At 65.6% G+C, this 222,976-nt stretch carries 211 protein-coding genes, 4 tRNA genes and 4 pseudogenes (1 of these 219 running past the window's edge); 94 read left to right on the top strand and 125 right to left on the bottom strand.

Annotated elements, in window-relative coordinates:
* Positions 1–1,111 precede the first annotated feature (1,111 nt).
* Positions 1,112–1,630, bottom strand: coding sequence for an N-acetyltransferase family protein (locus AC1DE3_RS10420; RefSeq protein WP_476852332.1), 519 nt, complete (start codon positions 1,628–1,630; stop codon positions 1,112–1,114).
* Between AC1DE3_RS10420 and AC1DE3_RS10415 the strand changes: the two genes are divergently transcribed.
* Positions 1,629–1,835: a hypothetical protein gene (locus tag AC1DE3_RS10415; RefSeq protein WP_476852331.1), complete on the top strand. Its 207-nt coding sequence runs from the start codon at positions 1,629–1,631 to the stop codon at positions 1,833–1,835. The genes AC1DE3_RS10420 and AC1DE3_RS10415 overlap by 2 nt on opposite strands.
* Before the next feature lie 85 nt (positions 1,836–1,920).
* Positions 1,921–2,175: pseudogene (locus AC1DE3_RS10410) on the top strand (phosphoketolase family protein); the annotation flags it as partial.
* A gap of 163 nt (positions 2,176–2,338) precedes the next feature.
* On the opposite strand, the gene AC1DE3_RS10405 reads toward AC1DE3_RS10410, so the two are convergent.
* Complete coding sequence (locus AC1DE3_RS10405) at positions 2,339–3,082, bottom strand: response regulator (protein ID WP_441511525.1); 744 nt, start codon at positions 3,080–3,082, stop codon at positions 2,339–2,341.
* Positions 3,083–3,220: 138 nt separating this feature from the next.
* On the opposite strand from AC1DE3_RS10405, the gene AC1DE3_RS10400 reads away from it, so the two are divergent.
* Both AC1DE3_RS10400 and AC1DE3_RS10395 read left to right on the top strand, forming a co-directional pair.
* On the top strand, positions 3,221–3,973 hold the full coding sequence (locus AC1DE3_RS10400; protein ID WP_476852330.1) for a Crp/Fnr family transcriptional regulator: 753 nt from the start codon (positions 3,221–3,223) through the stop codon (positions 3,971–3,973).
* 9 nt (positions 3,974–3,982) lie between these two features.
* Entirely contained in the window at positions 3,983–5,887 is a 1,905-nt protein-coding gene (locus AC1DE3_RS10395; RefSeq protein WP_476852354.1) for a hybrid sensor histidine kinase/response regulator, read from the top strand.
* Positions 5,888–5,933: 46 nt separating this feature from the next.
* Here the strand turns inward: AC1DE3_RS10395 and AC1DE3_RS10390 are convergent, their stop codons facing one another.
* Positions 5,934–7,499, bottom strand: coding sequence for a bifunctional aminoglycoside phosphotransferase/ATP-binding protein (locus tag AC1DE3_RS10390; RefSeq protein ID WP_476779710.1), 1,566 nt, complete (start codon positions 7,497–7,499; stop codon positions 5,934–5,936).
* A gap of 286 nt (positions 7,500–7,785) precedes the next feature.
* Positions 7,786–8,109, bottom strand: a pseudogene (locus AC1DE3_RS10385) (MBL fold metallo-hydrolase); the annotation flags it as partial.
* Positions 8,110–8,137: 28 nt separating this feature from the next.
* Between AC1DE3_RS10385 and AC1DE3_RS10380 the strand changes: the two are divergent.
* Together AC1DE3_RS10380 and AC1DE3_RS10375 are read left to right on the top strand one after the other, a co-directional pair.
* Positions 8,138–8,374 (top strand): ChaB family protein, encoded by a 237-nt coding sequence (locus AC1DE3_RS10380; RefSeq protein ID WP_441511521.1) that lies wholly within the window; start codon positions 8,138–8,140, stop codon positions 8,372–8,374.
* 536 nt (positions 8,375–8,910) lie between these two features.
* Positions 8,911–9,480, top strand: a complete 570-nt coding sequence (locus tag AC1DE3_RS10375) for a nitroreductase family protein (protein ID WP_441511520.1) — start codon at positions 8,911–8,913, stop codon at positions 9,478–9,480.
* 40 nt (positions 9,481–9,520) lie between these two features.
* Here the strand turns inward: AC1DE3_RS10375 and AC1DE3_RS10370 are convergent, their stop codons facing one another.
* The 5 genes from AC1DE3_RS10370 to AC1DE3_RS10350 form a co-directional block, all read right to left on the bottom strand.
* On the bottom strand, positions 9,521–9,919 hold the full coding sequence (locus tag AC1DE3_RS10370) for a c-type cytochrome (RefSeq protein WP_441511519.1): 399 nt from the start codon (positions 9,917–9,919) through the stop codon (positions 9,521–9,523).
* Between the two features lie 208 nt (positions 9,920–10,127).
* Positions 10,128–10,445 (bottom strand): helix-turn-helix domain-containing protein, encoded by a 318-nt coding sequence (locus AC1DE3_RS10365; protein WP_441511518.1) that lies wholly within the window; start codon positions 10,443–10,445, stop codon positions 10,128–10,130.
* 366 nt (positions 10,446–10,811) lie between these two features.
* Positions 10,812–11,546 (bottom strand): DUF1028 domain-containing protein, encoded by a 735-nt coding sequence (locus tag AC1DE3_RS10360; protein ID WP_441511517.1) that lies wholly within the window; start codon positions 11,544–11,546, stop codon positions 10,812–10,814.
* 23 nt (positions 11,547–11,569) lie between these two features.
* A complete protein-coding gene (locus AC1DE3_RS10355) occupies positions 11,570–12,268 on the bottom strand; it encodes a DUF1028 domain-containing protein (RefSeq protein ID WP_441511516.1) in 699 nt (232 codons plus the stop codon).
* Positions 12,265–12,738 (bottom strand): hypothetical protein, encoded by a 474-nt coding sequence (locus tag AC1DE3_RS10350; RefSeq protein WP_441511515.1) that lies wholly within the window; start codon positions 12,736–12,738, stop codon positions 12,265–12,267. The genes AC1DE3_RS10355 and AC1DE3_RS10350 overlap by 4 nt, the downstream gene beginning before the upstream one ends.
* 323 nt (positions 12,739–13,061) lie before the next feature.
* Here AC1DE3_RS10350 and AC1DE3_RS10345 point away from each other — a divergent pair, with 323 nt between their 5' ends.
* The 5 genes from AC1DE3_RS10345 to AC1DE3_RS10325 are packed head-to-tail and all read left to right on the top strand — an operon-like array spanning position 13,062 to position 21,671.
* Positions 13,062–14,192, top strand: coding sequence for an ABC transporter substrate-binding protein (locus AC1DE3_RS10345; protein WP_441511514.1), 1,131 nt, complete (start codon positions 13,062–13,064; stop codon positions 14,190–14,192).
* Positions 14,193–14,234: 42 nt separating this feature from the next.
* Positions 14,235–16,109, top strand: a complete 1,875-nt coding sequence (locus tag AC1DE3_RS10340) for an ABC transporter permease (protein ID WP_441511513.1) — start codon at positions 14,235–14,237, stop codon at positions 16,107–16,109.
* An 8-nt stretch (positions 16,110–16,117) separates the two neighbouring features.
* Positions 16,118–17,794, top strand: a complete 1,677-nt coding sequence (locus tag AC1DE3_RS10335; RefSeq protein WP_476852329.1) for an ATP-binding cassette domain-containing protein — start codon at positions 16,118–16,120, stop codon at positions 17,792–17,794.
* A gap of 41 nt (positions 17,795–17,835) precedes the next feature.
* The gene (locus tag AC1DE3_RS10330) at positions 17,836–19,917 is read left to right on the top strand and encodes a hydantoinase/oxoprolinase family protein (RefSeq protein ID WP_441511511.1); all 2,082 of its coding nucleotides are present in this window, start codon (positions 17,836–17,838) and stop codon (positions 19,915–19,917) included.
* 11 nt (positions 19,918–19,928) lie between these two features.
* Positions 19,929–21,671 (top strand): hydantoinase B/oxoprolinase family protein, encoded by a 1,743-nt coding sequence (locus AC1DE3_RS10325; RefSeq protein WP_441511510.1) that lies wholly within the window; start codon positions 19,929–19,931, stop codon positions 21,669–21,671.
* A gap of 187 nt (positions 21,672–21,858) precedes the next feature.
* Here AC1DE3_RS10325 and AC1DE3_RS10320 read toward each other — a convergent pair whose 3' ends face one another.
* Positions 21,859–23,367 carry a M81 family metallopeptidase gene (locus tag AC1DE3_RS10320; RefSeq protein ID WP_441511509.1) on the bottom strand — a complete coding sequence of 503 codons (1,509 nt, stop codon included), beginning with the start codon at positions 23,365–23,367 and terminating at the stop codon, positions 21,859–21,861.
* Positions 23,364–24,944: an ABC transporter substrate-binding protein gene (locus AC1DE3_RS10315; RefSeq protein WP_441511508.1), complete on the bottom strand. Its 1,581-nt coding sequence runs from the start codon at positions 24,942–24,944 to the stop codon at positions 23,364–23,366. Before AC1DE3_RS10315 ends, AC1DE3_RS10320 begins: the two co-directional genes overlap by 4 nt.
* Positions 24,945–25,197: 253 nt before the next feature.
* Here AC1DE3_RS10315 and AC1DE3_RS10310 point away from each other — a divergent pair, with 253 nt between their 5' ends.
* Positions 25,198–26,091, top strand: coding sequence for a DMT family transporter (locus tag AC1DE3_RS10310; RefSeq protein ID WP_441511507.1), 894 nt, complete (start codon positions 25,198–25,200; stop codon positions 26,089–26,091).
* A 91-nt stretch (positions 26,092–26,182) separates the two neighbouring features.
* Here AC1DE3_RS10310 and AC1DE3_RS10305 read toward each other — a convergent pair.
* Both AC1DE3_RS10305 and AC1DE3_RS10300 read right to left on the bottom strand, forming a co-directional pair.
* Positions 26,183–26,314 (bottom strand): annotated as a pseudogene (locus AC1DE3_RS10305) (IS3 family transposase); the annotation flags it as partial.
* 102 nt (positions 26,315–26,416) lie between these two features.
* Positions 26,417–27,322 (bottom strand): LysR substrate-binding domain-containing protein, encoded by a 906-nt coding sequence (locus AC1DE3_RS10300; RefSeq protein ID WP_476779707.1) that lies wholly within the window; start codon positions 27,320–27,322, stop codon positions 26,417–26,419.
* A gap of 94 nt (positions 27,323–27,416) precedes the next feature.
* Here AC1DE3_RS10300 and AC1DE3_RS10295 point away from each other — a divergent pair, with 94 nt between their 5' ends.
* Complete coding sequence (locus AC1DE3_RS10295) at positions 27,417–28,442, top strand: amino acid ABC transporter substrate-binding protein (RefSeq protein WP_441511506.1); 1,026 nt, start codon at positions 27,417–27,419, stop codon at positions 28,440–28,442.
* A 7-nt stretch (positions 28,443–28,449) separates the two neighbouring features.
* Complete coding sequence (locus tag AC1DE3_RS10290) at positions 28,450–29,754, top strand: threonine synthase (RefSeq protein WP_441511505.1); 1,305 nt, start codon at positions 28,450–28,452, stop codon at positions 29,752–29,754.
* Positions 29,755–29,799: 45 nt separating this feature from the next.
* On the opposite strand, the gene ssb is transcribed toward AC1DE3_RS10290, so the two are convergent.
* The 8 genes from ssb to AC1DE3_RS10250 all read right to left on the bottom strand — a co-directional run bounded on the left by ssb (position 29,800) and on the right by AC1DE3_RS10250 (position 43,419).
* Positions 29,800–30,345, bottom strand: coding sequence for a single-stranded DNA-binding protein (gene ssb / locus AC1DE3_RS10285; protein ID WP_441511504.1), 546 nt, complete (start codon positions 30,343–30,345; stop codon positions 29,800–29,802).
* 165 nt (positions 30,346–30,510) lie between these two features.
* Positions 30,511–31,776: a 3-phosphoshikimate 1-carboxyvinyltransferase gene (locus tag AC1DE3_RS10280; protein ID WP_441511503.1), complete on the bottom strand. Its 1,266-nt coding sequence runs from the start codon at positions 31,774–31,776 to the stop codon at positions 30,511–30,513.
* A 120-nt stretch (positions 31,777–31,896) separates the two neighbouring features.
* Positions 31,897–32,754, bottom strand: a complete 858-nt coding sequence (locus tag AC1DE3_RS10275) for an ABC transporter permease (protein WP_476779706.1) — start codon at positions 32,752–32,754, stop codon at positions 31,897–31,899.
* Positions 32,751–33,743: an ABC transporter substrate-binding protein gene (locus AC1DE3_RS10270; protein ID WP_441511501.1), complete on the bottom strand. Its 993-nt coding sequence runs from the start codon at positions 33,741–33,743 to the stop codon at positions 32,751–32,753. The genes AC1DE3_RS10275 and AC1DE3_RS10270 overlap by 4 nt, the downstream gene beginning before the upstream one ends.
* Before the next feature lie 444 nt (positions 33,744–34,187).
* Positions 34,188–35,645: an efflux transporter outer membrane subunit gene (locus AC1DE3_RS10265; RefSeq protein WP_476852328.1), complete on the bottom strand. Its 1,458-nt coding sequence runs from the start codon at positions 35,643–35,645 to the stop codon at positions 34,188–34,190.
* A 135-nt stretch (positions 35,646–35,780) separates the two neighbouring features.
* Positions 35,781–39,056 carry an efflux RND transporter permease subunit gene (locus tag AC1DE3_RS10260; protein WP_441511499.1) on the bottom strand — a complete coding sequence of 1,092 codons (3,276 nt, stop codon included), beginning with the start codon at positions 39,054–39,056 and terminating at the stop codon, positions 35,781–35,783.
* Entirely contained in the window at positions 39,053–42,166 is a 3,114-nt protein-coding gene (locus tag AC1DE3_RS10255; protein ID WP_441511498.1) for an MdtB/MuxB family multidrug efflux RND transporter permease subunit, read from the bottom strand. Before AC1DE3_RS10255 ends, AC1DE3_RS10260 begins: the two co-directional genes overlap by 4 nt.
* On the bottom strand, positions 42,163–43,419 hold the full coding sequence (locus AC1DE3_RS10250; RefSeq protein ID WP_441511497.1) for an MdtA/MuxA family multidrug efflux RND transporter periplasmic adaptor subunit: 1,257 nt from the start codon (positions 43,417–43,419) through the stop codon (positions 42,163–42,165). The genes AC1DE3_RS10255 and AC1DE3_RS10250 overlap by 4 nt, the downstream gene beginning before the upstream one ends.
* Positions 43,420–43,598: 179 nt before the next feature.
* On the opposite strand from AC1DE3_RS10250, the gene AC1DE3_RS10245 reads away from it, so the two are divergent.
* Positions 43,599–45,332, top strand: coding sequence for a SulP family inorganic anion transporter (locus AC1DE3_RS10245; RefSeq protein ID WP_441511496.1), 1,734 nt, complete (start codon positions 43,599–43,601; stop codon positions 45,330–45,332).
* Here AC1DE3_RS10245 and AC1DE3_RS10240 read toward each other — a convergent pair.
* The 14 genes from AC1DE3_RS10240 to AC1DE3_RS10175 all read right to left on the bottom strand — a co-directional run bounded on the left by AC1DE3_RS10240 (position 45,329) and on the right by AC1DE3_RS10175 (position 58,808).
* The gene (locus AC1DE3_RS10240; protein ID WP_441511495.1) at positions 45,329–46,270 is read right to left on the bottom strand and encodes a TIM barrel protein; all 942 of its coding nucleotides are present in this window, start codon (positions 46,268–46,270) and stop codon (positions 45,329–45,331) included. The genes AC1DE3_RS10245 and AC1DE3_RS10240 overlap by 4 nt on opposite strands.
* A 30-nt stretch (positions 46,271–46,300) precedes the next feature.
* Positions 46,301–47,044: a glycerophosphodiester phosphodiesterase family protein gene (locus AC1DE3_RS10235; protein WP_441511494.1), complete on the bottom strand. Its 744-nt coding sequence runs from the start codon at positions 47,042–47,044 to the stop codon at positions 46,301–46,303.
* 26 nt (positions 47,045–47,070) lie between these two features.
* On the bottom strand, positions 47,071–47,949 hold the full coding sequence (locus tag AC1DE3_RS10230; RefSeq protein WP_441511493.1) for an ABC transporter permease: 879 nt from the start codon (positions 47,947–47,949) through the stop codon (positions 47,071–47,073).
* Between the two features lie 11 nt (positions 47,950–47,960).
* Complete coding sequence (locus AC1DE3_RS10225; protein WP_441511492.1) at positions 47,961–48,890, bottom strand: ABC transporter permease; 930 nt, start codon at positions 48,888–48,890, stop codon at positions 47,961–47,963.
* A gap of 11 nt (positions 48,891–48,901) precedes the next feature.
* Positions 48,902–49,885: an ABC transporter ATP-binding protein gene (locus AC1DE3_RS10220; RefSeq protein ID WP_441511491.1), complete on the bottom strand. Its 984-nt coding sequence runs from the start codon at positions 49,883–49,885 to the stop codon at positions 48,902–48,904.
* The gene (locus tag AC1DE3_RS10215) at positions 49,882–50,892 is read right to left on the bottom strand and encodes an ABC transporter ATP-binding protein (protein WP_441511490.1); all 1,011 of its coding nucleotides are present in this window, start codon (positions 50,890–50,892) and stop codon (positions 49,882–49,884) included. Before AC1DE3_RS10215 ends, AC1DE3_RS10220 begins: the two co-directional genes overlap by 4 nt.
* Before the next feature lie 82 nt (positions 50,893–50,974).
* Entirely contained in the window at positions 50,975–52,609 is a 1,635-nt protein-coding gene (locus AC1DE3_RS10210; RefSeq protein ID WP_441511489.1) for an ABC transporter substrate-binding protein, read from the bottom strand.
* A 348-nt stretch (positions 52,610–52,957) separates the two neighbouring features.
* Entirely contained in the window at positions 52,958–53,725 is a 768-nt protein-coding gene (locus AC1DE3_RS10205) for an ABC transporter permease (RefSeq protein ID WP_441511488.1), read from the bottom strand.
* 56 nt (positions 53,726–53,781) lie between these two features.
* A complete protein-coding gene (locus AC1DE3_RS10200; RefSeq protein WP_441511487.1) occupies positions 53,782–54,735 on the bottom strand; it encodes an ABC transporter permease in 954 nt (317 codons plus the stop codon).
* Complete coding sequence (locus tag AC1DE3_RS10195) at positions 54,736–56,262, bottom strand: ABC transporter substrate-binding protein (RefSeq protein WP_441511486.1); 1,527 nt, start codon at positions 56,260–56,262, stop codon at positions 54,736–54,738.
* Between the two features lie 95 nt (positions 56,263–56,357).
* Complete coding sequence (nikR, locus tag AC1DE3_RS10190; RefSeq protein WP_441511485.1) at positions 56,358–56,795, bottom strand: nickel-responsive transcriptional regulator NikR; 438 nt, start codon at positions 56,793–56,795, stop codon at positions 56,358–56,360.
* Between the two features lie 102 nt (positions 56,796–56,897).
* On the bottom strand, positions 56,898–57,554 hold the full coding sequence (locus tag AC1DE3_RS10185; protein ID WP_441511484.1) for an urease accessory protein UreF: 657 nt from the start codon (positions 57,552–57,554) through the stop codon (positions 56,898–56,900).
* 42 nt (positions 57,555–57,596) lie between these two features.
* Positions 57,597–58,247 carry an urease accessory protein UreG gene (gene ureG, locus AC1DE3_RS10180; RefSeq protein ID WP_441511483.1) on the bottom strand — a complete coding sequence of 217 codons (651 nt, stop codon included), beginning with the start codon at positions 58,245–58,247 and terminating at the stop codon, positions 57,597–57,599.
* A 63-nt stretch (positions 58,248–58,310) separates the two neighbouring features.
* Complete coding sequence (locus AC1DE3_RS10175; RefSeq protein ID WP_441511482.1) at positions 58,311–58,808, bottom strand: urease accessory protein UreE; 498 nt, start codon at positions 58,806–58,808, stop codon at positions 58,311–58,313.
* Positions 58,809–59,134: 326 nt separating this feature from the next.
* Between AC1DE3_RS10175 and AC1DE3_RS10170 the strand changes: the two genes are divergently transcribed.
* The 7 genes from AC1DE3_RS10170 to AC1DE3_RS10140 all read left to right on the top strand — a co-directional run bounded on the left by AC1DE3_RS10170 (position 59,135) and on the right by AC1DE3_RS10140 (position 66,606).
* On the top strand, positions 59,135–60,040 hold the full coding sequence (locus AC1DE3_RS10170) for an urease accessory protein UreD (RefSeq protein ID WP_441511481.1): 906 nt from the start codon (positions 59,135–59,137) through the stop codon (positions 60,038–60,040).
* 62 nt (positions 60,041–60,102) lie between these two features.
* Positions 60,103–60,405, top strand: a complete 303-nt coding sequence (ureA, locus tag AC1DE3_RS10165; protein WP_441511480.1) for an urease subunit gamma — start codon at positions 60,103–60,105, stop codon at positions 60,403–60,405.
* Between the two features lie 9 nt (positions 60,406–60,414).
* The gene (locus AC1DE3_RS10160) at positions 60,415–60,726 is read left to right on the top strand and encodes an urease subunit beta (RefSeq protein WP_441511479.1); all 312 of its coding nucleotides are present in this window, start codon (positions 60,415–60,417) and stop codon (positions 60,724–60,726) included.
* A 1-nt stretch (position 60,727) separates the two neighbouring features.
* Positions 60,728–62,431 carry an urease subunit alpha gene (gene ureC, locus AC1DE3_RS10155; RefSeq protein ID WP_441511478.1) on the top strand — a complete coding sequence of 568 codons (1,704 nt, stop codon included), beginning with the start codon at positions 60,728–60,730 and terminating at the stop codon, positions 62,429–62,431.
* 336 nt (positions 62,432–62,767) lie between these two features.
* Positions 62,768–63,814: a low-specificity L-threonine aldolase gene (gene ltaE, locus AC1DE3_RS10150; protein WP_476852327.1), complete on the top strand. Its 1,047-nt coding sequence runs from the start codon at positions 62,768–62,770 to the stop codon at positions 63,812–63,814.
* Between the two features lie 175 nt (positions 63,815–63,989).
* Positions 63,990–65,429 carry an FAD-binding oxidoreductase gene (locus AC1DE3_RS10145; protein ID WP_441511476.1) on the top strand — a complete coding sequence of 480 codons (1,440 nt, stop codon included), beginning with the start codon at positions 63,990–63,992 and terminating at the stop codon, positions 65,427–65,429.
* A gap of 334 nt (positions 65,430–65,763) precedes the next feature.
* On the top strand, positions 65,764–66,606 hold the full coding sequence (locus AC1DE3_RS10140; protein WP_441511475.1) for an amino acid ABC transporter substrate-binding protein: 843 nt from the start codon (positions 65,764–65,766) through the stop codon (positions 66,604–66,606).
* 109 nt (positions 66,607–66,715) lie between these two features.
* Here the strand turns inward: AC1DE3_RS10140 and AC1DE3_RS10135 are convergent, their stop codons facing one another.
* The 4 genes from AC1DE3_RS10135 to AC1DE3_RS10120 form a co-directional block, all read right to left on the bottom strand.
* A complete protein-coding gene (locus AC1DE3_RS10135; RefSeq protein ID WP_441511474.1) occupies positions 66,716–67,465 on the bottom strand; it encodes an SDR family NAD(P)-dependent oxidoreductase in 750 nt (249 codons plus the stop codon).
* A gap of 306 nt (positions 67,466–67,771) precedes the next feature.
* Positions 67,772–68,002, bottom strand: a complete 231-nt coding sequence (locus tag AC1DE3_RS10130) for a tautomerase family protein (protein ID WP_441511473.1) — start codon at positions 68,000–68,002, stop codon at positions 67,772–67,774.
* 29 nt (positions 68,003–68,031) lie between these two features.
* The gene (locus tag AC1DE3_RS10125) at positions 68,032–68,742 is read right to left on the bottom strand and encodes an SDR family NAD(P)-dependent oxidoreductase (RefSeq protein ID WP_441511472.1); all 711 of its coding nucleotides are present in this window, start codon (positions 68,740–68,742) and stop codon (positions 68,032–68,034) included.
* 146 nt (positions 68,743–68,888) lie between these two features.
* Entirely contained in the window at positions 68,889–69,824 is a 936-nt protein-coding gene (locus AC1DE3_RS10120; RefSeq protein WP_441511471.1) for a LysR family transcriptional regulator, read from the bottom strand.
* Between the two features lie 336 nt (positions 69,825–70,160).
* Here AC1DE3_RS10120 and AC1DE3_RS10115 point away from each other — a divergent pair, with 336 nt between their 5' ends.
* The 9 genes from AC1DE3_RS10115 (at position 70,161) to AC1DE3_RS10075 (ending at position 77,779) form a co-directional block, all read left to right on the top strand.
* Entirely contained in the window at positions 70,161–71,216 is a 1,056-nt protein-coding gene (locus AC1DE3_RS10115; RefSeq protein WP_441511470.1) for an NAD(P)H-dependent flavin oxidoreductase, read from the top strand.
* Positions 71,217–71,345: 129 nt separating this feature from the next.
* On the top strand, positions 71,346–71,513 hold the full coding sequence (locus AC1DE3_RS10110; protein WP_441511469.1) for a hypothetical protein: 168 nt from the start codon (positions 71,346–71,348) through the stop codon (positions 71,511–71,513).
* Positions 71,514–71,620: 107 nt separating this feature from the next.
* Positions 71,621–72,277, top strand: coding sequence for a VOC family protein (locus tag AC1DE3_RS10105; protein ID WP_441511468.1), 657 nt, complete (start codon positions 71,621–71,623; stop codon positions 72,275–72,277).
* A gap of 81 nt (positions 72,278–72,358) precedes the next feature.
* A complete protein-coding gene (locus AC1DE3_RS10100) occupies positions 72,359–73,738 on the top strand; it encodes an FAD-containing oxidoreductase (RefSeq protein WP_441511467.1) in 1,380 nt (459 codons plus the stop codon).
* Between the two features lie 126 nt (positions 73,739–73,864).
* Complete coding sequence (locus AC1DE3_RS10095) at positions 73,865–74,530, top strand: DUF1684 domain-containing protein (RefSeq protein WP_441511466.1); 666 nt, start codon at positions 73,865–73,867, stop codon at positions 74,528–74,530.
* 119 nt (positions 74,531–74,649) lie between these two features.
* Entirely contained in the window at positions 74,650–75,525 is an 876-nt protein-coding gene (locus tag AC1DE3_RS10090; protein ID WP_441511465.1) for a glycine betaine ABC transporter substrate-binding protein, read from the top strand.
* 24 nt (positions 75,526–75,549) lie between these two features.
* On the top strand, positions 75,550–76,179 hold the full coding sequence (locus AC1DE3_RS10085) for an ABC transporter permease (RefSeq protein ID WP_441511464.1): 630 nt from the start codon (positions 75,550–75,552) through the stop codon (positions 76,177–76,179).
* Positions 76,179–76,814, top strand: coding sequence for an ABC transporter permease (locus AC1DE3_RS10080; RefSeq protein WP_476779701.1), 636 nt, complete (start codon positions 76,179–76,181; stop codon positions 76,812–76,814). Before AC1DE3_RS10085 ends, AC1DE3_RS10080 begins: the two co-directional genes overlap by 1 nt.
* On the top strand, positions 76,811–77,779 hold the full coding sequence (locus AC1DE3_RS10075) for an ABC transporter ATP-binding protein (RefSeq protein WP_441511462.1): 969 nt from the start codon (positions 76,811–76,813) through the stop codon (positions 77,777–77,779). The genes AC1DE3_RS10080 and AC1DE3_RS10075 overlap by 4 nt, the downstream gene beginning before the upstream one ends.
* Positions 77,780–77,855: 76 nt before the next feature.
* On the opposite strand, the gene AC1DE3_RS10070 is transcribed toward AC1DE3_RS10075, so the two are convergent.
* Positions 77,856–79,079, bottom strand: a complete 1,224-nt coding sequence (locus AC1DE3_RS10070; RefSeq protein WP_441511461.1) for an MFS transporter — start codon at positions 79,077–79,079, stop codon at positions 77,856–77,858.
* Between the two features lie 342 nt (positions 79,080–79,421).
* Between AC1DE3_RS10070 and AC1DE3_RS10065 the strand changes: the two genes are divergently transcribed.
* From AC1DE3_RS10065 to AC1DE3_RS10040, 6 genes are read left to right on the top strand one after another with little or no spacing between them, the layout of a single operon-like run.
* Positions 79,422–80,459, top strand: coding sequence for an ABC transporter ATP-binding protein (locus AC1DE3_RS10065; protein WP_441511460.1), 1,038 nt, complete (start codon positions 79,422–79,424; stop codon positions 80,457–80,459).
* Between the two features lie 54 nt (positions 80,460–80,513).
* Positions 80,514–81,821 carry an ABC transporter substrate-binding protein gene (locus AC1DE3_RS10060; RefSeq protein WP_441511459.1) on the top strand — a complete coding sequence of 436 codons (1,308 nt, stop codon included), beginning with the start codon at positions 80,514–80,516 and terminating at the stop codon, positions 81,819–81,821.
* 19 nt (positions 81,822–81,840) lie between these two features.
* Positions 81,841–82,719: a carbohydrate ABC transporter permease gene (locus tag AC1DE3_RS10055; RefSeq protein WP_441511458.1), complete on the top strand. Its 879-nt coding sequence runs from the start codon at positions 81,841–81,843 to the stop codon at positions 82,717–82,719.
* Positions 82,716–83,558: a carbohydrate ABC transporter permease gene (locus AC1DE3_RS10050; RefSeq protein ID WP_441511457.1), complete on the top strand. Its 843-nt coding sequence runs from the start codon at positions 82,716–82,718 to the stop codon at positions 83,556–83,558. Before AC1DE3_RS10055 ends, AC1DE3_RS10050 begins: the two co-directional genes overlap by 4 nt.
* Before the next feature lie 16 nt (positions 83,559–83,574).
* A complete protein-coding gene (locus AC1DE3_RS10045; RefSeq protein WP_441511456.1) occupies positions 83,575–84,417 on the top strand; it encodes an endonuclease/exonuclease/phosphatase family protein in 843 nt (280 codons plus the stop codon).
* Complete coding sequence (locus AC1DE3_RS10040; protein WP_441511455.1) at positions 84,414–85,238, top strand: inositol monophosphatase family protein; 825 nt, start codon at positions 84,414–84,416, stop codon at positions 85,236–85,238. The genes AC1DE3_RS10045 and AC1DE3_RS10040 overlap by 4 nt, the downstream gene beginning before the upstream one ends.
* Before the next feature lie 75 nt (positions 85,239–85,313).
* On the opposite strand, the gene AC1DE3_RS10035 is transcribed toward AC1DE3_RS10040, so the two are convergent.
* The 3 genes from AC1DE3_RS10035 to AC1DE3_RS10025 are packed head-to-tail and all read right to left on the bottom strand — an operon-like array spanning position 85,314 to position 88,809.
* Entirely contained in the window at positions 85,314–87,029 is a 1,716-nt protein-coding gene (locus tag AC1DE3_RS10035; RefSeq protein ID WP_441511454.1) for an SUMF1/EgtB/PvdO family nonheme iron enzyme, read from the bottom strand.
* Between the two features lie 47 nt (positions 87,030–87,076).
* Positions 87,077–87,532 carry a DUF4399 domain-containing protein gene (locus tag AC1DE3_RS10030; protein ID WP_441511453.1) on the bottom strand — a complete coding sequence of 152 codons (456 nt, stop codon included), beginning with the start codon at positions 87,530–87,532 and terminating at the stop codon, positions 87,077–87,079.
* Complete coding sequence (locus AC1DE3_RS10025) at positions 87,529–88,809, bottom strand: DUF4399 domain-containing protein (RefSeq protein WP_476852326.1); 1,281 nt, start codon at positions 88,807–88,809, stop codon at positions 87,529–87,531. The genes AC1DE3_RS10030 and AC1DE3_RS10025 overlap by 4 nt, the downstream gene beginning before the upstream one ends.
* A 149-nt stretch (positions 88,810–88,958) precedes the next feature.
* Between AC1DE3_RS10025 and AC1DE3_RS10020 the strand changes: the two genes are divergently transcribed.
* From AC1DE3_RS10020 to AC1DE3_RS09995, 6 genes are all read left to right on the top strand, one after another.
* Positions 88,959–90,413, top strand: a complete 1,455-nt coding sequence (locus tag AC1DE3_RS10020) for a caspase family protein (RefSeq protein WP_441511451.1) — start codon at positions 88,959–88,961, stop codon at positions 90,411–90,413.
* Between the two features lie 53 nt (positions 90,414–90,466).
* On the top strand, positions 90,467–91,642 hold the full coding sequence (locus AC1DE3_RS10015; RefSeq protein WP_441511450.1) for an OmpA family protein: 1,176 nt from the start codon (positions 90,467–90,469) through the stop codon (positions 91,640–91,642).
* A gap of 136 nt (positions 91,643–91,778) precedes the next feature.
* Positions 91,779–92,417 carry a lysophospholipid acyltransferase family protein gene (locus AC1DE3_RS10010; RefSeq protein ID WP_476779700.1) on the top strand — a complete coding sequence of 213 codons (639 nt, stop codon included), beginning with the start codon at positions 91,779–91,781 and terminating at the stop codon, positions 92,415–92,417.
* Complete coding sequence (locus AC1DE3_RS10005) at positions 92,414–93,364, top strand: phosphatidate cytidylyltransferase (protein ID WP_441511448.1); 951 nt, start codon at positions 92,414–92,416, stop codon at positions 93,362–93,364. The genes AC1DE3_RS10010 and AC1DE3_RS10005 overlap by 4 nt, the downstream gene beginning before the upstream one ends.
* Complete coding sequence (locus AC1DE3_RS10000) at positions 93,349–93,750, top strand: hypothetical protein (RefSeq protein ID WP_441511447.1); 402 nt, start codon at positions 93,349–93,351, stop codon at positions 93,748–93,750. The genes AC1DE3_RS10005 and AC1DE3_RS10000 overlap by 16 nt, the downstream gene beginning before the upstream one ends.
* 3 nt (positions 93,751–93,753) lie before the next feature.
* The gene (locus AC1DE3_RS09995; RefSeq protein ID WP_441511446.1) at positions 93,754–94,395 is read left to right on the top strand and encodes a CDP-alcohol phosphatidyltransferase family protein; all 642 of its coding nucleotides are present in this window, start codon (positions 93,754–93,756) and stop codon (positions 94,393–94,395) included.
* An 18-nt stretch (positions 94,396–94,413) separates the two neighbouring features.
* Here AC1DE3_RS09995 and AC1DE3_RS09990 read toward each other — a convergent pair.
* Positions 94,414–94,621 (bottom strand): annotated as a pseudogene (locus AC1DE3_RS09990) (ATP-binding cassette domain-containing protein); the annotation flags it as partial.
* Positions 94,622–94,707: 86 nt separating this feature from the next.
* Here AC1DE3_RS09990 and AC1DE3_RS09985 point away from each other — a divergent pair.
* Positions 94,708–95,088, top strand: coding sequence for a methylglyoxal synthase (locus tag AC1DE3_RS09985; RefSeq protein WP_441511445.1), 381 nt, complete (start codon positions 94,708–94,710; stop codon positions 95,086–95,088).
* Between the two features lie 98 nt (positions 95,089–95,186).
* Here the strand turns inward: AC1DE3_RS09985 and sorB are convergent, their stop codons facing one another.
* The 6 genes from sorB to AC1DE3_RS09955 all read right to left on the bottom strand — a co-directional run bounded on the left by sorB (position 95,187) and on the right by AC1DE3_RS09955 (position 100,381).
* On the bottom strand, positions 95,187–95,510 hold the full coding sequence (gene sorB / locus AC1DE3_RS09980) for a SorB family sulfite dehydrogenase c-type cytochrome subunit (RefSeq protein ID WP_441511444.1): 324 nt from the start codon (positions 95,508–95,510) through the stop codon (positions 95,187–95,189).
* A gap of 11 nt (positions 95,511–95,521) precedes the next feature.
* Positions 95,522–96,739 (bottom strand): SorA family sulfite dehydrogenase catalytic subunit, encoded by a 1,218-nt coding sequence (gene sorA, locus AC1DE3_RS09975; RefSeq protein WP_441511443.1) that lies wholly within the window; start codon positions 96,737–96,739, stop codon positions 95,522–95,524.
* A gap of 83 nt (positions 96,740–96,822) precedes the next feature.
* A complete protein-coding gene (locus AC1DE3_RS09970; RefSeq protein WP_441511442.1) occupies positions 96,823–97,620 on the bottom strand; it encodes an anti-sigma factor family protein in 798 nt (265 codons plus the stop codon).
* Entirely contained in the window at positions 97,610–98,131 is a 522-nt protein-coding gene (locus AC1DE3_RS09965; protein ID WP_441511441.1) for an RNA polymerase sigma factor, read from the bottom strand. Before AC1DE3_RS09965 ends, AC1DE3_RS09970 begins: the two co-directional genes overlap by 11 nt.
* Before the next feature lie 81 nt (positions 98,132–98,212).
* Positions 98,213–99,250 (bottom strand): YeiH family protein, encoded by a 1,038-nt coding sequence (locus AC1DE3_RS09960; RefSeq protein ID WP_441511536.1) that lies wholly within the window; start codon positions 99,248–99,250, stop codon positions 98,213–98,215.
* Between the two features lie 228 nt (positions 99,251–99,478).
* Positions 99,479–100,381, bottom strand: coding sequence for a GNAT family N-acetyltransferase (locus tag AC1DE3_RS09955; protein WP_441511440.1), 903 nt, complete (start codon positions 100,379–100,381; stop codon positions 99,479–99,481).
* A 495-nt stretch (positions 100,382–100,876) separates the two neighbouring features.
* Between AC1DE3_RS09955 and AC1DE3_RS09950 the strand changes: the two genes are divergently transcribed.
* The 3 genes from AC1DE3_RS09950 to AC1DE3_RS09940 are packed head-to-tail and all read left to right on the top strand — an operon-like array spanning position 100,877 to position 105,712.
* On the top strand, positions 100,877–102,826 hold the full coding sequence (locus AC1DE3_RS09950) for a PrkA family serine protein kinase (protein WP_441511439.1): 1,950 nt from the start codon (positions 100,877–100,879) through the stop codon (positions 102,824–102,826).
* 19 nt (positions 102,827–102,845) lie between these two features.
* A complete protein-coding gene (locus tag AC1DE3_RS09945; RefSeq protein WP_441511438.1) occupies positions 102,846–104,153 on the top strand; it encodes a YeaH/YhbH family protein in 1,308 nt (435 codons plus the stop codon).
* Positions 104,154–104,164: 11 nt separating this feature from the next.
* Positions 104,165–105,712, top strand: a complete 1,548-nt coding sequence (locus AC1DE3_RS09940) for a SpoVR family protein (RefSeq protein ID WP_476779712.1) — start codon at positions 104,165–104,167, stop codon at positions 105,710–105,712.
* 227 nt (positions 105,713–105,939) lie between these two features.
* Here the strand turns inward: AC1DE3_RS09940 and AC1DE3_RS09935 are convergent, their stop codons facing one another.
* The 11 genes from AC1DE3_RS09935 to AC1DE3_RS09885 all read right to left on the bottom strand — a co-directional run bounded on the left by AC1DE3_RS09935 (position 105,940) and on the right by AC1DE3_RS09885 (position 118,145).
* On the bottom strand, positions 105,940–106,245 hold the full coding sequence (locus tag AC1DE3_RS09935) for a hypothetical protein (protein WP_441511436.1): 306 nt from the start codon (positions 106,243–106,245) through the stop codon (positions 105,940–105,942).
* 292 nt (positions 106,246–106,537) lie between these two features.
* Positions 106,538–107,581: an ABC transporter ATP-binding protein gene (locus AC1DE3_RS09930; RefSeq protein ID WP_441511435.1), complete on the bottom strand. Its 1,044-nt coding sequence runs from the start codon at positions 107,579–107,581 to the stop codon at positions 106,538–106,540.
* Entirely contained in the window at positions 107,578–109,158 is a 1,581-nt protein-coding gene (locus AC1DE3_RS09925; RefSeq protein ID WP_441511434.1) for an ABC transporter permease, read from the bottom strand. The genes AC1DE3_RS09930 and AC1DE3_RS09925 overlap by 4 nt, the downstream gene beginning before the upstream one ends.
* A 55-nt stretch (positions 109,159–109,213) precedes the next feature.
* Complete coding sequence (locus AC1DE3_RS09920) at positions 109,214–110,221, bottom strand: iron ABC transporter substrate-binding protein (RefSeq protein ID WP_441511433.1); 1,008 nt, start codon at positions 110,219–110,221, stop codon at positions 109,214–109,216.
* 274 nt (positions 110,222–110,495) lie between these two features.
* Complete coding sequence (locus tag AC1DE3_RS09915) at positions 110,496–111,449, bottom strand: SIS domain-containing protein (RefSeq protein WP_476779697.1); 954 nt, start codon at positions 111,447–111,449, stop codon at positions 110,496–110,498.
* Positions 111,450–111,522: 73 nt separating this feature from the next.
* Positions 111,523–112,479: a carbohydrate kinase family protein gene (locus AC1DE3_RS09910; protein WP_441511431.1), complete on the bottom strand. Its 957-nt coding sequence runs from the start codon at positions 112,477–112,479 to the stop codon at positions 111,523–111,525.
* Complete coding sequence (locus tag AC1DE3_RS09905) at positions 112,479–113,546, bottom strand: ABC transporter ATP-binding protein (protein WP_441511430.1); 1,068 nt, start codon at positions 113,544–113,546, stop codon at positions 112,479–112,481. The genes AC1DE3_RS09910 and AC1DE3_RS09905 overlap by 1 nt, the downstream gene beginning before the upstream one ends.
* A complete protein-coding gene (gene argH, locus AC1DE3_RS09900) occupies positions 113,546–115,063 on the bottom strand; it encodes an argininosuccinate lyase (protein ID WP_441511429.1) in 1,518 nt (505 codons plus the stop codon). The genes AC1DE3_RS09905 and argH overlap by 1 nt, the downstream gene beginning before the upstream one ends.
* A 6-nt stretch (positions 115,064–115,069) precedes the next feature.
* Entirely contained in the window at positions 115,070–115,912 is an 843-nt protein-coding gene (locus AC1DE3_RS09895; RefSeq protein WP_441511428.1) for a carbohydrate ABC transporter permease, read from the bottom strand.
* On the bottom strand, positions 115,912–116,847 hold the full coding sequence (locus AC1DE3_RS09890) for a carbohydrate ABC transporter permease (RefSeq protein ID WP_441511427.1): 936 nt from the start codon (positions 116,845–116,847) through the stop codon (positions 115,912–115,914). Before AC1DE3_RS09890 ends, AC1DE3_RS09895 begins: the two co-directional genes overlap by 1 nt.
* A gap of 38 nt (positions 116,848–116,885) precedes the next feature.
* Complete coding sequence (locus tag AC1DE3_RS09885; protein WP_441511426.1) at positions 116,886–118,145, bottom strand: extracellular solute-binding protein; 1,260 nt, start codon at positions 118,143–118,145, stop codon at positions 116,886–116,888.
* A 163-nt stretch (positions 118,146–118,308) separates the two neighbouring features.
* On the opposite strand from AC1DE3_RS09885, the gene AC1DE3_RS09880 reads away from it, so the two are divergent.
* Positions 118,309–119,568, top strand: coding sequence for an ROK family transcriptional regulator (locus AC1DE3_RS09880; protein WP_441511425.1), 1,260 nt, complete (start codon positions 118,309–118,311; stop codon positions 119,566–119,568).
* A gap of 114 nt (positions 119,569–119,682) precedes the next feature.
* On the opposite strand, the gene hemN is transcribed toward AC1DE3_RS09880, so the two are convergent.
* Together hemN and AC1DE3_RS09870 are read right to left on the bottom strand one after the other, a co-directional pair.
* Positions 119,683–121,026: an oxygen-independent coproporphyrinogen III oxidase gene (hemN, locus tag AC1DE3_RS09875; RefSeq protein WP_476852325.1), complete on the bottom strand. Its 1,344-nt coding sequence runs from the start codon at positions 121,024–121,026 to the stop codon at positions 119,683–119,685.
* Between the two features lie 243 nt (positions 121,027–121,269).
* The gene (locus AC1DE3_RS09870; RefSeq protein WP_476852324.1) at positions 121,270–122,202 is read right to left on the bottom strand and encodes a LysR family transcriptional regulator ArgP; all 933 of its coding nucleotides are present in this window, start codon (positions 122,200–122,202) and stop codon (positions 121,270–121,272) included.
* Between AC1DE3_RS09870 and AC1DE3_RS09865 the strand changes: the two genes are divergently transcribed.
* The gene (locus tag AC1DE3_RS09865) at positions 122,201–122,374 is read left to right on the top strand and encodes a LysE family transporter (RefSeq protein WP_476852323.1); all 174 of its coding nucleotides are present in this window, start codon (positions 122,201–122,203) and stop codon (positions 122,372–122,374) included. The genes AC1DE3_RS09870 and AC1DE3_RS09865 overlap by 2 nt on opposite strands.
* A gap of 6 nt (positions 122,375–122,380) precedes the next feature.
* Here AC1DE3_RS09865 and AC1DE3_RS09860 read toward each other — a convergent pair whose 3' ends face one another.
* The 6 genes from AC1DE3_RS09860 to AC1DE3_RS09835 all read right to left on the bottom strand — a co-directional run bounded on the left by AC1DE3_RS09860 (position 122,381) and on the right by AC1DE3_RS09835 (position 129,759).
* Complete coding sequence (locus AC1DE3_RS09860) at positions 122,381–123,463, bottom strand: hypothetical protein (RefSeq protein ID WP_441511421.1); 1,083 nt, start codon at positions 123,461–123,463, stop codon at positions 122,381–122,383.
* A gap of 1 nt (position 123,464) precedes the next feature.
* On the bottom strand, positions 123,465–124,973 hold the full coding sequence (locus tag AC1DE3_RS09855) for a class I adenylate-forming enzyme family protein (RefSeq protein WP_441511420.1): 1,509 nt from the start codon (positions 124,971–124,973) through the stop codon (positions 123,465–123,467).
* 36 nt (positions 124,974–125,009) lie between these two features.
* Positions 125,010–126,773, bottom strand: coding sequence for an ABC transporter permease subunit (locus tag AC1DE3_RS09850; protein WP_441511419.1), 1,764 nt, complete (start codon positions 126,771–126,773; stop codon positions 125,010–125,012).
* Positions 126,770–127,828 (bottom strand): ABC transporter ATP-binding protein, encoded by a 1,059-nt coding sequence (locus AC1DE3_RS09845; RefSeq protein WP_441511418.1) that lies wholly within the window; start codon positions 127,826–127,828, stop codon positions 126,770–126,772. Before AC1DE3_RS09845 ends, AC1DE3_RS09850 begins: the two co-directional genes overlap by 4 nt.
* 23 nt (positions 127,829–127,851) lie before the next feature.
* Positions 127,852–128,916 (bottom strand): ABC transporter substrate-binding protein, encoded by a 1,065-nt coding sequence (locus AC1DE3_RS09840; protein ID WP_441511417.1) that lies wholly within the window; start codon positions 128,914–128,916, stop codon positions 127,852–127,854.
* Between the two features lie 69 nt (positions 128,917–128,985).
* Positions 128,986–129,759: an enoyl-CoA hydratase/isomerase family protein gene (locus AC1DE3_RS09835; RefSeq protein WP_441511416.1), complete on the bottom strand. Its 774-nt coding sequence runs from the start codon at positions 129,757–129,759 to the stop codon at positions 128,986–128,988.
* Between the two features lie 121 nt (positions 129,760–129,880).
* Between AC1DE3_RS09835 and AC1DE3_RS09830 the strand changes: the two genes are divergently transcribed.
* The 4 genes from AC1DE3_RS09830 to AC1DE3_RS09815 all read left to right on the top strand — a co-directional run bounded on the left by AC1DE3_RS09830 (position 129,881) and on the right by AC1DE3_RS09815 (position 133,618).
* Positions 129,881–130,705, top strand: a complete 825-nt coding sequence (locus AC1DE3_RS09830) for an IclR family transcriptional regulator (RefSeq protein WP_441511415.1) — start codon at positions 129,881–129,883, stop codon at positions 130,703–130,705.
* 90 nt (positions 130,706–130,795) lie between these two features.
* Positions 130,796–131,110, top strand: a complete 315-nt coding sequence (locus AC1DE3_RS09825) for a (2Fe-2S)-binding protein (RefSeq protein WP_441511414.1) — start codon at positions 130,796–130,798, stop codon at positions 131,108–131,110.
* Positions 131,103–132,467: an FAD/NAD(P)-dependent oxidoreductase gene (locus tag AC1DE3_RS09820; protein WP_441511413.1), complete on the top strand. Its 1,365-nt coding sequence runs from the start codon at positions 131,103–131,105 to the stop codon at positions 132,465–132,467. Before AC1DE3_RS09825 ends, AC1DE3_RS09820 begins: the two co-directional genes overlap by 8 nt.
* A complete protein-coding gene (locus tag AC1DE3_RS09815; protein WP_441511412.1) occupies positions 132,464–133,618 on the top strand; it encodes an NAD(P)/FAD-dependent oxidoreductase in 1,155 nt (384 codons plus the stop codon). The genes AC1DE3_RS09820 and AC1DE3_RS09815 overlap by 4 nt, the downstream gene beginning before the upstream one ends.
* A 35-nt stretch (positions 133,619–133,653) precedes the next feature.
* Here AC1DE3_RS09815 and AC1DE3_RS09810 read toward each other — a convergent pair whose 3' ends face one another.
* Positions 133,654–135,018: a sensor histidine kinase gene (locus tag AC1DE3_RS09810; protein WP_441511411.1), complete on the bottom strand. Its 1,365-nt coding sequence runs from the start codon at positions 135,016–135,018 to the stop codon at positions 133,654–133,656.
* Positions 135,005–135,670: a response regulator gene (locus tag AC1DE3_RS09805; RefSeq protein ID WP_441511410.1), complete on the bottom strand. Its 666-nt coding sequence runs from the start codon at positions 135,668–135,670 to the stop codon at positions 135,005–135,007. Before AC1DE3_RS09805 ends, AC1DE3_RS09810 begins: the two co-directional genes overlap by 14 nt.
* A gap of 128 nt (positions 135,671–135,798) precedes the next feature.
* On the opposite strand from AC1DE3_RS09805, the gene AC1DE3_RS09800 reads away from it, so the two are divergent.
* From AC1DE3_RS09800 to AC1DE3_RS09790, 3 genes are read left to right on the top strand one after another with little or no spacing between them, the layout of a single operon-like run.
* A complete protein-coding gene (locus tag AC1DE3_RS09800; protein WP_441511409.1) occupies positions 135,799–136,578 on the top strand; it encodes an ABC transporter ATP-binding protein in 780 nt (259 codons plus the stop codon).
* A gap of 16 nt (positions 136,579–136,594) precedes the next feature.
* Positions 136,595–137,461, top strand: a complete 867-nt coding sequence (locus AC1DE3_RS09795) for an ABC transporter permease (protein WP_441511408.1) — start codon at positions 136,595–136,597, stop codon at positions 137,459–137,461.
* Between the two features lie 49 nt (positions 137,462–137,510).
* Positions 137,511–138,527, top strand: a complete 1,017-nt coding sequence (locus tag AC1DE3_RS09790; RefSeq protein ID WP_441511407.1) for an ABC transporter substrate-binding protein — start codon at positions 137,511–137,513, stop codon at positions 138,525–138,527.
* An 89-nt stretch (positions 138,528–138,616) separates the two neighbouring features.
* On the opposite strand, the gene lhpI is transcribed toward AC1DE3_RS09790, so the two are convergent.
* Both lhpI and AC1DE3_RS09780 read right to left on the bottom strand, forming a co-directional pair.
* Positions 138,617–140,335, bottom strand: coding sequence for a cis-3-hydroxy-L-proline dehydratase (gene lhpI / locus AC1DE3_RS09785; protein WP_441511406.1), 1,719 nt, complete (start codon positions 140,333–140,335; stop codon positions 138,617–138,619).
* A gap of 450 nt (positions 140,336–140,785) precedes the next feature.
* Positions 140,786–141,067: a DUF1488 family protein gene (locus tag AC1DE3_RS09780; protein WP_441511405.1), complete on the bottom strand. Its 282-nt coding sequence runs from the start codon at positions 141,065–141,067 to the stop codon at positions 140,786–140,788.
* A 291-nt stretch (positions 141,068–141,358) separates the two neighbouring features.
* Here AC1DE3_RS09780 and AC1DE3_RS09775 point away from each other — a divergent pair, with 291 nt between their 5' ends.
* Positions 141,359–141,733: a hypothetical protein gene (locus AC1DE3_RS09775; RefSeq protein ID WP_441511404.1), complete on the top strand. Its 375-nt coding sequence runs from the start codon at positions 141,359–141,361 to the stop codon at positions 141,731–141,733.
* A 14-nt stretch (positions 141,734–141,747) separates the two neighbouring features.
* Here AC1DE3_RS09775 and AC1DE3_RS09770 read toward each other — a convergent pair.
* Together AC1DE3_RS09770 and AC1DE3_RS09765 are read right to left on the bottom strand one after the other, a co-directional pair.
* Positions 141,748–141,824 (bottom strand) — tRNA-Asp (locus tag AC1DE3_RS09770).
* A gap of 116 nt (positions 141,825–141,940) precedes the next feature.
* Positions 141,941–142,429 carry a hypothetical protein gene (locus tag AC1DE3_RS09765; protein ID WP_441511403.1) on the bottom strand — a complete coding sequence of 163 codons (489 nt, stop codon included), beginning with the start codon at positions 142,427–142,429 and terminating at the stop codon, positions 141,941–141,943.
* Positions 142,430–142,526: 97 nt separating this feature from the next.
* Here AC1DE3_RS09765 and AC1DE3_RS09760 point away from each other — a divergent pair.
* Positions 142,527–142,602 (top strand) — tRNA-Val (locus AC1DE3_RS09760).
* A 68-nt stretch (positions 142,603–142,670) separates the two neighbouring features.
* Positions 142,671–142,747, top strand: a tRNA-Asp gene (locus tag AC1DE3_RS09755).
* Positions 142,748–142,857: 110 nt separating this feature from the next.
* Here the strand turns inward: AC1DE3_RS09755 and lon are convergent.
* The 5 genes from lon to AC1DE3_RS09730 form a co-directional block, all read right to left on the bottom strand.
* A complete protein-coding gene (gene lon / locus AC1DE3_RS09750) occupies positions 142,858–145,284 on the bottom strand; it encodes an endopeptidase La (RefSeq protein ID WP_441511402.1) in 2,427 nt (808 codons plus the stop codon).
* A gap of 348 nt (positions 145,285–145,632) precedes the next feature.
* The gene (gene clpX / locus AC1DE3_RS09745) at positions 145,633–146,901 is read right to left on the bottom strand and encodes an ATP-dependent Clp protease ATP-binding subunit ClpX (protein ID WP_441511401.1); all 1,269 of its coding nucleotides are present in this window, start codon (positions 146,899–146,901) and stop codon (positions 145,633–145,635) included.
* A gap of 273 nt (positions 146,902–147,174) precedes the next feature.
* Positions 147,175–147,798, bottom strand: a complete 624-nt coding sequence (locus tag AC1DE3_RS09740) for an ATP-dependent Clp protease proteolytic subunit (RefSeq protein WP_441511400.1) — start codon at positions 147,796–147,798, stop codon at positions 147,175–147,177.
* Positions 147,799–147,959: 161 nt separating this feature from the next.
* The gene (gene tig, locus AC1DE3_RS09735) at positions 147,960–149,396 is read right to left on the bottom strand and encodes a trigger factor (RefSeq protein ID WP_441511399.1); all 1,437 of its coding nucleotides are present in this window, start codon (positions 149,394–149,396) and stop codon (positions 147,960–147,962) included.
* A 192-nt stretch (positions 149,397–149,588) separates the two neighbouring features.
* Positions 149,589–149,673: transfer RNA gene (locus AC1DE3_RS09730), tRNA-Leu, on the bottom strand.
* 189 nt (positions 149,674–149,862) lie between these two features.
* Here AC1DE3_RS09730 and AC1DE3_RS09725 point away from each other — a divergent pair.
* Positions 149,863–151,299 (top strand): multicopper oxidase family protein, encoded by a 1,437-nt coding sequence (locus AC1DE3_RS09725; RefSeq protein WP_441511398.1) that lies wholly within the window; start codon positions 149,863–149,865, stop codon positions 151,297–151,299.
* Between the two features lie 9 nt (positions 151,300–151,308).
* Here AC1DE3_RS09725 and AC1DE3_RS09720 read toward each other — a convergent pair whose 3' ends face one another.
* The 3 genes from AC1DE3_RS09720 to AC1DE3_RS09710 form a co-directional block, all read right to left on the bottom strand.
* Positions 151,309–151,929 carry a gluconokinase gene (locus tag AC1DE3_RS09720; RefSeq protein ID WP_441511397.1) on the bottom strand — a complete coding sequence of 207 codons (621 nt, stop codon included), beginning with the start codon at positions 151,927–151,929 and terminating at the stop codon, positions 151,309–151,311.
* A 31-nt stretch (positions 151,930–151,960) separates the two neighbouring features.
* The gene (gene gnd / locus AC1DE3_RS09715) at positions 151,961–152,947 is read right to left on the bottom strand and encodes a phosphogluconate dehydrogenase (NAD(+)-dependent, decarboxylating) (protein ID WP_441511396.1); all 987 of its coding nucleotides are present in this window, start codon (positions 152,945–152,947) and stop codon (positions 151,961–151,963) included.
* An 82-nt stretch (positions 152,948–153,029) separates the two neighbouring features.
* Positions 153,030–153,830: an AraC family transcriptional regulator gene (locus AC1DE3_RS09710; RefSeq protein WP_441511395.1), complete on the bottom strand. Its 801-nt coding sequence runs from the start codon at positions 153,828–153,830 to the stop codon at positions 153,030–153,032.
* Positions 153,831–153,900: 70 nt separating this feature from the next.
* On the opposite strand from AC1DE3_RS09710, the gene AC1DE3_RS09705 reads away from it, so the two are divergent.
* The 3 genes from AC1DE3_RS09705 to AC1DE3_RS09695 all read left to right on the top strand — a co-directional run bounded on the left by AC1DE3_RS09705 (position 153,901) and on the right by AC1DE3_RS09695 (position 155,212).
* The gene (locus AC1DE3_RS09705; RefSeq protein ID WP_441511394.1) at positions 153,901–154,311 is read left to right on the top strand and encodes a DUF2000 family protein; all 411 of its coding nucleotides are present in this window, start codon (positions 153,901–153,903) and stop codon (positions 154,309–154,311) included.
* 132 nt (positions 154,312–154,443) lie between these two features.
* Positions 154,444–154,872: a MerR family transcriptional regulator gene (locus AC1DE3_RS09700; protein ID WP_441511393.1), complete on the top strand. Its 429-nt coding sequence runs from the start codon at positions 154,444–154,446 to the stop codon at positions 154,870–154,872.
* On the top strand, positions 154,808–155,212 hold the full coding sequence (locus tag AC1DE3_RS09695; protein ID WP_441511392.1) for a carboxymuconolactone decarboxylase family protein: 405 nt from the start codon (positions 154,808–154,810) through the stop codon (positions 155,210–155,212). The genes AC1DE3_RS09700 and AC1DE3_RS09695 overlap by 65 nt, the downstream gene beginning before the upstream one ends.
* A 48-nt stretch (positions 155,213–155,260) precedes the next feature.
* Here the strand turns inward: AC1DE3_RS09695 and urtE are convergent, their stop codons facing one another.
* The 5 genes from urtE to urtA all read right to left on the bottom strand — a co-directional run bounded on the left by urtE (position 155,261) and on the right by urtA (position 160,980).
* Positions 155,261–155,956, bottom strand: a complete 696-nt coding sequence (gene urtE / locus AC1DE3_RS09690; protein WP_441511391.1) for an urea ABC transporter ATP-binding subunit UrtE — start codon at positions 155,954–155,956, stop codon at positions 155,261–155,263.
* A gap of 4 nt (positions 155,957–155,960) precedes the next feature.
* Positions 155,961–156,725, bottom strand: coding sequence for an urea ABC transporter ATP-binding protein UrtD (urtD, locus tag AC1DE3_RS09685; protein WP_441511390.1), 765 nt, complete (start codon positions 156,723–156,725; stop codon positions 155,961–155,963).
* 5 nt (positions 156,726–156,730) lie between these two features.
* A complete protein-coding gene (gene urtC / locus AC1DE3_RS09680) occupies positions 156,731–157,870 on the bottom strand; it encodes an urea ABC transporter permease subunit UrtC (RefSeq protein WP_441511389.1) in 1,140 nt (379 codons plus the stop codon).
* Complete coding sequence (gene urtB, locus AC1DE3_RS09675) at positions 157,867–159,468, bottom strand: urea ABC transporter permease subunit UrtB (RefSeq protein ID WP_441511388.1); 1,602 nt, start codon at positions 159,466–159,468, stop codon at positions 157,867–157,869. The genes urtC and urtB overlap by 4 nt, the downstream gene beginning before the upstream one ends.
* A 222-nt stretch (positions 159,469–159,690) precedes the next feature.
* Complete coding sequence (gene urtA, locus AC1DE3_RS09670; RefSeq protein WP_441511387.1) at positions 159,691–160,980, bottom strand: urea ABC transporter substrate-binding protein; 1,290 nt, start codon at positions 160,978–160,980, stop codon at positions 159,691–159,693.
* A gap of 632 nt (positions 160,981–161,612) precedes the next feature.
* On the opposite strand from urtA, the gene rnr reads away from it, so the two are divergent.
* From rnr to AC1DE3_RS09645, 5 genes are all read left to right on the top strand, one after another.
* Complete coding sequence (gene rnr / locus AC1DE3_RS09665; RefSeq protein WP_441511386.1) at positions 161,613–163,928, top strand: ribonuclease R; 2,316 nt, start codon at positions 161,613–161,615, stop codon at positions 163,926–163,928.
* Entirely contained in the window at positions 163,928–164,374 is a 447-nt protein-coding gene (locus tag AC1DE3_RS09660; protein WP_441511385.1) for a DUF983 domain-containing protein, read from the top strand. Before rnr ends, AC1DE3_RS09660 begins: the two co-directional genes overlap by 1 nt.
* Positions 164,371–165,105, top strand: a complete 735-nt coding sequence (locus AC1DE3_RS09655) for an NUDIX hydrolase (protein WP_476779693.1) — start codon at positions 164,371–164,373, stop codon at positions 165,103–165,105. The genes AC1DE3_RS09660 and AC1DE3_RS09655 overlap by 4 nt, the downstream gene beginning before the upstream one ends.
* A gap of 164 nt (positions 165,106–165,269) precedes the next feature.
* The gene (rpmG, locus tag AC1DE3_RS09650) at positions 165,270–165,437 is read left to right on the top strand and encodes a 50S ribosomal protein L33 (protein ID WP_038367996.1); all 168 of its coding nucleotides are present in this window, start codon (positions 165,270–165,272) and stop codon (positions 165,435–165,437) included.
* 796 nt (positions 165,438–166,233) lie between these two features.
* The gene (locus tag AC1DE3_RS09645) at positions 166,234–166,392 is read left to right on the top strand and encodes a hypothetical protein (RefSeq protein WP_441511383.1); all 159 of its coding nucleotides are present in this window, start codon (positions 166,234–166,236) and stop codon (positions 166,390–166,392) included.
* A gap of 446 nt (positions 166,393–166,838) precedes the next feature.
* Here AC1DE3_RS09645 and AC1DE3_RS09640 read toward each other — a convergent pair whose 3' ends face one another.
* Entirely contained in the window at positions 166,839–168,215 is a 1,377-nt protein-coding gene (locus AC1DE3_RS09640) for a PleD family two-component system response regulator (RefSeq protein WP_441511382.1), read from the bottom strand.
* Between the two features lie 9 nt (positions 168,216–168,224).
* Positions 168,225–168,596 carry a response regulator gene (locus tag AC1DE3_RS09635; protein ID WP_149133714.1) on the bottom strand — a complete coding sequence of 124 codons (372 nt, stop codon included), beginning with the start codon at positions 168,594–168,596 and terminating at the stop codon, positions 168,225–168,227.
* A 132-nt stretch (positions 168,597–168,728) separates the two neighbouring features.
* On the opposite strand from AC1DE3_RS09635, the gene AC1DE3_RS09630 reads away from it, so the two are divergent.
* The gene (locus AC1DE3_RS09630) at positions 168,729–169,019 is read left to right on the top strand and encodes a DUF3572 domain-containing protein (RefSeq protein ID WP_441511381.1); all 291 of its coding nucleotides are present in this window, start codon (positions 168,729–168,731) and stop codon (positions 169,017–169,019) included.
* Positions 169,016–170,365, top strand: coding sequence for a DNA polymerase IV (locus AC1DE3_RS09625; RefSeq protein WP_441511380.1), 1,350 nt, complete (start codon positions 169,016–169,018; stop codon positions 170,363–170,365). The genes AC1DE3_RS09630 and AC1DE3_RS09625 overlap by 4 nt, the downstream gene beginning before the upstream one ends.
* Here AC1DE3_RS09625 and AC1DE3_RS09620 read toward each other — a convergent pair.
* Entirely contained in the window at positions 170,322–171,182 is an 861-nt protein-coding gene (locus tag AC1DE3_RS09620) for a cell envelope integrity EipB family protein (RefSeq protein WP_441511379.1), read from the bottom strand. The two genes, AC1DE3_RS09625 and AC1DE3_RS09620, sit on opposite strands and share 44 nt — an antisense overlap.
* Positions 171,183–171,390: 208 nt before the next feature.
* Between AC1DE3_RS09620 and AC1DE3_RS09615 the strand changes: the two genes are divergently transcribed.
* The 8 genes from AC1DE3_RS09615 to AC1DE3_RS09580 all read left to right on the top strand — a co-directional run bounded on the left by AC1DE3_RS09615 (position 171,391) and on the right by AC1DE3_RS09580 (position 177,143).
* The gene (locus tag AC1DE3_RS09615; RefSeq protein ID WP_441511378.1) at positions 171,391–171,864 is read left to right on the top strand and encodes a RidA family protein; all 474 of its coding nucleotides are present in this window, start codon (positions 171,391–171,393) and stop codon (positions 171,862–171,864) included.
* On the top strand, positions 171,864–172,640 hold the full coding sequence (locus AC1DE3_RS09610; RefSeq protein WP_441511377.1) for a glycerophosphodiester phosphodiesterase family protein: 777 nt from the start codon (positions 171,864–171,866) through the stop codon (positions 172,638–172,640). Before AC1DE3_RS09615 ends, AC1DE3_RS09610 begins: the two co-directional genes overlap by 1 nt.
* Positions 172,637–173,875: a GNAT family N-acetyltransferase gene (locus AC1DE3_RS09605; protein WP_441511376.1), complete on the top strand. Its 1,239-nt coding sequence runs from the start codon at positions 172,637–172,639 to the stop codon at positions 173,873–173,875. Before AC1DE3_RS09610 ends, AC1DE3_RS09605 begins: the two co-directional genes overlap by 4 nt.
* Positions 173,868–174,644, top strand: coding sequence for a hypothetical protein (locus AC1DE3_RS09600; RefSeq protein WP_476779692.1), 777 nt, complete (start codon positions 173,868–173,870; stop codon positions 174,642–174,644). The genes AC1DE3_RS09605 and AC1DE3_RS09600 overlap by 8 nt, the downstream gene beginning before the upstream one ends.
* A gap of 87 nt (positions 174,645–174,731) precedes the next feature.
* Positions 174,732–175,160 carry an HIT family protein gene (locus tag AC1DE3_RS09595; RefSeq protein ID WP_441511374.1) on the top strand — a complete coding sequence of 143 codons (429 nt, stop codon included), beginning with the start codon at positions 174,732–174,734 and terminating at the stop codon, positions 175,158–175,160.
* Positions 175,161–175,222: 62 nt separating this feature from the next.
* Positions 175,223–175,693 carry a carboxymuconolactone decarboxylase family protein gene (locus AC1DE3_RS09590; RefSeq protein WP_441511373.1) on the top strand — a complete coding sequence of 157 codons (471 nt, stop codon included), beginning with the start codon at positions 175,223–175,225 and terminating at the stop codon, positions 175,691–175,693.
* A gap of 70 nt (positions 175,694–175,763) precedes the next feature.
* Positions 175,764–176,231 (top strand): carboxymuconolactone decarboxylase family protein, encoded by a 468-nt coding sequence (locus AC1DE3_RS09585; RefSeq protein WP_441511372.1) that lies wholly within the window; start codon positions 175,764–175,766, stop codon positions 176,229–176,231.
* Positions 176,232–176,252: 21 nt separating this feature from the next.
* Entirely contained in the window at positions 176,253–177,143 is an 891-nt protein-coding gene (locus AC1DE3_RS09580; RefSeq protein ID WP_441511371.1) for a sigma-70 family RNA polymerase sigma factor, read from the top strand.
* Here the strand turns inward: AC1DE3_RS09580 and AC1DE3_RS09575 are convergent.
* The 5 genes from AC1DE3_RS09575 to clpS all read right to left on the bottom strand — a co-directional run bounded on the left by AC1DE3_RS09575 (position 177,140) and on the right by clpS (position 181,632).
* On the bottom strand, positions 177,140–177,502 hold the full coding sequence (locus tag AC1DE3_RS09575) for an AzlD domain-containing protein (RefSeq protein WP_441511370.1): 363 nt from the start codon (positions 177,500–177,502) through the stop codon (positions 177,140–177,142). The two genes, AC1DE3_RS09580 and AC1DE3_RS09575, sit on opposite strands and share 4 nt — an antisense overlap.
* Positions 177,499–178,224: an AzlC family ABC transporter permease gene (locus AC1DE3_RS09570; protein WP_441511369.1), complete on the bottom strand. Its 726-nt coding sequence runs from the start codon at positions 178,222–178,224 to the stop codon at positions 177,499–177,501. Before AC1DE3_RS09570 ends, AC1DE3_RS09575 begins: the two co-directional genes overlap by 4 nt.
* Before the next feature lie 145 nt (positions 178,225–178,369).
* A complete protein-coding gene (locus AC1DE3_RS09565) occupies positions 178,370–178,657 on the bottom strand; it encodes a hypothetical protein (protein WP_441511368.1) in 288 nt (95 codons plus the stop codon).
* Between the two features lie 7 nt (positions 178,658–178,664).
* Positions 178,665–181,193 carry an ATP-dependent Clp protease ATP-binding subunit ClpA gene (gene clpA / locus AC1DE3_RS09560; protein ID WP_441511367.1) on the bottom strand — a complete coding sequence of 843 codons (2,529 nt, stop codon included), beginning with the start codon at positions 181,191–181,193 and terminating at the stop codon, positions 178,665–178,667.
* A 46-nt stretch (positions 181,194–181,239) separates the two neighbouring features.
* The gene (gene clpS / locus AC1DE3_RS09555; protein WP_441511366.1) at positions 181,240–181,632 is read right to left on the bottom strand and encodes an ATP-dependent Clp protease adapter ClpS; all 393 of its coding nucleotides are present in this window, start codon (positions 181,630–181,632) and stop codon (positions 181,240–181,242) included.
* Between the two features lie 253 nt (positions 181,633–181,885).
* On the opposite strand from clpS, the gene kdsA reads away from it, so the two are divergent.
* Entirely contained in the window at positions 181,886–182,755 is an 870-nt protein-coding gene (kdsA, locus tag AC1DE3_RS09550) for a 3-deoxy-8-phosphooctulonate synthase (protein ID WP_441511365.1), read from the top strand.
* The gene (locus AC1DE3_RS09545) at positions 182,748–183,944 is read left to right on the top strand and encodes an MFS transporter (protein ID WP_441511364.1); all 1,197 of its coding nucleotides are present in this window, start codon (positions 182,748–182,750) and stop codon (positions 183,942–183,944) included. The genes kdsA and AC1DE3_RS09545 overlap by 8 nt, the downstream gene beginning before the upstream one ends.
* A 45-nt stretch (positions 183,945–183,989) precedes the next feature.
* Here AC1DE3_RS09545 and queF read toward each other — a convergent pair whose 3' ends face one another.
* Complete coding sequence (gene queF / locus AC1DE3_RS09540) at positions 183,990–184,445, bottom strand: preQ(1) synthase (protein WP_441511363.1); 456 nt, start codon at positions 184,443–184,445, stop codon at positions 183,990–183,992.
* A gap of 318 nt (positions 184,446–184,763) precedes the next feature.
* Between queF and AC1DE3_RS09535 the strand changes: the two genes are divergently transcribed.
* Positions 184,764–184,907 carry a hypothetical protein gene (locus AC1DE3_RS09535; RefSeq protein WP_441511362.1) on the top strand — a complete coding sequence of 48 codons (144 nt, stop codon included), beginning with the start codon at positions 184,764–184,766 and terminating at the stop codon, positions 184,905–184,907.
* 14 nt (positions 184,908–184,921) lie between these two features.
* Here AC1DE3_RS09535 and AC1DE3_RS09530 read toward each other — a convergent pair whose 3' ends face one another.
* Positions 184,922–185,047 (bottom strand): hypothetical protein, encoded by a 126-nt coding sequence (locus AC1DE3_RS09530; protein WP_441511361.1) that lies wholly within the window; start codon positions 185,045–185,047, stop codon positions 184,922–184,924.
* A 202-nt stretch (positions 185,048–185,249) separates the two neighbouring features.
* On the opposite strand from AC1DE3_RS09530, the gene eno reads away from it, so the two are divergent.
* A complete protein-coding gene (gene eno, locus AC1DE3_RS09525) occupies positions 185,250–186,533 on the top strand; it encodes a phosphopyruvate hydratase (protein ID WP_441511360.1) in 1,284 nt (427 codons plus the stop codon).
* A 21-nt stretch (positions 186,534–186,554) separates the two neighbouring features.
* On the opposite strand, the gene AC1DE3_RS09520 is transcribed toward eno, so the two are convergent.
* Positions 186,555–187,175: a hypothetical protein gene (locus AC1DE3_RS09520; protein ID WP_441511359.1), complete on the bottom strand. Its 621-nt coding sequence runs from the start codon at positions 187,173–187,175 to the stop codon at positions 186,555–186,557.
* Positions 187,176–187,382: 207 nt separating this feature from the next.
* Between AC1DE3_RS09520 and AC1DE3_RS09515 the strand changes: the two genes are divergently transcribed.
* On the top strand, positions 187,383–188,342 hold the full coding sequence (locus AC1DE3_RS09515; protein WP_441511358.1) for a DMT family transporter: 960 nt from the start codon (positions 187,383–187,385) through the stop codon (positions 188,340–188,342).
* Here AC1DE3_RS09515 and AC1DE3_RS09510 read toward each other — a convergent pair.
* The 3 genes from AC1DE3_RS09510 to AC1DE3_RS09500 form a co-directional block, all read right to left on the bottom strand.
* Positions 188,286–189,071, bottom strand: coding sequence for a hypothetical protein (locus AC1DE3_RS09510; protein WP_441511357.1), 786 nt, complete (start codon positions 189,069–189,071; stop codon positions 188,286–188,288). The two genes, AC1DE3_RS09515 and AC1DE3_RS09510, sit on opposite strands and share 57 nt — an antisense overlap.
* Positions 189,068–190,237: a tRNA guanosine(34) transglycosylase Tgt gene (tgt, locus tag AC1DE3_RS09505; protein WP_441511356.1), complete on the bottom strand. Its 1,170-nt coding sequence runs from the start codon at positions 190,235–190,237 to the stop codon at positions 189,068–189,070. The genes AC1DE3_RS09510 and tgt overlap by 4 nt, the downstream gene beginning before the upstream one ends.
* 185 nt (positions 190,238–190,422) lie before the next feature.
* Positions 190,423–190,779: an ArsC family reductase gene (locus AC1DE3_RS09500; protein ID WP_441511355.1), complete on the bottom strand. Its 357-nt coding sequence runs from the start codon at positions 190,777–190,779 to the stop codon at positions 190,423–190,425.
* A gap of 125 nt (positions 190,780–190,904) precedes the next feature.
* Between AC1DE3_RS09500 and AC1DE3_RS09495 the strand changes: the two genes are divergently transcribed.
* Positions 190,905–191,495 carry a phosphoribosyltransferase family protein gene (locus AC1DE3_RS09495; RefSeq protein WP_441511354.1) on the top strand — a complete coding sequence of 197 codons (591 nt, stop codon included), beginning with the start codon at positions 190,905–190,907 and terminating at the stop codon, positions 191,493–191,495.
* Between the two features lie 14 nt (positions 191,496–191,509).
* Here AC1DE3_RS09495 and AC1DE3_RS09490 read toward each other — a convergent pair whose 3' ends face one another.
* Complete coding sequence (locus AC1DE3_RS09490) at positions 191,510–192,214, bottom strand: glutathione S-transferase N-terminal domain-containing protein (protein ID WP_441511353.1); 705 nt, start codon at positions 192,212–192,214, stop codon at positions 191,510–191,512.
* Positions 192,215–192,553: 339 nt separating this feature from the next.
* Between AC1DE3_RS09490 and AC1DE3_RS09485 the strand changes: the two genes are divergently transcribed.
* Both AC1DE3_RS09485 and AC1DE3_RS09480 read left to right on the top strand, forming a co-directional pair.
* A complete protein-coding gene (locus AC1DE3_RS09485; RefSeq protein ID WP_441511352.1) occupies positions 192,554–193,459 on the top strand; it encodes a LysR family transcriptional regulator in 906 nt (301 codons plus the stop codon).
* Between the two features lie 162 nt (positions 193,460–193,621).
* Positions 193,622–194,539, top strand: coding sequence for an alpha/beta fold hydrolase (locus AC1DE3_RS09480; protein WP_441511351.1), 918 nt, complete (start codon positions 193,622–193,624; stop codon positions 194,537–194,539).
* A gap of 79 nt (positions 194,540–194,618) precedes the next feature.
* On the opposite strand, the gene guaA is transcribed toward AC1DE3_RS09480, so the two are convergent.
* Positions 194,619–196,187 carry a glutamine-hydrolyzing GMP synthase gene (guaA, locus tag AC1DE3_RS09475; RefSeq protein WP_441511350.1) on the bottom strand — a complete coding sequence of 523 codons (1,569 nt, stop codon included), beginning with the start codon at positions 196,185–196,187 and terminating at the stop codon, positions 194,619–194,621.
* Positions 196,188–196,236: 49 nt separating this feature from the next.
* Positions 196,237–197,535 (bottom strand): RsmB/NOP family class I SAM-dependent RNA methyltransferase, encoded by a 1,299-nt coding sequence (locus AC1DE3_RS09470; RefSeq protein WP_441511349.1) that lies wholly within the window; start codon positions 197,533–197,535, stop codon positions 196,237–196,239.
* Between the two features lie 184 nt (positions 197,536–197,719).
* Between AC1DE3_RS09470 and AC1DE3_RS09465 the strand changes: the two genes are divergently transcribed.
* Together AC1DE3_RS09465 and AC1DE3_RS09460 are read left to right on the top strand one after the other, a co-directional pair.
* A complete protein-coding gene (locus AC1DE3_RS09465; RefSeq protein ID WP_441511348.1) occupies positions 197,720–197,860 on the top strand; it encodes a hypothetical protein in 141 nt (46 codons plus the stop codon).
* Between the two features lie 165 nt (positions 197,861–198,025).
* Positions 198,026–199,186: a glycerophosphodiester phosphodiesterase gene (locus tag AC1DE3_RS09460; protein ID WP_441511347.1), complete on the top strand. Its 1,161-nt coding sequence runs from the start codon at positions 198,026–198,028 to the stop codon at positions 199,184–199,186.
* A 108-nt stretch (positions 199,187–199,294) separates the two neighbouring features.
* On the opposite strand, the gene AC1DE3_RS09455 is transcribed toward AC1DE3_RS09460, so the two are convergent.
* From AC1DE3_RS09455 to AC1DE3_RS09435, 5 genes are all read right to left on the bottom strand, one after another.
* On the bottom strand, positions 199,295–199,573 hold the full coding sequence (locus tag AC1DE3_RS09455; protein WP_441511346.1) for a hypothetical protein: 279 nt from the start codon (positions 199,571–199,573) through the stop codon (positions 199,295–199,297).
* A gap of 165 nt (positions 199,574–199,738) precedes the next feature.
* Entirely contained in the window at positions 199,739–200,518 is a 780-nt protein-coding gene (locus AC1DE3_RS09450; protein WP_441511535.1) for an amino acid ABC transporter ATP-binding protein, read from the bottom strand.
* A gap of 35 nt (positions 200,519–200,553) precedes the next feature.
* Positions 200,554–201,933 (bottom strand): amino acid ABC transporter permease, encoded by a 1,380-nt coding sequence (locus AC1DE3_RS09445; RefSeq protein WP_441511345.1) that lies wholly within the window; start codon positions 201,931–201,933, stop codon positions 200,554–200,556.
* A gap of 10 nt (positions 201,934–201,943) precedes the next feature.
* Positions 201,944–203,140, bottom strand: coding sequence for an amino acid ABC transporter permease (locus AC1DE3_RS09440; protein WP_441511344.1), 1,197 nt, complete (start codon positions 203,138–203,140; stop codon positions 201,944–201,946).
* Between the two features lie 566 nt (positions 203,141–203,706).
* On the bottom strand, positions 203,707–204,729 hold the full coding sequence (locus AC1DE3_RS09435) for an amino acid ABC transporter substrate-binding protein (protein WP_441511343.1): 1,023 nt from the start codon (positions 204,727–204,729) through the stop codon (positions 203,707–203,709).
* Between the two features lie 262 nt (positions 204,730–204,991).
* Between AC1DE3_RS09435 and metC the strand changes: the two genes are divergently transcribed.
* Positions 204,992–206,182: a cystathionine beta-lyase gene (metC, locus tag AC1DE3_RS09430; RefSeq protein ID WP_441511342.1), complete on the top strand. Its 1,191-nt coding sequence runs from the start codon at positions 204,992–204,994 to the stop codon at positions 206,180–206,182.
* 168 nt (positions 206,183–206,350) lie between these two features.
* On the opposite strand, the gene ppx is transcribed toward metC, so the two are convergent.
* The 5 genes from ppx to AC1DE3_RS09405 all read right to left on the bottom strand — a co-directional run bounded on the left by ppx (position 206,351) and on the right by AC1DE3_RS09405 (position 212,622).
* Positions 206,351–207,925, bottom strand: a complete 1,575-nt coding sequence (ppx, locus tag AC1DE3_RS09425) for an exopolyphosphatase (protein WP_441511341.1) — start codon at positions 207,923–207,925, stop codon at positions 206,351–206,353.
* Positions 207,861–210,056, bottom strand: coding sequence for an RNA degradosome polyphosphate kinase (locus tag AC1DE3_RS09420; RefSeq protein WP_441511340.1), 2,196 nt, complete (start codon positions 210,054–210,056; stop codon positions 207,861–207,863). Before AC1DE3_RS09420 ends, ppx begins: the two co-directional genes overlap by 65 nt.
* 127 nt (positions 210,057–210,183) lie before the next feature.
* On the bottom strand, positions 210,184–210,882 hold the full coding sequence (locus AC1DE3_RS09415; protein WP_441511339.1) for a P-loop NTPase family protein: 699 nt from the start codon (positions 210,880–210,882) through the stop codon (positions 210,184–210,186).
* A gap of 7 nt (positions 210,883–210,889) precedes the next feature.
* The gene (locus tag AC1DE3_RS09410) at positions 210,890–211,999 is read right to left on the bottom strand and encodes an AI-2E family transporter (RefSeq protein WP_441511338.1); all 1,110 of its coding nucleotides are present in this window, start codon (positions 211,997–211,999) and stop codon (positions 210,890–210,892) included.
* Positions 212,000–212,091: 92 nt separating this feature from the next.
* Positions 212,092–212,622 (bottom strand): CDP-alcohol phosphatidyltransferase family protein, encoded by a 531-nt coding sequence (locus AC1DE3_RS09405; RefSeq protein WP_441511534.1) that lies wholly within the window; start codon positions 212,620–212,622, stop codon positions 212,092–212,094.
* Between the two features lie 207 nt (positions 212,623–212,829).
* On the opposite strand from AC1DE3_RS09405, the gene purM reads away from it, so the two are divergent.
* On the top strand, positions 212,830–213,903 hold the full coding sequence (gene purM / locus AC1DE3_RS09400; RefSeq protein ID WP_441511337.1) for a phosphoribosylformylglycinamidine cyclo-ligase: 1,074 nt from the start codon (positions 212,830–212,832) through the stop codon (positions 213,901–213,903).
* A gap of 56 nt (positions 213,904–213,959) precedes the next feature.
* Positions 213,960–214,523 (top strand): phosphoribosylglycinamide formyltransferase, encoded by a 564-nt coding sequence (gene purN, locus AC1DE3_RS09395; protein ID WP_441511533.1) that lies wholly within the window; start codon positions 213,960–213,962, stop codon positions 214,521–214,523.
* Here the strand turns inward: purN and AC1DE3_RS09390 are convergent.
* From AC1DE3_RS09390 to AC1DE3_RS09380, 3 genes are all read right to left on the bottom strand, one after another.
* Positions 214,451–215,248 carry a helix-turn-helix transcriptional regulator gene (locus tag AC1DE3_RS09390; RefSeq protein ID WP_441511336.1) on the bottom strand — a complete coding sequence of 266 codons (798 nt, stop codon included), beginning with the start codon at positions 215,246–215,248 and terminating at the stop codon, positions 214,451–214,453. The genes purN and AC1DE3_RS09390 overlap by 73 nt on opposite strands.
* Before the next feature lie 248 nt (positions 215,249–215,496).
* On the bottom strand, positions 215,497–215,859 hold the full coding sequence (locus AC1DE3_RS09385) for a hypothetical protein (RefSeq protein ID WP_441511335.1): 363 nt from the start codon (positions 215,857–215,859) through the stop codon (positions 215,497–215,499).
* 86 nt (positions 215,860–215,945) lie between these two features.
* Positions 215,946–216,146 carry a hypothetical protein gene (locus AC1DE3_RS09380; protein WP_441511334.1) on the bottom strand — a complete coding sequence of 67 codons (201 nt, stop codon included), beginning with the start codon at positions 216,144–216,146 and terminating at the stop codon, positions 215,946–215,948.
* A gap of 284 nt (positions 216,147–216,430) precedes the next feature.
* Between AC1DE3_RS09380 and AC1DE3_RS09375 the strand changes: the two genes are divergently transcribed.
* Positions 216,431–217,273, top strand: coding sequence for a MipA/OmpV family protein (locus AC1DE3_RS09375; protein WP_476852322.1), 843 nt, complete (start codon positions 216,431–216,433; stop codon positions 217,271–217,273).
* A gap of 112 nt (positions 217,274–217,385) precedes the next feature.
* Here AC1DE3_RS09375 and ndk read toward each other — a convergent pair whose 3' ends face one another.
* The 3 genes from ndk to AC1DE3_RS09360 all read right to left on the bottom strand — a co-directional run bounded on the left by ndk (position 217,386) and on the right by AC1DE3_RS09360 (position 218,477).
* Complete coding sequence (ndk, locus tag AC1DE3_RS09370; protein ID WP_441511332.1) at positions 217,386–217,808, bottom strand: nucleoside-diphosphate kinase; 423 nt, start codon at positions 217,806–217,808, stop codon at positions 217,386–217,388.
* 93 nt (positions 217,809–217,901) lie between these two features.
* Complete coding sequence (locus AC1DE3_RS09365; protein WP_441511331.1) at positions 217,902–218,171, bottom strand: sel1 repeat family protein; 270 nt, start codon at positions 218,169–218,171, stop codon at positions 217,902–217,904.
* A 150-nt stretch (positions 218,172–218,321) separates the two neighbouring features.
* A complete protein-coding gene (locus AC1DE3_RS09360; RefSeq protein WP_441511330.1) occupies positions 218,322–218,477 on the bottom strand; it encodes a hypothetical protein in 156 nt (51 codons plus the stop codon).
* Between the two features lie 44 nt (positions 218,478–218,521).
* Between AC1DE3_RS09360 and AC1DE3_RS09355 the strand changes: the two genes are divergently transcribed.
* On the top strand, positions 218,522–218,908 hold the full coding sequence (locus AC1DE3_RS09355; RefSeq protein ID WP_441511329.1) for a DUF2147 domain-containing protein: 387 nt from the start codon (positions 218,522–218,524) through the stop codon (positions 218,906–218,908).
* A gap of 131 nt (positions 218,909–219,039) precedes the next feature.
* On the opposite strand, the gene AC1DE3_RS09350 is transcribed toward AC1DE3_RS09355, so the two are convergent.
* From AC1DE3_RS09350 to AC1DE3_RS09340, 3 genes are all read right to left on the bottom strand, one after another.
* Positions 219,040–219,747: a glutathione S-transferase N-terminal domain-containing protein gene (locus tag AC1DE3_RS09350; RefSeq protein WP_441511328.1), complete on the bottom strand. Its 708-nt coding sequence runs from the start codon at positions 219,745–219,747 to the stop codon at positions 219,040–219,042.
* 122 nt (positions 219,748–219,869) lie between these two features.
* The gene (locus tag AC1DE3_RS09345; protein WP_441511327.1) at positions 219,870–220,364 is read right to left on the bottom strand and encodes a GNAT family N-acetyltransferase; all 495 of its coding nucleotides are present in this window, start codon (positions 220,362–220,364) and stop codon (positions 219,870–219,872) included.
* Positions 220,365–220,416: 52 nt separating this feature from the next.
* On the bottom strand, positions 220,417–220,923 hold the full coding sequence (locus AC1DE3_RS09340; protein ID WP_441511326.1) for a GNAT family N-acetyltransferase: 507 nt from the start codon (positions 220,921–220,923) through the stop codon (positions 220,417–220,419).
* 666 nt (positions 220,924–221,589) lie between these two features.
* On the opposite strand from AC1DE3_RS09340, the gene AC1DE3_RS09335 reads away from it, so the two are divergent.
* On the top strand, positions 221,590–222,900 hold the full coding sequence (locus AC1DE3_RS09335; RefSeq protein ID WP_441511325.1) for an amidohydrolase family protein: 1,311 nt from the start codon (positions 221,590–221,592) through the stop codon (positions 222,898–222,900).
* Between the two features lie 42 nt (positions 222,901–222,942).
* Here the strand turns inward: AC1DE3_RS09335 and gatB are convergent, their stop codons facing one another.
* A protein-coding gene (gene gatB, locus AC1DE3_RS09330; RefSeq protein WP_441511324.1) for an Asp-tRNA(Asn)/Glu-tRNA(Gln) amidotransferase subunit GatB crosses the window boundary here: on the bottom strand, positions 222,943–222,976 show its end. Its footprint extends 1,448 nt past the window's final position; only the last 34 of its 1,482 coding nucleotides appear in the window; its start codon lies off the right edge, out of view — the gene reads right to left on this strand; its stop codon occupies positions 222,943–222,945.

Below are 222,976 nucleotides of genomic sequence, written 5' to 3'. Positions count from 1 at the left end.
CGGTCCCTTTGAACAGTCTCCAAGGCTGATTGATGGCAAGGAGCGATCATGCCTGCGACCCGGCTGACGATAAGCGAAGTGCGAAGCGTTCGGCGAACGCACTCCGCTTCGATTCCGGCCTACCTGATGCGCGACGACGGGAGCGTTCTTCGGATTTGGCCCAGCGGAAAAATCGAGCGGATCGACACGCTGCGGGGCGGCCCTTTGCAGGAGAAGCGAGATAGGAGGCCAGGCCGCCACCCGAAACCGCCTGATTGCCGTCCGCGAACTTGGTGAGAGAGTTCCCTGCCAAGCAAGAGGGCCGTTCGGCCATGAGGGATCTCAAGAGATCCGGCTGAATTCGTGCCCTCGGCATTGCCCCGCTGCAATCCGCTTTGCTCGACATCAAAGGACAGTCACAGCCAAACACGTTGGGCAGCGTTCATCCGTCTCGGCTATAATGTTAACGTCATGCGACGCGTGAGGTCGATTATGAAAGGCAACCAGGATACAAAATCGGACTACGATCAATGCAACACACTTCTGTTGAGCGCGTATTTCTGTATCATGGGTCAATCCTCAATCGATAATCATCTTCGAAAATATATTGAAGACGCGCTGACGGAATTGCTTAAGACACAAAACCGAAAAGCACCGTCCAACATTATCCCATTTCAACGCAAGTATTGCAAAAGCAGATAGCAAGCCGCCCGATACCGGCGGCTCAAGCGACCTTGCCGGATAGCATCGTCTCGAGATGATTGAGCAGTGCGAATTGCGCTGCCAGGATCGCACCCGGTCGATCTCCGGAGATCGGTGGATTCGACCGCTGCCGCGCGGCATTCGCTCTCGACTTCGGTCCTGCAACGAAAGCGCTCCGTGTCCAGATCGCATTCGACGGCGAACGCTTCGACAACCTTCCCTCCCGTTGCCGAATTCGCCGGAGCGGAGCGAGGGGCTCCTCGGGGACGTCTCCTAGCCAACGAGCCCGGCGCGCACACCCTTCCGTTCCTCAACGACCTCCAATTGCTCACGCACCGTCAAAGGGATCCGGATGCTACCAAACGGACCCCATCAGGTCGGCGGGTTGCTGCCTAGAGCTGGGACTTTCGGCCACCGCCCCTGTCCAAGATTACTTGAATTTCTTTCTGAGCACGACAAGACGAACATCGTCGGGGCATTCATCAACCTCGAACCCCTGCTCGATCTCGATCTCGATTGCTTCGTGATTTTGTCGATCCTCGAGAGATTCGACGGCCTTCACGCCCTTATTTTCAGCGAACTTGCAAATGTGCCTTAGCAGCTCCCAGCCCACGCCTCTATGCTTATATTCGCGTCGGATCGAGATCGCGACCTCCCCTTTCTCCAAGTCGGCGTCGCAAGCGAGCATGCCGGCGGCGATGATCTTCTTCCCGTCATCGGTGAAGGCGATGAAGTTTTCGGTCTGCCTGTCCTCGAGCTTCGTCATGGCCGCCAAGCGATCATGTCCGACCTCCTTGACCGTGGTCAGAAAGCGAAAGCGCAGATCCTCGGGCGACACGTGCCGGAAGAATTCGGCCAGTCCCGCTTCGTCGTCGGGGCGGGCGGGCCTTACGAGAAACCGGAAACCCGCTCGCGTGTCGAGGTAGCGGCTCAAAACGTCGGTCATCATGAGATTTCCCTCCAATCGCTGGGCGATCGAGAATACGGAATTCGGCGGCTCGGCATTTCTGGCGGACCACGAACAGATCGACGCCACGATGATGGTCGATCATCCCTGCGCGGATCTGCCCTTTCGTACTCTCCGAGTGACGGATCCGCTTTGCTTAAAATCAAAGCGGATGGCGTTGGCGCGGTCGTATCGATTTCTCTTCTGAAGCCCCTTGATGGAGCACGGCAATGACCTTTGGGGACATCGATACCGTGACGCACTCGGCTCTGGGTTCCGGGGAGATCGCGTTGATGCAGGCGTGGTGGCGGGCCGCTAACTATCTCTCGGTCGCGCAAATTTACCTGTCGGATAACCCACTGCTGCGCGAGCCTCTGGAGATCGAGCACATCAAGCCACGGTTGCTCGGCCATTGGGGCACGACCCCCGGTCTGAACTTTATCTATTTGCACCTAAATCGCATCATAAGCGCCCGAAATCTCGACATCCTCTTCCTTGCCGGGCCGGGGCATGGCGCGCCGGGTGTGGTGGCGAGCACGCTGATCGAGCACGGGCGCTATATCCGCCAGCACGGTGTTGACATGCCGGAGGTGAGCGATTGGCAGTGGTCCCCGGCCCGGTGAAGGTTGCCGGGCGTCCGACCCGAGCTCGCATCCCCTTGACCAATCTAAAGTGGCTTTCGTGAACTTCGCTCCGCGCCAGCTTGATAATTTACGTCGCGTCGACCGAACGCTGCCCGGTGAAGACGTATCCCACTCCGCGAACGGATTTGATCAGGACCGTCGGATTTTTGCCCAGCTCGATCTTCCTGCGCAGGCGCGAGATCTGCGCGTCGATCGCCCGGTCGAAAGCTTCGTAATTTCGGCCTTTCGTCAAATTCATCAACGTATCGCGAGAGAAAACGCGGCCGGGATGCTTGGCCATCACGAGGAGAATATTGAATTCTCCCGTCGTCAGCGCAACATCCGACCCCTCCGGGGTGACAAGACGGCGCTCCTGAGGATCGAGAATCCATCCATTGAATCGAATGACTTCTGCGCCTTCACCATCGACCGCTTGCACCGGGAGCGGATGGTGTCGGCGCAATACCGTGCGCAACCTCGCCAAGACTTCTCGCAGGTGGAACGGCTTTGCAATGTAGTCATCCGCCCCCATTTCCAGCCCGACGATCCTGTCCACGACGTCATCCCGCCCTGTCAGCATGATGATGGGTACATCCGACTTGCCGCGGATCTCTCGGGCGAGCATCAGTCCGTCCTCTCCGTTGCCGAGGATCAGGTCCAGCAGGACGATGTCGATCGCGTTGCGCTGTAGCGCGTCTCTCATTCCGCGTCCGTCGGCCACCGCACTGACATGGTATCCTTCCTCCTCGAAGTAGCGGATCAGCATCTGGCGGATACGGGGATCGTCGTCCACGACCAGAACATGGGCGGCTCGGGTTGTCGGCTCGGCCATCGCGGGTTGCACCGATTGGACGACGGATCGGATGTTACAATCCGTAACAATTTTAGACGCACGCTAACACGCAGATCTTGGCGGCGCCATGCGTCGCCGCTTTCCTCCCGTCGCCAGATCGAAGCGGAGGATAGCGCTATGCTCATCGTGAATGCGGCGTCCAATTTTCCTTCCCCATTGCCCATCGTCACAAACAGCGAACCGAAACCCGGATTGTTAGGCCTCTTCAGCCAGCAGCCTCTCGAAACGTTCGGGCGTGGCCAGACCGTTTGCCGGGACGGCGATCCAGCGATGCACGTCTTCAAGATCGTGGCCGGGCTCGTCCGCGTTTCCAAGATTCTCAGCGATGGCAGTCGCGTCATCACGGGGTTCTTCTATCCCGGCGAAATCTTCGGCCTTTCTCCGGCCGAACACTTTCTCGGTGACGCCGAGGCCGTCGGAGAGGTGAAACTCCGGCGTTTGAATCGGAATCGCTTTCAGCAGGCGGTCGACAGCTCCGAACAATTGCGCCCCCAATTCATCAACTGGCTGTGCCAGGAGATGGCGAGTGCGCAGGCAAGACTGGTGCTGCTGGCACGCAAGAAGGCCGAAGAGCGCGTGTGCGATCTCCTGGTCATGCTCGCGAGACGTGCAGGCAACGACGACGACCCGGCCACCGAGATCGAAATCCCGATCAGCCGCGTCGACATGGCAGACTATCTCGGCCTCACGATCGAAACAGTATCGAGAACGATGACGAATCTGATCAAGCGGGGGGTCATTCAGTCCATCGCGCGCTATCGGTTTACGATTCGCAAGCCGGCACTCTTGAGGAGCCTTGCCGATGGCGGAGACGAACACGATGATCTGCACCGCAAACCTCCCCGCCAACAGACCACGCGAACGCATTGACGGGTGACCATGACGGTAGTGCGCGGGCCAAGGGCCATCAGTCAGCGGAGCCTGGATCAGGTTCTCGATGACGCCAATATCCTGGTCTATGAGTTCGACGGCACGATAATTCGTTGGAGCGGTGGCTGCGAGGATCTCTACGGTTGGACCAGCCGGGAGGCACTCGGTCGGAATGTCCGCCAGCTCCTCAGGACGGAATTTCCGCAGCCCCTCGATGAAATCCTCGCGGAATTGCGCCGGGACGGAACCTGGAAGGGAGAGCTGACCCAGCGCCACAGGGACGGACGCTCGATATCCGTGGTCAGCCGATGGGTGATCGTAACCGGGCAGTCCCCCGGCGACCTGATCGTCCTTGCAACCAATATCGACATCAGCGACCTGAAAAACGCGCAGACCGCCCTTGCCTCTCGCCAGTCGCACCTGCTCTCCATCCTCGAAACAGTGCCGGAAGCCATGGTGGTGATCGACGAAGCCGGTATCGTGATGTCCTTCAGCAAGGCCGCGGAGAGGCTGTTCGGCTACATGGCCGACGAAGTCTGCGGGCAGAACGTCAAGGTCCTCATGCCCGATCCCGATCGGAGGCGGCATGACGGATACATCAATCGCTACCTCACGACCGGCGAACGGCGAATCATCGGGTTTGGGCGCGTAGTCTCCGGCCAACGCAAGGACGGAACGACATTTCCAATGGAACTCGCAGTTGGGGAAGCCGAAGCTAGCGGCAAGCGCATTTTTACCGGCTTCGTCCGCGATCTGACCAGCCGACACCGGATGGAGGAGGAATTGCGCCAATCCCAGAAGATGGAGGCCATCGGTCAGCTCACCGGGGGGATCGCGCACGACTTCAACAACCTGCTGACGGTGATCAGCGGGAACCTGGAGATGATCGAACGACGTCTCGAAGACGGCCGATTGCGAGACCTGCTACGCGAGGCACAGGGAGCGGCCGATGATGGAGCCAAACTCACGGGCCAACTTCTCGCCTTCGGCCGGCGGCAAGCCCTCAATGCAAAACTCACGGATATAGAGCAGCTCGTGTCGACGTTCGCCGAGCTGCTGCGGAGAACTCTTGGCGAAACCATCGAATTGCAGACCGTCGCCACCGGCCATTCTCTGACGGCGCTCGTCGACACGACCCAGTTGCAGAATGCACTGCTGAACCTTGCTCTCAATGCCCGGGACGCGATGCCGCGCGGCGGACGCCTCAAGGTTGAGACCGCGCGAATTCACCTCGATCCCGACTATGTCCGGATGTACCCGCAGGTTCGGCTGGGCGACTACGTTCTTATCAGCGTCTCCGATACCGGAGTCGGGATGACGGAAGAGGTCAAGCAACGCGCATTCGACCCCTTCTTCACCACGAAAGGTGTGGGCGCCGGGACGGGGCTCGGACTCAGCATGGTCTACGGCTTCGCACGTCAATCCGGCGGCCACATCCAACTGTACAGCGAACTCAACGAGGGAACGACCGTCCGATTGTTTCTTCCCGCCGCCAATCCGGAACGCGTTGCCGATACGAGCAACATCGATCCGGTTCCTGCCGTTAAGCCGCGCGCGGACGAATGTATCCTCGTGGTCGAGGACGATGCCCGCGTACGAAAGGTCGTCATCGCGCGCCTCGAAGAGGAAGGATATCGCGTCATCCAGGCAGCCGACGGCAAGGAAGCGCTGTCGCTGATTGCCGAGCACCCAGAAATTCGACTACTTTTCACCGACATTATCATGCCCGGAGGCATGTTCGGCGATGAACTTGCCAGGGAAGCTCGCCTTCTTCGCCCGGGCCTGAAGGTCCTCTTCACATCCGGCTATGCCGAACCCAGCCTCGCCGGACGCGAGCTCGCGGAAGGAAGCTGGCTCAAGAAACCATATACTGCGCGGGAGCTGGCCACGCGCCTGCGCATGCTGCTCGACTGAAGTTCCACGCAAGCACGACGGCAAGCCTATGCCTACACCGCGCGTGTCACTGGTCGCGCATAGATTGGACTGGCCAAACCGCCGCGGCTCCAGTGTGTAACCCGATCGCTGCAAAAGCGGCCGTGGCGACGATGCCGATGTTCTCCTGTGCCGCGATTCTCGTCCATTCCGTCGCAGCCCCATGCCGGGAAATCTGATCGATTACGACGCTGGGCGTGGCATCGGATGGATCACCACGGCGCGCCGAGACGCGCTCCAAAAGCATCTCTCGCGATGCCTGGAGCCAAAGCCCGCAAAAAGGCACCCCGGCACGTCGAGCCACCTCCCCGATCCGCTCGCGATCGATCCGGTGGTCGAACACGGCGTCGGCGATGGCGGCATGACCCTGCATCAACGCCATATCCGCTGTCTGCATCATAGCCGAGTAGCTTCGAACGGAGACATCCGCACTATAGGCATCCGTCGGTAGTCGGGTCTCTACCGGAACGCCATACAGCTTTTTTCGAATGCGATCCGTCGCGGCTATGCGGGCGCCTGGAGGCGGCCCCAGCATTGGCGCGAGCCTCGCTGCAAGCGTTGACTTCCCCGAACCTGAATAGCCGCCCACGGCGGCCAGCAGAGGAGTTCCGGCTCGTAGCAGGCGGCGGCAAAGGTCGAGATAGCCTCTCGCCTCGCTCAACCGGTCGGACTCCGGTCTCCCACTGTTGACCGCAACGACATGAGCGCGGACCGCCGCTCTGACCGCCATGAAGAATGGCAGCAGTCGGATTCCAAGTTCGTCGTCAAAGGCGTCGAGATAGCGATTGAAAAGGACGTTCGCGAGCGCTTCAAGCTTGCGGTGCCAGAGGTCCATGAGAACGAACGCGAGATCATAGAGAACATCCACGGTCGCCAGGTCCTCATCGAACTCGAGGCAATCGAAGAGCAACGGTTTGCCCCCGGACAGACAGATGTTGCGCAGATGCAGGTCGCCATGCCCGCGCCGGACCTTTCCCTCGCGAGCCCTCTGGTCCAGCAAGCCCGCATGACGCGCGAGCGCTTCCCGACAGCCCGTCACGACGGGTTCGATTTGGCTGCGCGAGAGAATATCCGCATCGGCGAAAGCTCGCTCATTGACAGCAAGTACGCGCTCCATCCGCTTGGCCCCCTCGGCATCCGACGAGACGGGCGCTGCTCGATGGAATCGAGCGATCGCGCCCGCGAGCTCAGAGATGTCGGACGTGATCAAACGGTCCCGTTGCGCCATTCGATCGAAGAGGAAGGTGTCAATTAAGCGTTCCATTTCCAGAACGGCGTCGACCAGCTCTCCGAGGCCGTTCAACGCGAGCTCGCCGTTTCGTTCGCGCGTAATGCGATGGACCGCGCGATAGAGACCCGGAGCCGTCCGACGGTTCAGCATCAGTTCTTGCTCGCACATCGCCAACCGCCGTTCCGGCGTCGATAGATCCACGTAGGCGAGCTTGACCGCGCGTTTCAGCTTGAGGGCGCGGGATCCTATCAGCAAGACGACCGAAATGTGGGTGGAGATCAGTTCCATCCACTCCGCTCCACCGCCGAAAGTGTCGCATGAACCGAGGAAGCAGATCGTTTCATTCTGGCTGGTCATCTGCATGACGAGTCTCCGGACGAAGAACCACTATCGTGCCGCCCAGAGAAATCTCCTTGATACTCGTCAAGCAGGCCTCTTCGCATCTCCGAAACGTAGGCGGAACCAGCCCATCGCAATCGCGTCGCTTTAGGAACTGGGCTTCCTCCTTGACGATGATCAAGGACTGCCGACGGGCTGCGTCTGCGGACCTTCATCAGTCTCATTCGCGAAGTTATGTCCCGCTAAGACAATCCCGCCGATCGGCTGCCATAGAGCGGCCAAAGCTCACTCGGACATGAGAGCCTTCCGTACCGAGCGTCCCCTGCGCTTGGAAGCCGACGAACAGGATCGTCGCGGTACCGCGCCACAGCCATTCCTTCAAATGATGCCGTATGCGTCCCGCATCGCACATGCCGCTTGCTGCGATCACGATATGAAAGCCGCGGAAGCGGTCGATGGCCTTGCTTTGCTCGACGGATTCCGTGAACCGGACTTGGCGATCCTGCAAGGCCTCGAGCAAGGCGTCACCGTTGGCCATGTCGCCCGCGTGTTTCTCGAAGACCCCGCTCGCCTTGGTCGCAAGCGGTGAATCGACGAATATCGGCGCCGTCGGGATGCTGCCTGTCTTCATCAGCGCAGCGTCGCAGTCGGAGGACTTCTCCATGCCCTATGCCGCTAACATGGACCTGCCGCCAACGGTGCGCGGTCATCTGCCCGAGCATGCTCAGGATATCTACCGCGCAACCTTCAACCATGCCTTTGCTTCCCATGCTGCCGATGCCGAACGCGAGGAAATCGCCCACCGCATCGCCTGGGCCGCGGTCAAGCGCTCCTACGCGAAAGATGGCGATCATTGGGTTCTCCTCGGTGACCACGCCGTCTCGGCGAAACGACCATAGTCGACGGATTTCTTGGGAGATCGTTTCGGAAATTGCGGCGCTCTCGGGCGTGATATTCGATGAACGCGTGAGGTACTCGCCCGCATCGCCGCCGAAAATGTTCCCGGCGTGACAGCCATCAAGGGTCAGCTTGCCTGGATCTGGTTCCATAGAGCGCAATCACGATTCAGCCAGGCAGGGGCGCCATGAATCAACCGGCGAGGGCAAGCCGCGAACTCCATGTCCAGCGGGCCTTGCTCCCTGCCCGGCTCCCGAACGTCAGGTCTCATGTCCGGTTCGACGAGCCTGGAAGCATGCTCGTGCCGAGCAATGGCCAGCGCTCGCTTCGGCCCGGTCCTCGATGCGCTTAAGGTCGCGATATTGAAGCGACTGCCGATCGATCAGCACACGCCTCAGCTTGCCCGCGGCTGAATGCCCGAACTCGAAGATAAGGCGGTCCGGACTCGGCGCAACGAACTCAAGATCGATGGCTTATTGATCCGGATCAAGGTTAGCGCCCCAACTTGCTCAATTCTGGCGGCAGGGAGGAGAACGCCATGGAATTCTTCGAAGCCCTAAATGGTCGACGGGCGACCCGCGCATTTTCCCCCCAGCCGGTATCCAGGCCGGTCATCGAGCGCCAGATCGATGCGGCGATCCAAGCTCCAAGCGCGATCAATGAGCAGCCTTGTGATTTCGCGATCATCCAGGAGTACGAGCGACTGGACCGGATTGCAGGAGCAGCGAAGGAACTGATGAGCAACGTTGCTGAACGCGCTCCGCCACGATCAATTCACGCTCACATGCACGATCCCAATTTCAACATTCTCTATCACGCGCCGGCCTTGATCGTTGTCTCGGCGCGAACTGGAGAATGGGCGGTCGAAGATGGAACGCTTGCTGCGGAGAACCTCATGCTGGCCGCTCATGCATTCGGACTCGGCTCATGCTGGAGCGGTCTCGCGCAGCGCTGGCTTGAAACGGAAGATGGCAGGCGCGCCATCGAGCTCCCGGCTGGGTTCATGCCGATCGCTCCAATCATCATAGGCTACCCGTCGGAGAAAGCCGCAGCCGTTCCGAGAACACCCGCTCGCACTCGATGGATCGGAAGCAAGATTGAGATTTGAAATATCTCAATGGATTGAAACCAATCCACTCTCTATGGGCTCACTGTTGTATGCTTTTAAGATAATCGACGATTGATTTAATATTTGCGGATTCCGATGTTTCCGCATTACCATTGGACAAATCGCGTCCCCAAACCGGCATCTCATAATTGCCATGAGCGCGAAGCGACTTCCGACCATCTATAACGTTCACAAGAAAACGTTCAGGAAACACACCACCGTTATTCCGCGTTAGCCTCCGCAGGTCGGAAGGCTTGGTTCTCAGGGCGGGAGCGACCACGCCATCGCCGGCGCCGCCTCGCCCATGGCAGCTCGCGCATCTGCTGTCGTATTCTGCCTTCCCTGCTTCATCCGCGTCGGCTTGAAGAGGAAAATGAGCTCCCGATACGAACAGGACGAAGAACGCGAACCCCGCGAGTTTGATCGCTTTCTGTGCCATGACGCGGTCCCAACCTTGCCTTCGTGCCGGCTGACGAGGGACGGGCTATCTCCCGCAAGCCATGCGGACATGAGAAGCAATATGACGCACGGAAATGCCCGCTCGGCCTTGACGAAGGTCAAAAACCGCGAACTTTCGGAGGCAAGGAGCGTCGCCGGGCGTCACCGGCAAAGGCAAAAGTGTAGGCGCAATCAACGGATCGAAGGCATCATGGTTTGCCGGCTCCGGCATTCAGGACGCCGCAAGCTCCCCCCACCTCTGCGAAGCGAACTCCTTCGGCTTCCAACACCCCAAGAATGGCGTTACGAACGCGGACCTGCTGGCGCCGAACATCACCTTCCATCTCCGCAAGCGTCTGCCGACGGATGCCCGCCCTCCCGGCAAGCTCGGCCTGCTCCCAACCGAGGAGTCCGCGAGCTGCAATTACCAACCGGCCGGCAACCATATCGCGAGTTATAATCCGAACATTTTGTTCGAAATCGGCATGGAGTTCTTGCGGCCTCGAGGGCGCGTGATCATCCGGCATCACGCCCTCCTACGCCGCAACCATTTCAACCGTCCGCGATGGATTTCGCGGAATCGTGAAGCCGGCGCAGATGGGGTGGGCGGCCGCTGACATGCTGATCTCCCGCATCGAGGGCTCGCCGATCGATGCGACGATCAAGAATGTAGATTATGCTGTTATACAGAGAGGCAGCGCCTGAGCGAGCTGGGCTGCCGCAATTTAGCCGGCCCCGGCACTACGCCCGACGGCCGCTGGTATTTTGGCTGCCGCCGTCGTGTTTGTGGGCGCGAATTCTGCCTCTTCAACTGCGCGCGACGCACATCGCGTCCCGCACCGCGAAGGCCCGGTTTCGGACGAGGAGCTAGAGTCCGCCTCTGGCGCGTACCGCTATCGCCCCGTCGCCGACAGCCTTTCCCGCTCCGCTGAAGGCATGGCCAGATAAGCGCTGTAGGAGACCTCAGGATTGTCGAGCCAATGCTCGGCATAGTACGGCACCAATGGTTCATAGGCGTCGAAGACGCGCCTCAAGTCGCGGATCGCATCGCCGCCCTCCTCCGGAAGCGGATTGGCCATGTCGATGCGAAGATCGATCAGGGGCCTGTCCACGCCCGGTGCGCAAGCGATGATGCCGGATGATTTGTGACCGATCAGCTCGCCGCCCGCCGCCCCGCCTGCCTCGATCGCCGTCACGAGCCGCTCGAAGAATGGCATGCCGCCGCTCGCCACGAAGCAGTCGAAGATCGCATCGACAACCCTCGGCCCGACCAGCCCGTTACCCATGGCGACGAAGCCGTCGCCGACACGATGCCCGGTCCAGTCCGAACCCTTCGAGGGACTGTGCGCGGCAGCGCGACCCTCCGCAGTAACGATGCCGATCTGGCGGTAATCGTAGAAGCGATCCTTCTGGCGGATGGCGCTGAGGATGTCCTCGGGACTCCAGCCCCGGGCGGCAAGGTCGAGCCCCGTCAGCCCGTGGCGCCAGTCGGAGTGGCATTGGGAAGAGATCGCGGCCACGCCGCCGCGCACATGCGGGCAGCGCGAGGCGACGCCGAGCGGACTGGTGGCGAGACAAACACCGAGGTGCTCGGTCTCCGGACAACGGGCGACGATGGTGAAGGTCATGAAAGGACGTCCCGGGTTCGATGTCAGAAGGGTCGTGGCGCTACGGAACGCGCTGCATAGATGTCGACCAGCGGCAGATACTCTTCATAGAGCCGCCTGAGATCGGCGAGTCCGCTGCCGCCCTCGTCGATCGGGCGGCCGGGCAGGTCGGCCCGAAGATCGATTTGGCTTTCGGCGCCTGGCGAGCGCACCAGCAGCGAGGCTGAGTTGACAGGAAAGGCGTCGCCAAGGAGAGCCTTGGCCTCCTCCAGCGCGCAGAGCAGCCGGTTCGCCATCGGCGAACCGGCGCTTCCGGCATGTCCTGCCAAGGCCGCGTCGAACGCTGCCTCTCCGCGCGAAAGGCCGTTGCCCAATATGAGCAGGTCGCCGCCGATGCGATGGCCGGCCCAGTTCGTGGCCCGCGCGCCCGTATGGGCGCCGATCTGGCCATCGGCGGTGAGGATGCCGATCTGGCGGTAGTCGAGCCAGCGATCGTGTTGGCGCAGTGCTTCCAGCACCTCCGCCGCTGTAAGCCCGCAGCGCACGAGGTCGAGCGCGAGCGGGCCGACCTTGAGATTGGTGAACCCCTGGCTTGCCACGGCAGCGCGCCCCGTCTCGACATGCGGGCATCGCGCACCGATCGCGATCGAACTGGACGCCAACGCAATGCCGAGGGTGCCGTCCGCCGGATCCCGCGCGAGCACGCTCAGCATCGTGCCCTTGTGCGTGTGGTCGATATTCATGCCGCGCGGCCCGGCTGGCGCATGCGCGCCTCGTCGACGAAGCTCTCGATCGCACTCTCCGCGAGGCGGCGGATCAACGTCTCGAGCCGGGCTTGCGCTGCCGCATCGCCGAGATCGGGCAGCGCTATCGTCAAAGCGCGATGCGAGGCCGCGTAGATCTCCGTCGCCCGCTCGGGATGCGCCTCGACATAGGCCTCGAGGAAGATGCGCTCCTCTTCGGCGGTCAGCTCCGCGAGCTTGAGGATGGCATGAACCTGTCCCGCGGGGATGGCGAGGTCGTAGGCCGGGCTGGTGATCTGGGTGACGAAGCTGCGTGTGTGCCCGAGCGACTCGGCGATGGCCTGTCGCGCGCCCGAACCGCGGCGCTTCAGGAAGGTCTGCAGCAGCAGCTTATAGCGGCGCACCGGCATCAGCTCGTCGAACAGCTCGAACTCGCGGGCGGTGGAGCTGGCGATCTTCTTCGGCTTCATCATACTCCAACCAAACGCGATTCCGATGCGTCGGGCAAGTGAAATGTTTAGCAGATCGCCTGCTCAACCAAACGCCTCATAGACCAAAACACCGCATCGAGAACGAGCAATTATGCCCATTTCAGCGTCATTTTGATCGAAAGAATCCGTTTGCCGTACATTTGTACATTTCAATAAATGCCAGCAATTATAAATAGATAATTCCATCATTCTCGCCCTGGCGAGCGCCTGAGCAGGTTCTGTCGCATTTTTCCCCTTGCCGGCCGATAAGTTTAGTCAATAAACTTTTTGACGGTGATCACACCAACCCTGGGAGGGGTCATATGAAGGGAACAGCGTTTTTGATGGGCGCGGCTATTGCGGTCGCGTTCGGCAGTCAGGGGCTCGCTCCGGCGAAAGCCGCCGAGCCAATCGTCATTGGTTTGTTTGGCCCGATGTCGGGCGAGCGTTCCGCCCTCGGTACGCGTTTCAAGGAAGCAGCCTCGATGTTCGCCGACGAGGTGAATGCAACGGGCGGCATCGGCGGACGGCAGATCGAGATCCGCGTCGAGGATACGCGCGGCGCCCCGCGGGAAGCGGCGACCATCGCCCAGAAATTCGGGCAGGATCCTGCGGTGCTTGCAGTGGTCGGGGGGCAGACCTCAACGGAATCGATGGCGGCCGGGCCAATTCTCGCCGAGGCCAAGCTGGCTCAGGTGGCGCCCACCGCAAGCCACCCCGACTATGTCAAGATAAGCCCCTATCAGTTCCGCACCACGCCGACGCAAGCCTCCATGGTGCAGCCGCATGTGGACATGCTGATCAAGAAGCTCCGCATGAAGAAGATCGCGATCGTCTATTTCAAAGACGATTGGGGCATGGTCACCAACACGCTGGTTGCCAAACGCCTCAAAGAACTCGGCGCCGAGGCCGTGCTGTCCGAGGCGATGATCCCCGAGACGCGAGACTTCCGCCCGCTCATCACCAAGATCAAAGCTGCCGCGCCCGATGGAATCTTTCTCGTGAGCCACTATGCGGAATCGGCGTTGTTCATGCAGCAGCTGCGTCAGGCCGACCCGACCCTGAAGGTCGCCGGCACCGATACGCTGAACGACCCCAAATTCATCGAATTGGCCGGCGATGCGGCAGAAGGGGTCGTGATGCCGACGCAATTTCTCGCCGATGCTCCGGAGGCGATCAAATTCTCGAAAGCCTATGAGGCCAAGTTCGCCAAAGAACCGAATTACTACTCCGCCTTCACCTGGGACGCGATGTTGATCGTCACCAGCGCGATGAAGCAGCTCGTCGCCGACGGCAAGCCGCTGACCCGCCAGGCCATCCGGGACCAGATTGCCTCCTCGGCGCCGATCCAGGGCGTCAGCGGCAGCCTGAAATACGAAGGCTCCGGCGATCTCGGCGAGCGCGAGATTAACTACATCGTGGTCAAGGGCAAAGGTTACCGCCCCTACAACTGACCGCCCTCGAACGCTGCCGGCCTCAAAGGGGAGCCCGCAATCATGGTCGAATTCCTCAGCCAGATCCTGAACGGACTGGTAATAGGGAACGTCTACGCGCTCGTCGCCATCGGCTTCTCGCTGATCTTCGGCGTCACCAATCTGATCAACTTCGCCCAGGGCTCTCTTCTGATGCTCGGCGCGCTCTTCGCCTATACCGGCGTGCGGCTGGGTCTGCCGCTCCCGCTGGCGGCGCTCGCCTCGGTCGCGGTTACCACCGCGGTCGGTATGCTGATCGAGCGGGTCGCGCTGCGCCCGCTTGAGAACGCACCCTGGATCGCGCCGCTTTTGTCCACGCTCGCGATCACCTTCATACTGGATCAGGCGGCCGAGATCATCTGGACGCCGGAAGCGCATGCCTTCCCGAACCCGCTTTCCGGCTACAGCGTCACCATCGGTGCGGCCTATGTTACGGGCATGGACGCCGCCATCCTGGCGATCTCTCTCGCCTCCATGGCCTCGCTCTATTTCTTCCTGACGCGCAGCTGGGCAGGGCGCGCCTTGCGGGCGATGTCGCAGGACATGGACGCCGTCAGGCAGATGGGCGTGAACACCGACCGTCTGCGCCTGCTCGCCTTCGGCCTCGGCTCGGCGCTCGCCGCCATCGCCGGTGTCATGGTCGCGATGTACTACCAGACGGTCTATCCCCAGATGGGTGTGCCCTTCGGCCTCAAGGGCTTCACCGCCGCCCTGCTGGGCGGGCTGGCCAGCATTCCCGGCGCGGTCGCCGGCGGCCTGCTTCTCGGCGTACTCGAGGCGCTCGCTGTCGGCTATGTCGGCGAAGGCTTTCGCGACATGGTCGCCTTCGGCATCCTGCTGGTCATCCTCACCTTTAGGCCCCAGGGCCTGTTCGGCGACAAGCGTCTCGATGCGCTCGGCGGCTCGCGCGGCGCCTCAGGCGTCATGCCGTCGACGAGCATCCTCATCGGCCAGGGCGGCCAGCCGCTGCCACAGGTACGGCTGCTCGCACTGCCTTATCCGCTGCTGGCCGTGGCTGTGGCGGCCTGCGCCGCCCTGCCCTTATTGCCGGTCTCTCCCTACGTCATGCAGGTGGCGCTCCAGGTCGCGATCTTCGCCTTGCTCGCTGCGGGGCTGACGATGCTGTCGGGCGCCTCAGGGATCATGTTCCTTGGCTTCTCCGGCTTCTTCGGCGTCGGTGCCTATGTCGCCGCGCTGACAGCCAAGCAGGGCGCGCCGGCCGATCTCGCCTTGTTCGCGGCGGCGCTGCTCTGTGCCGCGCTGGCCGGGCTGATTGGTCTCCTCTGCTCCGGCTTGACGGGCCATGTCGTCGGCCTCGCGACGCTTGCCATCGGCGTGCTGATCTGGCTCGTCCTGCTGAACTGGACCGATGTCACCGGCGGACCGAACGGCGTGTTCGGCGTCCCGCGTCCTTCGCTGTCCTTCCTCAGGGACGTACCGATGACGTCGGTCTCGGCGCAGTATTGGCTGGCGCTGGCGCTGCTGGTCCTGGTCGTGCTCGGGGTCGGGCGGCTGCTTGCCTCTCCGGTCGGGTTGAGCTGGCGCGCCATCCGCGAGGACCGCGTCGCCGCCCATGCTGCCGGCCTTCCGGTGCGGCGCTATCTCGTCACCGCCTTCGTCCTCGCCGGTGTCTGCGCCGGTCTCGCAGGCGGACTCTTCGCCTTCCTGCAGCGCTTCATCAGCCCCGACAGCTTCCGCCTCGATACCTCCTTTCTGATGGTCGCGATCATCGTCCTCGGCGGCCTCGGAAACCTCACAGGCGCTCTGCTGGGCGCGATCGCCCTGATCGTGCTGCCCGAGGCGCTACGCGAGGCGGCGGAGTTCCGGATGATCCTGTTCGGTGCTGTCCTTTATCTCACGCTGCGGTTCCGGCCGCAGGGCATCGCAGGAGTCCGCTGATGCACGGCATGCGCAATCAGCCCATCGCCGGGGGTCTCGAGCTCACCGGCGTGGAAGTCGCCTTCGGCGGCCTCAAGGCGGTCCGCGGGGTCGATCTCAAGGTCGCACCCGGCGAATTCGTCGGCATCGTCGGTCCCAACGGCGCCGGCAAATCGACGCTGATCCAGACGATCACAGGCTTCGTGCAGCCTACCGCCGGCACCATCGCCTTTGCCCGCCATCGCCTGGACGGGCGCGCGCCGGAAGACATCGCCGCGCTCGGCGTGGCGCGCACCTTCCAGACCAGCCGCGTCTTTCCGGCACTCACGATCGCCGAGAGCGTTAGGATCGGCAGCCAACGCGCCTTGATCGGGGGCGGTCGTTCGCCTGCACGCTTCGGCCGCATCAAGGAGCCGCTCGGCGCGTTGTTCGGTTTGGGCGGCTATGGCGCGGCGGCGCGGGAGGCCGAGGCCAGGGTTGACGAGATTCTCAAGCTCTTCGGCGAGCGGCTCTGGCCGCGCCGCGATCAGCCAACCCACAGCCTCTCCTATGCCAATCGCCGCAGGCTCGATATTGCTCGCGCGCTCGCGACCTCACCGGATCTGCTGCTGCTCGACGAGCCGACGGCCGGAATGAACCCGACGGAGAGCCACGAACTCGCCGACCTCCTGCTAGACATGCGCCGGCGTTTCCCGGCGATGGCGATCGTCATGGTCGAGCACAAGCTCGACATCGTCCGCAAATTGACCCAGCGGACCGTCGTCATGGCGCAGGGCAAGGTCATCGTCGACGACGAGCCGGACCGCGCCTTCGCCGATCCCCAGGTCGCAGCCGCCTATCTTGGCCAGGGCGGCGGCGGCGCTCGCAGCCAAGTCGTCGTCAAAGGCCATCTCGACCACGGACCCGAGGTCCCGATGCCCGGCCCGGTGGAGAGTCCGGCGATCGAACTGAAGGACGTCGACATCTTCTACGGGCCGATCCAGGCGCTGTTCGGCGTCTCGCTGAAGGTCGGACGCGGCGAGGCGGTGGCGGTGCTCGGCGGCAACGCATCCGGCAAATCGACGACAATCAAGACCGTGTTGCGGCTCGTCACCCCGCGCAAGGGCCAGATCATGCTCTATGGCCGGCCTTTGCAGGTCAAGAGCACCGCCGAGGTGATCGCCCAAGGCATCGCCTCGATCCCCGAGGGCCGGCGCATGTTCGCCGAGCTGACCGTGCGCGACAACATCCTGATGGGCGCCTATGCCCGTAGAGCCGCCCCGCGGCGGGATATCGATCGGGACATCGAGGCCACGGTCGCCGAGTTCCCCTGGCTGTCCAGCCGACTTGACCAGCTCGCGGGCACCCTGTCCGGGGGCGAGCAGCAGATGGTCGCCATGGCGCGGGCCTGGTTGCGAAAGCCACTCGTGCTGTGCATCGACGAGCCATCAATGGGCCTGTCGCCGCTCATGGTCGACCGTGTCTACGAAATCCTCGCGCGCTGGAAATCGCAGGGGCTGACCATCCTCATGGTCGAGCAGAGCGCCAACAAGGCGCTGGAACTGGTCGACCGTGCCTATGTGCTGCGCAACGGCATCGTCTCGCTGGAAGGTCGCGCCGCAGAGCTGCGCGATAACCAAGCCGTGCGCGAGGCCTATCTCGGAGGAGACAACATCTCGCCCTCCGCCTCCGCTTCCTCGGGCCTCGCGCCCAGTTCCGTTCACTGATCCGGCTCTCGAAAAGCCGTTCCACCTGGGAGTACCTCACGATGGGCTTGCGCGTTGGCGTCGATATCGGCGGCACATTTACCGATTTTGCGGTGCTCGACCCCGAAACCGGTCATTTCGAAATCGGCAAGGTGCTGAGCACCCCGGCTGATCCGGCCGAGGCGGTCATCGAGGGGCTGAAGGCCCGCATGGCCCAGAGCGGCCGGCAGATGGGCGAAATCAGCGAAGTCGTGCACGCCACCACTATCGCGACTAACACCGTGATCCAGCGCAAGGGTCCGACGACCGCGCTGATCACCACCAAAGGCTTCCGCGACGTCATCCTGATCGGCCGCCAGAAGCGCTACGAGCTTTATGACAACATGGCCGGCCGGCCCCTGCCGCTGGTGCCGCGCGACTTCGTCTTCGAGATCGAGGAGCGCATGCTCTTCACCGGCGTGGTCCAGACGGCTCTCGACGAAGCCGGTGCCCGCCTCGTTGCACGGCAGCTCGTCGAGCGCGGCGTCGTCGCCGTCGCGATTTGCTTTCTGCATTCATACGCCAACCCAGCGCATGAGAGGCGCGTCGCCGAGATCCTGCGCGAGGAAGCGCCGGAGCTGATGGTCTCGGTCTCCAGCGAGGTCTCGCCGCTCTATCGCGAGTTCGAGCGCACCAGCACCACTGTGATGAACGCCTATGTCATGCCCGGCGTCGCCTCCTATGTGGAACGCCTCGACCGCCAGTTGCGGGCGCTCGGCGCACTGGTTCCCATGCTGATCATGCAGTCGAACGGCGGTGTCGCCACCGCCGATACCGTCAAGCGCTTCCCGATCCGCATCATCGAGAGCGGCCCGGCCGCAGGCGTGCTGACGGCCGCGCGGTTCGCGCCCGCCGCTGGCACCGACAACCTCATCTCCTTCGACATGGGCGGCACCACCGCCAAGCTCTGCCTCGTGGAGGGCGGCAAGCCGCTGCTGACCAGCCAGTTCGAGGTGGACATGACCCATCTCAAGAAGGGCAGCGGACTGCCGGTGAGTATCCCCGCCGTCGACCTGATCGAGATCGGCTCCGGCGGCGGCAGCATCGCCAAGGTCGAGCTCGGCGCCATCGCCGTCGGCCCGGAGAGCGCGGGTTCGGTGCCCGGCCCGACCTGCTATGGCCGTGGCGGCAACAGGCCGACCGTCACGGATGCCGACCTCGTCCTCGGCTATCTCAACCCCGACTATTTCCTCGGCGGCGAGATGAAGCTCGACGCCGAGGCCGCGCTGACCGCGATCGAGGCCGACGTCGCGGTGCCGCTCGGCATCGACGTGATGCAGGCGGCTTGGGGCATCCACGAGATCGTCACCGCACAGATGGCGCAGGCCGCGCGCGCCGTCACAATCAATTGCGGCAAGGATCCGCGCCTGTTCGCTCTGGTGCCTTTCGGGGGCGCGGGCCCGGTGCACGGCACCCGGCTCGCCCGCATGCTCGGCTGCCCGAAAGTGGTCTTCCCGCGCGCGGCCGGAGTCGAATCCGCCGTCGGCCTGTTGATGGCGGAGACCTCGCTCGATCTCGCCCGCACGCAGGTGATGAACCTGGACGACGACGCCCTCGCCGAGATCAACACGCTCTATGCCGACCTGGAAGTGCAAGCCCGCCGGCAGCTCGACGAGGCCGGAGTGCCGCGCGAGCGCCAGAGCTTCTCCGCCAGCTGCGATATGCGCTTCGCCGGCCAGGGCTTCGAGATCGCCGTGGACCTGCCGGCCTATCCCTATGCGCCCGGAGATCTGGAAACGCTGCGCGGGGCCTTCCATGCGGCCTACGCCAAATCTTACGGCGCCAGAACTTTCGATCCGGACTGGACCATAGTCGCGGTCCATTGGCGCCTGAGGGCCATCGCAGTCGGCAAGACTCTGACCATGGACGAGCTGCCGAAGCAGGCCGGCGGCGTCGAGCGTGCCCGCCGCAGCCAGCGCCAGGTCTGGTTTCCCGAAACCGACGGCTTCACGCTCTGCGACGTCTACGATCGCTATCGGCTCAGCGCAGGAGACGTCTTCGCCGGGCCGGCCATCGTCGAGGAACGCGAGTCCACCATCGTCCTGCCGCCGGGCTGCGAAACTACCGTCGACTCGCACGGCAATCTCATCACCACGCTCGCCTGAAGGTATCCACCATGAACACGATTGATCCCGTAACCTTCTCGGTGGTCTGGGGCGGCCTTCTCTCCGCCGCGGCCGAGATGGGCAGCACGCTGCTACGCACCGCCTATTCCATGACCGTCCGCGAGGGCTCCGACTTCTCGACCGGCGTCTTCGATGCCGAGGGCAACATGATCGCCCAGGGCGACTACAGCCCCGGCCATCTCGGCTCGATGGCGTTCACCGTCCGCCAAATGCTCGACTACTATCCCGAAGGCTCACTTGGCCCAGGCGATGCGGTGATCTGCAACGACCCGACGATCGGCTCCGGCCACCTGCCGGACATCTTCATGGTCACGCCCGTCTTCGATGACGAGGAATTGATCGGTTACGCGGTCAATATCGCGCACCATATCGATGTCGGCGGCAGCGCACCGGGCAGCGAGGAGGTCGTCGGCGTCAGCGAGACCTGCCAGGAGGGCATCAAGCTGATGCCCGTACTGCTCTACAAGGCCGGCGAACCGATCAAGGAAATCCTGCGCATCATCGAGGGCAATGTCCGCATCAAGGACGTGCTCGGCGATCTTCATGCGCAATACGCCGCCAACATGACCGGCGTCGCCCGCATGCAGGGGCTCGCCCGGCAATACGGGCCGGAGCAGCTCGCCGCTTGCATGCGCGAGATCGTGGCGCGCAGCCGCGACGCCATGGTCGAGGCGATCGCCGAACTCCCTTATGGCACCTACCGATTCGAGGACGTGCTCGACGATGTCGGCCCGGACACCGAGCCGGTGCCGTTCAAACTGGCGCTGACTGTCGAGCCAGGGCGCATCATCTGCGACTGGGAGGGCACCGGCCCACAGCGGCCGGCCGGCATCAACGCCTATATGCAGTACACCCGCTCCTACTGCATCGCCGCGATCAAGGGCGTGACGCTGCCGCGCTCGCCCCAGAACTTCGGCATCATCGACTGCATCGAGATCCGCGCCCCGAAGGGCTGTTACGTCAACCCGAACCCCGGTGCGGCGAGCGGCGCGCGCGCCGTAAACGCCAACCGCATCTACGAGGTGGTGATGGGCGCACTGGCGCAAATCGTGCCGGACCGCGTTATCGCCGCGAGCTCCGGTTTCTGCAATCCCAAGGTCAGCGGCACGCTAAGCCCGCATACCGGCAAGCCCTTCCTCGCCTGGATGACGGCGATCGGCGGCGTCGGCGCCCATCGCCATTGCGACGGGCAGGAAGCCACGACCTCGCCGACCAATGGCACCAACACGCCGATCGAAGTTCAGGAGATGAACGCGCCGGTCTTCGTCGAGCGCATGGAGCTGATCCCGGATACCGCCGGCGCCGGCCGTTTCCGCGGCGGCATGGCCGTGCGCAAGGATGTGCGCCTCCTGGCCGATGCCGGGCTCGTCACCAATCTCGGAGACCGCTATGTCAACGCCCCCTACGGTCTAGAGGGTGGGCTGCACGGCTCCAAGGCGGCGACGGTTCTCAACCCCGACACGCCTGCGGAGCAACGCCTGCACTCGAAGGGCACCTATCCGCTTCGGAAGGGCGACGTCCTCAGCATGCGCACGGCCGGCGCGGGAGGCTTCGGCGATCCTGCGACGCGCGATCCAGCTGCCGTGCTGCGCGATGTAAAGCAAGGTCTCGTCTCAGCGGAGGCTGCGCGACGAGTTTACAGAGTGGCGATCGCAAACGACGCTGACGACATCGATGCTGAGGCGACCGAAGCTATGCGTTCGCGGCACAACCTGATGGTCACCTCACACTAAAGGAACAAATGTCCAAACTCGGTAGGAGATTCACTGCTTCTCTCTGGAAAACCGAGGACCACAGCCAAGGAAACGCCGACGGCGAGCCCATCCTCGCCGTCGATTACGCTGCGACGCAAAATCTAACGCCTGCTGCTGGGTAGTAGCCAGATGTCGGCTAATGGCGCCCTCTCGACCACTTTACTCCTCAGCCTTCCGGTGAGAAGCTCGGGCTGCCATAGGGATAATAGTCCTTCAGCGTGAGATTCTCGTAGGACAGAGCATCGAGATGAACGGTGCCCATGAAGGGCTCGGGCGGCTCGACGAGGATGATGGTCGGTGTGAAGCCGCTATCGTCGAAGCCGCGGCGGAAATGGACGCGCGACTTGATCGCGATCACGTCGAAATCATCAGGCGCGAGGCCAAGCTGCCAGAGCTCCGAAGGCTCGATGATCTGGACGAGGTAGGGGCTGAGCACCAGCACGTTGCCCCGGCCGAATTCGACGCAGACCCAGTCCTTGCCAGTGCCGCGCGCGGTCGTCGCCGGCCCCACGGATCGCAGCCTGCCGGAAATGCGGATCGGCGCTCCCGCCGATTCATCGAAGAGGCCGCCGATTTCCGCGTCGAAGGCATCGCCGGGCTTCGCGCCGGACGCGATGATGGTGCGGATCGCCTCCGGCGAGGCAATCGTCGCGATCAGCGTGCGTTCGAGCTTCTGCGCCACGATCTCCTGGAGCAGCCAGGTCGCATAGCCCGAGCGGTCGCTGTAGTCGGCGAGAAGGACGGGCCCCTTGCCCTCGGCAACCGCCTCGCGGGCCAGCGCGACCGCCTCCTTCGTCTTGTAGATCCTGACGGTGTCCAGCAGCGCCTGACGACGGCGCCAGGTCCATTCCGCCATGTCGCGGATGACGCGCTCAGCGAGGTCGGGGTCGTCATTGGTCAATACCTGCAGCGACATGCCGGCATCGGGCACGTCCGACCAGGGAAAGCCGAAGAACACGTTGACGAAGACGTCGGGCTCGCGCGCCTCCCAGATCAGCGCGCGCTGGATGAGGTCGGACCAAGGCGAGGCGCCGGTCCACATCACCACGGTCGGGGCGATGATCGGGATGCGCAGAGTGCGATGCACCGGCTTGAAGCTGCCGCGGATCGCGCGGACCAGCATGCGCGCCGCGCGCTCGCCCTGCAGATGCATGTCGTAATGCGGGAAGTACTTCACGCAGAAGGCCATGTCGGCCTGCGCGAGGAAGGCGTCGTCCTCGTTGCCATGCGGATCGAAGGTTGCGGTGATGAAGGCCTTGTCGCCGACGACCTCGCGGACGCGCCTGGCGATATCTGCCTCCGGCCGTGGCACGCCTCGCACGGCGAGCGCGCCATGGAGCGCGAGATAGACGCCGTCGAACTGCGGCTGCGCCGTCAGCTCCGCGATCATGATGCTCATGAAATGCTCATAGGCATCCTCGGTAACCCAGCCCGAGCCGGTTCCGGTGCGTGGCCAAAGCGGCGAGGTGATGCCGATGAGCTCGACATCGGCGAACTCGCGGGCGACCTGCACGAAGCCGCCCATATAGCCCTTCGGATCGGTAGAAAGCAGGTCTTCGCCGGAGGCCGGGGAGCCGGGATAGATGAAATCCTCCCGCGTCGTGTCGTTGGGGAGGAATGTCACCGTCTCATGAGCGAACTGGAGAACGGCGATCCGGATCTTGGACTGTGTCACAGCGGCCTGACGTCGTAGAATTGAGCGAAACCGATGCGCATGCCGGTAATCCCGCGATAGGCGGTCTTCTCGTAATAGGCGCCGAGCGGGATATAGGGCACGTCGATGAAGAACTGCTTCTGGATCTCGGCGCAGATCGCCTTTTGCGTCGCGAGATCCTTGGCGGCGAACCAGTCGAGCCGGAGCTCTTCGAGGCGCGGAGATTTCGGCCAGCCGAACCAAGCCTGGTCGCCATTGCCGCGGATGCCGAGTTGGCTCGCCGGATCGAAATTATTGGTACCGTTCAGATAGGTGAAGAAGATGCTCCAGCCGCCCTTGTCGATCGGCTGGCGGCTCGCCCGGCGCTGCACGACCGTACCCCAGTCGGTCGAGACCAGCTCGACATTCACCCCGGATTTCTGCAGGGCATCGGCAGCTACCGCCGCGAGCGCATGGGTCGAGGGATAGTCGGTCGGGTCGAGCAGCACGACGCGCTCGCCCTTGTAGCCGGCATCGGCCAAAGCGCGCTTGACGGCGGCGAAATCGCGCTTGCCGACGAGGACCTCGGTCCCAGCCGTCGTCGCCATCGGCGTATCCGGGCTGAAGACGCCGACATGATCCTTCCAGAGCGAGCGCTCATCACCGGCGACCGCCGTCATGCACTCGCTCTGGTCGATGGCGCCGAGCAGCGCCCGCCGGATCGCCGGATTGTCGAAGGGCGGATGCAGCGCGTTGAAGCGCAGGCAGCCGATGCCGCCGGCCGGGTCGAGGCCCTCCAGCTTGAGGCCAGATCGACCGTTGAGAGTGCCTTGCAGGTCGGGCGTGGGGTTCTGCCACCAGTCGACCTCGCCATTGGCGAGCGCATTCGCCGCCGTCTGCGGATCGGGAATGATGCGCCACTCGATCCGGTCGAAATGAACGTGTTTCGGGCCCGCCGTGAAGGTGGCCGAGCCATCCGCGCGCGGAACATAGCCGTCGAAGCGCTCATAGACGGTCAGTGCGCCCGGGATGCGCTCATCGGCCTTGAAGCGGAACGGACCGCTGCCGATCATCTCAGTGACCTGCCTGTTCGGGTCGGTGACCGCAAAGCGCTCCGGCATGATGCAGGGCATGGAGGTGCCGGTCTTGCCGAGCGCGGCCGGCAGCAGCGGGAACGGGCGCTTCAGCCGGAACTTCACGACGCGATCGGATTCGACCGAGAGCTCGTCCGTCGCGTCCATCAGGGCGCGGCCGAAAGCGTCGCGGGCGGAGAAACGACGGATGCTGGGCACCACGTCCTGCGCCCGGACCGGCTCGCCATCATGGAAGCGCAGGCCTTCGCGCAGCGTCAGCCGCCAGGTCTTGCCGTCATCCTCGACCGTATGGCCGGCGAGCATCTGCGGTTCGAAACCGTAATTGGCGTTCTGGCCGTAGAGCGTGTCGAAGACCAGATAGCCGTGATTGCGCGTTACGGTCGCAGTCGTCCAGACCGGGTCGACGATCGCGACATCCGATTCCGGGATGAATTTCAGCACCTTTGCCCGCTGCGCAAGGGCCGGTTTGGCCACAGTGGAAACCGCGGCACCTGCAGCGACACCCAGAAACGTCCGACGCTTCATGCCGTGAACCCTCGCCCAAGGGGGTGGAAAAGCTGCGCAGGACGCGCCGCCGCAAATGCAGTCAGCCGATCCTAGGATGTGGGAATTGACCGACGCAAGCGGAGTAGCCCTTCTCCAAGCGCAGGAGCGCCCCTTCAACGACGCGAAGCCACCCACGCGAGAAGGTTGGCATGTTCCTGCCAACATCTCGCTATTCGCGGAATGATATTCCGCGACGGAGCCCGATATGCGAGCGGTGCTGCCCGATCCTGCCATGCGTGCGACTTTGACCAGCGAAACCTCTTCTTCGACCGCACATTCCCGTGGCGTCCTGCTCGTCTTCGCCGCGACCGTGGCCTGGAGCGCCAGCGGCATCTATGCGCGCCTGCTGACGACGGATGCCCTGACCGCCATCGCCTGGCGAGCTCTGTTTGCCGCCCTCTTCCTGATCGTCCCCATGGCCATGTTCGGCGGCGCCAGGACGCGCCGGGCCTGGAAAAAGGCGTTCGGGCCGACCGGGCTGGCCCTGATCGCGTTCCAGACGATCAGCCAGGCCGCCTTCATCGGCGCCTACTACATGACCAGCGTGGCGAATGTCGCAGTGATCTACGCGACTGCGCCCTTCATCGCCGCCGTGCTCGGCTGGCTGCTCCTGAAGGAGCGCATCGTCCTGCGGACGATGGCGGCAGGGCTCGCCTGCCTCATCGGCGTCGGAATCATCATCTCGGCTTCGCTGGGCGCGGGTCGCATCATCGGCGACCTGCTGGCCCTGCTGATGACGGTGACATTCGCCTTCGTCATTGTCATCCCGCGGCTGGACCCGGACCTTCCGGCGATGCCGCCGATCTTCATCAGCGCGGTGCTGACCTTCCTGCTCTTCGCGCCGTTCAGCTCCTGGAGCTCGCTCGATGCCCATAACCTCGTGGTGCTAGCGGCCTTCGGAGCGACCAATTTCTCGATCGCGCTGGTGCTCTTCATCATCGGCGCACGGCACCTGCCGCCGGCGGAATCGGCCTTGATCGGCACGACCGAAGTCGTCATGACGCCGGTCTGGGTCTGGCTCCTCTTCGCGGAGCCGCCGCCCTTCGCGACGATCGTTGGTGGAGCAGTGATCTTCGCGGCGGTCGTCTGGTACACTCTCTCCGAGCTCCGGCGCGGCAAAGCCTAGCGCGGCAATCTTGAGAGGGCTGCGGCGAAATTCGAGCCTGAGGAGAGCGGGATGTTCGTAGTGGCCTGCTGCCCGTTTCGTGGACAGGGCGTTAGGCTAACCCCACCTTCTGTTCGAACTCGACCGGGCTGATGTAGCCGATGGTCGAGTGCCTGCGAACGGCATTGTGGAACCGCTCAATGCAATCGAACACGTCGGCACGAGCATCGTCGCGTGTTCGGTAGGGCCCGCCGCGTGGGTCCGAGATGGGCCGTCATCTGACCGGCGAAACTGATCCTGAGCGTCCGCTTCGCGGCGATCGCCCAATGTCTGGAACTGGCCCTTGTCATGCGTTGTCGAGCTGAAGCGTAAAACGGTTCCTTACCTCGGCCAAAATCCCAAGGAAGTCGCGCACAAGCTGCGGCCGCGGGCGCCCCGGCGGGAAAACAAGATGCTTGCGGAAATGCAGCGCAGGCTCGAAGCGCAGCACCCTGACCCCCCAGCGATCCAGCCCGGCGATCGCCGCTGGGTTGACGAGGCCGATCCCCGCCCCCTCCGAGGCCAGCGCGCAGATCGTAGCTGAATACTCCGCGTCCACGACGACGCGCGGCTTCGCATGCACGGCGGCGAATGCGGCGTGGAGATCTCGTGACAGGCGTTCGTCGAAATCGAGCTGGAGGAAGGGTTGGTCATGCAGATCCTCCGGTCGGATCACGGCCCGGGACGCGAGAGGATGAGCGTGCGACAGCACAGCGACCATCCGGTAATCGGCAAAATGCTGATGCTCGACACCATTGAGATCGACCTCTTCCGAGCACAGCCCAAGGTCGAACTGCCCCGATTCTACGAGGTCCCTGACCTGGCTGGACGATTGCACCTGCAAGGTGACGTTGATCTTCGGGAACGCCCTTTGGAATAGGGCCAGCGCCTTGGGCACTAGCCGCCCTCCCAGCGAATGCAAGCTCGCGATCTTGAGCTCACCCGCTCCAAACTCCCGGATACGGGCGGCCGCCGCTTCCAGCTTCGCCATCGCCAGGAAGTGGCTGTCGACCTCGCGGAAGAACATCCGCCCCTCGAATGTTGGAACTATGCGGCTGCGAACCCGGTCGAACAGGGCAAAGCCGAGTTCGCGTTCCAGCTCGGCGATGCAGCGGCTGATCGCCGGCTGGGTGACACTGAGCAATTCGGCTGCACGCGACGCGCTGCCGCTGGTCATGACGGCGGCGAAGGCTTCGATCTGTCGATGCTGCATATCTATCAGCTTTCGTTATCAAGTCCGCGTCAGCTGATATTGGACGCATAGCCTTGCCCTGCCTAGTCTCAACCGACCAAGAATGGAGGGGCGAATGATCAGGGGTGTCATCAAGACCACGGCGCTTGCGGGAGGCCTGCTGCTCTCATCGCTTCCACCTGCTGCCGCAGGGCCGCACCTCGACGCGCTGAAGCAGCGTGGCGTTCTCAAATGCGGCACCTCCGAGGGCACGCCGGGCATCACCATGCCGGACCGCGAGGGTAAATGGACCGGGATCTATGCCGATCTCTGCCGCGCCGTAGCCGCAGCCGTCCTCGGTGACGCGACCAAGGTCGATTTCGTCCCGACGACCACCGTCACGCGCTTCACCGCCTTGCAGAGCGGCGAGATCGACGTGCTTTCGCGGACGGCGACCGCGACCTTGACTCGCGAGGCCCAGCTCGGCCTGCGCTTCGCGCCGATCTGGTTCTATGACGGACAGGCGATCATCGTCGCACGCAAGCTCGGCGTCACCAGCGCCAGGCAGCTCAGCGGCGCCACCATTTGCGTCCAGCAGGGCAGTACCTCAGAACTCAACCTCTCCGAATATTTCCGCACGAACGGTATGACCTTCTCGCCGGTGACGGTCGCCACGCTCGATGCGGTCGAGGATGCATTCTTTTCCGGCCGCTGCGATGCCTACAGCAACGACTCGACACCGCTGATCGGCATGCGGCTCAAGGCCGAACGGCCCGACGATTATGTCCTGCTGCCGGAACGCCTGTCGAAGGAACCGACAGCGCTCGCAATCCGAAAAGGCGACGAGCAATTCTACGACATCGTCCGCTGGGCGGTCTTCGCGCTGATGGAGGCCGAGGAGATGGGTGTGACCTCCGCCAATGCGGCAGAACTTGCCGCGAAAGGCCCGCCGGCCGTCAAGCGCCTGCTCGGCAGCGAGCCGGGCCTCGGCAAGGCGCTCGGTCTCGACGAGCGCTGGGTCGCCCGGATGATCGCCGCCGTCGGCAACTATGGCGAGATCTTCGAGCGCAATCTCGGCAAGGGCTCGCGCATAGGCCTCGAACGCGGCCAGAACGACCTCTGGACGCGCGGCGGCCAGATCTACGCCCTGCCGCTGCGCTGAGGCAAGAATGGACCGCTTCGCCGATCGTGGCCCGGAGGCGGCTGTGCCGTCCTGGGTCACCACATCGCCATCCCTGGCCGACGCCCTGATCTCGATGTCCGATGGCGTTCGGCGCCCGCTCTATCCGCAGGTTCCTCCGTTCGTCGCTCATATCGACGAGACCGGCGCCGAGCCGTTCCATTATCCCTACGAGGTCGGCTACGCCTACGAGCGACTTGCAGGCGACCTGTTTGCGCCACGCTTCGGCAGCGGCCTCGAACGCTGGGCGCCGCTCCTGCCGCCACTCCTGCCCGGCCTGTCCTGCGGCGAGGGCGCGACGCCGCTGGTTTCTGCGCCGCGGGCGGCCGCTTGGGCCTGCCTGCCCGAGCTCTTCGTCAAGGACGAGAGCGCCAATCCGAGCTGGAGTCACAAGGACCGCCTGAGCCTTTGCACCGTCAGCGCTGCTGCCGCCGCCGGCGCCCTTGGCACGGTCATCTCTTCATCCGGCAATCATGGCGCTTCGGCCGCGGCCTACTCGGCACGCGCCGGTCTGAAATGCATCGTGCTTTGCGACGACGCGGTTTCGCCGGCCCATGCACGACAGATGCGCGCCTATGGTGCCGCCGTGATCGCGATGCCACGCACGGCGCGGTGGCCGCTCCTCGATGTCCTGTCGCGCCAGCCGGGTTGGTATCTGATTGGCAACACGGCCCCGACCCATACCGGCCATCCATTCGGCCCAGAGGGCTACAAGACCATCGCATATGAACTCTTCCTCGAACTCGGACGAGTACCTGCCGCAGTGTCCGTACCGACGAGCTACGGCGAGCTGCTGTTCGGGATCGGCAAAGGCTTTTCCGAGCTCAAGGCACTGGGCCTGGCGACGGAAGAGCCTATCTTGATCGCCGCCGAGCCCGAGGGATCGGATGCCCTTGGCCGGTTCTGCGCCAGCGGCTCGTCCAGTACCCTCGAGCCGGTCGAAACCATTGCTCACGGTATTGGCTCCGCCCGCGGCGGCTTTCGTGGAATAGCCGCACTGCATCGGTCCAGGGGGCACGCTGTTGCGGTTCACGATCGGAGTATTGCGGATGCCCAGGCTGCCTTGGCGCTCGACGGTCTATGGAGCGAGCCGGCGTCGGCCGCGGGTCTGGCAGCCTTGCGCATCGCTGCCCAAAAGGCACTCTTGCCGCCCGGCCCCGTAGTTCACATCTCCACTTCAACAGGTCTGAAGGCGCCCTATCGTGGGGCTGTGGGGATTCCGCACCTCGCTCACGCCGATTGGGACGAACTGCGCGGGGTCCTGGCTGCTAGCTACAACGTGTCTCTCGACTGACCCAACCACGGCGTGCGGGAGGGCATCGCGCCTATGTACCGCACATCAGAACGGAATATCGTCGTCGAGATGGGTCGACGAGGAACGGCCACCGCCACCGCCGCCGGGCATGGCCGGCTGGCGCGAAGCTCCGCCACCGCCCATCGCGCCGGAGCGGCCGAAGGAGCCACCGCCGCCCGAGCGATCGTCGACGTAGCCGCCGCCACCGCCGCCCTCGCTGTACTCATCCGAGCCGCCCTGGCGGCTGTCGAGGATGGTGAGTTCGCCGCGGAAGCGCTGCAGCACGATCTCCGTGGTGTATTTCTCCACGCCGGACTGGTCCTGCCATTTCCGGGTCTGGAGCTGACCCTCGATGTAAATCTTCGAGCCCTTCTTGAGGTACTGCTCGGCCACTTTCGCCAGGTTCTCGTTGAAGATCACGACCGAGTGCCACTCGGTGCGCTCCTTGCGCTCGCCGCTCTGCTTGTCGCGCCAGGTCTCGGAGGTGGCGATACGCAGATTGACGACAGGCTCGCCGCTGCCGAGGCGGCGCACTTCGGGGTCGCGCCCGAGATTGCCGACCAGAATGACCTTGTTGACGCTACCAGCCATGACAGGCTCCACTTCCTGCGCACTTCACACAAACCGGCCGCTTGACCGGAGCCGAACCCTATCGGCCGATTAAGGCATTATCAATGATGTTCTCGTTTTGTTCAAGTGGTTTTCCCCTATCGAATCGCGGCGCCCGGCGGTCGCCGCAGACGAACCGTCGGAGGGCTATGGCAGGTCGCCCTCCAGCCTGACGCCGAGCGAAACCAGCGCCCGCCAATAGCCGGGATAGGTCTTGCCGACGCAGGCGGGGTCCAGGATGGTGATGCCGTTGAGCTTGAGACCCGCCAGTGCGAAGCTCATCGCGATGCGGTGATCGGCATGGCTGTCGATCCGCGCTGGAAGGGTCTGTCCGGTGAGGGCCGGATCGGACGCGACCAGAAGATCGTCGCCCTCCTCCACGCCGAGGCCCGGCCGGATGCGCGACAACCCCTGCGCCAAGGCCGACACCCGGTCGCATTCCTTGACACGCAGATTGGCGATCCCGACGAAGCGAACCGGCCGCCGGTTGAAGGCCGCGAGCACGGCGAGCGTGGGAACCGCATCCTGCATCTGCGAGCCGTCGATGACGTCCGGAAGGTTCGGAAAGCTGGCGATGACCTTGTGCGCGGCGGCATCGGGCTGGGTGAAGGCCGAGGGGGCGACGCCGAGATCGATAGCGCCGCCGGTCAGCACCTCGGCCGCCCAGAGATAGGTGGCGGCGGAGGCATCGGGTTCGACCAGGAAGTCGGCCGCCCTGTAGCCGGTGGGCTCCACCCGCCATGTCGCCGGATCCGGCTGTGAAACCTTCGCTCCGAAGGCCTTCATCACCGCCAGCGTCAGATCGATATAGCCGCGGGCGCCGATTTCCTTGCCCGTCAAGGCGATCTCGACAGGCCCACGCCCGCAGGCCGCCGCCATCAGCAGGGCGGACACATACTGGCTGGACAAGCCGCCATCGATCTCCACGCGTCCGGCGGGGAAGCTCCCCTGCCCCTGGACCTTAACCGGGGGGCAACCGCTCGGAGCCGTCACCGCGACATCCAATGTCCGCAGCGCCTCGACCAGCGGCGCGATCGGGCGTTTGCGCATGTGCTCGTCGCCGTCGACGATCACGGTGCCGTCGACCAGCGCGGCGGCTGCGGTCAGGAAGCGTGTCGCAGTACCGGCGTTGCCGAGGAAGAGCGGCTCGGCCGGCGGCTGCAGCCGGCCGGTTCCGGCGACGACAAAGGTGGTCGCATCAGGCTCCTCGACCGCGACGCCCATCGCGCGAACCGCCTGCGCCATGTAGCGGGTGTCGTCGCTCTTCAGGGCGCCGGTCAGCCGGCTCGTGCCTCCGGCCAGCGCCGCCACGAGCAAGGCACGGTTCGTGATGGATTTCGAGCCGGGCGGCACCACCCTGCCCCGCAGCGGCGCGTCCGGCGGAACGATCGTCAGTGCGGCCGTCGCATTCATCGTCCGTAGCCTTTGCGCGTTTCAAAGCCCGCGCCGAAACGGCGCGCGCAAGCTCATAGCGTGGCCGGCTCGGCTTGTCGCGGACGAAGCGCCGAGCGTTCCTCGCCCGGCTCCCGACAATCAGCCACCCTGCCGCCGCGACACGAGGACGGCCTGCGCCATCCGGTCCAGCAGCACGGCGAGCAGGACGATGGCGAGCCCGCCGACGAAGCCGAGGCCGGGATCGGCCCGCTGCAAGCCGAGCAGGACGATCTCGCCGAGCCCCTTGGCGCCGATCATCGAGGCGACGACGACCATGGCCAGCGCCATCATGATCGCCTGGTTCAGCCCTTGCAGGATCGTGGGCTGGGCAAGCGGCAGCTCGATCAGCCAGAAGCTCTGCCGGGGTCGCAGGCCGAGCGCCCGGGCGGCCTCGATGAAACCGGGGTCGACGCCGCGCAGGCCCAGTTCCGTCAGCCGCGCGAAGGGCGGCAGCGCATAGATCAACGTCGCGACCAGCGCCGGCGCGCGCCCGAGCCCGAGCACCATCGCCACCGGGATCAGATAGACGAAGCTCGGGATGGTCTGCATGAGGTCATAGAGCGGCGCGAGCGCGCGGCCCAGTCGCGGAAGCCGCGCCGCCGCAACGCCGAGCGGCAGCCCGAGCAGCACGACGAAGAGCACGGCGACGGTGACCAGAGCGAGCGACTGCATCGCCTCACCCCAGACGCCGAGACCGGCCAGCGCCACCGGCAGGGCCGCCATCGCCAGGGCGAAACCGATCCGTCGCGTCGCGAGCCAGGCGCCCGCCGCGACCGCGAGGACGAATGCCGGAACCGGGATGTGCTGGAGCGCCGTTTCGACCAGGCGGACCGGCGCGGTCAGCGTTGCGCCGAAACCATCGAGCTTGTCGCCATAGCCGGTGACGACGGCATCAACCGCGCGGTTGACGGCGCCCTGCAGCGCCTTGCCGAATTCCGGCACCGAAGCGGCCGTCACAGGCTCGATGCGACCTTCGTGGCGATATCGGCCGGCAGCCATTTGCGCCAGATATCGGGCTGCGTCTTGAGGAAGACCACGGCCTGCTGCTCAGGCGTGACCCCTTTCTCGCGCGCCTCGGCCAGCATCTTCGAGGTCATGTCGCTGGTCGTGCCGTAGCTCTTGAAGAAGCTCGCCAGCTGCGGCGCCTTCTTGGCGAGGTCGACATTGGCGCCGATGACCACCTTGCTCATCGGATAGGCTGTGGCGCGCTTGGGGTTGTCGCTCGCCTTGAGCTCTGCCCAAACAGCGGGGTCGAAGGGCGGCTCGTCGAGCTTGACGAGGTCATAGGCACCCAGCAGCCAGCTCGGCCCCCAATAGTAGAATACGACCGGGCGCTTGCGCTTGAGTGCGGCCTCGATCGCCGCGACCAGCGCCTCGCCCGAGCCGCCGCGCGTGTTGGTGAAGTCCCCGGCGAGCCCGTAGACGGCGAGTTTCTTGGTGTTGATGCCTTCGCAGACCCAGCCTGCGACGCAGTTGTAGAAGCGCCCCTTCCCCGGCTCTTCCGGATCAGCGAACAGAGCCTTGTAGCGCTTGAGATCTTCAGCGGTCTTCAAGTCCGGCGCCTTGGCGTCCGGCCCGGCGACCAGATAGCGCGGCACGAACCAGCCCTCGCTCGCATCCGGAAAGGTGGTACCCAGCGGCTCGACCTTGCCGGCCTCGGCCGCCTTCACCCAGGCTTCGACCGGGTTGGCCGTCCAGATTTCCATGACGATGTCGACATCGCCCCGCGCCACGCCGTTGACCAGAGGCGCGATGGCGCCGGGCACGCGCTCGACCTTGCAGCCGAAACCCCGCTCGGCGATCGCGCTGGCAACGGCGGTGTGGAAGGCGGCGGAATCATAGTCGAGCCCTGCCATCTTCAGCGGGCGGTCAAGCTCGCAAGCCATGGCCGAGGCGCCGAGACCGAGGCCGAAAGCAAGCGTGGCGGCTCCCAAAAAGGCTTTCATCGTCAATGCTCCCGCGCTGGCCATGACAGATGCCGCCGGGGCCGATCGCCCGGGCGGTTCGCGCAGTAACGCGGAACCGGGCGAATTGATCCGTCCTTCCGCCCTTCCCGCGTGGCAGCATCGCCCAAGTGAGGCCATAGAACCACACCCCACCCTGCCAGGGCCCGTCAGGACCATAGGCGTGACCTGGCAGGCGACGCGAGTGATACCTCATCGACCGAGCTTGCCGGCCATTGAGCGAGGTTCCTGATCGCCAGAGGTGGGTAAGAGAGGACAGAGATCGATGCTGCCAAAAGATTGCGTAGCGGAGAGAACGTCTGCTGCTGGAGGGGGACCGGTTTCGTGGACCCCGTCGAAGTCAAATCCGAAGTGCCGATGCAGGTCTTGAATCTGCAGATCCTGCGCGGGTTCAGGGCGATCGCCGCCCAGGCAGACGCCGCTCGATCAAAGAGGCGGATCGCGGGTCCATCCGCCGCCCAATGCCTGAAACAGGCTCGTCGCGGCAAGAAAGCGGCTTAGTCTGACCTGCGCCAGATTGTCCTCGGCGGTGAAAAGCGTTTGCTGGCTCTGCAATACGCTGATGAGATTCGCCGTGCCGCCGCGCAGCTGCGCTTCCGCCACTTCGAAGGCCCGGCGCGCGCTGCTGACGACCTCCGACTGCAGCCTTTCCTGCCGGGTCGTCTGGGTCAGCGCCACGAGTGCCTTCTCGACATCGGCGAAGGACGAGAGAACCGATTGACGGTAGGCCTGCAGGGCCTGCGACTGCGCGCCCCTCGCCTGGTCGAGCTGGCTCTGCAGCAGCCATCCGTCGAAGATCGGCTGCGTCAAGCCGGCAGCCAGCGTGTAGTACCAGGCGCCCGGCCCAAACAGCGAGGCGAGCGCCTTGCTCTGGAAGCCGGCATCGCCCGTCAGCTGGATCTGCGGAAAGAAGGCTGCCCGGGCCGACTCGACGCTGAAATTCGAGGCGGCGAGCTGTGACTCGGCCTGCAGCACATCCGGCCTGCGGCGCAACAGCTCCGATGGCAGCCCCGGCGTCACGCGCGGCACCGAGACTTTCGCCATGCCACCGCCGATCACTGTGAAATTCGCAGATGCCCGGGCGAGCAGGAGGGCCAGGGTCACGTTGCTCTGAGCCGCGGCAAGCTCGAGTGGCGGGACCGCCGCCTTCTGCGTCGCGACGAGCGTCTCCTGTTGGGAAAGATCCAGTTGCGACACCGTTCCGGCGTTGAACTGCTGCCGCACCAGAGTCAGGATCCGCTCGGCCGCGGCGACGTTGCCGCGGGCGATCCGCAAGCGGTCATTGGCCGTCAGAATCTGGAAGTAGGTATTGGCCACGCTGACGGTCGTGCTGAGGGTGACGACGTCGCGATTGTACCGGGCCGCGATGGCATCTTCCTGCGCGGCAAATAGGGTCGCGCGGTTCTTGCCCCAGAAGTCGATCATGTAGCTCGCCGTCAGCCCGACGTTGACCTGGGACCTCGTGCTGGACCCCGAGCTGCCGCTGGTCGTGGCCAGCCTTATCCGCTCCGTATTTCCAACTCCGGTCACCGTGGGGAGCAATGACGCGCCGGCGATGCCGGCCTGCGCATCCGCCTGGGCGATCTGCGCAACCGCGACCGCGATATCCAGGTTGGCGGATTGTGCGGCTTCGATCAGGCTCGTGAGCTCGGCGGAGCGGAAGCCGCGCCACCAGTCGAGGCCGGGCAGCGCGGCGTCCGGGCTTCGGTTTCCGCCCCGGTAGCTGGCAGGCACCTCCAGATCGACCGCCGGATTCTCGCTGCCGAGAATGCAACCCGACAGGCCAAGCGCAACGGCGATCGATGCGCCGATACCGCGCCAGCGGAACGACGGCTTGCGCCTTGCCAAGACGCAAACCGAAGCGGACGCGACGCCGTCACGCATGCATGAACTCCTTCGCCAATCCTTGGAGTTCATCCGATCGCACCGCGAAGCGATAGACTCGGCCAGGCAACAGCAAATGTTTTTGCATCATGAGACGTCGCCGCGCTCGCTCCGGCGCCTCGCCGTCTCGCCGCGTCATGCCGTGAGATCCGCGACCGGCTGAGGGGGACGCCTGCGCAGATTCCCGCACCAGGCGCGGAAGCGGTCAGCGTAGAGATAAACGACCGGCGTCGTGTAGAGCGTCAGAATCTGGCTCAGGACCAGACCGCCGACGATGGCGATGCCGAGCGGGCGCCGCAGTTCGCCGCCTTCGCCGAAGCCGATCGCGAGCGGCATCGCACCGAACATCGCTGCCATCGTCGTCATCATGATCGGCCGGAACCGCAGCAGGCAGGCCTCCTGAATGGCATCGAACGGAGACAGGCCGCGATGGCGCTGCGCGTCGAGCGCGAAGTCGATCATCATGATCGCATTCTTCTTAACGATGCCGATCAGAAGGATCACCCCGATCAGCGCCATGATGCTGAATTCGACTCCGAAGGCCATCAGGGCGAGCAATGCGCCGACCCCGGCGGAGGGCAGCGTCGATAGGATCGTCAGCGGGTGGACGAAGCTCTCATAGAGCACTCCCAGCACAAGGTAGATCGTCACCAATGCCGCCAATATGAGATAGGGCTGGCTGCCCAGGGAGGCCTGGAAGGCGCGGGCCGTCCCCTGATAGGTGCCGTGGATCGTGGCGGGGACGCCCAGCCGGTTCATGGCAGCCTCGATCGACTCAATTCCCGTGCTCAGCGACACGCCCGCCGGGAGGTTGAACGAGATGGTATTGGCGACAAGCAACCCCTGGTGGTTGACGGCCAGCGGCGTCGCGCCCTGTCCGAAATGTGCGATCGCCGAGAGCGGTATCATCGTCTCCTGCACCGTGCTGACCGCCGAACCCGTCGAAACCGCCCCCTTGCCGGTAGCGCCGATGGAGTTGGTCGCGAGATTGCGCGCCGCATCGGCCGCGACGCTGCTCGCCGTGGTCGATTTGCCCGCGGCCACGACCGTGCCGGCGACCGCATTGGTTGCCTGAGAGCCCCCGACCGACCCGCCGGCGGTACTGATGAAGACCTGCTTCAGCGTTTCCGGATTCTGCCAGAACCGCGGCGCCACCTCCATGATCACGTGGTATTGGTTGCGCGGGACATAGATGGTCGACACCTGCCGCTGGCCGAAGGCGTCGTAAAGGGTGTTGTTCACCTGCGCCATGGTGACGCCGAGGCGCGCGGCGGTGTCGCGATCGACGATGACATTGGATTCCAGCCCCTTGTTCTGCTGGTCGCTGTTGACGTCGGCGAGTGTCGGCAGCGCCTGCAGTGCGGCTGCGATCCGCGGCGTCCATTCCGCAAGATCCTCCAGGGTCGAGCCTTGCAGGGTGTATTGGTACTGGGCATTGCCGGCCCGGCCGCCGACCCGGATATCCTGAACCGCCTGCAGGAAGAGGCTCGCGCCGGGCACGACTGCCAGATTCCGCCGCAGGCGCGCGATCACCTGGTCGGCCGAGACGACGCGTTCGGCGAGCGGCTTCAGCGCGATGAAGACGCTGCCGGAATTGGTCTGCCCGCCGCCGGTGAACCCGACCACCGTGTCGACGGCCGGGTCGGCCTTGACGATCGAGACGAAGCGCGAAAGCTTCTGCTGCATCAATTGGAAGGAGATGCTCTGATCGGCCTGGATGGCACCGACGATGCGCCCCGTATCCTGCTGGGGAAAGAAGCCCTTCGGAATAGTGTCGTAGAGATAGAGGTTGAGGCCCAGCACAGCCGCCAAGACCAGCATGACCGCCCCGGGATGGCCAAGCGCGGCTGTCAGCGTTCGCCTGTATCCATCCAGCATCCAGGCGAAGACCCGCTCGCTGCCGCGATATAATCGGCCATGCCTGAGCTCGGCGTTTCTGCGCAGAAGCACGGCGCACATCATCGGCGTCGTCGTCAGCGAAATCAGCAGCGAGATCATGATCGCCAGCGAGGTTGTCATGGCGAATTCACGAAACAGCCGGCCGACGATCCCCCCCATCAGCAGGATCGGAATGAACACGGCGACGAGCGAGATGCTCATCGACAGGACCGTGAAGCCGACCTCCTGCGCGCCCTTGAGCGCGGCCGCGCGCGGCTCCATCCCGCTCTCCACATGGCGCGCGACGTTTTCGAGAACCACAATGCAGTCGTCGACCACGAAACCCGTCGCGACGGTCAAGGCCATCAGCGACAGGTTGTTGAGGCTGTAGCCGAGCAGGTACATCGCCGCGAAGGTCGCGATCAGCGATACGGAGACGGCCACGACCGGCACGAGCATCGACCGCCAGTCGCGCAGGAACGCGAACACCACGGCGATCACGAGCAGGATCGCGATCACCAGCGTGCGCTCGACGTCCTGGAGCGAAGCCCGGATCGTCGTGGACCGGTCGACCGCAGGCGCGAGATCGATGGCGGGGGAAATCGAGGCCCGCAGCGTCGGCAGGAGCGCCTTCACCCGGTCGACCACACCGATGATGTTCGCGTTGGGTTGCCGGAACAAGACGAGGAGAACGCCCGGCTTGCCGTCGACGAGCCCGGCATTGCGCAGATTCTCGACCGAATCCGTCACTTCCCCGATATCGGACAGCCGGATGGGGGCGCCGCCGCGATAGGCGATGGTTAGAGAGCGATACTGTGCCGCCTTTTCCGCCTGGTCGTTGGCGTAGATCTGGTAGCGTCGATCGCCGACATCGATCCCGCCCTTGGGGCTGTGGGCATTGGCGCTGGCTATGGCGGCACGGACATCCTCCAGGCCGATGCCGTATTTATAGACGGCCTGCGGATTCAACTCGACCCTGACGGCTGGCAGCGAGCCGCCGCCGACGAGGACCTCGCCGACACCCTCGACCTGAGACAGCTTTTGCGCGAGCACCGTGGTGGCCGCGTCGTAGAGTTCGCCCCGGGTCTTGGTATCCGAGGTCAGCGTCAGGATGAGCACGGGGGCGTCCGCCGGATTGACCTTTCGATAGGTCGGATTCGCACGGAGGCTTGCCGGCAGGTCGGCGCGAGCCGCATTGATCGCAGCCTGTACGTCGCGCGCAGCGCCGTCGATATCGCGGTTCAGGCCGAACTGGAGGGTGATCCGCGTTCCCCCGACCGTGCTTGACGAGGTCATCTCCGTCACATTGGCGATCTGGCCGAGATGGCGCTCCAGCGGGCTCGCGACGGTCGCCGCCACATCTTGCGGGCTGCCTCCCGGCAACGTGGCCTGGACCGAGATCGTCGGGAAATCGACTTCCGGGAGCGGCGAGACGGGGAGTTGGAAGAAGGCGACGGCACCCACCCCTGCCAGCCAGGCGGTCAGCAGCGTGGTCGCAACCGGGCGGCGGATGAAGGTCCGCGACGGGTTCATGGCCCAGGCACTTCGTGGGACGGCGGCAGGGCCAACCGGGCATCGGTGGCGCCGACGGCCAGCCGATCGAACCAGAGATAGATGACCGGCGTCGTGAACAGGGTCAGCAGCTGGCTGAGCAGCAGCCCGCCGACGATCGCGATACCGAGCGGATGCCGGAGTTCGGAGCCCGCGCCGGTTCCGAGCATCAGCGGCAGGGCCCCCAGCACGGCAGCCATCGTCGTCATCAAAATGGGCCGGAACCGCAGCAGACAGGCCTGACGGATCGCCTCGCGCGGTGTCCTCCCCTCGTTACGCTCGGCGTCCAGCGCAAAATCGATCATCATGATCGCGTTTTTCTTCACGATGCCAATCAGCAGGATGATGCCGATGATGGCGACGATGGTGAGTTGCTGGCCCGCCATCATCAGCGCCAACAATGCGCCGATGCCCGCCGACGGAAGCGTCGAGAGAATCGTGAGAGGGTGGATGAAGCTCTCATAGAGCACGCCCAGCACGATATAGACCGTCACGATCGCCGCGAGGATGAGCAGGATCTGGTTCGACAGCGACGACTGGAAGGCCTGCGCTGCGCCCAGGAAGCTGCTGGTCACGCTTTCCGGCAGGCCGATTTCGGCCTGGGCCTGCCTGATCGCAGTCACGGCTTCGCCGAGCGAGGTTCCGGGTGTCAGGTTGAAGGAGACCGTGGCCGAGGGAAACTGGCCGAGATGCGAGACCTGGAGCGGTGCGGTGCCCTCGCGGATCCTCGCGACGACCGCCAGCGGGACAGGTCCACCGCCCACCGCCGACGGCAAATAGATCGCCGAGAGCGAACGCAGGGAGGTCTGCAGCAGCGGATCGGCCTCCAGGATGACACGGTACTGGTTCGCATTGGTGAAGATCGTGGAGACGATGCGCTGACCGAAGGAATCATAGAGCGCGTTGTCGATCGTGGCCGGGGTGATGCCGAAGCGGGCCGCCTGGTCGCGGTCGATGTCGACGAAGACGGCGAGCCCTCGTGCGGAGATGTCGCTCGCGACCTCGGCGATCTGCGGCAGCGCCGCCAGCCGCTCGACCAGTTTCGGCGTCCATTCGGCGAGCTGAGCCGCATCGGCATCCTGCAGGACGAACTGGTACTGCATGCGGCTGACAATGCCCTCGACCGTGAGGTCCTGCACCGGCTGCATGTAGAGCGAGATGCCCGGCAGCGCGGCCGTGCGCTGTCGCAGGCGCTCCATCACCGCCGCGATGTTGGATCTGCGCTCCTCGTGAGGCTTCAGGTTGATCAGGATGCGCCCGCTGTTCAGCGTGCTGTTGGTGCCGTCGACCCCGATGAAGGAGGACAGGCTGGCGACATCGGGATCCTCCAGGATCGCGGCGGCGAGCGCCTGCTGCCGGCTGGCCATCGCGGCGTAGGAAACGGACTGCGGCGCCTCCGTGATGCCCTGGATGACCCCGGTGTCCTGCAGCGGGAAGAAGCCCTTGGGGATGACGGCGTAAAGGTACCCCGTCAGCCCGAAGGTCCCGAGCGCGATCAGCAGCACCAGCGTCTGCCGATCGAGCACCCAGTCCAGCATGCGGCCATAACCCGCAATGATGCTGTCGAAGGCTTCCCGGCTGACGCGCTGGAAGCGGTTCTCGCGCGCCTCGGCGGCCGGCTTCAGAAGCTTGGCGCAGGCCATCGGCACCAGCGTCAGGGAGACGACGGCCGAGATCAGGATCGTCACCGCCAGCGTCACCGCGAACTCGCGGAACAATCGGCCGACCACGTCGCCCATGAACAGCAGGGGGATCAGCACCGCGACCAGCGAGACCGTCAGCGAAATGATGGTGAAGCCGATCTGCTCCGAGCCGCGCAGGGCGGCCTCGAGCGGGGAATCCCCCTCCTCGATGTAGCGCGAGATGTTCTCGATCACGACGATCGCGTCGTCGACGACGAAGCCGGTCGAGATGGTCAGCGCCATCAGCGTCAGGTTGTTGAGGCTGAAGCCCATCAGATACATCGCGCCGAGCGTCCCTACGAGCGAGAGGGGAACGGACAGGCTCGGGATCAGCGTCGCGCGCGGGCTGCGCAGGAAGACGAAGATCACCAGCACGACGAGCATGACCGCCAGGGCGAGCTCGTATTCGACGTCGCGGACCGAGGCCCGGATGGTCACCGTGCGGTCGGTCAGAATCGTCATGTCGACGGCTTCCGGCAGCGACGCCTTGAGTTGCGGTAGCAGCGCCTTGATGCTGTCGACCACCGAGATGACATTGGCGCCCGGCTGACGCTGGATGTTCAGAATCACAGCCGGCGTCGCATTCATCCAGGCACCGAGCTTGTCGTTCTCGGCGCCGTCGACGACCTCTCCGACATCGCTCAGCCGAACCGGAGCGCCGTTCTTGTAGGCCACGATCAGGGAACGGTAGCCGTCGGCGGAGCGGATCTGGTCATTGGCATTGATCGTCGAGGCCCGCATCGGCCCGTCGAAACTGCCCTTGGGCGTGTTGATATTGGCATTGCCCAAGGTGGTGCGCAGGTCGTCGATGTTCAGGCCGTAGGCGGCGAGCTTGCGGATATCGGCGCGGATCCGCACGGCGGGGCGCTGGCCGCCGCTGATGGTAACGAGACCGACCCCGGGAAGCTGCGAAATCTTCTGCGCCAGCCGTGTATTGGCGAAGTCCTGCACCTGCGTCAGCGGAACGGTGGCGGAGGTCAGACCGAGCGTCAGGATCGGCGCGTCGGCAGGGTTGACCTTCGCGTAGATCGGAGGCGCCGGCAGGTCCGCCGGCAGAAGGTTGCCGGCGGCGTTGATAGCGGCCTGAACCTCCTGCTCCGCCACGTCCAGCGAGATGTTCAGGTCGAATTGCAGAGTGATGACCGAGGCGCCGCCCGAACTGACCGAACTCATCTGGTTCAGGTTCGGCATCTGGCCGAACTGCACCTCGAGCGGCGCCGTCACCGAGGAGGTCATCACATCGGGGCTGGCGCCCGGATAGAAGGTCTGCACCTGGATGGTGGGGTAGTCGACCTCGGGCAGAGCCGCCACAGGGAGAAACCGGAAGGCGAGGATGCCCGAGAGCATGATCGCCACCATCAGCAGCGTGGTGGCCACGGGCCGCAGAATGAAGGGCCGGGACGGGCTCACGGGCCTGGCCTCGCGCCCGTGCGGCGGCCGGAGCCCGCGGCCTGCGGCGGCGTTGCGTCGGGCGGCGCCCGCACGCTGATCCTGGCGCCTTCGCGCAGCTTGTCGGCGCCGTCGATGACGACCGCGTCGCCCGGCTTGAGGCCCGACAGGATCTCCACATGATCGCCATCGGTCACGCCGAGCTCGACCTTGCGAACCGAGACGGTGTCGTTGGGGTTGACGATATAGACGAAGGTGCCGGGCACGCCGCGCTGGACGCCCGCCGACGGGATTTGCGTCACGCCCCTGCGCGTGTCGAGCAACAGGCGGATATTGACGAACTGGTTGGGATAGAGCGATCGCTCCCCGTTCCCGAAGGTCGCGCGCAACTTGATCGTGCCCGTGGTGGGATCGATCTGGCTGTCGAAGGTCTTGAGGGACCCATCCGCGAGTTTCGTCGTGCCGCCGCGGTTGAAGGCCTGGACCGGCAATGTCGCGCCCGCCCGCAGGCGCGCGGCGATCGCCTGGAGATTGTCCTCCGGCAGGGTGAAGAGCACGCTGATCGGCTCGAGCTGCGTGATCACGACGATGCCGCTGGCGTCGCCGGCCGTGACGTAATTTCCCGCGTCGACCTGGCGTAGACCGGCGCGCCCGTCGATCGGCGAGACGATCCTGCAATATTGGAGATTGACCTCGGCGGCCGTGACCTGCGCGTGATCCGCCGCGACCGTGCCCTCATATTGGGCGACCAGCGCGACCTGCGTATCGAGAGTCTGATGCGGCACGGCGTTCTGGGCTGAAAGGCTCCTGTAGCGCTGCAGGTCGACCCGTGCCCCGCTGAGCAGCGCCTCATCGCGCGCCAATTGCCCCTTCGCCTGAGCCAGAGCGGCCTCATAGGGACGTGAATCGATCTCCGCGAGCAGATCGCCCTTCCGGAGATCCTGCCCCTCCTCGAAGTCCACCGCCAGGAGCTTTCCTGCGATCTGGGACCTGATCGTAACGGTCGCGAGAGCAGTCACGGTACCGAGAGCATCGAGGTTGATCGCGATATCGCCTTGCGTCGCTTGCGCGGACACGATCGACATCGCTGGAACGCTGCGATTGGACCCCGCTGGCTTCTCGCCGCCCGGTCGCACCCACCACCACAATCCGAGCCCTGCCGCGACCAGCGCGATCAGCACCAAACCAGGAAGGCCGGCCCGCGACTTCCGCGAGACCGCCGGCGAACGATCCGTGGCAGGAGCTAAGGCCGGGAACTCGGGCTTCTGGTTCATCGCTGCACCGATGCCGCATAGAACGCCCGCAGGATGCTATACGCATTTGCGCGGCGCCGCACATGAAACAGGCGTAATCCAGCGTTAATCTAGCCCGGAACGACGCGCTTCAGCCTGCATGAGGCGAACTGCTATGGTTGCTGCCGCATCAGCTTCGCATGCAACGACGGTGGCCGGTCATGCCAAGCAACGCAGCCCTCGCCGGATCGGAACAGCGCTCTTCCGGAGGCCCGTCGCATCCCAGGGATCTCGGGCGGAATGTGCTGGCGGGTTTGACGCTCGCGGCGATCACGATCCCGGAGCAGATGGCAACGGCGCGCCTCGGCGGCTTTCCAGTGCAGGCGGGGTTATTCGCCTTCGTCGCAGCGACGCTCGGTTTCCTGCTGCTGGGAGCCAGCCGTGTCCTCACCGTCGGCGCCGATTCGACGATCACCCCCATCTTTGCCGGCGCACTCGCCGCGCTTGCGGCGGGGGGCATCATCGCACCGACGGCTGCGCCGACCCTTGCCGTGCTGGTCGGCGTCCTCCTTCTGGGGGCCGGCTTCCTGCGCTTTGGCTGGATCGCGGATCTTCTCTCGACGCCGGTCGTGTCCGGCTTCCTGGCCGGCATCGCAGCCCATATCGTCGTGTCCCAGCTCCCGAGCCTGCTGGGGCTGAATGTGCAGGCGAGCAGTCTGCCTCCCCGGCTGGCGGAAATCTGGGCGGCGCGTGCAGGTAGCAATCCGTTCTCGGTCATGCTGGGTCTCGGCGTGCTGGCCGTCATCGTCGCCTGCGAAAAGCTCGCAGCCTGGCTGCCCGGCGCGCTGATCGCCTTCGCCTTGGCGACGGCGGCGGTCGCCGCTCTCGGTCTGGAGAGCCGCGGCGTCGCAGTGCTCGGCTCGTTGCCGACGGGGTTGCCGCCATGGCCCGGCTTCGATCTGTCCTGGGCCGATTTGCGGTCTCTCATTCCGCTGGCCCTGATCATCGCGCTCATCGTGATGATGCAGACGGCGACGGTCAGCCGATCCTTCCGCGATCCCGATGGGCGCGAGCCCGATGTCGGGCGTGATTATCTCGGACTGGCGGGTGCCAATCTGCTCGCCGGCCTGGCAGGCACCTTCCCGGTTAACGCCAGCCCGCCGCGGACGGCCATCGTCGTCGAGAGCAGGGGCCGGAATCCCGTCGCCGGTCTCGCCGCCGCGGCGCTGGTTCTGGGTCTCGCGCTCTTCGGCGGCGATGTTCTCGCCAATGTCCCGGAAGCGGCCTTTGCCGGCGTCCTCTTCTTCGTGGCCGGGCGGATTGTGAGGGTGGGACTGATCGCGCAGATCGCGCGCCAGAGCCCGCAGGAATTCGCCCTCGTCCTGCTGACCGCTTTTGCCGTTTCTCTGCTGCCGATCGAAAGCGGCGTGGCGATCGGCATCGGCCTGTCGCTGTTGCACGGCATCTGGATGACGACCCGCAGCCATCTGGTCGAGTTCGGTCGGATCGCGGGCACGACGATCTGGTGGCCACCGGGGTCGGGGCAGCCATTGACGACGCTGCCTGGCATCCTCGTCGCCGGCTTTCCGGCGCCGTTGCTCTTCGCGAATGCGTCAGGTTTCCAGCAGGAGCTGGTCGATCGGCTCGCAGCGCAAAAGCCGAGGCTGGTGGTCTTGGAGGCCAGCGGCATTGCCGCCATCGACTATACGGCGGCGCAGTCGCTGCTCGCCGTAGCCCGGGCCTGCGAAGCGCAGGGAGCGGCCTTCGCGATTGCGCGGGTGGAATCCGCACGGGCCCGCGAAGCGCTGGAGCGCTTCGGCATTATCCGCGCGATCGGAGAAGACCGGATTTTCCACAGCGTCGACGAAGCTGTTACCCGGCTTGGCGGTGTCCTTCCTAAATCTTGGGACCTCGCCACCCCCGCCGATCCGGCGCGTAGTGAGCGGCAACCCTAGACGGTGGCGTAAGGCGCTGGCGCGTTGGTCGACCTCGACGCGTCGTTGACCGCGTTCAGAGCCATCAAATGCTTGGCGCGCTCGAGGCAGGCCGGCTGCTCGCTGCGATAGCGCCGGCCGATCTCCATCATCAGGACGGTGCCGGGCAGGAACGTCAGCTCGGAGAAGATTTCGTCCCAGTCGATATCGCCCCAGCCAAGCGGCATGTGCAGGTCGCCGATGCCGAGCGCCGTGTATTCCTGCAGATGATAGCCCTTGTAGAACGCGGTTGGCCGCCCGAATGAATCATGGACGTGCAGATGGCCCGCGACGGGCGCCATGGCGCGAAGCTGCTCGCGGAAGTCGAGCCCCTTATAGGTCGCCTCGATATAGGCGTGGCTGAAGTCGATCAGGGCGACCAGATTGGGATGGTCGACGGCCCTCACCGTCTCCGCGATCCCAGCCGGTGTCTGACGGTATTGGCCAGCCTCCGTTGTGAAGATGTTCTCCAGCGCGATGCGCACGCCGTAGGATTTCGCGAATTCGGCAAGTTCGTGCAGAGCCTCGCGTTCCCGCCGGTCGGCATCAGCCCTTTCGAAGAGCTGCTCAGCGCGCAGAAAGCCGCCGTGATGGACGAGGATCCGCGAGCCGACCCGATCGCAGAGCTGGACCAGCGCTTTCGCCGCCTCGAGCTGATAGCGCAGCGTGTCCGGGTCCATGAAGTTGGACGAGACCAAGCCATGCATCGAGTAATTGAACGGGAACTGGGCTGTCAGCCTTGCGAGCCTGTCGGCGCGCTCCTCGATGATGCGCCCGCCCGCAATGAGATCGATGCTGGTCGGTGTCAGCTCGACCGTCTCCACGCCGAGATCTGCGAGACGCTTGAGATCGCTTTCCAGGCTGTCGAGTTCGCCGTCCGTCGAGGCGGCGACAAAGCCGGTCGAGATGATGTGATTCATGGAGGTCTCCAGTCGAAGCAAACTCAAGGATCAGGCCGTGATCGTCTCGCGCAGCGCGAGCGCCAAATCGGGGCTGTCCGAAGTCATGCGGCCGATATTGCGCCCGAGCCAATGGCGGATTCCAGCTTCGTCGTTGACCGTCCACACGCAGAGGCGGTCGAGTGCGAGCCTGCTTCGGATCAGCTCCCACTCGGCGTCCAGCAGCTCATGATGAACAGCCACGATCTCGGCCAGATCCTCGACGCGGTCGAGGAAGGCGGGGAGCCCACCCTGTCGCGCGGCCCAGGCAGCATTGACCGAGACGAGGCGAGCGACCTGCGGGGCATGGCGTCGGCATTCCTCCAGCACGGAGGTGTCGAAGGACGTCAGATACGACCGCTCCTCGATGCCGAAACGGGCCAGCTCGGCGGCCACGCGCGGGGCGATGCCGGGATAGGGAGTTCCGGTCTCGTCAATCTTGATCTCGACATGCAGCTCGATGGCCTTTGCGGGCGCCAGGATTTCGAGCACTTCCGCCAAGGTCGGGATGGTCTCGTCGGTGTCCTTAAGCTTCATGGCCTTGCGCGCTTCGGCCGATAACTCGCGCACCGGCCCCGCCCCCTCAGCGGTGCGGTCCAGCGTCGCGTCGTGGATGACGACGAGTTCGCCGGCCTTCGTCAGATGCACGTCGAACTCGATGCCGTCGACGCCGAGCATCAGCGCGTTTCGGAAACCGGTGAGCGAATTCTCCGGCCAGAGATTGCGGGCGCCACGATGGCCTTTGATCAGGGTCATGCCAATTCCCTCGGAAAGCGGCGTCTCTAGCGGATGGTCGGGTCGAGCTTGTCGCGCAGCCAGTCGCCGACCAGCGAGATGGAGAGCGTCGTCAGCATGATGACGATGGCGGGGGCGAGCATGATCCAGGGCGCGCGCGTGAGATATTCCCGCCCGAAGCCGACCATGTTGCCAAGGCTCGTTTCGGGTGGCTGCACGCCGAGCCCCAGAAACGAGAGGCCGGATTCCATCAGGATGATCTCGGGGAAAGTCAGCGTCATCGACACGATCAGCGTCGAGGCGACATTGGGCAGGATATGGCGCAGATAGACCCGCGTCGGCGTAGCTCCGAGCTGGACAACAGCCGCAGCATAGCCCTGCGCGCCGGCGGAGATCGCAAGGCCGCGCGCGATGCGCGCATAGCGCTCCCAGCCATAGAAGCCCATCAGGCAGACCAGGAGCACCATCGACGAACCGAAGAAGGCGAGCACCGCCAGCGACATGATGAGGAATGGCAACGCCGCCTGGAAATCGGCCAGAGCCAGCACGACATGCTCGACCGTTCCGCGAAACTGCGCCGCCAGGAAGCCGAGCAGCGTGCCGAAAAACGCCGAGAGCAATGTCGCTCCAAACGCGATCACCAGCGAAATGCGGATGGACTGGATGAGCCGCGAGAGCACATCGCGGCCGAGTTCATCGGTGCCGAGCAGATGCCTGAGACCGCCCGGCGCCGCGAGTCGGCTGGCCAGGTCCATGGAGGTGATGTTGTAGGGGCGAATCTGATCAGCGAAGGCGGCAACGATGATCATCGCCAGCAGCCAGATCACGCCAAGGCCGACTGTCAGGGGAAGCTTCAGCCGCAGAAGCGCGACAAAACCACCCCTCGGTTCAGAGGATGGTGCTTCGTGGAGATCGATGGCAGCCATGGGGTTTTTCCTCAATGACCGGAGGCCTGCGCGCGCAAGCGCGGGTCGAGCCAGCCATAGAGCAGGTCGACGACGAGGTTGGAGACGACCATGGCCGCGGCGACGATCAGCAGGATGCACTGCACCACGGCGAGATCGCGGTTCCCGACCGAGACGACCAAGAGCCGCCCGATCCCCGGCCAGGAGAAGATCGACTCCACCACCACGGCACCGGCGATCAGCGAGCCGACCATGAAGCCGACGATGGTGACGATCGGCACCGCCGCGTTCGGCAATGCGTGCCCCAGGACCACCTCGCGCCATTTCAGCCCCTTTGCGGAAGCCGTGCGAATATAGGGCTGGCCCATCACCTCGATCATCGCGCTGCGCGAGAAGCGGGCGAGGATGCCGATGCCGCCGATGCTCATTGTCAGGGTCGGCAATATGCCGTGCACCCAGGTGTCCTGTCCGCCGGAGGGCAGCCAGCGCAATGTGATCGAAAAGATCAGCACCAGCACCAGGCCCATCACGAAGGACGGGATGGTGAAGCCGAATACGGCGGCGAGCATGACGCCGCGATCGGTGAAGCTCTGGCGGTGCAGCGCGGCATAGACGCCCGCAGGGATGCCGATGATCAGCTTCAGGATCAGCGCCGGCAGGGTCAGCTGCAGGGTCGCCGGCACGCGCTCCAGCACCAGATTCAGGGCGGAGGCCTTGTCGCGCATCGACATGCCGAAATCGCCCGAGAAGATCGCTTTCAGATAGGCGACGTATTGCACCCAGAGCGGCTGATCGAGGCCCCAGGCCTTGCGGAAGGCGGCGAGGGATTCCAGCGGCACGTCGGGGCCGAGCATAACCTGCGCCGGATCGCCCGACATACGCAGCACGACGAAAGCGAACGTCACCACCGCCAAGATAGTGACAAAGGCGCGGAACAGGCGGACGAGAGCGAAGCGGAACATGGCGCCCTACCCTATGCGGCTGCAAGTGCGGGTTCGCCCGTCAGGACGTGGCAGGCTGCTGTCCGCCCCTCGCCGATCCGGCGCAACTCCGGCACTTCCGCCCGGCAGACGTCGCGCGCCAGCGGGCACCGTGGATGGAAGGCACAGCCGGAGGGCCTGTTGGCCGGGTTCGGCGGCTCCCCCTGCAGAATGACGCGCCCCTGCAGCTGCTTGCCAGGCTCCGGCACACTGGAAACGAGCGCTCTTGTGTAAGGGTGCTGCGGCGACCGGAAAAGCACATCGGAGGAGGCCCCCTCGACGATGCGGCCCAGATACATCACGGCGACCCGGTCGGCGATGTTGCGCACCACCTTCAGGTCATGGCTGATGAAGACCATGGCGATGCGGGTCTGATCCTGCAGGTCGCGCAGCATGTTGACGACCTGCGCCTGGATCGAGACGTCCAGCGCCGAGACCGGCTCGTCGCAAACCAGGAGCCTGGGTTTTGAGGCGAGCGCGCGGGCGATGACGGCACGCTGCCGCTGGCCGCCGGAGAGCTCGTGCGGATAGCGCCCGGCCTGATCCGGCCTCAGGCCCACAGCGGCCATCAGCTCCGCCACTCGGGCCCCGCGTTGTTCTCTCGGCAGCAGATCGTGGATCTCCAGCGGTTCGCCGATCTGCGCGGCGATCGTCAGGCGACGGTCGAGCGCCGCGAGCGGGTCTTGATAGACGAACTGCATACTGGCTCTGAGCGCCCGCCATGCGCCCGTATGGAGCGCCGGCATCGGCTGCCCGTCGTAGAGCACCCTTCCCTCCTGCGCGTCATCGATACCAAGCAGCATGCGGCCGAGGGTGGACTTGCCGGAGCCGGATTCTCCGACGATGCCCAGCGTTTCGCCGGGCATAACGGTGAGCGAGACGCCGTCCACCGCGCGCACCGGCACCGAGCGACCAAAGAGGCCGCGTCGGATCTGATAAACGCGCACAAGCCCGCGCGCTTCGACGAGCGGCGTCATGCCGGCACCCCCTCGGCAATTCGGGCCGGAACCGGCGCGGCGGGGGGAACCGGGCGGATGCAGGCGAGCTTGCGCCCATTGTCGAGAGCCAGCAGCGGCGGGCGCGCCTCGTGGCAGGCGTCCGCGACGCGCGGGCAGCGCGGCGAGAACGAGCAACCCTTCGGCAGATGCTGCGGATGGGGCACCGTGCCCGGGATAGGGCGCAGCCGCTCGCGCCCGCCATCGAGGCGCGGGATCGCGTCGAACAGACCACGTGTGTAGGGATGGCGCGGCTCCGCGAAGAGACCGGCGACGCGCCCCTCCTCGACGATGCGCCCGGCATACATGACGCAGACGCGCTCGCAGACCTGGCTGACGGCGCCGAGATCATGGCTGATGAAGACTGTCGCCATGCCCGTCTCGCGTCTCAGCCGGGCCAGCAGATCGAGAATCTGGGCCTGGATCGTGGCGTCCAGCGCCGTTGTGGGTTCGTCGGCCACGAGGACGTCCGGCTCCCCGGCCAGCGCCATCGCGATCATCAGGCGCTGGCACTGGCCGCCCGAAAACTCATGTGGGTAGAGGTCGAAGCGGCGGCGGGCGTCGGGGATGCCGACCATCTCCATCAGCCGCAGCGCCTCGGCGCGGGCCGCCTCGCCGCGAAGACCGCGATGGACGGCAAGCGCCTCGACGATCTGCCGGCCGATGCGCAGCACCGGGTTGAGCGAACTCGACGGGTCCTGGAAGATCATGGCGATCCGTCCGCCGCGCACGCCTTCGAGGACAGAGCGTGCCCCGCCGATCAGCTCCTGTCCCTCCAGCTTCACCGAACCGGAGACCGCGGCCTTGCCGGGCAAGAGGCCCAGCGCCGCCAGCCAGGTGACCGACTTGCCGCAGCCGGACTCGCCGACCAGGCCAAGCGCTTCTCCCCTGCCGACGTCCAGATCGATGCCATGGAGAACCTGCACGCCGTCGAAGGCGACCGTGAGGCCGCGCAGTTCGACGAGTCTGGAGTCGGCTGTGCCGAACATGCCCATAGCCATTCCGTCGTTTCAGAGAATGTCGAAGTCTCCGGCGGCCTTCCGGCCGCCGGAGATCATCACCGAGGGCCGATCAGATGGCCCAGTTCGCCGCGCGGAAGTCCATGGCGAAGGCCGGTGCAGCCTTCCACTTCAGCGAGGATTTCATGCCGGTGAAGACCGCGTTCTGGTGCAGGACCTGATAGGCCGGGTCCTCGCGCTCGCAGATCTCGAGCATGCGAGCGATGGCCTTCTTGCGCAGCGCCCGGTCGGTCGAGGTTTCCATGACCACGGAGAGCTGGTTCATCTCCGCGTTGGTCCAGTCCTTCATCTGCTGGAGCTCGCCGTTCGGGCCGTACTGGACGACCATCGGCGTGATCGGATCGTTGATGTTGTTCGAGGCTGACCAGTCGCGCACGCCCTTGACGCCGTTGCGATCATGGATCTGGCCCCAGTTCTCCTTCATCTCGATCTCGACGTTGAGGCCGACCTGCTTCCACATCTCGACCATGATCTGCCCGTTGGCGGTCTGGTTCGTGTAGTAATTGTTGAGCAGGCGGAAGGGGATGCGGTCCCCCTTGTAGCCGGCCTGTTTCAGCAGGTCGCGGGCGAGCGCGGGGTTGAATTCCGGCGCCTTCCAGCCTTCGATGAACATGTCCGTGGCCCGGAAGGACTCGAACTGCAGGCCGGCGGGGACGACGGTCTTGCCGGCCCAGAGCGCATCGACGATCGCCTGACGGTCGATCGAATGCGTCATGGCGCGGCGCACCAGCGGGTTCGCCAGGACCGGGTTCTCGATGTTGAAGACCGAGACGCGATGGTTCCAGATGGTCGAGCTCTGCACCTCGAAGCCCGGCGCTTTCTGGATGGTCGCGATCTGGTCAGGCGGCAGGTCGCAGGCGAAGTCGTACTCGCCCGAGAGCAGACCGTTGACGCGCGACGCGACTTCCGGGACCTCGACGAAGCGGATCTGCTCCAGCGGCGGGCGGCCGCCCCAATACTGGTCGAAGGCAACCAGCGTCAGCGAGACGTCCGGCCTGAACTCCGCAACCATATAGGGGCCCGTGGTGACCGGCTTGCGCGCCCAATCGGTGTAGCTCTTCGCCTCGTCCCAGGCGCGGCGATTGGTGATCTGGCTGCCGGCCGAGTAGAGGCGACCTTCAAGCGTCACGTCGGGCGTCGCGTTGTGGAAGCGCACGGTATACTTGTCGACGGCCTCGACGCCGGCGAGCGCCGGCCAGAGGCGGCGCGCGATGCCCGGCACGGAAGCCGGCAATTCCTTGACCGTGGTCGGCTTGTGATCGTCGGCGAAGATGGTCTTGCCGCCCTTCGGCTCGGTGTTGCCGAACAGGCGCTCCTTGGAGAAGGTGAACACGACGTCGGCAGCGGTCAGCTCGTCGCCATTGTGGAACTTCACGCCCTGGCGCAGCTTCAGCTCCAGCGTCTTGTCGTCGATGCGCTTCCACTCGGTGGCGAGACCGGGGAGCGGGCCCTGGTTGCCCATCCAGTCGCGCAGGATCAGGCCTTCCCACAGGTTCGGAAAGAAGACGCGTTCGCCGACATTGGACTGCTCGTTCCAGACGTCGAGCGTGCCGTTGATGGTGATCTTCTGCACTGCAATGGTGATGGAACGCCGCTTGCCCTGGGCAAGGACCGGGCGCGGCAGAATCAGGGAGCCGGCAGCCGCCCCGAACAGGCCGAGCGCGCCGCGTCGATTGATAGGAAGCACAGGGAGTCTCCTTCGGTCGCAACCGGCCTGGAAGGGGTCACGGTTGAATTTGCAGGAGGGCTCTAGGTCCGCGATTTAACATTCGCATGAAGGTTCGGACGGGTGCGGGGCCGGGCTCCGTCGACGTCCCGCATGAACCCGCCGGATCGGCTTCGCGCAAGCCGGCGGGGATGATCTCGATCGGCCTTCCGAACCGGCCAAAACTGACGAGAAAAATTTCGCTTGTCGGCCGGGCCATGGCCGCGAGTGCATTTCCGCAAGGCCGGGAAACATGGCTCGAAGGCGCCCAGCGCGGGACAACGCCTCATATTCCGCAGAACGCCGGCTATCGCGCGTGCGCCATCCTCTTCAGCGAGGCGATTGATATCGTCCACCGCGAACGTCGTCTGCCTCCCGCCGGCCGAAGCCGCGTGCCATCCAGAGCGCGCATGCCGTCAGCAAGAAGAGAAAAACACCTGGCGCGATCACGAGCCACGGCGCCCGCGAGAAATAGGGCCGTGCTTCGGCGATCATCGTTCCCCATTCCGGCGTCGGTGGCGCAACACCGATTCCCAGAAATCCGAGGGCGGCAATGTTCAGGATGTTGTGTCCGAACTGAAGGGCCAGCAGCCCGGAGAAGACAGGCAGGAGCTGGGGCAGGATGTGCCTCCTGACCAGGTACAGCCGCCGCCCTCCTGCGGCCCGGGCGGCGGTGACGAAATCGCGTTCCCGCAGCGAAAACGTCGTGGCCCGTGCGATCCGGGCATATTTCACCCAGCCTGCCGTGGACAGGGCGAGGACGAGCGAGAGCCCGCCACCGCCGAGATAGACCGACAGGATCAGGGCGATCACGATCTGCGGCAGCGCCGTCAGCACGTCCATCGCGAAGGTCAGGGAGCGGTCGAGCGTCCCGCCGATCGCGGCGGCCAGCGTGCCGATGCCCAGGCCGATCGCGAGGGACAACGCCACGATTGCCAACGAAAGGCCGATATCGAACACGAAGCCGTGTGCGATCCGGGCGAGCACGTCGCGGCCGAGATGGTCGGTCCCGAGGGGGAATTCCGCTCCGGGCGGCCGCAGGCTGTCGCGAAGCGAGCCGTCGAGGGGATCGCGCAGCAACCCGCAGCCGATCGGCACCAGCAGAAGCGCCGCCAGCAGGATGAGCGGCCAGGCTGCCCTCCAATGCCGCGTCATCATGCCCTCCCGTCGAGCTCGATGCGCGGATCGATCCGCGCGACGGCCAGATCGGCGGCGAGATTGACCGTGGACACGGCCAGCGCGATCGCGCCGATCGCGCCGAGAAAGGCTGGGCCATCATGGCTGTCGAGCGCCTCGGTCAGGTAGCCGCCCAGGCCGGGGATCGAGAATAGCCGCTCGACCACCACCACGCCGCCGATCAGGAAGGCGAATTGCAGCGCGAGATAGGGAATCAGCGGCACGAGCGCGTTGGGCAGGGCGTGGACGAGCAGGACCCTGCCCTCGCCCAGCCCCTTAGCTCGCGCCGTTGCTATGTGAGGGGCGTCGAAAGCCTCGCTCAGGGCATCGTCCAGCAGAATGGCGTTGAAGCCGAACTGGCCCAGAGCCAGGACGGCGACCGGCAAGACCAGATGCGCCCAGCCCGCGAAGCCGCTGACCGGCAGCCAATCCAGACCGATCGCGAAGAGTATGATCAGAAGCGCGCCGAGAAAGAAGGCGGGCAGCGCCACCGAACAGACGGCGAGAAGCTCGAGCCCCCGGGCGGCGAGCGGCGTCGCGACCGAGCGCTTCAAGGCGACGAGCCCGAAAGTCAGGACGAGCGACGAAAGCGTCGCCAAGATGGCGAGGAGGCCGGTCGCGGAGAGACGCCAGCCGAGCTCGGTCGCGACCGGCCGACCGGTCCGGATCGAGTGGCCGAGATCTCCCCCCAAGGCGCCGAGAAGCCAGCGGCCATATTGCACGACCAGAGGGGCATCGAGGCCGAAGCGCCCGGCGATGGCCGCGACATCCGCCCGCGAGACGGCCGCTGTCTGGTCCCGGACGAAGACCCGCGTGAGGATCACCGCTGCCGGCTCTCCCGGAACCAGTCGCAGAAGCACATAGGTCAGAAAGGTGGCGGCCAGGACGATCGTGACCGCCAGCGCCAGCCTCCTGACGACATAGGCCGTCATCTAGGGAGCGACCGTCATGCGCGGATCGAGCATGTAGTCATGGGCGATCGGATTGAAGGCGTAATTGGCGATGCCAGGCTTCATCACGACGTTGACGCCGTAATGCGCGATGGTCAGGCAGGGCTCGTCCGCGGCGACGATGCGCTGGACGAGGTTGTAGGCGGCAGTGCGTTCGGCTTCGTCGCGCGTCGTCAGCACCGTCGCGAGAGCCTGGTCGACCTCGGCATTGGCGTAGCCCCAGCTATTGATCACCCCCTTCGAGTGATAGGTCTGGCGCAGGTAGAAATCCGGATGCGGATACATGGCCGTCGCCAATGCGGCGAGCCTGGCATCGCCGGGCTTCATCTCCCTGGCGATGGCGGCGAAGGTCGTGACCTTTATCTCGACGGGCACCCCCAGCTTGCGGAGCTGGTTCTGGAGTGCCCCGGCGATCGGCACGAGCCCTGGTCGCTGCGCATAGGTGTATAGGGTGAAGCCGAGCGGCTTGCCGTCCTTCGCCATGACGCCGCCCGGGCCCGGCGCATATCCGGCTTCGGCCAGCAGCTTCCGAGCGGCCGCGAGATCAGGCTTGGGCAGGACGATCGATCTGTCGGCGAAGGCCATCGTGTCGGGAAAGGCCCCGATGCCCGCGCGGCCCATGCCGAACAACACGTATTGCACGATCTCTTCCCGATCGATGGCGAGCGAGAGCGCCTTGCGGATGCGGGCGTCGGCGAAGGGCGTATCCTTGAGACTGCCGAAGCTCAGCACGTAGTTGCGGGCGGTGACGTTGCGCGAGACGGTGAAGCCCTTTCCCGCGAGCATGTCGAGGTCGCCATAAGGGACCTCCGAGGCGAAATCGACGCTCCCCTTCTGCAGTTCGAGCGAACGTGTGGTCGGATCGGGAATTCCGCGGAAACTGATCGCGGGGATCGCAGGCTTCTCACCCCAATAACCATCGAAGCGCTCGGTGGCGAAGCTCTGTGCGGCCGGCTGCCAGGCCGAAATCCGGAAGGGGCCGGTGCCGATCGGGCGCTCGATCGCGCCATCGTCCAACCGTGGCGAAGCCGGCGACACGATCGCCGCGCTCGAATAGACCAGGGCCGCGGGTAGCGCCGGGAACGGCTCGGAAGTGGTGATCGCAACCGTATTGGTATCGCGCGCCGCGAGATCGGCGATCCTGGTGTAGCTTCTGACGGTGCCGCTTCGCTTCAGCGTGTCGGACAGGCTCGCGACCACCGCCTCGGCCGTCAGCGCCGAACCGTCATGGAATCTGACGCCCTGCCGCAGCTTGAAGAGCCAGACCGTGTCGCTTTCGCGCGTCCACGATATGGCGAGCCCCGGCCCGAGCGTGAAATCCGGGTTGCCGGCCACCAATGTCTCGGTGACCATCGCCTTTTCCTTCATCAGGGTGCCGTCCTGAGAAGGGTCGAGCGTGGGAATCTCCCAGATCTCGGCCACGCGCAGCGGCCGCTCCTGTGCGGCTGCGACGGAAGCGACGAACAGCGCCCCAATCAGAACCAGCTTGCGCAGATGGGCGCGAGGCATGAGGTGCCACCGTATGACGTTTTCGTCCAAAATTCATACGGCAGCGGCGGCGGGCTGTATCGCTGAAATGTTGAGCAGCACGGAGCCGAAAATGCTCAGTGATCGTGCTCGTGAGGATGCCGATCCTCGGTTGCGGTCGCGTCGGGCAGGATCTGAAGATGACCGTGCCGGACGCCGCGCTGGCTGATGACGCCGTCGGCAAAGGCGCGGACTTCACCGCTCGCTCCACGCAGCACCGAGACCTCCAGGCATTCATGTCGATCGAGATGGACATGGAGGGTGGCGACCGAGAGGTCGTGATGGTCATGCTGCCGATTGGTCAACCTGCGCGCGAGATCCCGCGTCTCGTGATCGAAGACATATGCCAGCGTCGCAAAGCAGGGAGCGGCGGGGTCGGTGGCGGTCTCCGTCCGGGCGGCATGGCGCAGAATGTCCCGGATCGCCTCGGAACGGCTGCCATAGCCTTTCGATACGCTGAGCGTATCGACGAATGCGAGAAGTTCTGCATCGATGGTGATCGTGACCCGTTCCACTTGCACCCCTATTCCGACCCCACGGCCCGGCTGGAAAATTGAGCGAGCACCCGACATTTGCGAGACGCAGATCGCTCGCGTCAGGCGCCGGTGTTGCCGCCTCTAGGATTGAAAGAGACGGCTGTATTGCGTTTCGTGCCAGGCGCTCGCCATGGCCAAGGCCGGGGACAGGCTGCCGATCTCGTCGTCGCCGATCGAGCGAGCGCATTCAGCCGCTTCCTCGATTGCGCCCGCGGCCTCGATGAGGATGCGCTGACCGGCGGTATGGCCGAGGGGGACCAGCCGGATCGCCGCGTTCACCTGTCCTTCGACATAGATCCACAGCAGGCCGCTCAGCGCCGCCGTCGGCGCAATGCACCAATGATGTGCGGCCAGGGCAAAAGCCCCCGCGAACGACAGCTCGCCGGCACAGTGGCCCGCGGCCGCGGGAACTGCGAGATCGGCGAGGAGGCGCAGAAGCGCCTCGCCCAGACGCCTGTCCTCGAGCTGGAATTCGCGGCTTTCGCGCCCCGCCGCGAGCCAGGCGTTGGCCGCGCGGAAGCGCTCAACGTCGCCGGCGGCCAGAGCGTTCGCCATGCGCCAGAACAGCGCGCCGTCCAACTGCGCCACATTCGTCCGGAGCGTGCCCAGTATCCAGTCGCCGGCGGTCCTCTCGTCACGAACCCAGCCGGCCGTAACGGCTGCTTCGAGGCCGCGAGAATAGGAGAATCCACCCACCGGCAAGCCCTGGCTGACCAGGCGCAGCAGATGCAGCGGCATGGTTTCCGGTCTCGGCGGCTGATCCGGCGCAGCGCCCATCGCTCACGCTCCCGCCGGGGCGGCCTCAGCCGGACGGCCCTCGAACAGCCCGCCCTGCTCGACGATGAAGTCGACGATGCCGTCGACGCCATGGCCGCGCGAAAGATCGGTGAAGCCGAAGGGCCGAGCTCCGCGCATCCGCGCCGCATCCCGCAGCATCACGTCGAGGTCGACATTCACATAGGGCGCGAGGTCGCTTTTGTTGATGACGAGGAAGTCGGAGCGGGTGATCCCCGGCCCGCCCTTGCGAGGGATTTCTTCGCCCTGGCAGACGGAGATGACGTAGAGCGTCAGGTCGGCAAGGTCGGGCGAAAAGGTCGCCGCCAGATTGTCGCCACCGGATTCGATGAAGACGATGTCGAGATCGGGAATCCGGCGATTGAGCTCGGCGATGGCCTGCAGGTTGATCGAGGCGTCCTCGCGGATCGCCGTATGCGGGCAGCCGCCGGTTTCGACGCCGACGATGCGATCCTCGGGCAGTGCCTGGAGGCGTGCCAGGATCATGGCGTCCTCCTTGGTGTAGATGTCGTTGGTGATGACGGCGATCGAGAACTTATCCCGCATCGCCTTGCACAGCTTCTCGGTCAGCGTGGTCTTGCCCGAGCCGACGGGACCGCCGATGCCGACGCGGAGAGGACCGTTCTTTGATATCATCGGTGCAAATGCCCTCGGGTTGGAAACCGGGCGAGCTTGCATGCAAGCTTCGCTCCGCCGGCTTCAGCCATGGTGATGATCATGATCCCCATGGCCGTGGGAATGCCCATGCGCGTGGCCATGGCCGGAATAGGCGCCGCGCACAGGGGTGAACGCCGAGGTGATCTCCTCTACGGCGGCGCCCAGCCCTTCGAGCATCGCCTTGATGACGTGATCGCGCAGGATCAGTATCCGGTCGGCCTCGATCGCCGCGGCCAGGTGACGGTTGCCGATATGCCAGGCCAGCTCGGCGACATGCAGGGCATCGCGGCCGCGGACCGCATAGAGCGGCTCTTCCGCGGCGGCGATCTCGACGACGCCGCTGCCTTCCAACAGCAACTCGTCCCCATCCGCGAGCACGACCGTGTCGGGGAGATCGATCAGAATCTTCCGTCCGTCCTCGAGCCCGATCGCTCGTCGGCGCAGGTGGCGCTCATCGTGCGGGAGAACTGCCCTGCCGAGCACCGGTTCGTGGCTTGGACCGCTCTGCGAAGCTCGCCTGACCGCAATCGCCTTCAACATATCGCCTCTCGCAGCCTGTGCCCCTCGCGGCGCTGGGACCCGTTCCGAGCCGGACGGGCTTTCCGCCGCCAAGGCAAGCGGAGGGCCAATGTCCCGAAACGACGTTCCCTGCCGCATTTGGTGGCTCTTCATCCCTGGCCAGGCAAGAGTCATGGTGGACCGGCAACGCCGAAACGGCGGGCATATGGCGCCGATTGAGGCAGTTTCAGCCAATTCTGCCGTTTTTGTAGACCGCCGCGCCCGATGGCCAGGATGACAGCAGACGAGGTCCCGACATAGTCTCGCATTCGAACCGCGAGCTGGAATCCCTGATCAAAACCTCATCCATGGATGCTCTCGCGCCAGTTCCCTCCGTCGAAGCCGCACGACCGCCCGCGGGCTCTGCCGAGCGCGCCCACTATACCGTCCAGCCGAGCGATTGGCTGGCGGAGCTGGAGCTGTGGTTCGCGGTTGCAGCCGGCAAGACCCGGCTTATGCGCCGGCGCCATCTCGGGCCGCTCGTCGTCCAGCAGCCCTTTCATCCCGAGAAGGACGGGACCTGCCATGTCTATCTGCTGCATCCGCCCGGCGGCGTGGCGGGCGGCGATCGGCTAGAGCTGAGCTTCCATCTCGAAGCCGGGGCCCGCGCCGTGCTGACGACGCCCGGCGCGACCAAGTTCTATCGCAGCGAGCACGGCTTGTCCGTGCAATCGAGCCGGGTCGCAGTCGGGCCAGGAGCGGTCTGCGAATACCTGCCGCAGGAAACCATCTTGTTCGACGGTGCCGATGCTCGTCTCGAAACGCAGGTGTCGCTCGCGCCCGACGCGACCTATGTCGGGTGGGATTTTCTCTGCCTCGGCCGTCCGGCCGCCCATGAACGCTTCACGACAGGCAAGCTGAGCCAGCGCGTAGAGATCACGCGAGACGGCAGGCCGATCTGGTTCGAGCGGGTCGAGATCGCCGGTGGATCTCCCCTTCTCAGCGCGGCCTTCGCGCTCGCCGGGCAGCCCATCTTCGGGACGATGGTCTATGCCGGCGCGATCGGCGAGGATGCGGCGGAACGCGTGCGCGCCGCCAGCGGCGCGAGCGGCGAAGGCGTGTTTTCAGTCAGCCAGCTCGAGGATGTCGTGGTCTGCCGTTATCTCGGGGCGCGGGTATCGGAAGGCAAATCGTTCTTCCTCCGTGCATGGGATTTGCTGCGGGCGGCCGGCCAGGGCAAGCCCGCCAGCCCGCCGCGCATCTGGGCGACCTGAAGAAGGTCGCTTGCACCCCGGAACAGCGGCAGCACGGTCAAAGGCAGGAACGAGAGAAGGCCATGGAACTTCTTCCACGTGAGAAAGACAAACTCCTCCTCTTCACGGCAGCCCTGCTGGCGGAACGGCGCAAGGCGCGCGGGGTCAAGCTCAATTACCCCGAGGCGGTCGCCTATATCTCCGCGGCCATCCTCGAAGGCGCACGGGACGGGCGCACGGTCGCCGAGCTGATGTCCTATGGCGCGACCCTGCTTGGCCGTGACGACGTCATGGAAGGCGTGCCGGAGATGATCCACGACGTCCAGGTCGAGGCCACCTTTCCCGACGGGACCAAGCTGGTCACCGTCCACAGCCCGATTCCGTGAGGTGCCGCGATGATTCCGGGTGAGTTCTTCATCGAGGATGGCGAGATCGAGCTCAATGCCGGGCGCGAGACGCGCTCGGTCGAGGTCGCCAATTCCGGCGACCGGCCGATCCAGGTCGGCTCGCATTATCATTTCTACGAGACCAATGCGGCGCTGCATTTCGATCGCGCGGCGGCGCGGGGCTTCCGGCTCGACATTCCGGCCGGGACGGCCGTGCGCTTCGAACCCGGCCAGTCGCGCACCGTCCGTCTCGTGGCGCTCGCCGGCGACCGGGCAGTCTACGGCTTCAACGCCAAGGTCATGGGCAAGTTGGAGAGCTGAGATGGCGCGCATCACCCGCGAGAACTACGCGTCGCTCTATGGCCCGACCAAGGGCGACCGCATCCGCCTCGCCGACACGGAACTCGTCATCGAGATCGAGGAAGACCACACCGTCTATGGCGACGAGGTCACCTTCGGCGGCGGCAAGGTCATCCGCGACGGTATGGGCCAGAGCCAGCGCAATGCCGCCGACGTGGTGGATCTCGTCATCACCAATGCGGTCATTCTCGACCATTGGGGGATCGTGAAGGCCGATGTCGGCATCAAGGATGGGCGCATCGCCGCGATCGGCAAGGCCGGCAATCCCGATATCCAACCCGGCGTCGACATCGTCATCGGCCCGGGCACGGATGTCATTGCCGGCGAAGGCAAGATCCTGACTGCCGGCGGCGTCGATGCCCATATCCATCTCATCGCGCCGCAGCAGGCGGAGATGGCGCTTGCCAGCGGCACGACGACCTTCGTCGCCGGCGGCACTGGGCCTTCCGTCGGCACGCTCGCCACCACCGTGACGCCGGGTCCCTGGTATATTCACCGCATGCTCGAGGCGATCGAGGAGCTGCCGCTCAATGTCGGCCTCCTCGGCAAGGGCAATGCGAGCCTGCCCGAGCCGCTGCGCGAGCAAATCCGGGCCGGCGCCATCGGCCTCAAGCTGCATGAGGACTGGGGCACGACCCCGGCCGCGATCGACTGTTGCCTCTCCGTCGCCGACGAAATGGACGTCCAGGTCGGGCTGCATTCCGACACGCTGAACGAGAGCGGCTTCGTCGGTGACACCTTCGCGGCGACGAAGGGCCGCGCGATCCATTCCTTCCATACGGAAGGTGCCGGGGGCGGCCATGCCCCGGACATCATCACGGCTGCCGGCCAGGAGAACATCCTGCCCTCCTCGACCAATCCGACCCGGCCCTACACGGTCAACACCATCGACGAGCATCTGGACATGCTGATGGTGTGCCACCACCTCAGCCCGCGGATTCCCGAGGACGTCGCCTTTGCGGAGTCGCGCATCCGCAAGGAGACGATCGCGGCGGAAGACATCCTGCACGATCTCGGCGCCTTCTCGATGATGTCGTCGGATTCGCAAGCGATGGGCCGTGTCGGCGAGACGATCCTGCGCTGCTGGCAGACCGCGCATAAAATGAAGGTGCAGCGCGGTCCGCTGCCCGAGGACAGCGAACGCAACGACAATTTCCGCTGCAAGCGCTATGTCGCGAAATACACGATCAATCCCGCGATCACCCATGGCTTCTCCCATGAGCTCGGCTCGATCGAAATCGGCAAGCGCGCCGATCTGGTGCTCTGGAAAACGGCCTTCTTCGGCGTCAAGCCGTCGCTGGTCCTGATCGGCGGCATGATTGCCACCGCGCCGATGGGCGACCCGAACGCCTCGATCTCGACGCCGCAGCCGGTGCATTACCGGCCGATGTTCGGCATCATGGGGCGTGCGCGGGCCAAGACCGGCGTCACCTTCGTCTCGCAGGCGGCGCTCGATGATGGAATCGGCGACAAGCTGCAGCTGCAAAAACAGCTGGTGGCGGTGAAAGGCACGCGCGGCATCCGCAAGAAGGACATGATCCACAATGCGCTGACGCCGAAGATCGAGGTCGATCCGCAGAACTATCAGGTGCGTGTCGACGGCGAACTCATCACCTGCGAGCCGGCGACCTCGCTTCCCATGGCGCAGCGATACTTCCTGTTCTGACGTCCGAGGGGTTCGGCACGGCCGCCTCGCCGTGCCCCCTGCCCGCTCCGCCGGGTTGAGCGTTCCTCGTCGGCAGGATCGTTCAGCGCGCGGCGGTGCAATCAGGTGGACCGCCGTCCGCGCTCATTGTCGGCAGCGAGACGCGCGTAACAGGCCGCTGGACAACCGCGTCGAGGCGATGCGGCAGACCGGCGTGGCCATGAAGAACCGGTTCAAGAAATCCAGCCTTCGCGGCTTCGCGGTCAATTTGCCCGAGCGTTGAACCGCCGCTTTATCCTATACCGCTCCGGTGGGGCTCTCGCCCGAGCAGACTCACGCTGAATAAGGATCTGATCGATGCTGGTGGATGACTTCCGTTCGGATACGGTCACGCGCCCCGACCACGGCATGCGGGCCGCGATGGCTGGCGCCGAGGTGGGCGATGCCGTCTACGACGATTGCCCGACCACCAAGCGCCTGGAAGCGATGACCGCCGAGAGGCTGGGAAAGGAAGCCGCCCTCTTCTTCCCCACTGGCACGCAGGCCAATCTCGCCGCTCTGATGGCCCATTGTGGCCGCGGCGACGAATATCTCGTCGGCCAGATGGCTCACACCTATCGGCTCGAAGGCGGCGGCGCGGCCGTGCTGGGCTCGATCCAGCCGCAGCCCTTGCCCAATGAGCCGGACGGCACGATCGCGCTCGACGCCATCGCCAATGCAATCAAGCCCAACGACTTCCATTTCGCGATGACGCGGCTGCTGGCGCTGGAGAACACCTTCAACGGCCTCGTCCTGCCCGATGCCTATTTGGAGGCTGCGACCGGGCTTGCCCGCTCGCGCGGCCTTGCCACCCATCTCGATGGCGCCCGGCTAATGAACGCAGCCGCGGCGAGCAACCGCGACGCGGCCTGGATCGCCGGGCAGTTCGACACGGTGTCGATGTGCCTCTCGAAGGGGCTGGGCGCGCCGATCGGATCGATCCTCGTCGGCCCGAAGGACTTCATCGAGAAGGCCCGCCGGATCCGGAAGATGCTGGGCGGCGGCATGCGCCAGACCGGCGTGATCGCTGCGGCCGCCATCTACGCCCTGGAGCACAACGTCGCGCGGCTCAGCGAGGATCACCGGCGCGCTGCGGATCTCGCGGCTGTGCTCGCGTGTTTTCCGGACCTCGGCGCGGGACCGGCGCGGACGAACATGGTGTTCATGACGCCGAAGGGGCTCGACACAGCCACCCTCGCCGCATTTCTGCGCGAGCGCGGCATCGGCGTCAGCGGCCGCTACGGGACGCTGCGCTGGGTTACCCATCTGGATGTGGATGACGCGTCCGTCGAGCGGGTTGCCGAAGCCTGCGAGGCCTTCTTCGACAAGCAGAAGCTCTCAACAGAGTTGAGATCCAACGCCTAAAGCGCGGGCCAGTCACCGTTTTTCCGGATTGCGAAAGCCGGGCGTGCGGCGCTTCTCCGCTGAAGCGTTGCAGCTCGCGCTGTGTGACCTGCATCACTGCGTGGCGCCACGAATGGACGCACATTCCCGGTCGCCGGGGGGCGAAAGCCAGTGCACCCGTTCCGGAGGAGCCATCATGCCTGCACACAGCCTTACGACGCTGACGGCCGGAAAGACGAGCATCGCGAGCTCGGCCGTCGAAGCATTTGCCGCACAGCTGAGCGGCAGCCTCCTCGCCCCGCATGATGCAGGCTATGACGACGCGCGCGCCATCTGGAACGGAATGATCGACCGCAAGCCCGGGCTGATCATACGCTGCATGTCCGCCGCCGATGTCGTCAGCGCGGTGCGGTTCGCGCGCGACAACGGGTTGCTCGTCTCGGTGCGCGGGGGCGGCCACGGCATCGCCGGGAACGCCGTTTGCGACGGCGGCCTGATGATCGATCTTTCGCCGATGAAATCAATCCGCGTCGACGCGGCAGCGCAGCGCGCCCGGGTCGAACCGGGAGCAACCCTCGCCGATGTCGACAGGGAGACGCAAGCCGCCGGGCTGATCGTGCCGACGGGCATCAATTCGACCACAGGCATCGCCGGGTTGACGCTGGGCGGGGGCTTTGGCTGGATCACACGGAAGTTCGGCCTGACCCTGGACAACCTCATATCGGTCGAGATCGTCACCGCCGATGGCGAACTCCGGCGGGCCAGCGAGACGGAAGAGCCCGACCTGTTCTGGGCCCTGCGCGGCGGCGGCGGGAATTTCGGCGTCGTGACGGCGTTCGAGTTCCGGCTGCATCGGTTTGGCCCTCAGGTCTTCTCGGGCCTCGTCGTCCATCCGCTCGACGATGCCGAGCTCATCCTGAAGAACTATCGCGCGGCGCTCGAAGCCGCCCCCGACGAGCTGACATGCTGGGCCGTGATGCGAAAGGCGCCGCCTCTTCCGTTTCTACCGGCGGAGTGGCACGGCAAGGAGGTGCTGATCCTCGCAATGTGCTACTGCGGCGACATCGCCGAGGGCGAAAAGGCCACTGCGATGCTGCGTTCGATCGGGAGGCCGATCGCCGATGTCGTCGGTCCCGCCCCGTTCACCGCGTGGCAACAGGCATTCGATCCCCTGCTCACGCCGGGCGCCCGCAACTACTGGAAGAGCCACGATTTCACCGAGCTCTCGGATGCTGCCATCGATATCCTGCTCCGTGCGGCGCGCCGGCTGCCGGGGCCGGAATGCGAGATTTTCATCGCGCATGTCGGCGGTGCCGCAGGCCGCGTGGCCGCCGCCTCCACGGCATTTCCCCAGCGCAGCTCCCATTTCGTGATGAACGTTCATGCGCGCTGGCGTGAACAAGGCATGGATCCGGCCTTCATTGGCTGGGCACGAGAGCTCTTCGAAACCGCGAGACCGCTTTCCGCCGGCACGGCCTATATCAATTTCATGCCGGCCGACGAGGCAGATCGCGTCCAGGAGGCCTACGGTGCCAGTTATCAGCGCCTCGCCATGCTGAAGTTACGCTACGATCCATCCAACCTGTTTCGCATGAATCAGAACGTGACGCCGATGACGAATACAATGGCGGCATAAGCACAGGGGCATTTCCACGCATTCCCGAACCGTGGAGATGCCCTATCGCTTGTTTTGGCGCGCTTTCTTTGCGCTATCGGGCGCCCGCTCGCCTGGAAGCGCCCTCGTCCGGCGGAAGCGGTTTCCGGCAGTCGCAGGGCGGCAAACGCCCCGGCGGCCGAGATCGACGAATGTCGGTGGCAGCGCCGAGATCGGCGATTGCTGCAGCGCCGCGAGCCGGAAGTTGCGATCGGGCCGATACGCAAGCGCCGCAAGCCTCAGCCGCCGGAAACGGCGTTCTTCGATTTATCCTGCCGGCCTAGTGTGCGCATACTTGCCGGATGGAGGGGGGCAGATGATGCGGGCTTTCTTGATCGCGTTTCTGTGCACGGCGATATCGACGGCGAGCGCGGCGGCCGACACGCTGGCACGGGCTCGCGAGACCGGCACGTTGCGGCTTGGCTTCCGGGCCGATGCGCCACCGTACTCCTATCGCACGTCCAGGGGCGATCCTTCCGGATACATCGTCGACCTCTGCCGCGAAGTTGCTGCCAGCGTGAAGAACGCGCAAGCCATCCCGGCGCTCAAGCTCGAATATTTCGAGGTCTCATCCGCGAATCGTCTCGAAGCCCTGCGCGATGGCAAGATCGATCTTCTTTGCGACCCGACTTCGATGACGATGTCGCGCCGCGCCATCGTCGATTTTTCGCTCCCGACCTTCATCGACGGCGCCGGCGTGCTGCACCGGAGCAACGAGGTCGTCCGCCTTGAGGATCTTCGCGGCAAAAGGATCGGCGTCCTGCGGGGCACGACGACCGAAGAAGTCCTGAAGGCGACGTTGGGGCAACTCGGAATCCAGGCCGAGATCATCCCGATGGCAACTCATCCCGACGGTGTCCGGAGCCTCTCCGCCGGCAAGATCGACGCCTATTTCGCGGATCGCGGGATCCTCAGCTATCATCTGCTGAACAGCCCGAACCGCTCGGGCATGAAGCTTTCCGACCAGTATTTCACGTTCGAGACCTACGCGCTGGCTCTGCCGCGCGGCGACGAAAAGCTGCGCTTGCTCGTCGACGCCACGCTGGCGGAGCTCTATCGCACCGATCGTGTGAAGGAGATCTACGCCCGCAGCTTCGGCAGCTTCCCGCCCGATCAGTTCACGCGCGCCCTCTTCGTCATCAACGGCGTGCCGAAATAAGGCGCGGGCCAGAGCGCGCGATACCCTGCGGACGACGAGCCCCGCCAGCGGGCAATTATGCAAGCCTGCGCTTGGCGCGGTTACGACGCGCCAAGCGCAATGGCGAGGGTCAGGGCCCGACGAGTTGCCCGCCGTCCACCACGATGCTTTGGCCGGTGACCCAGCTCGCCTTGGCGGAGGCGAGGAAGAGCACGACCTCGGCGACTTCCTCGGGCTTGCCCATCCGGCCAAACGGGATGGTGGCCAGCGTCGCCTGATAGAGCGCGGGGTTCGAGGTCTTTCGATCCTCCCAGGAACCGCCCGGGAACTCGATCGAACCGGGCGCGACGCAATTCACCCGGATCCCCTTGCGCGACAGCATCTTCGCCTGGCTCGCCGTATAGTGCATTACGGCCGCCTTGATGGCGCCGTAGGGCGCCGAACGCGAGGAGGCGCGCAGGGCCGAGATCGACGAGATGTTCACGATCGACGAGCCCGGTTCCATGTGCGGGATAGCCGCGTGGCTGCCGCGAACGACAGCCATCATGTCGACGCTCAGCGAGGCGGCCCAACCGTCCTCGTCGTCCGATTGGCCGAAACCGGAGGCGTTGTTGACGAGGATGTCCAGCCCGCCGAGGGCCTTCGCCGCCGCGGGCACATAGGCCGCAATCGCATCCGCGTCGGCGAGGTCGACGCTGGCCGCATGAGCGGTGACGCCGAGCGCCTCGATCTCCCGGCGCGTCGCCTCGAGCGGGCCAGCGCCCCGGGCACAGATCGAGACAGATGCGCCGCCCGCCGCGAAGCCGAGCGCGATGGAACGCCCGATGCCACGGCTGCCGCCCATCACGATCACGCGTTTGCCGGTGAATTCCTTGGTCATGCGGGCACTCCCCCTCCGCTTGTGCAGCGCCTTATAGCCGCGGTGAAGGGGGTGGCTTCAAGGCCCGCCAGCGCGCGGGCAGGGTTGCGCGGCGGGCGGGCGCGGATGTCAGGGCTCCCGCCGGTTTGACGTTAGGCGAGACAGCCGGACCAAACGCTGGCCCCTCAAGAAGGTCCGCTGCGGCTTCGCCTTCGCAATCGCCAACTCGACGCCAGGCAGATCGAACGACCGCGACTGGTCAGCCGCAGTCATGGCATATCTTTTCGGATATCCGGCGGATTGCCGGCCCGAGCGTGTTGCCGTGGACTAACTTGCCGCACGTCGCCGGCGGTATTCCGGGACTGGCAGGCCGCCCCACCCCCAGTTGTCGAGATCGACTTCCTCGATCACCACGAAGGTGGAGTCGAGCGGCTTGTTTAGGACATCGAACAGGAGCTGACTGTCGCTGGCGATGAGCCTGGCCTTCTCCTCGGCGGTTACCGAGGTACGGCCAGGGCCAGAGCCCTCCCGCGTGACCTGGATGGTGACGATCGGCATGAAAGCCTCCTTCTGGTTTGGCTTGCGCTTCAGTGGCCGGCGCTCTGTCCGCCGTCGACATGCAGGATCTCGCCCGTGACGAACGGAGCGCTCTCGAGGAACAGCACGGCGTCGACGATGTCCTTGATCTCGCCCATCCGCTTGACCGGGTGGAGATTGGCCAGGAACTCGTGCGTCTGGGGGGCGTGCATCGGCGTCTTGATCACGCCGGGCGAGACCGCGTTCACACGGATGCCGCTCTGAGCGTATTCGATCGCAAGCGCCTTGGTCGCCGAATTGATGCCGCCCTTGGTCAGATTGGCGAGCACGGTCGGGACGCCGGCGATCGCGTGGTCGGACAGGCTTGTGGTGATGCTGACGATGTGGCCCGAGCCCTGCTTCAGCATCGCGCCCGCGGTCTTCTGGGTGATGTGGAAGAAACCGGTGAGATTGGTCGCGATCTTGCTGGCGAAGTCTTCGGCCGTGTAATCGGTGAAGGGCTTGGCGATGAAGATGCCGGCATTGTTCACCAGCGTGTCCACCCGTCCGAAGCGGGCCAGCGCCTCACGGACGACCGCCTCGGCCGTCGCGGGATCGGCGATATCGCCGGGAACCGCGAGAATGTCCGGGTCAGCGCCCTGCTTGATGGAGCGCGACGTCGCGACGACGCGATAGTTGCGGTCGCGGAACCCCTTGACCAGAGCGGCGCCGATGCCCTGCGAGGCACCGGTGATGATCGCCACCTTCCGTTCGTTGCTCATGATGATCCTCGTCTTTGCGACAGCTCGCGGGACGCGCGCCGCCCGGCCGGTTCGGCCTGACGAGAACGATTTTCGGAAATTTCACCCTTCGACTGAATGCGCGACGTTCGGCAGTCATTCTTCCATAAATCGGAAGAGTTACTGTCTCAGCCATGCATCGCCACCGACTCCGCCGACAGCCGAGCGAAGTCCGCGCGCAGCCGGGGCACGGCGAAGTCGAGGAACGCCCTAACCTTCGGGAGGCTCGAACGCCCCTGCGGCAGCACGAGATTGACAGGGCGAGCCGGTGGCTCGGCGTCCCGCAGCAGGAGCTGGAGCGATCCATCCTGCACGCGCTCGGCGACGTGGTAGGTGAGGAGGCGGGTGACGCCCAGCCCACCGACGGCCGCACCCAGCGCCGCCCGCACGCTGTTGACGATGAGCCGCGGCTTGAACTGGACCGCGCGGGGAACCGAGCCGCCCTTCGCGGGCGGGAAGACCCAGGCATCGCGCCCGAAATCCGTGCAGGCGACAATGCTGTGCCTGCTGAGGTCGCCCGGCTCTTCAATGCGCGGGTGCTGGCTGAGATAGCGCGGTGCGGCCACGATCACCGGCCTGACGTCCCCGCCGATGCGGATCGCTGTCATCGCGGAATCGGGTAGCTCCAGGATGCGCAGGGCGATGTCGATCCGCTCCTCGATCAGGTTCGCGCCCCGCACGAGCAGGACGAGATTGACCGAGACAGCCGGGAAGGCCTCGACGAAGGCGTCGATAATAGGCCGCAGGATCTCCTCGCCGCTGATTGGCGGCGCCGTGATGGTCAGGGTGCCGCGCGGCGCGACACGCTCGCCGGCCGCCACGGCCTCGGCCTCCTGCAGCTCGGCAAGGACGCGGCGGCACGCGGCGGCATAGCGCTCGCCGATCTCGCTCAGCCTGATCGCCCGGGTTGTGCGGTGGAGCAGCGTCGCGCCGACCTGCTGCTCGAGGAAGGCGATCGCCCGGCTCACCGCTGCCGGGGAGCGCCCAAGCTGGCGCCCCGCCCCGGCGAGGCTCCCCTCGTCCAAGGCGGCTATGAAGACCTTCATCGCGTCGATGCGATCCATGCAGTGCCAATAGCCTCGTAGCGTCCAGCCTTCGCGGTTTCAGCAGCTTGTCAAGCGCGGAGGGCCGGCGACGGACAGCAGGCTTGCCCCATTGACGCGCGCCGCCGGGGCCGGCCCGGCGCGACGTCAGGGCCGTGCCGTACGGGCTTTCGTTCCTCTTTCCGTCCAGCGGCGGAAACCACCGGCTGCTGTTTGTGATCGGCGCCGCAGCGACGATTCTGGCCTCGGCCATCGACTCGCTGAGAACTGATCCGCAAGTGGCTCCCGGCGGACGCGCATCGCGGCTAAGCTCCGTTCCGCCCGCCGACAACCGGGCACCAATCGAAGAGGTTCATCGTGAGCGCGACAGGAAATACGAGACTTCTGGATCTCCTGGGCATCGAGCTGCCGATCATCCAGGGGCCCATGGCCCTCGCGACGACACCGGAGATGGTGATCGCCGTGAGCGAGGCCGGCGGGCTCGGCTCGCTGGCGGGTGCCCAATACAACGAGGCGGGACTGCGCGCAGCGCTCGACAAGGTGCGGGCCGGCACGCGGCGGCCGATCAACGTCAATTTCTTCTGCCATACGCCGCCGGCCGACGATCTGGCGCGCCAGGCGGCCTGGCTCGCAAGGCTGTCCGGCTATTATGCCGAGGCCGGGCTCGATCCGGACATGCCGAAGACGCCGGGCGGACGCACGCCCTTCGACGCCTCGCTCGCGACTGTCATCGAAGAATATCGGCCCGAGGTGGTCAGCTTTCATTTCGGCCTGCCCGCACCCGAATTGCTCGAGCGGGTGAAGCGCACCGGCGCCAAGGTCATCGCCTCCGCCACCACGGTGCCAGAGGCGCGCTGGCTCGCCGAGCACGGCGTCGACGCCGTCATCGCCATGGGCGCCGAGGCTGGCGGCCATCGCGGCACTTTCCTGACCGACCGGATCTCCGAGCAGGTCGGCACCTTCGCGCTGGTGCCGCAGGTCGTCGATGCCGTCTCCGTGCCTGTCGTCGCGGCGGGCGGCATCACGGACCGGCGCGGCGTCAGCGCCGCCTTCGCGCTCGGCGCCGCCGCCGTCCAGGTCGGCACCGCCTATCTGTTCACGCCGGAAGCGAGCATCTCGCCGATCTACCGCAAGGCCCTCGGCATGAGCGAACGGCCGACCGCGATCACCAACCTGTTCACCGGCCGGCCGGCGCGCGGCATCGTCAACCGCCTGATGGCGGAACTCGGACCGCTGTCGGGGCTTGCGCCGGCCTTTCCGACTGCCGGCACGGCGCTGGGGCCGCTGCGCAGTGCAGCCGAGGCGGCGGGGCGCGACGACTTTACCCTGCTTTGGGCCGGCCAGGCCTTCCCGCTTGCAAGACCAATGTCGGCGGCAGCTCTGACACGGACGCTGGCGGGCCTGGGCGCATGACGGTATCGGAAGGCTCGTGGACAACCATTGCGCGCTGCGGGATCGGCGCGTTGCAACCGAAGGCCGGATGCGCGGAGGTCCGCCTGCAACGATGTCGCCGCAGGTCGCCCTTGAATAGCGGCGCATGCCATGCGCATCATCGACGATCGTCAGCATCGGCGCGCCGGCCCATACCAGCAATGGCGATGCCAATGGCGCCCGCATCCGGAGCCGACGGCCTATGCCAAGCGCTTCACCGGCCAGTACGCGCACCCGCCATCCAAGCGCTGCATCGGCACAACTCGGCGCAGGAGGTGACACACAAGTTCGCCAAGGCAGCGATAGATGACGCCGGGGGCGATCAGGCCCTGGCGGACATGAGCGCGTAAACACACTCAAGACATTCGCAAAGGGAGGAGTCCGATATGAGCGACACTCTGCAACACAGCGAACCTGCGGGTGGAGCGGCCAAGGTGCCCGGTGTTGACCTGAAGCTCGAGGTCGTCGCCATCCCCGTCGCGGATGTCGATCGTGCGAAGCGCTTCTACGGCGGGTTGGGCTGGCGGCTGGATGCCGACTTCCGGGTCGGTGACAGTTTCCGCGTTGTGCAGTTCACGCCGCCGGGCTCGCCTGCCTCGATCCACTTCGGCACCGGCATTACTGCGGCTGCGCCCGGCTCGGCCAGCGGTCTCTATCTCGTCGTCTCGGACATCGAGATCGCGCGCGCCGAACTCGTCAAGGGCGGCGCCAAGGTCAGTGAGGTCTTCTACCGGACGGGGCCGGGCCAGCCGGCACTCAGCGGCCGGGATCCAGAGAGGCGCAGCTATCGCTCATACGCAACCTTCACCGACCCGGACGGCAATGGCTGGCTGCTGCAGGAGATCACCCAGCGCTTGGCCGGGCGCCTGGATAGCGGCAACACCGTGTTCGCCTCGCCAGGCGATCTCGCTGCTGCGCTCAAGCGCGCTGCGGCCGCTCATGGCGAGCACGAAAAGCGTACCGGCGAGCACGACGAGAACTGGCCGGAGTGGTACGCCGACTTCATGGTGGCCGAGCAGAACGGCGCGCCATTGCCGAGCTGAGCCGCGCCGCCTGGCACGAGGCCGGCGGCCCACATGAATGCGCCCGCGTTTGCTCTCGCAGCAAGGATGGAGGCTCACGCCATGGAGCAAAGCTTCGACGCCATCATCATCGGGGCCGGGCAGGCTGGCCCTTCCCTCGCGGCACGGCTGACCGCTTCGGGGATGAAGGTGGCCTTCGCCGAGCGCCACCTGTTCGGCGGCACCTGCGTCAATACCGGCTGCATGCCGACCAAGACACTCGTGGCAAGCGCCTATGCCGCGCATCAGGCCAACCGCGGCGCCGAGTACGGGCTCACGATCGACTGCCCGATCCGGATCGACATGGAGCGGGTTCGGGCCCGCGCCAACACCGTCACGATCAATGCCCGCACGGGCGTCGAGACCTGGCTGCGCGGCATGGACGGGGTGACAGTCTTCCTGGGGCATGCGCGTTTCGAAGGCCCTGACCGCGTCCGCGTCGACGAGGCCCTTCTGCGAGCGCCTCGCATTTTCATCAATGTCGGCGGGCGTGCGAGCGTGCCGGACATGCCGGGCGTCGAAGCGGTCGACTACCTCACCAACACCTCCATTCTCCGGCTCGGCACCGTCCCGAAGCATCTGGTCGTCGTGGGCGGGAGTTATATCGGCCTTGAATTCGCGCAGATGTATCGGCGCTTCGGCGCGGAGGTCACGGTCGTCGAGAAGGGGCCGCGGCTGATCGCGCGTGAAGATGAGGACGTCTCCGATGCCATCCGGGAGATCCTGACGGACGAAGGGATCGCGGTTCGCACGAACGCGACCTGCATCGCATTCAAGCCGCACCCGGACGGCGTGGCTGTTGGCGTCGATTGTACCGCCGGCGCCCCCGAGGTCGTCGGCTCGCACGTCCTGCTGGCGGTGGGCCGCCGGCCGAACACCGACGATCTCAGCCTCGACAGGGCCGGCGTGACGACGGATGCCCGGGGCTACGTCACCGTGGACGACGGCCTCGCCACCTCCGTTCCCGGTATCTGGGCGCTGGGCGACTGCAACGGCAGGGGTGCCTTCACCCACACCGCCTATAACGACTTCGAGATCGTCGCGGCCAATCTCCTCGACGGCGCGAGCCGCCGCGTCAGCGACCGCATCCCCGCCTATGCGCTCTATATCGACCCGCCGCTCGGCCGTGTCGGGATGACCGAGACCGAGGCCCGCAAGACCGGGCGCCCCCTGCTGGTCTCCAAGCGGCCGATGACGCGGGTGGGCCGCGCGGTAGAACGGGCCGAGACCAAGGGGTTCATGAAGGTCGTTGCCGACGCCGACACGAAGCGGATTCTCGGCGCCGCGATCCTCGGCATCAGCGGCGACGAGGCGATCCACGGCGTCCTGGACATGATGAACGCCGGCGCCCCCTACCCGACCCTGCAATGGGCCGTGCCGATCCACCCGACCGTCTCGGAGCTGATCCCGACCGTGCTCGGCGATCTGCGGCCGATCACTTGAACCATGGCCTTGGTGCAAAGGGGGCCCACTGACATGAGGTGACACCGAGTCATCGCTTCTGTGTGATCCGTCCATGGCAGCTGACCGCCGGGGCGACCGCAACTGTCCGAACGCGGAGGTATCTCGATGGCCGACGCATTGCCGGAACCGCTCAGGTCAACGGCCGGCACACTCCGGCAGTTCTCGAGCCTGCACGATTGGCGGCGGCAGGTTGCCGATCTCTATGCGACCGTCCGCTCCATGCCGGGACGCGAGGGCTGGGAGCACTGGCGCAGCACGCGCGACCGGCTCTTTCGCGAACACGCCCAGTCGCCGCTCCCGCCGGAACGGCGCGCCGGCTTCCGCGGCATCGACTGCTTCCCTTACGACCCCGCACTGCGCTTCGATGTCGGCCTGCAGAGCACCGGCGATCGCGAGGCGATCGACATCCGGCTCGGCGAGGACGAGGCGGTCCGGCTCGTCCCGTTCGCGCTTACCGACGGATTAAGTGCCGCGCTCGGCAAGGAGCTCACACTCTACTGGATGACCGGCTATGGCGGCGGCCTCTTCCTGCCCTTCGGCGACCTGACGAACCGCGACGAAACCTATCCCGCCGGGCGCTATCTCCTCGACACGATCAAGAGCGCCGACCTCGGCAAGACCGATGACGGCCGGCTGATCCTCGATTTCAACTTCGCCTACTTTCCATCCTGCGCCCATTCCGACGCCTGGGTGTGCCCGCTCGCGCCGATTGAGAATAGTTTGCCGGCAGCCGTCCGAGGCGGGGAACGGAACCCGCCGCCCACCGGATAGTTCGCGCATGAGCCTATCGGTCACCAGCCACCACGGCAGGGCAATTTCCTGCGCTATCGCTTGCACCGGCCGCCCCGCTTGCTAGCCTGTCATCCACCGACGCTCAGGAGCTTACCGCCATGCGTCCCATCTCCATGCTCTTCGCCGCTGCCGCGCTCATCGTCTCATCCGTGACGGCCGTCACGGCCCAGACCATCAAGATCGGCTCGAAGAACTTCACCGAGCAGTTCATCGTGGCGGAGCTTTATGCCGCCGCGCTGGAGAAGGCCGGCTTCAAGGTCGAGCGCAAGATCAATCTCGGCGGCACGCTGGTCGCGCATGAGGCTCTGAAGAGCGGCGCGATCGATCTCTATCCGGAATATACCGGCACCGGCTTCAACGCGGTGATGAAGGCGACGACGACCGAGACGGATCCCGAGAAGGTCCGTCAGATCGTCAAGGCCTACTACGAAAAGGAGTTCAACCTGACCTGGCTGAAGCCGTCGAACATCAACAACGGCTATGCGATCGTGGTCCGGCCGGAGACGGCCAGGGAATACAACCTCAAGACCCTCAGCGATCTCGGCAAGGTCGCGAACAAGCTCAGTCTCGGCGCCGGCACCGAATTCGTGGACCGGCGCGACGGCCTCGCCGGGCTGAAGGAGGTTTATGGCGCCGAGTTCCGCGAGTTCAAGCAGTTCGCAGCGTTGCGCCTGCGCTACGACGCGCTGACGCAGAAGCAGGTCGACATCGCCAACGGCTTCTCGACCGACTGGCAGATCGCGGCCGAAAAGTTCGTCGCGCTCGACGACGACAAGGGCCTGTTCCCGCCCTATTTCCTGGCGCCTGTCGTTCGCCTGGACATCGCGAAGAACGAGAAGGTGGTCGCGACCCTGGAGCAGGTGAACGCGCTGCTCGACAACGCCGTGATGCAGGAGCTCAACCGGCAGGTCGAGGTCGACAAGAAGGAGCCGCGCACCGTCGCGGCGAACTTCCTGAAAGCCAAGGGTCTGTAAGCGTTCGGCCCCGGCGGTCCTCTCATGACCTGGACGATCGAGAACTACGACCGCCTGCTTCTCGCGCTCTGGGAACATATCCAGCTCGTGGGAACCGGCCTCCTGATCGCGCTGGCGATCGGCCTGCCGCTCGGCGTCTTGTCCGCGCGGCGCCCGCGTCTGGCGCTCGGCGTCCTCCTGGTCGCCGGCGGGCTCTACACCGTGCCGGCCCTGGCGATCTTCGCGCTGCTCATTCCCTATCTCGGCCTCGGCTTCTGGCCGGCCATCGTGGCGCTCGTCGCCTATGCGCTCCTGATCATCATCCGCAACACCGCGACGGGCTTGCGCGAAATCCCACCGGACATCCTCGATGCGGCGGATGGCATGGGCTACGGCAAATGGCGCCGCCTCTTCGCCATCGAATTGCCGCTGGCGCTGCCGGTGATCATCGCCGGCATCCGCATCACCGTGGTGACTCAGGTCTCGGTCGCCACCGTCGCCGCCTTCGTCAATGCCGGCGGGCTCGGCGACATCATCTTCCAGGGCATCACCCAGGACTTCGGCGAAAAGGTCGTGATCGGCGCCGTCGTCACCTCGGCGCTGGCGATCTTCTGCGACGAGAGCCTGCGCAGGTTCGAGGTTTGGGTGCGCGCCCATCAGGCGGAGCAAGCCTGATGTTCGGCTGGATCTCGGCACATCCGCAGAGCTTCGTCTCCGCGATCCAGGACCATCTCTGGCTGAGCGCGACATCCCTCGCCGCCGTGCTGCTGATCGCCCTGCCCGGCGGCCTTGCCCTGACCCGTCATCGCAGCTGGGCTCAGCCCGCCATCGCGCTCGCCAACATCCTGAGGACCGTGCCTTCGCTGGCGCTGCTCGTCCTCATGCTGCCCGTCCTGGGAACGGGTTTCCCGCCCTCGGTCGTGGCGCTGACGCTCTATGGCCTGCCGGCCCTGCTGCTCAATACCTATACCGGAGTGACCGGGGTCGATGCCGACATCGTCGACGCGGCGCGCGGCCAGGGGCTGTCCGATGCCCAGTTGCTGAGGCGGATCGAGATCCCCCTCGCTCTGCCCGTGATCTTCGCCGGCATCCGCACCGCGGCCGTCCAGATCGTCTCGGCTGCGACGCTGGCCGCGTTCATCGGGGGCGGCGGGCTGGGCGAGCTGATCACCAGCGGCATGGCCAACTTCAATTTCCCGCAGCTGATCGCCGGGGCCGTCGCGGTCGCAGCCCTGGCCTTCGCGACGGAGATTTTCTTTGCGGGCCTCGAGCGGCTGACAACCCGCCGCCTGCAAACGGAAAGCGCATGACAATCCGGCTCGAACAGATCAGCAAGCACTTTTCCGGCGCAGCGCGCCCGGCCATAGACGGGCTCGATCTCACCGTCGAAACCGGCAAGCTTTGCGTCCTGATCGGCCCGTCCGGCTGCGGCAAGACCACGACGATGCGGATGATCAACCGGCTGATCGAGCCGAGTTCAGGCCACATCTTCGTCGGCGACCGCGACGTCACCCAGGCAGACCCGGTCGAGCTCAGGCGCCATATCGGCTACGTCATCCAACAGGTCGGGCTGTTCCCGCATATGACGATCGCCGAGAACGTGGCGACCGTGCCGAAGCTGCTCGGCTGGGACACCTCCCGCATCAGGGCTCGCAGCGAGGAGATGCTGGCGCTCGTCGGCCTCGACCCGGCGCAGTATCTGCCGCGCTACCCGCGCCATCTCTCGGGCGGGCAGCGCCAGCGCGTCGGCGTGGCGCGGGCTCTGGCCGCCGACCCGCCGGTGATGCTGATGGACGAGCCCTTCGGCGCGGTCGATCCGATCGCCCGCAGCCACCTCCAGGATGAGTTCCTGGCGATCCAGAAGCGGCTGAAGAAGACCGTGATCTTCGTCACCCACGACATCGACGAAGCCATCCGCATGGGCGACGTCGTCGCGATCATGCGCGACGGCAAGCTCGTCCAATACGACACGCCCGATCGTCTGCTCGCCGCACCGGCCGACGATTTCGTCGCCGATTTCGTTGGCGCCGACCGGGCGCTGCGCCGGCTCTCACTGGTCAACGCCGCCGACGCCGTCGAGCCGGGCTATGCTTCCGATGGTTTCGAGCTTCCCGGCTCCCTTCCGCTCCGGGGAGTGCTGTCGGCGCTGCTCGCGGAAGGCCGCGACGCCGCGACCATTGTCGACGAGCACGGTCGGCCCATTGGTCAGGTCACGCTGGCGGCGCTGCGGGCGCGCTGTGCCGGTCACCCCATTGCCGCGAGCGAAATGACCTGAATGAGTGCGGCGCAGGGATCGGTCGGGAGCCGACCGTTGCGGAGGTCAATGCCGGACGAGCTCAGCGCAGCCTGCATCAATGCGCCGGCCGCGCCCCGGCGGTGTCGTGGAGACGCGGCAGGAACCAGGCGAGGAGGCCGACCAGCGGGATGAAGGAACAGATCCTGTAGACCGTCTCGATGCCGAGGATATCCGCGAATCCGCCTAGCAACGCCGCCGCCAAGCCGCCGAGCCCGAAAGAGAGCCCATAGAAGAAGCCCCCGACGAGCCCGACGCGGCCGGGAAGCAATTCGAGCGCGTAGATCAGGATCGCGGCGAAGGCGCTCGACATGATCAGGTTGATCACGACGGTCAGAACGCCCGTCCAGAACAGATCGGCATAGGGCAGGATCAAGGTGAAGGGCAGCGCGCCCAGGATCGAGAACCAGATGATCTTGTTGCGGCCGATGCGGTCGCCCAGCATGCCGCCGCCCAGAGCGCCCACAGCCGAGGAGGCGAGGAACAGGAACAGCATGACCTGCGAATTCTGCACGGAGATGCCGAACTTGCCGATCAGGTAGAAGGTGTAGAACGAGGTGAAGCTCGCGGTATAGGCGTTCTTCGAGAAGAGCAGCACGATCAGGATCGTGATGGCGAAGGCGACCGAGCGGCGGCCGGGCCGGGCGGGCCGGGCGCCTGATGTTGCAGCGGGCTTGGACGGACGCGCACGGTCCAGCCGGGCATAGCTCGACGCCGTCCAGATCATCAGCATCATCGCGACGAGCGCCGCAACCGAGAACCAGGCGAGGCTCCCCTGCCCGCGCGGCACGATGATGAAGGCAGCAAGCAGCGGTCCGAGCGCGCCGCCTGTCTGCCCGCCGACCTGGAAGATGCCTTGCGCAAAGCCGTGCTGCCCACCGGAGGCGTTGCGCGCCATCCGGGTCGCCTCCGGGTGAAAGATCGACGAGCCGATGCCGACGCAGGCTGCCGACAGGAGCAGAAGCCCGTAGCTGCCGGCATAGGAGAGGCCGATCAGCCCGGCCAGCGTGAAGCCCATGCCCGCAACCATCGAATAGGGCATCGGGTGCTTGTCGGTATAGAGGCCGACGGCCGGCTGCAGCAGCGAAGCAGAGACCTGGAAGGTCAGCGTGATCAGGCCGATCTGGCCGAAGTCGAGGCGATAGGCCTCCTTGATGATCGGATAAATCGCTGGGATCAGCGACTGGATCATATCGTTGAGCAGATGCGTCACGCTGAGCGCGATCAGCACCGGCATCATGGCACGCTGAGGCAAGGAGGCGGTCTGTGCGCTGGTGGTCATCGCGGAGCCTTCCAGCACGCGCGGCCGGAACGATTCCTAACCGGCATGCAGAATGCGCTCTAGACGATCTCCGGGACGCAAACAATTTCGTAAGCCGGCGTCACGGCGATGCAAATAATGCATGCGCCAGCCACAAAGCGGCCGCATGGAGCGGACCCTGGACCTCCAACGCTGCGCGCGCAGCGCGAGCCTCCCGTTTCCCCCGCGCAGGAACGTGTGGTCAGGCTTGGCGCCGCTCTTGTCTCCGCATGAATTTTATCTTCAAGTTCGGCCCGTCACCTAGCCGACAGTCGCAACGTCCAGCGTCGGCACGATATGGATTGCTGGGACGGCGGGTTGCGAATGGTTTCGGTAGAGCTCAAGACCGTTTCGAAGAGCTGGGGCGGAGCCGCGGCCGTCGATGCCATCAGCTTCACCGTCGCAGGCGGCAACCTCGTCGCGCTGCTCGGCCCTTCCGGCTGCGGCAAGTCGACAACCCTCAGGCTGATCGCCGGGCTTGAGGACACCAGCAGCGGCACGATCTCGATCGGTGGCCGCGACGTCACGCATGCCTCGCCCTCGCGACGCGGCATCGCCATGGTGTTCCAGAACTACGCGCTGTTTCCGCATCTGAGCGTGGCCGAGAACATCCTGTTCGGGCTCAAGGTCCGCAAGGTCTCCCGCGCCGAGCGTGACGAGCGCCTGGCCCGCGCCGCCTCGATCCTCGGGCTCTCCGCCCTACTCGAACGCAAGCCCTCCCAGCTCTCCGGCGGCCAGCAGCAGCGCGTCGCACTGGGCCGCGCCATCGTCGCCGAGGCCCCGGTCTGCCTGATGGACGAGCCGCTCTCCAATCTCGATGCCCAGTTGCGCGTCGAGATGCGCCGTGAAATCCGGGAGCTGCAGCAACGCCTCGGCATGACCATGGTCTATGTCACGCATGATCAGATCGAGGCGATGACGATGGCCGATCAGGTCGTACTGATGCGCAACGGCAAGATCGAGCAGGACGCCCCGCCCGATGTGCTCTACGAGAACCCCGAGACGATCTTCGCGGCCCGCTTCGTCGGTACGCCGCCGATGAACGTGCTGCCGCTCACCGCCGTGCAGGGGCGCGGCGGCGCGCTGACCCAGCCTGTTGGCCTCGATCCGGCGGGGCTTGCGGTCGGCATCCGCCCGGAGATGATCGAGATCGGCGACAGCGGCGTCGCGGCAGAAGTCGTCGCGGTCGAATATCTCGGCTCGGACACGCTGATCGAGACCCGCGTCGACGGCCATTCCTTCATCGTCAAGCGCCCCGGCAAAGTGCGTGTCACAGCCGGCGAACAGATCTACATCACGTTGTCACAATCGGCGCTGCACTGGTTCGATCTGGCGTCGGAACGAAAGGTGGTTCGGGACTGAACCGGCCGCGCGAGTCGGACGCTCGAACCATCCCAGCAAGGGAGAGAGGACATTATGGACAGGCGTGAATTCCTTGGCGGCACCGCCGCTCTCGCGGGCGCGACCGCCCTGCCCGGCATCGCCCGCGCGCAGAGCACCGAGCTTTCCTTCTTCTACCCGGTCGCCGTGGGCGGGCCGATCACCAAGCTCATCGACGCCTATGCCGCCGGCTTCGAGAAGGAGAATCCCTCGGTCAAACTGAAGCCGATCTATGCCGGCACCTATCAGGAGACCATCGTCAAGGCGCTGACCGCGCACAAGAGCGGTAATCCGCCGGTGCTCTCGGTGCTGCTCTCGACCGACATGTTCACGCTGATCGACGAAGAGGCGATCGTTCCCTTCGACGACTTCGTCAAGACCGACGAGGACAAGAAGTGGCTGGCCAGCTTCTTCCCCGGCTTCATGGAGAACAGCCAGACCGGCGGCAAGGACCCTAACGAAAAGAAGACCTGGGGCATCCCGTTCCAGCGTTCCACGGTGGTGCTCTACTGGAACAAGGAGCTTTTCAAGGAAGCCGGGCTCGACCCCGAGAAGCCGCCGAAGACCTGGGCCGAACAGCTCGAGTTCGCGCAGAAGCTGACCAAGCGCGACGCCGCCGGCAACGTCACGCAATGGGGCATCCAGATCCCATCCTCCGGCTTCCCTTATTGGCTGTTCCAGGGCCTTTCGACCCAGGCCGGCGCAATCCTCGCCAACGCCGCGGGCGACAAGACCGACTATGCCAATCCAGGCGTCGTCGAGGCCCTTCAGTACTGGGTCGACCTCGCGCAGAAGTATAAGGTTCACCCGCCCGGCATCGTCGAATGGGGCACCACGCCGCGCGACTTCTTCGAGAAGAAGGTCGCGATGATGTGGACCACCACCGGCAACCTCACCAATGTCCGCGCCAATGCCAAGTTCCCCTTCGGCGTCGCGGTTCTGCCGGCCGGCAAGAAGCCGGGCAGCCCGACCGGCGGCGGCAATTTCTACCTGTCGAAGAAGGCGACCAAGGCCGAGCAGGAAGCCGCCTTCAGGTTCGTGCGCTGGATCACCACGCCCGAGCGCGCCGCCCAGTGGAGCGCAGATACCGGCTATGTCGCGGTGACACCGGCCTCCTACGAGACCGAGGCGATGAAGAAATACGTCGCCGATTTCCCGCAGGCGCTGGTCGCGCGCGACCAGTTGCCGAGCGCGGTCGCCGAGCTCTCGACCCATGAGAACCAGCGCGTCACCAAGGCGCTGAACGACGGGCTGCAGGCCGCGCTGACCGGCACCAAGACGCCGCAGAAGGCGATGGAGGATGCCCAGGCCGAGGCCGAACGCATCCTGAAGCCGTACCGCTGACCCGGACACCGAACTCTCGATGACGAACCGCGCGACCGCGACCATTCATGGCTGGCTGCTCCTGCTGCCCGCCATGGCGTGCCTGGCCCTGTTCACGCACTGGCCCGCGGTCGCGAGCTTCATCGAGAGCTTCTATTCGACCCCGAAAGCGCGCCGCCCGGCGCGCTTTGTCGGGCTCGACAACTATCAGCAGATGCTGGCCGACCCGATCTTCTGGAAGGCGCTGAGCAACAATTTCTGGTTCGCGCTCGGCACCATCCCGACCTCGATCGCGCTGGCGCTGCTGATGGCGGTCTGGGTCAACGACAAGATCGCGGGGCGGACGCTGGTCCGCATGGCCTTTTTCACGCCGACGATCCTGCCGATGATCGCGGTCGCCAATATCTGGCTGTTCTTCTACACGCCGCAATACGGGCTTCTGGAACAGATCATCGGCCTGTTCGGCGGCCGCTCGACCAACTGGCTGGGATCGCAGGACACCGCGCTCTACGCCATCACCGTCGTCGCGATCTGGAAAGAAGCCGGCTTCTTCATGATCTTCTACCTCGCGGCGCTGCAGGCGATCCCGCCCAGCCTCGGCGAAGCGGCTGCGATCGAAGGCGCCTCGCGCTGGACTTTCTTCCGGCGCATCCAGTTCCCGCTGCTGATGCCGACGACGCTGTTCGTGCTGATCAACGCAGTGATCAACGCCTTCCGCATGGTCGACCATATCGTGGTGATGACGCGCGGCGGGCCGGACAACGCCACCACGCTGCTGCTCTACTACATCTATCAGGTCGGCTTCGGCTTCTGGGACACGGCCTACGCGGCGACGCTGACCTGCGTGCTGCTGGTGCTGCTCGCGCTGGTCGCGTTCGTCCAGTATGGCTGGCTCGAACGCAGGACGCACTATCGATGAGCGCCCCGACGCGCACAGACCCTTACGCGCCCAAAGGCTTCTCGCTCACGCTGGAATCCACCGGCGCGATCCTGCTCGCACTCATCTGGGTGCTGCCGCTGGCCTATGCCGTCTGGGCCGCGTTCCACCCGGCCGAATACACCACGCGCTTCGTACTGACTGCGCCGCTGACGCTGGACAATTTCACCCGCGCCTGGGCCGCGGCGCCCTTCGCCCGCTATTTCCTCAACACCTTCATCCTGGTCACCATGATCCTCGCCTTCCAGCTCGTGCTGGGGACGCTCGCAGCCTATGCGCTGGCGCGGCAGGATTTCTGGGGCCGCGACGTCGCCTTCGTGCTGATCCTGGCGCAGCTGATGATCATGCCGGACGCGCTGATCGTCGAGAACTACCGCACGCTGGCCAAGGTCAACCTGATCGACACGATCCCGGCGATCGCCCTGCCCTACATCGCCTCGGCCTTCGGCATCTTCCTGCTGCGGCAGACCTTCAAGACCGTGCCGAAGGAACTGGACGACGCGGCGCGCGTCGAGGGTGCGAACCCGCTGCAGGTGCTGATGAGGGTCTATGTCCCGCTCGCGAAGCCGACCTACATCGCCTACGGCCTCGTTTCGGTCAGCTATCACTGGAACAACTTCCTCTGGCCGCTGCTCGTCACCAATTCGGTGGAGTCACGGCCGCTGACTGTCGGCCTGCAGGTCTTCTCCTCGGCAGACCAAGGCATCGACTGGGCGATCATCTGCGCGGCGACACTGATGACCTCGGCGCCGCTGCTCGTCGGTTTCCTGCTGTTCCAGCGCCAGTTCGTGCAGAGTTTTATGCGCGCGGGCATCAAGTGACATCGAGGCTGATCCGTTGAAGCTGATCACCTGGAACATTCAGTGGGCACGCGGCGTCGACGAGCGCGTCGATCCACGCCGCATCATCGACCACGCCCGGCAGATGGCCGATTTCGACGTGCTCTGCCTGCAGGAGGTCGCGGCCAACTTCCCCGACCTCGACGGCAACGACCGCACCGACCAGTTCGCCCTGTTCAGCGAGCTCCTTCCCGGCTTCACCGCGATCGAGGCTGTTGGCGTCGATGTCCCGGATGGCGAGGGCGGGCGCAAGCGCTTCGGCAACCTTCTGCTGACGCGGTTGCCGGTAGCGCAGGCGCTGCGCCACCTGTTGCCCTGGGAAGCGGCGGCGACGCGCAACATGCCGCGCGTGCTGGTCGAGGCGATGGTCGAGACACCCTTTGGGCCGATCCGGGTGATGACGACGCATCTTGAATATTCCTCTTCCATGCTGCGCACCGCGCAGGTCGAGGGCATCCGGCAGGTTCACCGCATGGCCGCTGCGCGACAGGCGACGCCGCGAGCGCCCGGTCCGCACACCTATGCTCCGACGCCTAACGCCGCGAGCGCGATCCTGACCGGCGATTTCAACATGCGCCCGGATGATGCCGGGCTGGCGCAGTTGCTCGCGCCGTTCGAGGGCGATGTGCCGCCGCTGGTCGATCTCTGGCCGGTTCTGCGCGGCGACGCGCCGCATCCGCCATCGGCCTTCATCTGCGACCAGACCTACGGCCCGCCCGGTTGCCTCGATTATGTGCTGGCGACGCCGGATCTCGCCGCACGGGCGCGCTCCATCGTCTACGACGTCGAGACGCGGGCCTCGGACCACCAGCCGATCCTGGTCGAGTTCGACCTCGGATGATCTTCACCCGGCAGGACCACGACCGGCTCCATGCGATCCTGAGCGAGGCGGCTCGCCGCGAGGTGATGCCGCGCTTTCGCCGGTTGGCTGATGGCGACATCCGCGCCAAGCAGGCACCCGGCGATCTGGTGACGGAGGCCGACGAGGCGGCCGAGCGCTTCATCTGCGCCGAGCTGGCGAAGGCCTTTCCGGGCGCGGCGCTTGTCGGCGAGGAGGCGGTGACCAAGGACCCCGCCCTACTCGGGCAATTGGCCGATGCCGATCTCGCCTTCGTCATCGATCCGATCGACGGCACGCTCAATTATGCCAGCGATCTCTCGCTCTTCGCGGTGATGGCAGCCGTCATCGTCAAGGGCGAGATCGCCGCCGCCGTGATCCATGATCCGGTCGCGGATGACAGCGCCATGGCGCTGCGCGGCGAAGGTGCATGGCTAAGGCGTGCGGATGGCTTCAGCCGCGACCTACGCGTCGCCCCGGCCGTCCCGACGCGGCACATGAACGGCATGGCGAGCTGGCAGTATTTCCCGGAGCCGATGCGCGGCACGCTTCCGGGCCGCTTCCCGGCCTTCCTCGAAGTCGGGTCGCTGCGCTGCTGCGGCCAGGAGTACCGGCTGGCCGCTGCGGGACGCTGCCAGTTCCTGCTCTACGGCGTCCTCAACCCCTGGGACCACGCGCCGGGCGTGCTGCTCTACGGCGAAGCCGGTGGCCATGCACGACTGCTCGATGGCCGGCGCTATTCCGCAACCGAGCGCCCGGCCGGGCTGCTCTGCGCGCCCGACGCGGAAAGCTGGAAGGAAATCCGCCGGATTCTGCTCGACTGAACAGCGCCCGCCCATGATCAGCGGGCCTACAGGCACTTTCCGAACGAGCCATCCCATCCGCGATTTCGCCGCTGGTCAGAGATCGCGCGCCACGCGGAAGCCGTTTGTATAGAAGCGCACATCGGCCTCGTATTTGAAGCGGGCGGCCGAGCGCAGATAGCGTGGATCGTTGTTGAAGGAGCCTCCGCGCAGCACGCGCTCGCGGCAGCCGGGCACCACATAGGCGCTGCCGTCGCGCGGTGCATTGCGATAACTTTCGCTCCAGCAATCCGCGACCCATTCGGCCGCATTGCCGGCCATGTCGTAGAGGCCGAGGGCATTGGGCGGATACTGGCCTGAAGGGACGGCGCTCCGGAGTGGCCGATCATTGCAGCCCAGGCAATTCGCGCGGTCCTTTTCCACGGTCTGGCCCCATGGATAGGTCGTCGTCGTGCCGGCGCGAGCCGCATATTCCCATTCGCTCTCGCTGGGCAGCCGGTAGCGCTTGCCGGTCTTGGCCGAGAGCCAAGCGAGATAGGCGTTGGCGTCGTTCCAGTGAATATCCGTGACGGGGCGCTTGCCGCGCCCAAGGCCGCGATCGTCGGGCCGGTAGTTGCAGCCGCCCTCGCTGACGCAGCGGTCCCATTCATCCAGGCTGATCTCGCGCGTGCCGAGATAGAAGCCGCGAATGGTGACGGGGTGAACCGGCTTCTCGAACTCATAGAGATCGTTCGAGCCCATCTGGAAGGAGCCGGGCGGTATCGCCGTCAGCTCGGGGCAGTCGCTGCAATCGCGGATCGGTCCGGTCTTCGGCGCCGGTGCGGCAGGCGTTGCCGCAGCCGGGGGCGGAGCGACCGAGGCTGCAGACACCCCGGGCTTGCCCCGGTAGAGTTGCTCGCGGGTGCGCGCCAGCGTCGAAAAGCGGCCATTCGGATAGGCGTCGAGATAGGCGCGGTACTCGCTGGCATTCTCGCTGTTGCGGATCGATTCCCAGAAGGCGAGTTCGAAGGCGTCCGGCGAGGCGTCGGGTCCGGTCGGTGGCAGGATGACGGCGCGGCTCGCCTGCGCCACCGCAACGGGCTGGCCGACAGGTGTCACCACCAGCCCCTTCGGCGGTTCGGATGAAAGCCAGATCTGCTGGCTGCGCCGGCTCGCCCGCGCCACCGCGTCGCGCACGCGGACGACAGCCGCCGCCATGTCGAGACCGGGCGTGCGGATCGCCTTCAGCCATTCCTCGACCGCGTGGTTCCCGCGGGGCCCGGAATCCGCGACCGTCTTTCCCGGCGAGGCCGTGAACATCACCGCGACGGTCTCGAGCGGCTCGGTCGCGCGAAGGCCCCTGCCCCGCGCCTGCCAGGGATTGTCGCGGCTGGCGTCGATCAGCACGAGGGCGCTTGACGGCTTGGCGATGATCAGCGGGTCGATCACCTCGTCGAGATCGACCGCGTCCTGCACAGGGTTAGGCGACATCGGCACGATGAAATTGCGGTCGCGCTGCTGCACGGCATGGCCGGAATAGAAGACGACGGCCTGCGCACCGGGCCGCAGCTTGCCGGCAAATTCGGCGATGGCCTGCCGCGTCTCCGCACGGGCGCCGTTCTCGATCGCGATCACCTCGAAGCCGCCGTCGCGCAGGGCCGCAGCGACCGCCCGCCCCTCTGCCGGCGCCTGCGCGACGGCGGCGTCGGGGTAGGTGCCGTTGGCGATCACCAGCGCGATGCGGGCGGGCGGCGCAGCCTCCTGCGGCAGGGCGGGACTGGCCGCAAGCGCGATGAGCGGCACGGCGAGAAGGAAGAAGCGCAACCAGTCCATGCTTGGCGACCATTCGTCATCGGCGGCTGGCTGGGGCCGCCGCGGGCTCAGCGAACATAGATCGTGATTTTCTTCGACATCACGGGCGGATCATGCGGCGTATGGGTGTGATCTCCGACCAATAATTGCAGCGTATGAGGCCCTTTCGGCAAGGTGACGACAACCTCCGTTTGACCGTTGCCAAGATGGATATTGTTGTAGTCGGACGGAATCGGCTGGTCCGGCGGGCCGGGATCGGTGTCGATCAGCAGATGATGATGGCCTGTCGCCGCGTGCTCGACGCCGGCAGGCGCGACGCCCATGTTCCGCAAGCCGATGCGGACCGTGAAGCGCTCAGGCACGCGCAATCCGTCGAGCGGGTAGTGGAAGTAGACCTCCGCGCCGGGGGGCGCCTTCTGCCGCGTTGCGGCCTGTGCCAGCGCGTCTGTCGGCTGGAAGAGGCCGGCCATCGCATAAGACCAGACTGCCAGGAGCACAGCGATGCCAGGGCGCGAACTTGTCATCGACGCCTCGCGGGTTTGCCGCCGCCGGGCATCACGATCACGGTGATGCGCTCCGACATGACCGGCGGATCGTGCGGCACATGGTTCTCGTCCGCGAGCAGGAGCTGCAGCGTGTGCTTGCCCGGCAACAGGGTGATGCGCCGCTCCGTCTGGCCGCCGCCGAGATGGATATGGTTGAGGTCCGAGGGGATGGGCTCGTCGAGCGCCGGGGTCGCGACATCGACCAACAGGTGGTGGTGCCCGGTGTTCGGCCTGGCGACGCCGGCAGGCGCCACACCCATGTTGCGCAAGCCAAAGCGGATCGTCGAGGTCGGGAAGATCGTCTCGCCATCCTTCGGATAGATGAAGTAAACCGCCGCGTCGTTGGGCGAAGCTGTGCGCGGACGCCCGCCTCCGGCCGCCGGGGCAGCGGGCGCCGCGGGGCCGACCTGCGCGGTGTCGACAACGCGCACCCGGATCCGCTCGGACATCACCGGAGGGTCATGCGGGACATGCTCGTGATCGCCCAGGAGGAGCTGCAGCGTATGCTCGCCAGGTGGAAGCGAGAGCTCCACCTCGGTCTGGCCACGCCCGAAATGCAGGTGATTGAAATCGCTGGGAATCTCGCGATCGAGCGGCGGAACCTCCGTATCGACGAGCAGGTGGTGATGGCCACCATTGGGGCTCATCGTGCCGGCCGGCGTGATGGCGATGCCCTCGACGCCGAAGCGGATCTTTGCATGCGCCGGAATCGTGGCGCCGTCCTTGAGGTCGATGAAGAAGACACGGGCACCGGGCGCAGCGGCGGAACGCGGCTTCTCGGCCGGATCGGCCGCGACCTCGACGGTGATCCGCTCGGACACGACCGGAGGGTCGTGCGGCACATGATTATGGTCGGCGAAGAGAAGCTGGAGCGTGTGCCGGCCGGGCGTCAGCGCGATCTCGGCCTCGGTCTGCCCACCGCCGAAATGGATATGGTTGAAGTCGCTCGGGATCGGCTGGTCGAGCGGAGGAAGTTCGGTGTCGATCAGCAGGTGATGGTGCCCGGCATTGCGTCTGGGCTGCCCGGCGGGCGCGACCTCCATGCCGCTGATCGCAAAGCGGACCGTGAACTTGCCGGGGACGCGGTCGTTATTGGCGAGCCCCACGAAGCTCAGCCTCGCAGTTGCCGGCGCCGGGCTGCGCTGCATCGCACGCGCCTGCGCCATCGCCCCGCCGATCGGAAGAGCAACGGCCAACGCCCATGCCAGAGCCGCCGGTACCAGGGCGGGTATAAGGCGCGGCGCCCTCGATGGCATCGACGTCTCCCATCCACGAGACGAACACTGCGAGGCTACCAGCGCGGCTGCGCCCCAGCAAGCGGAACACTCGGCGCTTACGTAGCTGGAGCGGCTTTGTTCTGGAGTCCGGCGAAGTCATGCGTTAGCCTCACGCGGGGAAGGCGGTCATGATCCTCATCGCCAGACTTTGCGGGCTGGTCATGCTCATGCTGACGGGGCTGGCCATGGCGGCGCCGGTTCCGGAGCGCCGTGTCGCGCTCGTCATCGGCAATTCCAGCTATCGCAACGCCCCCGCCCTGCCGAATACGGTCAACGACGCCCGCGACATGGCCGGGGCACTGCGCAAGGTCGGCTTCGAGGTGATCGACGGCATCGATCTCGACAAGCGCGGCATGGATGCGGCGCTCACGCGCTTCGCCCGGCTGGCGCAGGACGCCGATGCCGCGATGTTTTATTTCGCCGGCCACGGCTTCCAGTTCAACGGCGAGAACTACCTCGTGCCGGTCGAAGCCAAGATAGAGGACGAGGTCGGCGTCCAATATGAGACGACGCGGCTGAACGACGTCGTCACGGCGCTGAACTTCGCCAAGGGCGTCAAGATCATGGTGCTGGACGCCTGCCGCAACAACCCCTTCGTCAACCAGCTCGCCAAGAGGCAGGCGACGCGCGGCTTCTCTGTCAGCTCGGGCCTGGCGCCCGTGGCGCGGGCGCAGGGCATGGTCATCGCCTATGCGACGCAGGCCAACGACGTCGCCGCCGACGGCGCCGGCCGCAACAGCCCGTTCACGGCCGCGCTGGTGCGCGAGATCGACCAGCCAGGCCTGGAGGTGGCGACGCTGTTCCGCCGCGTCCAGAAGAGCGTCTACGATGCGACCTCCGGCCGGCAGACCCCTGAGCTCTCGCTGTCGCTGCTCGGCGATTTCTACCTCAACCGTGAGGAGACCGATGCCGATATCTGGCAGCGCATCCGCTCCAGCGACGAGCCCGGCGTGCTCCGGGATTTCATCCAGCGCTATCCGGCGAGCTTCTTCGCCATCGATGCGCGCACGCGTCTCGACCTGATCGAGCGCCGCTCGCTCGCGACGAATGAACGCGACCGGCTGGTGCGCGAGTTCGCAGAGCGCGAGCGCGCGCTGCTGGAGCGTGTCGAGCGAGCCGAACAGGGGCGCCAGCAGGCCGCGACCGATCTTGCCCGGCAGGAGCCCGACGAAGCGGTCCCGCCGCCGCCACCTGCGAGCGGGGACAGCACGCGGGCGAGGCCGGCTCCTATCCAGCCCAAGCCACCGACCGGGGACGCTGCCGAACGCTCCCGTCTCGCCGACGAACTGGCCCGGCGCGAGAAGGAACTGGCTGCGCTCGAAACCGAGAAGCGGCGCCTGGCTGAAGAGCGCCGCAATGTCGAGCAGGCGCTGGCGGCGCGGCTCGGCACTCTGACGCCCTCGCCGGCCGACCGGTCGGCGCAGCCGCAGGCCGTGCCGGCAAGTGCGCCGCGCCCGGCCGAGCGCCGTGCCGATCCGGCAGCCGGCGCGCCGGCCAAGACGAATTGCGGCGAACTCCTGCTCCGCGCCCAGCTCGGCGATCTCACGCCGGCGGCGCGCGAGCAGCTTCAGCAATGCCGCTGAGCGGCGTGGGACCAGGTGAGGCGAAAGCCGGCACGCACAGGGAGGAATGGAGCATGTCGATCGCCGCGCGCCTCGGCCGAATTTTGACTCCGCTGACGCTTCTGGCGAGCGCGGCCGCCTGGGCACAATCGCCGCCGCCGCCCACGCCGGCGCCTTTCCAGCAAGCGCTTCAGAAGGCTGCCGACGACCTCTTCGGCAAGGCCGCGCTCACTGAACAGCAGATCGATCTCGTCATCGACCCGCTGATCGACGCTGCCTCCGGCTCGCAATCCAGCGCCACGCGCACGATGCAGCAGACGCTGATCGAGATCATCGGCAAATCCTATCCGCGCTTCACTGTCCGCGCCTTCGATAGCGAGGCGCTGGCGCGCAAGCCTGTCGTGCTGGTCGGCACCTTCACCGCCGTCAACAACCAGGGTGCGGCGGACGGCCCGCGGGACGCCTATCGGATCTGCCTGACGCTGGCGGATCTGAAAACGAACAGCGTCGTCTCGAAGGGCGTGGCGCGTGCCCAGATCGAGGGCGTCGACGTGACGCCGACCCCATTCTACCGCGACTCGCCGCTCTGGGCGCAGGACCAGGCCACCAACGCCTATATCAAGACCTGTCAGGGCACGAAGCTCGGCGAGGCGATCGATCCGGCCTATGTCGAACGGTTGACGGCGAATGCCTTGGTCAATGACGGCATCCTTGCCTATGAAGCGCAGCATTTCCGCGAGGCGCTGGCCTATTATCGGGCCGCGCGCAAACTGCCTGGAGGCGAGCAGCACCGGGTCAGGATCGGGACCTACCTCGCCGCCACAAAGCTCGCGCGGCGCGACGACATGGTCGATGCCTTCGGCGACCTCGTCGATTACGGGCTGGGGACCAACCAGTTGATGGTGAAGCTGCTGTTCAAGCCCGGCACCACCCAGTTCATCGACGATCCGCGGATCACCGAACCCTATCCGATGTGGCTGAGCCAGATCGCGACGCATGCCCGTCAGAAAGGAGCCTGCCTGGAGATCGTCGGGCACACCTCGCACACCGGGCTACCGCAGGTGAACGAGCGCCTTTCGACGCTGCGCGCCCAGTTCGTCATGGATCTGCTGCTGACCGGCGCCCCGGATAACCGCAACCGCATGATCGCGACCGGGCGCGGCTTCAAGGAAAACCTCATCGGAACCGGCAAGGACGACAGCAGCGACGCGCTCGACCGGCGGGTGGAATTCAAGGTGATCGGCTGCTGACGACGTCCTTGCAGCGCCGGATATTCGCGACATTGATCCGTGCGCTGCTGCGAGGCCATTTTCCGACTTCGAACAATATCGACAGCGCCGGAATTGAACGCTACCTCAGCGGTGGGGCGGCAATCGGGGCTAAGACATGCATGAAGCATGGATCAGATTGGCGGGCACGCTGATCCTGTTCTTCGCCCGCTTCCTGACCGCCGTCCGCGGACGGTGGGTAGGTGTGGCCCCGGCCGCCGAGCAGCGGATCTATTATGCCAATCATGCGAGCCATGGCGATTTCGTCCTGATCTGGACCGTTTTGCCGCGCCGCATGCGATTTGAGACGCGGCCGGTCGCCGGGAGCGATTACTGGCTGAAGAGCCGCATGAGGCGCTTCATCGGTTGCGATGTCTTCAACGCCGTTCTGATCGATCGCGACCGCGCGAGCCGCACATGTGATCCGATCGCCCAGATGACAGAAGCGTTGGATGCCGGCTCGTCCCTCATCGTCTTCCCGGAAGGCACGCGCAACACCACGGAGGCCCCGCTCCTGCCGTTCAAGAGCGGGCTGTTCCACCTGGCAAAGGCGCGGCCGGACGTCGTCCTCGTGCCGGCCTGGATCGACAACCTCAACCGCGTCATGCCCAAGGGCGAGTTCGTGCCGATCCCGCTGATCTGCACCGTCACCTTCGGCGCGCCGCTCCGTCTTGCCGATGCGGAAACGAAGCAGGATTTCCTGGCAAGAGCCGAAGCCGCGTTGCTCGCCCTGTCCCCCAAGGCGAACGCGTCATGACGATGCCGCATCCCGATCTGGTGGCCGTGCTCGCCGGCATCCTCGGCGTCCTCGTCCTCGCCTCCGCTATCGGCTTCGTGCTGCAGCGCAGATTCTCGCCGGACGGCTCTAACGCCGTGGTCGAGAACCTCAACGACCGCATCCGGGCCTGGTGGGTCATGGTCGTGCTGATGGCGCTGGCGCTGATCGGCGGCAAGACCGGCGTGACGCTGCTCTTTACTTTCTGCTCCTTCGCAGCCCTGCGCGAGTTCATCACGCTGATCGATACGCGCCGGGCCGACCACTGGGCGCTGGCGGCCGCCTTCTTCGTCGTGCTGCCGGTGCAATACTACCTGATCTGGATCGAATGGTACGGGCTCTACTCGATCTTCATCCCGGTCTACGCCTTCCTGCTGATGCCGATCATCGCGGCTTTGCGCGGCGACACCGACCATTTCCTCGTGCGCATCGCCGAAGTGCAGTGGGCGCTGATGATCTGCGTGTTCAGCACCTCGCATGTGCCGGCGCTGCTGAACCTCGACATCGCCGGCTATCAGGGACGCAATGTCCTGCTGATCGCCTTTCTGGTCATCGTCGTGCAGATCAGCGACGTCCTGCAATATGTCTGGGGCAAGCTTTTGGGCCGCACCAAGATCGCGCCGAAGCTCTCGCCCTCGAAAACCGTCGAGGGCTTCGTCGGCGGCGCGCTTAGCGCGACCGCCGTCGGCGCCGGTCTCTCCTGGATGACGCCCTTCACGCCGCTCCAAGCCGCCTTCCTGTCGCTGGTGATCGTTCTGATGGGCTTCTTCGGCGGGCTCGTCATGTCCGCGATCAAGCGCGACCGCGGCGTCAAGGATTGGGGCCATCTGATCGCCGGCCATGGCGGCTTCATCGACCGGCTCGACTCGGTCGTGTTCTCAGCCCCGATCTTCTTCCATCTGGTCCGCTACGGATGGTCGGCCGTATGACCCGGCCGATCGCACGCCTGATGCGCAGCAGCATCGTCCATGTCGCCTTTGCCTTCCTCGCCATGGGGAGTTGGGCGGCCTTCGCCAACCGCGGCCATGCGATGCCGGCTCCGCTCCAAGCGGGGCTGATCCAGGGTGCGCTCTCGGCCTCGATCACGCTCGTCCTGAAGCGATGCATCGAATATCTCGCCGGCCGCTTCACCGGCCTCGCCGCGCTTCTGGCGCCGCCCTTGATCGCCGGGCTCGTCTCCGCAAGCGTGCTGACCGTCATCCACACGATCGGCGGCACGCCCGAGATCGCAAGGACGATCGCCGTGCCCCTCACCGTCGCGACGAGCTACGCCGCGCTCTACAATTATTCGCTCTGGCGTATCGGGAAGGCCTGAACGATGGCGCAGGACGAGAATCGACGCCCGCTCGCCAGCCGCGATTCCGGCTGGGCCCGCTCCATCGCCCGACGGCTGAGCGCTGCCGCTATCACGCCGAACCAGATTTCGATGGCGAGCATGGTGATGGCGGCTTTCGCCGGCATCACCTTCTGGCAGGCGGGCGCGGCGGAGGCCGGCCCACGCGCCGCCCTGCTCCTGGCCGCCGCCCTGTTCTGTCAGCTCAGATTGCTGTGCAACCTGTTCGACGGAATGGTGGCCATCGAAGGCAGCAAGCAGGAGCCCGATGGGCCGTTCTGGAACGAATTCCCGGATCGCGTTGCCGATATCCTCATTCTCGTCGGCGCCGGTTGCGGGGCTGGCGTGCCGGCCCTGGGCTGGGCGGCTGCCGGTTTTGCCGTGCTGACCGCGTATACGCGCGAACTCGGCCGCGCCTGCGGGCTGCCGGCCGATTTCTCGGGCCCGATGGCCAAGCAGCACCGCATGGCGACGATCACCGCGGCGGCCCTGCTGTCACTGCTGGAACCGCTCTGGCGCGGCCACAACGAGGTGCTGATTATCGCTCTCTGGCTCATAGCCGCCGGGGCCGCCATAACCGCAATCAGGCGAGCCATGAGTGTCGCACGAGGTTTGCGCGCACGCTGAAAGCTCGTGACCCGGCGCGGCGTCGAGATTCGAGAGAGGTTCGTCGAGGAGCAGGACCCTTCCGCTCGTAGACGAGGGCACGGCAGATCGCGACGCGCTGCTGCTGGCCACCGGACAACGGGTCGGGATAGCGTGCGGCAAGAGCCCGAAGTGCGCCATATCTCCTGGGAAGGATTTCCAAAGCGCTGTTTACGCGGCGGACGAGCTCGACGAGACTGCGAAGCTTCTGATCCTCCGCTCCGGCCGCAGCGACAAGCTTCGTGTTGAAACCGAAGTCGAGGAACTCAAGCGCGTCTTCGGGGGCTGAGCGCCATGTCTCTCACGATCGGTATGGTGGCCCATGACAGCAAGAAGCCGGATCTTGCGGCCTGGGCCGTACAGCATGCCGGCTTGATCGCGCGCCATACCGTGGTCGCGACCGCGACGACTGGTGGCGTGTTGAAGTCCTCGCTTCCCGATCTCACTATCCGCCTCGTCAAAAGCGGCCCGCTTGGCGGCGATCAGCAGGTTGGGGCGATGATTGCGCAAGGCGAATTGGACGTCCTTCTGTTCTTTCCGGATCCCCTCGCCGCCCAACCTCACGACGTCGACGTGAAGGCATTGCTGAGGCTGGTCCTGGTGTACGATATCCCGGCCGCCTTCAGCCCCAGCACGGCGAGCGCCCTCGCACGATCCGGGCTTTTCGATCGGTAACGACGACCAGGCGCAGAAATGGCGGCCCCGCAAAGGGCCGCCAGTTCGATAGGGACAATCCGTGGCTGGAAGCAGACCCCGGCGCAGCTCCGCGTCGGTCAGTAGGTCTGGCCCAGATATTCTGCGATGGCCTTGGCATCCTTGTCGTCGATGGGAGCCTTGTAGACCTTGATCATCTTCTGGACCTCGGCGTCCCAGAAGGCCTGCCCCTTCTTGCTCGGCTGATAATTGACGTAGTCGGCCGAGTGGCAAGCCATGCAGTTGTTTTTGGCGGCCTCGAAGCCCGGCTCGGCGCCGGGTTTGAGCGCGGCCGTCTCTTCCGGCAGCTTATAGGTCTTCGGAGCCGCGAGCGCGGTTCCGGCAAGAGTGCATGCGAGGATGAATGCGGCGCCGAACGCGCGCGGGCGAGTGATCGTCGTCATGACATTCTCCCTCACGCGGCCATGACGCGCGTCGTTTCGACGACGTTGCGCAGATAGCCGGACGGGTTCCAGAGCGGCTGCATCGGCTGGGTCTGCCCCTTGGCGTTGGTCGCCTTGACCATCAACTTCTGCTCGCCGGATGCGACGGAGACGTCCGCCTTCCATTCGCGGAAGGAGTACTTGCCGAGATCGTGCCCGAGGCCAGCCTTGACCCAGGTCTGGCCGCCATCGCCGGAAACCTGGACTTCGGCGATGCCGGAACCGCCATCGAAAGCGATGCCGCGCAGCGCAAGTCTACCAGCCTTGACCTTGGCCCCATCCAGCACATTAGTGATGAACGAGCGGACGGTGAATCGGTTGATTGGAATCGTCGCCACGGGCGCCTTTCCAGGCTCGACGCAGGCGCAGTCATTGTCGGGGATCCGGTAGGCCGTTTTCATCCAGAAGCTGTCGAGCTCCTTGTCCAGCACGGTGATCTCGTTCAGGTGCTTGACCCAATAGGTCCCGTAATAGCCCGGCACGACCAGGCGCAGCGGATAGCCGTTGAGCCAAGGCAGGTCGGTTCCATTCATGGCATAGGCCAGCATGACTTCGCCGTCGCGGGCATGGTCGAGCGCGAGCGCCTTCGTGAAATCGGGCGTATCGGGCGCAACCGGACCGTCGAGGCCGTCGAAGGAGACCTGCACCGCCCCTGGTTGGACACCGGCTCGCTCCAGGACGGCCTTGAGCGAGACGCCGCGCCAGCGCGCGTTGCCCATGGCGCCGTTTCCGAGCTGGCCGCCGGCGACCCGGGGCTCGACGAAGCCGCGGCTGTTGCCGGAGCACTGGTTGACCGCGACGACCTCGACCGCAGGGAAGCCGCTCTTCAACTCGCGCAGCGACAGCGAGAGCGGTTTGGACACCTTGCCCTTCACCTCGAGCCGAAACGTTTCCGGGTCGATCTCCAGCGGAATGTCGGCGAGATGGTAGCGAACGAAGAAGGCGTCGTTCGGCGTGACCACGCCGTCATTGAAGACCGAGAATGGCGTCTCGAGCTGCGGCGGGCGGGCTGTCTGCTGAATCAGCGGGCGTTTGCCCGGCACTTTGACGAGTTCGCGCTCGCCATTCTGGAAGGGCAATTTGACGGTTTCGGCGGCCAGGGCCGAGAAGCGCGATCCAGCGATCGCGGCGGCTCCCAGCCCCAAAGCCGCACGGCCGGCAGATGTGAGCATCTGTCGTCTGTTCAACATGGCGTTTCTCCCGAGGACACACTCCTCTGGAGATTGAGACGCATCAGAGCGTCGATCTATTCCATATCAAGGAAAGAAAACGGTCAGGCGCCGCAGGGCTGACCGATATTCGGCACGTCCCTGAGAGCCGCGACCTGCTCGTCCGTCGGCTCCAGCTTCTGACGGATCAGATTGGCGATGACATCGGCGAGGCGATCGAGCCGCGCGGGATCCATGCCGCTGCTCATCAGCGCGTAGTCGGCGCCGACCGTGCTCCAGGCGCGTATGCGCAATTCATCGCGATCGCTTTTCACCGGCGTCGCACCCCAGCGTCCGGAATGCGGCGCCATCCAGAGCCCGAGCCGGCAGCCATGGGGGCCGCGATAGCCCGCGAGCAGGCCGCCATTGCCGGAGGTCGGATCGAGCGAAAGATAGCTGAGCTCCAAGCCGGAGGCCCGCAAATCCGGAAGGTGTCCGCTCTGCGCTGCGGCGAGATCCACTCGCACGCGTCGCTCCGGCATTTCCGGCTGACCTTCTGCTATCCAGTGGCGATGAGCTGACATCGCGGCTGCGAGCCCTCCGTCAGGAGCTTTCGCCGAGCCGGAGAGCAGGGCGAGGAAACCGATGCAGGCCGCGAGCGCCAGAGCGGCGGCGACAGGCAGGACCGCTCGCGAACGGCGCCGGGGCGGCAGCATGAATGCGGGCGGCGCCATTTCGGGAGGCAAGCGGCGTGCGACGGCGCGCAGCCGCGACAGCGTTGCCACACGCTCGGCCAGCCGTGGGTCACAGGCGATCGCCGCCGCAACCTCGGCCGCTTCCTCCGCAGAAAGCTCGTCGTCGACATAGGCATTCAGCCTATCGAGGGAAACTCCGCCGTCCCCGGCCGATTCCTCACCGTGCATGACGGCGGCGCCTCGACTGGAGGGGGCGCAGATTCTCGCGCTCGATGACGGCCAGCAATGCCTGCCTCGCCCGGCTCAACCGGCTCATGATCGTCCCTTGCGGCACCCCGAGAATAGACGCGACCTCGCCATAGCTGAAGCCCGCCAGATCGACCAGTTCGACGATCTCGCGGTGGTCGGGCGGTATCCGCTTCAAGGCCTGCCGAACGGTGATTTCGGCGATAAGGCTGTCATCATAGCGATGGTCGAAGCCAGGGCCCTCCTCCAGCGCTCCGCTTTCGGGCACATCAGGGATGTGGCGCGCGCGGCGATAATTGTCGATCCAGGCATTGCGGACGATCTTGAACAACCAGGCGCGAACGGCTTCAGGGCGAGGCTGAGCACCCGAGCTCCCGAGTGCCTTGAGAGCGCAGGACTGCACCAGATCCGCGGCAGCGTCGGGATTGTCGGTCAGGCGGAGCGCATAGGAAAAAAGGCTCTTCCAGTTGCTGCGCAACGCTTCTTCGATCATCGCTCGCAGGGTGACACCTCCCGAACCTGATGCCGTGTCGCTCCCGCTGGCAGTGACGCCGCCGGGAGCCTCGATGCAGACCTACGAGATGCCCAGCAGCCGGATCAGACCGACGCTGACCGCGGCAAGCGCGAGCAGAGAGAGCGAAACCGCAGCTGTTACGCTGCGGCCGGCCCTGGCAACCGCGCGGATGTCGACGCCTAGGCCCAATGCGGCCATCGAGATGATGGTGAGGATGGTCGCAGTTTGAGCGATAGGGCCAAGTGCGGCCTGCGGGATACCGCCGTGCGAACGGAGCGCCGCCATCGCCAGGAAGGCGATGATGAACCAAGGGACGAGCTTGTGCACGGGCACGCCGCGACGGGGCTGGTTCTCTGCGGTGAGGTTATTCGCCTTGGCCTGCGCTCGGCTGCTCAGAATTGAAAGGACGACGACGACCGGTCCAAGCATCAGCACGCGCACGAGCTTGACGAGCGTGCCGATCTGGACGCTTGCGGCCGCTACCGGCGCCGTTGCCGCGAGAACCTGCGGGACGGCGTAGACGGTGAGGCCAGCCAGCACCCCGTATTGGATGTCCGACAGATGCAGCAGCGGCACCAGCAGCGGCAGGCCCAGCACCACCAGGACGCCCAGCACAGCTGTGAATGCAATGGACGATGCAACGTCGTGACCGCTTGCGCCGATCACGGGCGCCACCGCCGCGATGGCCGAGTTGCCGCAGATCGAATTGCCGCAGGCGACCAGGACCGCCATGCGCTTGGGCAGGCCGAGCATGCGTCCGATCAGAAAGCTGACGGCAAGCGCGACGGCGACGACTGCGGCGATGCCGACGATCAGGCTCGGGCCGGCTGCGATGATGGCCTCGGCATTGAGCGACGCGCCGAGGAGCACGATCGCGATTTCCAGAACCGTCTTTGACGAGAACGCGATTCCCGGCAGCCAGAACTTCGACGGGGTCCAAAGGGTCCTCACCGTGGTTCCGAGCAGGATGGCCAGCACGAGAGCTTCCAGCCACGCACGCCCCGTAAAATGCGCTTCCAGCACTTCAAGGCCGTAGGCCGCAGCACTGATGAGCACGCAAAGCCCGAAGCCAGGCAGAAGTTGCCCGGCTCGCAGCATCGGCGAACGGAAGGGTCCGGAAACGTCATTCATGGATGGGGGCGCCAAGGATTAGAAAAACTCTTTCTCTGTGGCACCATCTTTTAGAAAAACGATCCAAGCAAACGCATTCAATCGAACGTTATGATCTACATCGCCGAACATTTGCGCTGGCCCCCGCTGCGGTGAGCGACCCCGAACGACCATCCGTCTGCCGCGATGACACAGGTCGCACCGAGGCCCTGGCAATCACATGAAGCCTGGGTTTCGCGGCAGATACTGCGTCCAGCCGCCATAGCCGGGCGACGCTATCAGCAGCATGGGAAAGCTGATACGCATGCCTTGTTTCACTGCAAGGCTTAAGACGCTGTCGCAGGTACCTGGCAGAAAAGCGGAAATCTTCTCGACAGAGCTATCTGCCGCCAATCGCAACGCCGTCGAGAAGGCATCGCGAAGAATGCCAGACCTCGTGACGGCGAGCGGCCCGATATGCCCGCTGGCGCTGATATAGGCGTAGCCGACGCATTCGCTGCCGGCGTGGAGCAAGACACCCCCGACCGCCGCGTCATTGAGCAGGTGGCGATGATGCTTTTCCCGCGAGATGCCGATGGCGCTTGAATCGATCGCGGCGAGCTTCTCCATGGTAGCAGCGCTGTCGTCGATCGCCGCGGCTCGCAATCGCGGCTCCGGCAACGCCTGCGCCACCCGATCGCGCGCGGCGTTGAACAAGTAGACCGGCATCCTGGGAAAGAGCCCGTGCCGCATATACAGGCCCTGCGAGACGCGATTGAAGGTGAAGGTAATCAACGCCTTGTGAGCCGCCCCTGATTTCCGGGCATGCTCCATGGTTCGTTCCAACAGCTCGTTTCCGATGCCCTCGCCCTGTCGGGCCGGATCGACGAAGAGCTGGGCCAGGAACCAGACATCCCCACAAACCCAGCTCCAGGCAAAGCCCAGCATCGCGCGGCTATCCTCAGCGACCCACAGGCCATCGGGGTCGTCTTCGAGCGAAAACAGCTGAAAGCTCGGGGGGCTGGCCGACGCCATGGGGCCGAAGCCATGACGAATAGTGAGTTCGTTGATGCTGGCCACCACCAGAGCATCGGCAGCTGCCAGATCGTTCGCTCGAGCTGGCCTATAAACAAGCGACATCGTGTCACTCCGGCACAGATTTCCAAGATTGAGAGCGAGCAACCATATCGACCATAGCAGTCTTCACGATTGCGGTCTCGCGCACCGCGAAACCCGCCTGCCGCATCCCGGATCGCGAGATCGGCGCGGCAAACCGCATAAGTGGTGCCCGGCGCCGCCCGGCTGCCTCATCGCGCGGGCCGAATTCAGTTGAATGCAGGGTCATTTGCGACCATGCTTGCTGCAGGTCTTGCGAATCGCAGCCCGTGCACGGCAGCCGCAGCAAGGCAATGATGGCACCACCGCCACGATGGCACGCGTGATGCATCATATCGTCAGGGCGCTAGGCCGCCGCCTGCAGCAGAGATGTCGGCCGCCCGAACGCTTGACTGCCCCGACGGCGCAGCGCCGTTGTCGCAGCAGCCGTTCAGGCACTGGACAGGAACTTGCACGACTATCATCTGTTGGATGTTGAGGGCCGTCGTCGAGGAGACCACCAATCGGTGGATGGCTGCCATGATCGAGAGAGACAGCGAGGTATTCCGCTTATTCTCCGAGGATTACCGGAGCTACTCACAGGAGGAGATGAGCCTGCAGGAATACCTGCTGGCATGTCGCGAAGATAAGTCGATGTACGCGTCCGCGGCCGAGCGGATGGTCGATGCGATCGGCGCACCGAAACTTCTCGATACCAGCAAGGATGAGCGGCTTGGTCGGATTTTCGCCAATCGGACCATCAAGATCTATCCTTCCTTCGCCGATTTCTACGGCATGGAGGATACGATCGAGCGGATCGCGGGTTATTTCCGCTATGCTTCGCAAGGGCTGGAGGAGCGCAAGCAGATCCTCTACCTGCTCGGGCCCGTCGGCGGCGGGAAGTCCTCGCTGGCAGAGCGGCTGAAGAAGCTCATGGAGGAGCGGCCGTTCTACACGCTCAAGGTGGGCGGCAAGATCAGCCCTGTTTTCGAATCGCCGCTGGGCCTGTTCCATCCGGAGCGCATGGGCGGCCTCTTCGAGGACAAATACGGCATCGCGCGGCGCAGGCTGAACGGCCTCATTTCGCCCTGGGCAGCGAAGCGACTGGACGAATTATCCGGCGACATCTCCAAGTTCAGCGTGGTCAGGCTGATGCCGTCGCGGCTGCGCCAGATCGGCATCGCCAAGACCGAGCCGGGGGACGAGAACAACCAGGATGTCTCGACACTGGTCGGCAAGGTGGATATCCGCCAGCTCGAAAATTTCAGCCAGTCGGACCCGGACGCCTATTCCTATAGCGGCGGGCTGAACCGTACGACGCAGGGCCTGCTCGAATTCGTCGAGATGTTCAAGGCACCGATCAAGGTTTTGCATCCCCTGCTCACCGCGACCCAGGAGGGCAGCTACAACGGCACCGAGAACTTCGGCGCATTCCCCTATCAGGGCATCGTGCTGGCTCACTCCAACGAGTCCGAATGGCTGCAGTTCAAGAGCAACAAGAACAACGAGGCCTTCCTCGACCGCATTATGGTGGTCAAGGTACCCTATTGCCTGCGCGTCACCGAAGAGCGGGAGATCTACGAGAAGCTGCTGCGCGAAAGCGAGCTTGCCGACAGCCCCTGCGCACCCGAAGTGCTCGATATTCTCAGCCGCTTCTCGGTCTCGACACGGCTGACCGAATTCGAGAATTCGCCCCTCTATACCAAGATGCGCGTCTATGACGGCGAGAACCTCAAGGAGCTGGAGCCGAAGGCGAAGGCGATCCAGGAATACCGCGACGCCGCCGGAGTCGACGAAGGCATGACCGGCGTGAGCACGCGCTTCGCCTTCAAGATCCTTTCGCAGACATTCAACTACGACACGCAGGAGCTCGCTGCCGATCCCGTGCACCTGATGTACATCCTGGAGGGAGCCATCAAGCGCGAGCAGTTCCCCAAGGAAACGGAAGCGGCCTATCTCGACTTCATCAAGTCGGAACTCGCGACGCGCTACGCCGAATTCATCGGCCACGAGATCCAGAAGGCCTATCTCGAATCCTACGGGGAGTACGGGCAGAACCTGTTCGACCGCTACATCGCCTATGCCGATGCATGGGTGGAAGATCAGGATTACAAGGACCCCGATACCGGCCAGATCCTCAACCGGCAGGTTCTGGACAATGAACTGTCCCAGATCGAGAAGCCGGCCGGCATCGCCAATCCCAAGGATTTCCGTAACGAGGTCGTGAAGTTCACGCTGCGTGCGCGGGCCCGCAACAACGGCCGCAACCCGTCATGGACCAGCTACGAAAAGCTGCGCGAAGTCATCGAGAAGCGGATGTTCGGACAGGTCGAGGACCTGCTGCCCGTCATCAGTTTCGGCTCGAAGCAGGACAGCGTGACTGAGAAGCGGCACCTGGGTTTCGTCGAGCGCATGGTGGAGCGGGGCTATACCGAGCGCCAGGTCCGGCGCCTCGTGGATTGGTACATGCGCGTGAACAAGGCGGGTTAACGTCGGCCCGAGCGGTCCCATGCCCATCTTCATCGACCGTCGATTGAACCCGAAGGACAAAAGCCTTGGCAATCGCCAGCGCTTCCTGCGCCGCGTGCGCACGGAGCTGAAGCGAAACATCCAGGAACAGATCCGAGCCGGGAAGATCGCCGACGCGGATGGTGAGCATGTCGTCTCGGTGCCGGCGAACGAGACGAGCGAGCCGAACTTCCGCGTTGCGAAGGATAGCGGACATCGCCAGTACGTCCTGCCTGGCAACAAGCATTTCTCCGCGGGCGACCGGATGCCGAAGCCGGGCCAAGGCGGCGGAGCCGGATCGGCACCGGGCTCGCAGTCATCCGAGGATGATTTTCGTTTCGTTCTGTCGCGCGAGGAGGTGCTCGACCTGTTCTTCGAGGATCTCGAGCTTCCCGACATGGTCAAGCTCAATCTCCAGGAAATTCTCGCCTTCAAGCCGCGACGGGCCGGCTTTTCGGTGAGCGGGTCGCCGACCAACATCAGCGTCGCGCGCACCATGCGGAACAGTCACGGCCGCCGGATTGCGCTCCGGCGACCCAAACGCGAGGAGCTCGAGGCGATCCTGCGCGAGCTGGCCAGCCTCGATTCCGGCCGGACCGATCCCGAGACCCGCCAGCGTATCGCCGCCTTGCGCGAGGAACTCGACCGGCTGGAACGCCGTCGTCGCGTTATCGCCTTCGTCGACCCGGTCGATATCCGCTTCAACCGTTTTGACCCGCAGCCCCTTCCGAACGCGAAGGCGGTGATGTTCTGCCTCATGGACGTCTCCGGCTCCATGGGCGAACGCGAAAAGGACCTCGCCAAGCGCTTCTTCGTCCTGCTGCATCTGTTCCTGAAGCGCCGCTACGACCGCACCGACATCGTCTTCATCCGCCATACCCATGAGGCCAAGGAGGTGGATGAGGAGACCTTCTTCTACAGCACGCAGAGCGGCGGCACCGTCGTCTCGACTGCGCTGGAGGAGATGCAGCGCATCATCACGCAGCGCTATCCCAGCCGGGAATGGAACATCTATGCCGCCCAGGCGTCGGACGGCGACAACCTCGCGACGGATTCCGATCGCTGCCTCAGCCTGATGGACGGCGAGATCATGCGCCTGTGTCAGTATTTCGCCTATGTCGAGATCATCGACGAGCGCGAGAGCGAGATATTCGGCTCCACGGACAACGGGACATCGCTCTGGCGTGCTTATCGGACGGTCAGGGACAGATGGCCGAACTTCGACATGAGCCGCATCGCCAAGGCGGCCGACATCTACCCGGTCTTTCGCCAGCTCTTCACGAAGCAACCGGCACTGCAGCGCGACTGAAAGGAGCGCCGATGCCCAGGTACGCGCACAGATCCGACTTGCTGTTTTCCGGCTCCGACTGGAACTTCCAGACCCTCTCGCATGCTTACGACGTCATCGAGGCCGTCGCGAAGGAAGAACTCCATCTCGATATCTATCCGGTTCAGATGGAAGTCATTTCTTCCGAGCAGATGCTCGATGCCTACTCTTCCATCGGCATGCCGCTGATGTATCGCCACTGGTCCTTCGGCAAGCATTTCCTCCATCACGAACTGCTCTATCGCAAGGGCGGGCGCGGCCTCGCCTATGAGCTGGTGATCAACTCCAATCCCTGCATCGTCTATCTGATGGAAGAGAACACCATGGCCTTGCAGGCCCTGGTGACCGCTCACGCGGCATTGGGCCACAACCACTTTTTCAAGAACAACTATCTGTTCCAGCAATGGACGGATGCCAGCGCCATCCTGGGCTATCTCGATTTCGCCAAGGGCTTCATCGCCCGCTGCGAGGAAAGACACGGCGTCGCGGCGGTGGAAGCGATTCTGGATGCTGCGCACGCGCTGATGGACCAGGGCGTGTTTCGCTATCGCCGCCCTCCCAAGCTCTCATCCGACAAGCAGCGCGAAGGACTGCGCGAGCGGCTGGAGTACGAAGAGCGCTCCTATAACGATCTCTGGCGCACCGTCCCGCGCCCGGCCGATGGCAGCAAGGCCGACGAGGCGGAAGCCAGCGTCGCCGAGCGGAAGAAGGCGCTCAATCTCCCGGAAGAGAACCTCCTCTATTTCCTCGAAAAGAACAGCCTGATCCTCGAGCCCTGGCAGCGCGAGATCCTCAGAATCGTCCGCGTCATCGCGCAGTACTTCTACCCCCAGCGGCAGACGCAGGTGATGAACGAAGGCTGCGCGACCTTCGTGCACTATACGGTCATGAATGCGTTGTTCGACCAGGGCCGGATCAGCGAAGGCGCCATGCTGGAAATCCTGCGGAACCACTCGAATGTCATCTTCCAGCCTGCCTTCGACGATCCCCGCTTTTCCGGCATCAATCCTTATGCGCTCGGCCTGGACATGATGCAGGACATCCAACGCATCGCCACCGAGCCCACTGCTGAGGATCGTGACTGGTTTCCCGAAATCGCGGGCAAAGGCGATTGGCGCGCAATCCTGCTCGACGCCTGGGCCAATCACCGCGACGAATCCTTCATGCGCCAGTATCTGAGTCCGGCTCTGATCCGAAAATGGCGGATGTTCGTGCTGTCTGACGCGGCCGATGAGCGCTTCTACACCGTAGCGTCGATCCATAACGAACGCGGCTACGAACGGATACGCGCCGCTCTCGCCCAGAAATACGACATCGGAACGAGCTATTCGGATATCCAGGTCGTGGATGTGGATCTGCTCGGCCAGAGGCATCTGCGCCTGCAACACCGAGTCAATGGCGGCATTCTGCTGGAAAGCGCGAGCTGCGATGCGACGCTGCGCCGTATCCACCAGCTCTGGGGCTATGACGTCGTTCTGGAGGGCGTGGATGCGCAGACGGGAGCCAGGATCTACGAACGGTCCAGCCGTCAGCTAGCGTAACGCCTCCGAGAGGACCGGCCCCTGAACTGCGTTTTTCAGGCGCGCCGGCGCCGGATGGCCGGCAATTCGCGGCCACCTTTCACCTGAACCTCGAAAACGGACATTAACCGGGCACCCGGTTCGGCGGAATGGGCTGCAGAGCGGCGCCTGGTGTCTTGATCCCGCGAAACGGAGAGAAGCCCAGCCAACCTATCGCAGGCGTCCGTCATTGCTGTCCCCGCGCCCGATCACCAACGGTCATCGTAGTCGCGGCGATAGCCATATGCCGGCGCCCAGGGCGGCGGACCGCCATATCGGCGTCCGTAGCCGTATCCGCCACCATAGCCGTGACGGCGTTCATAGTAGCGCTGGCGCCCCATATTCTCCTGAATGATCATCAGGCGCTCGCGCTTGGCTTCGCTCATCGTGAATTCGGCCGCCTGCTTGTCGAGGCGCCGAGCAACGTCTCTGGGCAGTGCCTCGCCGGCATGCACCGACGTCAACGAAGCGGCAATACCGAAGCCAACAAATGCTGTGATTGCTAACCGACGCATGGGAATCTCCCTTTTTGCTCCAGCCAAGTAGAGCAGTCGGTTGTGGAACGCGGCCTGAACGGGATTGTTCGCGTACGTTCATCTTCCAAGCAGCCACTCCGGCTCGGCGTTCCCTCAGAAAAGGACGGCTGGCGGCAGCACGCGCTTAGGGAAGCGAAAACGCCGAATGAAGCGCGCATGAAGGCGCACGCTGGAAGGAGGTCTCGGGCGGCGGTTCCTCTTCGCGTGGGCGATCAAGGAGCAGCCATACACCGGCCGATCGAATGCCAAACGGTGGGCCGCGGTTCGGCGTCTATCGGGAACCGGGCAGCAGGAACGGCTCGCCCTTCACCGACACGAAAACGGTCTGTCCAATCTGCGGCCGGTCCATGCTCGAAACCTGCGCAGTGAAACGGATGCCCCCTCCGCCGTGGTTCGTCCGCAGCGTCACAGTGCATTGTGCGCCCCGGAATGCGACGTTCTCGATGAAGGCTTCGTGACCTGGACCGACTGGCGACAGCAGGAACTGCTCCGGCCGGAGCATGATCGTGCCTGCCCCGCGGCGGCCGCCGGTCTCGGCTTCGAACTCGCCCAGCCCGCAGGAGACACTCCCCTCCGCGATTTCGGCCTCGAACAGGACGGCATTACCAAGGAACAGGGCTGTTTCGACATCCGCCGGCCGCCAGTAAAGCTCGGCTGGTCGTCCCGTTTGCACCAACCGGCCCTCCCGCATCACCGCGAGTTGATCGGCAAAGGACAGCGCCTCGCCCTGATCGTGGGTGACAAGGATTGTGGTGATGCCAGCCTTGGCCAGCACGCGCGCAACAGCTTGCCGAACACTCTCGCGCAGCCCGGTATCGAGCGCCGAGAACGGCTCGTCGAGCAGCATCAGCGCCGGCTTCCGGGCCAGTGCGCGGGCAAGCGCAACGCGCTGCTGCTGCCCTCCCGAGAGTTCGTGCGGCCGGCGCTCCAGCATCGCTGGATCAAGCTCGACCAGCTCCATCAGCTCGCGCAAGCGGGCCGCCCGGTCAGGCTCGTTTCGCGGGATGCCGAAGCCCACATTGCCGGCCACGTCGAGATGCGGGAACAAGGCCCCGTCCTGGGCGACATAACCGATCCGGCGCCGATGCGCGGGGGCGATCGCCGGCCCGTCGGCCAGCACCTGCCCGTCGAGCACCACCGTTCCCGCATCGGGCGCTTCGAAGCCGGCGATGACGCGCAGCAGCGTCGTCTTTCCCGACCCGGAAGGGCCGACGATGGCGACGCGGCGGCCCGCCTCGACGGCAAGGGATACGCGATCCAGCGCCGCGATGGCGCCATAGCGCTTCGAGACATCCGAGATGACGAGCTGGGTCATGCGCCGAGGGATTTGCGTGCCTGAGCGTGCAGCAGCGCGGTCATCGGCAACGAGAGAAGGATCATCAGCACGGCATAGGGCGCAGCATTCGCATAGTCGAGCTCGCTGGTGAGCGCCCAGAACTCGGTCGCCAGCGTCCGGGTGCCGTTGGGAGCAAGCAGCAATGTCGCGGTCAGCTCGGTCGCCACGCCCATCGCGACCAGCGCCATCGCAGCGGCGACGCCGGGCGCCGCGAGCGGCAGCGTCACCGTCAGAAGCGCGTGGGCCGGGTTGCGGCCGAGCGCCGCCGCGGCGCGCTCCAGTTCGACCGGAACCTGCGCGATGCCTGCACGCAGCCCGACCAACGCGCGCGGCAGGAACATCAGGACATAAGCGAAGACCACGGTCGCGACGGTCTGGTAGAGCGGCAAGGCGATGCGCACGGTCACGGTGACGAGGGCCAGCGCTACCACGACGCCCGGCAGCGCGCCCAGATAACTGTGGCAGCTCTCCAGGAAGCGGGTGACCCGGCCGGGCGCGCGCACCGACAGCCAAGCCATCGGCAGCGCTGCCGCCGCCGCGACGCAGGCGCCGGCAGCGGCATAGCCCAGCGTCTCGGCAAGGGATGCGGCCAGCGCGTTCTGCCGCCAGACATCCTCGCCCGCGGCCATGAGCCAGCGCGTGAGTGTCAGGATGGGCACGCCGAGACTGAGGGCGGCGAAGGCAAGCGGCAGCGCCAGGGCCGGCAGCCGCCAGCGCCCCAGCCGCTGGCGCGGCGCCGGGCGCGGGGCGCCGGAGCCGAGCCGGGCGTAGCGTGCGCCGCCGCGCAGCAGCCATTCGAGCCCGATGAGGCCGCAGCAGCTCAGCACCAGCACGCCCGCGAGCATGTTCGCCGCCGGGCCGTTATAGCTCGACTGGAACTGGTCGATGATCGCGGTGGTGAAGGTGTCGAAGCGGATCATGGCGTAGAGCCCGTATTCCGCGAGCAGATGCAGCCCGACCAGCAGGCTGCCGCCACAGATCGCCAGCCGCAGCTGCGGCAGAACCACCCGCAGGAGCACGCGCGGCGGAGACTGCCCGAGCGAGGCCGCGACATGCTCGAGTTCAGGGTCGAGCCGGCGAATCTGCGCGGCCACGGGCAGATAAAGGAATGGTAGATAGGCGAGGACCGAAACCAGCACCGCCGCCGCAAGCCCGTGGAAGCGCGGCAGGAGGCTGACCCAGGCGTAGGACTGGACGAAGGCTGGCACTGCGAGCGGTGCGACCGCGAGCCAGGAAAGGAATTTCGCGCCGGGCATGTCGCTGCGCTCGGTGAGCCAGGCCAGCGCCACCGCCAGCAGGATCGCGGGCGGCAGCGTGCACAGTTCCAGCAGCAGCGTGTTGACGAGCAGTTCGCCGACGCGCGGCCGCCAGATCAGCGAGAAGGCCGTCTGCCAGCCGGTTTCGATCGCAATCCAGACGATGAATCCCAACGGCAGCAGGGCGCAGACGGAGACGCCCCCGGCGAGCAGCAGCATTGCCCGGCCAGCGAGATTGCGTTGCCGTCTGAGCGGCAAAACCGGCAGAGCCGGCGTATCGACGGACAGAGAAACGGTCATGGGACAATGCGCGTGCGAGGGCATCTCGCACGCGCATTCGATCGACGCAACCGGGTCAGAGCAGGCCGGCGGCGGTCATCAACTCGGTGACCTTCTTGCTGTCGAGCTGCGAGGGCTCGACCTTCGGTGCGTCGAGCTTGGCGATCGGCTCCAGCTTCGGGTTCGAAGCCTCGCCATTGCCGATGGCGTATTCGAAGGAATCGCCCTCGCGCAGCACGGCCTGGCCGTGCTTGCCGGTCATCCACTTCACGAAGGCCTCCGCCTCCTTCTTGTGCTTGCTGGATTCGAGCACGCCCGCGCCCGAAGTGCTCAGGAAGGCGCCGGGGTCCTGGCCGCGGAAATAGTGCAGCCCGACATTGCCACTGTTTTCGCCCGTCTTCGCCTGATCGCCGAAGTAATAATAATGGTAGATCAGCGCGCCCTCGACCTCGCCGGCATTGACCGCCTTCATGGCGACGCTGTTGCCGCGGTAGGCGCTGGAGTTGTCCTTCATCGCCTTGAGCCAGTCGCCCGTGGCCTTCTCGCCCTTGAGAACGAGGAGCGCGCCGACGATCGCCTGGAAGTCGGCGCCCGACGGCGAGGCGGCCCAGCGGCCCTTCCACTTGGCGTCGGCGAGGTCCAGCATCGACTTCGGCAGGTCGGCTTCCTTCAGCTTGCGCTTGTCGTAGACGAAGACGGTGCTGCGCGCGGCAACGCCCGTCCAGCGCCCGCTCGCCGGACGAAACTGCGCCGGAACCTGATCGAGAACGTCCTTGGGCAGCGTCTCGAACAACCCGGCCTTCTCGACCAGCACCATGGCCGGGGAATTCTCGGTGACGAAGACGTCCGCTGGAGAGGACGCGCCCTCCTGGACGATCTGGTTCGCGAGTTCGGTATCCGACCCCTTGCGGATCGTCACCTTGATGCCGGTCTCCTTGGTGAAGCCGTCGGCCCAGGCCTGCGTCAGGCTGGCATGCTGGGCGTTGTAGACCGTGATTCCGTCCTGAGCCCGAACCGCGTTCGCCGCGGCGAGGGTGACGGCGAGAACGCCGATACGGAGAGCAAGGGACGAGTACGACGCCATGGTGACCTTCTCCTGCCAACGCAGTTCGTGAACTGGGCCGGCGTTAGATTCCCAAGCGTCAAAGCTGTCAATTATTATTGTCTAGTTTATAATCTTTCGAAACAATACGAATCCGCCGACAGGCACTACTTTCGGGGTTCGTTTCACCGCCCTCCCCGGCAAGATCTTCGACGAGCCGGCTATGTCTCGCGGGATGCCTCGACCCCGGCACGCTCAGCGTCGCGATTGTCGCGGACAAGCTGTTCGGCCGCGCCGGACCGCCGACGACGCCCGCTCACACCGTCCGCGTTACCTTGGCCAAATGGGGCGGCCGATCGGGATCGAGGCCGCGGCTTTTCGCCAGCGTTGCGACCGCACCGTAAAACGCGCGAACCTGTGCCAAGGGTAGCAACGGAGCGGGCAGCGCAGGCGGCAGCGGCAGGGGCAGGCTCTTGTCGCCCCTCTCCTCGCTCGCACCGGCATAGCGCAGGTCCGCGCCGAGCTGCGCCAGGGCAGATGCGGCGGCGGCGACGCTCGCGCTACCTTCGTCGCCGGGGTCCAGAGCCAGCGCCGGGAAGCCCGGCTCGACCAGAGCCAGCGGGCCGTGCCGCACCTCGGCGGCGCTGAAGGCCTCCGCGTGGATCCGGCAAGTCTCCTTGAACTTGAGCGCGATCTCCTGCGCGATGCCGAAGCTCAGGCCTCGCCCGATCACATAGAGGCTACGCGCCTCGCGCCAGGTCGAGAGAGCCGGTCCCCAGTCGCAGTGCCCGGCAGCGCCGAGCGCTTCGGGCGCCTGCGCCAGCGCGGCGGACAGGGCATCGTCCCGTGTCCATTCAGCCGTGAGATGCAGGAAGGCGAGACAGGTGGCGAGAAAGCTCTTGGTCGCTGCGACGCTGTGCTCCGGCCCGGCCCGCAACGGCACGAGCACGTCCACCATCCCGGCGAGCGGCGAGGCCTCGTCATTGACGAAGCCGACCACGAGCGCGTCGGCGCGTTTTGCGGCTTCGGTCAGGCGCAGGGCGTCGGGGCTGCGGCCCGACTGCGACACGGCGATGAACAAGGCTCGGGAGAGGTCGAGCTCGCCGCCATAGACCGAAGCGAGGCTGGGTCCGAGCGAGGCGACCGGCAGACCGAGAGCCAGCTCGATCAGATATTTGCCGTAGGTTGCGGCATGGTCCGACGAGCCGCGCGCGCAGGTCGTGACGAAGGCCGGCCGCTTGATGCGCAGGCGCTCGGCCAGATCGACCATGATGGCCGCGTTCTCCGCCCGTTGGCGGAGCGCGACCGCTGCGGACTCGGCCGCTTCCAGGGTAAGCAGTGCTTCAACCATGACGGCGCAAAGGTGTTTCGAGCAGTTGGTCGGCGAGGTGACCCACCTGCCGCGGGTCGAGCCTGCTGCCTGCCCCCCCGACACTCTGCACCGAAAGCGTGCCGCTGACGATGCCCTCGGCGAGCGCACGCGCGGGCGAGCTTCCCGCAAGCCAGGCTGCAAGGAAGCCGGCATTGAAGGCGTCGCCGGCGCCGGTGGTATCGAGCACCTCACGGCAAGGCGCAGCGGGCAGGATGATCTGCTCGCCGCCGTGGTAGAGCCGGGCACCGGCGCCGCCATCCTTGATCGCCACCAAGGCGAAGTGCTCGGCGAGGCGCTGCCCCGCGAGGTCGAGATCGTCGCAGCCGGCGATCACGCAGGCTTCGGCGGCGTTGGGCAGGAAGATATCGATGCCGCTGCATCGCGCGATGAGATCGGGCCAGCGGATGAGCGCGTCGTCCCAGCTCGGATCGAGCGAGACCGTGAGGTTGTGCCGGCGGGCTTCGCTCGTCAGATCGGGAATCTCGGCCAGCGTCGCGAATTCGGCGATGTGGAGATGGCAGGCACGGGTATCGGCGAGTGCTGCCTCCAGTGTCGCCGGGCGTGCCGGGCCGGCACGGCGCGAGAGAAAGGCGCGCTCGCCATCCTTGATCATCGCGACGGTGAGCTGCGGACCGGCATCGGCCGCACATTCGAGAAAGGCGAGATCGACGCCGCTGTCTTCCAGTGCGGGCCGCAGCGCCTGCGAGATCGGGTCCTCGCCGAGGCGCGCGAGCAGGCCGGCCGCCCGGCCGAGCCCGATCAGATGCGCAGCGGTAATGAAGCCGCCGCCACCGGGCACGACGGCGACCTCGTCGGCGAAACGCTCCTCGCCAAGCCGCGGCATGGCCGCCAATCCCCGGAAAACGAGATCGCAATAGAGCCGGCCAATGCTCAGCACCAGACCGTCCGACTGTGGTCGATCGGCCATCACAGGGCCTGCTCGCTTTTGGCGTCGAACAGACGCAGCGCCGATGCCGGTGCGCCGAGCCTGACTGCGGCGCCGATGGCAGGCGGCCGCTTGGCCGGCGCCGAGGCAAGCAGGAGGCCGCCCTCGGCCTCGACATGCACGAAGGTCTCTGGCCCGAGCGGCTCGACCACTGCGACCGGCCCGCAGAGAACGAGGTCAGCGCCCTCGCCCGGCTCCAGCACGCGCAACTCCTGCGGGCGGACGCCGACCAGCAGGTCGGCCGGAAGCGGGCCGGACCAGGAGAGCGGGGCCTCGCCGAGCTGGAGGATGCTCCGACCGGCTTCGGAGGTCGCTTTCGCCGGCACGATGTTCATCGTCGGCGAGCCGATGAAACGGGCCGTGAAGACATCCGCCGGCTTCTCGTAAAGTTCCATCGGCGCACCGACCTGCAGGATGCGCCCGTCGCGCATCACCACGATCCGGTCGGCCAGCGTCATCGCCTCGACCTGGTCGTGGGTGACGAAGACGATGGTGGTGCCAAGCCGCTGATGCAGCCGCTTGATCTCGAGCCGCATCTGCCCGCGCAGCTGTGCGTCGAGATTGGAGAGCGGCTCGTCGAACAGGAAGACGGCCGGATCGCGCACCATGGCGCGCCCGATCGCGACGCGCTGACGCTGGCCGCCGGACAGGGCCGAAGGCCGGCGTTCCAGCAACGCGGTCAGGCCGAGCACTTCGCCGACCTCCTCGACGCGCTTGCGCTTCTGCGCCTTGTCGAGCCCGGAGGTGTAGAGGCCGAAGGCAATGTTCTCGGCCACGCTCATATGCGGGTAGATCGCATAGTTCTGGAACACCATGGCGATGTTCCGCTGCTTGGGCTCCAGCTGGTTGACGACGCGCCCCCCGATCGCGATGGAACCGCCGTCGATCTCTTCGAGACCGGCGATCATGCGCAGCGTCGTCGACTTGCCGCAGCCGGAGGGGCCGACGAAGACGACGAACTCGCCATCGCGGATGTCGAGGTCGATGCCGTGCACGACCTGCGTCGGGCCATAGCGCTTGACCAGCTTCTCGATCGCAATCCCGGCCATCAGACGGCTCCTGCCAAGGCGGCGAATGCGCCGTTCAATTCCTGCCGCGCGGCCTCCTCGCGCTGCGCCATCGCGGTGGCGGCGTCCTCGGCTGCAGCAAGCCCGGTGCGATAGCCGGCCAGCGCTGCGCCCAAGGCCTTCGGGCCCGGCCCGCCGAAACGCTCGCGCAGGGCGACGAAGTTCTCCGGCGAGACGGCGAGCGCGAAATCCTCGCGGCTCAGCGCAGGCTCGCGACCGGCGGCATGGCGGAAGGCATTCGCAAAGGCCTCGTAGCCATCCCGCTGCAGGTCGCCATCCTTCGCGACCACGGCGCGCGCGACCGCCGAGGCGATCTCGTGCGCGACGCGGAACGGCACCCCCTCACGGCGCACCAGCGTGTCGGCAAGCTCGGTGATCGTGATGCAGGACCGGCGGATCGTCTCGGCGACACGGCGGCTGTCGACCGTAAGCGTCGGCAGCAGCGCGGCGAGCAGATCAAGCACGCGCTCACCCGTCTCGAAGGCCTGATAGCCCGCTTCCTGGGTCTCGCCCTCGCTGTCGTTCATGTCGGTGAAGGGCGTGTTGTGGACGATGTCGCGGGCCATGCGGGCGCGGCTCATCGTCTGCGAGGAGAGGTGGCGCAGATGCTCGATCGGCACCGGATTGCGCTTCTGCGGCATGATCGAGGAGATCTGCACGAAGGCATTGGGAACATAGATCTGCCCGACCTCGAAGGCGGTCCAGAACTGCAGGTCCTGGATCACGCGACCGAGATGCAGAAAGACGAGTTCGACCGCGCTGAAGACGCTGGTCACGTAATCGACCGCGGCAATGCAGCCATAGGAGTTCTGCAGCGGCGCCTTGAAGCCGAGCAGATGCGCGACACGGTGACGATCGAGCGGGAAGCCGGATGTGGTGATCGCTGCGGCACCCATCGGGCAGCGATCGAGGAGTTCGCGCGCCTGCATCAGCCGCTGATGGTCGCGCAGCATCACCTCGATGGCGGCGGCGAGATAGTGTCCCAGCGTCGAGGGCTGGGCCGGCTGACCGTGGGTATAGGCGACGATCAGCGTCGCCTTTTCGCGCTCGGCCAGCGTCAGCGCAGCGGCAATGACGGCGCGCAGACGTTGGCTTAGCCGGTCGAGCCGTGGCTTCAGCGCCAGCTTGAACAAGGTGTGGTCAATGTCGTTGCGGGACCGGCCGGTGTGCAGCCGGCCGTCATCCTCCGGTTTCAGGCGCTTGCGCAGCTCGGCCTCGACCAGGAAGAAATAATCCTCGACCTCGCCGGTGTAGCTGAGAGTCGCGGGATCGATTTCCTGCTCGATCGCAATGAGGGCTCGGGCGATCTCCGCAGCCGCCTCACAGGGGAGAATGCCTGTCTCGGCCAGCATGAGGAGATGTGCGCGGTCGATGGCGCGGAAGCCCTCGACGTGATGGGTCCTCGCCCCGTCGAAGAGCGGGCGCAGCACCGTCTCCTTGTAGACCGGGTCGGGAAAAACGGAGTTGTCGCGCAGGCGTGGGTCGGTGTTGTCTTTCATCGGACCTTATCCCTTCAACCCGGCGAGCACGACACCGCGGACGATGTAGCGCTGCAGCACCAGGAAGACGGTGAGCGTCGGCAGGGTCGCAAGCGCCGCCCCCGTCATGATCAGCTCCCACTGCACCTGCGCCTCGACGGCGAAGCTCGTGAGGCCGACAGGGAGCGTGTAGAGTTCCTTGCTGGTCGTCACGATCAGCGGCCAGATGAAGGCCGTCCAGTTGCTCAGGAAGGTGAAGATCGCGAGCGCCGAGAGTGCCGGCGTCACCAGCGGCATGGCGATACGCCAGAAGATTGCGAACTCGTTGAGGCCGTCGACGCGCGCTGCCTCGAGGAAGTCGTTGGGCACCGTCTCGAAGAACTGCTTCATCAGGAAGGTGCCGAAGGCGGTCATCATCCCCGGGAACATGATGCCCCAGTAGCTGTCGAGCCAGCCGAAGTTCTTGGCCATGACGTACCAGGGGATGACCAGCATCTCCGTCGGAATCATCAGGGTCGAGAGGATGGCGATGAAGACGAGATAGCGACCGCGGAACCGGAACTTCGCCAGCGTGTAGCCGACAAGGCTGTCGAAGAAGACGTTGGAGAGCGTCACGACGGCCGCGATGCCGAAGGAATTCGCGAACCAGCGCAGGAAACGGCCGTCAGAGAGAACCGTGACGTAGTTCTCGAGCGTCGGATGGGCCGGGAAGAAGGCGAGATCGTAGATCTCGGAGGAATCCTTCAGCGAGGTCGCGAACATGAAGGCAAGCGGCGTCACCATGATGAGGCCCCCGCCGAAGAGCAGCAGCCAGACGAGGATGCGACCCGGCGTGGCGCGGCCGGCAGGAGACGAGGCGATGGCGCTCATCAGCGATCCCTCAGCAGGCGGAGCTGCAGCAGCGAGACGCAGAGCAGGACGAGGAAGAGCACGACGGTCTGGGCGGCGGCATAGCCCATGTCGAACGAGGAAAATGCAGTCTGGTAGATCATCAGCACGAGCGGCTTGGTGGCGTTCAGGGGACCGCCGGGATCGCTGCTCGTCTGGCTCGTCATGTTGTAGACCTGATCGAAGATCCGCAGGAATCCGATCGAGGAGAAGACGACGAGGAAGATGATCGTCGGCTTGAGCAGCGGCAGGGTGATCCGCCTGAGGATGGCGAAATCGGGAAGCCCGTCGATGCGCGCCGCCTCGTAATATGTGGTCGGGATCGCGCGCAGGCCGGCGAGGAAGATCACGACCTGGAAGCCCAGCCCCGCCCAGATCGCCGGAGCGAGCACGGCAGGCAGCGCCTGCGTCGTGGAGCGCAGGAAGGGCTGCTGTGCGATGCCGAGCCCGGCGAGCAAATTGTTGAACAGGCCGATCGGCACCGGCTGGTAGAACCAGCGCCAGACCCAGGCCATCGCCGCCGCCGTAGTGAGGAAGGGCAGGAAGTAGAGCGCCCGGATGAAGCCGTGCATGAAGCGGACCCGGTCGAGGTGATAGGCGATCACGAAGGACAGGATCAGGCTCAGCGGCGTGCCGATGACGAGGTAGAGGAAGGTGTTCGCGAACACTTTCCAGAACACGGGATCGGTCAGCAGGCGCTCGAAATTGGCGAGGCCGACGAAGGTCGGCGGCGTCATCAGGTTCCACTTCGTGGTCGAGATCACGAAGGCCTCGAGCGTCGGATAGAAGCGGACCAGCCCGTAGAACAGGATCGGCACGGCCAGGAAGGTCCAGGCCCAGGCGACCTGCTTCTGCCGCAGGCTGAGGCCTTGCCAAAGGCGCCCGCCGGAGCGGGCGACGCCGGTGTCGATCGTCATATGCGTCCTGTCCCGATGGGCTGCTCAGACCGCCGCGGTCACTTCTTGTAGAAGCGGTCGAGGATCGCCTGCTCGGCCTTGGCGGCCTCGGCAAGCGCCGCCTTGGGCTCCTGGTCCTGGAGCAGAACGCGGTTGGCCATGTCGAGGATCACCTGGCGCTGCGGCATCTCGTCGACGAACACCGTCGCCTGCGAATAGTTCAGCGCCTTCAGGAACGGCCCGTAAACGGGATGGGCGAGGTTCTTCTCGGTCTCGGCGGCTGACTTGCGCGCCGGCAGCTCGCCGACCGTCTCCAGCCAGAGCTGCATCGATTCAGGCGTGGTCACGAAGGCCATGAACTTCTTGGCAGCCTCGAGCTTCTCGCCGGTCGGCTTCGTGGTGATGGCGTTGACCCAATAGCTGGCGAAGTTCGACTTCGTCCCGTCCGGGCCGGCCGGCAGCTCTGCGACGCCCCATTCGAAGTTCTTGATGCCCCCGAATGCGCCGAGGCGGAACGAGCCGTCGATCGTCATCGCCGCACGGCCGGCGCGGAAGGCAGCCTGCCCTTCGTCCATGAAGCCGGCGAGCCCGACCTTGTGGACGCGCTGGAGATCGGCATACCAAGCCAGCGACTTGGCGCCGGCCTCGCTGTCATAGGTGACGGTCTTGTTGTCGTCGGAATAGGGTTTGCCGCCCATCTGGCGCAGCAGCACCTCGCGCCACCAGTGATAGTCCTGGCCGGGGATGTCGAGCGTCACGCCGGCTTGCAGCATGTTGCCGGCGCCGTCGCGCTTGGTGGTCTTCTTGGCGACGTCGAGGAATTCGTCGAGCGTCTTCGGCGGCTTGGCCGGATCGAGACCCGCCTCCTGGAAAATCTTCTTGTTGTAGAACAGCGCCAGCGAGCGCACCGCCGTTGGCAGGCCGTAATACTCGCCATCGCGCTTCATCGCCGAGACGATCGGATAGAATTCCTTCTCGATCATCTCCGGCGGGAAGGCGTCGCGCGGCAGCGGCCGGATGACCTTGCCGGCGATGAAGTTGTCGACCCAACCGTAGAAGAGCTGGACCACGTCCGGCCCCTGGCCGGCGGGCGCCGCCGCGACGATCTTGGTCTGGTAGTCGGCATAGGGGAAGGTCGTGTGCTTGACCTTGATGTTCGGATTGGCGGCCTCGAAGCGCTTGATCAGCTCGTTCATCGCCTTGACGCGAGCGTCGAACACATACTGCCAATATTCGATCTCGACCGCCTGGGCGCGGGCGCCGGCGATGGCGCCGACCGACATCAACATGCCCAGGAACAATCCGCGAAAGCCGCGCATGGCCTCTCCCCTCTGGTTACGACGCCCGGTTGCTCCGCTCTCCGGCGGCTGGGCTGTCTGGCGCCATGCTTTTCCCGGCACCGGATCGCTGTCAACCTATTAATTCACTTGAATTGAATTAATAGCCGTCGCAGCTTGGCCAGACGAAGAAGCTTGGTTCCCGATGCCTCACCGCAAGCCTTCCCCAGCGCATAGTGCCGCCCTCGGCGCCAACCCCGAGCGGGCGCGCCACCACAACCGCCGCGTTGTGCTCGAGACCTTGCGACAGCATGGCCGGCTCGGCCGCTCGGACATCGCCCACTTGACCCGGCTGACCGCCCAGACCGTCTCGAACATCGTCGCCGAGTTGCTGGACGAGGGATATCTGATCGAGCTGGGCCGCCGGCGCACGGCGCGGGGCCAGCCGCCGGTCGAGTTCGCGATCAATGCCGATGGTGGCCTGACCGCCGGCATGGAAATCGCCGCGGACCACATCACCACGGTGCTGGTCGACCTGTCCGGGGACGTCAGGGCGCAGCGCGTCGCCCCCCTCCCCGACCTCGCGGTGGAGGCGGTGCAGGCACTTGCTGCGGCGGAGCTGGCGCGGGCGCGGGCGACGCCAGGGCTGCCGGAGCGACTGCTCGGCTGCGGGGTCGTGATGCCCGGCCCCTTCGATTTCGAGGGCACGCTCACCGTCGGCTCGACGGCGCTGCCGGGTTGGACCGGTCATGATGTCACGGCGCTGATGAGCGCGGCGCTCGGCACCCCGGTCACCATCGAAAACGACGCTACCGCTGCCGCCGTCGGAGAACATCTCTACGGGATCGGCCGCAATCTGCGGCATTTCTGCCTGGTCTATTTCGGCCTCGGTCTCGGCCTTGGGTTGATGTTCGACGGCGAGCCCTATCGCGGCGCCTTCGGCAATGCCGGCGAGATCGGCCATATTCCGGTGGTGCCGCATGGCGAGGCCTGCATCTGCGGCCGCCAGGGCTGCCTGGAACGCTATGTTTCGCCGGCGGCGCTGCGGGACGCTTTGCGCCGCGCCGGCATCGACCAGATCGATGCCGACGGAATCGCGCGCCTCCATGCCGAGGGGCATCCCGTCGTGACGGGCTGGATCGCGCAGGCGGGGTCGTTGCTCGCTCCAGTGCTGGGGTTGCTGGAGAATCTGTTCGATCCGGAGACCATTGTGCTTGGCGGCGCGATGCCGGACAGCATCATCGATGCACTGATCGCGGCAGCCGGGCCGTTGCCGCTCTCGGTGGCGAGGCGTGGCGATCGCTCTGTCCCGCGTGTCCAGCGCGGCGCCACCGGCCAATTCACCGCAGCGCTCGGCGCGGCAGCGCTGCCGCTCCTTGACGCGACGGCGCCGCGGCTAGTGCGCAACCCGACAAATGCCGACGAAGGCGAGCCAGCGGCGGCCGACGGCGCTTCGCCATCCTGAGCGCGGACATGCCGACGAGCACACGCACCCAGAGCAGCCAAGCTCGGCAGCCAGATGCGCGCGATGACCGCGGCGGGCCCCCCCGAATAGCGTGATGGCGATGGCGGAGAACGCCTAGACGGCCCGGCTGTAGCGGCGCGGCGACTGTTCGACATGGGCATCGAAAACCGACGCGACCTTGCGCACGAACAGGCGCGCATTCTCCGGGAGCAGCACGCGGCTGCCGTCGAAGTCGACCACCCCCTCCGACGCCAATTGATCGAGGGCGCGCAGCGCAGGGGTCAGCACCTGGGGATCGACAGGGTGCCGCGCGCAGACCGCGTCGATATCCACTGCGAGATCGCACATCACGCGCTCGATCAGTTCCGCCCGCAGACGGTCCTCGGCGCTCAAGCGGTAGCCCCTGGCTGTGGGCAGCACGCTCTCGGCGATGCGCTCCGCATAGCGGCCGGTGACCACCTCGTTCTGGACATAGCCCTGCGGCAGGTGCCCGATCGCCGATGCCCCGAAGCCGATCAGCGCCTCGCAGGGATCGGTTGTGTAGCCCTGGAAGTTGCGGCGGAGCCGGCCTTCCGGCAGCGCCCGGGCCATCGCATCGTCCGGCCGGGCGAAATGATCGAGCCCGATGCGGACATAGCCGGCCGCGGCGAGGCTGCGCGCCATTGCCTCCGCCTGCTCGTGCCGCGCAGGTCCGCCGGGCAGGTCCGCGGTGGCGATCCGGCGCTGGCGCTTCTTGAATTCCGGCACATGGGCGTAGCCGAAAATCGAGAAGCGGTCGGGCGGCATCGCCAGGCATTGCTCGACCGTGTCGAGGCAGGATTGCAGCGTCTGCTGCGGCAGGCCGTAGATCAGGTCGAAGCTGATGGCGCCGATTCCCGCCTCGCGAAGCCCCGCGACCACGGCGGCGGTCTGCTCGACGCTCTGGATGCGGTTGATCGCCTTCTGCACGGCAGGGTCGAAGCTCTGCACTCCGAGGCTCGCGCGGTTCACGCCGGCAGCGGCCAAGGCGGCAGCCATGGGCGGTTCGAGGCGGCGCGGATCGATCTCCACCGCGATCTCGGCGTCGGGGTGGACGGTGAAATGCCGGCGCAGCAATCCGACCAGCGCGACGAAATCCGCCGGCTCGAGGATCGTCGGGGTGCCGCCGCCGAAATGGATGTGACGCACGTCGACGGGAGAGGAAAGGTGCTCGGCCACCAAAGCGATTTCGCCGCGCAGCGCTGCGAGATAGTCGATGATCGGGCCGTTGCGCAGCGCCACCGTGGTGTGGCAACCGCAATACCAGCACATCGAGCGGCAGAACGGGACGTGCAGGTAGAGCGACGTGGTCGTCCCGGCCGCAAGCGTCTTCAGCCACTTCGCATAGGATGGCCCGTCCACTTCCGCGTGGAAGTGAGGGGCTGTCGGGTAGCTGGTGTAACGCGGCAGCCGCTCGTCTCGATATGGCGTGGCCTGCATGGCGCGGCTCCAGTCGACGTTCAATTGAGCCCTTGTTTAGTTGTCAGGCCCAATCGTCGTCTTTGACATGCGGCAAACAGCGATGTGTCAGCCGGCTTCCATGCGCGCGTCAGTTAGAGACCGTCTGGAAACTCCAGCCCTCATCCCGAGGAGCGCCGTAAGGCGCGTCTCGAAGGATAGTCGAGAGGGTTCAGGAGCCTCCTGGAGCATCCTTCGAGACGCCATTCCCAAGGGAATGGCTCCTCAGGATGAGGGCTCAGTGAATTTTCTAGCGGGCTCTTGGGCTCTGTCAGCGGGTCCAAGCTCCTGCGCCGCAACGGTTCGGACCGCCAGTGTGAGCTGGTCGAGCAGCCGGGCCGCCAATCGTGTGCGCTGCCAGTAAAGCGCAACCTCGATCCGCCTCTGAGGCGGCAGCTCGATGAGGCGGCCGGCGGCAACCAGCGGGCTCGCGAGAGACACAGGGGCCATCGACCATCCAAGCCCGGCAAGCGTCATGTCCAGCATGCCCTGGGTCGATGGCGTCCAGTGAATGGGCGGCGAGATCGTCGCTCCCCATGCCTCCCGCGCCCATCGAGACTGCAGTTCATCGCGACGGTCGAAGCGCATCATCGGCGCGCGCTGCAAGCTCGATGCATCGACGCCCGCCGGAAAATGCCTGCTCGCAAATACCGGACTGGCCACGGCCAGGTATTCGACGATGCCGAGCGGATGAATTCTGCAGCCGACGACGGGGGCCGGGTCCGCCGTCACCGCCGCCAGGACATCGCCAGTGCGAAGCCGCTCGGCATTATGGGCCTCGTCGTCCAGAACAAGATCGAGCAAGCCACCTGTTTCAGCCGCAAATTGAGCTGCTGCCCGGGGAAACCATGTGCTGACGCTGTCGGCGTTGACCGCGACACGCATCGCATAGGAGCCGGTTTCCGGACCGGCCGTCAGCCCGGGCAGAGCGCCGACGACTTCGGTCTCGATGAGCCGGACCTGCTCGACATGGGCACACAGCCTGGCGCCGATCTCCGTGGGGCGGCAAGGCGTGCCTCTCGTCAGGAGGATCGCTCCGAGCCTTTCCTCGAGTCCTTTTACGCGCTGGGAGACGGCCGACGGCGTAACGCCCAGCGCCGCCGCCGCCTTCTCGAAACTGCCTTCGCGCGCGACGGCGGCGACTGCTGCCAGCGCCATGGCCGGAGCGGCGAGCGCGAGCTTCGCCTGGTTCGCTTCGCTGGGCTTCGGCGCTCGCTTCCTGGCGCCGCTCTTCGCCAAGCCGGCAGCGTGGCGCATCCTGGATCTCGCGATCGGCGTCATGATGCTGGCGCTCGCCGCGAGCCTGCTTCGCGGCGCGCTGGCGAGTTGACGCGCGCTAAGCCCTCTGCATCAGGGCCGAACGCAGCTCAAGCAGTTCCTCGCACACCGCCTCGAGCTCCTGCACCGCGAAGCCGTCGCGAAGAGCGGGGCAGTGTTCGGCGAGCCTGCCGCCGAGAATGCCGGTGAAGACGACCTTGCCTTCAGGCGAGACGACGAGACCGTTTTCCTGCTCGAACGACGCATTCCAGGCGACGGCTTCGGCTTCTGTGATGCCCGCCGGAAGGTCGAGTTCGAGCGCGCCATCGACGAGCCGGACCGGATAGCCGCCGGGCAGGCCGTTCGGCCCCGGCACATGCCCGCGCCAGGAGCGGCCAGCGGCCATGGCGAGCAGCATCGGGACGCCACTCGCGCCGGAGATCTCGATGACCGGTTCGGGCGTGAGCTGGATGTCTGCGAAGCGCGCGTAGACGTCCGCAACCTCAGCACCGTCCAGCCAGACGCGCGGCGGCCGCCCACCCCGATCTTCCGGCCGGCGGCGCCAGGCAGCGAGGTTCTGGTAGTGGGCGAGAACCTCGACCTCGCTTCCCGCTGGCGTGGCGGCCGAACCGGCGAAGACGTTGGACAGGATCGCGACATTGCCCATGCCGCAGGCGACGTCATGGCCCATCGCGCGGATCATGCCGTTGACCACGTCGGGAAAGCCGCAATTGACCAGTGTCACCGGCTTGCCGGCGCGCGTGATCGCCGCAGCGACGCGCGACGAGAGCAGCGCCTGGAACACCGCCGTGGCGCTCAGGCCGCCCTCGGCCACGAGCTGCGTCCAGGCATTGCCGCTCTGGGCGATCACCTGCGAGGTCTGGATCGAGGCAGCCTGGACGACGATTCGCGGGCCGGTCTCCGCGAGCATCTCGTCCGAGGCGTTCGGAGCAAGCAGGTCCACCGCATGGGTGGTAAAGCGCGCCTTCTTGCCGAACAGCGCCGCGCGGGCATTCGCAGCGGTCCGCAGCCAGTTCAGGCGCTCGCGATTGCGGCCGGCGATAACAACCTCGACAGGCTCGTCGGCCGTCGCGGCGATGTCGAAGGCGATGCGCGCAGCAAAGCCGCCGGTTCCGGAAACAAGGATATCGCAGCCAGCCATCTCAGCGCCCGATTGCCATCGCCGCCCTGTCCCAGCAATCATCGAGCCGAGGTGAGAGCTTATGCTTCATGATGCGCTGGCTCGCCGTGCGTTCGAACTCGTCGACGACGGCGATGTAGCGCGGGTTCTGGTAGGGCGCGAGGCGTTGGCCGAGCCAGCCGGACAGCGCTTGCGGATCGATGACGGCGCCGCCGCGCGGCTTGATGAAGAGCTTGATGTCCTGCTCGCCGACATCGGCGGCGACGCCGATCATCGCGCAATCCTCGACCGCCTCATGCTCGGCCGCGACATGCTCGACCTCCCAGGCCGAGACGTTCTCGCCCCTGCAGCGCACGCTGTCGGTCATCCGGCCATGGAAATAGAGATTGCCGTCGGCATCGAAGGAGCCGAGATCGCCGGTGTGGAAGCCGTCCGCGCGCAGGGCCTTCGCCGTCGCCTCCGGATTGTCGAGATAGCCGGGGAAGATCGCGCCGGGGATGCTGGTCTCGATCACGATCTCACCGCGCTCGCCGGTGGTGACCGCCCTGCCCTCGGCATCCTGCAGCTTCACCGTGAACCACGGCATCGGCGTTCCGACCGATCCCACGGCACCGGTCACATTGCAGGTCGTGAGGCTGGAAGCTTCGGTCATGCCGTAGCATTCGCGGATATCGATGCCGAAGCGATCGCGGAACGCAGGCCAGATGTCGGCGGGACAGCCGCCGCCCCAGGCGATGCGCACGCCATGTTCGCGATCGCGCGGCGAAGCCGGCTGCTTGAGCAGGATTTGCAGGATGCCGCCGAGGTAGTGGATATGGCTCGCACCCTCCGCCCTGACCTGATCCCAGAAGCGGCTGGCGCTGAATCGCTCGACCATGGCGAGCGTGATGCCTCGGATCATCGGCAGGGGCAGGAGCTGCGCGCCGCCGATATGGTAGAGCGGCTCCCAGACGAAGAAGACGTCATCCTGCTTCGCGTCGGACAGCAGCGCGACGCTCTCCGCCGCGAGCCGCAGCATGCGGTGCGAGACGATCACGCCCTTCGGCCGCCCGGTCGTCCCGGAGGTGTACATGATCGCGAAAACCGCATCGGCCGGCGGCGCGGGATCCTCGAAGACGTCGGTGCCGGTCAGAACCGCATCGAGCTCGCCGCCCGGCGCATGCGCGAGCCGCGGCAGCTCCGCTTCCGACGCCATCGCCTCGGCGATCTCCGGCACGAGCTCGGCATCGGCGACGACGAGGCGTGGTTGCGAATGGGTCAGAAGATAGCGCAGCCCCTCGCCGCGCTGCTGGGCGTTGACCGGCACCCAGGCGACGCCGGCCCGGGCGAGGCCGAAGACCACTGCGATGGCCGCGATCGAATTGCGCATCATCACGGCGACCCGATCGCCGGCCACGATGCCGCGCGCTCGCAGATGTCCGGCGAAGGCGGCCGAGCGCCGCTCGATCTCGGCATAAGTCACGGGCTCGCCGCAGAAGCGCGCATAGACGCGCTCCGGCTGCGCCTTGGCATGCGCTGTCAGAAGGCTCACGAAGCCGTTTTCGTCGGGGGGCGTCATGTTCGTCGGTCAGTCGTGTCGGGAAGAGGAGCGGAAGCGTTCCGCGATGAGCAGCATCGCCGTCACCACGACGAAGACCACGACGGACACCGCCGCGAGCGTCGGGTTGAGCTGCAGGATCATGTCGTCCCACATCTGCTTGGGCAGCGTCGTCTTGATGCCGCCCGAGACGAAGATCGCGATGGTCAGTTCGTCGAAGGAGGTGATGAAGGCGAAGAGGAAGGCGGCGACGAGGCCGCCCTTGACCAACGGGATGGTGACGCCCGTCAGCGTCCGCACCCGGTTGGCGCCGAGCGTCGCCGCCGCCTGATCGAGGCGCTGGTCATAGGTCTTCAGCACGGCGGCGGTGGTGACGAGCGTGAAGGGAATCGCCAGCACCGTGTGACCGATGACGAGGCCGAGATCGGTCGCGATCAGCCCCAGCCGCGCGAAAAGGTAGAACAACCCGACGGCGATGACGATGCGCGGCACGATCATCGGCGCGAGGAAGAAGGCGAAGATCAGCCCGGCCCAGCGGGTGCGGCTGTTCGCCAGAGCCAGCGCCGTGAAGCCGCCGATCGCTGTCGCCGCGAGGGCCGTGACGAAGGCAACCGCGAAAGAGCGGATCGTCGCCTGAATCCACAAAGGCGAGCTGAAATAGGTCTGGAACCAGCTCAACCCATAGCCGGGCGGCGGGAACTCCAGGAACTGCGAGGAGGTGAAGGCCAGCGGGATGACGAGCAGCGTAGGCAACACCAGGAAGGCGATGACGAGCCAGCAGAAGCCGGGCAGCAGCATCGCGCAGACGCGTTTGCCGAGCAGCGAGCGTGCGAACTCCGCGAGCCGCCCCACCACCGCCGCGATGGCGGAGAGAATCGCCAGGCCGAGGTCGCGAATACGGCCGGTGCCGACCTGAGCCGAGCCGCCGGCGATGGTCGAGAGCCCGAAGATCCGGTCGTAGACAACGCAGGAAATCAGAGCCGCCGCCAGCATCATCGCGGAGAGCGCCCCGGCGAAGGACCAGTTCAGCAGCTCCTGCACCTGCGTAATGATGAGCTGCGCGAGCATCGTCTCCTGGCGCCCGCCGAGGAAGGCCGGGACGATGAAGAAACCGAGCGAGGAGATGAAGACGAGCAGCCCCGCCGCCGCCACGCCGGGCAGCGAGAGCTTGAAATAGACCAGCCAGAAGGCGCGCACCGGGGCGGCCCCCAGCGTCTGCGCCGCCTGAACGAGGCGCCGGTCGATGCCGGCCATCACCGGCAGCATGGTCAGCACCGCCAACGGAACCATGGCGTGGACCATGCCGACCATGACGCCGAACTGGTTGTTGATCAGCGACAGCGGCTGGTCGACCACATGCGAGCCGGTCAGCAGGGAGTTGATCACGCCGCTGCGGCCCAGGATCAGCATCCAGGCGAAGGTCTTGACGAGATAGCTCGTCCAGAACGGCACCATGACGAAAAGCAGCATCCGCCCCCGGAACATATCGGGCAGGCGCGCCAGCCAGTAAGCGAGCGGATAGCTGATCAGCAGCGACCACAGCGCCGTCCAGCCGGCGATGCGGAAGGTGATGCCGAGCACGCGCAGATAGACGTCGGTCGCGGCGATGCGCTGATAGGAGCCCGCCGAGAAAGCTCCGCTCTCCGGGTCGACGATGCTCAGGCCGAGGAGCTGCGCGACCGGCCAGACGAAGAAGACCGCGAGGAACAGGATGCCGGGCACCGCCAGCCAGAGGGCATTGGGGCGCAGCCTGCTCGTGCGCGCCGGCGCGCTGCTGATGCTCACGGCGCTCATGCGACCAGCACCGCCTTGTCGCGTGGCCAGCCGGCGACAATGACCTCGTCGATCGTCGGCACCGCATCGTCGGGGCCGAGGCGCAACACGAGCTGACCGCCATCCTTGAGCGTGGCGATGACGCGCGTCTCGGAGCCGGCATAGACGATCTCGCAGACCCGCCCGTTCACAGCGTTTTCGTCCAGCGCGCCGAGGCGCAGGTTCTCGGGCCGGATCACCAGCGCCGCATCCTGGCTCTCGCAATGCGCCCCGCGCGGCAAGGCGAAGCGGCCATGCGCCGTTTCAAGCGAGCCGTTGCCGTCCCAGCGGCCGCGGAAGATGTTGGAAATGCCGATAAAATCGGCGGCGAAAGCGGTGCGCGGTCGCTCGTAGATCTCGCGCGGTGTGCCGAGCTGCTCGATCTTGGCATGGTTCATCAGGCAAATGCGGTCAGACATCGCGAGCGCCTCCTCCTGATCATGCGTGACATAGACAATGGTGGCGCCGCTCTCGCGGTGCAGGCGCTTGATCTCGATCTGCATGTGCTCGCGCAGCTTCTTGTCGAGTGCGCCGAGCGGCTCGTCCATCAGGATGATCGAGGGCTGGTAGACGAAGCAGCGTGCCAGCGCGACGCGCTGCTGCTGGCCACCGGACAATTCGCGCGGGAAGCGCCCCGCGAGATGCCCGAGATGCACCATCTCCAAGGTTTCCGAGACACGCTTCGCGATCTCCGCGCCCGGGCGCCCACGCATCTTGAGCGGAAAGGCGATGTTCTCCGCCACCGTCAGATGCGGAAACAGCGCATAATGCTGGAAGACGAGGCCGATATCGCGCTGATGCACCGGCATGGCCGACTGGTCCCGGCCATCGATGACGACCCTGCCCTCGCTCGCCTCGACCAGCCCGCAGATGAGCTGCAGCAGCGTCGTCTTGCCGGAGCCCGAAGGCCCCAGCAAAGTCAGGAACTCGCCCTCGGCGACACTGAGCGAGCTGGGCTCGAGGGCCGTGGTCGCGCCGTAGCGCTTGCACAGGCCCTCGACGACGAGCTTGGCGGTTCTTGTTTGGGTCATGGTCATCGCGGCGCTCGTCGCCATCGCCATCAGGTCAGGAGCCAGGAGTTGAACCGCTCGCTCACCTTGGCGCGGTTGGCGCTCCACCAATCCTCATTGGCGATGGCCATCAGTTTCAGGTTCTCCGGCGAGGTCGGCAGGACCTTGGCGCGCTCGGCGGGGATCGTCTGATAGGCGTCGAGGTTGGTCGGGCCATAGGCCAGGGCGTCGGTGAAGACCGCCTGCGCCTTCGGGTCCGAGCAGAAGCGGACGAACTGGCGGGCGACATCCGCCTTCGGCCCCCCCTTCGGCAGACCCCAGCCCTCGATCGAATAGAGGCCCTGGTTCCAGATGATCTTGGCCGGAGCGCCGCCATCAATCGCCGCCTGAAGGCGGGCGTTCCAGCCCGTGGTCATGTCGACCTCGCCACTCTGCAGGAGCTGCGTCGACTGGGCGCCGCCGGTCCACCAGACCGCGATATGCGGCTTGATCTTGTCGAGCACCTTGAAGGCGCGTTCGACATCGAGCGGGTAGAGCTTGTCGAGCGGCACGCCGTCGGCGAGCAGGGCCTGCTCGAGGCTGTCGATCGGGTTCTTGCGCATCGAGCGCCGGCCCGGGAACTTCTCGACATTGAAGAAGTCGGTCCAGCTCGCCGGCGCGTTCTTCACCTTGTCGGTCCGGTAGGCGAAGATCGTCGAATAGACGTCGGTGCCCATGAATTCGGGCGAGATCGCCTGCGGCATCAGCTTCGGCACGTCGGCATGGGCGAAGCCGATCGGATCGAGCAACCCTTGCGCCTTCAGGATATCGCGGGCCGAGAGCGTCAGCGTGCAGACGTCCCAGGTATAGGATTTGGTTTCGACCATCGCCTTGAACTGGGCGGTCGGCTCGGCTTCGCGGGCGACGTTGACCACCTTGTTGCCGGTCGCCTTCTCGAAGGGATCGTAGAAAGCCTTGCGGAAGGCCAGGCCGAACGGGCCGCCGGGATCGGCGACGGTGATCTGGGTCGCCGCCCTGGCCGTGCCGATGAGATAGGGCGCCGCGAGCGCGCCGGCGGCAGCGCCGCCAGCGAGCTGCAGCAGGGTACGCCTCGTCGGATTCGTGGTTTTGTTCATCGTCTTCTCCCCTTCAAGCGGTTTTCCGCATTTCCCCATGGGTGGTCAGATCAGCAGGCGCTCTGGCCTTCAGGCGCTCTTGCGCGCAGCGCGCTTGGCGAGGAACTCTTCCATCATCCGCGCCGGTTCGCCGGAGGCGTAGGCCTCGCGCTGCGTGCGGATGCCGGCGGCGAGACACTCGCGGAAGCTCTCCTCGGTCACCTCGCGGAAGCGGGCCTTGTTGAGCCGCATGGCGACCGGCGCCTTCGCCGCGAGTTCATCGGCCAGGGCAAGCGTTGCCTCCATGACCTTCTCCTTCGGCACGATCCGGTTGATCAGGCCGATGCGGAAGCACTCGTCGGCATCCATCATGCGGCCGGTCAGGGTCAGGTCGATCGTCCGGGCAAGCCCGATCATCTCCTTCATGATCCAGGGACCGGTGACCGAGGCGATGCCGGAATTGATCTCGGGCTGGCCCATGGTGACGCCGTCATGGCCGATACGCAGGTCGCAGAGCAGCGCGACCTGGAAGGCAGAGCCGGCTGCAACGCCGTTCAGCGCCGCAATGATCGGCTTCGAGAGCGAACGAATCCGGTCGTAGAGGCGCTCCCATTCGCCCATCCAGACTTCGGCCCGGTCGGCATCGAAAGTCTTGGTCTCGTTCAGGTCCTGGCCGGCGCCGAAGGCGCGATCGCCCGCACCGGTGAGGATGATGGCGCGCACCGCCTGGTTCGCCTCCAGCTCCTCCAGCCCCTCGACGAGGCGGGCGCGCATCGGCGCATTCCAGGCGTTGAGGACCTGCGGGCGGTTGAGGGTCAGGATGCCGACCGCGCCGCGCACCTCGACCAGAACGGAATCCTTCATGACGCTCTCCGATGAATGTTTATTTCTATACGATAACTTCTATTGAATAGTCGACGAAGTTGCGCCACCTTGTCAAGGCCGTCGGTCACAGCCATTGATCGATTCAGGAGAGCTGGCCCCGATGACGATGCCCGAAGCGAGACAGAACGGCCGCAAGCGCGCAGCCGCGGCAGGCGAAGGAGCCGGCCGCAAGGACGACGTGCTGATGGTCAATTCGGTCGAGAAGGCGTTCCGGGTGCTCTCCGCCTTCGGACGCCAGCACCAGACACTGAACCTGTCGCAGGTCGCGTCCGAAACCGGCATGGACCTCAGCGCCGCGCAGCGCTTTACGCATACGCTGACCAAGCTCGGCTATCTCAGGAAGGATGCGCAGACCAAGCGCTTCGAACTGACCGCCAAGACGCTCGATCTCGGCTACCATTTCGTGCGCAGCAGCCGCCTGCTCGACCGGGCGATGCCCTATCTCATGCATCTCAGCAAGGAGACGGAGGAGACCATCAACCTGACCGTGCGGGACGGGACCGAGATCATCTTCGTCTCACGCTTCCTCAGCCGGCACGTGCTGAATACCGACGTCATCATCGGCACACGGATGCCGGCCTATGCGACGGCGCCGGGCATCGCCATGCTGTCGCGCCTGCCCGAGGAGGAGGCGATGGCGATCATCGATGCGTCCGACCTCAAGCAACACACCCCTTCGACCACCTGGCAGCGCGAGGCGCTGCGCGAGAAGCTGCGCCAGTCGGCGGCCCAGGGCTACGCCACCGCCTTTGAAGAGGTCTATCTCGGTGATGCCTCGATAGCGGCCGTGATCGTCGATCATTACGGTCACCCGGAGGCCGCCGTCAATATCGCCACTTCGACGTCGCGTTACAGCCATGCCGAGGTCGTTGCGCGCTTCTCCTCGCTCGTCATCGCAACCGCCCACGCCATTTCCCGCGTCTGAGCAGCGCCGAGGAAGCGCTTGACAGCCCGACTGCCGACTTATCATTATTCAAGAGAATTTATTGCATTGAAATAATCTATCAGGATTCGCATGGACGCTCCGAAGCCCCAGTTCCGCCGCGTGGCGGTGCGCGCCGGACAGCAGGCGACGCTCAGCTTCGAAGGCACGACCATAACGGCGACGGCGGGCGACAGCGTTCTTGCAGCGCTGCTCGAAAGCGGCGCACTGATCCGCCGGCTCGAGTTCGGCGGCGAGCCGCGCGCCGGCTTCTGCCTCATGGGCGCCTGCCAGGACTGCTGGGTCTGGAGCGCGGAAGGCGGACGGATCAGGGCCTGCACCACGCCGGTCTCCGACGGCATGATCCTGTTCGCCGAGCCGCAGCCGATGGCCGCYATTCATGGCTGAGATCGTCATCATCGGCGCCGGCCCGGCCGGCATCGGCGCTGCCGAGGTGCTGTGCGCGAAAGGGCTGAGGCCCATTCTGATCGATGAGGGGGCCAGGGCGGGTGGGCAAGGCTATCGCCGCCCGTCCGAAGACCTCGCCTTGGACATGAACCGCCTGATGGGCTCGGAAGCGCAGCGCTACACCGCGCTGCACAGCCGTTTCGAAGCGCTCCTCCCCGCAATCGACTATCGCCCGCGCACGCTGGTATGGGCCATCGACGGCAACCAGCTGCATCTCCTGCACGAGGGCAAGGCCGAGGCGCTGTCCTTCGACAAGCTTCTGATCGCGAGCGGCGCGATGGACCGTATCGCTCCCCTGCCCGGCTGGACGCTGCCGGGTGTCTTCACCCTCGGCGGCGCACAGGTGGCGCTCAAGGATCAGGGTTGTCTGATCGGGAGCCGCGTCGCTTTCCTCGGCGCCTCGCCGCTGCTGGCGCTGGCGGCCAAGCAGTATCGCGACATGGGCGCTGAGATCGCCGTCATCGCGGACACCACCCCGTTTGCGGCCAAGCTCGCCGCCTTTCCGGCATTGCTGAGAGCGCCGCGCACCCTGCTCCGCGGGCTTTGGTATATGGCAGCGTCGCTGCAAGCAGGAACCGCCATGCTGCATGGGGTGACGCCGATCGCAATCGAGGGCCGGAACCGTGTCGAGGCGCTCGTGCTGCGCGACACCGGCGGACGCGAGCGCCGCTTCGCCTGCGACGCGGTGGCGCTTGGCTATGGCCTGAAGCCCGAAACGCAGCTTGCCGACCTGGCCGGGGCGCAATTCGCTTACGACGCCGATTTTAGGCTGTTCCTGCCGGTGATCGACGGAATGGGCCGGTCGCGGCCGGGCCTTTATCTGGCCGGCGACGGCGTGCGGATCGGCGGCGCCGATGCCGCTGAGGCAAGCGGGGCTCTGGCCGCCCATGCGATCCTGTCCGATCTCGGGCAGGCCCAAGAAATCGACGCCGCACGCGCACTGGCACGACGGGTCGAGCGCCTGCGCGACTTCCAGCGCGGGCTTGCGCGCGCCTTCGCCTGGCCGAAGGCACAAATCGCAGGCCTGCCCGATTCCGTGACCCTCTGCCGCTGCGAGAACGTGACCATCGGCGAGGTCCGCTCGGCTATGGCGAAGGAGCTCGGCCCGATCGAGGTCAACCGGGTGAAGGCGATGACACGTTGCGGAATGGGGCGCTGCCAAGGCCGCGTCTGCGGCCCGGCCCTGCAGGAGATCGTCGCGGCCGGTGCCGGTGGCGACGGCGTCGCAGCCGGGCGGCTGCGTGGCCAGGCGCCGGTCAAGCCGATCGCGCTCGCGGCAGCCGGAGATGCGGCATGAACGGGCCCACGACGGATGTCGCCATCGTCGGCGGCGGGCTCATCGGCGCCTGGACCGCCTACTTCCTGGCACGGTGCGGCCAGCGCGTGACCCTGATCGAGAAGGGCGTCGTCGGCGCCCAGTCGAGCGGCGTCAACTTCGGCAATCTGCGCCTCCAGGGACGATTTCCCGGCCAGTACCCCCTCTCGCTCCGCTCCCAGGCGCTGTGGGAGGATTTTGAAGCGTTGATCGGCGAAGACTGCGAGTTCGAGCAGACCGGGCACCTCTACCTCGCCTATGACGAGGAGGAGCACGCCAGGCTCGAAGGCTACGCCAAAATCTCCGAATCCTATGGCCTCGCCATCGAGCGCGTCGGCCCCGCCGATCTGAGGAGGCGCTGGCCCTGGCTGACCGAGCGTGCCGTCGCCGCCACCTACTCGGCCCGTGACGCCACCGCCAATCCGCGCCTTGCCACGCCCGCCGTCGTGCGCGCCGCAGCGCGGCATGGGGCCGTCATTCGCGAGAACACGCGCGTCGCCTCGATCGATCGTTCGGGCGATGGCTTCGTGCTGGCGCTCGCGGATGGCGGGACTCTGAGCTGCGGCGCGCTCGTCAACAGCGCCGGTGCCTGGGCGCTGGAGATCGCGGAGCGCTTCGGCGAAACGGCGCCGCTGTTTCCCGCCGGCCCGCCTCAGTTCGTGACGGAACCCTTCCCCTATCTGATCGAGCCTTCCGTCCAGGCGATCGACGGCTCGGTCATCTTCCGCCAGATTCCGCGCGGCAACATCATTCTCGCCGGCTATCCGCGCACGGCCGCCGACCCGCTGGCGAACCGCGCGCCCGTGCCGCCGCTCAAGACGCTCGCCGCGATGAAGGCGCTGGCGCGCGTCGCGCCCATGCTCGCGCAATGCCATGTCATCCGCGTCTGGTCGGGGATCGAGGCCTATCTGCCCGACATGATCCCGGTGATCGGCCCGAGCGAGACGACGCCTGGGCTGTTCCACGCCTTCGGCTTCTGCGGCCATGGCTTCCAGATCGGCCCCGGCGTGGGGCTCTGCCTGAGCGAGATGATCCTCGACGGTGGGACGCCGACCCCTCTGGAGCCGTTCTCGATCGGGCGCTTCCGCTCGGCAACAACAGTGAGCGAGAAGTTCCGCAAAGAATTCGACTGAACCGGCCGATCAACGCGCGGCCGTTCGAGCGCCGGTCATGTCCGCGCAAGGATGAGGCGCGCCCGCGTCATCCCGCCCTCGCGTCGCACCGCAAGTTCTCCGCCATGAGCCTTCGCGACCTCCAGCGCGATGGACAGCCCCAGCCCCGAACCGCTGGAGGCAGCGCCCTTCGCGAAAGGGCGGAACAGCTCCGCGGACGGCTCCGGAAATCCGTCGCCATCATCGGCGACGTCGACCCAGAGGTGCTCTGCGTCTTCGCCCACGGTCACGACAAGCCGGCTGTCGGCACCGTGCTTCAATGCATTGTCGATCAGGTTCCCCAGAGCTTCGCGCAGGCTCACCGCATCGCCATTCACGATTGGCGGCGGCTCGGCCGGGATGAAGGCGATGTCGACCTCGCGGGGCAGCGAGAGCGGCACCGTCTTGGCCAAAACGGCTTTGGCCAGCTGGTTGAGATCGACCGCTGCCGCGGCGGCGGCATCCTTGCGGTGAATCACCATCGCATGGTCGAGCAACTGCCCGGTGAGGCGGCCGAGCTCTGCCGTGCGTTCATGGATTCGCTTGACGGTGTCGGCCTTGCGCCGTGATGCGGGCGTCGCGAGCAGGATTTCGACCTGGGCATCGAGCGCCGCCAGCGGCGTGCGGATCTGATGGGCGGCGTCGGCGATGAAGCGCTGCATGATCGCCATGCGCTCGGACAGGCGGCGCATGAAGTCGTCTATCGCCTCGACGAGATTCCGGATTTCCGCCGGAGGCTCGGCCGCGATCGGCCTGAGATCGTCGGGCCGGCGGTTTGCGATCTCGCGCTCGATGCGCGTCAGCGGCTTCAGCGCCAGTGTCACGGCATAGCCCGTCGCGAGAAGGGCGAGCAGGCTCATAACGGTGATGACGCCGAGCGCCTTGAGCGTCAGGTCGCGGGCAAGCGCGCGCCGCGCCTCGGTCGTCTGCGCGACGACGATGGTCGCCCAGTTGTTGGTTCCGGGAAGATCGATCTGCCGGGCCAGGGTGGCGATGCGTACCGGCTGGCCCTGATAGAGGCCGTCCTCAAGGACCACACCGGCGCGGATATCCGCGGGATCGGCCTCCGAAGCGAGATCGTCGTAGCCCGCGACCACGACGCCACGGGGATCGACGATCTTGTAGAAGACGAGGTCATAGGCCGCGAGCGTCGCGATCGCGGAAACGGGCGGATCGAGCGTCACTACCCCGCCCTGGACGTAGACGTTCTCGGCGATCTGCACTGCCCCGCCGGCGAGCAGCCGGTCATAGGCCTGACGCGCCGCCAGAGAGGCCGAATGCCAGGCCGCAAGGCCGAGCACGACCGCTCCCGCCGCCAGCACCGCCGTGAGGACGGCGATGATGCGGAAGCGCAGCGAAAGGCGAAGCTCAGACCACCGCAAGCTGGTAGCCCAATCCGCGCAGGGTCCGGATCTCGACCGGCGTGTCGGCAAGCTTGCGGCGCAGCCGCGCGACGAATTGCTCGACCGCGTTGGGGCTCGGCTCCTGGTCGAAATTGAAGAGCTGCTCGACGAGCTCCTCTTTCGGCACGATCCGTTCGGGCCGGGCGGCGAGGATTTCGAGCACGGTCAGCTCGCGGCGCGTCAGGTTGAGCGGCCGGTCGGCGATGGTCGCGACCCGCCCCGCCCGGTCGATCGCGAGCGGCCCGACTCGCAGCAGATTGTCGGGTTGCCCGGCGCTGCGCCGCAGCAGTGCTCGCGCCCGCGCTTCGAGCTCGCCATAATCGAAGGGCTTGACCAGATAGTCGTCGGCGCCGAGATCGAGCGCCCCGATGCGCTCGTCCACAGCCGAGCGCGCTGTGAGCACCAGCACCGGCGTTGCCAGCCGCCGCGCCCGCATCTGACGGAGAACCGCGAGCCCATCCTGTCCGGGCAGGCTGAGGTCGAGGATGACGAGGTCATAGGCCTGCACCGCCAGCAGTTCGGCCGCCGTAACGCCGTCCTGCTCCCAATCGACGGCGTGGCCAATCTTCTCGAGCCGCATCACCACGGCCTCGGCGATATCGGCGGTGTCTTCGACGACGAGCACGCGCAAGCGGATTGACCTCCCTGGACGCGCTCCGACCCGCCGGGCGGCGCCAGTCAGGTTCACGTCAGCTTACTAGGCTATCCCATCTCGCAAGCGCCCATAAGTGCGCATGGAAACGAGACATGGGAGGGTGCATGCTAGCCCCGTTCGACGCCGCTTCTGCGACTCCGCTCCTCTCGGTCGAGGGCGTGACGCTGCAATACAAGACGCCCGACGTGGTGGTGACCGCGACGCGCCGCGTCTCCTTCGACGTCTATCCGTCCGACCGTTTCGTCCTGCTCGGCCCGTCCGGTTGCGGCAAGTCGACCCTGCTCAAGGCGATCGGCGGCTATCTCACGCCGGTCGAGGGCGAGATCAGCCTGAAGGGCCGCAAGGTTTCCGGCCCCGGTCCCGACCGCATGATGGTCTTCCAGGAATTCGACCAGCTCCTGCCCTGGAAGACGGTACGCGAGAACGTCGTCTTCGCGCTGACGGCTTCCGGCCGCGCCACCCAGGCCGAGGCCGAGGAGCGCGCCCGCTCCTATATCGACAAGGTCGGCCTCTCCAAGTTCATCGACAGCTATCCGCATATGCTGTCCGGGGGCATGAAGCAGCGCGTCGCCATCGCGCGCGGCATGGCGATGGAGCCCGACGTCCTGCTGATGGACGAGCCCTTCGCAGCGCTCGACGCCCTCACCCGCCGCAAGATGCAGGACGAACTCCTGCGGCTCTGGGACGACACCAAGTTCACCGTGCTCTTCGTCACCCACTCGATCGAGGAGGCGATCAAGATCGGCACCCGCATCCTGCTGCTCTCGCCACATCCCGGCGAGGTCAAGGCCGAGCTCAACAGCGTGCCGCCCGAGGAGATGGGCACCGGCAAGCAGGCCGCGCTCGAAACCCGCATCAACGACATGCTCTTCGCGCATCATTGAACCGGAGGAGACCGACATGACCGACCTCGTCAGCTTCCGCCCGGAAATCATCCGCGACGTCAATTCCAGCGACGCCCCCGTCGTCGCCAAGACCATCGGCTGGGCCGAGCGGATCTACCGCCTCGGCTTCGTCCGCAAGGGCCTTATCCTCGCCGTCCTCGCCATCGCCTGGGAGGCCTATGGCCGCTGGCTCGGCAATCCCCTGCTGTTCCCGACCTTCGGCCAGACCGTCACGGCCTTCGTCGAGAACATCGTCAACGGCGTCATCCCGCAGCGCATGCTGGTGTCGCTGCAGACGCTGATCATCGGCTACAGCATCGGCATCGTACTCGCCGCCCTGCTGACGACGCTGGCCATCGGATCGCGCATCGGCGCGGACCTGCTGGAAACCCTGACATCGATGTTCAACCCGCTGCCGGCGATCGCGCTTTTGCCGCTGGCGCTGATCTGGTTCGGGCTGGGCACCGGCAGCGTGATCTTCGTGCTCGTCCATTCCGTGCTCTGGGCGATCGCGCTCAATACCCATGCCGGCTTCCGCTCGGTCTCGAACACGCTGCGCATGGTCGGGCAGAATTACGGATTGCGGGGCCTGAAGCTGGTGCGGCTCATCCTGATCCCGGCCGCCTTCCCGGCGATCCTGACCGGCCTCAAGGTTGGCTGGGCCTTCGCCTGGCGCACGCTGATCGCAGCCGAGCTGGTCTTCGGCGTCTCGTCGGGCTCCGGCGGCCTCGGCTGGTTCATCTTCGAGAACCGCAACCAGCTGGAGACGGCGAATGTCTTCGCCGGCCTGTTCACGGTGATCCTGATCGGCCTCTTCGTCGAGAACGTCATTTTCGCCACCATCGAGCGCAAGACGATCCGGCGCTGGGGCATGCAGCACTGACTGTTCATATCCACAAGGCCGAACGGCCGTCACTCGGAGGGAAACACCTATGGCATTCAAGACATTCCTGCGCAGCGCCTTCACCGTCGCAGCGCTCGGCGCGGCACTCACCGCCCCGGCCCGCGCCGAGGTGAGCGAGGTCCGCGTCTCCAAGGGCTTCGGCATCCTCTACCTGCCGCTCATCGTGATGCAGGACCAGCAGTTCCTGGAGAAGCGCGCCAAGGCCGCGGGCCTCGGCGACGTCAAGGTGACCTGGCTGATGCTCGACGGCGGCAACGTCATCAACGACGCGATGATGGCCGGCACGCTCGATTTCGCCGGCACCGGCGCACCGGGCTTCGTCACGCTCTGGGCCAAGGCCAAGGGCATCCCGGGCGTCGAGGTTGTCGGCGTCTCCGGCATGAGTTCGACCTCGCTCTGGCTGATGTCGAACAAGCCTGAGCTGAAGTCGCTCAAGGACTTCACCGGGACTGACAAGATCGCCCTGCCCGGCATCAAGACCTCGCTCGCCGCCGTCGTGCTGCAGATGATCGCGGCCAAGGAATTCGGCGACGCCAACTACGCCAAGATGGACCCGATGACGGTGAGCCTGCCGCATCCGGAGGCGCTCGCGGCCCTGATCGGCGGCAAGACCGAGATCAAGGCGCATTTCACCTCGCCGCCCTTCCAGTACATCGAGGCCAAGAGCCCCGGCATCCACCGCGTACTCAACTCGGTCGATTATCTCGGCAATCTGACGCTCGACGTCACGTTCGCGCCGAAGAAGTTCGTCGATGCCAACCCTAAGATGACCCAGGCCTTCATCGACGCGATGGACGACGCCAACGACCTCATCGCCAAGGACAAGAAGCTTGCCGCCGAGATCTTCGCCAAGAGCTCGAAGGTCAAGGTCGACGCCGCCGAGGTGCAGCAGATGATCGAAGACAAGGATTCGCGCTTCACCGCGACGCCCGAGGGCGTGATGAAATTCGCCGAGTTCATGCACAAGGCCGGCTCGATCAAGGTGAAGCCCGCCAAGTGGAGCGACATGTTCGTGCCGCAGATCGCCGGCCGCCAGGGCAGCTGAGCGGAACGCGGATCGAACCTAGCTATGTGGCGGGACGCGACCACGCGTCCCGCGGCGCAGGACTGGCGAGCAGCGGCACGCGGACCGGCTCAGGACAGCCAGCGCGGCAAACGCGCTGGCGCGGCGCCGGAGAGAGCCGCTTCGATGCAGTCCTCGAATGTTCCGAGCCTGACGGTGCAGCCCGAGAGCCCGGGTCCGTAATGCGCATATTTTCCGGAGTTGGTGAGGACCACCTTCGCCCTCTCCGGAAAGACCGGGCGCGTGATCGAGCACCAGCAGAGATCGGGGATGACCTCGACGCCGCTCTCTCGAAGACTTGCCAGGGTCCCCTCGGCCTTGGCAGCGGCGAGGACGTCCCGGCCCGTCGTGATGATGACGGAGAGATTGCCTGCAAGGCGGTGTCCGCCAAGCCGCTCGGCGACGGCCCTGCACTCTTCCGGTGAGGCGTGAGGGCTGCCGATCGCGACGAGATCGATGCCTGCCGGCCCGTCGTTCAGCTGGCGCCAGCCGGCTGCCAGCGCAGCACGCGTGATGACGACCTCGTCTTCGGGGCTGCTGCCGAGGCTGTCCGCTTCCGGCGTGATACCCTCGATATGCAGCATGGCCGCCGCCGAGGTCGTACCGAACGCGGCGCAGAGCGCCTTGAGATCGTCCCGCGTCGGGCGCGCCTGCGCGAGCCCTTTGATCAACGGGACCCGATCCGGCGCGGCCAGTCCGGCGAGATAGCCGATCAACGGCCAGGCCGCGCTGTCCGCCCCCTCCGGCAAATCCACCCGAACCGCACGGCGGGCGCGCCGGCCTTCGTCGAGGAACGCCCCGGCAAGTGGCGCGCGGCCGGTGACCGCGATGCAGAAGTCCAGGAAATCGGGGTGCTTCGCCGTCCGGGCTCCCAAGACCGAATTGGCGAAGATCACCGCATTCGATTCCGACCAGCCGATCGCCTCGCCCAGCCCGGGCGGCTCCGGCAGGGAATAGGGAGCGCAGGTGAAGCTCGGCCGGCAGCCCATGCGGACATAGGCATCGGCCAAGTGCGCGGCAGGCTCGCCGAACGCCGGCGCCACGCCCTGTCGGCGCCAGTTGGCGTGATCCACCGAAATCGCGTTCATGGTCGTCGGGACGCGAACGCGGGCTGCCAACTCCTCCATCTTCTCGGCGAAGATCAGATTGGCCGGTCCGGCATAGATGCAGCCATCGACATGAGCCCGCGTGACATCGACGAGCGCGGTCGCGCCCTGCTGTTGGGCCATGGCGCAGACGATACGCATGGCCTGCTGTGCGGCCACTCCTTCGCCGCCCGTGAGCAAGCGGCGATCGCTGGCTGACAGCTCCAGGTCGCCATGCGCAGCGGCGGAAAGCGGGATATGGAGCCGCCCGCCATCGGCCAGGACCGCGTCCGACATAACCTGCGCCTCGGACGCGGAAGAGAGCGCGTCGAACGCTTCTGTCGGCAGGCGAATAACCGGAATGGGATGTCCGAACATTTCCGCGGCGACGATGGCGCCCAGCGTCAGCGTATCCTCGGGGCCGGCAAAGACCAGAGCCGCGGGGCTGCGCCCGGAAAGCGCGAGTTCCAGCAGCACGCCCGAGCCCGAGCAGGAGCCGCGGCTGGTCGGCATCAGCACCACGGCTCCGGCGAGCGAGACGCCGTGCGACGGGTGGTGCACGTCGATCACCGTTCCCGTGGCCGCATCGACCCCGCCCCAGAAACTCAACGGCTCCCCCATCACGACGACCGGCCCGGAGGCCGTGCCGGGAAGGAGCGAGATTCCAACGTCGCGGCGCAAAGATAAATCCCTCTCGCTGGTCATCGGGTGGAGCGGAAAAGGTACCGCGAAGGCGCGTAGCAGCACCCTCGCCGGCACGAAGCCATCTCACCTGATCAGCGGGACTTATTGAAGCCCCCTTCGCCGCGGACCATTCATCGTCTCGCAGCCGCGCCGGACGAGCTGGTGCCGAACGAGAGCGGCGCATCCCTCCAGAATTTGCCGAGGGTTCCGTTCCGACGAGCCCAAACCCTTGTCGAGGAAAGGACCGTAAAATTCTGGGAATGCTATAAGAATGGCGCGGTTAGCCCCTCGCGTTTTTGCTGAGGCACGCGCGTAGTCGCAGCCGCATGGACGGGGATTTCCGCCCCCGCCTCGTGGCGAGGTTCATCGGCACCGAACCCTACGACCGGCCGCCGGAAATCCACCAAACGCTGGAGGAGCAAGCCGCAAGCGGCAATTGCTGGCGAATGCCCGTCGCCCTAGCCCCTGAGATCAGGTGATCAAGTTCGCGAGCATGACCTGGACGATCGAGCTGCCGTCGGATGCCCCCGCGGAAAGCAGGCGCGCAGCCGCTGCCGCGATCATTGCACAGTGCAGATAAAATTGAGCGAGGCATTGCCTGTCGTTTTCGAGGTTCTCAGGCCCGAGCTCGCGCAGCGTGGAAAACCCGATCTGGCAAGGCGCTCGCCTGGGCCCATCCACCATCCAGAACCTGACGCTCTGCCGCCAGTTCGCAAGATCGGGTGCGGTTTTCTCGTCGAAAACGAAAGCCATGGTCTGCCTCATCAACTCGAATGCGGGATATTCCTCAAAAATGCGCCGGAGCAGGAGTTTCTCGGGCCGGCGCCCCAAGCCCAACATCGCCAGAATGGGCGAGTTCCACCCGGCAACGCTATTGTCGAAAGCTGACCCAAACGTGACGCTGGCGCTGGCTGTCAGCCCCGCTCACGGAGACTTGTCCAGCAGGCGCGGACGAGCACTTTCCAACGACATCTACAGCCGGGCCCGTTGCAGCCGGAAAGGCCGGTGGTGCCGCGTCTTCGCGCGCGGCACCATGGGAATTCCGTGGGGCTCGAGTTCGAGGAGGGCTTCAAGATGGTCTGCTCGGAGGAGCTGGCGGAGATCGAACAACCGGGGCGCGTTCAGGCGCGGACCCGTGAGCGTTCGGCGGCGCTCGATCGGGCGTTTTCTGACATGCGACAGTCGGGCCCTGTCGGAGGGACGGCGGGCGGTGCCGACCCTCAGGCGGTGTCGGCCAAGATCGCCAGTACCCTTGCTGCCTCCACCCGACTGCGGAAGAATCCGGTCGACCTGGCGACAGTGCGGGAAGTGGATGCGATAAGGAGAGGGGCCGAGCCAAACGTCGCGAGAACAAAACGCGACGAAAATTATAACCGAGTCGGCCGGAATTTCTACCGGAAGCAAGAGATTAGCGACTAACCTCTTGATTTATATGGCGCGGGCGACGGGGCTCGAACCCGCGACCTCCGGCGTGACAGGCCGGCACTCTAACCAACTGAGCTACGCCCGCGCTGGGCGGCTGAGGCATTCGCCGTCAGCGACGTGGTGAGTATTGCCCCCGGCTGGAAGTGTCAAGCGCGTGATGCCGGCAAATTCACATCTGGGGAAAAATCCCTTCGCCGGCATTCACGGTTCAGGCGTGCCCCCTCCCATGTCAGGCGATGCGAGGCAGGGATCGAGCAGCACGTGTCGGCGGTCCTGACGGTTATATCCGCCTCGCAGGAGGGCTTTGTCGCCCAATTTGAGATCGTTGGCGCTGTAGGTCACGCACAGCACGCGGATGCCGGGTTCAGCGCAGACAGCGACATACCAGAGCGTCCCATCGGTCTGAATCAAGGACACGGTGCCGGTGATCGCCATATCCACACGCGAATCTGGCGGGATCGAACCGGGCAATTGTCCGGCGACGTCTTCGCAACTTGCCGGTTGGCCCGGTTGCTCGGGTTGCGAGAAGGCCGGGCGGCCAGCAAAAAAGGAATCCGGGAGCAGCGTTTGCGCCAATGCCGGCTCCAGCCCCAGAGCGGCTGCGAGAGCCGCGACGGCAAGGGGCCGCCGGCAGCGCGAGCGGAAGCGATTCTGCAAAGATGCGTTCACCCCGGCCAGCCTGCCGATCAAGATGGCGGAATTCGGCCGGAAGCCGCGATTCGTCCACACACGAGCGACGGGGGGCGCTTGCGATGCGACGCTTCAGGCCTTAAACGGCAAGCACCGGGGGCGGTTAGCTCAGTTGGTAGAGCGCCTCGTTTACACCGAGGATGTCGGCGGTTCGAGCCCGTCACTGCCCACCAGCCCTTCCCGGACATCGTGGCCTAGCCATGGTCCAGACCCTGCTGACGACCGCGCGTCGCAGCAAAACGCGGGCGTAGCTCAGTCGGTTAGAGTGCCGGCCTGTCACGCCGGAGGTCGCGGGTTCGAGCCCCGTCGCCCGCGCCAGTTTCCCCGGACATGCCGGCCAGTCCTACCCGGATGGATCATCCTGCCGGCACCCAAAAGAAAACCGCCGGCGCTTGCGCACCGGCGGCTCTCATTCCTCAGGCCGAAAGTCAGTGGGCGACGACGCCCGCCGCCTCGTCGTCCGCCCCCGGAGCGGGCACGGCCTTCAGATCCTCTTCCCAGACGATAGGAACCGGCTGGCGGGTCAGCGCATGCTGCAGCACCTGCTCCATGCGCGAGACCGGGACGATCTCCATGCCGTCCTTCACCGACTTGGGAAGATCGATCAGATCCTTGGCGTTCTCCTCCGGGATCAGCACCTTCTTGATGCCGCCGCGAAGCGCCGCCAGGAGCTTCTCCTTTAACCCGCCGATCGGCAGCACCCTGCCCCGCAGCGTGATCTCGCCGGTCATGGCGACGTCACGGTTGGTCGGGATGCCGGTCAGGATCGAGACGATGGCGGTCGCCATCGCGATGCCTGCCGAAGGCCCGTCCTTCGGGGTCGCCCCTTCCGGGACGTGCACGTGGATGTCGCGCCGGTCGAAGAGCGGCGGCTCGATGCCGAAATCGACGGCCCGCGAGCGGACATAGGACGCCGCCGCCGAGATCGATTCCTTCATCACGTCGCGCAGGTTGCCGGTGACGGTCATGCGGCCCTTGCCGGGCACCATGACGCCCTCGATCGTCAGCAATTCGCCGCCGACCTCGGTCCAGGCCAGGCCGGTGACGACACCGACCTGATTCTCCGTCTCCGCCATGCCGTAGCGATAGCGCGGCGGGCCGAGATATTCCTCGAGCAGCTTCTCGTCGACGACGACCTTGTCCTTCTTGCCGAGCACGATGTCCTTCACGCCCTTGCGGACGGTGTTGGAGATCTCGCGCTCGAGGTTACGGACGCCGGCCTCGCGGGTGTAACGCCGCACCAGGGTCTGCAGAGCCTCGTCGGTGATCGACCACTCCTTGCCGGTCAGCCCGTGCTTCTTGATCGCGTTCGCGATCAGGTGCTTGCGCGCAATCTCGGTCTTCTCTTCCTCGGTGTAGCCGGCGATGCGGATCACCTCCATCCGGTCCAGCAGGGCCGGCGGGATGTTCAGCGTGTTCGCCGTCGTCACGAACATCACATTCGACAGGTCGTAGTCGACCTCGAGGTAATGGTCGTTGAAGGTCGAGTTCTGCTCGGGGTCGAGCACCTCTAGCAGGGCCGCCGAGGGATCGCCACGAAAGTCCTGGCCCATCTTGTCGATCTCGTCGAGCAGGATGAGCGGGTTGGAGGTCTTGGCCTTCTTCATCGACTGGATGATCTTGCCGGGCATCGAGCCGATATATGTGCGCCGGTGACCGCGGATCTCGGCCTCGTCACGCACACCGCCGAGCGACATGCGGACGAACTCGCGCCCCGTCGCCTTGGCGATCGACTTGCCGAGCGAGGTCTTGCCGACGCCGGGAGGGCCGACAAGGCACAGGATCGGGCCAGCGAGCTTGTTGGCGCGCTGCTGCACGGCGAGGTACTCGACGATGCGGTCCTTGACCTTGTCCAGGCCGAAGTGATCGTCGTCCAGCACCAGCTGGGCGGCGTTGAGGTCCTTCTTGATCTTCGAGCGCTTGCCCCACGGGATGCCGAGCATCCAGTCGAGGTAGTTGCGCACGACGGTCGCCTCCGCCGACATCGGCGACATCTGGCGCAGCTTCTTCAGCTCGGCCGTCGCCTTGTCGCGGGCTTCCTTGGTCAGCTTCGTCTGGGCGATGCGCTCCTCCAGCTCGGCCAGCTCGTCACGGCCTTCCTCGCCGTCGCCCAGCTCCTTCTGGATCGCCTTCATCTGCTCGTTGAGGTAGTACTCGCGCTGGGTCTTCTCCATCTGGCGCTTGACGCGCGAGCGGATGCGCTTCTCGACCTGGAGCACGGACATCTCGCTTTCCATGAGCGAGAGCACCTTCTCCAGACGATGGGCAACGTTGGTGATCTCCAGCACGCCCTGGCGATCGGCGATCTTCACCGCCAGATGCGAGGCGACCGTGTCGGCGAGCTTGGCGGGCTCGTCGATCTGCGAGACCGCAGCGACGATCTCACCCGAGATCTTCTTGTTGAGCTTCACATAGCTCTCGAACTCGCTGACGACCGAACGGGCCAGCGCCTCGACCTCGACCTTCTTGCCTTCCTCCTCGGCCTGGCCGGTGGCCTCCGCCTCGTAGTAGGACTCGGTCGCGGAATAGGACAGCGCCTTGGCGCGGCCGACGCCCTCGACCAGCACCTTCACGGTGGAGTCGGGCAGCTTGAGAAGCTGCAGCACGCGGGCGAGCGTGCCGATTTCATAGATATCCTTGGTCTGCGGGTCGTCATCGCCGGCGTTCTTCTGGGTCGCCAGCAGGATGAGCCCGTCCGTCTTCACCACTTCCTCGAGCGCGCGGATCGACTTCTCGCGCCCGACGAAGAGCGGGACGATCATATGCGGGAAGACGACGATGTCGCGCAAAGGCAGAACCGGGTAGGTGCCGGTCTCGCCTGGGACGAAGGGAGCGCGTGGCGTCGAGCCAGTCATGGCAGTTCCTTTGCAGTTGCGCCCGGCACCCCCCCAAGATGGGCTGAGCGATCGGACGTATGCGGCCAGAGCGACCATTCGCTCCTCCGCCCCCGCGCATCGCACCCTAGCTAGGCATGCGACTCTCGCAAGTGCACCTAAGGTGGAGACTTCCTCGCCGGCTTTCAAGCGAGGTATCCGGGCCATGCACCGCTGTCCTGCAGCAGGCGAAGGACGGAAACCAAGACCTGCGACGGTTCAATCTCCCACGAAGCTGTCGCAGTACGGCACTGCGACGAGCCAATGCCCATCACAACGCAAAACGCGCGCCAATGGCGCGCGTCGCGTTGTCACAAGGCTTGAAAAATCTCAGGCCGAGGCGGTTTTGGTCTCGTCCTCGCGCTCCGCGTAGATGAACAGCGGCCGCGCCTTGTTCTCCACCGCTTCCGGGCCGATCACGATCTGCTCGACGCCCTCGAGGCCGGGCAGCTCGTACATGGTTTCGAGCAAAATGCCCTCCATGATCGAACGCAGGCCGCGCGCGCCGGTCTTCCGCTCGATCGCCTTGCGGGCGATCAGGCTGACGGCCTCGTCGGTGAAGGTCAGCTGCGTGTCTTCCATCTCGAAGAGGCGCTGATACTGCTTGACCAGCGCGTTCTTCGGCTCGGTCAAAATCGTCTTCAGCGCGGCCTCGTCGAGATCCTCCAGCGTCGCCAGAACCGGAAGGCGGCCGACGAACTCCGGGATCAGGCCGAACTTCAACAGATCCTCGGGCTCGACCTCGCGGAAGATCGCGCCGGTGCGGCGCTCGTCGGGCGCCTTGACGGTCGCGCCGAAGCCGATCGAGGTGCCCTTGCCGCGGCTCGATATGATCTTGTCGAGACCGGCGAAGGCACCGCCGCAGATGAAGAGGATGTTGGTGGTATCGACCTGCAGGAATTCCTGCTGCGGATGCTTGCGCCCGCCCTGCGGCGGAACCGAAGCGACCGTGCCCTCCATGATCTTCAGCAGCGCCTGCTGGACGCCCTCGCCCGAGACGTCGCGGGTGATCGAGGGATTGTCCGACTTGCGGCTGATCTTGTCGATCTCGTCGATATAGACGATGCCGCGCTGCGCCCGCTCGACATTGTAGTCGGAGGCCTGGAGCAGCTTGAGGATGATGTTCTCGACGTCTTCGCCGACATAGCCGGCCTCGGTCAGCGTCGTCGCATCCGCCATGGTGAAGGGCACGTCGAGGATGCGGGCGAGCGTCTGCGCAAGCAGGGTCTTGCCCGAGCCGGTCGGCCCGATCAGCAGAATGTTGGATTTCGCCAGCTCGACGTCGTTGTGCTTCGTCGCGTGGCTGAGGCGCTTGTAGTGGTTGTGGACCGCCACCGAGAGCACCTTCTTGGCATGATCCTGGCCGATGACGTAGTCGTCCAGAACCTTGCGGATCTCCTTGGGAGTCGGCACGCCGTCCTTCGACTTCACCAGCGCGGATTTCGATTCCTCGCGGATGATGTCCATGCAGAGCTCGACGCATTCATCGCAGATGAACACGGTCGGGCCCGCGATGAGCTTGCGGACCTCGTGTTGGCTCTTGCCGCAGAAAGAGCAGTACAGCGTGCTCTTAGAGTCGCCGCCGGGCTTATTAGCCATTGTCCATCTCCAGTTCCGGAGACCGGGACCACATCAGCCGAGGCGGATGCAACCGTCGTCTCTCCGTCATAAATAAGCGCTCAGATCACGATGATTAGGTTAACGACCCGTTCCGATACATCCGGAAACGCAGGGCCAATCCAAACCGGATCATAGTGGAGCGCTCGTCCGCTCACCCCCGACCCCATGCAAACACGGGGCCGATCTTCTTTCAATATGGCCCCTGTGAGCCGGCACGCCAACCCACAGGTTCGACACCCCGCGTCGCGGGGCTCAGGCCGCCTCTTCCGGCCGCTTCTCGATGACCTGATCGATCAGGCCGAACTCCTTGGCCTGCTCGGCGGTCATGAAGTTGTCGCGCTCCAGCGCGGCGTGGACTTCCTCGTAGCTGCGGCCGGTGTGCTTCACGTAGATTTCATTGAGCCGCTTCTTCAGGCTTTCGACTTCCTTGGCGTGGATCAGGATGTCGGTGACCTGGCCCTGAAAGCCGCCGGAAGGCTGGTGGACCATGATGCGGGCGTTCGGCAGGGCGAAGCGCATGTCCTTGGCGCCGGCCGTCAGCAGCAGCGAGCCCATCGAGGCGGCCTGGCCCACGCAGAGCGTCGTGACCGGGCAGCGGATGAACTGCATCGTGTCGTAGATCGACAGGCCGGAGGTGACCACGCCGCCGGGCGAATTGATGTAGAAGGAGATTTCCTTCTTGGGGTTCTCGGCCTCGAGGAAGAGAAGCTGCGCCACGATCAGCGACGCGGAGAAATCCTCGACCGGGCCGGTCAGGAAGATGATGCGCTCGCGCAGCAGGCGCGAATAGATGTCGAAGGCGCGCTCGCCACGGCTCGACTGCTCGACCACCATCGGGACGAGATTGTTGTAGGTCTCGATCGGATCGCGAAGCATGGCTCAGTCCTCGGGTGATAGCGCCGGATTGCGGCGGTTTATCGAATCAACGGCTGCTAGGAAGACAACCACATAAGCACGGCGAACGCGGCTGAAAAGGGAAGCGCCGCCGGTCTTGAAGGCCGGCGGCGCGAATGTTGGCATTAAGGTTGCCGGCGGCCTCAGGCGGAGGCGTCGTCAGCCTTCTCGCTGGCCTCGGCCTTCTTGGCCTTCTTGGCGGCGGCCTTCTTCGGCTTGGCCTCGGCAGTCTCCTCGGCCTCGTCGTCGGCATAGAGCGTCTCGCGAGAGACGGTCTGATCCTCGACCTTCACCTGGCCGAGGAGGTGGTCGACGACCTTCTCCTCGAAGATGGGGGCACGGATCTCGGCCAGCGCCTGCGGGTTCTTGCGATAGAACTCCCAGACCTGCTTCTCCTGGCCCGGGAACTGGCGGGCGCGCTCGATCAGGGCCTGGGTGACCTCGTCATCCGAGATCTGGACCTTGGCCTGCTCGCCGATCTCGGCCAGCACGAGGCCGAGGCGCACGCGGCGCTCGGCGATCTTGCGGTAGTCGGCGCGGGCTGCGTCCTCGGTGGTGTCCTCGTCGGCGAAGGTCTTGTTGGCGGCCTTCATGTCGGCCTCGACCTGACTCCAGACGCTGTTGAACTCCTGCTCGACCAGCGTCGGCGGCAGCTCGAAGGTGTACTTGCCGTCGAGCGCGTCGAGCAGGCCCTTCTTCAGCTTACGGCGGGACTGGGCCTGGAAATCACGGCCGATCTGCTCGCTCACGGCGGCCCGCAGGGCATCCAGCGACTCCATGCCGAAGGCCTTGGCGAGCTCATCGTCGATCTTGACGGCATCCGGGCCCTGGACTTCGGTGACGGTGACCACGAACTCGGCCGCCTGGCCGGCGAGATGGGCCGCGCCGTAGTTCTCCGGGAAGGTGACCTTGATCGTGCGGGTCTCGCCCTGCTTGGCGCCTTCGAGCTGCTCCTCGAAGCCGGGGATGAACTGGCCGGAGCCGAGATCGAGCGGGATGCCCTCGCCGGTGCCGCCCTCGAAGGCGTTGCCGTCGATGGTGCCGACATAGGAGATGATCAGGCGGTCGCCGCTCTCGGCCTTGGCCTTCTCGCCCTTCGGCGAATAGGTGCGGTTGCCGGACGCCATGCGCAGCAGGGCGGCGTCGACATCGGCGTCTGGAACCTCGGCGACGGGCTTGGTCAGCGAAACGTCGGAGATGTCGGCCAGCTCGATCTTCGGCAGAACCTCGAGCGCGACGGTGAAGGCGAGATCGCCCTTGGCCTCCATCGCGGCCTCGATCTCGTCCTTGTTCTCGGGGAAGCGGATCTGCGGCTCGAAGGCGAGCTTCAGGTTGTTGTCGGCGACGATCTTCTGGTTGGCTTCGTTGACGGCGTTCTGCAGCACGTCGGACATCACCGAACGGCCATAGAGGCGGCGCAGATGGGCGACCGGCACCTTGCCCGGACGGAAGCCGTTGATCTTGGCCTTGCCCTGAAGGTCCTGCAGGCTGTCGTCGAGCCTCGTCTTCAGGTCGGCGGCGTTCAGCACCACCTGGAATTCGCGCTTGAGGCCCTGGGACAGGGTTTCGGTCACGTTCATTTTTTTTACCGCCAACAGCTCGTTTACGTCTCAATGTCCAAAGCGCGACGCCGGTTCCGACCGCCGCCGCGCTCGCGAAAAACTCTCGCATCGGACCAAAAAGTGGAACCCACTCCTCGGAAAATCCGATGCGGCAACAAACACATAGACCGCCGTTCCGCACCCGCAAGGGCGCGCGGCGATCTAGGCCGATGGTGCGGGCGGAGGGACTCGAACCCCCACGACTTTCGCCGCTGGAACCTAAATCCAGTGCGTCTACCAGTTCCGCCACGCCCGCCGGCCCGATAGCGCTGCGTGCGAGCAAACGCAGCGCGGCCATCGTTAAGCCGCGGTGCTATACGCATTTCGGCCGGCGCTTGCAGCAAAAAAATGACGGTTCTGCAAAGAACCCTTCCGGCGCGTGTTTCCACGGCGCGCCGCGTGGCGCCTCTCGCCAGAGCAGCCCACGCGGATTATGCGATATGTCATGACGAAACCACGCCTTGCCCGCCCCGCCCTGTTGTCCCGCCGGCATCTGCTCGCCGGGTTCGGCAGCGCCGGATTGCTGGCGCCGTCGACGGGCTTCGCGCAGGCGCAGGCCGCGCCAGCGAAAGCGCCGGATGTCGCGCAGCCCCGCATGCTCACGGCTGCCCCGGCCAAGGCCCGGCTGCGCCCCACGCCCGCCGCCGAGACGGAGATCTGGGCCTTCGACGGGGTGACGCCGGGCCCGACGCTGCGAATCAAGCAGGGGGAAACGCTGAGCCTGAAGCTGGAGAACCGGACGACGACCCCGCTCGGGCTGCATTGCTACGGTCTGCGCGGCCAAGCAGCACGCGACGGCGTCGGCGGCTTCAGCCAGCCGCCGATCCCTCCGGGCGAGACCGGCGAAATCCGCCTGACCCCGCCGGACAGCGGCACCCTGCTCTACCGGCCCCTGGTCCTCGGCGGCTCCTCGGAGCCCTGTGGCCGCGGTCTGAGCGGCCTGCTGATCGTCGAGGAGCCGGAGCCGCCTGCGGTCGAGCTCGACCTGCCCGTGCTGGTGACGGACTGGCTCCTGGGCGACGACCAATCGCTCCAGCCCTTCGTCCTGCAAGGCAACCCCGCAGCCTCCGCCGGCCGGCTTGGCAGCTGGCTCACCGTGAGCGGCCGCTCCCCGCCGCTGCCGGTGACCGCAAGGCCGGGCGCGCGGATCCGCTTGCGCCTCGCCAATGCCTGCAACGCCCGGATCATGCGGCTGCGCTTCGATGGCGGCAAACCGACCGTGATCGCGGTCGACAGCCAGCCGACGGAGAGCTTCGAGCCGGTTCGCTCGCAACTGCCCTTCGCGCCCGGGACGCGCTACGATGTGGTCCTCGATCTGCCGATAGAAGTCGGCGCCTCGGTCAACGTCACCGCCCTGATCGGGCCGGGCCTGCCGCTGGTGCGAATCGTGACCGCGGGCGAGCCGAAGGTCCCGCCCGCGGCGGTTCCCGCGCTCAAGCTCAACCCGTCGCTGCCCGCCGCCGTCCGCATGCAGGATGCGACGCGTCCGGAGATCGTGATCGAGGGGGGCGCGAAGCTCGGCGACGACCAGAAGCTCGACTTCTCCGGCCTCGATCTCGCCCGGCCCTGGCTGGTCAATGGCGGCGTCGGCAGCCTCGACGCCAAGCCGCTGTTCAGCGTGAAGCGCGGCACGCCGATGGTGATCGCCATCGACAACCGCACCGCCTTCATCCAGCCGCTGCACGTCCATGGCCACAGCTTCCGGCTGTTGCACCCGCTCGACGATGGCTGGGAGAACTACTTCCTCGACACGGTGCAGATCCCGGAGCGCAAGAGGCTGCACATCGCCTTCATCGCCGACAATCCCGGCCGCTGGCTGATCTCATCGACCGTGCTGGAACGCTTCGACCTCGGCGTGTGGGCGTGGTTCGAGGTGACGTGAGGCTGAGCCTCACAGCCCCAGCCGGTCGACCACGTCCTGCACGATCGCGTCCTTGCTGTCCTCCACGGAGACGACGAGCGGCCGCTCGTCCGGCCCGGGCTCTTCCAGCGTCGCGAACTGGCTGTCGAGCAGCGCCGGCGGCATGAAATGATGCTGCCGGGCGGCCATGCGCCGGCCGATCAGCTCGCGCGAGCCCTTGAGATAGACCAGCGCGACGTCCGGCCGATCGCCGACGATCACCTCGCGATAGGCCCTCTTCAGCGCCGAGCAGGTGACGATGCCGTGCTCGCCCTTCGTCCGCAGATCGTCGATCCAGGCGGCGATCGCGGCGAGCCAGGGCTTGCGATCCTCGTCGGTCAGCGGCGTGCCGCCGGCCATCTTGGCGACGTTCTCGGGCGGATGGAAGGAATCGGCGTCCCGGAAAGGCCAGCCGAGCCGCGCGGCCAGCCGCTCGCCCAGCGAGGTCTTGCCGGAGCTGGCGACGCCCATGACGACGATGACGGCGGGCCTGATGGGCGAGCCCTCATCTTGAGGAGCAGCCGCAGGCTGCGCCTCGAAGGATGTTTCAGAGCGCTCTGGAGCATCCTTCGAGACGGCCGCTGCCGCGGCCTCCTCAGGATGAAGGCTCAAGGAACCTGCCAGCTTTTGTGAGCTCACGGCCTCACCCCTGCTTCTTCGGCTCGACATGGCCACCGAAGCCGGCGCGCATGGCGGAGAGGATCTTTTCGCCGAAGGTGTGATCCACCCTCGAGCGGAAGCGCGCGAACAGCGCCGAGGTCAGCACCTCCGCGGGCGTCGCGGTCTCGACGGCGGCATCGACCGTCCACCGGCCCTCGCCGGAATCCGAGACGTTGCCGGTGTAGGAGGACAGCTCCTCGTCAGCCGCCAGCGCCTCTGCCGTGAGGTCGAGCAGCCAGGAAGTGACGACCGAGCCGCGGCGCCAGACCTCGGCGATCTCCGCCACGTCGAAATCGAAGCCGTATTCGGCCGGAAGGCCTTCCTTGGCGGAGGCATTGCGCAGCAGGTCGAAGCCCTCCGCGAAGGCCTGCATCATGCCGTATTCGATGCCGTTATGGATCATTTTGACGAAATGGCCGGCGCCGGTCGGGCCGCAATGCAGATAGCCCTGTTCGCTCGTCGGATTGCGGCCCTCGCGATGCCTGGTGGGTTCGATATCGCCCTTGCCCGGCGCCAGCGCCTCGAAGATCGGCTCCAGCCGGTCGAAAGCCGGTTTGTCGCCGCCGATCATCAGGCAGTAGCCGCGGTCGAGGCCGTGGACGCCGCCGGAGGTGCCGATATCCATGTAGTGGATGCCCTTGGCCGCGAGCTCCTTGCCGCGGCGGACATCGTCCTTCCAGAAAGCGTTGCCTCCGTCGATCAGCGTATCGCCGCCGGCAACAAGGCCGGCCAGCTCGGCCAATGTCGCCTCGGTGATCTTGCCGGCCGGCAGCATCACCCAGATGGCGCGCGGCGCCTTGAGCTTGGCGACCATGTCCGTGAGATCGGCCGCAAGGGTCGCGCCGTCGGCGGCCAGCGCCTGGCCCGGCTTCGGATCGCGGTCATAAACCACGCATTCATGGCCGGCGCGCATCAGGCGGCGCACGATGTTGGCCCCCATGCGGCCGAGGCCAATCACTCCAAGCTGCATATCCGACACTCCGCGAAGCCCGCCTTTGTCGCTGCTTCAAGCATGGAGGCGGCGGGCGGGGCAAGCCGGCGCAGTTCCGGCGTCATGTCCGGGCCCGGCTCTGCAAGGCTCGCCAACGCCCCGGTGTGACGCCATAGGCGCGGCGGAACTGGCGGGTCAGATGGCTCTGATCGGCGAAGCCGCAGGCCAAGGCGGCATCCGCCAGCGACAGGTCCTGCGCCAGCAGGCGCCGGGCGCGGTCAAGGCGGCGCATTATCAGATAATTATAGGGGCTGGTGCCGAAGGCCGCGCGAAACTGACGCGCCAGCGCGAAGCGATCGAGACCGGAGACGGCCTCGAGCCGCACCGAATCGACCCCCTCGGCGGTATGGGCGTCGAGATAGTCGCGCGCCTTCTCCAGTGCCGCGACATCGGAGCGCATTGGTCTGGGGCTGGCTGCCGAGGGATCGAGGGCGAGCAAGGCATCCGCAAGCCGCTGCATCAGATCGTCGACGGCCATCGAGTCGAGCGGCGCATCGAAATCTCGCAACGCGCGTGCGATGGCGGCGACCAGGCGCCGGTCCTGCGAGACAGCGGAGGAAACGAAGGGCAAGGCCTTGCCATGCTCGCCCATCGCGTCGCGGATCAACCGCGGCTCGACATAGAGCATGCGGTAGCGGAAGCCCTCAGCGATGCCGGAACGCCCGTTATGGACTTCGTCCGGATGGATGACGATGGCTTGGCCGCTGAGGCTGTCACAGCGTGCGCCGCGATAATCGAAGGATTGCACGCCCGAGAGCGTCAGGCCGAAAGCGTAGGTGTCGTGGCGGTGCGGGTCATAGGCGTAGCCGCGAAAGAAGGCCTCGATCCGCTCGATGCCATCAGTCCCGCTGCCGAGCCGCACCCAATCCTCGCCCCCCGATCTGCACGATCGTTCAAGACGCGCCCTTCCCGCTTCGGCTATCGCTCGATCCATGCGTTACGATACCAAGATCGCCATCGTGGTGCGCGAGAATCTCGCGACCTGGCAGAAACTCAACGTCGCCAGCTTCCTGTCGGGAGGGCTTGTCGGCGCTGCCCCCGAAATTGCGGGAGAACCGTATCAGGACGGTTCGGGCCGCTTCTATGGCCCGCTGATCCGCCAGCCCGTGCTGATCTTCGCCGCCACGGCTGAGGATCTGAAACAGGTGATGCAGCGCGCGCAGGGCCGCGGCGTGCGGGCTCATCTCTATACGAATGAGCTGTTCACGACCGGCAACGACGTCGACAACCGTGCGGCGGTGGCGGCGGTCACGACGGCCGATCTCGACCTTGTCGGCCTCGGGCTGCATGCCGAACGGAAGGAAATCGATAAGATCGTCAAGGGGTTGAAGCTTCACGGCTGAGATTTCGATTCAAGCTCGCATGCCAGCGCCGGGCACCCTCGCGGCGCTCTCATTTTCTCGCCGACAGACGCTTGACTTAGAGCGCGCTCGAACCCGTAGCTTCCAAGGCGTCGTGATGAGAAGAAGGCGCCCATGAAAATCGGTGAACTGGCCAGGCGTTCGGGATTATCGGCCCATACGATCCGCTATTACGAGCGGATCGGGCTGTTGCCCTATGCCGACAGGGACCGGTCGAGCCAGCGCGACTACGACGCTTCGATCCTCGTCTGGATCGAGTTCCTCGGCAAGCTCAAGACCACGGGCATGCCGATCCGCGAGATGCTGCGCTACGCGGCTTTGCGAGAACAGGGTTCTGGCACGGAATCCGAGCGCCGCACTCAGCTGGAGCGTCACCGCGAGCAGGTCCGCGCCCGCGTTGCGGAGCTCAACGCCTGCCTTCTCGTCCTCGACACCAAAATCGCCGGCTATGGCGACGCCGAGAAGAGGATCGACGATTATGACGCAGAGCTTTTCCAACGCCGCCAACACTCGTCTCGAACGCGGCAAGCGCGCCCTCGCTGAGATCGACGGCGAAGCCGGCCACAAGGTGATCGCGGCGCTCGCCGATGTCGCACCTGATTTCGCCGACTATGTCTTGGAGTTTCCATTCGGCGACATCTATTCGCGGCCCGGTCTCGACCTGCGCGCCCGCGAGATCGCGACGATCGCCGCGCTTGCGGCGATGGGCAATGCCGCGCCGCAGCTCAAGGTGCATATCGAGGCGGGGCTCAATGTCGGGCTCTCGCGCCCGGAGATCACGGAGGTCCTGATGCAGATGGCGGTCTATGCCGGATTTCCAGCCGCGCTGAACGGGCTGTTCGCGGCCAAGGAGGTGTTTGCGGCGCGCGACCTCGCGGCCTGAGCCAGGGCTCAGTAGGCCCCGCTGGCTCCCGGTCAGCGCGTTCTGCCCTCACACCTGAATCAACCGCTGCACCTGATTGCCGTCGAGTTCGTTCATCGGCCCCGACAGCACGACCTCGCCGCGGTCCATCACGAACATGGTGTCGGCGAGATCGCGGGCGAAGTCGAAATACTGCTCGACCAGCACGATCGCCATGCCGCCCTTCTGGCGGAGATAGTCGATGGCGCGGCCGATATCCTTGATGATCGAAGGCTGGATGCCCTCGGTCGGCTCGTCCAGAACCAGCAATTTGGGCCGGGTGACCAACGCTCGCGCGATAGCGAGCTGCTGCTGTTGGCCACCCGAGAGGTCTCCGCCGCGCCGGCCGAGCATCGACTTCAGCACGGGGAATAGGTCGAAGAGTTCATCCGGGACGTAGCGATCCCTGCGCTTCAGCGGCGCAAAGCCCGTCTCCAGATTTTCCTTCACCGTCAGCAGCGGGAAGATCTCCCGCCCCTGCGGCACATAGGCGATGCCGGCGCGCGCGCGCTCCTCGCTGCGCAGCCCGGAAATCTCCTCTCCGTCGAAGCGAATATGGCCTGCCGAGATCGGCTGATGGCCGACGATGGCGCGCATCAGCGAGGTCTTGCCGACGCCGTTGCGCCCCATCACGCAGGTGACCTTGCCGGGCTCCGCAGCGATCGAAACATGGCGCAGGGCCTGCGCGGCGCCGTAATGCAGATTGATGGCGTCGACGGTCAGCATCGCATCATCGCCCCAGATAGACTTCGACGACGCGCTCATTGGCGCTGACCTGATCGAGGGGGCCCTCTGCCAGCACCGAGCCCTCGTGCAGCACCGTGACCTTCACGCCGAGCTCGCGGATGAAGCCCATGTCGTGCTCGACGACGATCACCGAATGATCCCTGGCGATCTCCTTGAGCAGCACGGCCGTTTGCGCCGTCTCGCCATCGGTCATGCCGGCGGCGGGCTCGTCGACGAGCAGGAGCTTGGGGTCCTGCGCCAGCAGCATGCCGATCTCGAGCCACTGCTTCTGGCCGTGCGAGAGCGAGCCGGCCAACCGGTCACGCTTGTCGGCGAGCTTCACGATGCCGAGGATGTCATCGATCCGCTTCTGCTGAGGTTCCCCGGTTTTCCAGAACAGCGTCTTGCCGACCGTGCGCTTCGATTTCAGCGCGAGCAGGATATTGTCCTCGATGGTGTGGAAGTCGAAAACCGTCGGCTTCTGGAACTTGCGGCCGATGCCGAGATTGGCGATCGCGGCCTCGTCGAGACGGGTGAGATCGACGGTGCCGGCGAACATCACCGTGCCGACATCCGGCTTTGTCTTGCCGGTGATAATGTCCATCATCGTGGTCTTGCCGGCGCCGTTGGGGCCGATGATGGCGCGCATCTCGCCGGGCTCGATCGTCAGCGAGAGATTGCGGATGGCCTTGAAGCCGTCGAACGAGACGCTGACGCCGTCGAGATAGAGCAGCGAGGAGGTCAGGGCGCCGGGCACGGGAGCGTTCATCGCCTTCACTCCGCCGGTGCCGGCTCGGCGGCCGGCGTCGCTTCGGGCTTCCGGCGACGCGCCCACAGGGCCTCGGCCGTGCCCAGAATGCCCTTGGGCAGGAAGAGCGTGACGACGACGAAGAGCCCGCCGAGCGCGAAGAGCCAGTACGGCGCCATAAAGCCGGAGGTGAAGACCGTCTTGGCCCAGTTTACGACCACGGCACCGAGCGCCGCGCCGACCAGCGTGCCACGCCCGCCGACCGCGACCCAGATCACGGTCTCGATCGAGTTGGCTGGGGCGAATTCACTGGGGTTGATGATGCCGACCTGCGGCACGTAGAGCGCACCGGCCACGCCCGCCATGCAGGCCGAGACGGTGAAGACGAAGAGCTTGAAGCGATCCACCCGGTAGCCGAGGAAGCGCGTGCGGGATTCCGCGTCTCGGATCGCGATCACCACCTTGCCGAGCTTCGAGACGACGATGCCGCGGGCGATCAGGAAGCCCACCGCCAGCATCACGCAGGTCATTGAAAACAGAGCGGCTCTGGTCCCTTGCGCCTGGACGTTGAAGCCGAGGATGTCCTTGAAGTCGGTCAGGCCGTTATTGCCGCCGAAGCCCATATCGTTGCGGAAGAAGGCGAGCAGCAAGGCATAGGTCAGCGCCTGGGTGATGATCGAGAGATAGACGCCGGTGACGCGCGAGCGGAAGGCAAACCAGCCGAAGACGAAGGCGAGCAGGCCGGGAACCAGCAGCACCATCAGCATGGCGAAGGGGAAGGAGGAGAAGCCCCACCAGTACCAGGGCAGCTCCTGCCAGTTCAGGAAGACCATGAAGTCGGGCAGGATCGGATTGCCATAGACGCCGCGGGTGCCGATCTGGCGCATCAGATACATGCCCATGGCGTAGCCGCCGAGCGCGAAGAAGGCGCCGTGGCCGAGGCTGAGGATGCCGCAATAGCCCCAGACGAGATCGAGCGAGACCGCCAGCAGCGCGTAGCAGAGATATTTGCCCCAGAGCGACATGGTCGAGGTCGGAACGTGGAAGGGCGAGCTTGCCGGCAGCAGCAGGTTCGCCAGCGGCACCAGCACGCCGAGACCGAGCAGGATCGCCAGGAAGATTCCGGCACGCTTGTCCATGTTCTGGAGGAGGAAGCGGGTGATCATGCTTCCACCGCCCGGCCCTTCAGCGCGAACAGGCCGCGCGGTCGCTTCTGGATGAAGAGAATGATGCAGACCAGCAGCGCGATCTTGCCGAGCACGGCGCCGGCATAGGGTTCGAGCAGCTTGTTGGCGACGCCGAGTGTCATCGCGCCGACCAGCGTGCCCCAAAGATTGCCGACGCCGCCGAAGACCACGACCATGAAGCTGTCGATAATGTAGCTCTGGCCGAGGTTCGGACTGACATTGTCGATCTGCGAGAGCGCAACGCCCGCAAGGCCAGCGACGCCCGAGCCCAGCCCGAAGGTCAGCGCGTCGATGCGGCCGGTGCGGATGCCCATCGCCGAGGCCATGCGCCGGTTCTGGGTGACGGCGCGCATCTGCAGGCCCATCGGCGTCAGCTTGAGGATGGCGAGGAGTGCCGCGAAGACCAGCGCCGCGAAGACAATGATCCAGAGCCGGTTGTAGGTGATCGCCAGACCACCGAGTTCGAAGGCGCCCGACATGAAGGCGGGCGCGCCGACCTCGCGATTGGTCGGGCCGAAGGCGGTGCGGACCGCCTGCTGCAGCATCAGGCTGATGCCCCAGGTCGCCAGCAGCGTCTCCAGTGGCCGGCCATAGAGGAAGCGGATGACGCCGCGCTCGATGGCGATGCCGACCGCCCCGGCGACGATGAAGGCAGCAGGCAGCGCGATCGCCAGCGACCAATCGAAGAGCCAGGGCGCGTTCGTGCGGATCAGTTCCTGCACCACGAAGGTGGTGTAGGCACCGAGCATGACCATCTCGCCATGGGCCATGTTGATGACACCCATCACGCCGAAGGTGATGGCGAGACCGATGGCCGCAAGCAGCAGCACCGAGCCGAGCGAGAGGCCGTACCAGAGGTTCTGTACGACGGCCCATAGCTTCAGCCGGCCCTCGATGGCGGCGACCGCCCTGCTCTGCGCATCACGGAGCGTCGGCGTGATCTCGCCGGAGAGACCGCGCAGCGCCGCCAGCGCATCCTGATCGCCGCGTTCGCGCAGCACCTCGACAGCCGCGACCCGATCGAGCGGCTGGGCATCTGGCTTGGCGATCAGGATCGCGGCCTGGGCCTGTCGCAAGGCGGCGAGCGCGCGCGGATCGGTCTCCTTGCCGATCGCGGCCTCGACGATCGGCAGCAGGCCCGCATCGCGCGACTTGAAGACGGCCTCCGCCGCGGAGATGCGCTTGCCCGGATCGGGATTGAGCAGGCTCAAGCCACCGAGCGCGGCCTGCACGGCACGGCGCACGCTGTTGTTGAGGCGCACCGTCTTCAGTCCTGCGGGCGCCGCGGTGAGCGCGTGCCCGGTCCGGGCGTCGACCAAGCCGCCCGCAGCTGTCTTCACCACGACACCGCCCGCCCCGACGAGCAGCCGCCCGTCGCCGAGCGCCTCGATGATCAGCGACGCATTCGGATGAGCCGTCGAAACGAGGATTTCGATCGCGCGGGAGGTATCCGAATAGCTGTCGGCTGCGAGCCGCGTGAAGGCTTCGTCGGCCGTCTGCGCGAAGGAAGCGACCGAAGCGGCGAGGAGCGCCACGAGGATGATGATCGCGTGCTTCAGGCGATGGAAGATGAGCATCGGGCCGGTTCGTCTCACGCTTGGTTCAATCTCAGTCCTCATCCTGAGGAGCTACGCAGAGGCGTCTCGAACGATGGCTCCAGCGCGCTCTGGACCATCCTTCGAGACGCGAGCCTTGCTCGCTCCTCAGGATGAGGGCTCGATCTGAAACGGGTCGCCTGTGAGCGGGTGAATGAAGGGCGGCCGGGATTTTTTCCCGTGCCGCCCTTCCCCCTCATGATCTCAGACGCCGCCGCATTTGCCGGTCTTGACGTTGAAGTTGCCGCATTTCTTCTCGACCCAGTCGCCGACGAGGTCCTTCGAGCCGTCGAGTTCCTTCGACCAGGCGTCGCCCGGCACGAGACCGCTGGTCTTCCAGACCACGTCGAACTGGCCGTCTTCCTTGATCTCGCCGATGAAGACCGGCTTGGTGATGTGGTGGTTCGGGAGCATCTTCGAGATGCCACCGGTCAGGTTCGGCGCCTCGATGCCGGGCAGCGCGTCGATGACCTTGTCCGGATCGGTGCTCTTGGCCTTCTCCACCGCCTTCACCCACATGTTGAAGCCGATGTAATGCGCTTCCATCGGGTCGTTGGTGACGCGCTTCGGGTTCTTGGTGAAGGCCTGCCACTGCTTGATGAAAGCGTCGTTCTCGGGCGTCTTGATCGACTGGAAATAGTTCCAGGCTGCGAGATGGCCGAGCAGCGGCTTCGTATCGATGCCGGCAAGCTCCTCCTCGCCGACCGAGAAGGCGACGACCGGGATGTCGGTCGCCTTGATGCCCTGGTTGCCGAGCTCCTTGTAGAACGGCACGTTGGCGTCGCCATTGATGGTCGAGACCACCGCCGTCTTCTTGCCGGCCGAGCCGAACTTCTTGATGTCGGAGACGATGGTCTGCCAGTCGGAGTGGCCAAAGGGCGTGTAGTTGATCATGATATCCTCGGGCTTCACGCCCTTGGACTTCAGATACGCCTCGAGGATCTTGTTGGTTGTGCGCGGGTAGACATAGTCGGTGCCGGCGAGAACCCAGCGCTCGACCTTCTCCTCCTTGGCGAGATAGTCGACGGCGGGGATCGCCTGCTGGTTCGGCGCGGCGCCCGTATAGAATACGTTGCGCTCGCTCTCCTCGCCCTCGTACTGGACGGGGTAGAACAGGATGTTGTTGAGCTCCTTGAAGACCGGCAGCACCGACTTGCGCGAGACCGAGGTCCAGCAGCCGAAGGTGGCCGCGACCTTGTCCTTGGTGATCAGCTCGCGCGCCTTCTCGGCGAAGAGCGGCCAGTTCGAGGCGGGATCGACGACGACGGCCTCGAGCTTCTTGCCCAGCAGACCGCCCTTCTTGTTCTGCTCCTCGATGAGCATCAGCATGACGTCCTTCAACGTCGTCTCGGAGATGGCCATCGTGCCCGAGAGCGAATGAAGGATGCCGACCTTGATGGTCTCCTGCTGCGCCGCCGCCGGCAGATAGGAGGACCCGAGGAAAGCGGCGCCGGCCAAAGCCGTGCCGAGGAATTCGCGACGATTGCTGTTCACGGACATCTCCCGAAGGATGTTTGTTGGCGGCGCCCCTCGACGCCGGCAGGCCTCCCTGGCCCGGAGGCAGCTTTCGCAAGGGCCGTGCCAAGCGCCGACGGCCTTTGCGACGAGGCGCAAATCTCTGTCCGTAACGAGGCTTTGGCAGCATTTCCTGCGAAAGCGCGACCACTCAACGCAATCATCGAACTCAACGGGAGAAATCTGCCCATTCCGTCATCAAATCACGTGGCGCATGTTTGTGCACCGCAGCATATGCCTGAAATTTCATCGACGGGCACGGGTTTTAAGTAACGGAGTACAGCGTTTTTTTTGGCATTTACGAGCACAGGAGAATCGACTTAGCCTCATCTTCGTCGGTAACAACTGAAAGGAGGTGATCCAGTGTCTCATTGTCATCAGCCGCTGGTGCAAAGCGGGTGGACCTGGACCTCTTCTTCCCGGGGTTCGTGTTCCGCGTGAGTTTTCGCACCTTTGATCCGGCTCGCTGGATCGCGGTTCGACAATGGAAGGGCTGTCCGAAAGGGCGGCCCTTCTTCTTTTGATCTCGCGAATGCTGGCGCGAGCCCACAAGGCGTGGCAGACAGGCGGGGTGACCTACTTTCCCAGCCTTTACCCGTCGAGTACCAGCATTGTCCGTTCCTGAACCGAGCCGCGAGGCGATCCTCGACTTCATCGAGGAGGAGCGCGCCGCCGGCCGCGAGGTCGGCCGCCGCGAGATCGCCAAGGCCTTCGGGCTGGACCAGGGCGGCAAGATCTGGCTGAAGCGCCTGCTGAAGGAACTTGCCCAGGAAGGCGAGATCGGCGGGGACGGCAAGGAGCGCCCGGTGCATCCGCGCGGCGCGCTGCCGCCTGTGCTGCTGTCCGAGATCAAGCGCCGCGACCGCGAGGGCGACCTCATAGCCCAGCCGCTCGAATGGGACGAGGCGGAAAGCGGCGCACCGCCGCAAATCCTGGTCGAGCGCGTCCGCGAGGGACGACGGAAGCCGCACGCGGCGGCCCCCGCCCCGGGCGTCGGCGATCAGGTCATCCTCAAGCTGACCCGCCTGAGGGGCGTCGCGGACTTCGCCTATTCCGGCCGAGTGCTCAAGATCATGGGCAAGGCCAAAGCCGCCGTGCTCGGCATCTTCCGCGCCCTGCCCGACGGCTCGGGCCGGCTGGTGCCGATCGACAAGAAGGCACAGGGGCGCGAGGCGATCATCCCCAAGGGCCGCACGGCCGAGGCTGAAGATGGCGACCTCGTCTCGGTCTCTCTGCGCCGCGAGAGCCGCTTCGGCCCGCCCGAGGCGCAGGTGCGCGAGCGGCTGGGCTCGATCAAGTCCGAACGCGCCGTCAGCCTGATCGCGATCCACGCCCACGGCATCCCGCATGAATTCCCGCCGGCCGCTCTCCAGGAAGCGGCGGACGCACCGACCGCGACGCTGAAGGGGCGCGAGGACTGGCGCGAGCTACCGCTCATCACGATCGACCCCGCCGACGCCAAGGACCATGACGACGCTGTCCATGCGGCGCCCGACGAGGACCCGGCCAATGCCGGCGGCTTCGTCGTCACCGTCGCCATCGCCGACGTCGCGGCCTATGTCCGGCCGGGTTCGGCCCTCGATCGCGAGGCGCTGGAGCGCGGCAATTCGGTTTATTTCCCCGATCGCGTCGTGCCGATGTTGCCGGAACGGATCTCGAACGATCTGTGTTCGCTTCGCGAGAACGAGGACCGGCCGGCCATGGCGGTGCGGCTCGTGCTCAAATCCGACGGATCGAAGAAGAGCCACTCCTTCCACCGCGTGCTGATGCGCTCAGCCGCCAAGCTCTCCTACCAGCAGGCTCAAAGCGCGATCGACGGCAACCCGGACGAGAAGACCGGGCCGATCCGCGAGAGCGTGCTGATGCCGCTCTGGGCGGCCTATGGCGTGGCGGCTCGCGCCCGCGACCAGCGCCAGCCGCTCGATCTCGATTTGCCTGAGCGCAAGCTGATCCTGAAGCCCGACGGCGCGGTCGAGCGCGTGATCGTGCCGGAGCGGCTGGCCGCCCATAAGCTGATCGAGGAATTCATGATCCTCGCCAATGTCGCGGCGGCCGAGACGCTGGAGAAGGCCGGGAGCCTGCTGGTCTATCGCTGCCATGACGAGCCGTCGCTCGAGAAGATGCGCGCGCTAGGCGAGGTGCTGGCCTCGATCGGCATCAAGCTGCCGAAGGACGGGGCGCTCAGGCCCGTGCTGTTCAACCGCATCCTGGCGATGATCAAGGGCTCGGAGAACGAGACGCTGATCAACGAGGTGGTGCTGCGCACGCAGGCCCAGGCAGAATATGTCGCCGAGAATTACGGGCATTTCGGCCTTAATCTGCGCCGCTACGCGCATTTCACCTCGCCGATCCGCCGCTATGCCGATCTGATCGTCCACCGCGCGCTCGTCACCGCGCTCAAGCTCGGCGATGACGGCCTGCCGAAGAATACGACGCTCGCCGAACTGCGCGAGATCGCGACCCGCATCTCCGCCGCCGAGCGCCGCGCCATGGCAGCCGAGCGCGAGACGACCGACCGACTGATCGCGCACTTCCTCGCCGATCAGATCGGCGCGAGCTTCGACGGGCGGGTCGGCGGGGTGAATCGCGCGGGGCTCTTCGTGAAGCTCAACGATACCGGAGCGGACGGCTTCATCCCCGCCTCCACGCTCGGAGGCGACTATTACCGCTATGACGAGGCTGCCCATGCCCTGATCGGCGAGCGCACCGGCGAAAGCTGGCGCCTCGGCGACAAGGTGCATGTCAAGCTGGTCGAGGCCGCGCCCGTCGCTGGCGCATTGCGCTTCGAGCTGCTTTCGGCCGGCAGGACTGTGGCGACGGGCCGCGCTGGCAAGCGCCGCGGCGGCGCGCCATATGGGGAAAGCCGGCCGACGAGCTTCGGCAAGAGGGCCAAGCCGGGCCGGGCCAAGCCTGGCAAGAGGCGGTGATGAGCGTCCAGATCCACAGCGCGGAAACGCATGTCGAAACCCGCGACTGGCGGGAAGCCGTGGCGCGTGGGCTGAAGGGCCGATGCCCACATTGCGGCCGCGGAGGGCTGTTCCGCGCCTTCCTGAAGCCGGTCGATGCCTGCGAATCCTGCGGTGAGGAGCTGCATCATCAGCGCGCCGACGACCTGCCGCCCTATATCGTCATCACCATCGTCGGCCATATCGTGGTCGGCGGCATTCTGCTCGCCGAGAAGTACGGCGACTGGCCGATGTGGTGGCACATGGCGCTCTGGCCGGCATTGACGCTGATCCTGTCCATGGCCCTGATGCAGCCTGTGAAGGGCGGCGTCGTCGGCCTGCAATGGGCCGTGCGCCTACACGGCTTCGGCGGCGAGCCCGACCGGCCCGAACGCCAGCCCCTGCCCCCATCCGGATCGCGCCCATGACCGACCACACCGTCACCCTGACCCAGGCCGAGCGCGTCCGCACCACGGTCAATCTGCGTCCGAAGGACGCCGCGACCATGCTGATCCTGGACCGCAGCGGCGCGCGCCCGAAGGTCCTGATGGGCAAGCGCCACGCCGGCCACAAGTTCATGCCGGGCAAATACGTCTTTCCCGGCGGACGCATCGAGGACGGCGACCGACGTATGGTCGCGACCGGCGCGGTGCCGCAGATCTGCGAGGACCGGCTCGGCAAGCGCTGCCTGCGCCCAAGCGCCGGCAAGGCGCGGGCGCTGGCGCTCGCAGCAATCCGCGAGACCTTCGAGGAAACCGGTCTGCTCTTCGGCTCTGACGAATTCGGAGCGCCGGAGAATCCGCCGGCCGGAAGCTGGACCGACTTCGCCGCTCAGGGCGTGTTTCCCGATCTCTCCGCCGTCACCTTCGTCGCCCGCGCGATCACGCCGCCGCGCCGGCCGAAGCGCTTCGACACCCGCTTCTTCACCGTCGACGCCGCAGCGGTCGCCGGCAAGGTCGAAGGCATCGTCGGACCGGATTCGGAACTGACCGATCTCGTCTGGGTCGATTTCGAGGAGGCGAAGGCGCTCGACCTGCCGACGATCACCACTGTCATCCTGCAGGAGGTCGAATCGCGCATCGCCGCCGGCTTCGCGCCCTACCTGCCGGTGCCGTTCTACTGGGAGAAGCGCGGCAGCTTCGTGCGCGAGGAGCTCTGAACCGGCGGAAATCCCGCCTTACGGACAGGATCGTCATCGGATCGTTATTCTTTCTTGACTTCCCCAGCCCTTTGCGGCATCTCCCACGCCGACAGTTTGCCGGGTTCGCCCGGCCATTTTCTTTTCCGAGGGCTTTGCGGCCCGCATGGTTCGAGGATAGACCCATGGCCAAGGCCGTGACGATCAAGATCAAGCTGCTTTCGACCGCCGACACCGGCTTCTTTTACGTGACGAAGAAAAATTCGCGCACGATGACTGAGAAGATGTCAAAGAAGAAGTACGACCCGGTCGCGCGCAAGCACGTCGAGTTCAAGGAAACCAAGATCAAGTAAGGCTTGCCCCTACTGGTCTGGACCAACGCAAAACCGCCCTTCCGGGCGGTTTTTTGTTGCCTGCACTTTTGGCTACATCTCTGTTGGCTGAGCGACTTTTGTCGCCATTCTGACTGTTCGGCCGGCGAAGCGCGCCGCTAAAGCTCAAGCGGCAGATGCGTGCGGTCAGCGATCAACCACGACAACAAGCCCGTGCTGATCATCAGCACGGCCACCAATACGGCCTGGACCATAACGCTACACCGCCCCCGTTTCCCGTAGGGCAATAGCTAGAATTTTAACGTTTTGTAAATGAATTTATTCGGTAGAATCGCGCTCATGAAGGCTGCATGACGCCAGTGGAGGCAGCCCGACATGGATGAACTCTCTGAAGCCGGGCTGGATCTTGAGCTCAGCGAATTCGGCAAGCGATTGGATTCGCTCCTGATCTCCCGTGGGTGGAATCCCCGGGCACGGCGGAGCGCTCGGTCGAGCTTCGAGTTTTCGGCGAAGCGCTATTCGCCGGAGGCTGTCCACATCGTCCTGGATGCCGTCATGCCGGAAGCAGCGGCCAGGGAAATCATGGCCCTCGCCCTCCGGCACGGCCTGACCGAACCAGCCAGGCAAGACACTCCGCCGAAGCCCCGCTGAACACAGCGGCCCGCGGCTGCGGCGCAACCGCCGGCGCGCATCTCAGCGCCCTCAATCGCGGCACAGCTGCCGGGTCATTGACTCTTTCGGGAAAGCCCCCACCTGTTGCGCTTCCGCCGTCGCCCGGATCGAAGCCGGGATTGCAGGATAGCGAGGACCGAACGGCATGGTGCGACAGTTGCTGAAGCTGCTGGTCGAGATTGATTCCTCGCGCTTCCTCACGACACGCATCGGCGCAGCGCTAAGCGTGCTGGCTTTGCTCGCGGCCTTCGGCGCTGCGGGGTACTGGTTGCCGGCGGCGATCTCGGACTATCTCCAACGCTGAAGCGGCGGCCCAGAAACAAGGTGGCCGGCCGGCGGCGGTTCTGAGGAGGCCAGAATTCCGTCACCGACCGGCCGAGCCCTTCGGTTACCCAGGAGATGCGGCGGACCCGAGCTCCCGAGGGGCGTTCCGGAGCGATCACCGGGACCGCTGCGTTGCAACAACCCTTACAATGCAACGTATCCGAATCAATCAAATCCAACCGATTCCCCTGCGTTCATCGATCGTTAACCCTACCGGCTAATCTTAAATTTCCGCCGGGCGAAGCTGACTCTACGGCAATTCCAAAAACAACTTCAGATCGTTGCCGATTGTTGTTCACGCACTGCCTTAGCAATCGGCCGGAAGTCCGCTGATACCGCAGATTGCCGCTGTCCAGCGGCAGCCGGCCACGGCCTGCCAGGCGAGGCCCGACGCCTATCAACCTGGCTTGAGCAAAGATCGATCGGTTACGCGGCGCTCGCGGCGATGACGCGATTGCGGCCACCGGCCTTGGCCCGATAGAGGGCATCATCGGCGCGCTTCATGATGTCGGCCGAAGAGGCGTCCCCGGCGCGGCGGTTCGCGACGCCCACCGAAACCGTGACCCTGATATCGCGCGTGTCGTTCTGGATCGCGAAAGGCTCACTCTCGACCCGCTCGCGAATACGCTCCGCGACCTGGCAGGCGGCATCGCGCCCGGTATCTGGCAGGACGACGACAACCTCTTCGCCGCCCATCCGAGCAACGAGATCGATACCACGGGTGCATGCGCGGACACGGTTCGCGAACTCGCGCAGCACCTCATCGCCGGCGTCATGCCCCCAGCTGTCGTTGACAGCCTTGAAGTGATCGACATCGAGCAGAAGGATCGACAGCGCGCGCGCGCGCAGCGCCGACTCGTCGAACATCATGGCGAGCCGGCTGGTCATGAAGCGGCGATTGTGCAGGCCCGTGAGCTGATCCATCACCGCCATCTCCATCGACGACTGCACGCTGTCGCGCAGCCGCTCGGTGAAGCGCTTCCGGCGCACCTGGGTGCGAACCCGGGCGAGCAGTTCGTTGCGGTCGATCGGGCGGAGCAGGAAGTCATGCGCGCCGATATCGAGGCCGCGCAGGATGCGGGCACGGTCCTCGGCCTCCCCCATCAGCAGCACGGAGATATTGCGCGTACGCTCCAGCGAGCGCAGCTGACTGCACAGGCGCAAGCCGTCCTGATCTTGCAGGTCGAGGCTGATGATGACGCTGTCGAAGTCGCCATCGGCAGCCCGCTGCGCCGCCTGCTGGGCATCTTTCTCGACCTCGACGACATGGAAGGCCGAGAGCGCGCTCTGAAGCCGCTCGACCACGCTGGGCCGGTCCTCGACCAGCAGGATGCGGCCATTGAGCCCGGTTTCGGCGGCCGCGGCGGCCAGCGGATCGGCCATGCCGAGCCGGACCGAAGCAACGGCACGGCCGCGCAGCTCGTCCGTCATCTCCTTCAACCGTGCCAGGCTCCGCACCCGGGCGAAAAGCGCGGCATCGTCGAGCGGCTTGGTCAGGAAGTCGTCGGCGCCGGCATCAAGCCCCTCCAGGCGGTCGCGCGGCTGGTCCAGCGCGGTGACCATGACGACCGGAATATGCGCGGTCGCCGGCGTGCCCTTCAGATAGCGGCAGACCTCGAAACCGTTCATGCCCGGCATCATGACGTCGAGCAGGACGATGTCCGCCTCGCCGCGCTCGCAGGTCGCAATCGCATCCGCGCCGTTCAACGCCGTCACCACGCCGAAATACTCGGCCGAAAGCTTGGCCTCGAGCAGTTTCACATTGGCGGCGATGTCATCGACGACGAGGACGCGGGCAGTCATGGATCGCTCTTAGGCGGCGCCGGCATAAGCGCGGACGGTCTCCAGGAACTTCGCAACCGAGATGGGCTTGGAGAGATAGGCCTCGCAGCCGCCCTCGCGGATCCGCTCCTCGTCGCCCTTCATCGCGAAGGCCGTGACGGCCACCACGGGGATCGCCTTGAGGTCGTCGTCCTCCTTGATCCATTTGGTGACCTCGAGCCCGGAGACCTCCGGAAGCTGGATGTCCATCAGGATCAGCGCCGGATGGTGAGTCCGCGCCAGCTCGATAGCTTCGATGCCATCCGACGTCTTCAAGGTCGCATAGCCATGCGCTTCGAGAAGATCGTTGAAGAGCTTCATGTTGAGCTCGTTGTCTTCGACGATGAGAACCGTCTTCATCAGGCCGCCCTTCAATCGCGCCAGGGATGTCCGCCAGCAGCCAGCGGTCTTTCCAAAATGGCGGCGTCGTTCGATGATAGTCTCTAACACGCGAGCAGTTGACGAAACGCAAACCGGATACGCGACTCCCAGGCCATGGCACCAAGACTGACCACCGAGGATGCAGAGACGCTGGCATTGCGCGCCCTCGGCTTCCTGGCCGCAGAACCGGAACGGATCGAGCCTTTCCTCAGCACGACCGGTCTCGGCCCGGCCAATCTGCGTTCCGCGGCGAGCGAACCGGGTTTCCTTGCGGCCGTGCTCGACCATATCGCGGGAAGCGATTCGCTCCTGCTCGAGTTTGCCGAAAATTTAAGGCTGAATCCGGAAATTATCGGGGAGGCACGCCGTCTGCTCGCCGGGCCGGAGCCGGACGACTTCCCTTGATCACGAGTCCCCTCTCGCTGCGCAGCCTGTGCCGCGATTGCCTGGCGGATCACGAGGCGGCGGGGCCGCTCCGGCGCTGCCCGGCTTGCGGTTCGCCGCGCCTGATCAGGCATGCCGAGCGCGATGCCCTGAGCCTCGCCCATATCGACTGCGACGCCTTCTACGCGACGATCGAGAAGCGCGACGATCCGACCCTGCAGGACAAGCCGGTCATCGTCGGCGGCGGCAAGCGCGGCGTGGTCTCGACATGCTGCTACATCGCGCGCACCTATGGGGTGCGCTCGGCCATGCCGATGTTCAAGGCGCTGAAGGCCTGCCCAGAGGCGGTCGTCGTCAAGCCGAACATGGCGAAGTACGTCTCGGTCGGGCGCGAAGTCCGGCAGTTGATGCGCGAGCTGACGCCGCTGGTCGAGCCGCTCTCGATCGACGAAGCCTTTCTCGATCTCGCGGGCACGGAGCGCCTTCATCACGCCAGCCCGGCCATGACGCTCGCACGCTTCGCCAAGCGCATCGAGGCAGAGCTCGGCATCACCATCTCGGTCGGGCTGTCCTATGCCAAATTCCTGGCGAAGGTCGCGTCCGACCTCGACAAGCCGCGGGGCTTCTCGATCATCGGCCGTGGCGAAGCGGTCGCCTTCCTCGCCGACAAGCCGGTCAGCCTTATCCCCGGCATGGGGCCGGCAAGCGTCGCGAAGCTCGCGGAAGGCGGCTTCAAGCTTGTCGGCGACCTGCGCGAGGCTGCGGCCGAAAAGCTCTTCCGCATCGCGGGCAAGGACGGCCCGCGCCTCAAGAATCTCGCTAACGGCATCGATCCGCGCAAGGTCACGCCCGAGCGCGAAACCAAGAGCGTCTCGAGCGAAACGACGCTGGACGTCGATCTCTCAGGCTTCGATGAGCTGGAGCCGATTCTGTGGCGGCTCTGCGAGAAGACCTCGAAGCGGCTGAAGGCACAGGAACTCGCCGGCCGGACCATCACCCTGAAGCTGAAGACGGCAGACTTCCACAGCATCACCCGCGCCACGCGGCTGCCCGAGCCGACGCAGCTCGCCGCCCGGCTCTTCACCGCCGGGCGCGACCTGCTGAAGCGCGAATGCAACGGTCCGCGCTACCGGCTGATCGGCATCGGCACGAGCGATTTCAGCCCGCCCGAAGAGGCCGATCATGGCGACCTTGCCGATACGGCGACGCCACGCCTGAAGGCGATGGAGGGCGCGCTCGACAAGCTGCGCGCCCGCTTCGGGGATGAGGCGATCGGCAAGGGGCTGGGCCTCAGGCTTCCGCAGCGCCGATCGTCCGAGCCGGCTACTTCGCGCAAGCTTCCTGAGGAAGAAGATCCAGACGGGTGAGCGTGCCGCGCAGCGCGAAGCTGCCATAGTCGAGCTTGATCGCGCCGGTGACCCCGTTCTCGTAGAGTTCGAAGGAGATCGTGTAGGAGGGCGTCGACTCGCCCGAACCAACCTTGAAATAGGAGATCGTCACCGGCCAGCGCGCCATCTTCTCGAATTCAGGGCGCTGCAGCGGCTTTTCGGAGGGCTCGCTTTCGATCCGCTTCCCGATGACCGAGAGCGTGTCGTAGACCTCCTTGCCTGAATTGGCGCCGTCGTAGAGCCTCACATTGAGGGTGTGCTGGCCAGTGCGCGCGGCCTGGATGACGGCCTTCATTTGGGCGTTCGGAAACAGCGCATCGGCGCCGTCGCGATGGGTTTCGGCGTTGGGCTGGCGCAGTTTCACCTCATAGCCGCCGCCGCTCTTTTCCGCAGTGCCGTCGACGGTCTCGGGCGCGGCGCCGCCGGAGGAGCTTTCGGTCTTGAAGCGATAGCTCGCACCATCGCCCGCCTCGAAGCTGGTGGTCCGGGCGTCGATGACCCGCGGGCCCGCCTCGGTGCCGAGCTGGGTGACCTGCCGGAAGGACAGGGCATAGCCCTCACAGGCGTCGCCGGTGAACTCGAAGGCGATGCGGCCCTTGGCCGTCTCGATGTTGCCGGATGCCTTGGCATTGTCGAGAACGAGATCATAGACCGCGCGATGCGGCGCGAGCACTACGCGGTCAAGCGCGGGCTGCGCGGCCTTTGCCTGCGCCCAGGCCGGCCCGGCGGCCAGCATCAGAGCTGTGATACCAATCTGGCCCGCATGGGCCGCGAGCCTCAGACTTGTTTGGTTCATGCGCCGCTTTTCCGTTCCGTCCTCATTGGAAATCTAGGTGCAACGCGGCAATGGCGCAAACATGGCAAACAGCCCGCTTCCTGACGCCGCACCACCCCTGCCCTCCGGACATGTCGCGATGCTTGCGGGCTGTCCGGGCTTCGGTCATGAAAGACCAGTCTCGCAAGACCGGTCGCAAAGACCCTGCCTCGCTCGCGGAGCCGTGCCCATGAACGTCGTCGAATCGCGCCTCGCCGAACTCGGAATTACTCTGCCGAGCCCGGCCGCCCCCGTCGCCAACTACGTCCCCTATGTCGTCACCGGCAATCTGCTGATCATCTCCGGGCAGATCTGCTTCGGGCTCGATGGCAAGCTTTCCGACAAGCATAAGGGCAAGCTCGGCGCCGAGATCTTCAACGAGGCCGGCCTCGAAGCGGCGCGACTCTGCGCCATCAACGTTCTCGCCCAGGCCAAGGCGGCGCTCGATGGCGATCTCGGCCGGATCGTGCGCTGCGTGCGCCTCGGCGGCTTCATCAACGCCGCCCCGCATTTCGCGGCGCTGCCGGCGATCATGAACGGCGCCTCCGATCTGATGGTGGAAGTGCTCGGCGACAACGGCCGCCATGCCCGCTCGACCGTGGGGGTCGCCGAATTGCCGGCCGATGCCGCCGTCGAGGTCGAGGCGATGTTCGAGATCCGCTGATGGCTCAGACTTCCAACACTACCGGCCGGCCCGAACTGGGCTGGCTGGTCGCGCGGCCGATCGCGCATCGCGGCCTGCATGATCTTGCTGCTGGCGTCATCGAGAACAGCCCCTCGGCGGCACAGGCCGCCATCGCCGGCGGCTTCGGCATCGAATGCGACGTCCAGCTCACCGCCGATGGCGAGGCGGTCGTGTTCCACGATTTCGTGCTCGACCGGCTGACGGGTGAGAGCGGTGCCGTCGTCGAACGCAAGGCCGAGGCGCTCTCCGCCATCACGCTCAAGGGCAGCGGCGACCGCATCCCGACCTTGTCGGCCTTCCTCGACCTGATCGGCGGGCGGGTGCCCGTTGTCATCGAGATCAAGAGCCGCTTCGACGGCGATCTGGCGCTGACACGCCGGACGGTCGAGGTCGTCGCCGGCTACCGGGATCATCCGATCGTGATCAAGTCCTTCGATCCCGCGATCGTGACCGCTCTGCGCGAGATTGCGCCGGAGATTCCGCGCGGCATCGTGGCGATGAACGCCTATGATTACGGGGACTACGACAAGCTCTCCCCGGAACGGAAACATGCGCTGGCCAATCTGCTGCATTTCACCGAGAGCCGGCCGCACTTCCTCTCCTGGAAGGTCGCGGATCTGGAGAGCGCCGCGCCCTATCTGTGCCGCAACGCGCTCGGGATGCCGCTCATGAGCTGGACCGTGCGCACGCCGGAAGAGCGGCAGCGCGCTGCCGCCTTTGCGGACCAGATGGTCTTCGAGGGCTTTCGTCCTTGAGCAAAGGCGAAAGCGACGATCTGATCGTTCGCATCGCGCCCTCCCTCAAGGCCGTTCCCGCAGGCGCGTGGAACGCTTGCGCCAATCCCCACGCCTTGCGGGACGCTGTATTGGCGCCCTGCCCCGCCGCTGCAAAAGGCGGCATCGACCGGGACAACCCCTTCGTCAGTCATGAATTCCTGACGGCGCTGGAGGAGAGCGGCTGCACCGGCGGGCGCAGCGGCTGGTCGCCGGCCTATCTCCTTGTCGAGGATGGCGCCGGCCAGCTGCTCGCCGCCGCACCGAGCTTCCTCAAGAGCCATAGCCAGGGCGAATACGTCTTCGACCATGGCTGGGCAGACGCCTATGAACGCGCCGGCGGCCGCTACTACCCCAAGATCCAGGTCGCGGCGCCCTTCACCCCGGCAACGGGGCCGCGCCTTCTTGTTGCCGATGGGCCGCGCGCCGATGAAGCGCGGAAGACGCTGATCGCGGGGCTGGAGGCGCTGCGGGCGCAGACGCAGTCCTCCTCGGTCCATGTCACCTTCGCGCAGGAGCCGGACATCGCCGCGCTGAGGCAGGCCGGCTATCTCGAGCGCGACGACCTGCAGTTCCATTGGCAGAACGAAGGCTTCGGCAGCTATGACGACTTCCTGGCCACACTCGCGTCGCGCAAGCGCAAGGCGCTGAAGCGCGAACGGCGCGAGGCACTCTCGGCCGGCATCACGATCATGGCACTCTCGGGCCGCGAGCTGACCGAAGCGGTCTGGGACGATTTTTTCGCCTTCTACCAGGATACCGGCTCGCGCAAATGGGGCCGGCCCTATCTCAACCGCGCCTTCTTCTCGCGCGTCGGCGCGGCGATGGGCGAGCGCATCGTGCTGATGATGGCGAAGCGCGCGGGCCGCTACATCGCCGGCGCCATCAATTTCCGCGGCGGGAACACCCTCTACGGCCGCAACTGGGGCTGCATCGAGGACCATCCCTTCCTGCATTTCGAGGTCTGCTACCATCAGGCCATCGACTACGCGATTGCGCATGGGCTCGCCCGCGTCGAGGCCGGCGCGCAGGGCGAGCACAAGCTGGCGCGCGGCTATCGGCCGGTCATCACCCACTCCCTGCATCATATCGCCGATCCCGGGCTGCGCCGTCCGGTCGCAGCCTATCTGGCGCAGGAGCGCGAGCAGATCGCCGCCGCGCAGGCCGCGCTGGCAGCGGAAACGCCGTTCCGCAAGACGGGAATGCATGATGACTGAGATGGAGACGTCGGCAGTGGCGGTCGGGCAGCCGATTTTCTGCCTGGATGCCGAGCTCGGCTATCGGCGCAGCCTCACCGACTTCTCCGCGCCGCTCCGGCTGGATGAAAGCTACAGGCTGGCGCATCTGCCGCTGGTCGCTCCGGAGCATCCGGCCGTGATCCCCCGGCGCGAAGGCAAGTTCTATGAGATGGGCCGGCATCCGCGTGTGTTTTCGCTGGTGCTGCCTGTTCATAACGCCGCCCTGCAGGCATCGCCCGCCTTCCGCGCTTTGGAAGGACAGCTCCGGAGCGCCCCTTTCGCCAGCAAGATCGCCTGGGAGATCCTGCCGAAGCGGCGCGACAAGCTGCACGCCACGGTCTGCGGCTCACTCGGAATCGCGGAGCCGCCGACGTTCGCATCGGCTGCGCGCGATGCCCTCGGCCGGATCGAGCCCTTCGCCGTCGAGCTGCGCGGATTGTTCTCCGGCAACGTCAATCGTGGCCGGCTCTATCTTGCCGCCTATCCCGAGAAGCGCAACGGCGCGAACATGCTGCAAGCGGTGCAGGCCGCCTTCGGGCGCCCGCCCGGCGATCTCTGGCTCGTCGGCCTGTACAATCTCAAGGACGATCTCGATGCCGCCGAGACGTCAGCGCTGGCCGACATCGTCGCGCGCTGGTGGGACCGACCGCTGCTGCGCCTTACAGCGAGTGCGCTGCAGGTCATGAGCGCTGGAGACGATCTCGTTCTAGACGGTGCCGTCGAGGAGACTTTGCCGCTGGGCGACTGACGCGGGCAAGATCAGCTTCCGCGGCCTTGACGCCCTCGCGAGCCGGCCACAGGTTCAAGGCTCTGCTTCCAAGCCATCGGAACCGCCATGACCGCCTATGATCCGTCCAACGTCTTCGCCAAGATCCTGCGCGGCGAGCTGCCCTCCCACACCGTCTACGAAGACGCCGAGACGATCGCGATCATGGACATCATGCCACGCGCCGACGGGCATGTGCTGGTGGTCCCGAAGGCGGCCTGCCGCAATGTGTTCGATGCCCCGGCCGAGGTGCTGAAGGCTGTCGCGCTGACGACGCAGAAGCTCTCGCGCGCCGTCAAGACCGCCTTCGCAGCCGAGGGCGTCACCATCCAGCAGTTCAACGAAGCCGCGGGCGGCCAGGTCGTCTTCCATCTCCACGTCCATGTCATGCCGCGCTTCGACGGCGTGGCGCTGCGTCCGCACACCGGCGCGATGGAGAAGAACGAGGTGCTCGCCAGCAATGCCGAGAAAATTCGCGAGGCCCTGAAAAAAATCTGAGGGGGATGTCACAAGGGGCTCGGCTGCCTCGTCTTATCGTCATCCCCCGATGGAGAAAGACCATGAGCCAACGCCTCAACGCCTTCCAGGTCGCCCCCGGCGCGATCGACGCGCTGCTGAAGACGCAAAATTACGTCAATGAAAGCGGGCTGGAGCACAGCCTGCTCGAGCTGGTGAAGATGCGAGCCTCCCAGATCAATGCCTGCGCCTATTGCCTGCACATGCACTCCATGGACGCCCGCAAGGCCGGGGAGAGCGAGGCCCGGCTCTATCTGCTCGACGCCTGGCATGAATCCGATCTCTATACCCCACGCGAGCGCGCTGCCCTGGGCTGGACCGAGGCGCTGACCCGCCTTTCCGAGGCCAGCCCGAGCGACGAGGCTTTCGCGGAACTGCGCGCTCATTTCAGCGAGAAGGAATGCGTCGATCTCTCGCTGTCGATCGCGACGATCAACGCCTGGAACCGGCTCAACGCGGGCTTCCGCTCGCGGCATCCGGCCGATCGCCAGCGCAAGACCGAAGCTGCTGCCTGAGCCGATGCCTCCCCGCGGCCGCACGGCTTCATCCGCCCGGCCGCTATCCCGTCAACTCGCGAGAACCGCCATGAGCAAACGTCTGAACCCCTACACGACCGCTCCCGATATGATGAGGCCGCTGATGGCGCTCGAAGCCACGGTCGCAGATTCCGGCCTCGAACACAGCCTGATCGAGCTGGTGAAGATGCGGGCGTCGCAGATCAATGGCTGCGCCTATTGCCTGCATATGCACTCGGCCGACGCCCGCAAGGCCGGCGAGAGCGAGGCGCGGCTCTATCTGCTGAACGCCTGGCACGAATCCGAACTCTACACCCCGCGTGAGCGCGCCGCGCTGGCCTGGACAGAGGCGCTGACGCTGCTGCCGCAGACCCATGCGCCGGACGCCGATTATGAGGAGACCTTGCGCCATTTCAGCGCGGAGGAGATGGTGAAGCTCACGCTGCTCATCGGCACGATCAATGTCTGGAACCGGGTCGCGGTCGGCTTCCGCTCGCACCATCCGAACGACAGGGCTCCCAAGGTCGAGGCCGCATAGAATCCACGCGCACAGGATTTCATGACGGACGTCACGGCCGCCGGCTTCGAGACCCATCGGTCCTATCTGACCCGCCTCGCCTACCGCATGCTCGGCTCGCTCAGCGACGCGGAGGATGTGGTGCAGGACGCCTGGCTGCGCTGGCACGACTCCGCGCCGGAAGCGCTGGCGAACCCGCGCGCCTGGCTCGGGCGCGTGGTGACGCGGCTCTGCCTCGACCTGATGAAGTCGGCGCGGCACCGGCGCGAGAGCTATGTCGGCGCCTGGCTGCCCGAGCCGCTGATCGAGGAGATCGGCGGCGCCGCCAGCAGTGACGAGGGCCTCGACGTCCCCTATGTCCTCCAGCTCGCGCTGGAGCGGCTGTCCCCGCTGGAACGTGCTGCCTTTCTGCTGCACGACGTGTTCGATCTGCCTTTCCCAGAGATCGCCGAGACCCTCGGGCGCAGCGAGGCGGCCTGCCGGCAGCTCGTCTCACGCGCGCGCCGGCATGCGCAGCAAGCGGGCCCGCGCCATCCGCTCTCTCCCGATGAGGCGCAGCGCTACGCCGTCGCCTTCTTCGAAGCGGCACATAGCACCGACCCTAGCGCCCTGAAGGGCCTGCTCGCGCAGGATGCGGTGCTGCACGGCGATGGCGGCGGCAAGGCGAGCTCGGTGCTCAACCCCATCCTCGGCAGCGAGAAGATCGGCCGCTTCTTCGCCGGGCTTGCCCGCAAACCACAAAAGCAGGGTTTCGTCCCGCGCTACGAGCCGGTGCTGATCAACGGCATGCCCGGATATATCAGCATGGAAACCGACACTGCGCAGGCGGTGGTGCTCGACATCGTCCACGGACAGGTCCAGGCGATCTACGTGATCCGGAACCCGGACAAGCTTAGTCCCGTGAGGGATCGGCTCGAGGCTGGACGAGATTAAGCTGCCCCGGACAGCCAGACCCCGCCGACGAGCACAACCTCACCGACCAGCACGGCCAGCATCATCCGGCGGCGGCTGATGGCCATCACGGCCACGGAAGCAGCGAGCGCGGCGACCCGTACGAACAGCGGCGCATGCGCCAGCACGCCCGGCGGGGAGACCATCAGCTTGGCGACGATGCCCGCGAGCAACGCAGTCGCGACCGCCCTCACCCATTCGAGCAATGGCGAGTCCGCGTCCATCCCGCGCGCGAAGCCGACGGCGAGCCAGCGCCAGATCTCGGTCGGCAGCACCGCGAAAAGCATCAGCGCGAGATAGGGCCAGAGCGGCCCGTCGAGGAAGGCGAGCGGCTGGGTCATCTGGCCGCCTTGCGCTTGCGGCCGATCATGAAGGCGATGCTGCCGGCGATCAGCCCGGCGACGATCAGATCGAAGCCACCACCGATGAAACGTTCGCAGATCGGCGCGAGCGCCAGCCCCAGTACCAACGCGGTGACGTCCCCGCGATGGCGCAGGCCAGCGGTCAGCGAGACCAGAAAGAAGATCGGCGTCAGGCAGAGCAGCCCGGCGGCGAATGGCACCGGCAAGGCGTTCAGCAGATAGTAGCCAGAGAAAGTCCCGACCGCGCTCACCGCCATGCAAGTGTTGGCGAAGCCGAGGAAATAGGCCGCACGCTGGTTCACAGGGATGCCCGGCAAACGGCGCAGTCCTTCGGTCCAGGCGGTCACGGCGACATAATGCGACAGAAAGAGCTGCTGCCAGACGCTCTGGCCGGGCCGGCGCAGCAGCGGCAGGATCGCCATCGTCATCGGCAGGAAACGCAGCGAGGCGAAGGCGATCGCGATCGCGATCGCGCTCCAGGCTGCGCCGGCGGCAATGGAGGCGAAGAACAGCACCTGTGACGGGCCCGCCCAGACGAGGATGGTCGAGAGCACCGCGACATCGACCGGGTAGCCAACGTCGCGGGCGAGCGAGCCGATACCGATCAGCCCGAGGCCGACGATCCAGGCCGGCAGCAGCAGCGCATCGCGCATGCCGGCCAGCGCGACGCGCTGCCAGCTCCAGTCGGCGGATACGCTCATCGGATCATCGCTGCGGGCAGCCTCGGGAAAGCAAACAGCCCGTGCAGAGCGCACGGGCCGTCAATCCCTATGGCTCACCGCAGGAGCCCTCGCCAAGCTGCCGGAAAGGGGAACGGCCCTGCACCATCTGCAAAGCCGCGGCTGCTCAGCCCTTGCCGCCCTTCATCGCCATGGTGAAGAGCTCATTGCCGAAGTCGATCAGCTCCTTGGGAATGCCGCCGACCGCCTGAATGCCGAGATAGATCATATAGATAAACGCCGGCACCAGGATCCAGCCCAGCACCTCCTCGAAGATCTTGCGACGACGCCGGCGGCGGTCGCGCTTCTCGAACCAACCCAGCTTTTCCTTGGCCGGGCGCTGCGGCGCCGGAGCTGCCGTGGGCGTTATGCCTTCGCCGGTTTCGGCGAGGGCTGCTTTCTTGCGTCGGAACAACACGTTCTCAGGCCTTCGTCAGCGGTACTTTCGGAACAGTACGGACCGTGCGACCGGATGTCTTCGGCGGATTGCCGGGATCATTATCCGGTCCGGAGCCCCCCTTGGGGGCCTTGCGCGGCGGCGTCTTCGTCGTCTTGTCGCCGCCAGCTGCCTTGGCACGCGGCTTTGTCGCCCGCTTGGCCGTCGCGGCGGCGACGTCCTTCTCCGGCTTGGGCTTGGCCGGACCGTCCGGGAACTCCAGGCCGAGCACCTTGATGCCGGTCTCCGACTGGACCACCACGACCCGGACCGCGCCACCGTTCTTGAGCCGCCCGAACAGGACTTCATCGGCAAGCGGCGTCTTGATCGTCTGCTGGATGAGGCGGGCCATCGGCCGGGCGCCCATCGCCTCGTCATAGCCGTTCTCGACCAGCCATTCGCGCGCCTCGTCCGAGAGCTCGATGGTAACGTTGCGATCGGCGAGCTGCGCCTCGAGCTGCAGCACGAACTTGTCGACGACGCGGGCGACCACGCTCTTCGGCAGATGGCTGAAGGAGATGGTGGCGTCGAGACGGTTGCGGAACTCAGGTGCGAACAGCTTGTTGATCGCCTCCGTGTCGTCTCCCTCGCGCTTGCTGCGGGTGAAGCCATAGGCGCTCTTGGCGAGGTCGGCGGCGCCGGCATTGGTCGTCATGATCAGGATGACGTTCCTGAAATCGACCTGCTTGCCGTTGTTGTCGGTCAGCTTGCCGTGGTCCATCACCTGCAGAAGGATATTGAACAGATCGGGATGCGCTTTCTCGATCTCGTCCAGGAGCAGCACGCTGTGCGGATGCTGGTCGATCTGGTCGGTCAGCAGGCCGCCCTGATCGAAGCCGACATAGCCGGGAGGCGCGCCGATCAGCCGCGAGACGGTATGGCGCTCCATATATTCCGACATGTCGAAGCGGATCAGCTCGACACCGAGCGACAAAGCGAGCTGGCGCGCCACCTCGGTCTTGCCGACGCCGGTCGGGCCGGCGAAAAGATAGGAGCCGATCGGCTTCTCGCCGTCGCGCAAGCCGGCACGCGCGAGCTTGATCGCGGAGGACAGTGCCTCGATCGCCTTTTCCTGCCCGTAGACGGTGCGCTTCAGCGTATTCTCGAGATTGCGCAGAACCTCGGCATCGTCCTTGGAGACGGTCTTGGCCGGGATGCGCGCCATGACCGCGACCGCGGCCTCGATCTCCTTCACGCCGATGGTCTTCTTGCGCTTGCTCTCGGTCAGCAGCATCTGCGAGGCGCCGGTCTCATCGATGACGTCGATCGCCTTGTCCGGCAGCTTGCGGTCATGGATATAGCGTGCCGAGAGCTCCACCGCCGCCTTGATGGCGTCCTGGGTGTAGCGCAGCTTGTGGAACTCCTCGAAATAGGGCTTGAGGCCCTTCAGGATCTCGATCGTGTCCGGGACCGACGGCTCGTTGACGTCGATCTTCTGGAAACGGCGCACCAGCGCCCGGTCCTTCTCGAAATACTGGCGGTATTCCTTGTAGGTGGTCGAGCCGATGCAGCGCAGCGTGCCGGAGGCGAGCGCGGGCTTGAGCAGGTTCGAGGCGTCCATCGCACCGCCAGAGGTCGCACCGGCACCGATCACCGTGTGGATCTCGTCGATGAACATGATCGCCTTGGGGTGCTGCTCGATCTCCTTCATCACCTGTTTGAGGCGCTCCTCGAAGTCGCCGCGATAGCGCGTGCCGGCGAGCAGCGTGCCCATATCGAGCGAGAAGACGGTCGCGTCCTTCAGCACCTCCGGAACTTCCCCGCGCGTGATCTTCAGGGCGAGGCCCTCGGCGATAGCGGTCTTGCCGACGCCGGGGTCGCCTACCAGGAGCGGATTGTTCTTCTGGCGGCGGCAGAGGATCTGGATGGTGCGCTGCACCTCGGCCTCGCGGCCGATCAGCGGATCGATGCGCCCGTCCTTCGCCTTCCGATTCAGGTTGACGCAATAAGCCTCTAGCGCGCTTTCCTTTTTCTTCTTTTCCTTGTCCTCGGTATTGCCCTGCTCGGAGCGCTGCTCTCGCTGCGGCTCGCCCTCTTCCTCGGAACCGCGGACCGGGCGGCTCTCGCTGGCGCCGGGGCGCTTGGCGATGCCGTGGCTGATGTAGTTGACCGCGTCGTAGCGGGTCATGTCCTGCTCCTGCAGGAAGTAGGCGGCGTGGCTCTCGCGCTCGGCGAACATCGCGACGAGCACATTGGCGCCGGTCACCTCCTCGCGGCCGGACGACTGGACATGGATGACCGCGCGCTGGATCACGCGCTGAAAGCCGGCGGTGGGCTTTGAATCGTCGCGCCCGTCAGTGACGAGATTCGTCAGCTCGGAGTCGATGTAGTCGACGAGGTTGCGCCTGAGCAGGTCGAGATCGACGCTGCAGGCGCGCATGACGGCCGCAGCATCCTGATCATCCACCAGGGCGAGCAGGAGATGTTCGAGAGTGGCGTATTCATGGCGGCGCTCATTGGCGAGAGCCAGAGCCCGGTGAAGCGCCTGTTCGAGACTGCGCGAGAAACTCGGCAAGGGGCGCGCTCCTATCTGTTTCCGGAAGGTGAATTCTGAGCCAAGGCTACTTCTTCTCCATCACGCATTGCAGCGGGTGCATATGCTTGCGCGCCAGATCCATGACGAGCGTAACCTTGGTCTCGGCGACTTCGTAGGTGAAGACGCCGCATTCGCCGACGCCGTTCTGATGCACATGCATCATGATCCGCGTGGCTTCGGCGCGGTCCTTGTTGAAGAACCGCTCCAGAACGTGAACGACGAACTCCATCGGCGTGTAATCGTCGTTCAGCAGCAGCACACGATAAAGATTGGGCTTGCGGGTCCGCGTACGGGTCAGCACGGCGGTGCCGGCGCCATCCTTGGTTCCGTCGGCCGGCGGACCGGCGCGCCGCGGGCGATCGGCCATGGCTTCCGGGCTCGCGCGCCCCGGCAGGCGCCAGGTCGGATCGGCGTGCATTGCTGTCCCCTGGCCTGATTGCATCATTTGCGCCCCGCCATGCCTATCGTATTCCAACCCAAATCGTTCCTGTGTTTCCCACCCGAGATAGTGCTTCGCCTACGAATTTACAGACCTCTCTCCTGCTTCGCCAGTCCGTTCCCGCGAGCTCCATGCAACTCTTCGCGACATGGCCGTCAACCGCCCGCGCCGCTTGACCCGCCCGGTCCCGGCCGGACATAAGCCCCGCGGGCCGCTGGACAAGGACACCACCATGACACCCAACGCCGTCGTCACCATCGGCGAGGAACTCGCCCGGCCCGTGCGCTTCGGCAATGCGTTGCCGCTCGCGCTGATCGCCGGCCCCTGCCAGATGGAAAGCCGTGACCATGCGCTCGAATGCGCGCTGGCGCTGAAGGAAATCGCGGCCGATCTCAATATCGGACTGGTGTTCAAGGCCTCCTTCGACAAGGCGAACCGGACCAGCGTCAGGGGCGCCCGCGGCATGGGCATGAAGGCCGCCCTGCCCGTCTTCGCCGAGATCCGCGAGCGCACCGGCATGCCGGTCCTGACCGACGTGCATGATGCCGGCCAATGCGCCGAGGTCGCGGAGGTCGTCGACGTGCTGCAGATTCCCGCCTTTCTCTGCCGCCAGACCGACCTGCTCGTCGCAGCGGCGCAGACCGGCCGGGTCGTCAACGTCAAGAAGGGCCAGTTCCTGGCCCCCTGGGACATGGTCAACGTCGCCGCGAAGGTGACCGAGAGCGGCAATCCGAACGTCATGCTGACCGAGCGCGGCGCCTCTTTCGGCTACAATACGCTGGTTTCGGACATGCGCGCCCTGCCGACCATGGCCGAGATCGGCGCGCCGGTCATCTTCGACGCCACCCATTCCGTGCAGCAGCCGGGCGGCAAGGGCGCATCGACAGGCGGGCAACGCGAATTCGTGCCGGTGCTATCGCGTGCAGCCGTCGCCGTCGGCGTCGCAGGGCTCTTCATCGAGACCCATCCCGACCCGGATCGCGCGCCGTCCGACGGCCCGAACATGGTCCCTCTCTCCGAATTCCACGATCTGATCGCCGAGTTGCAGGGCTTCGACCGCCTCGCCAAGAACCGCCAGGCGCCAGCCGTCGCTTATGTCTGAACCCGCGCCGGCGTCCAAATCCGATCTGGGCGCCCTGATCCCGGTCCTGGGTCTCTGCGGCTTCGCCTCGACCTTCACCATGCGGCTGATCGACCCGCTGGTCCCGACGCTGGCGGGTGAATTCGGCCAGAGCGTCCACCAGATCGCCTTCATCGCGACCGCCTTTTCCAGCTGCTATGCCCTGGGCCAGCCTTTCCTCGGGCCCATCGCCGACTCGGTCGGCAAGCTGCGCAGCATCTCGGCCTGCCTTGCCGCGCTTTGCGTGCTCTCCATGCTCGCGGCCTTCGCCACCAGTTTCGGGGCCTTGCTTGTGCTGCGTGCGGCAGGCGGCGTGATGGCGGGCGGTGTCATTCCTGCGGCGATGGCGGCCATCGGGGACCGCGCGCCGATGGCGGAGCGGCAGATCATGCTCGGCCGCTTCCTGGTGATCATGATCATCGGGCAGATGGCCGGCGCCACCTTCTCCGGCCTCGTTGCCGACTATATCGGCTGGCGCGCCGTGCTCGTCATCGCGGGCGTGCTCGCGGGCGGCGGCGCGCTCCTGGTGCGGCTTGCACTTAAGCCGCGGCCCGACGCCGCGCGTGCCCGGCTCAGCCTCGCGGGGGCGATCAAGAGCTACAAGGCCGTCTTCGCCAATCCGCGCAGCAAACTGCTCTATCTGCTCGTCCTGCTCGAAGGCTCGCTCGTCTTCGGCTTGTCGCCCTTCATCGCCGCCATCCTGCACGAGCGGTCAAACACCAGCTCCTCACAGGCCGGTCTTGTCATCGGTGCGATGGGGCTCGGCGGGCTCGTCTATGGCGTGCTGACGCGCATCCTGGTCGAACGGGTCGGGCCGCGCCAGATGATGCGCTATGGCGGCCTCGCGGTGGCGCTGGCCTATTTCGCCTTCACCCCGCCAGCGCCATGGTGGACGGCCATCGGCATATTCCTGCTGACAGGTTTCGGCTTTTTCCTGCTACACGGCACGTTCCAGGCACAGGCGACGGAGCTCGCGCCGACGGCGCGCGGCTCGGCGATGGCGCTGTTCGCCTGCTTCTTCTTCATGGGGCACGCCACGGGGCCGCTGGTCATGGGCGCCCTGCTCAATCTCCTCGGAACCCAGCAGGCGCTCATCGTCTTCGGTATCGGGATCGGTGTGCTCGGGCTCGTCACGCCGCGCCTTCTGCCTCCTCTCGGCTCGCGGAGCTGATCGAAGAGCCTGCGCCCGGGGCGGGGCGCAGGTTTCCGGTCCGCTTCAGCGGCCGCGATAGGGCGCGACGCCCTGATCCGGCAGCCAGAGGCCCTTCGGCGGTTCGCCCGTCTGCCAGAACACGTCGATCGGAATGCCCCCGCGCGGATACCAGTAGCCGCCGATGCGGAACCATTCCGGCGCGAGCAGATCGACCAGCGTCTTGCCGATCGAGACGGTGCAGTCCTCGTGGAAGGCGCCGTGGTTGCGGAACGCGCCGAGATAGAGCTTCAGCGATTTCGACTCCACCAGCCACTGGCCCGGCAGATAGTCGATGACGAGGATGCCGAAATCAGGCTGGCCCGTCACCGGGCAGATCGAAGTGAATTCCGGGCAGGTGAAGCGGGTGAGATAGCGCGTGCCGGCATGGGGATTGGGCACGCGGTCGAGCCGCGCTTCTTCGGGCGAGGTCGGCAACGGGCCGCTCTGGCCGAGCTGCAAGGTCGAGGCGTCGATGGCCATGGAAGATGCTCCTCAGGTTTGCCGGAGCCTGTAGCTCATCTTCCGCGGCGGGGGAAAGCCGCGAATGCCACGCGTTCGCCATCGTCGGCCGCTACGAGCGCGTGGCGACGCCCAAAGCCCATGCCTGCTTTTACTCGATCAATATTTATCGAGTTTCCACACGCTTCCTTGCTTCGACAGAAGTCAGACTATACACCTGAGCGACTATTCGGCACCGATCAATACAATTCTATGATAATTGCAGGCATATTGTTTCTGATCGGTTTCTTGATCGGTCTTTCGCACGGATATCCGGCGATCGCGCTCGCGAGCGCGGCCATGACCTTTGGGATCTTCCCCTTCTGGCTCTTCCGTGGAGAGCTAGCCCTGTTCAGCGTCCTCGTCTGGATCGGCTATCTCTTCGCCCTGCAGAGCGGCTTCATGCTGGGCAGCTATCTCGGCATGTCCAACGACGAAGGCTAGGTCTTTCGGCCGGCCTACCAGAACCAGACGGGCCGCCCGGCAAAGGCGCACAGCCCGGCCCACCACAGGATCGTCAGGCCGCACCAGAACAGGACAGCGAGCAGGGACGGTCTGCGGCGGCTCGTCAGATTCTGGAACATGTTCGCTTCTCAAAGGAAAACGGGGCGGCATTCGTCCGGTTCTCCGCAACCTGCGCGCCAGCGCCGAATTCATATGCGCGGCCTTGCGAGCCACGACCGGACATCGATCGCTTGAAGCACCCGGATGCGGATCGGGGCTTTCGCGACGGCAGGCGGTTGGCTAGAAGCGCCTCACCCTTCCTCGTCCTCTCCGGAGCCTGCCATGACCGCGATCATCGACATCATCGGACGCCAGATCCTCGACTCCCGCGGCAACCCGACGGTCGAGGTCGATGTCGTGCTCGAAGACGGCTCGATGGGCCGCGCCGCCGTTCCTTCCGGCGCCTCGACCGGCGCGCATGAGGCGGTCGAGCTGCGCGACGGCGACAAGAGCCGCTATCTCGGCAAGGGTGTGCTCAAGGCCGTGGAGTCGGTGAACGTCGCCATCGCCGAGGCGATCGTCGCGATGGACGCAGAAGACCAGACCGCCATCGACCAGACGATGATCGAGCTCGACGGCACGCCCAACAAGGCAAAGCTCGGCGCCAACGCCATCCTCGGCGTCTCGCTCGCCGTCGCCAAGGCCGCGGCGGAAGCCTCGGGCCTGCCGCTCTATCGCTATGTCGGCGGCACCTCGGCCCGTGTCCTGCCCGTGCCGATGATGAACATCGTCAATGGCGGCGCCCATGCCGACAACCCGATCGACTTCCAGGAATTCATGATCATGCCGGTCGGCGCAGAATCCTTCGCCGAAGGCCTGCGCATGGGCGCGGAGATCTTCCACACGCTGAAGAAGAAGCTGCACGACGCCGGCCACAATACCAATGTCGGCGACGAAGGCGGCTTCGCGCCGAACATCAAATCGGCGGAAGCCGCGCTCGATTTCGTCATGCAGGCGATCGAAGCCGCTGGCTATCGCCCGGGCGAGGACGTGGCGCTGGCGCTCGACTGCGCCGCGACCGAGTTCTTCAAGGACGGCGCCTATGTCTATGAGGGCGAACGCAAGACGCGCGATCCCAAGGCCCAGGCCAAGTATCTCGCCAAGCTCGTCGGCAACTACCCGATCGTCTCGATCGAGGACGGCATGTCCGAGGACGACTGGGAGGGTTGGAAGGCGCTGACCGATCTCGTCGGTTCCAAGTGCCAGCTCGTGGGTGACGACCTGTTCGTCACCAATGTCGAGCGGCTGTCGCAGGGCATCAAGGGCAAGACGGCCAACTCGATCCTGGTCAAGGTCAACCAGATCGGCTCGCTGACCGAGACGCTCGCCGCCGTCGATATGGCGCAGCGCGCCGGCTACACCGCGGTGATGTCGCACCGCTCGGGCGAGACCGAGGATTCGACCATCGCCGACCTCGCGGTGGCGACCAATTGCGGGCAGATCAAGACCGGCTCGCTCGCCCGTTCCGACCGGACGGCGAAGTACAACCAGTTGCTGCGCATCGAAGAGGAGCTGGGCGCGCAGGCGATCTATGCCGGCCGCAGTGCGCTGAAGGCGCTGGCCTGATCGAGGCCTCGGCTGCCGCGCTCACCAGCGCGGCAGCAGGCTCACCGCCTGGGAGAGCCCCCAGACACCGGCCGCCTGCACGCTGCCGGCAGCGCCCGATACAGCGTCGGAGACTTTGGTCGCCGGCGCCACCACGAAGCGGCTCCAGGAAATATCGCGGGCCCCCTCGCTCGCCTGCGCCGTTTCGATTGCGGACGCCGCAGCCGGAGGCAGGATCACGAGCGGGGTTGCGACAACGACAGTGCGGTCCGACGCCGAAGCGGTTCGCCGCGCCGGGGGGGACGGCTTCACCTTCACCAGCACCTCCGAGCGCGGTTTGCCGAGCTCTGCAAATTGCGGCGGCGCCCATTCGCTGCGCTCCGGCCAGGTCACCGACATCGGCATCGCCAGGGCGGCCGGCGTGACCTGCGGCATGGCCGCGAAACCCTCGTCCGCTACGCCATCCGCGCCGTCCAATCGATCGCTGATCTTCCCGTCCCGCAGCAACGCCAGCTTCGGCAACAGCGCCTGTTCGACCGGGGCATGCGTTGCCCCGTGGCGCGGGATTGCGCCCGACAACAGGCCGGGCAGCGTCGCGAGCACCGCTGTCGCCGTGGCTATGCCGAGTGACAGCAGGAGGTGGTGGCCGAGGCGGCTCGCCATGGCGGCTGGCCTCGGGGAATAGCGGTTGCCGGGCATCGGCGGTCACTCCGGTGGCTGGCCCATCTTGATAGCGCGGGACAAGGAAGCCGATGTGCCTAGGCGCCAGAAGGGCCGAAAGGCGGCGCAATTGCGGTCGGTCGCCGCACGCGCGGGCGCCATGCGCGCCGGCCCGTAACCCGCCAAGCCACCCGGCGCTAGACAGGGGCAATGGACCAGATCACGCCCGCAGCCATGCTCGAGACGGATGCCAAAACGCGTCGTCGGAAGCGTTTGGCGGCACTGGGCATGCTGCTGGCCGTGCTGATCTACGGTTCGAATTTCGTCATCAGCCGCCATGCCGTGCTGAACGGGCTGACCCAGCATGATCTGATGGCGCTGCGCTTCGCCATCGCGGGCCTGCTGCTCCTGCCGGTCTTCCTGCGTCCAGGCCTGACCCGCTGTGGCGGCGTGGGCTGGAAGCGCGGCTTCTGGCTGACGCTGAGCAGCGGCTTCCCGATGACGTACCTGATGCTGACGGGTCTCACGATGGCGCCGGCGGCGCATGGCGCGACGATCGGGCCGGGCACGGTGACGATGATCGGCATCATCGGTTCGGTCGCGCTGTTCGGCGCCGCCCTCACCGGCCGCCTCATGATCGGCGTCGCCGGCGTGCTGGCCGGCCTGCTCTGCCTCGGCATCGCCGGCAGCGCAGGCGCGAACGCCATGACGCTGCGCGGCGATCTGTGTTTCCTCGGCGTCGGCCTGCTCTGGGGCTTCTATCCCCTGCTGATCCAGCTCTGGCAGGTCGACGGGCTGAGGGCGACGGCCATAGTCTCGGTGCTGTCGCTGGTCTATCTGCCGATCTATTTCCTGTTCTATTTCCGCGGCTTCGACGTGGCGCCCTGGTGGGTTCTCGCCCTGCACGGGTTCAACCAGGGCGTTCTCAACGTCATCGTCGGCCTGTGGATCTGGGGCTGGGCGGCGCATGTGCTGGGGCCTGCGGTCGTCGGGCGCTTCCCGCCGCTGATCCCGGTCACAGGTACGCTGCTTGCGATCCCGGTGCTGGGCGAGATCCCCTCCTCGCTGCAGCTCGTCGGCATCATGCTGATCATCGCCGGCCTGTTCGTCGCCTCATGGCGCAAGCCGGCGCGCAAGGCCGGTCAGGAACAGGTTCCAGCCAACCGTTAAGACGAGTCCCGACGCAAGCGCCGTCCATGTGCCGAACGGCACCGCCAGCAGGTGCACGACGGCGAGCCCCAGCCCCGTGCCGAGCAGCCCAAGCGCCCCGTTGCCGATCACCGCGGCGGTAGCCTTCCCGCCGATGCGGGGATGCAGGATGACGATCAGGCTCGACAGGACGATGGGCAAACCGGCAAGGACACCGGACCAGAGCGGCCCGACCCGGTCGCTCGCAGCCGTGACGGCTCCCGCCAGCAGCGCAACGCAGCCGGCCCTGATCGGAATGGCAAAGCGCGAGAGCGCGATGGGCCCGGTCGTGCGGACAGAGAGATAGGACCGCACCAGCAGATGCACCACGCAGAAGGCAAGCACGGTCAGGCCGGCGAGCGGCAGCACCGGCAGGGCCAGGCTGCGCACGCCGACCAGCACGAGGACCCAGACGGCCCCGGCGGTCACGAGCGAGGGCAGCATCGTCAGATGCTGAGCCAGGAGCACATAGCTGAGGATGAAAGCGGCATGGGTGACATTGGCATTCATCGTGCCCAGCGCGCTGGCGGCAATGAAAGCCGCATCGTGATCGAGCGCGAGGAAAACGAGCACCGGCCCGAGCGAGATCGGCAGCGTCGCGATCATCGCGGCGACCAGCGGCCCGGTGCGCTCGGCCAGAAGAGAACATCCGACCACCACCGAAGCGGCGATCGCCATCTTGATCGGCAGAAGAGCGAGGCCTGCGCTCAAGCCGGCTCGCCCCGCTCCCAGCCTTCCTTGGTCTCGGCGACGAAATCGTCGAGGCGGCCGGCGGCGATGGCGGCGCGCAGGCCCGCCATCAGATCCTGATAATAGGCGAGGTTCACCCAGGTCAGCAGCATCTTGCCGAGCATCTCCTCGGCCTTGACGAGATGATGCAGATAGGCGCGCGACCAGCTATTGGCGGCCGGGCAGGAGGATTGCTCGTCGACCGGCCTCGGGTCCTCGGCGTGCTTGGCGTTCTTGAGGTTCATCCGGCCGAAGCGCGTGAAGATCTGGCCGTGGCGTCCGGCGCGGGTCGGCATCACGCAGTCGAACATGTCGATACCGCGTGCGACCGACTGGACGATGTCGTCCGGCGTCCCCACGCCCATCAGATAGCGCGGCTTCTCCTGCGGCAGGTGCGGCTCGACCGTCTCGATCATCGCCAGCATCACGTCCTGCGGCTCGCCCACGGCCAACCCGCCGACCGCATAGCCCTTGAGGTCCATGGCGGCGAGCGAACGCGCGCTCTCGACGCGCAGATGCGGCACGTCCCCGCCCTGCACGATGCCGAACAACGCGCGCCCCGGATGATCTCCGAACGCGACCTTGCAGCGCTCGGCCCAACGCAAAGACAGGCGCATCGCCTTCTCCGCAACCCTCTCCTCGCAAGGCAGCGCGACACATTCGTCGAGCTGCATCACGATGTCGGAGCCGAGCAGGTTCTGGATCTCGACCGAGCGCTCCGGTGTCAGCACATGCTTCGAGCCGTCGATATGCGACCGGAAGGTCACGCCCTCCTCGGTCAATTTCCGGAGCTGCGACAGCGACATCACCTGGAAGCCGCCGGAGTCGGTCAGGATCGGGTGCGGCCAGTTCATGAATTTGTGCAGGCCGCCGAGCTTCGCGACACGCTCGGCGCCCGGGCGGAGCATGAGGTGATAGGTGTTGCCGAGCACGACATCGGCGCCGAGCGCCCTGACCTGCTCGGGATACATGCCCTTGACGGTGGCGGCGGTACCGACCGGCATGAAGGCAGGCGTGCGAATGACGCCACGCGGCATGCTGATCGCGCCGGTGCGGGCGGCGCCGTCGCGGGCCGCGACATGGAAGGTGAACTCCGTGGCGGCGGGTTCCGGCGCCTGCGGGTCGATGATCTTGGGCTGAATGGTCATGGGCCGCGAGGTAGAGCAGCGCGGGGATTTAGGGAAGAGCTACGCGCGCCGGGCGGCGGTCTCTCGCCGTCATGCTCGGGCTTGACCCGAGCATCTCATGACCCGAGAGCTCCCTGAGCCCTTTTCGGCAAGAGGTCTCGGATCGGCGCTCCGCGCCGCCCGAGAATGACGGCAGCCGGGAAGACTCACCCCTTCGCCAGCGCCGCCTCGTAGATATCGGGCTTGAAGCCGACGATCGTCTTGCCCTTGCCGAGATCGAGCACCGGGCGCTTGATCATCGAGGGCTGCGCCAGCATCAGCGCGACGGCCTTGGTCGCATCGAGCCCCTGCTTTTCAGCATCGGGCAACGCACGAAAGGTCGTGCCGGCGCGGTTCAGCACCGTCTCCCAGCCATGCTCCTTCACCCAGCGCTCGAGCGAGGCCTTGTCGATCCCGCTCGCCTTGTAGTCGTGGAAGGCGTGCGGAGCGCCATGGCCGTCCAGCCAGCTGCGCGCCTTCTTCATCGTGTCGCAGTTCTTGATGCCGTAGATGGTGATCGTCATGCCTTCGTCCGGACTCTGTGAAACATCGCTGCATGTGCCCCCCGCCAGTCATCGCGGTTTGTCATCGGCGCTGCAAGCAGGCATGACATGGCGGGCAACGTCGTCTGATACCGGCAGGAGATAGCATGGATACCGTCTCGGCCTGCGCGCAGAAGACGCCGGCTCCGCCTGCTTTTCCCCATCGCCGCTGGAAGGACCATCCGGTCGCCGGCATCGATTTTCCGGATGCGACGACCTTCACCTGCGACGGCCGCTGGATGAAGACAGCCTGCGACGCGCTCGCAGACCGTCTTGGCGGGGAAACCGATCTTCTTGCCGGGATCGACATCGGCGGTCTCGGTTTTGCGGGCGCGCTGGCGCTGCGCAACGGCCTCGGCTTCATCGACATCCGCAAGGTCGGCTCGATCCGTGCCGACGTCGTCCGCAGCCTCGCCGCCAATTATGAACTCGGCAATGGTGTCGCCCTGTCGAAAGGCCATCGGCTCGACGGGCGCAACGTCACCATCATCGACGACTGCCTCATTTCGGGCGGGACCGTGCTGGCGACGGCGCAGTTGTTGCGCCGTCTGGGTGCGCGCTGCGCGCAAGCGCTCTTCGTCTTCGAGCTCGAAGGGCTGGGCGGCCGCGAGCGGCTGGCCCAGGGCGGCATCTCGGTGCACGCCCTGGAAAGGCTGGCGTCAGTTCAGCCCGCATCGGCCTCCAGCGAGAGCTCCTGAAGACTGGGCGCAGCTCAAGGGCGCTTGGGGCTGTCGAGGCCGCGCTGCACGGCTGGCCGCGACAGGCAACGCTCCAGCCAGATCGGCACATGCGTCAGGCTGGCGTAGTCGACGAGCTCGCCGGCGCCGTAGAAGCCGACGAGATTGCGCACCCAGCCGAGCATGGAGATGTCGGCGATGGTATATTCGTCGCCCATGACCCAGGTGCGGGTTGCGAACCTGTCCTCCAGCACGCCGAGCAGGCGCTTGCTTTCATTGGCGTAGCGGTCGCGCGGGCGCTTGTCCTCGTATTCGCGGCCGGCGAATTTATGGAAGAAGCCGAGCTGGCCGAACATCGGGCCGATCGCCGCCATCTGGAAGAACACCCACTGGATGGTCTCGTAGCGCTGCGCCGGCTCCCTGGGCAGGAGCCTGCCGGTCTTCTCGGCGAGGTAGAGCAGGATCGCGCCCGATTCCCACAGGCCAAGCGGCTTTCCGTCCGGCCCGTTCGGATCGATGATCGCGGGAATCTTGCCGTTCGGATTGAGCGAGAGGAATTCCGGGCCCCAGGTCTCGTTCTTGCCGATGTCGATGAGATGCGGCTCGTAAGGCAGCTCCAGCTCCTCGAGCGTGATCGAAACCTTCACGCCGTTCGGCGTCGGCAGCGAATAGAGCTGGATGCGGTCGGGGTGGCTGGCGGGCCAGCGCTTGGTGATCGGGAAAGCGGAGAGATCGGCCATCGGGGGCTCCGGTTGAATCGGGAGAGCTTCGGCGCAGGACGATAGAGCCGGACGCGCCCAAAGCAACGGGCTAGCATCGCGGCTCGCGCAAAGGCGATTTGCGCAGCTGCCCGCAACATCATGTGGACCGACAGCGCTGCGGGGTCCGAAGCTCATCGTCACGCCGCGCGTGGGGTACGACGGCATCACCGGCATAGGCGGGCAGCATTTGCGCCTCGCTTTCCACCCGATGCGGGTGCCATGTCCTCGCCATTGACCTTTCGCTGCCTGCGATCTGGCGCGGGCGGCAGGTCCCGCTTATGCTCCGCGGATTGGCCGATTTTCCGGATAGCTCGAACAATGAAGCTGGACGGCATCGCGAGCTTCGTGGCGGTCGCCGAGGAAGGCTCGATCAGCGAGGCGGCGCGCCGGCTCAGCCTGTCGAAATCGGTGATCAGCGAGAGGCTCGCGGAGCTGGAACGCGGCCTCGGAGCAACTCTGCTGCATCGCACAACGCGCAGGATGTCGGTGACTGAGGACGGCCTTGCGTTCCTCGAGCGCGCGAGGCGCATTCTGCGCGAAGTATCGGATGCGACGACGGATCTCGCCGAGCGCCGCGGGGCGCTCAGCGGTCCGATGCGGATCGCGGCGCCGGTTACCTTCGGGCGGATGCATCTGGGCCCGGCGCTCTACCCTTTTCTCGCCGCCAATCCCGGAATCGAGCTGACGCTCGACCTTGACGACCGGCGAGTCGATATCGCCTCGGGCGTCTATGACGGCGTGGTGCGCCACGGAGCTATCGCAGATTCCCGCCTGATGATCTGGCGTCTGGCGCCGAGCCGCCGGATGCTGGTCGCATCGGCCGCGTATCTCGCGCGCTGCGGCGTCCCTGCGACCACGGCGGAGCTCCATGCACACAAGGGCATCTTCTACACGAACCGCGGCGCGTCGGACTGGCGCTTCGCAACGCCGCAAGGACTCGAGATCGTGCGCGCAGCGTTCGGGCTCCGGGTGAACAATGGCGACATGATGCGCGACGCTGCCCTCGCCGGTCTCGGCATTGCGTTGTTGCCCCTCTTCATCGCCGGGCCGGATATCCGCCAGGGCCGGCTTCAGATCATCGATGTCGGCGTCCTGCCGGTGTCGGAATTCATCTATCTCGCGCACCCAGAAGGTCGCCGGCCCTCCGCGAAGCTGCGCGCGGTCGCGGCCCATCTGCACGCCACATTCGGCGAGCCGCCCTATTGGGAAGATGGCGTGCCTTGACACCATGGCCGCGAACCGAAGCACAATTGTTCGGCTTTCACGGAAATTAGGACCGCTTTTGGCAGGCTAATCCGGACGCGGTCCCAGCCTTAATTGAAACGAGCCAACGGGGCTGAAAGCGACGGTCGCAGGGACCGCCCTCCCGATCGGTGGGAGAATATGATGCTGAAGTTCGTCCTGGCTCTCGGAGCCCTCGCCTTCGCCGCGCCTGCGACCGCGCAGGTTCCGGCCTTCCCAGCCTCATTCGCGACGCAGGAGATTCAGACCAATGGCGCAACGATCCATGTCCGGGTCGGTGGCACGGGACCAGCCGTCGTTCTGATCCACGGCTATGGCGAGACCGGTGACATGTGGGCGCCTATGGCGGCTGACCTCGCCCGCGACCACACCGTGGTCGTGCCCGATCTGCGCGGGCTCGGGCTCTCGTCGAAGCCGCAATCAGGCTACGACAAGCTGACGCAGGCCGGTGACGTGGCCGGCGTCCTCGACAACCTCAAGATCGAACGCGCCGATCTGGTGACGCATGACATCGGAAACATGGTCGGATTTGCCTTCGCCACGCAGCAGCCGCAGCGTGTCCGCCGCTTCGCCATCATCGACGCGCCGGTGCCGGGTGTCGGCCCCTGGGACGAGATCCTCAAGAACCCCCTGCTCTGGCATTTTCGCTTCGGCGGCCCGGATATGGAGCGGTTGGTGGCCGGGCGCGAGCGCATCTACCTCGACCGCTTCTGGAACGAGTTTTCGGCAACGCCCAGCCGCTTCACCGAAGCCTCGCGCGAGCATTATGCCAAGCTCTATGCCCTGCCCGGCGCGATGCATGCGGGCTTCGCGCAGTTCGCCGCATTCGATCAGGACGCGATCGACAACCGGAAGTATCTCGCCGCGGGCGGAAAGCTCACAATGCCTGTTCTGGCGATCGGCGGCGAGAAGTCCTTTGGCCCGACGATGGCCGTCGTGATGCGCGCCGCGGCGACCGACGTGACCGAGGGCATCGTGCCGGATTCAGGGCACTGGATCATGGAGGAGAACCCGCAAACCACGACCCGGATGATCCGCGCCTTCCTCGACAAGACGCCCTGAGGCGTATCCGGATCGAACTCCGCGGCAAAGGAGCAACAAGGCGAGCCGCGGGGCCTGCCCTTGTCCCGCTAGGCCCAGATCACTCCCATTCGATCGTGCCGGGGGGCTTGCTCGTCACGTCGTAGACGACGCGGTTGATGCCCTTGACCTCGTTGATGATGCGGGTCGCGGCGCGCCCGAGGAAGTTCATGTCGAAGGGATAGAAATCCGCCGTCATGCCGTCGACCGAGGTCACGGCGCGCAGCGCGCAGACATGGTCATAGGTGCGGTAATCGCCCATCACGCCGACGGTGCGGACCGGCAGGAGTACGGCGAAGGCCTGCCAGATCACATCGTACAAGCCGGCCTTGCGGATTTCGTCGAGATAGATCGCGTCCGCCTTGCGCAGGATGTCGAGCTTCTCCTTGGTGATCTCTCCGGGGCAGCGAATGGCGAGGCCCGGCCCCGGGAAGGGATGGCGGCCGACGAAGGCCTCGGGCAGGCCGAGCTCGCGGCCGAGAACGCGAACCTCATCCTTGAAGAGCTCGCGCAGCGGCTCGACGAGCTTCATCTTCATGCGCTCGGGCAGGCCGCCGACATTGTGATGGCTCTTGATCGTCACCGAGGGGCCGCCGGAGAAGGAGACGCTCTCGATCACGTCCGGGTAGAGCGTGCCCTGCGCTAGGAAATCGGCGCCGCCGATCTTGGCGGCCTCGGCATCGAAGACGTCGATGAAGAGCCGGCCGATGGTCTTGCGCTTGGCTTCCGGATCGGGACCGACCTTCTCCAGCTCAGAGAGGAAAAGCTCCTCCGCCTCAACATGGACGAGCGGAATATTGTAGTGATCCCTGAAAAGGCGAACGACCTCTTCGGCCTCGTTCATCCGCATCAGGCCGTGATCGACGAAGACGCAGGTGAGCTGGTCGCCGATCGCCTCATGGATCAGCACCGCCGCCACCGCCGAGTCGACGCCGCCGGAAAGCCCGCAGATGACGCGGCCGGTGCCGACCTGCTCGCGGATCTTCTTTTGCATCTCGGCGCGATAGGCCGACATGCTCCAGTCCGGCTTGCAGCCGCAGATCTCGACGACGAAATTCCGCAGCAGCTTGCCGCCGTCGGGGGTGTGGACCACCTCGGGGTGGAACATCGTGGTGTAGAAGCGCCTGACCTCGTCGCTCGCCACGGCATAAGGGGCGTTCTCGGAGGTCGCCTTGACGGTGAACCCGGCGGGAAGTTGTGTCACCCGGTCGCCATGGCTCATCCAGACCGGATAGCGACCGCCCTCTTCCCAGACGCCTTCGAACAGTGCTGAAGGGGTGACGATCTCGACATCGGCGCGGCCGAACTCGGCAGCGTGCCCGCCCTCGACCTTGCCGCCGAGCTGGTGCGCCATGGTCTGCTGGCCGTAGCAGATGCCCATGAGCGGGATTTTGGCCGAGAAGACCGCTTCGGGAGCTCGCGGGCTCCCCTCGTCCGGCACCGAAGCGGGGCCGCCGGAGAAGATCACGCCCTTCGGCTTCATGCGGGCAAAGGCCTCGGAAGCGGACTGGAACGGGGCGATCTCGCAGTAGACGCCGATCTCACGGATGCGCCGCGCGATCAGCTGCGTCACCTGCGAGCCGAAATCGATGATGAGAATGGAGTCGTGATGGGGCTGAGCGCTCGTCATCGCGTTCCGTTAATGGATCGTGCGGGCGCGCGCAACGGCTGTAGCAGCCTCAGTCCCCGCGCTGGAGGCAAGCCAGATAGAACCCGTCCGTGCCGGTGCGTCGCGGCGAGAGCTGTAGGCCGAATTGGGTGGCGAAGCGGGCGAGCAGGGAGAAGTCGCTCTCCGCCCCCTTGAGCACGTCGATCGGCGCGACCGGTGCGAAGCCGGGATGGCGGCCAAGAAAGGCACGGATCGCCTCGTCATTTTCCTCAGGCAGCATGGAGCAGGTGATGTAGGCGATGCGCCCACCCTGGCGCACCAGCTTGGCCGCGCGCGCCAACACCTCGGCCTGATCCTTGATCCGTTCGGCCAGCGCGCCGGGGCGCACGCGCCATTTCGCATCCGGGTTGCGCCGCCAGGTGCCGGAGCCGGTGCAGGGCGCATCGACCAGCACGAGATCGGCCTGTCCGGCGATGTCGGCGAAGGGCTCATGGCCGCGCGAACGCGGAATGCGCACCTCGACGATGCTCGCGCCCGAGCGCGCCACGCGGTCATGCAGCGGCGCGAGCCGGCGGCTATCGAGATCGGTGGCGTAGAGACTGCCGCGATTGGCCATCAGCGCAGCGAGCGCCAGTGTCTTGCCTCCTGCCCCGGCGCAGAGATCGATCACGGTCTGGCCAGGTCGCGCGCCCGCGAGCAACGTCACCAGCTGCGAGCCTTCGTCCTGCACCTCGAAGGCGCCGGCGAAGAAGCCGGGTTCCGCATGCAGCGAGGGGCCGCGCCCGTCATGGCCCGGCTGGAAGCGCAGCGCATCGGGAGACCAGGCGCCGGTCTCCGGCTGATGGTGGGCGAGATCCCGGAGAACGTCGTCGCGGCCGGCCTTCAGGCGGTTGACGCGCAGGTCGATCGACGCACGGGCGGCCAGCGCCTGCCCTTCCGCCGTCGCAGCTTCACCGAAGCCGGCCTCGAACGACGGCCAGAGCCATTCGGGCACGTCCGCCCGCACCCAGGCGGGCGCCCCATCGTCCGAGAAGGCGGCCAGGAGTGCGGTCTCGTCAGCCGTGAGCGGAGCGGGCGCGTGATTCTCGCCCGAGAACAGCGCTGCTATCTCGTCGCGGGGCAGGCCGCGCAGCCCGGCGAGCATGCCGAGCACCAGCCCGCGGGGCTCTTCGGACGCCATCGAATAGCTGGACGAGGCCTTGCGCCGCAGGGCATCGTAGACGAGCGAAGCGATGGCGGCGCGGTCCTTCGAACCGGCGAAGCGACGCGACAGCCCCCAATCCTTCAGCGCATCGGCCGCCGGGCGGCGGCGCTCGATGATGTCCTGCAGCACCTCTATGGCGGCGCTGATCCGGGCGGCTGGCGTCATGGTGCTTCAATCCTGGCGCAGGCAAATCAGGCCCGGCGCCCGCAAGGCGGTGAGTGTAGTGTGCTTCGACCGGTTCAAATATCACGCCGAGGCATGGTGCCCCATGCGGCATGCACTTGACGCGCTCGTTTCACAAGGGGAAAGACGATGCAACCGCATCTCGCGGCCATCAGGATATCCGCACATGAAAAGCGCCAGCCGCATCGTCATTCTGAGCCTTGTCGCCTTCGGCCTTGCCGCTTGCGCAACCCAGCCGCAGCAGGACTTCACGCCGCCGGCCTCCAAGCGCCTCGATGCGAAGACCTCCCTCGAGAACCGCCGCTGATCCGACATCGATACGAACGAGCCCGCGCCCGGTATTGCCGGCGCGGGCTTTTTTGTCGCCCGCCGCATGGCGCCTGAGCTGACGGCAAAACGAAGCAATCTTTTCATGGGGCTGTCACATCACTCGACCTAACTTCGCGCGCATTTCCGCGAGCCGGGTCAAACCATGAAAAAAACGCTGCTTCTCTCGACATCGCTCCTCGCCGCACTGGCCATGCAGCCGCTTGCGGCGCCCGCCCAGGAGGCATCCGCTTCCAACAGCCGCAAGCCCCTGATCATCGCCCATCGCGGCGCCAGCGGCTACATGCCCGAGCACACGATCGAGGGCTACAAGCTCGCCATCGAGATGGGCGCGGATTTCATCGAGCCCGACCTGGTTTCAACTAAGGACGGCGTCCTGGTCGTGCGGCACGAGCCGATGCTAAGCGGCACCACCGACGTCGCCGACCGACCGGAATTCGCCAATCGCAAGACGACGCGCAAGGTCGACGGCATCGACACCACCGACTGGTTCGCCAACGACTTCACCCTGGCCGAGATCAAGACCCTGCGTGCCAAGCAGGCCTTCGCCGATCGCGACCAGTCGCAAAACGGCAAGTACCAGATTCCGGCGTTTCAGGAGGTGATCGACCTCGCCAAGTCGGAAAGCGCCCGGACCGGCCGCACCATCGGCATCTATCCCGAGACCAAGCACCCGACCTATCACGCCTCGCTGGGCCTCGCCTTCGAGGACAAACTGCTCGACATGCTCAAGGCGGCCGGCTGGACCGAGAAGACCTCGCCGGTGTTCATCCAGAGCTTCGAGACCGGGAATCTGAAATACCTGCGCAAGAAGACGCAGCTGCGCCTCGTGCAGCTCGTCGACGGCGACGATGTCGACAAGGACGGCAAGGTGACTCTCGTGGCGCCGTTCGACCGCCCCTATGACTTCGCGGTGCTCGGCGACAAGCGGACTTTCCAGGACATGCTCTCCGCTGAAGGGCTCAAGGAGATCGCGACCTACGCCGACGGCGTCGGCCCCTGGAAGCCCTATATCCTTGCTGGCAAGCAGACCATTGGCGAGGACGGCAAGCCGAAGGATCTCAACGGTGACGGCAAGATCGACGAGCAGGACCGCACGCTGATCGCGCCGACGAACGTGGTCAAGGACGCCCATGCCGCCGGCCTTCTGGTCCACACCTGGACCTTCCGCAGCGAGCCCAAGCGGCTGACCTCGGACTTCAAGGGCGACGCCGCGGCCGAGTACAAGGCATTCTTCGCGCTCGGCATCGATGGCCTGTTTTCGGATTTCTCGGATCAGGCCGTGAAGGCGCGCGACGCGAAGTAAGCCATCCCGTCGGACGAGGCCGACAGCCGGACAAGCCAAGCCCCGCGGCGAAATTCGCCACGGGGCCTGGCCTTCAGCGGGCTTCTCGCCCGCTCCCCTTCAAATCGGTCAATCGCAAATGCGGGTCGTGCGCCTCACGACGCCGCGCGGCGTCTCACGCTCGGTCGTGACGGTGCGGCAATCGTCGCCGCGATAGTAGTTGGCGCGGCGCCACTCGCGTTCAGGCGTGCGATCATAACGGTCCTGACGCATCTCGCGATCGATTGCCCGTTCATGGGGGGTACGGGGGTCGACGCTAACGCCACCTGGACCGATGTTGATCGACTGAGCATAGGCGCCGCTGCTCGCGAGAAGAGCAACAGCAATGATTGGGACAAAACGTTTCATCGCGTATCCTCCGTTTGCGCCATCAACGCACCGGACGGAGACTCGTTCCGTAGAAAGCTTCAGCTGCAGTCGAAGATGCTTCGCGCACCCTAGGAACTGCTTGCCAAACGAAAAAGCGCGCCGGCAAGGCCGGCGCGCTTCCATCGCTCGCTAAGCTGTTCTTCCTCAGTGCAGGATCTGGCTGAGGAAGAGCTTGGTGCGCTCATGCTGCGGGTTCTTGAAGAACTCGTTCGGGGTGTTCATCTCGACGATCTGGCCGGCATCCATGAAGATGACGCGGTCGGCGACCTGGCGGGCGAAGCCCATTTCGTGCGTGACGCAGAGCATGGTCATGCCCTCCTCCGCCAGCGAGACCATGGTGTCGAGCACCTCCTTGACCATCTCGGGGTCGAGCGCCGAGGTCGGCTCGTCGAACAGCATGATCTTCGGGCTCATGCACAGCGAGCGGGCGATCGCCACTCGCTGCTGCTGGCCACCGGACAGCTGGCCCGGATATTTCGCCGCCTGCTCGGGGATCTTGACGCGCTTGAGATAGTGCATCGCGATCTCCTCGGCGTCCTTCTTGGGCATCTTCCGCACCCAGATCGGCGCCAGCGTCAGGTTCTCCAGAATCGTCAGATGCGGGAACAGGTTGAAGTGCTGGAACACCATACCGACGTCACGGCGAATCTCGTCGATCTTCTTGAGGTCGTTGGTGAGCTCCGTGCCGTCGACGATGATCTGGCCCTTCTGATGCTCTTCAAGCCGGTTGATGCAGCGGATCATCGTCGACTTGCCCGAACCCGACGGGCCGCAGATCACGAGCTTCTCACCGCGCTGAACCTTGAGGTTGATATCGCGCAGAACGTGGAACTCGCCGTACCACTTGTTCACGCCGATCATCTCGACCGCGGTCGCGGTGTTGAGAGACGTCTGCTTCAGCGCAGCGGGCCGGGTGTCGGTCATCTTGGTTTCTGCCATTGCCATGGTCGTCATCCCTCTCAACGTTTTTGGCCGGCGGCTAGGCGCTTTTCGACAGCTACCGAGTAGCGCGACATTCCCCAGCAGCAAAGGAAATAGAAGAGCGCGGCGAAAGCGTAAGCGGTCGTCCGCGTGGTCGGCGTAGCCCAGGTCGGGTCGACGAGCGTCGCCTCGATCGTACGCAGGAAATCGAAGATGCCGACGATGGTGACCAGCGTCGTATCCTTGAACAGCCCGATGAAGGTGTTGACGATGCCAGGGATCACGATCCGCAGCGCCTGCGGAAGGATGATCAACCGCATCATCTGCCAGTAGCCGAGGCCGAGCGACATGGCGCCCTCATACTGGCCCTTGGGGATCGCCTGCAGGCCGCCGCGCACCACCTCCGCCATGTAGGCGGCGGCGAAGAGCGCGACACCGATCAGCGGCCGAAGCAGCCGGTCCGGCGACCATTCCTGCGGCACGAAGAGCGGCAGCATGGTGTTGGCCATGAACAGCACGGTGATGAGCGGAACGCCACGGACGAACTCGATGAAGATCACCGAGAGCAGCTGGATGGCTGGCAGGCGCGAGCGGCGCCCCAGCGCCAGCAGCACGCCGAGCGGCAGGGAGAAGACGATACCGACCGCGGAGATCAGGAAGGTCACCGTCATGCCGCCCCAGAGCCCCGTATCGACGCGCGGCAACCCGACCTTGTCGGCCAGCACGGCCAGCAGGCCGAAGACGACCAGCGCGATCAGGATCAGGCGCTTTGGCCGGTAGAAGCGCTGCCAGGCCGGCATCTCCTGTTCGACAGCCAGCCGCGCCTCGCCAAGCCAGAACTTGGCCAGCGACGGCACGAAGGACAGGACCAGATAAAGCACCGCCAACGCGAAGCTGAGCAGGATCAGAAAGCGCAGGAAGCTCTCTGCCCGGTCCCCGCCCAGCAGCAGGATGAAGGCGCTCGCCGGCAGGATGACGAAGAAGAAGAAGACGCCGATCTTCTTCAGCGGCGCCTTGGTCCAGAGCAGCCAGACCACGCCAAGCGCGAACATCGCGAAGACGATGTTGACCCGCCAGCGCTCCATCACCGGATAGGACCCGTAGATGAAGTACTGGAAACGGTCGGCGATATAGGCCCAGCAGGCGCCGACCGGCCGGCCGACCTTGTCGGCGAGGCAGGCATCACGATGCTCCCCCGTCCAGACCGCGTCGAGGAAGTAGAAGCGGATCAGGCCCGGCACCGCGTCAAACACGAGATAAACGCAGATCAGGGTCAGGATCGTATTGAGCGGGCTGGAAAACAGGTTGGTCCTGATCCAGGCCCAGGGGCCGGCCACGGAGAGGGGCGCGGGCTCCTGCTGCAGCGTCTCCTTGCGGACGAAGGCGTAAGGGGCGTTCTCGAGCGTTGCGTCGGTCATCGATCCGCCCTCACCGTTCAACCAGCGCCATGCGCTTGTTGTAGAGGTTCATGAAGAACGACGTCACCAGCGAGATCGTCAGATAGACCGCCATGGTGATCGCGACGACCTCGACGGCCTGGCCGGTCTGGTTCAGCACCGTCCCGGTGAAGACCTGCACGAGATCGGGATAGCCGATCGCCACGGCCAGCGACGAGTTCTTGGTCAGGTTGAGGTATTGCGAGGTCAGCGGCGGGATGATGACGCGCATCGCCTGCGGGATGACGACGAGCTTCAGCGTCGGCCCGTTCCTCAAGCCCAGCGCGTGCGCCGCCTCGGACTGCCCCTTCGAAACCGCCAGGATGCCGGCGCGTACGACCTCGGCGATGAAGCCGCCGGTATAGGTCGACAGGCCGATCAGCAGCGCAACGAATTCCGGGAAGATCTGCATGCCGCCGGTGAGGTTGAACCGACCCTGCTGTGGAAGATCGAACGACAGCGGTCGTCCGACCGCGAAGAAAACCAGGAGAGGCACGCCGATGACCAGGCCCAGCGCGACCCAGCCGTTGTGATACTGCTTGCCGGTTTTGGCCTGCTGCCCGCGCGCCCAGATGAAGAACGCGATGGCCGCGACGACGGCGACAATGAAGGCAATGACGACAGCCTCGAAGGCCGGCGCAAATTGCGGGCTGGGCAGGATGATGCCGCGATTGTTGAGATAGATGCTGCCCGGCAGCGCGATCGAGTTGCGGGCATCCGGCAGGGGCTTCAGCACCGCATTGTACCAGAAGAAGAGCTGGAGCAGCAGCGGGATGTTGCGGATGACCTCGACATAGATCATCGCCAGCTTCGCGATGACCCAATTGTTCGAGAGCCGCGCAACGCCGACGGCGAAACCGATGATGGTGGCGAAGACGATGCCGAGGGCGGCAACGAGCAGCGTGTTGAGCAGGCCGACGAGGAAGGCCTGACCATAGGTCGAGCCGCCCTGGGCCGAGAACGGGATCAGCTTCTGGTTGATGTCGAAGCCGGCGGCGTTGTGCCAGAAGCCGAAGCCCGAGGCGATCTTCTGAGCACGCAGGTTCTCGATGGCGTTGGATGCGGCGGACCAGATGAGGAAGCCGACAAGTCCTACCAGCACGATCTGATAGACGTAGCCGCGGATCCTGGGGTCGTAGAACAACGACGCCTTGCCGGGTGATACCGTTTGGTCGGGAATGCTCGACACTTGTCACGCCCCTTTTGCTTCGCTTGTGGCGGCCGGCGATCCTGCGGCTATGYGGTTGCGCCGAGGTCGTCTTGTTGCCCGTGCCGCTTATTCTGTGAGCTGCTTGCTGGAAGGGCGCGCCCTGCGAGCCCCGCCGTCTTTCACGCGCCCGACGCGATGCCGACGCCGATAGCTGCCGCTGCGGCGACAGTGATGCCTTCTGTCTTCATGCCGTTCCCCTGTTCGGAGCGGGTTCGTCCCGCTCTCCCCGATTGAATAAATCTTGAGCAGCAAATGCCGACACGGCAAGCCCTGCTGAAGCAAAAACCCGAACAGCAAATCCCGGACCAACCGCGCTTCGTTCCGTCACGCGCGGTTTTGGAATCTGTGCGCGCCCGACATCGCCTCGTCAACGAACAATCCCGTCAACGCGAGGCAGTGCCTGGCAAACTGCAGATTCGCCCCCTGTCACGGCCGAGACAGGAACGCCGCGAAACGCTTCGAGAGCGGCTCACGGCGCGGAGGCGGCCGCTCGCAGGCCGCAAGACAAAACGGGGCGCCGGTCTACCCGGCGCCCCGCGAATGCATCAGCGAACCGGCGGAGCGTATTGCAGGCCGCCCTTGGTCCAGAGCGCGTTCTGACCGCGGGCGATCTTGAGCAGCGAACCCTGGCCGACGTTGCGCTCGAACGATTCGCCGTAATTGCCGACGTGCTTGACGATGCGCACGACCCAATCCGGCGTCAGGCCGACCTGCTCGCCGAACTTGCCCTCGGTGCCGAGCAGGCGCTTGATCTCCGGATTGTCGGCCTTGAGCTGCTGGTCGACATTCGCCTGGGTGACGCCGAGCTCTTCGGCGTTCAGCATGGCGAAGTGGACCCACTTCACCAGGTTGAACCACTGCGGGTCGTTATTGCGGACGGACGGGCCGAGCGGCTCCTTGGAGATGATCTCCGGCAGGACGATGTGGTCGTCCGGATTGGTGAGCTTCAGGCGCTCGGCATAGAGGCCCGAGGCGTCGGTGGTGAAGGCGTCGCAGCGGCCAGCGTCATAGGCCTTGACCGTCTCGTCAGAGCTCGCGAAGGCCACGACCTCGTATTTCAGGTTGTTGGCGCGGAAATAGTCGGCGAGGTTGAGCTCGGTGGTGGTGCCCTGCTGGGTGCAGACCGAAGCGCCCGAGAGCTGCAGAGCCGAGTTCACGCCGAGCTTCTTGCGGACCATGAAGCCCTGGCCGTCATAGTAGTTGACGCCGGTGAAGAGCAGGCCGAGCGAGGCATCGCGCGTCATCGTCCAGGTCGAGTTGCGCACGAGCACGTCAATCTCGCCCGACTGGAGAGCGGTGAAGCGGTCCTTGGCCGAAAGCGGGATGAACTTCACCTTGTTAGGGTCGTTGAAGATCGTCGCCGCGATGGCGCGGCAGAGATCGACGTCGAGCCCCTTCCAAGTGCCCTGCGCATCGGGAACGCCGAAGCCCGCGAGGCCCGTGTTCGAGCCGCAATTCAGGATACCGCGCTGCTTGACCTGCGCGAGCGTCGCCTGGGCCGAAGCCGCGGTCGCGGAAATCGCCAAGCCGATTCCTGCCGCGAGGGCGGCTGCTAGAAACTTTTTCATCGGTAATCTCCCATTGAAGCCACGTTTCCGGCTCGCGCCGAACGCCATCCTGGTCTCGCCGCCGGCAGCATTTTCGCTGCTCGATTCATCTTGCGATTGCGCGACGCCCCCGTTGCCGAGTCGATTGCCAGAGCGACCCATGAGCGTCAAGCAACCGCCATCCGCCCCCGGCGCCCCTTGTTCGCCGCATACATCACATGCGAGTTTGGGGGGTGTGGTCAAGCCCGACTGCATTTTCCTGCCTTCGAGACCCGCTGTTTCCATGAAAAAGCTGTCTTCTCCTGAATTTGCGCGCCTTGGCGAGCGGACACGCCTCGTGCTGGCCGGACGCGACCCGGGCGATAGCTACGGCTTTGTCAATCCGCCTATCGTACGAGGCTCGACGGTCGTCTACCCGAACACCGAGGACTTCCTGGTCCGCAAGGCGCGCTACACCTACGGCACGGACGGCAACCCGACGCTCGACGCGTTCATGGCCGCGGCCAACACGATCGAGGGCGGGTCCGGCGTGGTCGTCACACCCTCAGGGCTGATGGCCTGCACGCTCGCCTTCCTGACCATGCTCTCTGCCGGAGACCATGTGCTGGTCACGGACAGCGTCTACCGTCCGACACGCATCTTCTGCGACACGTTCCTCAAGCGCATGGGCGTCGAGGTCAGCTATTACGACCCGCTGATCGGCGGCGACATCGCCAAGCTCTTCAAGTCGAACACCAAGGCCGTCTGGACCGAGGCGCCGGGCTCCCAGACCTTCGAGATGCAGGACATCCCGGCCATCGTCGCGGCAGCGCAGGCACGCGACATCCTGGTCGCGATGGACAATACCTGGGCGACGCCGCTCTTCTTCGATGCCCATAAATTCGGTGTCGACTACTCGGTGCAGGCCGGCACCAAATATTACGCGGCGCATTCCGACGTGCTGATCGGCACCGTCTCGGCGCGGACGCCGGACCTGTTCAAGAAGCTGCGCGCAGCCTGGAATCAGCTCGGGCTGATCGTCGCGCCGGAAGACGCGTTCCTGACGCTGCGCGGCATGCGGACCATGGCCGTACGCCTGAAAGAGCAGATGCCGGCCGGCATCGCCATGGCCGAATGGCTGAGCGAGCGCCCCGAGGTCGCCCGCGTCCTCCACCCTGCCCTACCGGGTGCGCCGGGGCACGAGATCTGGAAGCGCGACTTCACCGGCGCCTCATCGCTCTTCACCATCGAGCTGAAGCCCGTCTCGATGAAGGCGGTCGGTGCGATGCTCGACGGGCTGACCCTGTTCGGCATCGGCGCCTCCTGGGGCGGCTATGAGAGCCTCGTCCTGCCCTTCGACTGCAAGGACTATCGGACCGCGACCAAGCCCGATTTCAAGGGGCCGACGATCCGCATCCATATCGGCCTCGAAGACATCGACGACCTGAAGGTCGATCTCGACGCGGGCTTCGCGCGACTACGCGCGGTTGGGTAAACCGGCGCACTGCTTGTCATTCCGGGGCTTCGCGTAGCGAAGAACCCGGAACCTGGACGCGGCTCACAACCGAACACCTATATCTCACCCAGTCCTGGGTTCCGGGTTGGCGCCTGTGGCGCGCCCCGGAATGACAAAGATGCGTTTTGAAGCCGCCGCGACGGCGCCTCAGAGCCGGCCGATCTCGAAATCGCGCCCGAGCAGCTTGGCGAGCTGCTTGAGGCGGCCCTCGACGCGCTCGCTGGACAAGGAGGCGAGATCGCCCGGGAAGCGCAGAAGCAGGCGGTTATCGACGCAGGTCGCCGGAATTCGCGGCAGGATGCCGGCCATCCCCGCCGACAAGAGATAGGCGACGCGGAAGATCGCGGCGATCAGCGTCGCACGCGCGAGAAGCGGCGGCTGAAGCAGCGTCTTCAGGCCTTCCGCCGCCGGAGAGCTGGCCTTCAGCCCGGCATAGCGATGGAAGATCGCCATCGCCAGGAAGGCCCGGCCGACATGGTCGATGCCGGTGAAATAGGCATGGGCAATGACGTTCATGCTCTGCTCGCCGCGATAATCGGGATGGGCGCGCCAGCCGATATCGGAAAGCAGGCAGACGGTCTCGATCAGGCGCCCGGAGGGCTCGTCCTGCGCGAGCCCCGCCGTTTCGAGAATTCCGCCCACCCAAGCGATGAGATCTGCTGCGTGGCGCGGATCGCGCGCACGCAGCAGATTGTAGTCGCGCGCGGCCTGCAGCAGCGGATCGGAGGTCTGTTCCTGCGGCGAGAGCTGCTCGTGCAGCAGCCCCTCGCGCACGCCCTGCGCCGAAATGACGATGCTGCGGGGCTTGCCGCGCTTGATCAGTTCGTCGAGCACCAGCGCGCCATAGGCGAGCAGCGGCCGGCGCGCCGAGGAGACCGAATCGATGGCGTCGAGCACCGAGGCATCGGCCCGCTCGACCAGCTTGACGAAGTCGGCCGCGTCCTTGGGCGGGATCGCGTAGCCATGCATCACGTTTAGCGGGTAGTTCACACGGCGCTGGTGCAAGGTCGCCAAAGCGCGCCAGGTGCCGCCGACGGCGAAGAAATCGCGCCCCTTCATGGCGGCGAGCTGCGGCAGCTTGTCGAGTTCGTCCTTCACGATCTTCTCGGCTGATCGGATCGAGCCCTTCGAGCGATCAAGCAGAGCCAGGCCGCCGAGCGGGACGCTGGCACCCTTCCCGACGGCTCCCTTCTTGACGGAGATCAGCTCCAGGCTGCCACCGCCGAGATCGCCCACGACCCCATCGGGGGCATCAAAACCAGAGATCACGCCGAGGCCCGAGAGAATCGCCTCACGGCCGCCCGAGATCAGCTCGATCGGCTGACCGATCGCCTCCTCGGCGCGGGCGATGAACTCCGGACCGTTCTCGGCATAGCGCGCGGCGGCGGTCGCGATGACGCGGAGCTCGCCGACATGCATCGCCTCGCAGAGGATCCGGAAGCGCACGAGGGCCTGGATCGCCTTCTCGATCGCGTCCTCCGCCAACCGGCCGGTCGTGGCGACCTGCCGGCCGAGACCGGCCATCTCCTTCTCGTTGAAGACCTGCGATGGCGCCCGCGCCAGCATCTCGTAGACGACGAGACGGACCGAGTTCGAACCGATATCGACGATGGCGATGGTGTCGGAGAGCGCAAGCCGCCCCGGCGCGTGCCGGAGCTCAGGCCTTACGGCCTCCCCGGCGCGAGAGGGAACGGGGACTTGAATTCGAGAGCGATTTTCCACGTCCGGACAGACTCGGGTTCGTCATGAAGTACTTATGCGCGTTGAACGGCTCTTCGTTCGGCGCGGGGACAATGCGGCGCGAGCCGCCATCGGGCAATATCGTCCAGCTCTGCTCGTTGTCGAGCAGGTTGGCCAGCATGATCTGATCGAGCAACTGCTGATGCACGGTCGGATTGAGGATCGGCGTCAGCGCCTCGACCCGGCGGTCGAGGTTGCGCGGCATCAGATCGGCCGAGGAAATGTAGATCTTGGCCTTGGGCGAAGGCATGCCGTGCCCAGCGCCGAAGGCGTAGACGCGCGTGTGCTCGAGGAAGCGGCCGATGATCGACTTGACGCGGATCTTCTCCGACAGGCCGGGCACGCCCGGCCGCAGGCAGCAGATGCCGCGCACGACGAAGTCGATCTCCACGCCTGCCTGGCTGGCGTCATAGAGGGCGTCGATGATCTCGGGATCGACCAGCGAATTGCACTTGCCCCAGATCGCGCCCTTGCGGCCGGCCTTTACATGGGCGACTTCCTCGGCGATGTCGTCGAGCAGGCGCTGCTTGAGGCTTGTCGGCGAGACCGCCATGCGCTCCAACCCAGCCGGCTCAGCGTAGCCGGTGATGAAATTGAAGATGCGCGCGACGTCCTGCGCGATCACCGGATCGGCGGTGAAGAAGGAGACGTCGGTGTAGATGCGGGCCGTGATCGGGTGGTAGTTGCCGGTCGCGATATGGCAGTAGCTGACGAGCTGCCCGGCTTCCCGCCGAACAACGAGCGAGAGCTTGGCATGGGTCTTGAGCTCGATGAAGCCATAGACGACCTGGACCCCGGCGCGCTCCATCTCCTTCGCCCAGCGAATGTTGGCCTCTTCGTCGAAGCGCGCCTTCAGCTCGACCAGCGCCGTCACAGACTTGCCGGCCTCTGCGGCTTCCGTCAGCGCCTTGACGATCGGCGAGTTCGCCGAGGTGCGGTAGAGCGTCTGCTTGATCGCGACGACATTGGGATCGCGTGCCGCCTGCTGCAGGAACTGCACGACGACGTCGAAGCTCTCATAGGGGTGGTGGACGAGCAGGTCCTTCTGGCGGACCGCAGCGAGGCAGTCGCCGCCATGTTCACGGATGCGCTCGGGGAAGCGGGCGTTGTAGGGCTTGAACTTCAGGTCCGACCGGTCGACGCCGACGAGCTGCGAGAGCTCGTTCAGGCCGATCATGCCGTTGACCTCGACGATCTCGTCGGCATCGACCTTGAGTTCGCGCACGATCAGCCGGCGCAGATGGTCGGGCATACCGGTCGAGACCTCGAGCCGGATGACGACGCCGAGCCGGCGCTGCTTCAGCATGGTCTCGAAGACGCGGACGAGGTCCTCCGCCTCCTCCTCGATGTCGAGATCGGAGTCGCGGATGACGCGGAAGGAGCCGGTGCCCTTGACCTCGTAGCCGGGGAAAAGCTTGCTGATGAACAGCGAAACCGCGTCCTCAAGCGTGATGAAGCGATGCAACCCCTCGCGGGCAAGATCGGGCAGCTCGATGAAGCGGTCGATCTTCACAGGCACGCGGATCAGCGCGTCGAGCTGGCGCCCATCGCTCTTGCGCTCCAGCGCCAGCGCGACGGTGAAGCCGAGATTCGGGATGAACGGGAACGGATGCGCCGGATCGATCGCCAGCGGCGTCAGCACCGGGAAGACGTAGTTGAGGAAATAGTCTTCCAGCCAGATCCTGTCCTGCGAGCCGATATCGCCCGGCTGCAGCAGGTGGATACGATTCTCATGCAGATCGTGGCGGAGTTCCGCCCAGCGCGCCTGCTGGTCGTCGGTAAGGGCCGAAACTGCTTGGCCGATCGCGACGAGCTGCTCGGCCGGGGTGAGACCGTCCTGGCTCGGCGTGACCACGCCGGCCTTGAGCTGCTCGCGCAAGCCGGAGACGCGGACCATGAAGAACTCGTCGAGATTATTCGCCGAGATCGAAAGGAAACGCAGCTGCTCCAGCAGCGGGTGGCTGCGGTTCGAGGCCTCCTCCATGACACGGCGGTTGAACTGCAGCCAGGACAGCTCGCGGTTGATGAAGCGCTCGGGCTGCTGACGCAGCGGCGCAACATCGGCCTCGCTGGAGAGCTTCTCCGGCTCGACGGTCACGGCTTCGAGAGTCATGTGATTCACCCGTGTCCTGATTGTCTTTCCGCCCATAGCGCCGTTGAAGCCATCCTAGCGTGACGTTTCGATGACGGGCGACATGATTTCGTATGACGGCACGGCCGCTCCGCAAGCACGCTCTCTTTCAGCCGGGCTCATCCGGAAACAATTCCGACAGCACCTCCTGTGCCAGCGGGCGCGTGACGCGCCGGCCGCGCTCCAGCGCGACGCGATCGAGGCGGTCCACCACCTGCCGCGCGGCAGCGAAAGAGCGCTCCATCCTGAGCGCCAGCGTCTCGATGACCGCGGTGTCGACCACGAGCTGGCGATCAATGAAGAGCTTGACGAGGAGCGCCCGCAGCAACCCGTCATCGGGCGGCTCGATCGTGGCCCCCGGCGCCAATCTGAGGCGCGACAGCAGATCCGGCACGCGCAGGCCCCAGAAGTCGGGTTCCTTGCGCGCGGTCAGCAGCAGATGTCCGTCGCGCGCCTTCATCGCGTTCATCAGGTGGAAGAGCGCGGCCTCTTCGAGCGGACCGGCATCGCAATCCTCGACGACGAGAGCCCCGCCGGAGACAAGGTGCGGGACCTTGGCCTCGGTCAGCTCCGCGGCCCGAATCGTCCAGGCATGGGCGACGCGGGCCCAGATCGCGGCGAGATGGGTCTTGCCCGCACCTTCCGGCCCGGTGAGACGCAGCCAGGCATCGGGCCATTGCGGCCAGCGCTCGACCAGGCCGTAGGCGGCCTCGTTGGACGGGCCGATCAGGAAATCCTCGACGCCGTGACGGCTGTCGACCGGCAGGTCGAAAGCGAGCTGGCGCGGGCGTGGGGGCACTTCGTTCATGCGTATGTCAGAGTTCGGCGTCGGCGCTGGACTTCGCTCGGGCTGCACGCCTGGCACCGACACCGTGATAGAGGTTGCTGGCGAGATATTGCCGCAGCGCGAAGCGGCAGAGCACGCCGATGACGGCCGCAAGCGGCACCGCCAGCAGCAGGCCGACGAAGCCAAAGAGCGAGCCGAAGGCAAGCAGCGCGAACATCAGCCAGACCGGATGCACGCCGATGGAGTCACCGACGAATTTCGGCTGGAAGATGTTCCCTTCGAGGAACTGCCCGGCAAGGAAGACGCCGAGCGTTGCCAGCGGCCAGGTCCAGTCCGGCCAGAACTGCACGATCGCCACACCGACCGAGAGCACGAGCCCGGTCAGCGAGCCGACATAGGGAATGAAGGACAGGAAGCCCGAGATGATGCCGATCAGCGCGCCGAAATTCACGCCGACGATGCTGAGCCCGATCGCATAGAAGGTTCCGAGCAGCAGGCAGACGAGAGCCTGGCCGCGCAGGAAGCCGGCGATGGCGCGATCCATCTCATGCAGCAGGCTGCGAATGGTGTCGCGGTGATCGAGCGGCAGCCAGCTATCGACGGTCGCGACCATCCGGTCCCAATCGACCAGCAGATAGAAGGCGATGACCGGCGTCAGGACCAGCAGCGAGAACACGCCGACGATGGCGGTGCCGCCGCTCCAGAGCGATTGCAGCAGGCCACCGACCCATTTGGTCGCCTCGCCGACGAGGTTGCCCAGCGAATTCTGCGCTTCCTGTTGCAGCTTCCCGGCGCCGAGGCGTTCAAGCCAGGGGAAACCCTTCTCCATCACCAGGGCCTGCAGCTTGGCCGCGTCGGAAGGCAGCCTGTCGACCAGCCCGGCTAGCTGCCGGCCGAGCAGCGGCGCCAGCAGCACCAGCGCCAGCACGAAGATGATGAGGAAAACGATCAGGATGACGATCGTCGCGGTCAGCCGGTTCATCCCCATCCGCTCCAGCCGGTCTGCCAGGGGATCGAGCAGATAGGCGAGCGCCAGCGCCGCGATAAAGGGCAGCAGGATATCGCGCAGGAGCACGAGCAGGAGGATGAAGACCAGGAGGGAGCCCAGCCAAAAGCCGATCTGGCGCTGCAACGTCATCGATCAGCCTCTTTCGCCTATCGGACCAGCGGAATGGGACAAATGTGCACGGAAAGCCGCAGTTCCAAGCGCCGGCCGCGTGTGAAATCTCGTCAGCCCGCCATGTGGCGCAGCCAGAAGGCGAGATAGGCCGCCATCGAGGCGAGCGTCAACACGGCGACGACGAGTTCGCCGACCACGGCCGCCGGACCGAGATCGATCCCGAAGGCCCGCGAGCCGAGCGCCAGCGCCGCGAAGGCGATCTGCGCCGCCGTGTTGAGCTTGCTGACGAGGAACGGCGCCATCGCGACCGGACGGGCGAGCAGCCACGAGAGCAGCACCGCCGCCACGATCATGATGTCGCGTGCCGCGACGAGAATGACGAGCCAGACCGGGATCGCGCCGACCACCGCCAGCGTGATGTAGATCGAGACGATCAGTGCCTTGTCCGCGATGGGGTCGAGATAGGCGCCGAGCTCGCTCGCCATGCCGCAATGCTTGGCGAGAAAGCCGTCGACAGCGTCGGAAATGCCGGCGACGACAAAGATGATGAAGGCCGCCTCCCAACGCGCGTTCACGATCATGACGATGACGAGCGGCACCAGGAAAAGCCGGGCAACCGTGATCAGGTTCGGGATCGTCATGGCGGCAGCTTCGCTCATGGCGCGACACGATGCCAGCCATGCGTCGTTCACCCGACCTCCGATGTCATCCTGGACAAGTGCCGAAGCCGCGCCGACCCGGGATGACGGCAGTTGCTGGTGAGAAAGCGACAAAACCACCCAAACGCCTTGCCAGCCGCAGCTTGCTTGCCTATCGCTCCCGCGAGCATGCAAGGAAGGCGGAACGCAATGAGCAAGCCCGGCGCAAACGGACTGACCTATGCGCAGGCGGGCGTCGATATCGACGCCGGCAATGCCATGGTCGACGAGATCAAGCCGCTGGTGCGCGCCACGCGCCGGCCGGGCGCGGACGCCGAGATCGGCGGCTTCGGCGGGCTGTTCGACCTCAAGGCCGCCGGCTTCAACGATCCGATCCTGGTCGCGGCCAATGACGGTGTCGGCACCAAGGTGAAGATCGCAATCGAGAGCGGACTGCATTCGACCATCGGCATCGACCTCGTCGCGATGTGCGTCAACGACCTCATCGTCCAGGGCGCCGAGCCGCTGCTCTTCCTCGACTACTACGCCACCGGCAAGCTCGACCCGAAGGTGGGCGTCGAGATCGTGCGCGGCATCGCCGATGGCTGCCGCCAGTCCGGCTGCGCGCTGATCGGCGGCGAAACGGCCGAAATGCCCGGCATGTATGCCGAGAAGGATTACGATCTCGCCGGCTTCGCGGTCGGTGCGGCCGAGCGCGGCACGCTGCTGCCGCGCGAAGACCTGAAGCCCGGCGACGTGGTGTTCGGCCTGCCCTCCTCCGGCGTGCATTCCAATGGCTATTCGCTGGTGCGCCGCATCGTGGCGCTCAGCGGCCTCGGCTGGGAGGCCCCCGCCCCGTTCGACGGCAGCAAGACACTCGCAGAAGCCTTACTCGAGCCGACCCGCATCTATGTGAAGCCGCTGCTGCAGGCACTGAAGGCGACCGACGGCATCAAGGCGCTGGCCCACATCACCGGCGGCGGCTTCCCCGACAACATCCCCCGCGTGCTGCCCGAAGGCCTCGGCGTGGCGCTCGATCTGCCGGCGATCCCGGTCCCGCCGGTCTTCGGCTGGCTCGCCAAGATCGGCGGCGTCGCCGAGCGCGAGATGCTGCGCACCTTCAACTGCGGCATCGGCATGATCGTCGCCGCGCAGGCCGACAAGGCCGATGAGGTTCTCGCGGCGCTGAAGGCTGCCGGTGAGGCGCCGGTGAAGCTCGGCGAGATCGTGCCGGTCGCTGCCGGCGAGGAGCAGGTCAGCTATCGCGGCAAGCTCTCGCTGTGAGCACGGCTAACGCCCGCAAGCGCGTCGGGGTGCTGATCTCCGGGCGCGGCTCCAACATGGTTTCGCTTGCGGAAGCAGCGCAGGCGCCGGGCTATCCGGCCGAGATCGCGCTGGTCATCTCCAACATCGCCGACGTCGCCGGGCTCGACCGGGCCCGCGGCTTCGGCATCGCCACGGCGACGATCGACCATCGCCCCTTTGGCCGGGATCGCGAGGCGTTCGAACGCGCCATGGACGAACTCCTGCGCGTCAACCAGATCGATCTGGTCGTGCTCGCCGGCTTCATGCGCATCCTGACGCCCTGGTTCGTGACGCGCTGGGAAGGGCGGATGATCAATATCCACCCTTCGCTGCTGCCGCTGTTCAAGGGCACGCACACGCACCGACAGGCCCTCGAAGCCGGCGTCAGCGAGCATGGCTGCTCGGTGCATTTCGTCGTGCCGGAACTCGACGCCGGGCCGGTGATCCTGCAGGCGAAGGTGCCGGTCCTGCCCGACGATGACGAGGAGACGCTGTCCAAGCGCGTCCTCGTCGAAGAGCATAAGCTCTATCCGGCGGCGCTGGCGGAGGTCGCGTCCGGCCGCGCCAGGCTGGCGGGCGACGTCGTCATCCGGGCCTGATCGTCCCCGCCCTCGCGCTTGCAGCGTTCCCACTCCTCGCGCGCCCTCTCCTCCTCCTTCTGCCAGCGGCGGAAGAGGTCGGCGCGGCGGGCGGGGTAGCGCTCCTCCAATGCGACGAGGCCAGTCATGCGGTCGGTGCGGAAATGGCGGAAGGCCTGCCGGAGCTCGCACCAGGCAACGACGATGCGCACACGCTCGTAGAAGGTCATGCCAATCGGCCAGATCATGCGCTGTGTCGCATGGCCGCTCTCGTCGCTGTAGTGGATCGAGAGCTTGCGGCCGTTGCGGATGGCGGCGCGCACGGCGGCGACATCGACCTGATCGACCGGCACGTCGCCCGGGTAGGACGCCGCGAACAAGGCGCCATCGAGCAGGATCGGCCGCAGATGCGGCGGCAGCACCGCCGCGACCTTGCTGACCACGTCCTCGGCAGCGCGCGCGAGCACCGGGTCGGCACGCTCGCTCAGCCAGCGCATGCCGACCAGCACGGCCTCGATCTCGTCTGGCGAGAGCATCAATGGCGGCAGGTCGAACCCGGCGTCGAGCACATAGCCGATGCCGGCCTCGCCGCGCACGGGGACGCCCTGGCGCACCAGCGCGCCGATGTCGCGATAGACCGTACGCACGGAGACATCGAGCTCGGAAGCCAGCGTCTCGGCCGTCACGGGGCGCCTGCGGCGACGCAGGCTTTGAATCATGTCGAGCAATCGTTCGGCGCGCTGCACGGCGTCGTCTCCCTACCCGGCCTCGTAGCTGAGGCACCATGGCCCAGCCACGGTGACAGCTTCTGTCAGGAGCGTGTCAGCAGCAAGGCGGGAGACGGAACAAGCGCCGAACGGGACGGCCGTCATGCTCGGGCTTGCCCCGAGCATCTCTCATCGGATGAGGCTCCTGCGCCTCCTTCAGATCGAGTTTCCCGGGTCTGCGCTTCGCTTCGCCCGAGAATGACGCCACTAGAAAGCCGGACCGCCGTTCAGAACGGCCGCTTCAACTTGCACTGGTCGATGAAACGCAGGCCCTTCTCGCGGGCCGAATCGTTGAAATAGCCGGTATCTCGGAACGCCTGGATCTCGTCCTTGGTCATGGCGCTGACCGTGCCCTTGGCATAGCAGCTGCACGGGGTATGCACGGCTTCGCGGGTCGTGCCCAGGAGCTGCGACTGCGTGATCAGGCAGGCGTCGAAGGCGCGCAGCTGGATCATGTATGGGGTGAGGTTCTTCGCGGTCGGATCCGGCGGCGGCAGCGCCGTCGAGCTGCTAGCGGCATAGGCCGAGACGCTTGCCAGGAGCGACAATCCACCGGCCAGCACGACCGCACCCATCCGCCGCATCATCATGATTTCGTCTGCCCTTCGAGAACCGGGCACGTCGCGATCACCATGCTGCGCCCATGTTTCGGCATGGCCATAGAGCTAGGTCAACGTCAAGAGGACGCGCGGTCGTTTACTGCGGTTTTCAAGGATAGTGCTTCCGCTGCGACGTTTTCCGACTGAGTGTCGCCAGTAACCGACCGGACGCCGGGTTCGATTCCGAATTCCGGCTCGTCGATGACCGGCGCCCGGTCCGCCAGCTCGAGAAAAATAGCGGCGCAAAGCAGCCAGACGATCGCCACTTGCATAATCATCGCCGCCTCCTGCGACCTCGGGGCACCGGAGCCCTCCGATGCGTGCGCCCACTCTGGCGGCGATCGATTAACGACCGGTTCCCGACCTCGGACCGTGACCGCTTCGCAGCCCGGCCGCAGGCGCCCCTTGGGGACCAGACCGGCAAAAAGAAAGCCAGCTTTGATCCAACATGTTGATATTCCTGAGATAACGAAAAACTCACCTTAACCGCGCATTAATCCCCTTCCCTCAGATTGCCCTCATTCAATCGTTCGGACGCACTGTCGCGTCGGAGTTCTGGACTATGCGTTGCGTTGCGTATCTGGCTGGTCTGGCGACCTGCCTTTCCCTCTCCCTGCCCGGCGGCGCCCAGGCACAGTCGAGAGACTATTCGACCCTCACCTCGCCCCAGCCGGCCCAGAACTGGTACCTGACGCTCGGCGCCGGCGTGCGCTATCAGCCGGACTACACGGGCTCTGACGACTACGTCTTTCGCGCCCGGCCGATCATCTCGCTGGGCAAGGGCCTGAAGAGCACATGGTGGAGCGCCGAGGACGATGCGATGCTGAGCATCGGCGTCTTCTCCGGCCAGGGCTGGCGCATCGGCTTCTCGGGCGATCTGCTCTGGAAGCGCAACGCCAAGGTCAATCCTGCGCTCGTCGCCGTGCCTGCCACCAAGTTCGGCGCCGAGGCCGGCGGCTTCGTCGAATTCTACCCGACCTCCTGGCTGCGCGGCCGTGTCGATGTGCGCCGCGGCATCGTCGCCCATGACGGCGTCGTCGCCGACTTCAAGCTCGACGCCTTCTCGACGATCGGCMCCTGGACGCTGGGCGCCGGGCCGCGCATGCGGATCGCGTCCGCCGACTACGTGCGGACCTATTTCGGCACCTATGGCGCGATGCCCGGCACGGGCGGCTTCCTGCAGCGCTTCAACGCCGGCGTCCACACCGTGGGCGCGCTGGCACAGCTGACCTATAGCTGGTCTGATCAGCTCAAGACGACGGCCTATGTCGAGTACCAGCACCTCGTCGGCGACGCCGCACGCTCTCCGATCGTCAGGCCGTTCGGCTCGCGCGACTCGATCACCATCGGCCTGTCCGCGAGCTACTCCTTCGATACCGGGACGAACTACTCCTTCGGTCTCTGATAGGCGGCGAGCGTCGGGCCGGCCTGGCGGGTCCGACCGGCAGCTCCAAAGAAAAAGGCGGCCCCGAAGACCGGGCCGCCTTTCTGCTTTCGCAATCGACTGGCGGCTGCGCTCAGCCGACGATCTCGTTGCCCGAGAAGAACTGGGCGATCTCGACCGCCGCCGTCTCCTGAGCGTCCGAGCCATGCACGGTGTTCTCGCCGACCGACAGGGCGAAGAGCTTGCGGATGGTGCCCTCGGCGGCGTTGGCCGGGTTGGTGGCGCCCATCACGTCGCGATAAGCGGCGATGGCATTCTCGCCTTCCAGCACCTGCACGACGACCGGACCCGAGGTCATGAACTCGACGAGCTCGCCGAAGAAGGGGCGCGCCGAGTGCACGGCGTAGAAGGTCTCGGCCTGAGCCTTGGTCATCTGGATGCGCTTCTGCGCGACGATGCGCAGGCCGGCCTTCTCGATGACCGCGTTGACCGCGCCGGTGAGATTGCGCTTCGTCGCGTCGGGCTTGAGAATGGAGAAGGTACGCTGGACAGCCATCGAGAGATCCTTGGATGGGGTGCAAAAAAGGGGAATGCGGCGCGCTTATAGCTGCCGCCTCCCGGCCCCACAAGGCTCGTGGCCGTGCTGCTCTCAGTGCCGCGTGAGGAAGGCGCGGGCTTCCCGCAGCGCTTCGGCAATCTGCTCACGCGTCATCTCAAGCGCCAGCTCCTGCCGATGCGCCGCCGCCCGGGCAGAGCCACGGGCAAAGGCGACGTTGAACCACTTCTGCGCCACGACGAGATCGACGGCTCCTGCCCGCCCCGACGCATGCATGAGGCCGAGCTCGCAATAGGCCTCGGCCGAAACCTCCGCCGGGATCACCAGGGAAGCGGGGACTGCGCTCATCTCCATGCGTGCCATGACACCACCCTCTTGTCTTTGTGCCAGCCACCCCTCCAGGGCCCCGGCCGATGACTGCGAGACTGGGCCCGACCTTTAAAATGCGAGCTAAATTTTGCGATGAATCGAGTCTCAACGAGACGTAATCGTCTGGTTAAAGCAACCGAAAATTCACCTCGCAATCCCGAAAACGGAAACGATTTCAAAGACCTGACGACCGATCTCCACACGCCGTATTGAGATTCGATTCACCTTGCGCGAAGCAAGCGCCGAAACCGCTTTCCGTAGCGGCAGCTTGAGCAATGCTGAAACGCCGATATAGTTCATATCTGAACCATGCAGTCATAGCTGGTCGGACGAAGGAGGATCGGATGAAGGACGGGACCGGATCGAAGCGCGCGGCGCTGGCCGCGCTCGGCTTGCTGGCAGGCGTCGCGACGGCAAACGCCCAGGAAGTCGTCGGCCTCTGGGAGCGTGATACGGGCGCCTCGCGCGTGCGCTTCAGCAAATGCGGCGAAGCGCTCTGCGGCTCGCTCTCCTGGCTCAAGGACCAGAACGGGCCGGCCAAGGTCGGCCAGCGCATCTTCTACGACATGAAGCCGAACGGCGAGAACAAATGGAGCGGCAGCGCCTTCAACCCGGAGGACGGCAAGACCTATTCCGGCACGATGACGCTCTCGGGCAATTCCCTCACCACTGCGGGCTGCGTCATGGGCGGGCTGATCTGCCGCTCGGTGAAGTGGAATCGGGCGAACTGAGCCCTGCCGTCATGCTCGCCCTTGTGGCGAGCATCCACGTCTTGAACGCTGCTTTCGATCTGCCGAGACGTCGATGGCCGGGACAAGCCCGACCATGACGCCTTCGCTTCAACGAAAGGAGCGCACTTGGCTCAGCGCGCTCTTTGACCGAAGAGGATCGCCTTTTCTTCGGGGGTGCTGATGCCCGCGGGGTTCCGCAGCTCTTCCGCCGCTTTCAGCCCGCGCTGGACGGCGGGACGCGCCTGCATGGTTTCCAGCCAACGCGCGACATTCGGAAACTGCCTGAGATCCTGCCCTTGCTTCTCCCAGCCACGCGCCCAGCCGATGCAGGCCATGTCGGCGATGGAGTATTCGCCGCAGATGTAGTCGCGGCCTTCGAGGCGCTTGTTGAGGACGCCATAGAGCCGGTTGGCCTCGTTGGTATAGCGCTCGATCGCGTAGGGAATCTTTTCCGGCGCATAGATGCGGAAATGATGGGTCTGGCCGAGCATGGGGCCGAAGCCGCCCATCTGCCAGAACAGCCATTCATCGACCGCGACGCGGGCGCGCTCATCCTTCGGATAGAACTTGCCGGTCTTGCGGGCGAGATATTGCAGGATGGCACCCGACTCGAAGACGGAGATCGATTTGCCGTCCGGTCCGTCGGGATCGACGATCGCCGGCATGCGGTTGTTCGGGGAGATGGCGAGGAATTCCGGCTTGAACTGGTCGCCCTTGCCGATGTTCACGGGAACGATGTTGTAGGGTAGCCCGCATTCCTCGAGCATGATGGTGATCTTCCAGCCGTTCGGCGTCGGCCAGTAATAGAGGTCGATCGGCTTGGCGGGCGCTTCGGACATCAGTCTCTTCCTTCCTGGCGTGAGGCCTCGGAAGCGAATTTAGGGGCGGCACCGCACGCCCGGAAGGGGCAAGGGATTGCCCCCGACGCGACCGCGCCATGTGCTGTCGGCGTGTAACCTTTTCAGCTTCCGAGCTGCTTCTTGAAACCCTCATGGCTCTGGTCAAAGCCGAGGTTGCGGTAGAAGCGATGGGCATCGATGCGTGACTTGTTCGAGCTGAGCTCGATCAGCCCGACACCGCTTGCTTCGGCGAAGGCGAGTGCGTGCCTGATCATCACGGCTCCGATGCCGAGGCCGCGGCTCTCCGGCGCGACGTGGACGCTCTCGATCTTGCCGCGCCTGCGTCCGCGCGCGATCAGCCCGGGGATCAGTGTGACCTGGAAGGTGCCGACGACCGCGCCCGCCCGCTCGGCGACAAAGAGCGCATTGTCCTTGCTGGCATCGATCTCGGCGAAGGCCTCGGCATAGCCGGGATGCTGCGCCTCGGCGCGGATTTCCTCCGGTGTCATCGTCGGCGCGGCGGCACCGAGCATGATGAGTTCGGCAATGCGGGCCACATCGGCCGCAAGGGCGCGGCGAATGGTTATTTCGGCGGCGGAGACAGGCGTCCGGGTCATCGCTTCGGCTTTCGGCTCAGGCTGTGGCGGTCAATCGTGGCGGCGGATGGGCTTACTCGACGAAGAGGCGCTTCGCCATCAGCAGCGTGTTCGGCGTGTCGTCGCGGCCGTCGAAGCGCGCCTGCCGCTGCAGGAAGAAGCCCATGCGCTCGTAGAAGGCGATGGCCGGCTCGTTCTGGCTTTCGACTTCCAGGCGCGCGACCGGCGCCTTCGGAAAGCAGGCGAGCGCGACCTGCAGCAGCGTCCGCCCGATGCCGACGCCTTGCCAGACCGGCAGGACGTAGAGCCGCGTCAGCAGGGCCGCGCCATCGCGCTCCTGCCGTGCCGAGGCGGTGGCGACGACCTCCTCGCCGATCAACGCGACGAGGAAGATCCCCTCGTCGCGGCCGAGCTGGCTGCGCAGGTTCTCCAGCGAATGCCAGGCATTGGTGATCTCGGCGACGCGCTGCCAGCCATAGATGCCGTCATAGGTGGCATGCCAGGTCTCGACCAAAAGCGCCCTGACCGCCGGGACATCGGCGGCTTCGGTATCGCGAATGACGAGACCTGCGGGCGTCACGGGGCATTCCTTCGCAGACGCGCCAGGCCTTCACGCCACGTCGCGGGAATCGCCTGCGCAGCGGGAGCCTAGAGCATCGCGAGAAGACGTGCGAACCAGCTTTTTCGCATGGGCACGGACGGAGTGTCGACAAGCGATCGCGCTCTTCGCATGCGGACCGTCCCGCGCTGGAACAGCAACAGGCCGAAATCCCGCTCGCATAGGTCAGAGGGCCGACTGCGCGACAGGCGACACGCGGCCGCAGAGAGCGACTTGGTTCTGATCTTTGGAGGGCGCCAGCGCGTTGATGATGCAATCGAACTCCTGATCGATTTCACAAGATCGTCAATTGCTCAGAAGCCGCCCGCAACACTAACCACTCCACCCAGGGATGACGGGCAAGAAATGGTCGACAAGACCACGGAAGCGGCTTGAGACGGCCGCCCCGATATCCAACGCCGGGAGGGCGCTGAGGAGGGAAACAGCAACAGGCCAAATGGCCGAAGAGGGGATTTCGCAATATGAAGCTGACGAGACGCACATTCACCCCGGGGGCTGACCCTCGGGGCTTTGACCTGCACCGAGATCGTATCGCCTGCCATCATCGGGTCCGCCCGAGCGCAAAGCATCTCCTCAAACCGGCCGGATATCCGGCGCGGCACGTACCTCATCCGCAACGGCGCGGTCATGACCGTCGACCCCTCGCTCGGCACGCTGCCGAAAGGAGACGTCCTGGTCCGCGAGGGCGTCATCGAAAGGATCGGCCAGGGGATCGAGGCACCCGGAGCCGAGATCATCGACGCCAGCGATATGATCGTTATGCCCGGCCTGATCGATACGCATTACCACATGTGGAGCGCGCTCGGTCGCAACTTTCCGGGTGACAACGGCTTCAGCTACTTTCCCGCGAAGAACGCCATTTCTCCATACCTCTCGCCGCAGGACGGCTACAACAGCGTCATGCTCGGGCTGGCCGAGCTCGCCAACAACGGCGTCACCACGGTCCATAACTGGTCGAACAATACCCGCTCGGCCGCCCATGCCGATGCCGAGCTGACGGCGCATCGCGACTCGCTGCTTCGGGCGCGCTTCGCCTACGGGCATGCCGATCTGCTGGATGCCAGCAAGCCCTTCGCCTATGACGATATCCTGCGCACGCGGGACAAGTGGTTCGGCGCCGGCTCACAGATGGACGGGCTCGTCCATTTCGCGGTCAACCTGCGCGGAATGGGTCCGAGCAAGCCCGAGACCTTCCACGAAGAGATGCAATGGGTGCTGAAGAACGGCCTGCGCGTAGCGACCCATGCCGGCCAATCGCCGCCGAACCTCAACAATGCCGCCGATTTCGAGCAGCGCGGCTATCTCGGGCCCAACTTCCTGTTCTGCCATTATGTGCCCGGCACCGAGGCGGATTTCGAAGTCCTGGCGCGGACGAAAACGCCTCTCAGCTTTGCGACGATATCGGAAATGCGGCTGGGGCGCGCCGGTGACTACCGTGCTTCTCTCATGCTCATGCGCAAGGCCGGCGTGATGCTGTCGCTCTCGGTCGACGCGAGCCTGATCGGCGCGCCGAATATGTTCGAGATCATGCGCACGACCTGGAATCTCGGCGTTCCCTGGCAGGGCACGCCATCGGCCGGCCAGAAGCCGATCGAGTTTGCCGAGGTGATCCGGATGGCCACGATCAACGGCGCGATCAGCCTCGGCCTGGGCGATGTCACGGGCTCCCTCACCCCCGGAAAGCGGGCCGACATCATCCTGCTGCGGACGAGCGACCTCAACATGGCGCCGCTCGGCCAGATCGAGACCACGATCGTGCAATCGGCCGATCCGTCCAATGTCGATACGGTCATGATCGACGGACGCATCGTCAAGCGCGCCGGGCGCCTGGTGGGCTATGACGTTGCCAAGATCGTCGCCGACGCGAAGGACTCCGCCCGCAAGCTGCGCAAGCAGGCCGGCGGCGTCCTGCTGCAGACATGCCCGGACTGCGGCTGAGCCGGAAAGGCGGGAGCGCCCACAGGCGCTCCCGCATCCAACTCACTCGATGCCGAGCTTCTTCTTCAGGATCTCG

The sequence above is a fragment of the Allobosea sp. 10L417 genome, from assembly GCF_056395485.1.
The sequence above is the reverse complement of the archived record's forward strand: the minus strand, read 5'-3'. Positions and strand labels throughout refer to the sequence as shown.

What these genes read in the sequence shown, in the direction of transcription:
- AC1DE3_RS10415 (WP_476852331.1), top strand. Translation starts at nt 1,629, where the DNA reads ATGAGATTTCCCTCCAATCGCTGGGCGATCGAGAATACGGAATTCGGC.
- AC1DE3_RS10420 (WP_476852332.1), bottom strand. Translation starts at nt 1,630, where the DNA reads ATGATGACCGACGTTTTGAGCCGCTACCTCGACACGCGAGCGGGTTTC.
- AC1DE3_RS10405 (WP_441511525.1), bottom strand. Translation starts at nt 3,082, where the DNA reads ATGGCCGAGCCGACAACCCGAGCCGCCCATGTTCTGGTCGTGGACGAC.
- AC1DE3_RS10400 (WP_476852330.1), top strand. Translation starts at nt 3,221, where the DNA reads ATGCTCATCGTGAATGCGGCGTCCAATTTTCCTTCCCCATTGCCCATC.
- AC1DE3_RS10395 (WP_476852354.1), top strand. Translation starts at nt 3,983, where the DNA reads ATGACGGTAGTGCGCGGGCCAAGGGCCATCAGTCAGCGGAGCCTGGAT.
- AC1DE3_RS10390 (WP_476779710.1), bottom strand. Translation starts at nt 7,499, where the DNA reads ATGCAGATGACCAGCCAGAATGAAACGATCTGCTTCCTCGGTTCATGC.
- AC1DE3_RS10380 (WP_441511521.1), top strand. Translation starts at nt 8,138, where the DNA reads ATGCCCTATGCCGCTAACATGGACCTGCCGCCAACGGTGCGCGGTCAT.
- AC1DE3_RS10375 (WP_441511520.1), top strand. Translation starts at nt 8,911, where the DNA reads ATGGAATTCTTCGAAGCCCTAAATGGTCGACGGGCGACCCGCGCATTT.
- AC1DE3_RS10370 (WP_441511519.1), bottom strand. Translation starts at nt 9,919, where the DNA reads ATGGCACAGAAAGCGATCAAACTCGCGGGGTTCGCGTTCTTCGTCCTG.
- AC1DE3_RS10365 (WP_441511518.1), bottom strand. Translation starts at nt 10,445, where the DNA reads ATGCCGGATGATCACGCGCCCTCGAGGCCGCAAGAACTCCATGCCGAT.
- AC1DE3_RS10360 (WP_441511517.1), bottom strand. Translation starts at nt 11,546, where the DNA reads ATGACCTTCACCATCGTCGCCCGTTGTCCGGAGACCGAGCACCTCGGT.
- AC1DE3_RS10355 (WP_441511516.1), bottom strand. Translation starts at nt 12,268, where the DNA reads ATGAATATCGACCACACGCACAAGGGCACGATGCTGAGCGTGCTCGCG.
- AC1DE3_RS10350 (WP_441511515.1), bottom strand. Translation starts at nt 12,738, where the DNA reads ATGAAGCCGAAGAAGATCGCCAGCTCCACCGCCCGCGAGTTCGAGCTG.
- AC1DE3_RS10345 (WP_441511514.1), top strand. Translation starts at nt 13,062, where the DNA reads ATGAAGGGAACAGCGTTTTTGATGGGCGCGGCTATTGCGGTCGCGTTC.
- AC1DE3_RS10340 (WP_441511513.1), top strand. Translation starts at nt 14,235, where the DNA reads ATGGTCGAATTCCTCAGCCAGATCCTGAACGGACTGGTAATAGGGAAC.
- AC1DE3_RS10335 (WP_476852329.1), top strand. Translation starts at nt 16,118, where the DNA reads ATGCGCAATCAGCCCATCGCCGGGGGTCTCGAGCTCACCGGCGTGGAA.
- AC1DE3_RS10330 (WP_441511511.1), top strand. Translation starts at nt 17,836, where the DNA reads ATGGGCTTGCGCGTTGGCGTCGATATCGGCGGCACATTTACCGATTTT.
- AC1DE3_RS10325 (WP_441511510.1), top strand. Translation starts at nt 19,929, where the DNA reads ATGAACACGATTGATCCCGTAACCTTCTCGGTGGTCTGGGGCGGCCTT.
- AC1DE3_RS10315 (WP_441511508.1), bottom strand. Translation starts at nt 24,944, where the DNA reads ATGAAGCGTCGGACGTTTCTGGGTGTCGCTGCAGGTGCCGCGGTTTCC.
- AC1DE3_RS10310 (WP_441511507.1), top strand. Translation starts at nt 25,198, where the DNA reads ATGCGTGCGACTTTGACCAGCGAAACCTCTTCTTCGACCGCACATTCC.
- AC1DE3_RS10300 (WP_476779707.1), bottom strand. Translation starts at nt 27,322, where the DNA reads ATGCAGCATCGACAGATCGAAGCCTTCGCCGCCGTCATGACCAGCGGC.
- AC1DE3_RS10295 (WP_441511506.1), top strand. Translation starts at nt 27,417, where the DNA reads ATGATCAGGGGTGTCATCAAGACCACGGCGCTTGCGGGAGGCCTGCTG.
- AC1DE3_RS10290 (WP_441511505.1), top strand. Translation starts at nt 28,450, where the DNA reads ATGGACCGCTTCGCCGATCGTGGCCCGGAGGCGGCTGTGCCGTCCTGG.
- ssb (WP_441511504.1), bottom strand. Translation starts at nt 30,345, where the DNA reads ATGGCTGGTAGCGTCAACAAGGTCATTCTGGTCGGCAATCTCGGGCGC.
- AC1DE3_RS10280 (WP_441511503.1), bottom strand. Translation starts at nt 31,776, where the DNA reads ATGAATGCGACGGCCGCACTGACGATCGTTCCGCCGGACGCGCCGCTG.
- AC1DE3_RS10270 (WP_441511501.1), bottom strand. Translation starts at nt 33,743, where the DNA reads ATGAAAGCCTTTTTGGGAGCCGCCACGCTTGCTTTCGGCCTCGGTCTC.
- AC1DE3_RS10265 (WP_476852328.1), bottom strand. Translation starts at nt 35,645, where the DNA reads ATGCGTGACGGCGTCGCGTCCGCTTCGGTTTGCGTCTTGGCAAGGCGC.
- AC1DE3_RS10260 (WP_441511499.1), bottom strand. Translation starts at nt 39,056, where the DNA reads ATGAACCCGTCGCGGACCTTCATCCGCCGCCCGGTTGCGACCACGCTG.
- AC1DE3_RS10250 (WP_441511497.1), bottom strand. Translation starts at nt 43,419, where the DNA reads ATGAACCAGAAGCCCGAGTTCCCGGCCTTAGCTCCTGCCACGGATCGT.
- AC1DE3_RS10245 (WP_441511496.1), top strand. Translation starts at nt 43,599, where the DNA reads ATGCCAAGCAACGCAGCCCTCGCCGGATCGGAACAGCGCTCTTCCGGA.
- AC1DE3_RS10240 (WP_441511495.1), bottom strand. Translation starts at nt 46,270, where the DNA reads ATGAATCACATCATCTCGACCGGCTTTGTCGCCGCCTCGACGGACGGC.
- AC1DE3_RS10235 (WP_441511494.1), bottom strand. Translation starts at nt 47,044, where the DNA reads ATGACCCTGATCAAAGGCCATCGTGGCGCCCGCAATCTCTGGCCGGAG.
- AC1DE3_RS10230 (WP_441511493.1), bottom strand. Translation starts at nt 47,949, where the DNA reads ATGGCTGCCATCGATCTCCACGAAGCACCATCCTCTGAACCGAGGGGT.
- AC1DE3_RS10225 (WP_441511492.1), bottom strand. Translation starts at nt 48,890, where the DNA reads ATGTTCCGCTTCGCTCTCGTCCGCCTGTTCCGCGCCTTTGTCACTATC.
- AC1DE3_RS10220 (WP_441511491.1), bottom strand. Translation starts at nt 49,885, where the DNA reads ATGACGCCGCTCGTCGAAGCGCGCGGGCTTGTGCGCGTTTATCAGATC.
- AC1DE3_RS10215 (WP_441511490.1), bottom strand. Translation starts at nt 50,892, where the DNA reads ATGTTCGGCACAGCCGACTCCAGACTCGTCGAACTGCGCGGCCTCACG.
- AC1DE3_RS10200 (WP_441511487.1), bottom strand. Translation starts at nt 54,735, where the DNA reads ATGACGGCCTATGTCGTCAGGAGGCTGGCGCTGGCGGTCACGATCGTC.
- AC1DE3_RS10195 (WP_441511486.1), bottom strand. Translation starts at nt 56,262, where the DNA reads ATGCCTCGCGCCCATCTGCGCAAGCTGGTTCTGATTGGGGCGCTGTTC.
- AC1DE3_RS10185 (WP_441511484.1), bottom strand. Translation starts at nt 57,554, where the DNA reads ATGCCGCTGCATCTGCTGCGCCTGGTCAGCCAGGGCTTGCCGGTGGGT.
- ureG (WP_441511483.1), bottom strand. Translation starts at nt 58,247, where the DNA reads ATGATATCAAAGAACGGTCCTCTCCGCGTCGGCATCGGCGGTCCCGTC.
- AC1DE3_RS10175 (WP_441511482.1), bottom strand. Translation starts at nt 58,808, where the DNA reads ATGTTGAAGGCGATTGCGGTCAGGCGAGCTTCGCAGAGCGGTCCAAGC.
- AC1DE3_RS10170 (WP_441511481.1), top strand. Translation starts at nt 59,135, where the DNA reads ATGGATGCTCTCGCGCCAGTTCCCTCCGTCGAAGCCGCACGACCGCCC.
- ureA (WP_441511480.1), top strand. Translation starts at nt 60,103, where the DNA reads ATGGAACTTCTTCCACGTGAGAAAGACAAACTCCTCCTCTTCACGGCA.
- AC1DE3_RS10160 (WP_441511479.1), top strand. Translation starts at nt 60,415, where the DNA reads ATGATTCCGGGTGAGTTCTTCATCGAGGATGGCGAGATCGAGCTCAAT.
- ureC (WP_441511478.1), top strand. Translation starts at nt 60,728, where the DNA reads ATGGCGCGCATCACCCGCGAGAACTACGCGTCGCTCTATGGCCCGACC.
- ltaE (WP_476852327.1), top strand. Translation starts at nt 62,768, where the DNA reads ATGCTGGTGGATGACTTCCGTTCGGATACGGTCACGCGCCCCGACCAC.
- AC1DE3_RS10145 (WP_441511476.1), top strand. Translation starts at nt 63,990, where the DNA reads ATGCCTGCACACAGCCTTACGACGCTGACGGCCGGAAAGACGAGCATC.
- AC1DE3_RS10140 (WP_441511475.1), top strand. Translation starts at nt 65,764, where the DNA reads ATGATGCGGGCTTTCTTGATCGCGTTTCTGTGCACGGCGATATCGACG.
- AC1DE3_RS10135 (WP_441511474.1), bottom strand. Translation starts at nt 67,465, where the DNA reads ATGACCAAGGAATTCACCGGCAAACGCGTGATCGTGATGGGCGGCAGC.
- AC1DE3_RS10130 (WP_441511473.1), bottom strand. Translation starts at nt 68,002, where the DNA reads ATGCCGATCGTCACCATCCAGGTCACGCGGGAGGGCTCTGGCCCTGGC.
- AC1DE3_RS10125 (WP_441511472.1), bottom strand. Translation starts at nt 68,742, where the DNA reads ATGAGCAACGAACGGAAGGTGGCGATCATCACCGGTGCCTCGCAGGGC.
- AC1DE3_RS10120 (WP_441511471.1), bottom strand. Translation starts at nt 69,824, where the DNA reads ATGGATCGCATCGACGCGATGAAGGTCTTCATAGCCGCCTTGGACGAG.
- AC1DE3_RS10110 (WP_441511469.1), top strand. Translation starts at nt 71,346, where the DNA reads ATGCGCATCATCGACGATCGTCAGCATCGGCGCGCCGGCCCATACCAG.
- AC1DE3_RS10105 (WP_441511468.1), top strand. Translation starts at nt 71,621, where the DNA reads ATGAGCGACACTCTGCAACACAGCGAACCTGCGGGTGGAGCGGCCAAG.
- AC1DE3_RS10100 (WP_441511467.1), top strand. Translation starts at nt 72,359, where the DNA reads ATGGAGCAAAGCTTCGACGCCATCATCATCGGGGCCGGGCAGGCTGGC.
- AC1DE3_RS10095 (WP_441511466.1), top strand. Translation starts at nt 73,865, where the DNA reads ATGGCCGACGCATTGCCGGAACCGCTCAGGTCAACGGCCGGCACACTC.
- AC1DE3_RS10090 (WP_441511465.1), top strand. Translation starts at nt 74,650, where the DNA reads ATGCGTCCCATCTCCATGCTCTTCGCCGCTGCCGCGCTCATCGTCTCA.
- AC1DE3_RS10085 (WP_441511464.1), top strand. Translation starts at nt 75,550, where the DNA reads ATGACCTGGACGATCGAGAACTACGACCGCCTGCTTCTCGCGCTCTGG.
- AC1DE3_RS10080 (WP_476779701.1), top strand. Translation starts at nt 76,179, where the DNA reads ATGTTCGGCTGGATCTCGGCACATCCGCAGAGCTTCGTCTCCGCGATC.
- AC1DE3_RS10075 (WP_441511462.1), top strand. Translation starts at nt 76,811, where the DNA reads ATGACAATCCGGCTCGAACAGATCAGCAAGCACTTTTCCGGCGCAGCG.
- AC1DE3_RS10070 (WP_441511461.1), bottom strand. Translation starts at nt 79,079, where the DNA reads ATGACCACCAGCGCACAGACCGCCTCCTTGCCTCAGCGTGCCATGATG.
- AC1DE3_RS10065 (WP_441511460.1), top strand. Translation starts at nt 79,422, where the DNA reads ATGGTTTCGGTAGAGCTCAAGACCGTTTCGAAGAGCTGGGGCGGAGCC.
- AC1DE3_RS10060 (WP_441511459.1), top strand. Translation starts at nt 80,514, where the DNA reads ATGGACAGGCGTGAATTCCTTGGCGGCACCGCCGCTCTCGCGGGCGCG.
- AC1DE3_RS10055 (WP_441511458.1), top strand. Translation starts at nt 81,841, where the DNA reads ATGACGAACCGCGCGACCGCGACCATTCATGGCTGGCTGCTCCTGCTG.
- AC1DE3_RS10050 (WP_441511457.1), top strand. Translation starts at nt 82,716, where the DNA reads ATGAGCGCCCCGACGCGCACAGACCCTTACGCGCCCAAAGGCTTCTCG.
- AC1DE3_RS10040 (WP_441511455.1), top strand. Translation starts at nt 84,414, where the DNA reads ATGATCTTCACCCGGCAGGACCACGACCGGCTCCATGCGATCCTGAGC.
- AC1DE3_RS10035 (WP_441511454.1), bottom strand. Translation starts at nt 87,029, where the DNA reads ATGGACTGGTTGCGCTTCTTCCTTCTCGCCGTGCCGCTCATCGCGCTT.
- AC1DE3_RS10030 (WP_441511453.1), bottom strand. Translation starts at nt 87,532, where the DNA reads ATGACAAGTTCGCGCCCTGGCATCGCTGTGCTCCTGGCAGTCTGGTCT.
- AC1DE3_RS10025 (WP_476852326.1), bottom strand. Translation starts at nt 88,809, where the DNA reads ATGCCATCGAGGGCGCCGCGCCTTATACCCGCCCTGGTACCGGCGGCT.
- AC1DE3_RS10020 (WP_441511451.1), top strand. Translation starts at nt 88,959, where the DNA reads ATGATCCTCATCGCCAGACTTTGCGGGCTGGTCATGCTCATGCTGACG.
- AC1DE3_RS10015 (WP_441511450.1), top strand. Translation starts at nt 90,467, where the DNA reads ATGTCGATCGCCGCGCGCCTCGGCCGAATTTTGACTCCGCTGACGCTT.
- AC1DE3_RS10010 (WP_476779700.1), top strand. Translation starts at nt 91,779, where the DNA reads ATGCATGAAGCATGGATCAGATTGGCGGGCACGCTGATCCTGTTCTTC.
- AC1DE3_RS10005 (WP_441511448.1), top strand. Translation starts at nt 92,414, where the DNA reads ATGACGATGCCGCATCCCGATCTGGTGGCCGTGCTCGCCGGCATCCTC.
- AC1DE3_RS10000 (WP_441511447.1), top strand. Translation starts at nt 93,349, where the DNA reads ATGGTCGGCCGTATGACCCGGCCGATCGCACGCCTGATGCGCAGCAGC.
- AC1DE3_RS09995 (WP_441511446.1), top strand. Translation starts at nt 93,754, where the DNA reads ATGGCGCAGGACGAGAATCGACGCCCGCTCGCCAGCCGCGATTCCGGC.
- AC1DE3_RS09985 (WP_441511445.1), top strand. Translation starts at nt 94,708, where the DNA reads ATGTCTCTCACGATCGGTATGGTGGCCCATGACAGCAAGAAGCCGGAT.
- sorB (WP_441511444.1), bottom strand. Translation starts at nt 95,510, where the DNA reads ATGACGACGATCACTCGCCCGCGCGCGTTCGGCGCCGCATTCATCCTC.
- sorA (WP_441511443.1), bottom strand. Translation starts at nt 96,739, where the DNA reads ATGTTGAACAGACGACAGATGCTCACATCTGCCGGCCGTGCGGCTTTG.
- AC1DE3_RS09970 (WP_441511442.1), bottom strand. Translation starts at nt 97,620, where the DNA reads ATGCACGGTGAGGAATCGGCCGGGGACGGCGGAGTTTCCCTCGATAGG.
- AC1DE3_RS09965 (WP_441511441.1), bottom strand. Translation starts at nt 98,131, where the DNA reads ATGATCGAAGAAGCGTTGCGCAGCAACTGGAAGAGCCTTTTTTCCTAT.
- AC1DE3_RS09960 (WP_441511536.1), bottom strand. Translation starts at nt 99,250, where the DNA reads ATGCTGCGAGCCGGGCAACTTCTGCCTGGCTTCGGGCTTTGCGTGCTC.
- AC1DE3_RS09955 (WP_441511440.1), bottom strand. Translation starts at nt 100,381, where the DNA reads ATGTCGCTTGTTTATAGGCCAGCTCGAGCGAACGATCTGGCAGCTGCC.
- AC1DE3_RS09950 (WP_441511439.1), top strand. Translation starts at nt 100,877, where the DNA reads ATGATCGAGAGAGACAGCGAGGTATTCCGCTTATTCTCCGAGGATTAC.
- AC1DE3_RS09945 (WP_441511438.1), top strand. Translation starts at nt 102,846, where the DNA reads ATGCCCATCTTCATCGACCGTCGATTGAACCCGAAGGACAAAAGCCTT.
- AC1DE3_RS09940 (WP_476779712.1), top strand. Translation starts at nt 104,165, where the DNA reads ATGCCCAGGTACGCGCACAGATCCGACTTGCTGTTTTCCGGCTCCGAC.
- AC1DE3_RS09935 (WP_441511436.1), bottom strand. Translation starts at nt 106,245, where the DNA reads ATGCGTCGGTTAGCAATCACAGCATTTGTTGGCTTCGGTATTGCCGCT.
- AC1DE3_RS09930 (WP_441511435.1), bottom strand. Translation starts at nt 107,581, where the DNA reads ATGACCCAGCTCGTCATCTCGGATGTCTCGAAGCGCTATGGCGCCATC.
- AC1DE3_RS09925 (WP_441511434.1), bottom strand. Translation starts at nt 109,158, where the DNA reads ATGACCGTTTCTCTGTCCGTCGATACGCCGGCTCTGCCGGTTTTGCCG.
- AC1DE3_RS09920 (WP_441511433.1), bottom strand. Translation starts at nt 110,221, where the DNA reads ATGGCGTCGTACTCGTCCCTTGCTCTCCGTATCGGCGTTCTCGCCGTC.
- AC1DE3_RS09915 (WP_476779697.1), bottom strand. Translation starts at nt 111,449, where the DNA reads ATGGTCGATCTGGCCGAGCGCCTGCGCATCAAGCGGCCGGCCTTCGTC.
- AC1DE3_RS09910 (WP_441511431.1), bottom strand. Translation starts at nt 112,479, where the DNA reads ATGGCCGATCGACCACAGTCGGACGGTCTGGTGCTGAGCATTGGCCGG.
- AC1DE3_RS09905 (WP_441511430.1), bottom strand. Translation starts at nt 113,546, where the DNA reads ATGGCCGGGATTGCGATCGAGAAGCTGGTCAAGCGCTATGGCCCGACG.
- argH (WP_441511429.1), bottom strand. Translation starts at nt 115,063, where the DNA reads ATGAAAGACAACACCGACCCACGCCTGCGCGACAACTCCGTTTTTCCC.
- AC1DE3_RS09895 (WP_441511428.1), bottom strand. Translation starts at nt 115,912, where the DNA reads ATGAGCGCCATCGCCTCGTCTCCTGCCGGCCGCGCCACGCCGGGTCGC.
- AC1DE3_RS09890 (WP_441511427.1), bottom strand. Translation starts at nt 116,847, where the DNA reads ATGACGATCGACACCGGCGTCGCCCGCTCCGGCGGGCGCCTTTGGCAA.
- AC1DE3_RS09885 (WP_441511426.1), bottom strand. Translation starts at nt 118,145, where the DNA reads ATGCGCGGCTTTCGCGGATTGTTCCTGGGCATGTTGATGTCGGTCGGC.
- AC1DE3_RS09880 (WP_441511425.1), top strand. Translation starts at nt 118,309, where the DNA reads ATGCCTCACCGCAAGCCTTCCCCAGCGCATAGTGCCGCCCTCGGCGCC.
- hemN (WP_476852325.1), bottom strand. Translation starts at nt 121,026, where the DNA reads ATGCAGGCCACGCCATATCGAGACGAGCGGCTGCCGCGTTACACCAGC.
- AC1DE3_RS09865 (WP_476852323.1), top strand. Translation starts at nt 122,201, where the DNA reads ATGGCCGGAGCGGCGAGCGCGAGCTTCGCCTGGTTCGCTTCGCTGGGC.
- AC1DE3_RS09870 (WP_476852324.1), bottom strand. Translation starts at nt 122,202, where the DNA reads ATGGCGCTGGCAGCAGTCGCCGCCGTCGCGCGCGAAGGCAGTTTCGAG.
- AC1DE3_RS09860 (WP_441511421.1), bottom strand. Translation starts at nt 123,463, where the DNA reads ATGGCTGGCTGCGATATCCTTGTTTCCGGAACCGGCGGCTTTGCTGCG.
- AC1DE3_RS09850 (WP_441511419.1), bottom strand. Translation starts at nt 126,773, where the DNA reads ATGAGCGCCGTGAGCATCAGCAGCGCGCCGGCGCGCACGAGCAGGCTG.
- AC1DE3_RS09845 (WP_441511418.1), bottom strand. Translation starts at nt 127,828, where the DNA reads ATGACCATGACCCAAACAAGAACCGCCAAGCTCGTCGTCGAGGGCCTG.
- AC1DE3_RS09840 (WP_441511417.1), bottom strand. Translation starts at nt 128,916, where the DNA reads ATGAACAAAACCACGAATCCGACGAGGCGTACCCTGCTGCAGCTCGCT.
- AC1DE3_RS09835 (WP_441511416.1), bottom strand. Translation starts at nt 129,759, where the DNA reads ATGAAGGATTCCGTTCTGGTCGAGGTGCGCGGCGCGGTCGGCATCCTG.
- AC1DE3_RS09830 (WP_441511415.1), top strand. Translation starts at nt 129,881, where the DNA reads ATGACGATGCCCGAAGCGAGACAGAACGGCCGCAAGCGCGCAGCCGCG.
- AC1DE3_RS09820 (WP_441511413.1), top strand. Translation starts at nt 131,103, where the DNA reads ATGGCTGAGATCGTCATCATCGGCGCCGGCCCGGCCGGCATCGGCGCT.
- AC1DE3_RS09815 (WP_441511412.1), top strand. Translation starts at nt 132,464, where the DNA reads ATGAACGGGCCCACGACGGATGTCGCCATCGTCGGCGGCGGGCTCATC.
- AC1DE3_RS09800 (WP_441511409.1), top strand. Translation starts at nt 135,799, where the DNA reads ATGCTAGCCCCGTTCGACGCCGCTTCTGCGACTCCGCTCCTCTCGGTC.
- AC1DE3_RS09795 (WP_441511408.1), top strand. Translation starts at nt 136,595, where the DNA reads ATGACCGACCTCGTCAGCTTCCGCCCGGAAATCATCCGCGACGTCAAT.
- AC1DE3_RS09790 (WP_441511407.1), top strand. Translation starts at nt 137,511, where the DNA reads ATGGCATTCAAGACATTCCTGCGCAGCGCCTTCACCGTCGCAGCGCTC.
- lhpI (WP_441511406.1), bottom strand. Translation starts at nt 140,335, where the DNA reads ATGACCAGCGAGAGGGATTTATCTTTGCGCCGCGACGTTGGAATCTCG.
- AC1DE3_RS09780 (WP_441511405.1), bottom strand. Translation starts at nt 141,067, where the DNA reads ATGGCTTTCGTTTTCGACGAGAAAACCGCACCCGATCTTGCGAACTGG.
- lon (WP_441511402.1), bottom strand. Translation starts at nt 145,284, where the DNA reads ATGACTGGCTCGACGCCACGCGCTCCCTTCGTCCCAGGCGAGACCGGC.
- clpX (WP_441511401.1), bottom strand. Translation starts at nt 146,901, where the DNA reads ATGGCTAATAAGCCCGGCGGCGACTCTAAGAGCACGCTGTACTGCTCT.
- AC1DE3_RS09740 (WP_441511400.1), bottom strand. Translation starts at nt 147,798, where the DNA reads ATGCTTCGCGATCCGATCGAGACCTACAACAATCTCGTCCCGATGGTG.
- tig (WP_441511399.1), bottom strand. Translation starts at nt 149,396, where the DNA reads ATGAACGTGACCGAAACCCTGTCCCAGGGCCTCAAGCGCGAATTCCAG.
- AC1DE3_RS09725 (WP_441511398.1), top strand. Translation starts at nt 149,863, where the DNA reads ATGACGAAACCACGCCTTGCCCGCCCCGCCCTGTTGTCCCGCCGGCAT.
- gnd (WP_441511396.1), bottom strand. Translation starts at nt 152,947, where the DNA reads ATGCAGCTTGGAGTGATTGGCCTCGGCCGCATGGGGGCCAACATCGTG.
- AC1DE3_RS09705 (WP_441511394.1), top strand. Translation starts at nt 153,901, where the DNA reads ATGCGTTACGATACCAAGATCGCCATCGTGGTGCGCGAGAATCTCGCG.
- AC1DE3_RS09700 (WP_441511393.1), top strand. Translation starts at nt 154,444, where the DNA reads ATGAAAATCGGTGAACTGGCCAGGCGTTCGGGATTATCGGCCCATACG.
- AC1DE3_RS09695 (WP_441511392.1), top strand. Translation starts at nt 154,808, where the DNA reads ATGACGCAGAGCTTTTCCAACGCCGCCAACACTCGTCTCGAACGCGGC.
- urtE (WP_441511391.1), bottom strand. Translation starts at nt 155,956, where the DNA reads ATGCTGACCGTCGACGCCATCAATCTGCATTACGGCGCCGCGCAGGCC.
- urtD (WP_441511390.1), bottom strand. Translation starts at nt 156,725, where the DNA reads ATGAACGCTCCCGTGCCCGGCGCCCTGACCTCCTCGCTGCTCTATCTC.
- urtC (WP_441511389.1), bottom strand. Translation starts at nt 157,870, where the DNA reads ATGATCACCCGCTTCCTCCTCCAGAACATGGACAAGCGTGCCGGAATC.
- urtB (WP_441511388.1), bottom strand. Translation starts at nt 159,468, where the DNA reads ATGCTCATCTTCCATCGCCTGAAGCACGCGATCATCATCCTCGTGGCG.
- AC1DE3_RS09660 (WP_441511385.1), top strand. Translation starts at nt 163,928, where the DNA reads ATGAGCGTCCAGATCCACAGCGCGGAAACGCATGTCGAAACCCGCGAC.
- AC1DE3_RS09655 (WP_476779693.1), top strand. Translation starts at nt 164,371, where the DNA reads ATGACCGACCACACCGTCACCCTGACCCAGGCCGAGCGCGTCCGCACC.
- rpmG (WP_038367996.1), top strand. Translation starts at nt 165,270, where the DNA reads ATGGCCAAGGCCGTGACGATCAAGATCAAGCTGCTTTCGACCGCCGAC.
- AC1DE3_RS09645 (WP_441511383.1), top strand. Translation starts at nt 166,234, where the DNA reads ATGGTGCGACAGTTGCTGAAGCTGCTGGTCGAGATTGATTCCTCGCGC.
- AC1DE3_RS09640 (WP_441511382.1), bottom strand. Translation starts at nt 168,215, where the DNA reads ATGACTGCCCGCGTCCTCGTCGTCGATGACATCGCCGCCAATGTGAAA.
- AC1DE3_RS09630 (WP_441511381.1), top strand. Translation starts at nt 168,729, where the DNA reads ATGGCACCAAGACTGACCACCGAGGATGCAGAGACGCTGGCATTGCGC.
- AC1DE3_RS09620 (WP_441511379.1), bottom strand. Translation starts at nt 171,182, where the DNA reads ATGAACCAAACAAGTCTGAGGCTCGCGGCCCATGCGGGCCAGATTGGT.
- AC1DE3_RS09615 (WP_441511378.1), top strand. Translation starts at nt 171,391, where the DNA reads ATGAACGTCGTCGAATCGCGCCTCGCCGAACTCGGAATTACTCTGCCG.
- AC1DE3_RS09610 (WP_441511377.1), top strand. Translation starts at nt 171,864, where the DNA reads ATGGCTCAGACTTCCAACACTACCGGCCGGCCCGAACTGGGCTGGCTG.
- AC1DE3_RS09600 (WP_476779692.1), top strand. Translation starts at nt 173,868, where the DNA reads ATGACTGAGATGGAGACGTCGGCAGTGGCGGTCGGGCAGCCGATTTTC.
- AC1DE3_RS09595 (WP_441511374.1), top strand. Translation starts at nt 174,732, where the DNA reads ATGACCGCCTATGATCCGTCCAACGTCTTCGCCAAGATCCTGCGCGGC.
- AC1DE3_RS09590 (WP_441511373.1), top strand. Translation starts at nt 175,223, where the DNA reads ATGAGCCAACGCCTCAACGCCTTCCAGGTCGCCCCCGGCGCGATCGAC.
- AC1DE3_RS09585 (WP_441511372.1), top strand. Translation starts at nt 175,764, where the DNA reads ATGAGCAAACGTCTGAACCCCTACACGACCGCTCCCGATATGATGAGG.
- AC1DE3_RS09580 (WP_441511371.1), top strand. Translation starts at nt 176,253, where the DNA reads ATGACGGACGTCACGGCCGCCGGCTTCGAGACCCATCGGTCCTATCTG.
- AC1DE3_RS09575 (WP_441511370.1), bottom strand. Translation starts at nt 177,502, where the DNA reads ATGACCCAGCCGCTCGCCTTCCTCGACGGGCCGCTCTGGCCCTATCTC.
- AC1DE3_RS09570 (WP_441511369.1), bottom strand. Translation starts at nt 178,224, where the DNA reads ATGAGCGTATCCGCCGACTGGAGCTGGCAGCGCGTCGCGCTGGCCGGC.
- clpS (WP_441511366.1), bottom strand. Translation starts at nt 181,632, where the DNA reads ATGCACGCCGATCCGACCTGGCGCCTGCCGGGGCGCGCGAGCCCGGAA.
- kdsA (WP_441511365.1), top strand. Translation starts at nt 181,886, where the DNA reads ATGACACCCAACGCCGTCGTCACCATCGGCGAGGAACTCGCCCGGCCC.
- AC1DE3_RS09545 (WP_441511364.1), top strand. Translation starts at nt 182,748, where the DNA reads ATGTCTGAACCCGCGCCGGCGTCCAAATCCGATCTGGGCGCCCTGATC.
- queF (WP_441511363.1), bottom strand. Translation starts at nt 184,445, where the DNA reads ATGGCCATCGACGCCTCGACCTTGCAGCTCGGCCAGAGCGGCCCGTTG.
- AC1DE3_RS09535 (WP_441511362.1), top strand. Translation starts at nt 184,764, where the DNA reads ATGACCTTTGGGATCTTCCCCTTCTGGCTCTTCCGTGGAGAGCTAGCC.
- AC1DE3_RS09530 (WP_441511361.1), bottom strand. Translation starts at nt 185,047, where the DNA reads ATGTTCCAGAATCTGACGAGCCGCCGCAGACCGTCCCTGCTCGCTGTC.
- eno (WP_441511360.1), top strand. Translation starts at nt 185,250, where the DNA reads ATGACCGCGATCATCGACATCATCGGACGCCAGATCCTCGACTCCCGC.
- AC1DE3_RS09520 (WP_441511359.1), bottom strand. Translation starts at nt 187,175, where the DNA reads ATGGCGAGCCGCCTCGGCCACCACCTCCTGCTGTCACTCGGCATAGCC.
- AC1DE3_RS09515 (WP_441511358.1), top strand. Translation starts at nt 187,383, where the DNA reads ATGGACCAGATCACGCCCGCAGCCATGCTCGAGACGGATGCCAAAACG.
- tgt (WP_441511356.1), bottom strand. Translation starts at nt 190,237, where the DNA reads ATGACCATTCAGCCCAAGATCATCGACCCGCAGGCGCCGGAACCCGCC.
- AC1DE3_RS09500 (WP_441511355.1), bottom strand. Translation starts at nt 190,779, where the DNA reads ATGACGATCACCATCTACGGCATCAAGAACTGCGACACGATGAAGAAG.
- AC1DE3_RS09495 (WP_441511354.1), top strand. Translation starts at nt 190,905, where the DNA reads ATGGATACCGTCTCGGCCTGCGCGCAGAAGACGCCGGCTCCGCCTGCT.
- AC1DE3_RS09490 (WP_441511353.1), bottom strand. Translation starts at nt 192,214, where the DNA reads ATGGCCGATCTCTCCGCTTTCCCGATCACCAAGCGCTGGCCCGCCAGC.
- AC1DE3_RS09485 (WP_441511352.1), top strand. Translation starts at nt 192,554, where the DNA reads ATGAAGCTGGACGGCATCGCGAGCTTCGTGGCGGTCGCCGAGGAAGGC.
- AC1DE3_RS09480 (WP_441511351.1), top strand. Translation starts at nt 193,622, where the DNA reads ATGCTGAAGTTCGTCCTGGCTCTCGGAGCCCTCGCCTTCGCCGCGCCT.
- guaA (WP_441511350.1), bottom strand. Translation starts at nt 196,187, where the DNA reads ATGACGAGCGCTCAGCCCCATCACGACTCCATTCTCATCATCGATTTC.
- AC1DE3_RS09470 (WP_441511349.1), bottom strand. Translation starts at nt 197,535, where the DNA reads ATGACGCCAGCCGCCCGGATCAGCGCCGCCATAGAGGTGCTGCAGGAC.
- AC1DE3_RS09465 (WP_441511348.1), top strand. Translation starts at nt 197,720, where the DNA reads ATGAAAAGCGCCAGCCGCATCGTCATTCTGAGCCTTGTCGCCTTCGGC.
- AC1DE3_RS09460 (WP_441511347.1), top strand. Translation starts at nt 198,026, where the DNA reads ATGAAAAAAACGCTGCTTCTCTCGACATCGCTCCTCGCCGCACTGGCC.
- AC1DE3_RS09455 (WP_441511346.1), bottom strand. Translation starts at nt 199,573, where the DNA reads ATGAAACGTTTTGTCCCAATCATTGCTGTTGCTCTTCTCGCGAGCAGC.
- AC1DE3_RS09450 (WP_441511535.1), bottom strand. Translation starts at nt 200,518, where the DNA reads ATGACCGACACCCGGCCCGCTGCGCTGAAGCAGACGTCTCTCAACACC.
- AC1DE3_RS09445 (WP_441511345.1), bottom strand. Translation starts at nt 201,933, where the DNA reads ATGACCGACGCAACGCTCGAGAACGCCCCTTACGCCTTCGTCCGCAAG.
- AC1DE3_RS09435 (WP_441511343.1), bottom strand. Translation starts at nt 204,729, where the DNA reads ATGAAAAAGTTTCTAGCAGCCGCCCTCGCGGCAGGAATCGGCTTGGCG.
- metC (WP_441511342.1), top strand. Translation starts at nt 204,992, where the DNA reads ATGAAAAAGCTGTCTTCTCCTGAATTTGCGCGCCTTGGCGAGCGGACA.
- AC1DE3_RS09420 (WP_441511340.1), bottom strand. Translation starts at nt 210,056, where the DNA reads ATGACTCTCGAAGCCGTGACCGTCGAGCCGGAGAAGCTCTCCAGCGAG.
- AC1DE3_RS09415 (WP_441511339.1), bottom strand. Translation starts at nt 210,882, where the DNA reads ATGAACGAAGTGCCCCCACGCCCGCGCCAGCTCGCTTTCGACCTGCCG.
- AC1DE3_RS09410 (WP_441511338.1), bottom strand. Translation starts at nt 211,999, where the DNA reads ATGACGTTGCAGCGCCAGATCGGCTTTTGGCTGGGCTCCCTCCTGGTC.
- AC1DE3_RS09405 (WP_441511534.1), bottom strand. Translation starts at nt 212,622, where the DNA reads ATGACGATCCCGAACCTGATCACGGTTGCCCGGCTTTTCCTGGTGCCG.
- purM (WP_441511337.1), top strand. Translation starts at nt 212,830, where the DNA reads ATGAGCAAGCCCGGCGCAAACGGACTGACCTATGCGCAGGCGGGCGTC.
- purN (WP_441511533.1), top strand. Translation starts at nt 213,960, where the DNA reads ATGGTTTCGCTTGCGGAAGCAGCGCAGGCGCCGGGCTATCCGGCCGAG.
- AC1DE3_RS09385 (WP_441511335.1), bottom strand. Translation starts at nt 215,859, where the DNA reads ATGATGATGCGGCGGATGGGTGCGGTCGTGCTGGCCGGTGGATTGTCG.
- AC1DE3_RS09380 (WP_441511334.1), bottom strand. Translation starts at nt 216,146, where the DNA reads ATGATTATGCAAGTGGCGATCGTCTGGCTGCTTTGCGCCGCTATTTTT.
- ndk (WP_441511332.1), bottom strand. Translation starts at nt 217,808, where the DNA reads ATGGCTGTCCAGCGTACCTTCTCCATTCTCAAGCCCGACGCGACGAAG.
- AC1DE3_RS09365 (WP_441511331.1), bottom strand. Translation starts at nt 218,171, where the DNA reads ATGGCACGCATGGAGATGAGCGCAGTCCCCGCTTCCCTGGTGATCCCG.
- AC1DE3_RS09360 (WP_441511330.1), bottom strand. Translation starts at nt 218,477, where the DNA reads ATGAACTATATCGGCGTTTCAGCATTGCTCAAGCTGCCGCTACGGAAA.
- AC1DE3_RS09355 (WP_441511329.1), top strand. Translation starts at nt 218,522, where the DNA reads ATGAAGGACGGGACCGGATCGAAGCGCGCGGCGCTGGCCGCGCTCGGC.
- AC1DE3_RS09350 (WP_441511328.1), bottom strand. Translation starts at nt 219,747, where the DNA reads ATGTCCGAAGCGCCCGCCAAGCCGATCGACCTCTATTACTGGCCGACG.
- AC1DE3_RS09345 (WP_441511327.1), bottom strand. Translation starts at nt 220,364, where the DNA reads ATGACCCGGACGCCTGTCTCCGCCGCCGAAATAACCATTCGCCGCGCC.
- AC1DE3_RS09335 (WP_441511325.1), top strand. Translation starts at nt 221,590, where the DNA reads ATGACCGTCGACCCCTCGCTCGGCACGCTGCCGAAAGGAGACGTCCTG.